Origin of the sequence: Desulfuromonas sp. KJ2020 (assembly GCF_024197615.1) — a bacterium.
Taxonomy (GTDB): Bacteria; Desulfobacterota; Desulfuromonadia; order Desulfuromonadales; family SZUA-540; genus SZUA-540.
On record NZ_JAKUKE010000003.1, the window covers coordinates 1143551 to 1355650 of the forward strand.

Annotated in this window: 181 protein-coding genes, 7 tRNA genes and 2 riboswitches (1 of these 190 running past the window's edge); of the genes, 52 read left to right on the top strand and 136 right to left on the bottom strand. The window is 56.5% G+C overall.

The features are described from left to right. From MJO47_RS13725 to mutS, 12 genes are all read right to left on the bottom strand, one after another. On the bottom strand, positions 1-157 hold the beginning of the coding sequence (locus tag MJO47_RS13725) for a GAF domain-containing protein (RefSeq protein ID WP_253961680.1). It extends 2081 nt beyond the left edge of the window; 157 of the gene's 2238 nt are visible here — the first part of the coding sequence; the start codon lies at positions 155-157; its stop codon lies off the left edge, out of view. A 246-nt stretch (positions 158-403) separates the two neighbouring features. Continuing rightward, a complete protein-coding gene (locus tag MJO47_RS13730) occupies positions 404-1171 on the bottom strand; it encodes a 16S rRNA (uracil(1498)-N(3))-methyltransferase (protein ID WP_253961681.1) in 768 nt (255 codons plus the stop codon). Continuing rightward, positions 1152-1568 (bottom strand): DNA polymerase III subunit chi, encoded by a 417-nt coding sequence (locus MJO47_RS13735; RefSeq protein WP_253961682.1) that lies wholly within the window; start codon positions 1566-1568, stop codon positions 1152-1154. Before MJO47_RS13735 ends, MJO47_RS13730 begins: the two co-directional genes overlap by 20 nt. Before the next feature lie 89 nt (positions 1569-1657). After that, positions 1658-2206 carry a 2-oxoacid:acceptor oxidoreductase family protein gene (locus tag MJO47_RS13740; protein ID WP_253961683.1) on the bottom strand — a complete coding sequence of 183 codons (549 nt, stop codon included), beginning with the start codon at positions 2204-2206 and terminating at the stop codon, positions 1658-1660. Positions 2207-2256: 50 nt separating this feature from the next. After that, entirely contained in the window at positions 2257-3009 is a 753-nt protein-coding gene (locus MJO47_RS13745) for a thiamine pyrophosphate-dependent enzyme (protein ID WP_253961684.1), read from the bottom strand. Next, positions 3009-4076 (bottom strand): 3-methyl-2-oxobutanoate dehydrogenase subunit VorB, encoded by a 1068-nt coding sequence (locus tag MJO47_RS13750; protein WP_253961685.1) that lies wholly within the window; start codon positions 4074-4076, stop codon positions 3009-3011. The genes MJO47_RS13745 and MJO47_RS13750 overlap by 1 nt, the downstream gene beginning before the upstream one ends. A gap of 74 nt (positions 4077-4150) precedes the next feature. Beyond that, the gene (locus MJO47_RS13755) at positions 4151-4393 is read right to left on the bottom strand and encodes a 4Fe-4S dicluster domain-containing protein (protein ID WP_253961686.1); all 243 of its coding nucleotides are present in this window, start codon (positions 4391-4393) and stop codon (positions 4151-4153) included. A 177-nt stretch (positions 4394-4570) separates the two neighbouring features. After that, entirely contained in the window at positions 4571-5785 is a 1215-nt protein-coding gene (locus MJO47_RS13760) for a cofactor-independent phosphoglycerate mutase (protein ID WP_253961687.1), read from the bottom strand. A gap of 55 nt (positions 5786-5840) precedes the next feature. Further along, complete coding sequence (xerD, locus tag MJO47_RS13765) at positions 5841-6728, bottom strand: site-specific tyrosine recombinase XerD (RefSeq protein ID WP_253961688.1); 888 nt, start codon at positions 6726-6728, stop codon at positions 5841-5843. Between the two features lie 30 nt (positions 6729-6758). After that, positions 6759-9467, bottom strand: a complete 2709-nt coding sequence (gene glnD, locus MJO47_RS13770; RefSeq protein WP_371926686.1) for a [protein-PII] uridylyltransferase — start codon at positions 9465-9467, stop codon at positions 6759-6761. An 11-nt stretch (positions 9468-9478) separates the two neighbouring features. Continuing rightward, positions 9479-11194, bottom strand: coding sequence for an N-acetylmuramoyl-L-alanine amidase (locus MJO47_RS13775; RefSeq protein WP_253961689.1), 1716 nt, complete (start codon positions 11192-11194; stop codon positions 9479-9481). A gap of 1 nt (position 11195) precedes the next feature. Beyond that, complete coding sequence (gene mutS, locus MJO47_RS13780) at positions 11196-13814, bottom strand: DNA mismatch repair protein MutS (protein ID WP_253961690.1); 2619 nt, start codon at positions 13812-13814, stop codon at positions 11196-11198. 224 nt (positions 13815-14038) lie between these two features. Here mutS and MJO47_RS13785 point away from each other — a divergent pair, with 224 nt between their 5' ends. Beyond that, positions 14039-14560 (top strand): hypothetical protein, encoded by a 522-nt coding sequence (locus MJO47_RS13785; protein WP_253961691.1) that lies wholly within the window; start codon positions 14039-14041, stop codon positions 14558-14560. 15 nt (positions 14561-14575) lie between these two features. Further along, positions 14576-15538, top strand: coding sequence for a cation diffusion facilitator family transporter (locus tag MJO47_RS13790; protein ID WP_253961692.1), 963 nt, complete (start codon positions 14576-14578; stop codon positions 15536-15538). Positions 15539-15582: 44 nt separating this feature from the next. Here MJO47_RS13790 and MJO47_RS13795 read toward each other — a convergent pair whose 3' ends face one another. The 8 genes from MJO47_RS13795 to MJO47_RS13830 form a co-directional block, all read right to left on the bottom strand. Then, on the bottom strand, positions 15583-17595 hold the full coding sequence (locus MJO47_RS13795; protein WP_253961693.1) for a methyl-accepting chemotaxis protein: 2013 nt from the start codon (positions 17593-17595) through the stop codon (positions 15583-15585). A gap of 88 nt (positions 17596-17683) precedes the next feature. Then, the gene (locus tag MJO47_RS13800; protein ID WP_253961694.1) at positions 17684-18772 is read right to left on the bottom strand and encodes a 6-phosphofructokinase; all 1089 of its coding nucleotides are present in this window, start codon (positions 18770-18772) and stop codon (positions 17684-17686) included. A 54-nt stretch (positions 18773-18826) separates the two neighbouring features. Beyond that, positions 18827-19804, bottom strand: coding sequence for an ROK family protein (locus MJO47_RS13805; protein ID WP_253961695.1), 978 nt, complete (start codon positions 19802-19804; stop codon positions 18827-18829). Beyond that, entirely contained in the window at positions 19804-20211 is a 408-nt protein-coding gene (locus tag MJO47_RS13810) for a biopolymer transporter ExbD (protein WP_253961696.1), read from the bottom strand. The genes MJO47_RS13805 and MJO47_RS13810 overlap by 1 nt, the downstream gene beginning before the upstream one ends. A 4-nt stretch (positions 20212-20215) precedes the next feature. Then, on the bottom strand, positions 20216-20815 hold the full coding sequence (locus tag MJO47_RS13815; protein ID WP_253961697.1) for a MotA/TolQ/ExbB proton channel family protein: 600 nt from the start codon (positions 20813-20815) through the stop codon (positions 20216-20218). Positions 20816-20905: 90 nt separating this feature from the next. Beyond that, entirely contained in the window at positions 20906-21211 is a 306-nt protein-coding gene (locus MJO47_RS13820; protein WP_253961698.1) for a lipopolysaccharide assembly protein LapA domain-containing protein, read from the bottom strand. Beyond that, positions 21208-21696 carry an HIT domain-containing protein gene (locus MJO47_RS13825; RefSeq protein ID WP_253961699.1) on the bottom strand — a complete coding sequence of 163 codons (489 nt, stop codon included), beginning with the start codon at positions 21694-21696 and terminating at the stop codon, positions 21208-21210. The genes MJO47_RS13820 and MJO47_RS13825 overlap by 4 nt, the downstream gene beginning before the upstream one ends. Before the next feature lie 20 nt (positions 21697-21716). After that, entirely contained in the window at positions 21717-22208 is a 492-nt protein-coding gene (locus tag MJO47_RS13830; protein WP_253961700.1) for a metallophosphoesterase, read from the bottom strand. A gap of 525 nt (positions 22209-22733) precedes the next feature. Between MJO47_RS13830 and MJO47_RS13835 the strand changes: the two genes are divergently transcribed. Continuing rightward, the gene (locus MJO47_RS13835; protein ID WP_253961701.1) at positions 22734-24995 is read left to right on the top strand and encodes an NADP-dependent malic enzyme; all 2262 of its coding nucleotides are present in this window, start codon (positions 22734-22736) and stop codon (positions 24993-24995) included. A gap of 129 nt (positions 24996-25124) precedes the next feature. Further along, a complete protein-coding gene (gene thrC / locus MJO47_RS13840; RefSeq protein WP_253961702.1) occupies positions 25125-26513 on the top strand; it encodes a threonine synthase in 1389 nt (462 codons plus the stop codon). 98 nt (positions 26514-26611) lie between these two features. On the opposite strand, the gene glnA is transcribed toward thrC, so the two are convergent. From glnA to MJO47_RS13890, 10 genes are all read right to left on the bottom strand, one after another. Next, complete coding sequence (glnA, locus tag MJO47_RS13845) at positions 26612-28021, bottom strand: type I glutamate--ammonia ligase (RefSeq protein WP_253961703.1); 1410 nt, start codon at positions 28019-28021, stop codon at positions 26612-26614. Positions 28022-28090: 69 nt separating this feature from the next. After that, positions 28091-28429: a P-II family nitrogen regulator gene (locus MJO47_RS13850; RefSeq protein ID WP_155875739.1), complete on the bottom strand. Its 339-nt coding sequence runs from the start codon at positions 28427-28429 to the stop codon at positions 28091-28093. A 231-nt stretch (positions 28430-28660) separates the two neighbouring features. Further along, on the bottom strand, positions 28661-29254 hold the full coding sequence (locus tag MJO47_RS13855; protein WP_253961704.1) for an NUDIX domain-containing protein: 594 nt from the start codon (positions 29252-29254) through the stop codon (positions 28661-28663). Positions 29255-29270: 16 nt separating this feature from the next. After that, the gene (locus MJO47_RS13860; protein WP_253961705.1) at positions 29271-29801 is read right to left on the bottom strand and encodes a ferredoxin domain-containing protein; all 531 of its coding nucleotides are present in this window, start codon (positions 29799-29801) and stop codon (positions 29271-29273) included. A 14-nt stretch (positions 29802-29815) separates the two neighbouring features. Then, the gene (locus MJO47_RS13865) at positions 29816-30496 is read right to left on the bottom strand and encodes a PolC-type DNA polymerase III (protein ID WP_253961706.1); all 681 of its coding nucleotides are present in this window, start codon (positions 30494-30496) and stop codon (positions 29816-29818) included. Between the two features lie 219 nt (positions 30497-30715). Further along, the gene (locus MJO47_RS13870) at positions 30716-31729 is read right to left on the bottom strand and encodes a DUF3187 family protein (RefSeq protein WP_253961707.1); all 1014 of its coding nucleotides are present in this window, start codon (positions 31727-31729) and stop codon (positions 30716-30718) included. Between the two features lie 31 nt (positions 31730-31760). After that, positions 31761-32198 carry a nucleoside recognition domain-containing protein gene (locus MJO47_RS13875; RefSeq protein ID WP_253961708.1) on the bottom strand — a complete coding sequence of 146 codons (438 nt, stop codon included), beginning with the start codon at positions 32196-32198 and terminating at the stop codon, positions 31761-31763. Next, entirely contained in the window at positions 32198-32662 is a 465-nt protein-coding gene (locus MJO47_RS13880; RefSeq protein ID WP_253961709.1) for a nucleoside recognition domain-containing protein, read from the bottom strand. The genes MJO47_RS13875 and MJO47_RS13880 overlap by 1 nt, the downstream gene beginning before the upstream one ends. Next, positions 32659-33609, bottom strand: a complete 951-nt coding sequence (sppA, locus tag MJO47_RS13885; RefSeq protein WP_253961710.1) for a signal peptide peptidase SppA — start codon at positions 33607-33609, stop codon at positions 32659-32661. The genes MJO47_RS13880 and sppA overlap by 4 nt, the downstream gene beginning before the upstream one ends. Positions 33610-33622: 13 nt before the next feature. After that, positions 33623-34432: a ZIP family metal transporter gene (locus MJO47_RS13890; RefSeq protein ID WP_371926703.1), complete on the bottom strand. Its 810-nt coding sequence runs from the start codon at positions 34430-34432 to the stop codon at positions 33623-33625. Positions 34433-34524: 92 nt separating this feature from the next. On the opposite strand from MJO47_RS13890, the gene MJO47_RS13895 reads away from it, so the two are divergent. Beyond that, the gene (locus MJO47_RS13895; RefSeq protein WP_253961712.1) at positions 34525-35235 is read left to right on the top strand and encodes a UDP-2,3-diacylglucosamine diphosphatase; all 711 of its coding nucleotides are present in this window, start codon (positions 34525-34527) and stop codon (positions 35233-35235) included. Here the strand turns inward: MJO47_RS13895 and MJO47_RS13900 are convergent. The 6 genes from MJO47_RS13900 to lon (MJO47_RS13925) all read right to left on the bottom strand — a co-directional run bounded on the left by MJO47_RS13900 (position 35232) and on the right by lon (MJO47_RS13925) (position 42936). Then, positions 35232-36608, bottom strand: a complete 1377-nt coding sequence (locus MJO47_RS13900; protein WP_253961713.1) for a YhjD/YihY/BrkB family envelope integrity protein — start codon at positions 36606-36608, stop codon at positions 35232-35234. The genes MJO47_RS13895 and MJO47_RS13900 overlap by 4 nt on opposite strands. A gap of 73 nt (positions 36609-36681) precedes the next feature. After that, complete coding sequence (locus tag MJO47_RS13905; protein ID WP_253961714.1) at positions 36682-36996, bottom strand: YtxH domain-containing protein; 315 nt, start codon at positions 36994-36996, stop codon at positions 36682-36684. A 2-nt stretch (positions 36997-36998) separates the two neighbouring features. Next, positions 36999-37400 (bottom strand): DUF948 domain-containing protein, encoded by a 402-nt coding sequence (locus tag MJO47_RS13910; protein ID WP_253961715.1) that lies wholly within the window; start codon positions 37398-37400, stop codon positions 36999-37001. A gap of 110 nt (positions 37401-37510) precedes the next feature. Beyond that, positions 37511-38935, bottom strand: coding sequence for a pitrilysin family protein (locus MJO47_RS13915; protein WP_253961716.1), 1425 nt, complete (start codon positions 38933-38935; stop codon positions 37511-37513). 2 nt (positions 38936-38937) lie between these two features. Further along, entirely contained in the window at positions 38938-40437 is a 1500-nt protein-coding gene (locus MJO47_RS13920; protein WP_253961717.1) for a pitrilysin family protein, read from the bottom strand. 120 nt (positions 40438-40557) lie between these two features. Further along, positions 40558-42936, bottom strand: a complete 2379-nt coding sequence (gene lon / locus MJO47_RS13925) for an endopeptidase La (RefSeq protein WP_253961718.1) — start codon at positions 42934-42936, stop codon at positions 40558-40560. Between the two features lie 178 nt (positions 42937-43114). Between lon (MJO47_RS13925) and pfkA the strand changes: the two genes are divergently transcribed. Then, the gene (gene pfkA / locus MJO47_RS13930; RefSeq protein ID WP_253961719.1) at positions 43115-44077 is read left to right on the top strand and encodes a 6-phosphofructokinase; all 963 of its coding nucleotides are present in this window, start codon (positions 43115-43117) and stop codon (positions 44075-44077) included. 3 nt (positions 44078-44080) lie between these two features. Here the strand turns inward: pfkA and hypF are convergent, their stop codons facing one another. The 7 genes from hypF to MJO47_RS13965 form a co-directional block, all read right to left on the bottom strand. Then, on the bottom strand, positions 44081-46372 hold the full coding sequence (gene hypF, locus MJO47_RS13935) for a carbamoyltransferase HypF (protein WP_253961720.1): 2292 nt from the start codon (positions 46370-46372) through the stop codon (positions 44081-44083). 160 nt (positions 46373-46532) lie between these two features. Next, the gene (locus MJO47_RS13940) at positions 46533-48275 is read right to left on the bottom strand and encodes a DASS family sodium-coupled anion symporter (RefSeq protein ID WP_253961721.1); all 1743 of its coding nucleotides are present in this window, start codon (positions 48273-48275) and stop codon (positions 46533-46535) included. A gap of 174 nt (positions 48276-48449) precedes the next feature. Beyond that, complete coding sequence (locus MJO47_RS13945) at positions 48450-48743, bottom strand: hypothetical protein (RefSeq protein ID WP_253961722.1); 294 nt, start codon at positions 48741-48743, stop codon at positions 48450-48452. Next, positions 48721-50109 carry a sigma-54 dependent transcriptional regulator gene (locus MJO47_RS13950; RefSeq protein WP_253961723.1) on the bottom strand — a complete coding sequence of 463 codons (1389 nt, stop codon included), beginning with the start codon at positions 50107-50109 and terminating at the stop codon, positions 48721-48723. The genes MJO47_RS13945 and MJO47_RS13950 overlap by 23 nt, the downstream gene beginning before the upstream one ends. 152 nt (positions 50110-50261) lie before the next feature. Continuing rightward, complete coding sequence (locus MJO47_RS13955) at positions 50262-52751, bottom strand: PAS domain-containing sensor histidine kinase (protein WP_253961724.1); 2490 nt, start codon at positions 52749-52751, stop codon at positions 50262-50264. Positions 52752-52860: 109 nt separating this feature from the next. Continuing rightward, positions 52861-53097, bottom strand: coding sequence for a hypothetical protein (locus MJO47_RS13960; RefSeq protein WP_253961725.1), 237 nt, complete (start codon positions 53095-53097; stop codon positions 52861-52863). Between the two features lie 208 nt (positions 53098-53305). Then, positions 53306-54274 (bottom strand): polyprenyl synthetase family protein, encoded by a 969-nt coding sequence (locus MJO47_RS13965; protein WP_253961726.1) that lies wholly within the window; start codon positions 54272-54274, stop codon positions 53306-53308. A 319-nt stretch (positions 54275-54593) separates the two neighbouring features. Between MJO47_RS13965 and MJO47_RS13970 the strand changes: the two genes are divergently transcribed. Then, on the top strand, positions 54594-55001 hold the full coding sequence (locus tag MJO47_RS13970; protein ID WP_253961727.1) for a FixH family protein: 408 nt from the start codon (positions 54594-54596) through the stop codon (positions 54999-55001). Between the two features lie 4 nt (positions 55002-55005). Here the strand turns inward: MJO47_RS13970 and MJO47_RS13975 are convergent, their stop codons facing one another. Beyond that, positions 55006-55935, bottom strand: coding sequence for a helix-turn-helix domain-containing protein (locus MJO47_RS13975; RefSeq protein ID WP_253961728.1), 930 nt, complete (start codon positions 55933-55935; stop codon positions 55006-55008). 256 nt (positions 55936-56191) lie between these two features. Between MJO47_RS13975 and MJO47_RS13980 the strand changes: the two genes are divergently transcribed. Both MJO47_RS13980 and MJO47_RS13985 read left to right on the top strand, forming a co-directional pair. After that, the gene (locus tag MJO47_RS13980; protein WP_155875715.1) at positions 56192-56464 is read left to right on the top strand and encodes a cytochrome c3 family protein; all 273 of its coding nucleotides are present in this window, start codon (positions 56192-56194) and stop codon (positions 56462-56464) included. A 106-nt stretch (positions 56465-56570) separates the two neighbouring features. Then, positions 56571-57221 (top strand): HAD family phosphatase, encoded by a 651-nt coding sequence (locus MJO47_RS13985; protein WP_253961729.1) that lies wholly within the window; start codon positions 56571-56573, stop codon positions 57219-57221. Here the strand turns inward: MJO47_RS13985 and MJO47_RS13990 are convergent. From MJO47_RS13990 to MJO47_RS14010, 5 genes are all read right to left on the bottom strand, one after another. After that, the gene (locus MJO47_RS13990; protein ID WP_253961730.1) at positions 57218-58120 is read right to left on the bottom strand and encodes a transporter; all 903 of its coding nucleotides are present in this window, start codon (positions 58118-58120) and stop codon (positions 57218-57220) included. The two genes, MJO47_RS13985 and MJO47_RS13990, sit on opposite strands and share 4 nt — an antisense overlap. 317 nt (positions 58121-58437) lie before the next feature. Beyond that, a complete protein-coding gene (locus tag MJO47_RS13995) occupies positions 58438-59739 on the bottom strand; it encodes a putative glycoside hydrolase (protein ID WP_253961731.1) in 1302 nt (433 codons plus the stop codon). A 288-nt stretch (positions 59740-60027) separates the two neighbouring features. Further along, a complete protein-coding gene (locus tag MJO47_RS14000; RefSeq protein ID WP_253961732.1) occupies positions 60028-61683 on the bottom strand; it encodes a putative manganese-dependent inorganic diphosphatase in 1656 nt (551 codons plus the stop codon). 36 nt (positions 61684-61719) lie between these two features. After that, entirely contained in the window at positions 61720-62541 is an 822-nt protein-coding gene (locus tag MJO47_RS14005; protein ID WP_253961733.1) for a DUF3108 domain-containing protein, read from the bottom strand. After that, a complete protein-coding gene (locus MJO47_RS14010; RefSeq protein WP_253961734.1) occupies positions 62541-63482 on the bottom strand; it encodes a calcium/sodium antiporter in 942 nt (313 codons plus the stop codon). Before MJO47_RS14010 ends, MJO47_RS14005 begins: the two co-directional genes overlap by 1 nt. Positions 63483-63744: 262 nt before the next feature. Here MJO47_RS14010 and MJO47_RS14015 point away from each other — a divergent pair, with 262 nt between their 5' ends. Together MJO47_RS14015 and MJO47_RS14020 are read left to right on the top strand one after the other, a co-directional pair. Then, positions 63745-64038: a metalloregulator ArsR/SmtB family transcription factor gene (locus MJO47_RS14015; RefSeq protein WP_253961903.1), complete on the top strand. Its 294-nt coding sequence runs from the start codon at positions 63745-63747 to the stop codon at positions 64036-64038. Then, entirely contained in the window at positions 64035-65210 is a 1176-nt protein-coding gene (locus MJO47_RS14020) for a class I SAM-dependent rRNA methyltransferase (RefSeq protein WP_253961735.1), read from the top strand. Before MJO47_RS14015 ends, MJO47_RS14020 begins: the two co-directional genes overlap by 4 nt. Positions 65211-65222: 12 nt before the next feature. Here the strand turns inward: MJO47_RS14020 and MJO47_RS14025 are convergent, their stop codons facing one another. From MJO47_RS14025 to MJO47_RS14040, 4 genes are read right to left on the bottom strand one after another with little or no spacing between them, the layout of a single operon-like run. Further along, positions 65223-66035, bottom strand: a complete 813-nt coding sequence (locus MJO47_RS14025) for a methyltransferase domain-containing protein (protein WP_253961736.1) — start codon at positions 66033-66035, stop codon at positions 65223-65225. After that, on the bottom strand, positions 66032-66835 hold the full coding sequence (locus tag MJO47_RS14030; protein WP_253961737.1) for an alpha/beta fold hydrolase: 804 nt from the start codon (positions 66833-66835) through the stop codon (positions 66032-66034). The genes MJO47_RS14025 and MJO47_RS14030 overlap by 4 nt, the downstream gene beginning before the upstream one ends. Next, on the bottom strand, positions 66832-68007 hold the full coding sequence (gene bioF, locus MJO47_RS14035) for an 8-amino-7-oxononanoate synthase (RefSeq protein WP_253961738.1): 1176 nt from the start codon (positions 68005-68007) through the stop codon (positions 66832-66834). The genes MJO47_RS14030 and bioF overlap by 4 nt, the downstream gene beginning before the upstream one ends. Next, positions 67988-68809 carry a 6-carboxyhexanoate--CoA ligase gene (locus MJO47_RS14040; protein ID WP_253961739.1) on the bottom strand — a complete coding sequence of 274 codons (822 nt, stop codon included), beginning with the start codon at positions 68807-68809 and terminating at the stop codon, positions 67988-67990. The genes bioF and MJO47_RS14040 overlap by 20 nt, the downstream gene beginning before the upstream one ends. Positions 68810-68985: 176 nt before the next feature. Here MJO47_RS14040 and MJO47_RS14045 point away from each other — a divergent pair, with 176 nt between their 5' ends. From MJO47_RS14045 to MJO47_RS14055, 3 genes are all read left to right on the top strand, one after another. Next, entirely contained in the window at positions 68986-70143 is a 1158-nt protein-coding gene (locus tag MJO47_RS14045; RefSeq protein WP_253961740.1) for an MFS transporter, read from the top strand. A 380-nt stretch (positions 70144-70523) separates the two neighbouring features. Next, complete coding sequence (locus MJO47_RS14050; protein ID WP_253961741.1) at positions 70524-71543, top strand: HD-GYP domain-containing protein; 1020 nt, start codon at positions 70524-70526, stop codon at positions 71541-71543. A gap of 146 nt (positions 71544-71689) precedes the next feature. Next, a complete protein-coding gene (locus tag MJO47_RS14055) occupies positions 71690-74653 on the top strand; it encodes a DUF748 domain-containing protein (RefSeq protein ID WP_253961742.1) in 2964 nt (987 codons plus the stop codon). A gap of 87 nt (positions 74654-74740) precedes the next feature. On the opposite strand, the gene MJO47_RS14060 is transcribed toward MJO47_RS14055, so the two are convergent. The 7 genes from MJO47_RS14060 to MJO47_RS14090 form a co-directional block, all read right to left on the bottom strand. Beyond that, positions 74741-75079 carry a cytochrome c gene (locus MJO47_RS14060; protein WP_253961743.1) on the bottom strand — a complete coding sequence of 113 codons (339 nt, stop codon included), beginning with the start codon at positions 75077-75079 and terminating at the stop codon, positions 74741-74743. Between the two features lie 189 nt (positions 75080-75268). Further along, positions 75269-77566: a GGDEF and EAL domain-containing protein gene (locus MJO47_RS14065; protein WP_253961744.1), complete on the bottom strand. Its 2298-nt coding sequence runs from the start codon at positions 77564-77566 to the stop codon at positions 75269-75271. Between the two features lie 123 nt (positions 77567-77689). Further along, positions 77690-77765, bottom strand: a riboswitch (cyclic di-GMP riboswitch). A gap of 282 nt (positions 77766-78047) precedes the next feature. Beyond that, entirely contained in the window at positions 78048-79073 is a 1026-nt protein-coding gene (locus MJO47_RS14070; protein ID WP_253961745.1) for a peptidylprolyl isomerase, read from the bottom strand. 33 nt (positions 79074-79106) lie between these two features. Next, positions 79107-79913, bottom strand: coding sequence for a cytochrome c3 family protein (locus MJO47_RS14075; protein WP_253961746.1), 807 nt, complete (start codon positions 79911-79913; stop codon positions 79107-79109). 43 nt (positions 79914-79956) lie between these two features. Next, positions 79957-80799: a thrombospondin type 3 repeat-containing protein gene (locus tag MJO47_RS14080; protein WP_253961747.1), complete on the bottom strand. Its 843-nt coding sequence runs from the start codon at positions 80797-80799 to the stop codon at positions 79957-79959. Positions 80800-81036: 237 nt separating this feature from the next. Further along, positions 81037-84435 (bottom strand): PKD domain-containing protein, encoded by a 3399-nt coding sequence (locus MJO47_RS14085; protein ID WP_253961748.1) that lies wholly within the window; start codon positions 84433-84435, stop codon positions 81037-81039. 30 nt (positions 84436-84465) lie between these two features. Next, on the bottom strand, positions 84466-84852 hold the full coding sequence (locus MJO47_RS14090; RefSeq protein ID WP_253961749.1) for a cytochrome C: 387 nt from the start codon (positions 84850-84852) through the stop codon (positions 84466-84468). Between the two features lie 561 nt (positions 84853-85413). On the opposite strand from MJO47_RS14090, the gene MJO47_RS14095 reads away from it, so the two are divergent. Further along, positions 85414-86823: a PAS domain S-box protein gene (locus tag MJO47_RS14095; protein ID WP_253961750.1), complete on the top strand. Its 1410-nt coding sequence runs from the start codon at positions 85414-85416 to the stop codon at positions 86821-86823. A 30-nt stretch (positions 86824-86853) separates the two neighbouring features. Then, positions 86854-87522 carry a response regulator transcription factor gene (locus MJO47_RS14100; RefSeq protein WP_253961751.1) on the top strand — a complete coding sequence of 223 codons (669 nt, stop codon included), beginning with the start codon at positions 86854-86856 and terminating at the stop codon, positions 87520-87522. Between the two features lie 134 nt (positions 87523-87656). Here the strand turns inward: MJO47_RS14100 and MJO47_RS14105 are convergent, their stop codons facing one another. The 10 genes from MJO47_RS14105 to MJO47_RS14150 all read right to left on the bottom strand — a co-directional run bounded on the left by MJO47_RS14105 (position 87657) and on the right by MJO47_RS14150 (position 102276). Next, a complete protein-coding gene (locus MJO47_RS14105; protein ID WP_253961752.1) occupies positions 87657-90548 on the bottom strand; it encodes a PKD domain-containing protein in 2892 nt (963 codons plus the stop codon). An 18-nt stretch (positions 90549-90566) separates the two neighbouring features. Beyond that, complete coding sequence (locus tag MJO47_RS14110; protein WP_253961753.1) at positions 90567-90932, bottom strand: cytochrome C; 366 nt, start codon at positions 90930-90932, stop codon at positions 90567-90569. 409 nt (positions 90933-91341) lie between these two features. Continuing rightward, positions 91342-92991 (bottom strand): cytochrome c3 family protein, encoded by a 1650-nt coding sequence (locus tag MJO47_RS14115; protein WP_253961754.1) that lies wholly within the window; start codon positions 92989-92991, stop codon positions 91342-91344. Further along, on the bottom strand, positions 92988-94019 hold the full coding sequence (locus MJO47_RS14120; RefSeq protein ID WP_253961755.1) for a 6-bladed beta-propeller: 1032 nt from the start codon (positions 94017-94019) through the stop codon (positions 92988-92990). The genes MJO47_RS14115 and MJO47_RS14120 overlap by 4 nt, the downstream gene beginning before the upstream one ends. 50 nt (positions 94020-94069) lie before the next feature. Next, positions 94070-96031 carry a hypothetical protein gene (locus tag MJO47_RS14125; RefSeq protein WP_253961756.1) on the bottom strand — a complete coding sequence of 654 codons (1962 nt, stop codon included), beginning with the start codon at positions 96029-96031 and terminating at the stop codon, positions 94070-94072. Positions 96032-96138: 107 nt separating this feature from the next. Continuing rightward, positions 96139-96726 carry a cytochrome c3 family protein gene (locus tag MJO47_RS14130; protein ID WP_253961757.1) on the bottom strand — a complete coding sequence of 196 codons (588 nt, stop codon included), beginning with the start codon at positions 96724-96726 and terminating at the stop codon, positions 96139-96141. Between the two features lie 27 nt (positions 96727-96753). Continuing rightward, positions 96754-97938 (bottom strand): hypothetical protein, encoded by a 1185-nt coding sequence (locus MJO47_RS14135; RefSeq protein ID WP_253961758.1) that lies wholly within the window; start codon positions 97936-97938, stop codon positions 96754-96756. A 260-nt stretch (positions 97939-98198) separates the two neighbouring features. Then, complete coding sequence (locus MJO47_RS14140; protein ID WP_253961759.1) at positions 98199-98891, bottom strand: cytochrome c3 family protein; 693 nt, start codon at positions 98889-98891, stop codon at positions 98199-98201. Between the two features lie 450 nt (positions 98892-99341). Then, positions 99342-100697, bottom strand: coding sequence for a cytochrome c3 family protein (locus MJO47_RS14145; protein WP_253961760.1), 1356 nt, complete (start codon positions 100695-100697; stop codon positions 99342-99344). A 64-nt stretch (positions 100698-100761) separates the two neighbouring features. Continuing rightward, entirely contained in the window at positions 100762-102276 is a 1515-nt protein-coding gene (locus tag MJO47_RS14150; RefSeq protein WP_253961761.1) for a sigma-54 dependent transcriptional regulator, read from the bottom strand. 632 nt (positions 102277-102908) lie between these two features. Here MJO47_RS14150 and MJO47_RS14155 point away from each other — a divergent pair. Both MJO47_RS14155 and MJO47_RS14160 read left to right on the top strand, forming a co-directional pair. Beyond that, the gene (locus tag MJO47_RS14155) at positions 102909-103709 is read left to right on the top strand and encodes a cytochrome C (RefSeq protein ID WP_253961762.1); all 801 of its coding nucleotides are present in this window, start codon (positions 102909-102911) and stop codon (positions 103707-103709) included. A 48-nt stretch (positions 103710-103757) separates the two neighbouring features. Next, entirely contained in the window at positions 103758-105404 is a 1647-nt protein-coding gene (locus tag MJO47_RS14160) for a PAS domain S-box protein (protein WP_253961763.1), read from the top strand. Positions 105405-105416: 12 nt separating this feature from the next. On the opposite strand, the gene MJO47_RS14165 is transcribed toward MJO47_RS14160, so the two are convergent. Continuing rightward, a complete protein-coding gene (locus MJO47_RS14165) occupies positions 105417-106706 on the bottom strand; it encodes a solute carrier family 23 protein (RefSeq protein ID WP_253961764.1) in 1290 nt (429 codons plus the stop codon). 245 nt (positions 106707-106951) lie between these two features. On the opposite strand from MJO47_RS14165, the gene ftsE reads away from it, so the two are divergent. The 5 genes from ftsE to MJO47_RS14190 all read left to right on the top strand — a co-directional run bounded on the left by ftsE (position 106952) and on the right by MJO47_RS14190 (position 112312). Continuing rightward, positions 106952-107617 (top strand): cell division ATP-binding protein FtsE, encoded by a 666-nt coding sequence (gene ftsE, locus MJO47_RS14170; RefSeq protein ID WP_253961765.1) that lies wholly within the window; start codon positions 106952-106954, stop codon positions 107615-107617. Between the two features lie 63 nt (positions 107618-107680). Beyond that, positions 107681-108577 (top strand): permease-like cell division protein FtsX, encoded by an 897-nt coding sequence (gene ftsX, locus MJO47_RS14175; protein ID WP_253961766.1) that lies wholly within the window; start codon positions 107681-107683, stop codon positions 108575-108577. After that, positions 108577-109752 carry a murein hydrolase activator EnvC gene (locus MJO47_RS14180; protein ID WP_253961767.1) on the top strand — a complete coding sequence of 392 codons (1176 nt, stop codon included), beginning with the start codon at positions 108577-108579 and terminating at the stop codon, positions 109750-109752. The genes ftsX and MJO47_RS14180 overlap by 1 nt, the downstream gene beginning before the upstream one ends. A gap of 24 nt (positions 109753-109776) precedes the next feature. Then, positions 109777-111096, top strand: a complete 1320-nt coding sequence (locus tag MJO47_RS14185) for a S41 family peptidase (RefSeq protein ID WP_253961768.1) — start codon at positions 109777-109779, stop codon at positions 111094-111096. A gap of 58 nt (positions 111097-111154) precedes the next feature. Then, positions 111155-112312 carry a divergent polysaccharide deacetylase family protein gene (locus MJO47_RS14190; protein WP_253961769.1) on the top strand — a complete coding sequence of 386 codons (1158 nt, stop codon included), beginning with the start codon at positions 111155-111157 and terminating at the stop codon, positions 112310-112312. 30 nt (positions 112313-112342) lie between these two features. Here MJO47_RS14190 and MJO47_RS14195 read toward each other — a convergent pair whose 3' ends face one another. Next, positions 112343-113728 (bottom strand): ParA family protein, encoded by a 1386-nt coding sequence (locus tag MJO47_RS14195; protein WP_253961770.1) that lies wholly within the window; start codon positions 113726-113728, stop codon positions 112343-112345. A gap of 86 nt (positions 113729-113814) precedes the next feature. On the opposite strand from MJO47_RS14195, the gene xseA reads away from it, so the two are divergent. The 6 genes from xseA to MJO47_RS14225 all read left to right on the top strand — a co-directional run bounded on the left by xseA (position 113815) and on the right by MJO47_RS14225 (position 120211). Continuing rightward, complete coding sequence (gene xseA, locus MJO47_RS14200) at positions 113815-115017, top strand: exodeoxyribonuclease VII large subunit (RefSeq protein ID WP_253961904.1); 1203 nt, start codon at positions 113815-113817, stop codon at positions 115015-115017. A 78-nt stretch (positions 115018-115095) separates the two neighbouring features. Further along, positions 115096-115326 (top strand): exodeoxyribonuclease VII small subunit, encoded by a 231-nt coding sequence (gene xseB, locus MJO47_RS14205; RefSeq protein ID WP_253961771.1) that lies wholly within the window; start codon positions 115096-115098, stop codon positions 115324-115326. 20 nt (positions 115327-115346) lie between these two features. Next, positions 115347-116237, top strand: coding sequence for a polyprenyl synthetase family protein (locus tag MJO47_RS14210; protein ID WP_253961772.1), 891 nt, complete (start codon positions 115347-115349; stop codon positions 116235-116237). An 18-nt stretch (positions 116238-116255) separates the two neighbouring features. Then, the gene (gene dxs / locus MJO47_RS14215) at positions 116256-118163 is read left to right on the top strand and encodes a 1-deoxy-D-xylulose-5-phosphate synthase (RefSeq protein WP_253961773.1); all 1908 of its coding nucleotides are present in this window, start codon (positions 116256-116258) and stop codon (positions 118161-118163) included. A gap of 9 nt (positions 118164-118172) precedes the next feature. Further along, on the top strand, positions 118173-119054 hold the full coding sequence (locus tag MJO47_RS14220) for an HDOD domain-containing protein (protein ID WP_253961774.1): 882 nt from the start codon (positions 118173-118175) through the stop codon (positions 119052-119054). Beyond that, a complete protein-coding gene (locus MJO47_RS14225) occupies positions 119054-120211 on the top strand; it encodes a sensor domain-containing diguanylate cyclase (RefSeq protein WP_253961775.1) in 1158 nt (385 codons plus the stop codon). Before MJO47_RS14220 ends, MJO47_RS14225 begins: the two co-directional genes overlap by 1 nt. 58 nt (positions 120212-120269) lie before the next feature. Here the strand turns inward: MJO47_RS14225 and MJO47_RS14230 are convergent. From MJO47_RS14230 to MJO47_RS14285, 12 genes are all read right to left on the bottom strand, one after another. Then, a tRNA-Asp gene (locus MJO47_RS14230) sits at positions 120270-120346 on the bottom strand. Between the two features lie 18 nt (positions 120347-120364). Further along, positions 120365-120440, bottom strand: a tRNA-Val gene (locus MJO47_RS14235). Between the two features lie 7 nt (positions 120441-120447). After that, a tRNA-Asp gene (locus tag MJO47_RS14240) sits at positions 120448-120524 on the bottom strand. 105 nt (positions 120525-120629) lie between these two features. Then, complete coding sequence (locus MJO47_RS14245) at positions 120630-120902, bottom strand: HU family DNA-binding protein (RefSeq protein ID WP_155875668.1); 273 nt, start codon at positions 120900-120902, stop codon at positions 120630-120632. A gap of 103 nt (positions 120903-121005) precedes the next feature. Next, a complete protein-coding gene (gene lon, locus MJO47_RS14250) occupies positions 121006-123420 on the bottom strand; it encodes an endopeptidase La (protein ID WP_253961776.1) in 2415 nt (804 codons plus the stop codon). Positions 123421-123453: 33 nt separating this feature from the next. Continuing rightward, positions 123454-124701, bottom strand: coding sequence for an ATP-dependent Clp protease ATP-binding subunit ClpX (gene clpX, locus MJO47_RS14255; protein ID WP_253961777.1), 1248 nt, complete (start codon positions 124699-124701; stop codon positions 123454-123456). Positions 124702-124724: 23 nt separating this feature from the next. Further along, the gene (gene clpP, locus MJO47_RS14260) at positions 124725-125309 is read right to left on the bottom strand and encodes an ATP-dependent Clp endopeptidase proteolytic subunit ClpP (protein ID WP_253961778.1); all 585 of its coding nucleotides are present in this window, start codon (positions 125307-125309) and stop codon (positions 124725-124727) included. Positions 125310-125314: 5 nt separating this feature from the next. Beyond that, positions 125315-126640 carry a trigger factor gene (gene tig, locus MJO47_RS14265; protein ID WP_253961779.1) on the bottom strand — a complete coding sequence of 442 codons (1326 nt, stop codon included), beginning with the start codon at positions 126638-126640 and terminating at the stop codon, positions 125315-125317. Positions 126641-126740: 100 nt separating this feature from the next. Next, a tRNA-Leu gene (locus tag MJO47_RS14270) sits at positions 126741-126823 on the bottom strand. Between the two features lie 227 nt (positions 126824-127050). Beyond that, positions 127051-127126 (bottom strand) — tRNA-His (locus MJO47_RS14275). A 79-nt stretch (positions 127127-127205) separates the two neighbouring features. After that, positions 127206-127282, bottom strand: a tRNA-Arg gene (locus MJO47_RS14280). 5 nt (positions 127283-127287) lie between these two features. Further along, positions 127288-127364 (bottom strand) — tRNA-Pro (locus MJO47_RS14285). 183 nt (positions 127365-127547) lie between these two features. Here MJO47_RS14285 and hypA point away from each other — a divergent pair. From hypA to hypE, 5 genes are read left to right on the top strand one after another with little or no spacing between them, the layout of a single operon-like run. Further along, positions 127548-127889, top strand: a complete 342-nt coding sequence (gene hypA, locus MJO47_RS14290; protein ID WP_253961780.1) for a hydrogenase maturation nickel metallochaperone HypA — start codon at positions 127548-127550, stop codon at positions 127887-127889. A gap of 2 nt (positions 127890-127891) precedes the next feature. Beyond that, the gene (gene hypB / locus MJO47_RS14295) at positions 127892-128629 is read left to right on the top strand and encodes a hydrogenase nickel incorporation protein HypB (RefSeq protein ID WP_253961781.1); all 738 of its coding nucleotides are present in this window, start codon (positions 127892-127894) and stop codon (positions 128627-128629) included. A gap of 15 nt (positions 128630-128644) precedes the next feature. Next, entirely contained in the window at positions 128645-128875 is a 231-nt protein-coding gene (locus tag MJO47_RS14300) for a HypC/HybG/HupF family hydrogenase formation chaperone (protein ID WP_253961782.1), read from the top strand. Beyond that, positions 128875-129963: a hydrogenase formation protein HypD gene (gene hypD / locus MJO47_RS14305; protein WP_253961783.1), complete on the top strand. Its 1089-nt coding sequence runs from the start codon at positions 128875-128877 to the stop codon at positions 129961-129963. Before MJO47_RS14300 ends, hypD begins: the two co-directional genes overlap by 1 nt. A 47-nt stretch (positions 129964-130010) precedes the next feature. Then, positions 130011-131030 (top strand): hydrogenase expression/formation protein HypE, encoded by a 1020-nt coding sequence (gene hypE, locus MJO47_RS14310; protein WP_253961784.1) that lies wholly within the window; start codon positions 130011-130013, stop codon positions 131028-131030. A gap of 163 nt (positions 131031-131193) precedes the next feature. Here hypE and MJO47_RS14315 read toward each other — a convergent pair whose 3' ends face one another. The 32 genes from MJO47_RS14315 to fdnG form a co-directional block, all read right to left on the bottom strand. Next, a complete protein-coding gene (locus MJO47_RS14315) occupies positions 131194-131331 on the bottom strand; it encodes a hypothetical protein (RefSeq protein ID WP_253961785.1) in 138 nt (45 codons plus the stop codon). A 19-nt stretch (positions 131332-131350) separates the two neighbouring features. Then, positions 131351-131626: a hypothetical protein gene (locus MJO47_RS14320; RefSeq protein ID WP_253961786.1), complete on the bottom strand. Its 276-nt coding sequence runs from the start codon at positions 131624-131626 to the stop codon at positions 131351-131353. A 407-nt stretch (positions 131627-132033) separates the two neighbouring features. Further along, positions 132034-133044, bottom strand: coding sequence for a cytochrome c3 family protein (locus tag MJO47_RS14325; RefSeq protein ID WP_253961787.1), 1011 nt, complete (start codon positions 133042-133044; stop codon positions 132034-132036). 372 nt (positions 133045-133416) lie between these two features. Continuing rightward, positions 133417-133962, bottom strand: a complete 546-nt coding sequence (locus MJO47_RS14330; protein ID WP_253961788.1) for a methyl-accepting chemotaxis protein — start codon at positions 133960-133962, stop codon at positions 133417-133419. A gap of 50 nt (positions 133963-134012) precedes the next feature. Beyond that, the gene (locus MJO47_RS14335; protein ID WP_253961789.1) at positions 134013-135233 is read right to left on the bottom strand and encodes a cytochrome c3 family protein; all 1221 of its coding nucleotides are present in this window, start codon (positions 135231-135233) and stop codon (positions 134013-134015) included. Between the two features lie 12 nt (positions 135234-135245). Next, complete coding sequence (locus MJO47_RS14340) at positions 135246-136691, bottom strand: YncE family protein (protein ID WP_253961790.1); 1446 nt, start codon at positions 136689-136691, stop codon at positions 135246-135248. Continuing rightward, the gene (locus MJO47_RS14345; RefSeq protein ID WP_253961791.1) at positions 136688-137914 is read right to left on the bottom strand and encodes a cytochrome c3 family protein; all 1227 of its coding nucleotides are present in this window, start codon (positions 137912-137914) and stop codon (positions 136688-136690) included. The genes MJO47_RS14340 and MJO47_RS14345 overlap by 4 nt, the downstream gene beginning before the upstream one ends. A gap of 3 nt (positions 137915-137917) precedes the next feature. After that, positions 137918-139006 (bottom strand): cytochrome c3 family protein, encoded by a 1089-nt coding sequence (locus tag MJO47_RS14350; protein WP_253961792.1) that lies wholly within the window; start codon positions 139004-139006, stop codon positions 137918-137920. Positions 139007-139064: 58 nt separating this feature from the next. After that, positions 139065-139961, bottom strand: coding sequence for a hypothetical protein (locus tag MJO47_RS14355; protein WP_253961793.1), 897 nt, complete (start codon positions 139959-139961; stop codon positions 139065-139067). Positions 139962-139983: 22 nt separating this feature from the next. Beyond that, entirely contained in the window at positions 139984-141102 is a 1119-nt protein-coding gene (locus tag MJO47_RS14360; RefSeq protein ID WP_253961794.1) for a cytochrome c3 family protein, read from the bottom strand. A gap of 59 nt (positions 141103-141161) precedes the next feature. Then, complete coding sequence (locus MJO47_RS14365; protein ID WP_253961795.1) at positions 141162-143102, bottom strand: cytochrome c3 family protein; 1941 nt, start codon at positions 143100-143102, stop codon at positions 141162-141164. Then, positions 143089-144735: a peptidylprolyl isomerase gene (locus MJO47_RS14370; protein WP_253961796.1), complete on the bottom strand. Its 1647-nt coding sequence runs from the start codon at positions 144733-144735 to the stop codon at positions 143089-143091. Before MJO47_RS14370 ends, MJO47_RS14365 begins: the two co-directional genes overlap by 14 nt. Next, the gene (locus MJO47_RS14375) at positions 144726-145337 is read right to left on the bottom strand and encodes a hypothetical protein (RefSeq protein WP_253961797.1); all 612 of its coding nucleotides are present in this window, start codon (positions 145335-145337) and stop codon (positions 144726-144728) included. Before MJO47_RS14375 ends, MJO47_RS14370 begins: the two co-directional genes overlap by 10 nt. Beyond that, complete coding sequence (locus MJO47_RS14380) at positions 145334-146818, bottom strand: hypothetical protein (protein WP_253961798.1); 1485 nt, start codon at positions 146816-146818, stop codon at positions 145334-145336. Before MJO47_RS14380 ends, MJO47_RS14375 begins: the two co-directional genes overlap by 4 nt. A gap of 38 nt (positions 146819-146856) precedes the next feature. Continuing rightward, a complete protein-coding gene (locus MJO47_RS14385; RefSeq protein WP_253961799.1) occupies positions 146857-147432 on the bottom strand; it encodes a penicillin-binding protein activator LpoB in 576 nt (191 codons plus the stop codon). 115 nt (positions 147433-147547) lie between these two features. Then, positions 147548-149641: a hypothetical protein gene (locus MJO47_RS14390; RefSeq protein WP_253961800.1), complete on the bottom strand. Its 2094-nt coding sequence runs from the start codon at positions 149639-149641 to the stop codon at positions 147548-147550. Positions 149642-149676: 35 nt separating this feature from the next. Further along, positions 149677-150531 (bottom strand): cytochrome c3 family protein, encoded by an 855-nt coding sequence (locus MJO47_RS14395; RefSeq protein ID WP_253961801.1) that lies wholly within the window; start codon positions 150529-150531, stop codon positions 149677-149679. A gap of 73 nt (positions 150532-150604) precedes the next feature. Continuing rightward, positions 150605-151405, bottom strand: a complete 801-nt coding sequence (locus MJO47_RS14400) for a cytochrome C (protein WP_253961802.1) — start codon at positions 151403-151405, stop codon at positions 150605-150607. Between the two features lie 58 nt (positions 151406-151463). Next, the gene (locus tag MJO47_RS14405) at positions 151464-152336 is read right to left on the bottom strand and encodes an NHL repeat-containing protein (protein ID WP_253961803.1); all 873 of its coding nucleotides are present in this window, start codon (positions 152334-152336) and stop codon (positions 151464-151466) included. Positions 152337-153073: 737 nt separating this feature from the next. Then, positions 153074-153562 (bottom strand): molybdenum cofactor biosynthesis protein B, encoded by a 489-nt coding sequence (locus tag MJO47_RS14410; protein ID WP_253961804.1) that lies wholly within the window; start codon positions 153560-153562, stop codon positions 153074-153076. Then, entirely contained in the window at positions 153559-154041 is a 483-nt protein-coding gene (gene moaC, locus MJO47_RS14415; protein ID WP_253961805.1) for a cyclic pyranopterin monophosphate synthase MoaC, read from the bottom strand. Before moaC ends, MJO47_RS14410 begins: the two co-directional genes overlap by 4 nt. 29 nt (positions 154042-154070) lie before the next feature. After that, on the bottom strand, positions 154071-154259 hold the full coding sequence (locus MJO47_RS14420) for a twin-arginine translocase TatA/TatE family subunit (RefSeq protein ID WP_253961806.1): 189 nt from the start codon (positions 154257-154259) through the stop codon (positions 154071-154073). Between the two features lie 46 nt (positions 154260-154305). Then, entirely contained in the window at positions 154306-154761 is a 456-nt protein-coding gene (locus tag MJO47_RS14425) for an MOSC domain-containing protein (protein ID WP_253961807.1), read from the bottom strand. Positions 154762-154794: 33 nt separating this feature from the next. Continuing rightward, positions 154795-155772: a GTP 3',8-cyclase MoaA gene (gene moaA, locus MJO47_RS14430; protein WP_253961808.1), complete on the bottom strand. Its 978-nt coding sequence runs from the start codon at positions 155770-155772 to the stop codon at positions 154795-154797. 106 nt (positions 155773-155878) lie between these two features. Further along, entirely contained in the window at positions 155879-157069 is a 1191-nt protein-coding gene (glp, locus tag MJO47_RS14435; RefSeq protein WP_253961905.1) for a gephyrin-like molybdotransferase Glp, read from the bottom strand. Positions 157070-157085: 16 nt separating this feature from the next. After that, positions 157086-157775, bottom strand: a complete 690-nt coding sequence (locus tag MJO47_RS14440; RefSeq protein WP_253961809.1) for an ATP-binding cassette domain-containing protein — start codon at positions 157773-157775, stop codon at positions 157086-157088. 3 nt (positions 157776-157778) lie between these two features. Beyond that, positions 157779-158465 carry an ABC transporter permease gene (locus MJO47_RS14445; protein ID WP_253961810.1) on the bottom strand — a complete coding sequence of 229 codons (687 nt, stop codon included), beginning with the start codon at positions 158463-158465 and terminating at the stop codon, positions 157779-157781. 6 nt (positions 158466-158471) lie between these two features. Then, on the bottom strand, positions 158472-159281 hold the full coding sequence (locus MJO47_RS14450) for a substrate-binding domain-containing protein (RefSeq protein ID WP_253961811.1): 810 nt from the start codon (positions 159279-159281) through the stop codon (positions 158472-158474). An 86-nt stretch (positions 159282-159367) separates the two neighbouring features. Next, positions 159368-159484: riboswitch (molybdenum cofactor riboswitch) on the bottom strand. A gap of 27 nt (positions 159485-159511) precedes the next feature. Beyond that, positions 159512-160948: a formate dehydrogenase accessory sulfurtransferase FdhD gene (fdhD, locus tag MJO47_RS14455; RefSeq protein WP_253961812.1), complete on the bottom strand. Its 1437-nt coding sequence runs from the start codon at positions 160946-160948 to the stop codon at positions 159512-159514. A 317-nt stretch (positions 160949-161265) separates the two neighbouring features. Beyond that, entirely contained in the window at positions 161266-162486 is a 1221-nt protein-coding gene (gene nrfD / locus MJO47_RS14460) for an NrfD/PsrC family molybdoenzyme membrane anchor subunit (RefSeq protein ID WP_253961813.1), read from the bottom strand. Between the two features lie 4 nt (positions 162487-162490). Further along, positions 162491-163333, bottom strand: coding sequence for a 4Fe-4S dicluster domain-containing protein (locus tag MJO47_RS14465; RefSeq protein WP_253961814.1), 843 nt, complete (start codon positions 163331-163333; stop codon positions 162491-162493). Next, a complete protein-coding gene (gene fdnG, locus MJO47_RS14470) occupies positions 163330-166335 on the bottom strand; it encodes a formate dehydrogenase-N subunit alpha (RefSeq protein WP_253961815.1) in 3006 nt (1001 codons plus the stop codon). The genes MJO47_RS14465 and fdnG overlap by 4 nt, the downstream gene beginning before the upstream one ends. A gap of 334 nt (positions 166336-166669) precedes the next feature. Here fdnG and MJO47_RS14475 point away from each other — a divergent pair, with 334 nt between their 5' ends. Together MJO47_RS14475 and MJO47_RS14480 are read left to right on the top strand one after the other, a co-directional pair. Continuing rightward, positions 166670-168052, top strand: a complete 1383-nt coding sequence (locus MJO47_RS14475) for a sigma-54 dependent transcriptional regulator (protein ID WP_253961816.1) — start codon at positions 166670-166672, stop codon at positions 168050-168052. Next, positions 168049-170010 carry a cache domain-containing protein gene (locus MJO47_RS14480; protein WP_253961817.1) on the top strand — a complete coding sequence of 654 codons (1962 nt, stop codon included), beginning with the start codon at positions 168049-168051 and terminating at the stop codon, positions 170008-170010. The genes MJO47_RS14475 and MJO47_RS14480 overlap by 4 nt, the downstream gene beginning before the upstream one ends. 28 nt (positions 170011-170038) lie before the next feature. Here the strand turns inward: MJO47_RS14480 and MJO47_RS14485 are convergent, their stop codons facing one another. Then, positions 170039-171202 (bottom strand): iron-containing alcohol dehydrogenase, encoded by a 1164-nt coding sequence (locus MJO47_RS14485; protein WP_253961818.1) that lies wholly within the window; start codon positions 171200-171202, stop codon positions 170039-170041. A gap of 265 nt (positions 171203-171467) precedes the next feature. Between MJO47_RS14485 and MJO47_RS14490 the strand changes: the two genes are divergently transcribed. Next, positions 171468-172118 carry a putative metalloprotease CJM1_0395 family protein gene (locus MJO47_RS14490; protein ID WP_253961819.1) on the top strand — a complete coding sequence of 217 codons (651 nt, stop codon included), beginning with the start codon at positions 171468-171470 and terminating at the stop codon, positions 172116-172118. A 114-nt stretch (positions 172119-172232) separates the two neighbouring features. Here the strand turns inward: MJO47_RS14490 and MJO47_RS14495 are convergent, their stop codons facing one another. Genes MJO47_RS14495 through MJO47_RS14505 form a run of 3 tightly spaced genes read right to left on the bottom strand, consistent with a single transcriptional unit; the run spans position 172233 to position 175577 of the window. Further along, positions 172233-172973 carry a succinate dehydrogenase/fumarate reductase iron-sulfur subunit gene (locus tag MJO47_RS14495; RefSeq protein WP_253961820.1) on the bottom strand — a complete coding sequence of 247 codons (741 nt, stop codon included), beginning with the start codon at positions 172971-172973 and terminating at the stop codon, positions 172233-172235. Beyond that, the gene (locus MJO47_RS14500) at positions 172973-174889 is read right to left on the bottom strand and encodes a fumarate reductase/succinate dehydrogenase flavoprotein subunit (RefSeq protein ID WP_253961821.1); all 1917 of its coding nucleotides are present in this window, start codon (positions 174887-174889) and stop codon (positions 172973-172975) included. The genes MJO47_RS14495 and MJO47_RS14500 overlap by 1 nt, the downstream gene beginning before the upstream one ends. 10 nt (positions 174890-174899) lie before the next feature. Beyond that, the gene (locus tag MJO47_RS14505; RefSeq protein ID WP_253961822.1) at positions 174900-175577 is read right to left on the bottom strand and encodes a succinate dehydrogenase cytochrome b subunit; all 678 of its coding nucleotides are present in this window, start codon (positions 175575-175577) and stop codon (positions 174900-174902) included. Positions 175578-176082: 505 nt separating this feature from the next. Here MJO47_RS14505 and MJO47_RS14510 point away from each other — a divergent pair. Beyond that, positions 176083-176556, top strand: a complete 474-nt coding sequence (locus MJO47_RS14510; RefSeq protein WP_371926704.1) for a ferritin family protein — start codon at positions 176083-176085, stop codon at positions 176554-176556. Positions 176557-176643: 87 nt separating this feature from the next. On the opposite strand, the gene MJO47_RS14515 is transcribed toward MJO47_RS14510, so the two are convergent. Next, positions 176644-178002, bottom strand: a complete 1359-nt coding sequence (locus MJO47_RS14515; protein WP_253961824.1) for an OmpP1/FadL family transporter — start codon at positions 178000-178002, stop codon at positions 176644-176646. Positions 178003-178662: 660 nt separating this feature from the next. Between MJO47_RS14515 and MJO47_RS14520 the strand changes: the two genes are divergently transcribed. Beyond that, positions 178663-178863, top strand: a complete 201-nt coding sequence (locus tag MJO47_RS14520) for a cold-shock protein (RefSeq protein WP_253961825.1) — start codon at positions 178663-178665, stop codon at positions 178861-178863. Between the two features lie 173 nt (positions 178864-179036). Then, positions 179037-181991, top strand: coding sequence for an insulinase family protein (locus tag MJO47_RS14525; protein ID WP_253961826.1), 2955 nt, complete (start codon positions 179037-179039; stop codon positions 181989-181991). Positions 181992-182000: 9 nt separating this feature from the next. Here MJO47_RS14525 and hrpB read toward each other — a convergent pair whose 3' ends face one another. From hrpB to MJO47_RS14540, 3 genes are read right to left on the bottom strand one after another with little or no spacing between them, the layout of a single operon-like run. Further along, positions 182001-184508: an ATP-dependent helicase HrpB gene (gene hrpB / locus MJO47_RS14530; RefSeq protein ID WP_253961827.1), complete on the bottom strand. Its 2508-nt coding sequence runs from the start codon at positions 184506-184508 to the stop codon at positions 182001-182003. Next, positions 184508-185683, bottom strand: a complete 1176-nt coding sequence (locus tag MJO47_RS14535) for an aminotransferase (protein ID WP_253961828.1) — start codon at positions 185681-185683, stop codon at positions 184508-184510. The genes hrpB and MJO47_RS14535 overlap by 1 nt, the downstream gene beginning before the upstream one ends. Positions 185684-185692: 9 nt before the next feature. Beyond that, positions 185693-186829, bottom strand: a complete 1137-nt coding sequence (locus MJO47_RS14540; protein ID WP_253961829.1) for a M20/M25/M40 family metallo-hydrolase — start codon at positions 186827-186829, stop codon at positions 185693-185695. A 167-nt stretch (positions 186830-186996) separates the two neighbouring features. On the opposite strand from MJO47_RS14540, the gene MJO47_RS14545 reads away from it, so the two are divergent. The 7 genes from MJO47_RS14545 (at position 186997) to MJO47_RS14575 (ending at position 195497) form a co-directional block, all read left to right on the top strand. Further along, a complete protein-coding gene (locus MJO47_RS14545; RefSeq protein WP_253961830.1) occupies positions 186997-188325 on the top strand; it encodes a peptidoglycan DD-metalloendopeptidase family protein in 1329 nt (442 codons plus the stop codon). A gap of 45 nt (positions 188326-188370) precedes the next feature. Beyond that, positions 188371-189489 (top strand): GAF domain-containing protein, encoded by a 1119-nt coding sequence (locus MJO47_RS14550; RefSeq protein ID WP_253961831.1) that lies wholly within the window; start codon positions 188371-188373, stop codon positions 189487-189489. Between the two features lie 3 nt (positions 189490-189492). Next, the gene (locus tag MJO47_RS14555) at positions 189493-189834 is read left to right on the top strand and encodes a hypothetical protein (protein WP_253961832.1); all 342 of its coding nucleotides are present in this window, start codon (positions 189493-189495) and stop codon (positions 189832-189834) included. 77 nt (positions 189835-189911) lie between these two features. Beyond that, the gene (locus MJO47_RS14560; RefSeq protein WP_253961833.1) at positions 189912-191042 is read left to right on the top strand and encodes a tetratricopeptide repeat protein; all 1131 of its coding nucleotides are present in this window, start codon (positions 189912-189914) and stop codon (positions 191040-191042) included. Positions 191043-191074: 32 nt separating this feature from the next. Continuing rightward, a complete protein-coding gene (locus MJO47_RS14565) occupies positions 191075-191665 on the top strand; it encodes an ACP phosphodiesterase (protein WP_253961834.1) in 591 nt (196 codons plus the stop codon). 323 nt (positions 191666-191988) lie between these two features. Next, the gene (locus tag MJO47_RS14570; RefSeq protein WP_253961835.1) at positions 191989-192825 is read left to right on the top strand and encodes a universal stress protein; all 837 of its coding nucleotides are present in this window, start codon (positions 191989-191991) and stop codon (positions 192823-192825) included. Then, entirely contained in the window at positions 192822-195497 is a 2676-nt protein-coding gene (locus MJO47_RS14575; protein ID WP_253961836.1) for a cation-transporting P-type ATPase, read from the top strand. Before MJO47_RS14570 ends, MJO47_RS14575 begins: the two co-directional genes overlap by 4 nt. A 234-nt stretch (positions 195498-195731) precedes the next feature. Here MJO47_RS14575 and MJO47_RS14580 read toward each other — a convergent pair whose 3' ends face one another. Continuing rightward, positions 195732-195905 (bottom strand): hypothetical protein, encoded by a 174-nt coding sequence (locus MJO47_RS14580; RefSeq protein ID WP_253961837.1) that lies wholly within the window; start codon positions 195903-195905, stop codon positions 195732-195734. 215 nt (positions 195906-196120) lie between these two features. Between MJO47_RS14580 and MJO47_RS14585 the strand changes: the two genes are divergently transcribed. The 3 genes from MJO47_RS14585 to MJO47_RS14595 all read left to right on the top strand — a co-directional run bounded on the left by MJO47_RS14585 (position 196121) and on the right by MJO47_RS14595 (position 200282). Next, positions 196121-196780, top strand: a complete 660-nt coding sequence (locus MJO47_RS14585; protein WP_253961838.1) for a response regulator transcription factor — start codon at positions 196121-196123, stop codon at positions 196778-196780. A gap of 113 nt (positions 196781-196893) precedes the next feature. Then, complete coding sequence (mgtE, locus tag MJO47_RS14590; RefSeq protein ID WP_253961839.1) at positions 196894-198216, top strand: magnesium transporter; 1323 nt, start codon at positions 196894-196896, stop codon at positions 198214-198216. 50 nt (positions 198217-198266) lie between these two features. Continuing rightward, positions 198267-200282 (top strand): copper-translocating P-type ATPase, encoded by a 2016-nt coding sequence (locus MJO47_RS14595; RefSeq protein WP_253961840.1) that lies wholly within the window; start codon positions 198267-198269, stop codon positions 200280-200282. A gap of 77 nt (positions 200283-200359) precedes the next feature. Here the strand turns inward: MJO47_RS14595 and MJO47_RS14600 are convergent, their stop codons facing one another. From MJO47_RS14600 to MJO47_RS14625, 6 genes are all read right to left on the bottom strand, one after another. Beyond that, on the bottom strand, positions 200360-200806 hold the full coding sequence (locus MJO47_RS14600) for a GFA family protein (RefSeq protein WP_371926688.1): 447 nt from the start codon (positions 200804-200806) through the stop codon (positions 200360-200362). Between the two features lie 246 nt (positions 200807-201052). Beyond that, the gene (locus MJO47_RS14605; protein ID WP_253961842.1) at positions 201053-201958 is read right to left on the bottom strand and encodes a hypothetical protein; all 906 of its coding nucleotides are present in this window, start codon (positions 201956-201958) and stop codon (positions 201053-201055) included. 157 nt (positions 201959-202115) lie between these two features. Beyond that, positions 202116-202568, bottom strand: coding sequence for a hypothetical protein (locus MJO47_RS14610; RefSeq protein ID WP_253961843.1), 453 nt, complete (start codon positions 202566-202568; stop codon positions 202116-202118). A gap of 398 nt (positions 202569-202966) precedes the next feature. Then, positions 202967-203629 carry a hypothetical protein gene (locus MJO47_RS14615; RefSeq protein ID WP_253961844.1) on the bottom strand — a complete coding sequence of 221 codons (663 nt, stop codon included), beginning with the start codon at positions 203627-203629 and terminating at the stop codon, positions 202967-202969. A gap of 149 nt (positions 203630-203778) precedes the next feature. Beyond that, positions 203779-204582: a hypothetical protein gene (locus MJO47_RS14620; protein ID WP_253961845.1), complete on the bottom strand. Its 804-nt coding sequence runs from the start codon at positions 204580-204582 to the stop codon at positions 203779-203781. 610 nt (positions 204583-205192) lie between these two features. Beyond that, positions 205193-205531, bottom strand: a complete 339-nt coding sequence (locus MJO47_RS14625) for a hypothetical protein (RefSeq protein ID WP_253961846.1) — start codon at positions 205529-205531, stop codon at positions 205193-205195. A gap of 212 nt (positions 205532-205743) precedes the next feature. Between MJO47_RS14625 and MJO47_RS14630 the strand changes: the two genes are divergently transcribed. Then, positions 205744-206793: an IS110 family transposase gene (locus MJO47_RS14630; RefSeq protein WP_253961847.1), complete on the top strand. Its 1050-nt coding sequence runs from the start codon at positions 205744-205746 to the stop codon at positions 206791-206793. Between the two features lie 539 nt (positions 206794-207332). Here MJO47_RS14630 and MJO47_RS14635 read toward each other — a convergent pair. The 5 genes from MJO47_RS14635 to MJO47_RS14655 all read right to left on the bottom strand — a co-directional run bounded on the left by MJO47_RS14635 (position 207333) and on the right by MJO47_RS14655 (position 211278). Next, complete coding sequence (locus tag MJO47_RS14635; RefSeq protein WP_253961848.1) at positions 207333-207695, bottom strand: SseB family protein; 363 nt, start codon at positions 207693-207695, stop codon at positions 207333-207335. A gap of 127 nt (positions 207696-207822) precedes the next feature. Continuing rightward, entirely contained in the window at positions 207823-208389 is a 567-nt protein-coding gene (locus tag MJO47_RS14640; RefSeq protein WP_253961849.1) for a hypothetical protein, read from the bottom strand. 124 nt (positions 208390-208513) lie between these two features. Then, a complete protein-coding gene (locus tag MJO47_RS14645; protein ID WP_253961850.1) occupies positions 208514-208912 on the bottom strand; it encodes a hypothetical protein in 399 nt (132 codons plus the stop codon). A gap of 192 nt (positions 208913-209104) precedes the next feature. Beyond that, a complete protein-coding gene (locus MJO47_RS14650; protein WP_253961851.1) occupies positions 209105-210628 on the bottom strand; it encodes an IS1182 family transposase in 1524 nt (507 codons plus the stop codon). A gap of 161 nt (positions 210629-210789) precedes the next feature. Further along, on the bottom strand, positions 210790-211278 hold the full coding sequence (locus MJO47_RS14655) for a hypothetical protein (RefSeq protein ID WP_253961852.1): 489 nt from the start codon (positions 211276-211278) through the stop codon (positions 210790-210792). Positions 211279-211521: 243 nt separating this feature from the next. On the opposite strand from MJO47_RS14655, the gene MJO47_RS14660 reads away from it, so the two are divergent. Further along, a partial coding sequence (locus MJO47_RS14660; protein WP_253961853.1) for a DDE-type integrase/transposase/recombinase occupies positions 211522-212100 on the top strand: 579 nt, incomplete at its 3' end.

Genomic DNA, 212100 nt, shown 5'->3' on the forward strand with positions numbered 1-212100 from the left:
GTTCCTGATGGCTGTTGGCCATCATCAGGGAGCTTTTCTCGGCCTGCAGGTAATCCATGGCCAGATCGAGAATAAGGTGACCTATGGTATTAATGTTGTCTGTGACCAGAATAGCACTGGATATTTCCTTAAGAATCGACAGCTTTTTGTCACACATGGAATTATCGTCCACGCAGGAGAAATCCTCTCTGGCTAATCCAGGTACGTAAGGTATGTCTTCTGGCAATGTTTGCATCGAGAGTTTCTCTTTCCATGGGTGAAAGGATAGAAACACCTTTGCTCAAACAAAGCAAAATACATACCATGGCCTAACCTGCCGATGTATCACTTTTTTGGAAACGGTCTGGCCCAACTGTTAAATATTTCGACGCCATTGCCGTGCATCCATACGGCCATTACGGCTTCAGCGATAATCCCCTACGGCATACTGCACCAGGGCAGCACCTAAAATGGCGGCCGTCTCGGTACGTAGAATCCGCGGCCCTATGGAAACAGGCAGAAAACCGAGATCCCGGACCTCGGCCACCTCTTCCGGCGAGAACCCGCCTTCGGGTCCGACGAGGAGCGAAACGCTTGCCGGTCGACTCTCTCGCAGGATTTCCTGGAGGCTCCAGGGCGCCTCCCCTTCATAGAGCAGCAGCTTGAGTTCGGTCTGCCGCGCGTAATAGGTCGCCTGGTCCCAGGACAGGACAGAAAAGAGTTCGGGCAGGCGGGCCCGCCGGCACTGTTTGGCGGCGCGCACGATAACCTCGGGCCAGCGATGGGATTTTTTCTGACCGGCATCCCTCTCAGGCAGGGTGATGGAGCGAGCACTGGTATAGGGGACAATACGGGAAACACCGATTTCGGTCAGTTTCTGCAGAACGAGTTCGAATCGTTCCTTTTCAGGCAAGGCCTGATAGACCTCGATATCGACTGGGCTCTCCATGGCGCGGGGCATTGGCTGAAAAGGCACAACGGTGGCCTTTTCTCCCTCAATAGAAACAAGACGGGCCCGGTAAAAGGTCTGCTGGGGGTCAACGACGGTGATGATTTCCCCCGGTCGCGCCTGCCAGGCCTCAAGGGCCGTCACGACAGAGCCACCCAGAGGCAGAGGTTGCTCGAGAGCAGGCACCTCATCAAGATAAAACAGGCTGTCCGAACCACCGCCGTTAACGCATTCGTGGTGCAAAACCGGCCTCCCTGAACAGGCGAAAACGCTCTCGCGAGGCTTCGCGCAGCTGGTCATCGTACACTTCGGCAAAATCGATCACATGTTCGAACTGTCGGACAAAATCCGTGCTGCAGGGTTTTCCCATGATGAGCACGCGGGCGCCGTTGGGGTTGCGTTCGCACTGCCCGATCACCACCGGTTCGTCCAGGCAATCCACGGCGCCATTGTCATAGGCATGAGGGATGAATGAGCCCTTTTTCCAGGTCCACATGAAGCGATCGAGCGTGACCCCCTGGTTCTCATCGTTCACAGTGATCAGAACCCTGTAGCCTCGGTCGAAAAAAGCTTCGGCCAGTTCACAGAGATGTTTGGCTTTTTCTGGTTTTCTGAGCTGGACAAACTCGACTGTGGGCATGGCGCCACCCTCCTGCTGCCAAACGCACAAAGCCGGGATAAACCCGGCCTGGCATTAAAAAATCACATAATGCGACGAAATACCCGTGTTCAACGGTGAGCCTCCACGAAGGCCGCACCGGCGTCAATAGCCTGAACATTCATGGGAATAAAACGATGATTGCGCTCGGGCAACACGGATTTCAGGGCTTCCTTCAGGCTATCCAGCGAAACAATCCCCGTTTTCTGGGCATAAGCGCCGATCATCACCATGTTGACCAGGCGCTGATCGCCGACGTCGACGGCCATCTCACTGGCGGGAATGCGTATGATATCGAGATCGTCGCGCGACTCCCCCTCTTCTTCGACCAGGGAGGAGTTGATCAGACAGAAGCCGCCCGGGGCGACTTTGTGAAAATATTTTTCCATAGCCAAGGGATTGAAGACCAGCAGCGACGCGGGGTGACCGATCACCGGGGAGCCAACCTCGTGGTCGGAAACCACCACGGTGCAGGTCGCCGCACCGCCGCGTTTCTCCACGCCGTAGGCGGGAAAAAAACTGACATTTTTCTCTTCAATCATGCCGGCATAAGCGAGCAGATTGCCGACCAGAAGAATTCCCTGGCCCCCGAAGCCGGCCATAAACACATCGTATGTCATAGATACACCTGAAGTTTAAGCACCTGTCCGCCAGATGCGGGCAGAACAAATTAACGGTCTGATTCCTTAAAGACACCCAGAGGGAAATAGGGAATCATTTCGGAGCCCACCCTCTCGTTGGCTTTCAGGGCGTTCATCCCCCAGTTGGTGGGGCAGGCGGAAAGCACTTCGACAAAGGAGAACCCACGATTCTCCACCTGGTAGCCGAAAGCTTTCTTGATGGCCCGGCCCGCTTCCAGAATATTCTTGGGCGAGTTGACCGACACCCGCACCGAATAGGCCGTTCCTTCCAGATTGGCCAGCAGTTCGGCCATGCGGATCGGGTAGCCGTCGCTGCCGACATCGCGCCCGTAAGGGGAGGTCACAGTCTTCTGGCCGGGCAGGGTCGTGGGGGCCATCTGGCCGCCGGTCATGCCGTAGGTCGTGTTGTTGACGAAGATGACCGTCATGCCTTCACCGCGGTTGGCCGCGTGGATGATCTCGCTGGTGCCGATGGCAGCCAGGTCGCCGTCCCCCTGGTAGGTAAAGACGATCTTGTCCTTGTAAACCCGCTTGACACCGGTCGCCACGGCCGGAGCCCGCCCGTGGGGCGCTTCAACCACGTCGATATCGAAATAACCGTACAAAAAGACGCTGCAGCCGACGGACGCCACCCCGATAGTGCGGTTCTGCACATCAAAATGATCCATGGCTTCGGCCACCAGGCGATGGATGGTGCCGTGGTGACAACCCGGACAAAAATGGGTCTGCACATCCTTGAGCGAAACAGGGCGATCAAAAACCTTTTTTAGTGCGGTGGTCATTATTTTTCCTCGTAGTTTTTGCGAATCTGCTCAAGCAGTTCTTCCGGCGTCGGCAGCGATCCCGCCCCGGGAGGACGGCCGTAGAAGAAGACATCGGCATCGCGAGCCACGGACAGCCGCACATCTTCGACCATCTGCCCGGCATTGAGCTCGACGCAGAGCACGCGCTTGGTCGTGGCGGTCGCCTGCAGGAAGGCCTTTTCAGGGAAGGGAAACAGGGTGATGGGCCGCAGCAGGCCGACCTTGAGCCCTTCGGCCCGAGCCATGCGGATAGCCGTCTTGGCAATACGGGCGGCGGAACCGAAGGCGGTGACCAACAGCTGGGCGTCCTCCCAACCGGTGCCTTCGTAACGGACCTCATTCTGCTTGAGCAGATCGTAACGCTTGTGCAGGCGCCAGTTGTGAGCTTCGAGTTCGCCATCGCCGAGATAAAGCGACTTGACGATGTTCTGTTTGCCGCGCTCGCCCTTGCCGGCCACGGCCCAGTCCTTGGCGGGCAGGTCGGCAGGCTGGTAACGGTGAGGGATCAGCGCTTCTTTCATCTGCCCGATCACCGAGTCCCCCAGAAGCATGGCCGGAATGCGATAGCGGTCGGACAGGTCGAAAGCCAGCATGCTCAGGTCGTACATCTCCTGCACCGAATCAGGCGCCAGGACGAGGATGTGGTAGCCGCCGTGCCCTCCCCCCTTGACCGCCTGGAAATAGTCGGCCTGCGAGGCGTCGATGCCGCCAAGACCGGGGCCGGAGCGGCAGATATTCACGATAAGGCCGGGAAGCTCGCTGCCCGCCATGTAGGAGATCCCTTCCTGTTTGAGGGAAATCCCCGGGCTCGACGACGAGGTCATGGCGCGGACGCCGCAGGCACTGGCCCCCAAAAGCATATTGATGGAAGCCACTTCACTTTCCGCCTGAATGAACTCACCGCCGAGCTTCGGCAGCTCGCGGGACATGTATTCGGGAATGTCGCTCTGCGGCGTGATGGGATAGCCGAAATAATAGCGGCAACCTGCTTCCAGCGCCCCCATGGCGACGGCCTCGTTTCCTTTGACAAAAAGCCGGTTAGACAAAATCCGTTCCTCCAGAATCGGCTGGTCCCCGGACAGGGTCTGTCAGGGTCGGCAAGCCGTATGAATAAATCGTTCTAAGCTTTGGTGGTGGTACCATCCGTTTTTACCTGCCGGTAAATCGTGATGGCCACATCGGGACACATCTGGGCGCACAGAGTGCAGGAAGTGCAGGCCTCCAGGGCCTCGGGCGTCATGACGGCGGGCTGGAAACCCATCTTGTTCAACTTGTCGCTCAGGGTAATAAGTCCCTTGGCGCAGGCGATGGTGCAGAGGCCGCAGCCTTTGCAGCGCGATTCATCTATAACGACTTTGGGCACGATACCAATCCTTCTTTCGTATACTTTTATGAAAGGGGCGAACTTACCAAAAGCTCTCTTCCCCCGTCAATCAAAAAGTCACCGGAAAATGCCAGACCTTTAAACCATAAGTACCTGCTACAACAACCATTTACAGACAGGCGCCGGCAGGATTAATCCCCGGCAGACGGCCTGGATTCAGAACTTTTTACCGCGGACGAGATGATCCATAAGCTGGTGTCCCTGGCGAACAACGAGGCCGCTGGCCTTGGCAGCCTTCTCGCCATAGCCCTCAGCCTGCCCGGAAGGCGAAAATTCCCCTTGGGACGAATAGAGGATAAAAGGCACGGCGTCAGAGGTGTGGGTCATCCGGGCCACAGGCGTGGGATGATCAGGGAGCACGAGGACGCGGAAATCGCCAAGTGCCGGCAACCCGTCGAGGACGCGCCCGACCACCTCGCGGTCAAAGTTCTCGATGGCCTGAAGCTTGTCCTTGAGGCTGCCGGCGTGGGCGGCCTCGTCGGGAGCCTCCACATGCAGATAGACGAAGTCGCGGGTCTTGAGCGCCTCCAGAGCGTATTCGGCCTTCCCTCGGTAATTGGTGTCAAGATAGCCAGTAGCGCCGGGCACATTGATAATGTCCAGACCGGCATAGATGCCGATCCCCTTGATGAGGTCCACCGCCGAGATAACAGCGCCACTGATGCCGTATTTTTCGCCCATGGTCGGCAGGGAGGGCGCTCGGCCATGCCCCCAAAGCCAGATGGAGTTGGCCGCTTCCTGGCCGTTGAGGCCACGCTGACGGTTGACCGGATGGTTTTTGAGCAGCAGCTGGGACGAGGTCATCAGGTAGATGAGTTTGTCGGCCCCCTCCCCTTCGGGCAGATAGTTCTCGATGCTCTGGCCGCTGATATCGTGGGGCGGGGTAAATTTCAGCTTATCTTTACCGCCGCGCCACACCATGAGGTGCCGGTAGGAAACGCCCGGATAAAACTGGAACTCCTCATCGCCCAGTTCTTCCTGCAGGGAACGGATCAGTTCAGTGGCCTCCGGCGTCGTGATATGGCCGGCGGAGAAATCGCCCATGTAGATGCGGCCGGCATGAGGAGTCAAGGTAACCAGGTTGCAACGGAAGGCGACATCCTGCGGCCCCAACTCCACCCCCATACTGGCGGCTTCCAGGGGTGAACGGCCGCTGTAGCAGCGGGACGGGTCGTAGCCGAAGACGGACAGATTGGCGACATCGCTGCCGGGGTGAAATCCCGGGGGAATCGTCTCGGCCAGACCGAGCTGGCCAGCCTTGGCCAGGGCGTCCATCCGGGGGGTCTGGGCATGTTCCAGCGGGGTTTTGCCGCCAAGTTCTTCCAGGGGCTCGTCGGCCATACCGTCGCCAAGCAATACGACGTACTTCATAAACTCCTCTCAATCATATGCACTGAATAGATAGGGAAAAGCTCCACAGCAAGGCTCATCCCCGGGGATGGAACTGCTCGTGGATCTTCTTGATACGCTCCCGGGTGACATGGGTATAGATCTGGGTGGTTGAAATATCGGCGTGACCGAGCATGGTCTGCACCGAACGCAGATCCGCGCCATTTTCCAGCAGATGGGTGGCGAAAGAGTGCCTGAGCGTGTGAGGCATGATATTTTTAGTAATTCCTGCCTCCAGCGCACGGCGCTTTATAATCTTCCAGAAGCCCTGGCGTGTCAACCCCTTCCCGAACCGGTTGAGGAAAACAAAGGGGCTTTTTTCCTCCTTGTCCAGAAAGGGGCGCCCTAGACTGAGATAGCGGCGCAGTTCGGCGATGGCGGTCTCGCCCAGGGGGACAATACGCTGTTTGCTGCGCTTGCCGAGGGTCATCAGGTACCCCACCTGCAGGTGGAGATCGCCCAGTGTCAAGCCGACCAGCTCGGATACCCGCAGACCGGTAGCATAGAGGATTTCCAGCATGGCCCGGTCGCGCAGAGCCAACGGTTCATCACCGGCAGGTGCCGCCAGCAGTCGCTCGACTTCACGGGGGCTGAGGGTGTGGGGGAGTGACTGCAGGCTGCGGGGCGCCTCCACTTGGGAGGTCGGATTGAGGCTCGAGATGCCTTCGGACAGCAGGAATTTATGGAACATGCGCACCGAAACCAGACTGCGGGCGCGACTGCGGGCGGAAAGGCCCCCCTCTTTGAGGCGGGCCAGAAACCGCAGGACCATGGGCGGTGTCACGCTGTCCGCCGTGCGAACGCCTTCTTTTTCGAGAAAATCGACATAACGAACGAGGTCGCGGCCATAGGCCTCCAGCGTATTGGCGGCCAGACCGCGTTCTACCGACAGGTAACTGAGAAAAAGATCGACGTTCTGTTCCATGGGTTCACTGCCTGTCTGTTGCCAGGCGCCTCATTGCGGCGTCGTTTCTGACGGATTCTCGCCGTCCAGGCTCAGGAGAAGTTTCTGACGTATTTCGGCCACTTTGTCTTCCTGCAAAATTTTCTGACTGAAGATATCCTGCACGTAAAAGGTGTCTCCCGCCTGATCGACCTTGGTGGAGATCTTGGCGACGCCGATGTACAACCCCAGTTCTTTCAGCGTCTTGGTAATGTCATAAAGCAGACCGACCTTGTCGTGGGTATAGATGTCGATGACCGTGTACTCCTGTGACGCCCGGTTGTCGATTTCCACCCGGGTCGGAATACGGGGACGGGCTTTTTCCGTCAGGAAGCTGGGGCGCTGCATCTTTTTCACCAGGGTATCGACCTTGACTCGCCCTTCGAGCACCGCGGCCAGGTCCTCCTCGACATGCCGCCACTTGGCTTCATCGGCGATGATGGTGCCGGCCGAACTCCGCACCTGCAGAATGTCGAGGACGATGCCGTTGCTGCGCGTGTTGATCTGGGCGCCGAGGATGTTGATGTTATTGGCGGCCATAACCCCGGTAATCTTGGAAAAAAGGCCGGGAACGTCGAGGGTGGCGATGGTCACCTGGCTGTATTCCTGCTCGGGAACGTGCTCCACCTGCAAGGCCAGCGCCTTATTTTGACGGCTGAAGGAGAGACGCAGATGCGCCGCGATCTCCGCGGAGCGGTAAGACAGCAGATAGCGGGTGCTCATGGTTTTCAGCGCATCCCTTATAGCCTTGGGATCGTAATCGTCCTGGAGCAGGGCGAGCACTTTGCGCTTGCGGTTGCGCACCTTTTCCGAGCGTTTTTCCAACTGAAAATCGCCCCTTTCCAGAACCATATAGGCTTTTTCGTACAATTCCTGCAGCAGAAACCCTTTCCATTCGGACCAGACATCCGGTCCGACCGCCTTGATATCGGCAAAGGTCAACAGGTAGAGCATGCGCAGGTTTTCACTCATTCCCATACTGCGGGCAAAATCGAGGATGAGACGGTCGTCATGCAGGTCGCGCCGCTGCGAGATATGGGCCATCTTCAAGTGATTGCGCACCAGAAATTCAAGACGGCGGCTGTCCTCACGGTTCAGCCCAAGGCGCCGGGCAATGGTGGGAATCATATCGGCGCCCTTGTTGCAATGATCCTTACCCTCCCCTTTGCCGATATCGTGAAAGAGCACGGCCAAAAGCAATAGCTCGCGTTTTTCGATGTCGTTGGCCACCTGGGTGAGAACCGGCTTCTTCTCGCGGTACACCCCCTGCCAGACTTTGGTCACCTCTTCAACGGCAAAGAGCGTATGAATATCGACGGTATAGATGTGGTAGGCATCGTGCTGAACCTTGCAGTAGATGCGACCGAACTCGGGAATAAAGCGGTTGAGAAACTGCAGGTGGTGCATATCCCGCAGCGTTTCCGCCACCCCCTTGGGACTGCGGAGAATCTCCAGAAACATCTCATTGATGGCCCGAGTACGCCGCACCTTGTCGTTAAGCCGCCGGAGGTTGTCGCGAATCAGCCCTTTGACGGAGATGTTGAGCGGAACCCCGTGCCGCTGCGACAGCAGAAAGGCCTTCATCATGGCGGCTGGATCCCGTTCGAAAAGAGCTTCGTCGCTCAGCCGCAATTCGCCACGGAGGATATAAAAGCCGTCATCGACCACGCGCCGGGTCAGATAGCCAAGAATCCGCGAACCGGGATCATCCTGCTGCGTCGCCTTGGCGATAAGGGAGGAGGCGATGTGCTCAATTCGGGTGGCCTGAGAATAATAGTCCTGCATGAACTGCTCGACGGCCAGGCCGTGCCGGCTGTCGCGGTAGCCAAAGAACTGGGCGAGCATTTCCTGCTTGTCGAACTGCATCTGTTCGTTTTTACGGCTGGAGAGGTAATGCAGGTGATTACGCAGGCGCCAGAGATAGTCGAGAGCGGCTTCGAATTCTTCCCCTTCCCGCTCGGTCAGAACGCCTTTGATGATGAGTTCCCGCAGATTGCGGGCCTTGAATTTGACGCGGGTTATCCATAAAGCGGCGTGGAGATCCCGCAGGCCCCCCTCCCCCTCCTTGATATTCGGTTCCAACAAATAGACGGAAGATCCGTACTTTTTGAGACGGCGGGCGTTCTCGTCCAGCTTCTGCCGGATAAAATCCCCCGTATTGCTGCTGAGGACGACGGCAAGGACCTTTCGCATATAGTCCTGGTAGAGATCCTCATCCCCGACAAGGTAGCGAGAGTCCAGCAGGGCTGTGCGAGCGGTGATATCCTTGTCGGCCATCTGCAGGCAGTCGGCGTCGGTCCGCACGCTGTAGCCGACGTCCAGGCCGAGATCCCAGAGCAGATAGAGCATTCTTTCAGAAATCTTTTCGGCAAAATCCTTGTCCTTGCCGCTGTAAAAGAACATCAGGTCGATATCCGAGCGCGGGTTGAGTTCACCCCGGCCATAGCCGCCCAGGGCTACCAGGACGCAGGCCCCGAAGAGGTTCTCGGGCACATCCGCTGAAACACTGCGATAAAGATTGCGGATGAGGGTGTCGATCATGGAAGTCAGACTGCCGACCACCGACGCCCCGGAAGCTCCCGCATCGTGCTTGGCTCGAATTCTGGCCTGATGATGATCGAGGTACCGACGCGACGCCTCCAGCAGAAGGCTCCGCCTCTTTTCATAGGGAATGGACGGGTCGGTCAGCATTTCAGGCGTAAAGAAGTGATCGATTTTCACGTTATGCCCTGTCAGTTCGAGGCCATCATTTTAAGGGAGCGGGTATAGTTGCGAACGCCCTGGGAGATGGCGGCCACCGTGCGATCCCGGTATTTGTCGCTGAGAAGGCGGGATTCTTCCATCTTGTTGCTGATAAAGGCGGTTTCCACCAAAACGGAAGGCATGGTGGCGCCCAACAGCACATAAAAAGGACCCTGCCTGACGCCGAGGTCTTTGACCTTGCTGTAATTTTTTGAGAGCACGTTCACCAGAGAATTCTGAATCTCCGCCGCCAGGCGGCTTGATTCATTGATTTTGGCGTTGGCCATCAGATCAAAAAGGATCAGTTCCAGATCCCCGACCTCCTTTAAAGAGGTGCCGTTTTCACGAGCGGCCAGGGCAGCGGCCTTATCGTTTTTGGAAAAGTTGAGATAGTAGGTCTCTATCCCATACGCCTGTCGACTCGGGCTGGCATTGGCATGCAGGGAGATGAACAGGTCGGCGCCAACCTTGTTCGCAAAAGCCGTCCGTTCTTCAAGGGGGATGAAGATATCGCGATCACGGGTCAGCAGCACTTCGACGCCGAGATCCTTTTCGAGGCGGGTTTTCAAGGCTTTGGCCAGTTTAAGGACGACATCTTTTTCAAAAACACCAGAGGGACCGATGGCACCCGGATCCTTGCCGCCATGCCCCGGGTCAATCACGATACGCCGCATCACATGCCCGGAAGAGGCTTGGGGAATGTGAACCTGCAGGGGTTTTTCCTCGGGTGCTCGCTCCAGAATACCGGCGATGCCGTCCTGCGCGGAAGGCGGCAGGGCGGAGACCACCGGCTTACTGGCCGTGATTTCCGTCTGACGGTCGGCCTCGACATCGATCACGATCCGGAAGGGATCTTCCAGGGAGAAAACCTTGTAATCCTTCAGACTGTTAAGATCGAGAACGACGCGAACCGTACCCTGGGCAGGGACGCCGGTGCGAATCTGCCGCAACAGGCCGTCATTGACGTCCATCGTGTCGCTCAGGGTCAGTGAGGGACTGGCACCGAGGATATCGACATAGATGCGAGGGGCTGTCTGTTTGTGCGGGTCGCCGTGCAGCTGGTTGACCACGTAATTGGCTGATCCTTCCAGGTCGAGGACGATGCGGGTCGTGTCGGGATTGGACCAGAAGCGGATGCCTGTCAGCTGGCGGGGCCCCGTTTCGGACGTCGCCGGTTTTAATGCGGGCGGCGGCGAACTGGTGGCATAGCGGGCCAGCTCCCGGACTCTGGGGCGGGCCTTGGCCACCATATCCCCCTGGGGATAGCGCTCGATGAGTCGGGCAAAACGAAGGTAGGCTTGAGCGCCTTCCGCCAGATTTTTTTCGAGAATCGTGCCGGACAGATACAGGCCATCGTCGGCGAGGTTGCTTTCCGGGTAAAGGGTCGCCAGATCATCGTAAAAGGCAACGGCCTCTCTGGCATCGGCGGCCACCAGGGATACACGGTAGAGGCCTTCTGATGTCTTGCCGGCCATGTAGAGGCTGTCGGCGGCGCGGGGATGGCGCGGATACTTCTCTTTGACCGCCACGAACTGATTGCGAACCCGCAGCCAGTTTTCACGATAGAGCTGTTTCTGGCGGGAATCGAGCAGCTTCTGATAGCTGGCTTTGGCCTGGCGGTAGTCACTTTCGGCATCCTGCCCCAAAACGGGCTGGACAGCCAACAGACAGAAACAGGCGATAAGAATTCCTCGAACAAGAAACATGTCACACCACCTTCTGTTTCAACTCGGCCAGAATATTCAGAGCTTGCAAGGGCGTCAACGTAGAGATATCGAGATCCTCCAGGCACTGGCGGATTTCGTCCGTGCCCGGGCTAAAGAGCGACAACTGGTCAGGGCTGCTCTTGGGGCGCGCGCCCTGCTTCCCCCGGGCCAGGCGAGGGACACCCTCCTGCTCGAACTCCCCCGACTCGAGATTTTTAAGGACTTCTCGGGCACGCTGGATCACAGCGACCGGCAGGCCGGCGAGCCGGGCGACCTGAATTCCGTAGGAGTGGCTGGCGCCGCCAGCGACGATTTTGCGCAAAAAGATGATCTGGTCATTCCACTCCCGCACGGCGATGTTGAAGTTTTTGACGCGCTCCCGGGTCAGGGCCAGATCAGTCAATTCATGATAGTGGGTGGCGAAAAGCGTGCGGGCTGCCACCTGCGGGTTGTCGTGCAGGTATTCAGCCACGGCCCAGGCGATGCTGACGCCATCGAAGGTGGAGGTCCCCCGGCCGATTTCATCGAGGATAATCAGGCTGCGGCGGCTGGCATGGTTGAGGATATTGGCTGTCTCCGTCATTTCGACCATGAAGGTCGATTGCCCTCGCGCCAGGTTGTCGCTGGCGCCGACCCGCGTAAAGATGCGGTCGGCCACGCCGATGCGGGCCGAACTGGCCGGCACCAGGCTGCCCATCTGGGCCAGCAGGGTAATGAGGGCGACTTGGCGCATGAAGGTGGATTTGCCCGCCATGTTGGGGCCGGTGATGATGAGCAGCTGATTGTCCTCGCCATTCATCTCCACATCGTTGGGAACGAAGCCCTCATTGAGGTTCATGGCCTCTATGACGGGATGACGCCCTTCGACGATGGTCAGCTCCAGACTCTCGTCGATCTGGGGCGCGACGTAACGACGGTCATGAGCCAGGTCCGCCAGAGAACAGAGAACATCCAGGGTCGCCAGAGCATCCGCCGTCTGCTGGATGCGCCTTCCCTGCGAAGCGACCTGCTGGCGCACCTGCTGGAAGATATCGTATTCCAGCTCGACGATCCTGTCCTCGGCGCCGAGGACTTTGTCCTCATATTCTTTCAGGGCCGGCGTGATATAGCGCTCGGCGTTGGCCAGGGTCTGCTTGCGCTGGTAGTCCTCCGGCACCCGGCTGATCTGGCCTTTGGAAACCTCGATATAGTAGCCGAAGACTTTATTGAACCGTACCTTGAGGGTGGAGATGCCCGTGCGCTCCTTCTCCTGGGCCTCCAGCCGCGCGATCCAGCCCTTGCCTTCCTTGCTGATATGGCGCAGCTCATCCAGGGATTCGTTGAATCCATCCCGAATCAGGCCGCCTTCGCGCAGGACGAAGGGAGGATCGTCGGCGATGGCGCGTCCGATGATCTCCTGAACGTCGTCCAGAGGGTCGATTTGGTCACAAAGGTCGCTTAGAAAAGGACTTTCCAACCCTGTGAGGCCGTCGATGATGACGGGAAGACGGCCAAGAGAAGCACACAGGGCCACCAGGTCCTTGGCGTTGGCATTGCCCATGGCGATCTTGCCGTTCAGGCGCTCCAGGTCATAAACACCATCGAGCGCGCCCCGTAAATCGTTACGCGGCAGACTTTGGTCGACGAGTTCAGCTACTGCCTGCTGGCGCCGGCGAATCCGCTCCACATCCACCAGGGGATGATGAATCCACTGCCGCAGCAGCCGGCCGCCCATGGCCGTCATGGTGCGGTCGAGCACACCAAGGAGGGAGCCCTTCCTGCCGCCCTGCAAGGTGGCGGTCAGCTCAAGGTTGCGCCGGGTGGCGTCGTCAAGAACCATATAATCGCGGGTATGATAGGTAGTGAGGGCCCGGACATGATCAAGGGCCCCCTTCTGGGTCTCCTCCAGGTAGGTGAGAATGGCGCCGGCCGCCCTGATGGCACCGGGCAGATCGGCACAGCCAAAGGAATCGAGGGAGCCGCTGGCAAAGAACTGCAGGATGAGTTTTTGGGCCCGGTCGCCGGCCAGGGCCCAATCGGGCAGGGTATTGACCATGCGATCCTGCAGAGAAGTGGTCAAGAGCTGCCGGAGCTCTTCTCCGGCCGCGCCTTCGGGGAGAAGCACCTCGCGCGGATTGACGGAAGCCAGCTCACTGCGCACACTTTCCAGGGTTTCGACCTGCGTGACGCGAAACTCCCCCGTCGTGATATCGATGATGCCGATTCCCCAACGGTCCTCCTCATCGGGAACCAGAGCCAGCAGGTAGTTGTTTTCCTTCGGCTGCAGGGTATCGGTATCGACAATCAACCCTGGCGTGACCACCCGCACGACCTCGCGCTTGACAATCCCCTTGGCAGCGCGCGGATCTTCCACCTGCTCGCACACCGCCACCTTGTAGCCGTTTTCTACCAGGCGCGCGATGTAGGGCTGGCTGCTGTGATAGGGAATGCCGCACAGGGGCACCTCTTCGGCTGCCCCCTTGTTGCGGGAGGTCAGGGTGATGTCCAGAACGCGGGAAGCCGTGACGGCATCCTCCATGAACATCTCGTAAAAATCACCCAGACGAAAAAAGAGGATGGCATCGGGATACTGGGATTTGATCTCCAGATACTGGCGCATCATGGGAGTAGTACTGGACATGAACGACAAAAACCTCAAAGTGGATAGAATGATCTGGAAACAGTAATGCCACATGGTCCGGCGACGGGACAGCTTTGAAAGCGCCGGACAAAAGCGGAGTTATGTTAACAAACCGCCCTTTTCATGTAAATAGCAATCCCGGCGTTCTTCTTGGCGAAAAGGTCAAAAACCTTGACCTTGACCGGTCGCAGTGATAGATAAACCGGCAGCCAAGGAGATTATCAATGACCCAAGCAGACCTCTCGGCCGCGGCCGCTCAACTTTTTGCCCCCGAAAATTTCGACGTCAACAGCCTGCAGGATGAAATACGCCTCAGCGACTTGGTCGACCAGCTTCTCAAACTTTTTTATCTCGATCTGGTCGAGGAGCAGGCCCACAGTCCTGAGGCGGCCAGCGAAAAAGCCTATGGAGCCTCCTACTTCCTGAAAGACTTCGTCATCGACCACTGTCGTGAGAATATCTTCCGCCTGCGTCCGCACCGCGTACGTCAATTTGCCGGCAACTGGTACATCGTCCGCAATCTGGAACCCAACATGGTGGAGCTCACCTCTCTTCTGCAGGGAATCCAGGCCTTCTACCGCTACCTGGCCGGCGCCGGCCGAATCAGTACCGACCTGGCGGCCGCCATCGACAAAGACTGCGAGAACCTGGACTACTACCGTCAGCGTATCGAAAGCTTCTGGGCCATCGAGAAAGACGGCTACCTCCCATGGGAGGCGGCCTGCTCTCTGAAAGATAACCCCTGACCCAGCGAGTCCCGCATGTCTTCTGCAAAAGCCAAAGTCACCGCGGCCCGCATTTCCATCGCCATGGCCAGCGGTTTGGCCGCACTGAAGCTGGCCACCGGCCTGGCCACCGGCTCGATGGCCGTTCTCTCCTCGGCCATCGATTCGCTTCTCGACATTTTAATGTCGGGGGTGAACCTCTTCGCCATCAGTCGTGCCGTCCAGCCGGCGGACAAATGCCATCCCTTCGGGCACGGCAAATACGAGACCCTGGCCACGATCATCCAATCCATGGTTATCGCCGCCTCCGGCGGCTGGATCATCTATGAATCGGTCCAGCGCCTTATAGAGGGGCCTGAACTCGTCCACCTGAACCAGGGGATCATTGTCCTGGTCATCAGCGCCATCGCCTCCTGGTGGGTCAGCCGCTACCTGCGCCGCGTGGCCAAGGAGACGGACTCCTCGGCCCTGGAGGCTGATTCGTTGCATTTCAGCATGGACGTCTATACCAACAGTGCGCTGATTCTGGGTCTGGCGGTGATCTCCTTCGTGAACATCCCCTGGCTCGACCCGGCACTGTCCATCCTGGTGGCCCTGTATATCCTCTTTGAGGCGGTGCGTCTCGTTCGTCACGGCCTGCGCGATGTCCTCGATGAAGAACTGCCCGAACCAATCCGACGGGAGATAACCGATCTCATCGAGGCCCACCGAAAAATTCTGCTCGACTACCACAATCTGCGTACGCGCCGGGCCGGTTCGCAGAAAATCATCGATTTTCACCTGACGGTCTGCAAACATCTCTCCGTGGAAGAGGCCCATGCCATTGCCGATCACCTGGAGAAGCGTATTCAGGAAGACATTCCCGGCGCGGACGTCATCATCCACATCGATCCCTGTCAGCAGGAAAACTGCCCGGGGATGGAAGCCTGCCCCGCCGACAAAACCCGCCTGGAAGACCATATCCTTGAAGAGTCCCAAAAACAAAAAGAGACCCCCTGAAGAGGTCTCTTTTTGGTGTTTCATACAGTTTATTGAACCCGAGCTCAGTCGGCCGAACTGCCAATGCGGCGGAGCCGTTCGAGGCTCTCAATAACCTCGCGACTCCCCTTCTGACGTTCCTCGATGGCAGAGAAAATACGACCGGCGATGTTACTGACGGAGCCGACGGCCGTTTCAATCTCCCGGGTGTGTGCTTTCTGGCGGTCGGTCGCTTCGGCCATTTCGTCGGCCATCGTCTTGATTTCTTCAATGGACTGGGCGATGCTGCGCGTTCCCTGCGACTGTTCTTTGGAGGCCTGGGATATCTGAGCCGCCATCTCGCCAAGACGTTCGATGGAGCCGGTCACGAAATCGGCACTCTTGGAGACCTCTTCCGTGGCTTTGCGAATCTCCCGGCTCATGTCCATGGCCAGCGAGGCGCTGTCGAGGATCTGGTTAAGCGCCTCTTCGACATATTCTCCCTGGGCGATGCCGTCCTGCACGAGCTGCCGGGTGGTCTCGGCCTGCTGTCCCGTTTCCTGCGAATATTTCTGAATTTCCTCGATAATGTACGAAATGACCCCGGTTGACTGGGAAGTCTCCTGAGAAAGCTTGCGTACTTCTTCAGCCACCACGGCGAAGGAATGGCCGTGCTCACCGGCCTGGGCGGCGATAATCGAGGCATTGAGGGCAAGAAGATTGGTCTTCTGCGAAATTTCCGTGATGACCTCGTTGATGCTGCCGACTTCCTCCCCCTTCTGGCAGAGGCGCTGGATGCTTTCCACGGTGCTTTCGACCGCCTCGGAAATACCATGCAGACCGTACTGGGCATTGGCTACGGCCTCGGCCCCTTTTTCGGCCTGCTCCCTGACCGTCTGCGACATTTCGTGGGAACGGACGCCGTTTTCCTGCACCGAGCGGATGGTGGAGGATATCTCGGTCATCGTCGATATGGATTTATCCATAAAATCGGTGAGTTGGGAGATATTCTGGACGACCTCGTCGATGGAGACGGCAATTTCGTTGGCGGCCGAGCGGGTAGTCGTCACGGCGCCCTGCACGACATCGGCGCCATGGGAAATTTCCACCGTGGCTTCCGCATTGGACTCCGCCGCCCGCCGCAGAGCGAAATCGAGTCGACCGTATTCCTGCCGATACTTGAGCAATTCCTGAAAAGTGGTCTCCAGCTCGCCGGTCAGGGTGTCGACCGCCTCGAGCAGGTCGATCTTGGTGATGGTGGACGCCACCTGATCGGCAAAGAGTTTCACCGTATCGACATCCGTATCGTCGATGTGCTTGCGGTTTATCTTGTTGTCGACGGCAAAAAGTCCGACCACCTGGTCGCGCACCACAATGGGGCAGAGGATAAATCGACGCGAACGAAGCTGCTCGATCTGGTCGTATGGCGGCTGCAGGTGATAGTCCTTCCCCAACTGGGTAATATCGTCAACCAGTAGCAGACGGTTCTCGCTGACAACCTTGTACAAGGCACCGGCCCGCGCATCGAGAGTCAGCGTGATGCCGGAGACATCGTCAGCCCCGCAGCCGCGGCTGGCAATGAATTCAAGAACCTGTCGTTGGCGGTTGACCATAAGAATATTGACGCGGTCATAACCGAGGATGTCGTGCAGACCGTCGGCCGCCAGCTTCAGAACCTCACGGACATCAAGGGATTTCTGAATGTGGTTGCTGATCGAATGGAAGTTTTTGATGCTGTTGTTGAGCTCGCGGAATCGTCGCTCGAACTCTTCTTTCTGCCGGGCGATCGCCGTATTGAGCTCATCCAGATGCAGAGCCCTTTCGTGAATTTTCTGGGAAGTCTTGCCCAGATAGAAACCGAAGGCCCCCAGCACCAGGGCTGTGCCAAGACCCATGTAGGCGTACAGCAGCCGTCCCTCTTCCGAGCCGAGAAAAGGTCCGACAACCTGCTGCCATAGAGTCTGTTCGGGATCCCAGAACAGGATAAGTCTCAGGAGTATCCACCCCAGGGGCGCCAGAATTCCCAGGGCAAATCCCCCGGTGGCGTAAACCCTGCTACGGTTGAGCTCTTTTTCTGCCGGTACTGCCGTCGTTGCCAATGCGGCCTCCCCTTTGTTCCCAAGTGTGTCGCGGTACTCTGGCTGACAAGGTATCGATTTTACAGGTCTGCGGTCAAGAACTAACGATCTATCGCCCCATCATGACGCCAAGGTCTTCGGCGGCCTTAACAAGATCGCCTTCAGGATCAACCAGATTCAGGGCCCCGACCGCCTTTTCGATTTCCACGGCGACAACCTCCCGTCCCCGCAAAGCCACCATATTGCCGAAACTTCCCTGTTCAACAAGTTCCACGGCCTTGACCCCGAAGCGCGAACTCAGGATACGGTCAAAGGAGGAGGGCGTGCCGCCGCGCTGTAGGTGGCCGAGAACAACCGTACGTACCTCCATGTCGAGGCATTGACGAATATGATGACTCACAAACTGGCCGATGCCGCCCAGGCGTTCAACACCCAGGTTCTGCTCAGCGCTGAGTTGGGTGACCTTGTCCCCCCCTGCGGGGAAGGCGCCTTCAGCCACCACGACAATGGAGAAGCGACTGCCCGCGGCGCTGCGCTGCCGGATGGCCTGGCAAACCTTGCCGAGGTCGAAAGGAATTTCAGGAATGAGAATCACATCGGCGCTGCCGGCCAGCCCGGATTCAAGCGCGATCCAGCCGGCATCGCGTCCCATGACCTCAACCACCATGACACGCTGATGACTCTCCGCCGTCGTATGCAGACGGTCGAGCGCCTCCGTCACAATTCCCACGGCCGTATTGTAGCCGAAGGTGACATCGGTACCCCGCAGGTCGTTATCAATCGTCTTGGGAACGCCGACTACCGGGATCCCTCTCTCATTGAGAGCCCGAGCGATCTTGAGGGTACCGTCGCCCCCCACGGCGATAAGGGCGTCAGCGCCGATGGCTCTGAAATTCTGCACAACCTCATCGGATACATCGACCAGAGTCTCCTTGCCATCGATTTCGCGAGGATATTGAAAAGGATTCCCGCGGTTGCTCGTTCCGAGGATGGTCCCGCCCCTGGGAAGAATGCCGCGCACGGAAGCAAGATCGAGGGTGCGAAAACGTGGCTGCCCGACCAGGCCGTCAAATCCATCCTCGATGCCCAGCACCTTCCAGCCCCGCTTAAGGATCGCCGAGCGCACGACACCGCGAATCACGGCATTGAGGCCCGGACAATCGCCGCCGCCAGTTAGAATGGCAATAGTTTTACTCATAAAGGCTCTCCTTGCATGAAGTTGAGGACGAACAAACCCCCGTGGGATTGCATATCATTCGCCTTTACCTGAATCCAGCAGACGGTCCCAGGCCATCCGGGCCGCACCGATCATCCCGGCCTGGTCTTTCAGATTCCCCTGGACGATTTTCAAACGACGAACCGGAATGGCAAAACCCCGTATTTTCAGCTCGGCGTCTAAGGAGGGGCGCATCAGATCAAGACTGTCGCTGGCGCCTCCGGTCACGATTACCCCGTCGATATTGAGCAGATTGGCGACGGCGGCCAACGCCTGCCCGAGACGGCGTCCCCCTTCGGCCAAGGCGGCCAAGGCGGCGACGTCCCCCTGGCGGGCGGCCGCAGCGACCTGCTCGCTGGTCAGCCGCGAAGGCTCACGCGAGGATAAACTACTGGGGATCCCCCGGTCGATGGCGTCCAGAACGTTGCGAACGAGGCCGCGGGCTGAGCTGTATTGCTCAAGACACCCCCGGCTGCCGCAACCACAGGGTCGTCCTTCCGGTTCAACCATGATATGGCCGATTTCTCCGGCGGCACCATCAGCCCCTTCCCAGAGGCGGCCGCTCAGGACAAGCCCTCCACCTACCCCGGTGCCCAGAGTCACCGTCAGGCTGGAATCAAACTGGCGGCCTGCGCCCAACCGGGCTTCCCCTACGGCGATGGCATTGGCGTCATTCATGACAAGCACAGGGAGGTGCAGGGCGGCCTGCATGTATCCGGCGAAGGCAAGCCCATTAAGATGAGGAAGATTGGGGGATATTTCGACGACGCCCCCCGCCGAGATGACGCCGGGGGTACCGATGCCGACGGCGGTGACCGCCCTGCCCATCTCCCCCCCGCGGCGGATCATCTCATGGCAGAGTCCTTCCAGCCGCTGCAGAAAAGCGTCGCGGCCGGAAGAAGCGTCCGTCGACGTGCGTTCGGTCTGTAACGTTTTGCCGTCCGGCTCCACCAACGCCATGCGGCAATTGGTCCCACCGAGATCCACGCCGAGGAGAAGAGGGGCCGTACCCATTACCGTTCAGCACTTTCCGTGGCGATAGCCAGCTTTTTAAAGCCCGCCTGGCGCGCCTCATCCATCAGCTGGACGACCCGGCCATGATAAGCCTCCTTGTCCGCCAGGAGCACAAAGGTGGTGTCGGCCGCCTTTTCGCCAAAAGCCTGCAGACGCTGCCTGAACTGGTCCAGGCTCACCTTCTGGTCGCCGATGGCAATCGCCCCGTCCCGGGCGACATACACCTTGATCTCGTCCGGTTCCTTCATTTCGGCCTGAGAAGACGACTCGGGGAGATCGACGGTCAGCCCCGGCGTCTCCACGAAGGTGGTCGATATCATAAAGAAGATGAGCAGCAGAAAGACCACGTCGACCATCGGTGTCAGGTCCACCCGGGGGTCTTCTCTCTTTTTGCGCAAAAAAGCCATCGGGCTATTCCCCCAGAAGGTCAACCAGATGCAGGGAATGCATCTCCATTTCCAGCGCCAGACGATCGGCCTTGCCCGTCAGATACTTGTGAAAGAGAATGACGGGAATGGCCACGGTCAGGCCGGCTGCAGTGGTAATCAACGCTTCCGAAATGCCCCCGCCGAGGGTGGCCGGGGTACCGACGCCCTGTACGGCGATGACCGTAAAAGCGCGGATCATCCCCAAAACCGTTCCCAGCAGGCCAAGCAGCGGTGAAATCGTGGCGATGGTACCGAGCAGCCCCAGATAACGCTCAAAAGGAGCTGTTTCCCGGGCACCGACCTCCACCACCACGGTTTTTATATGTTCGCGCGGTCGGCCAGCCGCTCTCAACGCCGCAATGAAGATGCGTGACAGAGGGGTGCCCGCTTTCTGGCAGACCACCAGAGCCTCATCGATACGCCTGTTGCGAGCCAGTTCTTCGATATCTTTTACCAAGGGCTCGGTGCCGCGTTGTACCTGAAAAAAATACCAGAGTTTCATCAGAAAAATGGCGAGAGCCAGCACCGAGCCGAGCAGGATGGGATACATCAGCGGCCCACCCTTTTGGAATATTTCCAACATGAATCCTACAGTCCTTTCTTCTTCAGCAGATCTTCGAGAAGGCGGCGACGCCGCGCCCAGAGCGCATTATGGGCGATTCAAAGGCAAAAATCAATTTACCTCAGCCGACGAGGAAGAAGGAGGCTCGGGCTCTGAGAGCTTGGCCCCCGCCTGCGCGTTAACAAGCGCTTTACGGGCCTGGGTCGCTTCCCGCCGCAACCGGATCATCTCCAGTGAGGCCACCAGCAGCCCCAGCAGAAAGCCCAGGGCGAAAATGAAGAGCACGATGAGAAACAAGGGAATTTCGGGGGTTTCAAAGCCAACGAAGGCCACTTTAACCATCTGGGTGTTATTCAGACTGAACACGAAAAGGGCAACCAGAACTACAATCAGCAGAAAGATCTTGAAAGACTTCACGACGCCCTCCTGTCAAAATGAACGACCAGTTTCTCATAGGTCGCCTGGATGTGCTGGGGGATGACACGGACATCGGCGAAAACTGGCATGAAATTGGTGTCACCGCTCCAACGCGGCACGATATGCATATGAAGGTGATCGGCAATACCGGCGCCGGCAATCTGGCCGAGGTTCATGCCGATATTAAACCCCTGCGGACTGAAACAGTCGAGCAGCACGCCCCGAGCCATCACGACCAGCTGATGCATTTCGAGCGCCTCGGTATCGGTGAGATTTTCGAGACAACAGGTATGGCGAAAGGGCGAAACCATCAGATGGCCGTTGGTATAAGGGAACTTGTTCATCATAATGAAGCAGTGCTCCCCCCGGTACAGAACCAGGCGCTGTCGATCGTTGGCACGGTCCTCGTCCAGGCAGAGGACACACCCCTGAGGTGTCTCGCCGTAGATATATTCCATACGCCAGGGTGCCCACAGCTTTTCCATACAGTTTCTCCCTTCGAACCTTAGTTGATCGGCAGGATATGGCCTTGAATGTCCTGGCCGAGTTCCAAAATGCCAACCGAGTGAAAAGGCGCTGCGCGCCGGTCGGTCGGGCTGCCGGGATTAAAAAGGAGCAGGCCGTCTCTACGGTGATTGGCCCAGTGGTGACTGTGGCCATAAACCAGGCAATCGAGGGCTTCTCCCGCAAATTCGGCCATCACGCGCTCCTCCAGGCCGTCGGGCGCCCCCCAACCGTGAATGAGTCCGATGCGAAAGCCCCCTGAGGCGACGATCCGCTTGATCGGCACCCCGGCTTGCGGGGGGTCCATATTTCCTCGGACAAGATACAGGGGGATGCCGTCAAAGGCAATCAACGATTCCGGATGAACCACATCGCCTGCATGCAGAATGAGATCAACCTCCCTGAACTCTCTGCCTTGCAACCGTTCCAGAAGCTCCATCCCGTCCTGGGGGCTGGAAAAATGGGTGTCAGACAAGACGCCAATTCGAAGCATAAGACCTGTTCCCTGGAAAATTTGGTCATAAAATCTACATCTTTAGAACCAACGGTGCCAGTCATTCTTACCTCTGCTCAACACAGCCTGTCAATTATATCCTATCCCCGGACGTCTACAGGACCCCCCATTCGGACAACTGGCCAAAAACAGCCAGTCAGGTTGTTTTTGGACGGTACAGGAGGCGACCGTAAAAAACAAACAACTATTCAACATCCTTGACCCGGGCGTTTCGCGGTGTATTTTTGGTAGAGCATACAGTTTAAAATAACTTGGCACCGCCATTGCTTGGTGACTACACTTCCTTTTTTTAAACACGGTTATTGTATAGGGCGGCAAGAGGCAGATTGCGCTTGACAAGCCTGCAGTGGCTGGCTATGGTTCGTTTTAATCTTACTAAAGGCTTCCGCCGCAAAATTCATGTTTTTTACTTAAGAATTTCAAGCAAGTAAGATAAGGGAAGCAATTCCACAAAAGGTATTTTTTAGCTAAACTAAAAAACCATTTTACAGGAAGGAAAAAACCATGTCCAAACGGCAAGACGCGCTGGATTACCACAGCACCGGCCGCAAAGGCAAGATCGAGGTCATTACCACGAAACCCTGCGCCACCAGTCGCGACCTTTCCCTCGCCTACAGCCCGGGGGTGGCAGAACCCTGCCTGGAGATCGAAAAAAACCCCAACGACGCCTACAAGTATACAGCCAAGGGGAACCTGGTCGCCGTCGTTTCCAACGGGACGGCGGTCCTTGGCCTGGGGGACATCGGTGCCTTGGCCGGCAAGCCCGTCATGGAGGGGAAAGGCGTTCTTTTCAAGCGGTTTGCCGATGTCGACGTCTTCGACATCGAACTGGACACCAAGGATCCCGACGAAATCATCCGTACCGTCAAACTGCTGGAACCGACCTTCGGGGGCATCAACCTGGAGGACATCAAGGGTCCTGAATGCTTCTATATCGAAGAAGAACTTCAGAAAATCATGAACATCCCGGTCTTTCACGATGATCAGCACGGCACCGCTATCATCGCCAACGCCGGCCTGCTCAATGCTCTTGAATTGATCGGCAAAAAAATCGAGGATGTACGCATCGTGGTTAACGGTGCCGGTGCCGCTGGCATCGCCTGCGCCAACATGGCCCTCACCCTGGGAGCCAGAATTGAAAACATGTACCTCTGTGACAGCAAGGGCGTCATTTACAAAGGACGCACCAGCGGCATGAACGAATACAAGGAGCGCCTCGCCAACGACACCGAGATGCGCACCTTGGAAGAAGCCATGACTGGCGCCGACGTCTTTTTCGGCGTATCCGTCAAAGGAGCCGTCACTCGCGAAATGGTGGCCTCTATGGCCAAAGATCCCATCATCTTCGCCATGGCCAACCCGGACCCCGAAATTACACCCGACGAAGCCAAGGCAGTGCGTGACGATGTCATCATCGGTACCGGTCGCAGCGACTATAACAACCAGGTCAACAATGTCCTGTGTTTTCCCTTCCTCTTCCGCGGGGCACTCGACACCCACGCCAGCGCTATTAACGCCGAGATGAAAATGGCGGCCGTCAAAGCGCTGGCCGGTCTCGCCAAACAGGACGTTCCGGATTCGGTGCGCAAAGCCTACGGCAATGTCGAAATCAAATTCGGCCGCGAATACCTTATCCCCAAACCCTTCGATCCCCGCGTGCTGCTGCACGTCGCCCCCGCTGTCGCCCAGGCGGCCATGGACAGCGGCGTCGCCCGTCGCCCCATTGAAAACATGGAGCGCTATCGCGAATCTCTTGAGGCCCTGCAGGGACGCTCCAAGGAAATCATGCGGGCGCTCATCAACAAAGCCAAAGCCAACCCGAAGCGCATTGTCTTTCCCGAAGGCGAAGACGAAAAAGTGTTGCGTGCCGCACAGATTCTCATCGATGAGCGCATCGCCATCCCCATCCTGCTGGGTTTCAAGGATGAGATCGACGCCAAAGTCAAGGAACTCGGACTCGATCTTGGCAACGTCGAAATCATTAATACCATGCGCGCAGACAAAACTGACGAGTATACCGACATGCTGTTCCAGGATCGTCAACGCAAAGGGGTCACCCTGGCCGAAGCTTCGCGTCTGATTAAAAAGAACCGCAACTACTATGGCGCCATGATGGTCAAAAATGGTGATGCAGACGCCCTTCTTTCCGGTGTCAGTCATCACTACCCCGACGTCATCCGCCCCGCCCTCGAGGTCATCGGCAAACAGGATGGCCTGTCGAAGGTTCACGGCCTGTACATGATGGTTTTCAAGAAAGACGTCGTTTTCTGCGCCGACACCACGGTCACCATCGAACCAACCGCTGAAGAGCTGGCGGAAACGGCCATCCTGACAGCCCACAAGGCTCGCTACTTTGAGGTAGAGCCGCGCATCGCCATGCTCTCCTTCTCCAACTTCGGCAGCACCGAGCACCCTCTCTCCCTGAAAGTGAAACGGGCCACGGCCCTGGTGCAGGAATGGGCCCCGGATCTGGTCATAGACGGGGAAATCCAGGCGAACGTCGCTCTCGATCCCGACCTCATCGCCCGCCAGTACCCTTTCTCCAAACTCAAAGGCAATGCCAACGTCATGATCTTCCCCGACCTGCAGTCCGGCAATATCGCCTACAAGCTGCTGGCCAAACTCGGTGGCGCCGAAGCGGTCGGCCCCATCCTCATGGGCATGAAAAAGCCCGTACACGTCTTGCAGCGCGGTGACGATGTCGCCGACATCGTCAACATGGCTGCCGTCGCCGTGGTCGACGCCCAGGAAGCGTCGGTCTCTTAAACCCGTTGCCATCACCGATAAATACCGAAGGAGGGGCCTATTTGCCCCTCCTTTTTTCTTCTTTTCTTCCCTCCCAGAATGGTTCCTGTTAAAATGCCTGGATCTTTTTGAAACGGAGAGACAAAAAATATGCGTTATCTGAGTACCCGCGGCAAAGTCCGCAACCTGACTTTCAAAGATGCCGTCATGATGGGGCTGGCTGACGACGGCGGCCTGCTGCTGCCTGAGTCGATCCCTATGCTGACCCCAGGTGACATTGCCGCCCTGTCCAAGCTGGCCTATCCTGAACTCGCTTTTCAGATTTTGTCCCGCTTCGTCGGTGACATCCCGGCCGCTGACCTCAAGGATCTTATCGACCGCTCGTACCAGAGCTTCACCCACCCGGACGTGACCCCCGTCGTTCACAAGGACGGCATCTATATCCTCGAACTCTTCCATGGTCCGACCCTGGCCTTCAAGGATGTCGCCCTGCAGTTTCTCGGCAATCTGTTCGAATACCTGCTCAAAGAACGCGGGCAGAAGATGAACATCCTGGGGGCGACCTCCGGCGACACCGGTAGCGCCGCAATTTACGGCGTACGAGGCAAAGAAAACATCAATATCTTCATCCTGCATCCTCACGGAAAGGTTTCGCCCATTCAGGAACTGCAGATGACCACGGTGGTCGATCCCAACGTGTTCAACCTGGCCATTCGCGGCACCTTCGACGATGGTCAGCGTATCGTCAAGGAAGCCTTCAGTGATCTGGCTTTCAAAGAGAAGCATGCCCTCGGCGCGGTGAACTCCATCAACTGGGCTCGTGTGCTGGCGCAGGTCGTCTACTATTTCTACGCCTGGGGCCGCGTTTCAGCGGAGACGGGGTGCCAGGAAATCTACTTCAGCGTACCCACCGGTAATTTCGGGGATATCTTCGCCGGCTATATCGCCCGTCGCATGGGTCTTCCCATTCGGCGCCTGATTCTGGCCACCAACGAAAACAACATCCTCTGCCGTTTCGTCCGTGACGGCGACTACAGCGTCAGCGCGGTGGCTCAGACCTACTCGCCCTCCATGGACATCCAATTGGCCAGCAATTTCGAACGCTACCTTTTCTACCTCTACGAGCAGAACAGCACCCGCGTGGCGGAGGCCATGGAAACCCTGCAAAAGACCGGCCGCCTGGCCTTCAGTGACGCCGAGCGAGAGCAGGTGTCCCATGATTTTCTGGCCCTGACCGTCGATGGCGACGACACTTTGGGCACGATTCAGGACTTCCATCGAGCCACGGGCTATACGCTCGACCCGCACACCGCCGTCGGAGTGAAGGCTGGACGCGAACTGGCCGGCGGCGACTATCCCGTCGTCTGCCTGGCCACCGCCCACCCGGCTAAATTCGGCGAGGCGGTGCGGAAAAGCATCGGCAGCGATCCCGAGCGTCCAGCCTCACTGGAAGGGATCGAATCCCGCGAGAAACGCTGCGTCATCCTTGATGCTGACGCCCAAGCCGTCAAGGATTTTCTGCAAGATCACGCCATCTAAAGGGCTTCGTCCTTTTTCTTAAACCGCCGAAACGCAAGAACGCCCCTGGCCATCTATGACCAGGGGCGTTCTTGCGTTCAGGTACTACCTGTTCGATCTTAGCAGTCGTAATACAGGGCGAACTCGAGAGGCACAGGCCGCATGCGGACTGGATTGACCTCCGCCTCGGTTTTGTACTCGATCCACTTTTCGATAACATCCTCGGTGAAGACGTCCCCTTTAAGCAAGAAAGCGTGATCCTCTTTGAGGCTACGCAATGCCTCTTCAAGGGTGCCGGCAACATTCGGGATATCCTTGAGTTCTTCCGGTGAAAGGCCGTAGATATCCTTATCGAGAGGATCGCCCGGATCGATCTTGTTTTCGATACCGTCGAGACCGGCCATCAGCATGGCCGAAAAGGCCAGGTAGCCATTGCAGGACGGATCGGGGGTGCGATACTCGATACGCTTCGACTTGGGATTGCTGGTTACAGGAATCCGCAGAGAAGCCGAGCGGTTACGGTTGGAGTAAGCCAAATTGACCGGCGCTTCGTAACCCGGGACCAGACGCTTGTAGGAGTTGGTGCTGGGGTTGGTGAAAGCACACAGGGCCTTGGCGTGCTTCATAATGCCGCCGAGGTAATACATGGCTATTTTGGAGAGACCGCCATAACCGTCACCGGCAAACAGATTGACGCCATCTTTCCAGAGGGACTGATGGCAGTGCATCCCCGAACCGTTATCGCCGAAAATCGGCTTGGGCATGAAGGTGACGGTCTTGCCGTTGCGGTAGGCGACGTTCTTGATGATGTACTTGAACCACTGCAGGGTATCGCCCATGTGCAGCAGGGAATCGAAGCGCATATCGATTTCGCACTGTCCCCCGGAAGCCACCTCGTGATGGGAGGCCTCGATGCGCATGCCGACGCGCTGCAGAACCTGCACCATTTCATTGCGCAGATCGATAAGGGAATCGGTAGGTGCTACCGGGAAATAACCGCCCTTGTGGGCAGGCTTGTAGCCCAGGTTCGGATATTCTTCACGACCCGTGTTCCAGGCGCCCTCGATGGAATCGACACAATAGAAGGCCTGGTTAGCGGTAGAAGAGAAGCGCACATCGTCAAAAACGAAGAACTCGGGCTCGGGGCCGAAATAGGCTGTGTCTGCAATGCCCGTCGATTTCAGGTAGGCTTCCGCTTTACGGGCAATAAAACGGGGGTCGCGGGTGTAGCCTTCTTTAGTGATGGGATCGTAAATATTGCAGATGATGCTCAGCGTCGGTATTTCGGGAAACGGATCAATCTTGGCCGTGGTCGGGTCGGGGATCAGGGTCATGTCGCTGTTATGGATCGGCTGCCAGCCACGAATCGACGACCCGTCAAAACCAAGGCCTTCTTCAAAAACATCCTCGCTGAACTCGCTGATCGGGGTCGTGAAATGCTGCCAGATTCCCACGAAATCGAGGAATTTGTAATCGACCATTTCGACTTTGTTCTCTGTCGCGAACGCGACAACTTCTCTCGGCGTCATCCTAAATCTCCTTTGACGGGTGTTTTGAGTTCAACCTGCAAATGGGGTTTGTGGAATTGGAATATTTAACTAGAGTGCCTCGTCGCCGCGCTCGCCGGTACGGATGCGGACGACCTCATCGACGGGGGTGACAAAAATTTTGCCGTCGCCGATGCGGCCGGTCCTGGCCGCCTCCGCGATGACATCGACAACCTGGGCGACCATGTCGTCTTTCACAATGATTTCCATTTTTATTTTGGGAATGAAATCGACTACATACTCGGCGCCACGATACAGCTCCGTATGGCCCTTCTGACGGCCGAAGCCTTTGACTTCGCTAACCGTAATCCCCTGAATGCCAATTTCGTTGAGCGCTTCTTTGACTTCATCGAGTTTGAAAGGCTTGATAATCGCCTCAACTTTCCTCATCGCAGTAACCTCCCAGGATTATGTGGCCCTGTCGGACCCGTAAGTCACGGCTGCCGGCACAAGAACAACCGGCTTGCCAGAAAACAATAGCAAATTGCCTGCCTATTTCCATCAGCGGCAAACAATTTTTTAAATGATTAAAATATTTACGCTTTTTCAACACCTACCAAACAGACCGTCAGACTGCCTTCGGTTGCTGGCGATCTTTTAATCAGCCCCACGGCCAACTGCTCAATTATTGCACAACTCACTCAGCAGATCCGGGAAACTGTCTCCGGCACAAAAAGCGATGGGGCGATCCAGGTCGATGGGCCGGCGCCGCAACCAGTCCTTGAACAAAACCCATTCCTCTTCGAAATTGGGGGTAAAGATCCCCTGGTTCAAGGACGCTTCAATCTCGGCAGGCGACCAGAAACGCACCTCCTCGATCTCTTCCGGAGGGAAGATCAGTTCGCCATCATAGCGGGACAGGTAGGTCGCCACATTCTCCGATTCGATGGCGTTGCGAATTTTCGAGGAATAGAGATAGGTCAAGGGGATACTCGTGATACCGAGTTCCTCGGCCATTTCCCGGCGAGCCGCTTCATGGTAGCTCTCGCCGGGATCGAGGTGGCCACCGACGCTGGTGTCCCACTTGCCGGGCTGAATATCTTTGGTTTGGGCCCTTTTCTGCAATAGCAGGCAGCCATCGCGGTTGAACACGAGCACATGGGCGACCCGGTGGATGAGACTCGGATCGCCATGGCAGCGTGAACGGGGAGCCTGACCGATCACCTGGTCGTTCTCGTCCACAATATCGAAAATTTCGTTCTTTTTTTCAGCCACATCCCCTCCCCTGCCCTTACTTGCGGTCAAAGAAAGGGCTCTTGCCGGAAACAGACAGGGGGATACCGTAGGCGATGGCGACGTCGGGCCCCAGAAACTTCATCTCGACCGCCGCCTTGCCAGCCGAATACATGATACGGTTGTCGATGCGCATATCGGCAGCCCGGCTTACGGCTGAACCGACGGCGATACCGAGGTCGCCGCTGTTGAAGGAGCAGGTTCCGCCCGCCTTGACCATGGTGGCGCAGTCGGCAAAACCGCAAAAACCGCAATGCGGCAGGCCCATGGCCTCCTTGCGGGTGCCCAGCAGGACCAGTACGGGGGACTGTTCGAGATTGCCCGCATCCCGCGCGAAAAACGACACGGAATCGCGTTCGGCTATCTCGACCATCTTGAGCTGAATAGCATCCTTTTCCTCTCCCGTGAGAATAGCCGAGACCAGCAGATCCTTGCCCCTTCCCTTAGGTGCGGTCCGGGCGGCGATGCAGATCATCCGGGCCGCCTGCAAAATCCCCTGCTCTTCCGCTTCTTTGTTCATCATCAACATGGTGATTCTCCTGTTCACACGGTTTTAATAAGATTACATCCCTTTAAATGACACTCTTCAGCGCTGGCAACACCCGCGGCCGACTCCAGAAACTGCGCCACCTTCTTGATCTTGACTTTCTCCAGTGCCTGCATGAGGGAAAAGGGAACTTGCTCGAGCCCACAACGATCACGAACATCCGCGGTCATCCCCAACCAGAGATGAGCGGTCATCTCGGCGTCAGCGAGGGCACGATGAAAATTTCCTGTCACGGGCAAGGCCCGATAATGAACCAGAGTGGCCAGTTTGTGGTTGGGGGCTTCGGGATAGAGCCGCCGCGCCACCAGCAGGGAACAGGAATATTCTGCCGGCAGAGGCAGTCCGGCCCGCCTGAATTCACTCTCCAGAAAGCGACGGTCAAACGATGCATTATGGGCCACCAACGGACTGTCTGCCAAAAAACGCTGGAACTGGCGCATGACCAGGGCCGGCTCCGGAGCATCCTGCAGCATGGCGTTGGTGATGCCGGTGTAGTCCTCAATAAAGGGACTGACCCGTCGGCCCGGGCACATAAGACTTTGGAACCGATCGACTATACGGTCACCCTCAATCCGCACGGCGCCGATTTCGATGGCCCGGTCTCCACGATCTGGCGCCATGCCAGTTGTTTCAAAATCGAGTATCACTACGGGCGTTTTTTCTAAAATGGCGCTCATCGATCGTTCCTTTTCTACAAATACGGTCATTGATCTCTGTTTCTATCAGGTTTTACTTGATTACAGGACAAGAATCCACCCTCGTACTTAAAAAATTGGCAGCAGTGATAAGACCTTCAGGAAAACACAGGAGGGCATAAGCAGTAAAGGTGGTTAACAGAGGAAAAATCCCGGGAGCTGACCAGAGTTGACTCAGCGGTATTGGCTAACAGGCGAGTTCTAAAACGGATAGGCCCAACCGAGATGGATTCCGAAATCGGGGCTGTTGTCCATGCTGACGATATTCTGGATCAGGGCGAATTCGAGGGTACCCATCTGGGGAAAGCGATATTTGAACCCAACGTGTATCTCGTGGCTCGGTTCGTCAAGACCGCTGATGTCCTTGATGGCGGCCTCCTGTACCATATATTGGCCCAGAAAGGTCCAGCGCGGTGAATGCTCATAGCCAAAGGAGAGCAAACCGCCGGCCTGCTGATTTTTCATGCGGATAGGCGTGAACCTGTCATAGTCACGGGCCACGGTGAGATCGAAAACGGTATACGACAATATCAGGTGGGCGTACCATCGTTCGCTGAAACGTTTACCGAAACCGAGTGAAAACCCGTAATCCACCGGATGGTTATCACTGAAGGCCTGGCCATTATCCAGACCATAACGAACCGAGCCCGACATATTGACGGCGGGCAGCCAGCGATTCCCGGCAAAGGCATCGTACTTCAGCGTGAGACTGACACCGCTGTTGTTGAAGATATCGGCGTCCGATTCTTCTGGAACAGGGCCGGCGCGGATGACGCGGCTCTGCCCTTTGGGCACTTCGTCGCGGCCGTTCTGATCGATGCCGAAAAGATCGTGAAATCCCTGGATGAAGCCATCAAGCACCCCTCCATAATAGGCCCGGTTATCGTAGCCGGCCGCCAATTCAAGACGGTCATTGAAACCATAGCCGACCCCAGCCTGCACATCGGCCATTTCGTAATCCATGGCGTAGGTACTCTCCTGTGCCCAGACATTGGAGAGCGTGGCGGTCAATAAAAGATGCCAGCCCGGCCTGATGGTGTCCGCCGGTTGGAACGGAGTCACCATGCGCAGGCTCTGCATGGGCGACTGAGACCGCAGATTGAAGATGCCGCTGCCACCGTTATCGCTGGCCGTCGCAAAATCGGGAGTCCCTAGAGCGAAGAGAATCCAGAAACCTATAACTATCCGTCGAATGAACGGGCGCAGACAGGGCATCGCATCGATCCAGGGGAAAATATTTATCAGCTTAATCGCTTCGCCACTTCCATAACCTCGCCAGCACAGCGGTCAGGGCAAAAGCAATCAATACTCTGACTCCCAGCATAATCCAGGCATTACCGCCGATAACCACAAAAATAAGGGTATCCTCCACAACGGCGTGGCAGGTAGCCAGAAACAGTCCCATCAGAAAGAGTTCGCGCTTGGGCAGTTTCTTTTCCTGCGCCACCCGGATAATGATGCCGGCGCCGTAGGCGATGCCCAGGAAAATACCGGTAAAGAGGGGAACAGCTGCATCCCTGGTCAGCCCCATGCCGCGCATGAGAGGATCCACGGCGCGACCCGCCCGGCGAAAGATAGGCATATAGCGGAGCACCTCGAAGATCGTTACCAGAGGGACGATAATGAGGACCAATTTAAGGGCCAGTTTCAGGGCACCCAGCACGGCCGGGACGAGAGCTTCCATCACCAGCCTCCGAGGGTGTGCAGCCCCTGCATCAATAGACCGACGGCCAAGGCGATAAGCAGGCGACAGGCGGTGAGGACTCCGCCCCGGGCCCCGGTGGAACCGAGCACAGCCCCTTCGAGCAGCAGATTGTGGGCAATGCCCATCATCAGTCCGCACTGGGTGACCTGCCAGGGGGTCAAATCCAGAGGAGCCATGATGGCAATAGCGGCATAGAGGTTTAGCAGAAAAGCCGCTACAAAGGCAAAAGCAGCTTCGCCCGGCAGCCCAAAAAGCTTCATCAACGGGGCGAACCAGCTGCCGATGACCTCTACCACAGCCGTGCCTTTGAGCAGGTCGACAACCACATACAGCGGCAGCACAAACTTCAGGAGCTTGAAAGTTGTCTGAAAACCGCCTTTGAGCCCGTTACGAATGCGGTCAGCAATGCTGGGGATATTTTCGTCAGCGGCCGCTTGGCTCACGGGGTCACCTGATATCGAAAAGAGGGGCCGGTCATTTCCTCGGCAATCCCCTCTAGACGCATCATCGTGTGCAGGATAGGGTTGCCGGCAGCATAGATGCTGCCGGCGTTGGCGCCGGCGCGACGGTAGAGAATGACCCTGGCCTTTTCCACCCCCGCCAGTTGGCGGACCCGCCCGATGGCGTCATCGAAATAGCCCAGGGAATCGACCAGTCGAAGCGCCTGCGCTGGTTTGGCATCGAATAGGGTACCTTTGGCGACCTGCTTCAAGGTGCAGTCCTTGATGCCCCGGCGCTCCGCCACCAGATCAATGAATCGTTGATGCAGGCGATCGGTGATCCCCTGCATCAGCGCCGTCTCTTCAGGGCTGCTGGCCCGCAAGGGCGACCAGAAATCCTTGTATTCGCCGCTCTTGACGCTATCATCAGCAATTCCCCACTTTTCCAGCAGCCCGGCCAGGTTGAACTTAAGCGCCACCACGCCTACACCTCCGACCACGGAGGTTGGGTGAACGATGATTTCGTCGGCGGCCAGCGCCACATAGTAGCCCCCCGAAAGGGCCTTATCAAGCACCAGGGCGACAACAGGTAGCTGCCGTTCCTGACCGAAGCGGAAAATTTCGTGGTAGAGAATATCGCTCGCCGTGACCGAACCTCCGGAACTGTCGATACGCAGAAGCAGGCCGACAATCTTATTGTCCTGGCGGGCAAGATCCAGCTCTTCCCGCAAACGGGACAGTACCGGGTCACGCTTGCTAAAAAAGTCGGGTCCCAGGCGATCCATCACCAAGATGCCGCTGATATCGACCACCAGAATTTTTCCCTTCCCTTCCCCACTGACCACCTGTTCTTCAAGGGGGGCCGTACCGGGCGCCAGCAGTCCTTTGACCGAAATGCAGCCCGTCAGCAGCAGAAAAAGTACCAGAAGCAGAAGTGTTTTTTTCATCATTGGCTCTCCGGCATCATCCCAAAGCGACATCGAGAATCATCATCACGGTAAACCCCAGCATCACCCCCATGGTGGCGGCATCGGCGTGGTTGCCGCTCTGAGACTCGGGAATGACCTCTTCGACGACGACAAAAATCATGGCTCCGGCAGCAAAAGCCAAGGCGTAGGGCAGGATGGGCTGGGAAATCATCACGGTGGCGGCGCCGATGACCCCGGCAAAGACCTCGACCATGCCGGAGAACTGGCCAGCCATAAAACTCTTGAACCGTGAAACCCCTTCCCGCCGCAAAGGCACCGACACCGCCATGCCCTCGGGGAAATTCTGAATGGCGATGCCGATAGCCAGCGCCATGGCGGCTGGCGCGGTCGCCGAGGGCAGCCCGGCGGCGACCGCGCCGAAGGCCACTCCTACCGCCAGGCCTTCGGGGATGTTATGGAGAGTGACAGCCAGCACAAAAAGGGTGCTGCGCCGCCATTTGGTGGTGATTCCTTCTGCCTCGCTTCTTGGCAGAAAGAGGTGCAGGTGCGGCAGAAACTTGTCAACCAGGCGCAAAAAAATGCCGCCGGCTAAAAAACCCACTGCAGCCGGAACCCAGGGCACGCTTCCCTGACCTTCCGCCATTTCAAGGGCCGGAGCCAAAAGGGACCAGTAACTGGCGGCGATCATGACCCCGGCCGCAAAGCCGAGCATAATATCCAGGGTCTTCCGGCTGGGTTGACGGCTGAAGAAAACCGCGCTCGCCCCGAGGGATGTCACCAGCCAGGTAAGGCAGGTCGCCAGAAAGGCCTGCATCACTGGATGAAGAGTATAAAATGTCTCGATCATTTCCTTCCTCGACAAAGGGCGATATGAAGCTGACACCAGCCCTTTGCAGGCCGCTTGACATTACTTTTCACGCTCACTATAGTCGCCTCATGAAAGATATCTTCCTCGCCGATGCCCACCTGCTTAAACCCGCTGACAGCAACTATCAGCGCCTTCTCCATTTTCTCGATTCGCAGGCAGCGGAGACTCGCACCCTCTATCTCCTTGGCGACATCTTTGAATTTTGGGTCGGCTACCGAAGCGTGGTTTTTTCCTCCTACGTGCCCCTGCTTGAAACCTTGCGTCGCTTAAGAAGCCAGGGCGTGGAAATCGTTTATGTCGAAGGCAATCACGATTTCCACCTCGGTCCCTACTTCAAGAAAGAACTCGGCTGTCGGATTCTCCCTGACGGCGGTTCCATCACCATCGACGGCTTGAAAGTCTACATCGGCCATGGCGATCTGGTCGATCAGGAGGACAAAGGCTACCGTCTGCTCAGACGTTTTCTACGCAGTCCCCTGCTGAAATTTCTTATGGCCATCGCCCCACCCGACCTGACCTGGGCCATCTCGCAGTGGGGCAGCCGGCGCAGCAAAGAGCGCCGCAGCGGCACCCCCCGCCCTCATCTGCCCGAACAAGCGCTGCACCGTCACGCACAAGGTCTCTTCGCCGAAGGTCACCAGGCGGTTATCACTGGTCATTTTCACACGCCCCTGTTCGAGTCATCCACCCAGGGGACGCTGATCGCCCTGGGAGACTGGATCACTCAGTACAGCTATGCCATTTATGAAGATGGCGCCTTTTCCCTGCGCACTTTTTAAGTGTCCACCGCATCTTTCTCCGGTTTTTCATCGCTATCGCCAACGAGGCGTTTCACCAAATCCTGCAGGGAAACGTCCTGAAGGGCGGCGGTTACCGCCTCTTTAACCTGGTCTTCCAGTTCGCGTACAAATCGCCTTTCGGACGAAGAGGGCATCCTTTCGTAACGAATTCCTTCATTTTCAAGAGCTTTCAGGATATCGACAACTTTCAGGTTAGCAGGCGAGCGCCCTGGCTGATAGATCAAGGGGGCCCGCTCGTCTCCACCCTTGTTCAAAAACCCCAGATCCACCAGACGGCTGAGAACATTGTCAGCCAAACGCGGTGGCAAGCCCAACTCCAAGGCAAAATCCTCCAGCGTCCAGGCCGGTTCCCCGCGATAGAATCTTTTGGTCACCAGCAGAAGAATGACCAGTGCGATATGCTGGCGGCAGGAGTAGCTCACCTGCTCGGCCCGCACCTCGCTCGGTACAAGCCGCAGATGCTGCCAGGCATAGGTCACTTCGAGGCCCAGCAGGACGATAAGCCAGCTGATATAGATCCAGACCATGAGGATAGGCAGGGCCGCCATCGTGCCGTAAATGGCGTTGTAACGCGCCATACCGATCTGGAATTCCACATAAGCCCACTGGGCCAACTGCCAGAGAGTGCCGCCGAAGATGCCGCCAATAATAGCCGCCGTGTAGCTGACCTTGCCATTAGGCATAAACAGATAAAGAACCGTAAAAACGATCCACATCCCCACATAAGGGACAAATTTCAGAAAAAACAGAAAGGTCTGCCAGACATAGGGCAGCGCCTCGATTTTGGCGCCAAAGGTTTCGCTTTGCAGCGTCGAGGTGATGGAAATGGCGGCGATGACCAGCAGGGGGCCAATGGTGAGTACCGAGAAGTAATCGGAGAACCGGCGAATGAGAGGACGGGTTTCCTGCACACCCCAGATATGATTGAAACTTTTCTCAATGTTGGTCATCAGGGTGGTCACGGTCAGGAGCAGGGCCAAAAGACCGACCATCCCCAGACGCCCGACATTGGTATTGTTGATGTAGGTGATCACTTGCGAGACGATCTCTTCCGAACCGACGGCCAGATTTTGCAGGATGATCGGTTCCAGCGTGTTCTGGACCCCAAGCCCTTTGAGCAGGGCAAACATGAGGGCCAGCAGCGGCACCAGGGAAAGGAGCGTAGTATAGGTCAGCGCAGAGGCGCGGATAAGACAACCATCGGCGAAGAAATCATGGAACACCAGCGCGGCGACCCTGGCCGGATTGACCAGAAATCTTTTCTTGCGCCCCACGCTCTCCTCGTCAAGTTCAAGATTGCCCGTCTTGGCAAAGCGCACCAGACGTTCGAACGTTTCCTTCCATTCGGTCATGCATTGCCCCTTTCGCCTCTGATCCCAGACACCAAAAAGCCCACGTCAGCGTGGGCTTTTTGGTCGGTTTGCCTCAAGCCTCTTTCTTCTTGGCCTTCTCGGCCTCCATGGCTTGTCGGCCAGCCTCAATGGCCGCCTGAATCAGATCTTTCTTCTCATTCAACAGGTCGCGGCCTTCATCAACGACGCTTTTCAGGCGATCTTCCGCTTCATCGGTGAGTTCCCTCACTCTGTCCAGCGTTTCGTCACTGAGATCCCGGATCTTCCCACGCATCTCGCTACCGGAACGGGGTGCTGTCAACAGGGCAATCCCCCCGCCGATAGCCGCACCCATGACAAAAGCCAGAAAAACGGATCCAGCCCCACAACCTCTGTAATCATCTGCCATAATCAGTCACCTCCTTTGTCCTTGTTCATTTCCCTGAGCAGCACCTTGCTGGCGGCTCGAATGCCCAGCCAGAGACCCGCCGCGTTCCCCATGTAGCGCCCCACGTCATGTTGGAGGAAATGGTTGACCCGATGAATCGAATCACCGACCTCCCCTACCGACTGCATCAGCCCTTCCACCTGCTCCACACCCTGTTCGGCCTTGGCGGAGGCTTTGTTGATCCGCTCAGAGGCCTCGCGCAGTTCACGCAACATAGGCAGAATGTCCCGCTGGGCCAGCGTGATGAACTCATCGATCTGCCGAGCGGTTTTTTTGGCCTGAACCATCATCGGGATTAAAAAAGCGACGACCAGAACGGCCGCAACGACGACAATCAAGGCAAGGATATCAATTTCAACCGTCATGGCACCTCCGGTAAATGGCAACTCAAGGGAACCTTGGCCTGAAACAATTAGAGCACACCCTGATCTTTTTGCAATAAAATGAATTGCTTATCCAAAAAATGCAGCACCTCTCAAGGTCCAACGGAGGGCGGGATATACTGGACTGGTCGGTCCAGCGCAGCACCCAACTCGGCGAAACCCTCGCCCTCCCCTACCAGAACAATAGCCTGCGAATCGGGGTGCAGATACCGGTTGGCGGCAGCCTGTACATCCGCAACTGTCACCTCGGCCACCTTGTCCCGATAGGTTTCCAGATAGTCGGCGGGGTAGTCATAAAAGTCGAGACGCATGGTCTGGGTGACAACCTCGTGCGTATCGGTGAAAGCAAAGACAAAGGAATTGATGAGACTCTCCTTGGCCAGACGCAGCTCTTCTTCACTGACCGGTTCCTGCCGCATGCGTTCCATATTGGCAAGCATCAGCTGCACCACTTCCAGCGTGGAGCTGCTTTTGGTTTCGCTGCCGGCAACAAAAGGACCGGGAAGTCTTCTGCCAATCTGGTAATAGGAGTAAACAGAATAGGCCAGCCCCCGGTTGGAACGGATTTCCCGCATGAGCCGCGCGTTGAAACCGCCGCCACCAAGAATATAGTTCATGACGCGGGCGGCCTGCAGATCGGGAGCCGATTTTTCAAGACCGACCTCTCCCAGCAGAATGGTCGTCTGGGGAATGTCCTTGTCGGCTACCCACAGAGCCGGCGCCGCGGACTTCGGTACGGCGGGGACAGTCTGGGGAACGAAATCATCAGCCGCCCAGTGTCCGAACAGGGCTTGCAGACGGCTCAACAGCTGCGCGCGATCGAAATCACCGGAAATGGCCAGCCAGAGGTTGCCCGGCTTGAAGTACCTGTGATGAAAATCGAGCAGATCCTGACGCTCTATGGCCTGCAGGCTTTTTTCCTCGGGGTGTGTCCCCAGGGGATGTCCGGGATAAAGGGCGGCCATAAGGGCCCTTTGGGCCAGGGAGCCCGGCATGTCATCCTGGCGGCGCAGTCCCTCCAGGGCCTGTTTGCGGGAAACCTCAAGACGTTCCGGCTCAAAACGGGGGACCAGAAGGAGCTGGGCGAAAAGCTCCAGGCCCTTCTCGAAGTCTTTGGCCGGCACCGACAGATGCAACGTGGTGTCATAGGTGGATGTTGCCACGGACAGATCAGCGGCGAGAAATTCCAGAGATTCCTCAAAAAGGTCGGGAGGAAAGTCCCCAGCCCCCCCCGTCCGCAGGGCGGCGGCGAAGAGATTTCCCAGTCCGACTTTGTCCCTGGGGTCTCCAATACTGCCCGCCCCCACCATGGCCGTAACATCGACCAGCGGCAATTCAGAGTCTTCCTTCAAATAAAGGCGGATGCCGTTGGGCAGAGTAAGCCGCTCCACATCCGGGACCTGAAACGTCAGGGGCGCAAAGGAAAGCTGCCGGGGATTGACCACTTTTTCTGCCGGCAGACAGGCAGTAACCCCGAACGCCAGCAGAGCCAGAAAACAAACCTTGATCCTCGTCATGCTCAAATCCCTTCCTTGCTCAGGCTGGCCACCGTGCGGTTTTCCGTCCGAAAATAGCGGCGGGCGACCTCGACAATCTCCTCGGCGGTGATGGTTTCCATCACCCGGTCATAGTTCACCAGATAGCGCCAGTCTCCCGCGACGGTCTGGTAAAAGGTCAGCATGCGGGCGAGGCCGCTGTTGCCTTTGAGATAGCGCAGACGGTCGGCTCGGAGGCGATTGCGAGCCCGCTCCAGCTCTTGCTCGGATACGGGCTCGCGGGCAATACGGTCGAGCTCCTCATAGATGGCGGCCTCCACTTCGGCCAGGGAATGGGGATAGCGCGGAACGGCCGAAATAACAAAGAGATTGGGATACCGCGAGCCGGGAGCCGAATAGGTCGAGACGGACGTAGCCAGTTGTTTTTCCACCACCAGCGATCGATAGAGCCGGGAGGTACGGCCCTGGCCGAGGATAAGATCAATCAGATCGAAGATATAATCGTCGCGCTCTGGCAGGGTCGGCTTGTGGAAAGCCACCTGCAGCTGGGGCTCGGCTTCGAACGTGAGATGAATGCGCTTCTCGCCGCGCTGGGCCGGCTCGACGGCCTCAACTCCGGCCACCGGGATCCCCGGCGGGATGTCGCCGAAATACCTTTCCACCGTAGCGATCGCCTCCTCGGCATCGATATCGCCAACCAGGGCGATGACAGTATTGACCGGGGCATAGTAGGCGTCATGAAAGGCCCGCGTCTTGGCCAGGGTCAGGTTGGCAATATCCGAGTGCCAGCCGATAATGGGATAGCGATAGGGGTGCATGGTGAAAGCCGTGGCGAGCAGATTTTCGTAGAGCATGCCGGCCGGATTCGTCTCGTAGGACCGCCGGCGCTCCTCCTGCACAACCTCCCGCTCCGTGTAAAATTCACGCAGGACGGCGTTTTTCATGCGATCGGACTCGATGGCGGCCCAGAGCTCCAGCTTGTTGGCCGGCAGCGAGATCAGGTAGGTCGTCAGATCCTTGCTGGTGAAGGCATTGTACCCTACCCCGCCGTTTTCGGCGTAAATCCGGCTGAACTCATCTTTGACCACAAACTCCCGGTGGCGCTCCTGCAAGGCTTCAAGTTCCCCTTGCAGGCGGGCCAGGGCATCAGGGTCAGCCTGGTCCCCCGCTCTCTTTAAGGCATCCAGTTGAACAGCCGTGCGTTCGATGGCTTCCAAAAGCGGCTTTTCCTTCTGGTAATCGGTCGTCCCCAGCGTCTTGGTCCCTTTAAAGAGCATGTGCTCAAGCAGGTGGGCCACCCCGCGATTTTCGCTGGTTTCGTCGGTGGCTCCCACACCAAGGGTAATATAGGCGGCAAAGGTAGGCGAGTCATGGCGTTCCACCAGCAATAGCTTCAGTCCGTTGGCCAGAGTATGTTCTTTAACTTTGGCTTCGAGGGTTTCCGCCGTGGCGACGGACGGCAGACAGAGCAGGCCGGTCAGAAGCAGAAACAGGCCCAGACGTTTAAAGGACGGACGGATCATCGGATCTCCTTGCATGATAAGGATTCAACAGACGCGGTTTTTACCGACTTTTTGCAGGGTAGCATAAAGAAAATCTGCACGCCAAGGCTTCGGTGACAGAACAGGTCTTTCCGGCGGGTTTCAGGGAGCGGAGATAGAAGGGGCGCTGGTCGAGGAACGGTAGAGCAGGCCTGGGGATCTGACCGCAGGCAGCAGGGTCTGGCGAATGACGTCCTGCAGGGTCCTGACGAAAATCACGCGTACATCCTGACCCAAATCGTCGTCAAGGTCCCGCAGGTGAGCCCGATTGGCTTCCGGCAACAGGACGGTCCTGACCCCTGCCCGACGGGCCGCCAGGACCTTCTCCCTGACCCCGCCAATGGGCAGAATGCGGCCGGAGAGAGTCAGCTCCCCGGTCATGGCGACCTCCCGGCGCGCGGGGCGACCGCCAAGAAGGGAAATCAGCGCCGTAGCGAGAGCCACTCCGGCCGAGGGACCATCTTTGGCAATAGCTCCGCCGGGAACATGGATATGGATATCCTTGGCATCAAAGGCCTGGGGTTCAAGGTCGAAATCAGCGGCGTGCGCCTTGACATAGGATAAGGCGGTCTTAGCCGATTCCTGCATAACGACGCCAAGACTTCCGGTCAGAATCAACTCCTTTTGCCCCTCCATACAGGTGGCTTCGATGAAAATAATATCGCCGCCAGCCTCAGTCCAGGCCAGCCCGGTGACCACTCCGACCCTGTCCTCTTCCGCGGCGACATCACTGAAATAGCGGCGCGGCCCCAGCATATTTTCGACCAGTGCAGGCGAAATGGCCTGAGGTATGGGCTTTTTCTGGCTGACCTCCCTGGCGACCTTGCGGCAGATCGAGGCAAGAGCGCGTTCGAAACCGCGGACCCCTGCTTCACGGGTGTAATTTCTGATAATCAGTCGAAGAGATGACTCGGCAAACTTCAGGGGGTGGTTGGCCAGGCCGTTTTCATCCAACTGCTTCGGAATAAGATAACGAACAGCGATCTGAATCTTCTCCTCGTCACTGTAGCCGGAGAGACCGATGATCTCCAGGCGGTCCCTGAGCGCCGGCGGGACGGTATCCATCTGGTTGGCGGTGGTGATGAACAGGACACGGCTCAGATCGAAGGGGACGTCAAGATAGTGGTCGCAAAAGCTGCCATTCTGCTCCGGATCGAGCACCTCCAGCAGGGCCGAGGAGGGGTCTCCCCGAAAATCGTGACCGATCTTGTCCACCTCATCGAGCATGAAAACCGGGTTATTGGCCCCACAGCGACAGATTTCCTGAATGATGCGACCAGGCATGGCGCCGATATAGGTTCTTCGATGGCCGCGGATTTCGGCTTCATCCTTCATTCCCCCCAGAGACATGCGAATGAAACGGCGCCCCATGGCCCTGGCGATGGAGCGCCCTAGCGAAGTCTTTCCCACCCCCGGTGGCCCGACAAAGCAGAGGATGGGGCCTTTACTCGTCTCGCGCAAAGAACGAACGGCCAAGAATTCGAGCACACGCTCCTTGATCTCCTTCAGATCGTAATGGTCTTCGTCCAGCACCTCTTCGGCCTGCACGATATCGAGCGTGTCATCCGTTGCCATCGACCAGGGCACCGAAAAAAGATACTCCACGTAGGTACGACAGATGTTGTATTCGGGAGAGGCGGCCCCCATGCGTTCCAGACGGTTGATTTCCTTTTCCGCTATGTTTTTTGCTTCGGCGGGCATCTCTTCTTCTTGCAGGCGGCGGCGAAAATCGGCGATCTCGGACTGACGCGGGTCTTCATCGCCAAGCTCCTCCTGAATCTGCCGCATCTGTTCCCGCAGCAGATATTCCTTCTGGGTTTTGCCCAGACGGCGCGCCACCTCCGTCTGAATTTCCCCACGCACCTGCAATTTCTGCACTTCGTCGGTAAGGCGCAGATAGACGTCTTTGAGACGTTCCAGCGGGTCGAGTATAGCGAGAACCCGATCCTGTTCGGCCAGCGGTAGACCAAGATAGACAGCTATCAGATCGGCAAGATGTCCGGCATCGTCCGCCTCCTCGACGATCTTGACAGCGCTTTCAGGCAAAGGGCGCCCGGAAGCCATAGCGATTTTAAGGAGAATGCCGACTCCCTGTATCAGGGATTCCGCCACCGGCCCGACGGCTTTTCGTTCTGGCAGCATCTGGATATGGGCCAGCAGGCAAGTGTCATTTTGAATGCATCGCGTCATCTGAACGCGATGCAGACCTTCGACCACCGCCTTGCAACCTCCCTCGGGAAAACGAGACAGCTGGTTGATGCGCACCACGGTGGCCACCGGGCTCAACTCATCAAAAACCCCCTCCCCGCCATGAGGGCAGGGAGCCAGCACCAGCAAGCGCTCTGAGGCCATGGCCCGGTCGAGGGCTTTCATGTCGCGAGCCTGGACAAAAAGAGGAAAGAGCATACGAGGAAAGACAACCTGTTCCCGCATGGGATGCACTGGAAGAATCGAGGGTATCGTCAGAGGACTTTCTTTCATGAAAGATTCCTGCACCTAGGGTTTACACCTTCGATAAACTCGCTTTTTCTCTCCTTTCAAGATATCAGTCCCCCCATGGCTGTCAAACGGCCGGAACCGGACTTTGACAAAAAGCCGGACGGTGGTTAACTCATGAATGGTGGGTGGAGACAACCTTGTTTTTAATAAAGAGGCCCCTATGAAAAAACTAGCTGTTTTAACCAGTGGCGGTGACTGCCAGGGAATGAACGCCGCTATAAGGGCGGTGGTTCGCACGGCTCTTTCGGCAGACCTTAATATCGTTGGTTTTCAAAAGGGCTATTACGGTCTGATCCACGACCTGGCCGAACCACTGACGACTCGCTCAGTCAGCGGTATTCTGCAACGCGGCGGCACATTTTTGCAGAGTGCCCGCTGCCCTGAAATGCATTCGCCCGGCGGTCTTGAAGCGGCGGTGGTCACCTTGCAAAGGCACCAGGTGGAGGGACTGGTCGTCATCGGCGGAGACGGTTCCCTGCGCGGCGCTTTGGCCCTGCATGCTCGGGGCATCCCGGTTATCGGCATCCCCGCCTCCATTGACAACGACATTCCCTTTACCGATATGTCCCTGGGGGTCGACACCGCGCTGAACAATATCATCCACGCCGTCGACTGCCTCAAAGACACCGCTTCGTCCCACGACCGTGCTTTTCTGGTGGAAACCATGGGCAGAAAATGTGGTTATCTGGCGGTGGTGGCCGCCATTGCCTGCGGGGCCGAGCATGCTCTCATTCCGGAGATCCCTTATGATATCGAAGCGATCTGCGCCAATCTCAAGCGGCGCTTTGAGGAGGGGCGGGACAATTCGATCATCATGGTCGCCGAAGGGGTGGGACAGGCCCAGAGCATCGCCGAGCAGATCAAGGACAAGGTCGGCTTTGAAACCCGCATCATGGTCTTGGGGCATTATCAGCGCGGGGGATCGCCCAGCACGTTTGACCGTGTTCTCGCCGCCCGTTTCGGAGCCAGTACAGTCGAAGCGCTGAGGAGAGGGGAATCGGGAAAGATGGTCGGCCTCAGTTGCGGCAAAGTCACTTTTACCGAGCTGGAGAAAGTTCTGACCTCAGGACTGCGGCCGATCGATCAGGTTCTTTTGCAGTTGGCCCAGATCCTCGGTATCTGACCCTCAGCAACCCGCCCGGCCGGCTTCGGTCCGCCGCGCCGCCACCACGGCCTGTCCCAGGGAGATACCGCCATCATTGGGTGGGACGAGGGAATGGAGAAGAACGCGGAACCCGTCCTCCAGCAGAAGAGCCCTCGCCTTTTCCGTCAGATAGCGGTTCTGAAAAACCCCGCCGGTCAAAGCCACGGCCTTCAACCCATATTGATCCCGCAGACTCCGGCAGGCATCCAGAATCAGACGGGCGAGCCCGTTATGAAAACGGAGGCTGATGCGGCTGGTATCCACACCCTGCCAGCTGTCGTCTGCCACGGCCCGAAATACCTTGGCAGGATTGACAATCAGTTCCTCCCCTACTTTCTCGAACACAAAGGGATAGGCCTCCTCGCCCGGGTTTTCCGGGAGCGCCATTTCCAGTTCGAGCGCCGCCTGCCCCTCGTAGCTCACCCGGTAGCGCAGCCCGGCCAAAGCTGCCACCGCATCGAAGAGACGGCCGCAACTCGAGGTCAGCGGCGTATTGAGGCGACGTTCCATCATCTGCAGATAAAACTCTACTTCAGACTGCGGAAGACTCTCCACGAGAGGATGGCTGGGCAACTCTCTGCCAAAAGCATAAAAAAGGGCGCTGAGTCCCATGCGCAGCGGTTCTCGCGTTGCCGCATCTCCCCCCGGCATGGGCAGATAGGCCAGATGCCCGGCACGCCGGAAATCCCGACAATCCCCCAGCAGAAATTCACCACCCCAGACCTGACCATCCTCGCCGTAACCGGCTCCGTCAAAGACAACGCCAATGGCTTCCCCGTCAAAGCAGTTTTCCGCCAGGCAGCTGGCCATATGCGCATGATGATGCTGGACTCCCACCAGCATCTTGTCCTGCAATTGCTGGGCAAAAGCTGTCGACTGATAATCGGGGTGGAGATCATGGGCCACGATATCGGGATCAACCCCGAGAATATGGCGGAAGTGATCGTAGGTCTGCAGGAAAGAGCGAAAAACCTCGGGACTTTGGAGGTCGCCGATATGTTGACTCAGATAGGCCTGCTGGCCACGCGTCAGACACAGAGTGTTTTTGAGCTCGGCCCCCACGGCCAGCACCGGTTCCGTCTGACGGATCAGGCGAAGCGCTCTTGGCACAAACCCACGGGAACGGCGCAGCAAAAGGCCCCGCCCGCCAAGAATGCGGGCGATGGAATCGTCGGTGCGGATGTGGATAGGACGGTTGTGCTCCAGGGTGTAGTCGGCCAAACTACGGAGAGTTCCCTGCGCGTCTTCATCCCGAAAGACAATGGGCTCTTCGCTGAAGTTGGCGCTGGTCATGACGAGGGCGCTGAAAAAGTCCTGAAAAAGCAGATAGTGCAAGGGCGTATAGGGAAGCATGAGACCGAAATAGCGATTATGCGGAGCGACTTGCGGCGAGAGCCCATGTCCGGGCCGCTGCGGCAGCAGGACGATCGGGCGTTCGGTACTCTCCAGCAGCCGCCTGCTTTCCTCGTCCAGCACAGCAAGACGCTGCGCCGTGCTCACGTCGGCCACCATCAGGGCAAAAGGCTTTTCATCGCGGCCTTTGCGGCGCCGCAGTCTCCGCAAAGCCTGCTCATGGCAGGGATCGACCGCCAGATGATAGCCACCAACCCCTTTCACGGCCAGAATACAGCCTTGCGAGAGAAGAGAGACCGCCTCACTTACAGGATCGGTGGTATCCACCACCTGCCCAGAGGCATCCCGCAAGAGGACTTGTGGACCGCAGTCCGGACAGGCGTTGGGCTGCGCATGAAAGCGGCGGGAAGAAGGGTCGTCATATTCGCGCTGACAGGCTGGACACATCGCAAACCCGGCCATGGTTGTGTAGCCGCGGTCGTAGGGGACATCGGTGACGAGGGTGTAGCGGGGTCCACAGTTGGTGCAATTGATGAAGGGATAGCGGTAGCGGCGGTCGGCGGGATCAAAAAGTTCGGTCAGGCAATCGGTACAGACGAAGGTGTCAGGAGAAATTTCGGTGGCGCGATGCCGGTGCCTCTGGCTCTGTAGGATGTCAAAACCCGCCCCACCTTTTACCGCAACCTCCTCGATATGGACCTCTGCCACAGCCGCCAGGGGGGGTGGCTCTTCCCGCAAAACCGAGGCAAAGGTGTCGAGGTGCGTTTTCTCCCCTTCCACCTCGATCACCACGCCATCGGAGTCATTGAGGACCCAACCCGACAGGCCGAATCGCGCGGCCGTCTGGTAAACGAAGGGCCTGAACCCAACACCCTGGACGATTCCTCTGACCTCTATTCTGTGACGCAGCAAGGTGTTCATGGCGGCCTCCGGACTCTTATTTCTACCACTGTCTGAGGCCGGGCGCAACGTGGTCTGGATCGCCACTGGCGAATAAAAAAACCCCGTTCCGGAGGAGGGCTTGGAACGGGGCGCAAAGACCCTGAGGGGGCAGGGTCACAAACGATTTATTTCCTGCTGGTTATTTAGCGACGGCCACCACCCATTGAGGCAACTGATCGACGACAACGCCAAAGACCGGCATGACCAGAACATACGTGATGGCGACGGCCAGGACGATGCCGATGATGTTGAGGCCAAAACCGCTCTTGACCATCTGCGGAATCGTAACATAGCCGGAACCGAAGACAATGGCGTTGGGCGGCGTCGCCACGGGCAGCATAAAGGCGCAGGAAGCGGCGATGGCGGCGGGCACGACCAACAGCAGGGGATTTTGCCCCAGGCCGATGGCCACCGCCGACAGAATGGGCATGACCATGGCGGCCGTGGCCGTGTTGGAGGTCAGTTCCGTCAGGAAGATGATCAGGGTGGCCACGGCGACAACCAGTATGAAAATCGGGGCGTTCTCCAGCAAACTGACCTGGCTGCCGATCCAGTCGGCGAGCTTGGTCACCTTGAAACCGTCGGCCAACGCAAGACCACCGCCGAAAAGAATCAGTACCCCCCAGGGCATTTTGGAAGCCCAATGCCAATCCATGACGAAGGTGTTTTTTTTCATGTTGATGGGGATAAGGAAAAGAAGCAGAGCACCCGTCATGCCGATAGCCGCATCGGTGACCATTTTGGGATCGGGGAAGAGAAACCCAATCTGTTTGCGGAAAATCCAGGCCAGAGCGGTCAGGGTAAAGACCAGCGCCGTCCACCTTTCCCCGCTGTTCATGGGGCCCATCTCCCTGAGCTCGGCATTGATCAGGTCGCGCCCCCCCGGCACCTTTTTCAGTTTCATGGGATTGGCCACCCGGGTCAACCACAGCCAGGTCAGCGGCAGCATGACCACCACCAGGGGTACACCGACCAGGAGCCATTTGGCAAAAGTGATCTCATATCCGTAGGTCTTCTGGAGATATCCGGCCAGCACCGTATTGGGAGGGGTGCCAATCAGGGTGGCAATGCCACCGATAGAGGCGGCGTAGGCAATACCCAGCATCAGATTCAGGCCGAAGGCAAAGTGTTCGGGGGAGAAATCAATGACTTTGTCCAACCCTTCCTTTTTACCCTCTTCCACCACATGGCTGATAATAGCCAGGCCGATAGGCATCATCATGACAGCGGTAGCGGTATTAGAAACAAAGGCCGACAGCACCGCCGTCGCCACCATGAAACCGAAAATCAGCCGACTCGGCGAAAAACCGACCGTCTTGACGATGTTCATGGCGATGCGCCGGTGCAGGTTCCAGCGCTGCATGGCCAGGGCGATGATAAAACCGCCCATGAACAGGAAAATCAGGTGGCTGGCATAGGGAGCGGTCGCTTTACCCGTGGGCATGACCCCGAAAAGCGGAAAAAGGGCGATGGGCAACAGACTGGTCGCCGGGATGGGGATAGATTCACACATCCACCAGCAGGCCATGAGTAGCGCAATGGAGGCCATTTTCTGCGCATCAGGCGTCATCCCGGTCGGTGTGGGGACCACAAGCATAAGAACCATCAGTATGGGACCAAGATATAAACCGATCTTTTGGCGATTCGTGTATTCCCGTGGCTCCCCTTCTTCTACCCCACCGGGGCTCGATTTTATCCGACGGGCATGTTCTGCCGGCGCATCATCGAGCTCTTCGGACAGGTCGGCATCATGCTCGGGGTTGGAGCTGTTGAAGACGAAATTCTTTTTGATGTCCTTGATCAGAGCCTTCGGGTCAAAAAGAACGAGCTTCTTCGTCTCATCATGCATACTCCAGAGACGGTCCATCAGTGCAGAAAACATATAATCTCTCCTTGCAACGGGATAATGACAGCCTGGACAGAGCATCGGCGTCAAGAACGGTTACCTGTAAGCAACCCTAGTGCCAAGGAGTTGGAAATGCACCGGGACCATGTATCACAAGCCGTATACACGACTGTTTTTACACCATTTTTTCATTAAACTTCGACCTCAAATCTAAAATACTGTTATAAATTTATGCCCAATAAAAGTCATAGAGCAAGGCATAATATGGCTTTTTTTAGCCACCATGCGGCTCCAAAAAATTTCAATCCCCATAGAAAGCGCCTCTGGAATGGTTTTTTTTGGCCACACGTCACGATAAAGGCAGCTGACAGCAAACAAACTCGATTTTCCTACAAAAGATCGGTCTTTCAATAAAAAAACCTCCCCCGACACCGGAGGAGGCTGATCAGTCGGCTGAGAGTAAGCACCGAACGGCACAAGTCTAGGGTGAATCATCACCGCCAAGTTCGTATTTTTCCAGCTTGTATCGGAGCGTTCCGCGGGGAACGTTGAGCAGACGAGCGGTTTTGGCCACATTGCCGCCCGTAATCTGAATCGCCCTGGCGATAAGCTCTTTTTCGACCTGCTCGACGATCTGCTCGAACAGAATCCCTTCAGGGGGGATATCAAATTGGAAGCTGGCCTTTTCAACCGGCGCATCCCCCCATATCTCACGAGGCAGAGTTTCCGGGGTCAGAACATCGCCCTGATTCATAATGCAGATGCGCTCAACCACATTACGAAGTTCGCGCACGTTGCCCGGCCAACGATAGCGCAAAAGCAGGTCCAGGGCTTCGCGGGAGATTTCGCGGACGCTCTTTTTAAATTCTCCGCTGAACCGCTTGAAGAAATAGTCGAGTAATGGCGGGATATCTTCACGGCGCTCGCGCAGGGGCGGAACGTGAATGGGAAAAACATTGAGACGGTAATAGAGGTCTTCCCTGAAATTCTTTTCGGCAATAGCCTCTTTCAGATCCCGATTCGTTGCGGCAATCACCCGAACGTCGATATCGATATTGCGTGTGCCCCCCAACCGCCTGATCTTGCGGTCTTCGAGCACACGCAGAAGCTTGACCTGCAGATTGAGGTCCATCTCACCGATTTCATCGAGAAAGACAGTCCCTCCGCTCGACTCTTCAAAAAGGCCGATCTTGCGGGACTTGGCGTCGGTAAAAGCCCCTCTTTCATGACCGAAAAGCTCGGTTTCCAGCAGGTTGAAAGGCAAAGAACCGCAGTTGATCTCGACGAAAGGGCGCTCTTTGCGCGGCGACAGGTTGTGAATACCGCGAGCGACCAACTCCTTGCCGGTGCCGCTTTCACCGGTAATGAGCACCGTAGCCGTTTCATGTTTGGCGACTTCGCGCATCTGACGATAGATCTGCAGCAGTTGAGGACTGGAACCCACCATGTCGGCCGCGCCGAGCGCGTCTTTGCCTTCCCGGCGCAGTTGGCGGACTTCCCGCCGCAGGTGCTGGGCCTCCAGGGCCAGACGCACAATCAGACGGATGGCGTCGGCCTTGAAAGGCTTCTTAATGTAGTCATAAGCCCCGAGCTTGAGCGCTTCAACCGCGCTTTCCACCGTGCCATAACCGGTAATGATAATGACCAGAACCTTGGGGTCGACCTCCTTGATCGCCCGCAGGATGTCGAGCCCGCTCTGACTCCCCAGATTGAGGTCAAGAAAGACGAGATCGACATCTTCCTCTGCTATTTTTTTCAGCGCATCGTCACCGTTGTCGGTCGAAAAAGGGCGATACCCTTCCTCTGACAGAATACGCTCGAGATTCTCGCGGATAAACGCCTCGTCATCCACGATCAGAATTTTTTCCATAAACTGACTCCGGGTCATTACGTTCAGGTCGCTTGACACTGGCCGAAAAACGCCAGTAAGAGGACATACTAGGCTTGCATGGCGGGAAAGGCAAGATCAAAAATGGTGGATTTTAGCCACCCGAGACGGGCAGATTCTTGACGCAGACAGGCTCAATTATCGTGCCCTGCACGCTCCTCGGGATGAAGAGGCAGCCAGATTGTGAAGGTGCTTCCGGCACCGGGATGGCTTTCCACCTCGATGCGTCCACCGTGGTCGGACACGATATTGTGGGTGATGGAGAGTCCCAGACCGGTACCGCCTCCCTTATTGGTGTAGAAAGGCTCAAAAATGAGGGGGATAAGGTCAGGGGCGATACCCTGCCCCGTATCGACGAACGAAATGGTGACCTGTTCCTCGCCAAAGCCGACCAGCACCCGAAGGATTCCTCCCTGTGGCATGGCCTGAATGGCATTGGTAACGAGGTTGAGAAAGGCCTGCTTCATTTTGGGGAAATCGAGAGGAACAAGGGGACGGTTCGTCGCGATCTCTTCTTGCAGCACGATGTCGGCCTTCTGCAGTTGCTTCTGACAGAGGAAAAGCGTCTCGCGGAGGACATCCGCAACATCGATCCGCGTCAATGACGGTTGGGAAGGAACGGAAAAATTCAGCAGTTCATTCACCAGGCCTTCCAGTCGCTCCATTTCTTCCAGGGCCCGACGAATAAGATTCTGGTCCTCGGGGAACCGCAGCAACCGGTCGTGCAGTTCATCGAGCAGTAGGCTGACCCCCGTCAGGGGATTTCGAATCTCATGGGCGATGCCCGCAGACAGGCGGCCGAGGGAAGCGAGGCGCTCCATGCGCTCCATGCGCCGGCGCATATTGGTTCGCTCCGTCAGGTCCTCAACGGTGACAATGCGCCCTTTTTCGCCGCTGAACGCCACAGGAAGCAGGGCGATGCGAAAGGTCTGGTGCTTGCCTTCCCGCTCGAGATAGAAATATCGGCTCCAAAAACCGCTCAGGCTTTCCGCCAGCGGTTTGGCCAGAGCCTCCCAGATTTCCGGCCAAGCCTCCAGGGATTGCTCAAGGGGGATCGGGCTCGGCGTCCGCTCGAGATTCAAGATACGCAGAACCGGGCTATTGGCCGAAGTCACCCGGCCTTCAGGATCCAGAGTAAGAATGCCTGTTTCAATATTCTCGACAATGGTCTCCTTGAAATTTCTCTCCCGCAAAATTTCATAGCGGGAGCTCCGCAGGTCGGCCAGGGTCTTGACGAGCTTTTCATGACGGCGGCGTAATTCATTCGCCATCGTATTGAAAGATTCAGCCAACTCGCCGACCTCGTCGTGGCTTTGGACGGTCACCCTGGCATCGAGATTGCCCCTGGCCATCTCCTTCGTCCCCTCGGTCAGTTGAAGCAGGGGGCGTCCTATACTGCGGGAAAGCAGATAAGCGGCCAGCACGACCACTAAGCCGGTCACGGTGATCAGCAGACCGGAATGCCTGGTAAAACGACTGATTTCCCGACGGATCGACGCCGAGGCCATCAGAGCCGGACGGTGGAAATTGGCTAGCTCGGCGCCAATGGTTACCCCCCCAAAGACCCCTTTGTCCGCGTAAACGCCCCGGTCGTAAAAAATGGGGGCATAGGCCATGATCTTCTGGGACCCGCCGACATTGGTGACATCGACCACCCCCGATCGCCCGGAAAAAACCTCGGCAGCCGCCACGGGATAGTTGGGATGAACAAACCCGGCAAAAAGCAGATTGTAGGGGATAACGCCCTTTTCAACCGCTTCGGGAGACGATTCAACGGTGTAGGGCGGCACCAGCCGTCCCCGATTGTCCAGGCCACGAATGTCCCAGTATTTGGGATGGGTGATCATCCAGCCTTCATCATCGAACATAAAGGCGTAGTTGCCGCTGTCGTAGGATGGAAAAACGACATAGTGCTCTTCGGTAGGGATAATGTGCTGGGTGAACTCCATGAGATGCCGATGGTCGAGGGAAAGAACCACCACCCCCAGCAGGTCGCCGTTTTCCTTTCTGAGAGGTGTCGAAAATCGGATCACGCCCTGGTAGGACCGTCCCTCAACGGCGGATTCCGGGGTCGGTTGGCCCTGAAGCTGGTCCTCTTTATTCACATGCCAACCCGTCAATCGAGACACGTAGACCTGTCCGACGGGCAAGTGTCGCGCTTCGCTGAAATAGGTCTCCGAGAGGTAGGTCGTGTTTTCAGGACGAGAGACATCCCGCAGGATGGGTGAGACTTCTCCAGCGGCAATACGGAGCGTTTCCCGTCCCTGGGCGTCGATAAAAGCCAGTTCCGAATAAAGAGGAACGATCTCCCGCTTTTCCACCGGGTTTGCGTTGGTTCCGCTGCGATACCAGATTTGCCGGCGGTGACGACTGTAAAAATCCAGATAAGAGGTTGCAGAAACAGGCAGAGCAGCTAGATCGAAAAGGTCGGCTTCTGCTGTTCGCAGAAAAGCACTGACCTCCGAGGCCACCATTTGAGCGCGCAGAACCAGGGCCTTGGCAGCCTGGTCATCCAGAGCGGTGGAAGCATTATCGACCAGAATCGATTCGACCTTCCGTATGCTCTGATTCGAGTTGACCGCCAGGAAAACAAGGGGAGCCAGAGAGATGACCCAGAAAGCCATCAGGAGTTTCTTGTGCAGATTGAGGCGTGGCATGGCGGGAGTATAGCAGGGAAAAGGACAAGGCTAAACGAAAAACAAACAGCCCCCAAAACCGGGGAACGGCAGGATATCAGTTATCTTTGCGAAACTGTCGCAGGATATCGCGGGAGGTGACTGCAAGAGGCAACAGATGCTGGTGTTTTAACAGGACTTCGTCCAGAGTGATCCCGTCACTGATGATGACGTCGCGGGGAGTAAAAAAGGTTTTGGCGAGATGACTGCCATCGGGTCGGCTGTAGACAAAAACATCGTAATCGTGACCGCTGAAATGAACACGACAGCTATGGACAAGCACTTCCTCACTCATGACCGCCTCGCTTATGCAGAGTAGTTTTTCGGGATGTCCCGACTGGCTACCGGGGAAAGAGCAAGTTCCGAGCCAACCATCTCCGGTCAGCTATTCGCAATATTTTCGACATGTTACGAATGGCTGCGCAAAAAAAATCACCCTCTGGCTGAAAGCCGGAGGGTGATTTTGCGAGGTGCGTACGGTTAAATCACAGGCAAATGCCCAGCTATTTTCGGCGGCTCACAACATATTCGGCCAACTCGCAAAGAGCCTCCTTGGCCATGTCCTGGGAAAAAATATCCAGATAGCCTATGGCGTGGGCAACCAGAGAAGCGGCCCGTTCCCGGGTATATTCCAGGCCTCCGGTGCGCTCAATGAGCTCCACCACGAAGTCCAGATCACCCGTTTCCAGCTCATCCTTTTCTATAACTTCCTCAACCTTGGCTCTTTCCTCGGCAGAACAACGACTGACGGCATAGATAAGGGGCAGGGTCATTTTCCCTTCAGCCAGATCATGTCCCTTGGCTTTGCCGAACTCCGATTCGTCGGCGACATAATCGAGGATATCGTCCATGAACTGAAAGGCGACTCCCAAGTCGAGACCGAATTCACTGAGGGCTCGCTGTTGCATCTCATCACATCCCCCCAGAATTCCACCACATTGACAGGCGGCGGCAATAAGAACCGCCGTTTTGTCCCGCACCACCTTCATGTAGTTTTTTTCGGAAAGATTGATGTCACAGGTATTGATCAGCTGCTGGACTTCCCCTTCGGCGATCGTCGTAGTGGCATCGGCCAGAACACGAAGAATATCGAGACTCCCGTAGCGAACCATGAGAGAAAAGGATTTGGCGAAAAGGAAATCACCGACCAGAACCGACGCTTCATTACCCCATACCGAGTTGGCGGAGGCCGCTCCTCGCCGCAGGACAGCGCTGTCCACAACATCATCGTGGAGCAGCGTGGCGGTGTGAATGAATTCGATCACCGCGGCCAGACCTATGTGCCGGTCTCCCTGGTAACCGGCCAGCCGGGCACTGAGCAGCAACAGCAGCGGACGGATCCGTTTGCCACCGCTGGCCAGAACATATTCGCCGACCTTGCGAATCAGCAGGACGTCCGATTCGAGATACTCGCCAAATTGGGCTTCGACACGACCCAGATCGTCGTGAAGAAGGTTCAGTGCCTTTTCCATAAGACGGCCTTATTCTCCCTTGAAAAAATTCTCACTATCCTAAAGAAACCGTCGCGAGAATGTCAAACATTTTTCAAGAGTTGGGCAATATCAGGCTCTCCGGAAAACAGGACCTTCGGCCGGCACCAGCTGCCGCGACTTCCGTGGGACGCCTCAAGATGTCCAAGCTCCAAAACGCCAGGATCTCGTCTGGACATTTGATTTTTCAGCCGGACAGATCACAATGTAGAGAGATAAAGAGCAGGAAGCTTGCACCTGCCCCTCGCAAAGGACCACCATGCAGTCAGCCCCGGAAGACAAAGGACGGCCAGGACGCATCATGATGCTGGCCACCATTTTTCTGATTTGCCTGGTACTTATCCTGAACCAGATCGCCACTCGGACCCTGACCACGCCCTCGCGAGAAGATCAACAGGCCGGCATGGCAGATTCCATTGAAGAACGTTTTGGCGCAGGGCTGTCCTGGCAAATGGGTATGGCTGTATCCGGTAAGGATTTCCAGGTCTCCCTGAAAGATGAGGAGGGACACCCTGTCAGGAAAGGAACAGTTCAGCTCGTAATCCTTAACGATGAGAAAGAAAAAGTTTTAGAGTACCAACTGGAAGAAACAGAACCCGGCCTTTACGCCAGTCCGATGCCAGACCTGAAACACGGGCGTTTTCAGGCGCACATTGAAGCCGTTTCCACTCAGGGTCGAATGTTGAGGAGATTTATGATTCAGTTTTGAGAGGTCACTTACCCGAAGAAGGAATCCCTTCGGCGCGGACCGGAACGAACTTCTTGGCTTTTTCCTCCCAGCGATAACCGCCAGCATCCCAGATGGTGTCCACAATTTCCCAGTCAAGATGAACACCGGTCATCTCTTCAACCATGTCATAGGCCCTCAGAATCTCGCTGTCATCGATAATCTGGTCACCATTGAGATCGGCCCACTGAAAAGGATCGATTTCGACTGAAGTTTGCCCCTGTATGGAGGTAGGGGTCTGACGGTTATCGGAATTGGCGACGATATCACCGCTGAAACCAGCGGATGTCCCCAAAGGTTCCGCACTGGCAACCCTGACCAAGTAGACGAGATGCTTGCGGCTGTCTCCCGTACGGACGATCCACCGGGCTGTCCCCTTTTCATTATCGAGACTAGAGGCCGGCGGGCTGGCCTCAATGAGTTTCCATCCGGGCGGGAAATGTTCGCGCAGAATAAATCCCTTCATGGACTCTTCCGTCTCCAGGTGTATCTGCACGGGGATAATACTGCCAGGGGCGGCATAGGCTGGCAAAATCCGTTCAGCATGGACTGCGGGCACGGCCATCTCCCGTCCTTTCAAAAGCAGGACTGCGGCTATCGTCACAGCGATTAAAAAGACCAGTCCCAGCAGCCACTTGCGAGAGGACAGAGGTTTCTGGGAGGGTTCTTCACCCGCCTCCGTATTCTCGTCTTCGCTCTTGATCAGGTCCTCGACGGGAACCTCAAGAGCCTCGGCGAGGCGCAGAACATTTTCTTTCTTGATAGACGGGTAGCGGTTATTTTCCCAACGGGAAATTGTATCTGTGGTGACACCAACCACCTTTGCCACATAAAGCTGGGTCAGCTTCTGACTTTCGCGGATAGCTCGAATCCGGTCGCCATCCAAACAGACCATGGAGGGTAACTGCTCGCTCATACATACCTCGGTCACAAAGTGATTAAAAACCTTACCAGACCCGGTTAAAAAGAGCAAACAACATTTAAAAATCGGCTTTTAATCTCAAAAAACAGCACGACATGCGTTCCCATAAGTATTTGTATTTATTTTTTATTATATCGACATCGGGTGACATTCCACTCGATGTCGGATGCATTTCACAAAACACCGTGTATACATTAGCCTTAACCAAGGCGGAATCTTCCGCCCAAATTTTTTCAGGAGGCTGAGAAACATGAAACGTTTGGTAGCTACTCTGCTGGTCGTTGCTTTCCTGGCTGTTGGCTCCCTGGCTGTTGCCAGCGACACCATCACCCTCGACAGCAAAAAAGGTAATGTTACTTTCAACCACAAAGTTCATGGTGACTCTCTGGGCTGCGCCGCCTGCCATGAGGGTGAGCCCGGCAAGCTTGAGCTTGACATGAAGACCGGTCACGCTCTCTGCAAAGACTGCCACACCCAGAAAGGTGCTGGCCCCACCAAGTGCAACGACTGCCACAAGAAATAAACTGGGCTGAAAATTTTGCACAAATTAAGGAGCCGTCCCGGGCCAGACGCCGGGACGGCTCTTTTTTCATGCATCAATCCTGACGAAGTTCATCTTTCGAGGTTATATGCTCAAAGCCATTCTATGGGATAACGACGGCGTCCTGGTCGATACCGAGCATCTGTACTTCCAGGCAACGGCACATATTCTGGCGGAAAGTCAGGTAACACTCTCCGAGGAAGACTTCATCCGCATTTCACTCACCCAAGGGCAAAGCGCTCTTGCTCTGGCGGTCAAAGATGGAAACGGAGAGAGAGAACTGGAGATATTGAGAAGAAGGCGAGACGCTCTTTACACCTCTCTCCTGGCGGGTGGTCTGACGGCTATGGAGGGTGTGCATGAGACGCTCCAAAAACTGAAAGACGCCTTTCGCATGGTGGTCGTGACAGGATGCCGTCAGCCTCACTTTCAGATTATTCACCGGCAGACGGGATTACTTCCCTTTTTCGAATTCACCCTGGTCCGGGAGGACTACCATCACCCCAAACCCCATCCCGAAGCCTACCTGAAAGCCCTGGCACTCATGGGACTTAAGGCGGATGAATGCCTCGTTGTCGAAGATTCGCCGCGGGGGCTTCTCGCTGCCACTCGCGCGGGATTACGCTGCTGTGTCATCCCCAACCGCCTGACCTCAGGAGGTGACTTCAGCCGAGCCCTCAAAGTCCTTGGTCACATCCGTGAGCTCCCCGCGCTGCTGACCGAACTTTCTTCATGCTAAAAATTCCAAAAGATAAAAACACCGACGCCTGAATCCGGACTGGCCGTAGCCAGCCCCTTCATGACATAGGCACCTATGGCCGAAGTCTCTCCGGTGCGATAATGCAATTGGACTTTTCCTTCAAGAAGATTCCCGACACCTTCTGCAGGCTCTGTGGCCCCCCAGAGAGAAAGACCAGGACGCAGGCGATCCGTCAGCGCGTATCCCAAACCAACTTCATAACTCCAATAATTTTTCAGGCCCAAGTCCGACCGATCTTCCTGCCAGGTATAAGCCCCCTTTCCCAATAAAGAAAATGGCCCCGTCCATTTGAATAGTTCAAGACCACCTTCGACACCGTAACCACCAGTACCAAGCCCCTTGTCCTCGTCACCCGTTGGCAACTGGCCTTCAGCGTAAGCTCTGACCTGAGGTGAAACCTGCCCCTCAAAGAGCCAAATATACCCCAGGGTCAAAGTCATATCGCCTAACCCCGATTGTGAATCTCTCACGTCTATTGTTGTCGTGGTGGTCGTTGGATCCATCCCGCTGGTTCCGTCACCGCCAGTACCACCTACCCCGTCACCATTGGCCAGAGGACTGACCTGAGGCGATCCCGCCATACGGGAGCCGTAGTGAATACTTCCCGACGTGGTCACATAAGAATTATTCTGGTAGATATAGGGCGCTGAAATCTGGACATCCCAGCGATCACCCAGATAGGCCCCTAAAAGCAGGGTATAGACAGTGGAATCGGTGGTCGTATCCGACCCGTAATCGCCACTGGTGAAATCAAAATCCAGTTCCAGATAGAGGTTTTTCCCTGCGCTTTTTTCCGAGGCCCAAGAACTGGGAGAGCAGGCGAAGATGAGGAGAAAGGACAGCAGGATAAAGCGGGATGGCTGCCTGAAAATCCGCATAAGGTATCACTCCTGGGCAGGTTATGGTGGCGTCCAGACGGACAGGCGAAGATGCACCCGGAAGTATACTCCTTTATGGGTAAAAAAAAAATTATTTCCCCAAGGGAGAACCGTGCAAACGGCCCCTGGCAGTTCCACAACAGGTTAATTTACCGTTGATTTTTTGTTTTATCCAGGTATGATTGACCAATGCTGCCCTGGCGTTGAGACGACGTCAGGGTTTTACCCCGTGATTCCCCTCCTTCACGGGGTTTTTTTGTTCCCGCGCTCAGGCTAAAATCGACCGTACTGCGGCGCCGCCCAATCAACCCGGCTCGCTAAAGCTTCGGATGAGCCGGTGCCGATTCCATGACCTGGTCGGCGTAAGCCTCATAAGACTTTTTCAACAATCCAGCTTGGCTGTACACGTTACGGGCATTCCAGAGCATCCAGCCGCTGCTGCCGAAATCGTCGGATGCCTCAATCTGCGCCCGGATTTCATGTTCTCCGAAAGAGCGGCGATCAAAGGCATAATCCCTGAACGCCTGGAGCCAGGGACGAAAGCGCGCGCCGGGAAGTCCTGTCCTTTGCTGCGCCCTGTTGAGGGACAAGGAGATGATTTCATAAGGGTGTTTGACGGGATTGCGATACATGCCTACCCCATGACCAAACCCGGAGGGATATAACATGGGGGAGATATAGTCGAGATGGACGGATAAATCTTCGAGTCGCTGGCCGATTTCAACGTCTTTTTCGCTCCAGCAGACATACCCGAAGATATCGGCCGATAGAAAAACCGGATAGCGTTCCAGACGCTGGCGCGCCGTGGCGAGAAAGCCGGAAATGGCACCAACCCGGTTTTCCTCCTGGTTTTCCCTGGCGAATCGCAGGCCACGTCTGTCTGGGAACCGTACGTAATCAAACTGAATTTCGTCAAAGCCCATCCGGGCCGCCTGTTCAGCCAGGGAGATATTATATTCCCAGACCTCGCGAAAAAAAGGGTCCACCCAGGCCATGCCCTCGCCATCCCGCCAAATGTCTCCTCCTTCAGTGCGAATCGCCAGGTCAGGCCGGGCTTTGGCCAGTAAATCATCTTTGAATACCACGATACGGGCAATGGTATAGACATCTTTAGCTTTCAGTGACGCCAACAAACGCTTGCCATCCTTAACGGTCAGAATTTTCTGAGCACCAATTTCAGAGGCCATGGGATGATCCACCTTGAAGGCGACTTGTCCGCGATCCCCTTTGAGGTCAATCACCAGCGCGTTAAGTTCTGTATTTTCGATCATTTGCAAAGCGGGATTCCGCAGGATAGGCTCAGCGATACCGTAATGGGAGAGATACAGGGCCTTGGCCGAAAAAGGCTCCATAAGGATGTCATGCCCTTGGTCAGCGGTGAAGGAACGAACCCGATAGCCGGGAGCCCTGGCCTGAAATCCTTCCGACGAAGCGGCGATAACGAAATGTCCGTTGGCATCGGTGCGCACCAGACGCGGGCCACTGCTGACCACGGCATTTTCGATCGGCTTGCCGGTCACACTGTCGTAAAGATGACCGCAGGTCAAAGATTCGGCAGCAGCACCCCAGGCCTGCCCCACCAACACCAGAATAACGATAAACCGCAGCAAGACAGGCATAGCACACCCTTTTCCAGATAGAATCCCGACCATCACCGCGCCAACGGCCGTACCAGGCAAGGCGCGCACGGAGTCCATCTTCACACTTTATGCCAAGGCGAAGCGCCAGGGGCCCAAGGCGCCAAACGCAGGGGCTTACCCAGCGCTATGCCAAGAGCAGCAGAAAGGGACGCGGTTGATTTTGCGCGATTTTCCGCAGAGGCAGGTCAAATTTTGTCAAGGACGGGTCGATAGAGAAAAAGGCCGGGAAAAGCCCCGGCCACAGGAAAAGCAGGTCGACGGCAAAGTTCAGCCTTTAAGAACTTTAAGAAGGTGGGGAACCAGCTGCTTTTTGCGAGAAAGAACCCCTTTGAGTTCAAAGAGATTTTCCTCTACCTGGGGATAACCGATCACGTAGGGCAGTTCTTTACCCCCCTGAGCCAGCAGAAGGCTGGTCTCCTGAACGATATCGGTAACAAGCAAGCCGACGGTGTCGAGCTTGCGTTCTTTTTTCAGCGCAGCCAACTCTTTGGTGATCTGTTCTTTCAAGGAGTGGAATTCGTGGAAACTGACAACCTCCACCTGGCCGAGGCCAAAAACACGTTCATCGGCCTTGTATTCCTTGAAATCGGCAAGGATCAGATGTCTGACGGAAGGATGAGCCGCCAGCGCACTGCCGGCGCTGAAAATGCGACGTCCGAACTCATAAGGATCGAGACCGGCAAGTTGGCCAAGCCAGGTGGCAATTTCCCGGTCGGTGTCGGTGGTCGTAGGGGATTTGAGTATGACCGTATCGGAAAGCAGACCGGCCAGCATCAGACCGGCAATAGCCCTTTCCGGCTCTCTCCCCGCCTGCCGATAAAGGGTAGCCACCAGGGAACAGGTGCTGCCCAGCGGCTGATTAATAAAACGGATCGGATGATCGGTATGAAAATTCCCCAGGCGATGGTGATCGATGACCTCCATAATTTCGACCTTGTCGGCCCCGGCCACAGCCTGGGACAGTTCATTGTGGTCCACCAGGATGAGCTTGGCCTGGGATGGGGACAGCAGATTGCTTTTGGTGGCCACCGCCGCCACCCTGCCCTCGCCATCAAGAACCACGACGCCAGGGTCTTTGGAGTGCAACAGCTTCAGGCGCAAATCATCCAGACGATCCTGCAGGCCGACACTTTGGTGATCGGACGTCACCAGTTCACGGACGGGAGTGGACAGCCGGGTCAGCCAGGCACTGGTCGCCGTATCAAAGGGCGTTGAGAGAATCGTGACCCCTTTTTCCCGGGCCAGCTTGAGCATATCCGGCGACACCGGCAGACTGGCGGTGACAATGAGGAGGCGCACCCCCATTTCGACCGCCTGTCTCTGAATATTCTCGCGGTCTCCCGTCACCAGAACCATGTCGCGCGGGTTGCATCCCTTAACACGCTCCCGGAAGGTGGCAGAGGCCATAGCGCCGACATAGAGGTTGAGTTCCTCCACTTTGTCACCAGCCCCCTCGGCCTGACAGAGAATGCTGGCCTTGAGACACTGGCGAATGGAGTCTACCGAGGCAATAACCCGACGGATCTCGCTCTCCTGCCGCGGGATCAGAAACCGCTCGGACACTTTTTTCAAAAACAGCAGTCCCAGCGGCTGCCGATCGTCGTCGATCACCGGCAACAGGCGGATGTTATGCAGGTGAAAGAGTTCCAGGGCCCGTGACAGGGGCGCATTACCCGAAATGGTGACCACGTGTTCACCGACCACATCCTTGACCCTGGGATAGACATCCATGAGGAGTTGAGGCCTGGGTAGCGCCAGTTCATCCAGCACGAATTCGGTTTGACGGTTCAAGTCACCGGCCCTCGCCGCCTGCACCTGCGGCACCCCCTGCAGCTGTTTGAGACGGGCATAGGCCATGGCGCTGCAGACGGAGTCGGTATCCGGATTTTTATGCCCTATCACATAAACGGTTTCTTTACTCATGCCATGAATTTCCTTCCAAACTGGACACTCTGAATTTTATTGACGCATGGTTCCTTTGACGTCTCCCAGCCCGATAACCTTTTCGACAAGCCCTTTAACCGGCCTGCCGCTGGCATCCATCCACATAAAGACATCGCCGCCGGCCGTTTCAAAGACATCCGGATCAAGTATCACCTTGACCAGATGCCCGCCTGCCGGGAAAAAGGCCTTCGAGGGCCTGGCCTTTTCAGAAAGAATTTCAATCAGGATGTCAGCCGGGCCCTCTTTTTTGAAGGTGGGTATGCGATAGCGCGCCCCCGGCACCAGGGGACCACTGTTTCCCAAGCGGAAATTATAGAAAGCCGTCAGAAAATCGTCGGGCCATTCCTCATGATTCCAGGCGATGACCTCTTCGCTCACCTTCTTGTCGCCGTTAAATTTCTGGTAGAGAATGGTGCGGTTTTCGCTATCGAAGGTATAACGCTTTATCCGATTGTTTATTTTGCCCTTTTTCTTTTTGAGAATGTGCGATTCATACACCTGCGAATGCAAGCGCCCATCGTCGGTCGCCTGCATCACCGACACATAGCGCTGCACCCGGTCTCCCGTCAACCAGGCCGCCACCCCAAGGGTCTTAGCTTCGAGCATGGCGCGGTAGGTATGAGGCGACTCTGCCCGCTCCAGTCGGATCCGGCCTTCCGCCAGTTGGTCAAACCAGAGAAACGAGACATCATAGATGTAGTCTTCCCCTAAAAGGGCCTCGATGGCCGCCACAGGGGATAGAACGGCTTCGTCCGTGGCAAGCTCTGCCGCCAGAGGGGCAGAGACAGTCAATATCCAGACGATACCACTGAGCAAACATAGAACAGAGCGTTTCATCACCAGAATAGTCTCCAGACAAACAGCAGATAGGCCGCCAAAAGAAAAATCCCTTCCCGGCGCCCCAGGACAAGTCCCCGGTACATGAGAGGGATCAAGGCCATACTGAACAGGATCATGACGGGCAGCTCAAAGCGTAGCACCGCCGCCTGGATAGGCAAGGGTCTGATCAGGGCGCAGACCCCCAGGACAAAGAAGATATTGAAAATATTGCTGCCAATAACGTTACCGACACCCAGGTCCGATTCCCCGCGCCAGGCACTGACCGAAGAAGCAGCCAGTTCGGGAAGGCTGGTTCCCAGAGCGATAACCGAGAGGCCAATGACCATCTCGGAAATACCGAGAGAACGTCCGATGAAAACCCCGGAACGCACCATCAATTCGGCGCCGGCCGCCAAACCGACGATACCGAGAAGGATGTAGAACATATCCTTCTTGCGATGCCCTTTTTCCCTGCGCACCATCCCCTCCGGAAGCTCTGCCTCCCCCTCTTCATTTGTGGCGTTTTTTAAACAGTACAGCAGAAAAGCCCCTAGAGAGCCGACCATCAGCAGGCCGTCCCCTGCGGAAAGCACACCATCCAGGGCACAAAGCCACAGGAGCACCGAGGCACCAACCATAATGGGGATTTCACAAAGCACCGTCTTGCGGGTGACGGATACCGGTTGAAAAACGGCAGCGACACCGAGTATCAGCCCCACGTTGGCAATATTCGAACCGATAATGTTACCGGCTGCCAGATCGGACGACCCTTTGACTGCCGCCAGCAGCGAGACCATCATTTCGGGCATACTGGTCGCCAGAGCAACGACGGTCATGCCGATAACGAGAGGACGAACACCGAAGGATATGGCGAAACGCGAACTGCCCTCCACCAGAAACTCGGCGCCGTAGTACAGAACAGCTATCCCGACAAAAAAGAGAACAACAGCCAGAATCATTTTAAAAACAAGACCTTTCAGAACAAATATCAGCCCTGGGACCCACGCAGGACCTTCAACCCCGGGCCAAAAGGGCGCACAGTTTACCTACGCAAAAGGAACAAGTCGAGCAGAATCATACCTCGTGCTTTACCCCGCAGGCAACCGGAGCTGCCTAATTTACAGCTCTTACTGCTTGACATTTGCATTAAGAGGACACTAAAATCCGCATATTTCAATGCATTTTACAATCCAATAAAAGAAGGGTCCAATCATGGAAAAGCTGGAATTTGACAAAATGCAGAATTATGATCGGGAAGCCGAGATTCTTAAGGTTCTTGGACATCCCGTTCGCCTGAAAATTATCGCCGGACTGATTTCTCAGACATGCAACGTCAAAAAGATTTGGGAATGCCTCGCCCTTCCCCAGGCTACCGTTTCCCAGCACTTGGCCCTTCTCAAGAACAAGGGGATTATCGAAGGCCAGCGTGAAGGGGTAGAAGTCTACTATCGCGTTGTTTCCAACGAAGCCCGCCGCATCGTCCAATCGCTTTTTGAGGCACCTCCGGAACCATGACCCGACTGACCCTGCGTGCCGGCCACGATCGCCGCGCCCGAGCGGGACACCCCTGGATATTCAGCAATGAAATTGGAAACCTCGACCGCGCCCCCCAACCGGGGGAGGCGGTCGAGGTTTTCACGCATCGGGGGGAGTTCCTGGGCATGGCCTATTATAATCCCCACTCCCTCATTGCCGCCCGCATTCTCTCGCGCGCCAGAGAGTCCATCGACACCCCCGAGTTTTTTCACGCACGCTTCAGGGCGGCCCTGCTCTACCGTCAGCATTTTTACGGTGATCTGGCCACTATGCGCCTGGTGCATGGCGAGGGCGACGGTCTACCAGGACTCGTGGTCGACCGCTACGGCGACATCCTCTCCCTGCAGATTCTGACCCTGGGCATGGAGTGTCGACGCCAGGCGATTGTGCAGGCTTTGACCGATCTTTGGCAGCCGCAGGCCATCGTCGCCCGCAACGATGTGGCCGTGCGCGAGCTTGAAGGTCTGGACTGCCGGGTGGAAATTCTGCAGGGCGAGTTGCCCGAAGACGTCATAATGACGGAACACGGCTTGCGCTTCCGCGTGGATGTTCTGGGGGGACAGAAGACGGGGCATTTTCTGGATCAGAAAGAGAATCACCTGGCCCTGAAGCCATTCGTATCAGGGCACCGGGTTCTCGACTTGTTCTGCTATTCGGGAAGCTGGTCGGTACACGCCGCCCGCTATGGGGCCCGCGAGGTGCTGGGCATCGACATTTCGGAAGGCGCTCTGGCGCTGGCGCGGGAAAATGCCCGCCTAAATTTTGTGGAAGGCCGCTGTTCTTTCGAAAGAACCGATGTTTTTGATTTTCTGCGCAGCCTCAACCGGGACCGCCAGACCTTCGACACCATCATCCTCGACCCACCGGCCTTCGTCAAAAGTCGCAAGAAACTCCCGGAAGCCATCAAGGGCTATCTCACCATCAACCGCCGGGCCATGGAAGCGGTGACGCCTGGCGGCTACCTCTTTACCTGCTCCTGCTCCCACCATATGAGCCGGGACATCTTTCTGGATACCTTGAGCAAGGCCGCCGTACAGGCAGGCCGGGCCGTACGCCTGCTGGAAATGCGCAGCCAGGCCTACGACCACCCGGTCCTGTTGTCCTGCCCGGAGACCGAATACCTCAAATGCGCCATCCTCTGCGTCGAGTAGAACCGTCTCTATTCAGTCGCCTTTTACGCCAACTCCATAAATGACCTGATACGTGGCCGGAACTCCTTCAGGGCCACCATACTGCCGGGTGTAGTGCTCTGCCATGCACTGCATGACCCGTCGTGACGCCAGGCCAGGCGGACGATGGGCGGAAGCATTCTGCGCCCCGATCCCCTTGAGAGAGCGCAGCAACCGGGTGACGTCCGGATGGTATTCGATTTCACGCTCCTCAAATACGTGCAGAGAATGAAAACCCCCTTTCTCCATGGCTCCCCTGACCAACTGGATATCCGGAAAAGTCTGGAAATGGGAAGATCTTCCTTCTCCAACCTGCGACAGGGCAAAGTGATGGGAGTTCTTCAGCTCGAAGAGCGTCTCATGACCGAAAAGGGCAAAAGCGAAGACACCGCCAGGCAACAGCACCCGGTCGGCTTCACCAAAAGCCTTTTCCAGATCGGGCACCCATTGATAGACCGAGCTCGAACAGACCAGGGAGAAACGGGCGCCGGCCAGGGGAAGCGAGCAGCCGTCAGCATCGAGAGCCAAGGCTTCGGGTAGCCGCCGCCTGGCCTGGCAGGTCATGCCGTGGGCGAGATCGGAAACAACCAGGGTGACTTGGGGACACAGGGGGCGCAGGGCCGCCGCAAGCAGGCCTGTTCCGCAGCCAATGTCCAGTACGGGACCCCGAAAAGGAGCCCGTTCGCGCAGCAACCCGACCAGTCGCGCAATGACTCTCGCCTGCACGACCGCGTATCGCTCGTATTCTTGGGCATGGCTCGAAAAGTTTCGCCGCACGTGTGAACGCACAGCCGGGGCGGCAGTCATGGCAGAAACTCTCTCCACAGCGCAAAAACGTCCTCGGGGGAACTCAGAAAAGGGGCATGGCCGGCACCAGGCAAAGCAGCAAGGCGTGCCAAGGGCAACTGCTGCGCCAGGTAAGCTCCGGCCGCGAAGGGAATAATCCGATCCATTTCGCCATGTACGACCAGCACCGGCACGTCAATCTGCGCCAGACCGGCCCGCAGATCAACCTGAGACAACGTGTCCAGAGTCTCCAGCGCTACCGCCTCAAGCGGGAGGCGACCGGCCCGCACGGCAAAATCGACGACGCGCCAGAAGCGTTCCCGGGACATTTCCCCTTCTTCAAATTGGCGGGAGAAAAAATCTCCCATGGCTTTTTGATAGTTGCGGTCCAGGTCGCGTTTCATCGCCCTGACCTGCCCGACAGGAAGTCCTGCGCTCCAGCCGTTGCCGGCCACAAAACGAGGGGTGGTCGATTGCAGAATGATCCTGCCAACTTTTTCCCGCAGAGCCATGGCCAGATGCAGGGCCACCTGGCCGCCAAGAGACCAGCCGAGCAGCGACACTTCGCCCTCTACGGTCTTTTCCATCCAAGTGGCCACATCGCCGGCCAGGTCGGCCAGCAGGTAGCCCGGCCCAGGCTCCGACTCGCCGTGTCCGCGCAGGTCGGGAGCCAGCACCCGGAATGAGGACGAAAAGGCCGCTATGGCTTCGCTGAATACGGCGGAGGACATACTCCAGCCGTGTAGCATGACCAGCACCGGCCCCGAACCGGACTCACGATAGGCGAGGCGGCGACCGTCAGGCAACACAAAGGTCTTCATCGGCCGGCTCCGACCGCCGCCTGTAAAATCAGCTCGGCGGCCCTCTCCAGATCTTCGGGTTCGTGGGTCGCCATAAGGGTGGCGCGCAGACGACAGTTTCCGGCAGGAACCGTGGGCGGTCGGATGCCCTGGACAAAGACCCCTGCAGCCAGCAGACTTTCGGCCAGTTTCATGGTCGGCGCAGGCTCGCCGGTGAGCACCGGCACAATCTGGGTGGTACTATGGCCCGTCGACAGACCGCCCCTTTGCAGGCGGTCGGCCAGGAGGTTTCGATTGTGCCAGAGTGCCCGGCGCAGGCTTTCCCCCTCGGGACTTTCGACGACGTCGAGGGCAGCCAAGGCCGTAACGGGGATGGAGGGGGGCAAGCTCGTCGAAAAGATAAAAGAACGCGAGCGATTGATCAGGGTATCGACAATCACCCGGTCGGCCGCCACATAGGCGCCAAAGCAGCCGAGCGCCTTGCCCAGCGTCCCCATGTGCAGATCCACCTCGGCCAGACAGCCGAGATGCTCGGCCGTGCCCCGCCCGCTCTCACCCAGCACGCCGGTGCCGTGAGCATCGTCGACCATAAGCAGGGCACCGTAGCGTTTTTTCAGGCGAACCAGCGCGACAAGGGGCGCCAGATCGCCATCCATACTGAAGACGCCGTCGGTGACAATCACCCAGCGGCCCTGGCGTGTTTTTTCTTCCTGGTGCATCAATCGCTCCAAGGCATCCGCATCTCCATGGGGATAGACCACCGTCCTCGCTTTGGATAAACGGCAGCCATCGACGATGGAGGCATGGTTGAGGGCATCGGAGAAAATGACGTCATCGGGACCGAACAGTCCCTGCAGCAGGCCGGTGTTGGCGGCATAACCGGAATTGAACAGCAGGGCCGCTTCGGTTCCCTTAAAGGCGGCCAGCCTCTCTTCCAGCTGGGCGTGGGGGGTCATGGAACCGGAGATAAGACGGCTGCCTCCCGTCCCTACCCCCCAATCCCGGGCCGCCTGGGCCGCGGCTTCGATCAGAATGGCATGACTGGCCAGGCCCAGATAGTTGTTGCTGCACAGCAGCAGCACTTCCTGCCCGTTTAACCAAACCTTCGGCCCTTGCGAACTCTCAACGGTTCGCAACACGCGGAACATGTTCTGCTTCTTCAAACGTTCAAGCTCAGCGGTCCAGGAGATCACGCAGCGCCTCCAGCGAAAGGGGGAGATTCAGGCGACCAAGACGGACGGCCAGCCAGGGGGTATCATGCAGAAAAGAGATCAGCGGAGCCGTATCCTGCAGCCCTGACGGCACAAAGAACGCGCGACCGCCACGGACGACACCGAGGGGCTTGAGATGGGGAAAACGAACATAGCCCAGACCGGGGGTCGCCACATAGCCGGCGGTGTAGTCCGGGTCGTCGGACCAGCAGAGTTCAGCGAGCACCTGCCCCGAGGCGATCACCTTGGCGGCCAGAAGCAGCGCCTCGCGCACATGAGCGTTGTCCAGTCCCAGCGGACGCAGGGCGCGGCGCAGGTCGTCGGCGGTGACCGCGTCCAGCCCAAACCGACTGACGCGTACTCCACGGGCGGGGTCGGGTTCAAGACGTTCGCCGCTGGAGGCATTCACCAGCATGGCCCCGCGCATGGCTTTATGGCCGGGAGCCGCCCCCTGGCTGAGAGCGTCCAGAGTGCGCGTTATGGCCTGCTCGGAGACCCCGACCCCGGCCAGCAACTGCGTCGCCGCCCGGCGACCTTCACGGTAGTCGGCCACGGGCACTGTGACCAGGTCAGGCAGGCTGCCTTTTTTCACCTCGGTGCCGGTGAGATCATCAATACTGATCCGGATGCTCTGGGCTTTCCCCCGCGAATGCCCCAAGGCCCTTGCCACAAGGTCACCCGCTACAGCTCTAAGCTCGCCTTCGCTCACCAACGCCTCGGCGCCGGAGAGATGGTCACCCAGACAGGTGGCATGCATGCGAATACTGTAAAGGCTCTCTTCCATGGCGGCGAAATTAACACGGCTTTTTCAATCCTGTCAACCACCATGCTAGTTGCGGTTGACATCCATCCCCTGCCCCCGTCCGAATCATTAAAAAGTGTCTCCGCCTACCCCATTCTTGACCTTTTACGAAGGGCGTCTTATAAGAGACATTCCTCCAGCAAAAAGGCCAGACCGGTATGCTGTACACGAAAACCTTCCTGGTGATGTTTGTCGCCAACCTGACCACCGTCTCGTCGTTCACGGCCTTTTTTCTCTTTCCCCTTTTCATTGGTGAACACGGCGGCAGCCAGGGAGATATCGGCATTATCATGGGGGTTTTTGCCATGGCCTCGGCGCTCTGCCGGCCCTGGATATCGGAGATGATCGACCGGCTCGGCCGTAAAAAGAGTTACACGGCCGGCTGTCTCATCCTGGTTCTGATGCCCCTGACCTACCTCGCCTTTACCGGGCCGCTGAACGGTTTTTACGGGCCGCTGCTTGTGGTTCGCGTGGTCCACGGCGTTGGCATCGCCATCTGTTTCACCGCAGTGTTCACCTATATGGCGGATATCATTCCAAGGGATCGTCTCAATGAAGGGCTGGGCATGTTCGGAACATCGGGGCTCATTGGTCTGGCCGCGGGTCCCGCTTTGGGCGAATGGGTGCTTCGCCATGCCGGGTTTCCTCATTTTTTTGTGATGTCTGCCGCCCTGGCGCTCATCGGGCTGCTGATCCAATGGCCGTTGCGGGAAACACCCGCCGAAGCCAGCCACGAGCAGACGTTTTCCTTCTTCACCCTCTTCCGGCGACGAAAGCACCTGATCGTTGCTGGCCTCGCCCTCCTTTTCGGGATTGGACAGGCGGCGAGCGGCAACTTTGTGGCACCCCTGGCGCAGGCGCGCCAACTGTCCCCCATATCCCTGTTCTACCTGGCCTACGCCGGCTCGGCGATAATGATCCGTTTTCTGGGCGGAAAATTGGCAGATCGGTTGGGTGAAATCCGCCTGCTCCCTTGGGCTCTGGCCATCACCGCCAGCGGCCTTTTCGCCCTGGCGCTGGTCCAGAAAAACTGGGGACTCACCATGGCCGGCCTGCTCTGCGGAATCGGGCACGGCATGCTCTTTCCCACCCTCAACAGCATGGCCATACGCCACGAGAGTTATCAGAACCGGGGTAAAATCACGGGCATCTTTACGGGGAGCATCGATCTGGGGCTTTTTTCAGGCTCTTTTTTGCTGGGATACATCGGCGAGGTCGTGGGACTATCTCTCTTGTTCCTGACGGCGGGCGGCGCCTTGCTGGTCGGTCTGCTTGGCTTTACTTTGCGAGGCGCCAAAAGCTTTTCGGCTCCCTGACACCGGAAACGTATTACGTGTTACAGGTTACACTTGTGTCAACCTCAAAACCGCCAGCGTGGCGCAGATATACGCGAGGTGGAAAGGCGCTTTTGAGGCTGAAACGCGTGCAGGCCCAATCCAGACAGCCGCCCTGTAGCCCGAATTAGAAGCACCCATTGGCATGACTTTTGGATTAGGGACCCCATGGCCTGCCGGGAAAGATTATACGCTACCGGGGTTTCCCCCAGTCCCGTTAGTTCCTGCTCTTCCCTGTTCATGTCGCTCCTTTTTCATGACAGGGGGGCGACTATTTTGGGACACGAAGGTCCCCAAAATGGCACCGGTCTGACGACACAGGCCCGTAAAAATCAAAACGGCCGCATATTGCCGAGAGAATCATGCTGAAAAGAAAAGAAGAGCTGACAACCACACTTGCGCAAATTGTTCCTGTCCAGCAGGGATGGATCTCCATCGGGCTGTCGCTTCTGCACGCGGAGCAGTACGCACCCTGCGACCTGTATCGCAAAGTCAGCGCGCATCTGTGGCGGGTCGGCGAACCCGAGTATGTCCTCTTTGCCGGCAAGGGGCTGCCCTTTGGCCGGGATATTCAAAGCAAGCTGTCTTTTTTTGGCATCCAGAGCCTCTATATCCGAGAAAAAGACGCCCAGCTTTATTACGATTATGTTCAGAAAGTCACCCAGGCCATCCTGCACGATCCGGTCAGCACCCCTGAACGCAAAGCGGGTGCCGTCTACGATTGCTGCCGGGAAATCATGCGCAAAGTTTATGACGACCCCCGAGCCCCATTTCTGCGCCTGGCGGAGGAGGTCATCACTCCCACCGTCGACCTGATCATAGCCGATGACCCTACCACCAAATGCCTGATCAAGCTGGCCGGCTACGACAACAACACCTACACCCACTGCACCAATGTCGGCATTTTCGGCATTGCCCTGGCTCGCTCCTATTACGGAGAAAAGGCGGAAAAGGAGATCCGAAAATTGGGAGCGGGCTTCTTCCTGCACGATCTGGGCAAGTGCAAAATTCCCCTTGAAATCATCAATAAACCTGGCCCCCTGACCACTGAAGAACGGGCCATCGTTCAGCAGCACCCCCTGGAGGGATTCGAAATTCTTAAAAAAAGTCCGACCATCTGCGAAGAGGCCAGACTCGTCGCGGCCCAGCACCACGAGCGTGACGATGGCAAGGGCTATTCGAGCGGTCTTGTGCGAGTAGAAATACACCCCTACGCGCGCATCTGCCGCCTGGCGGACATTTACGAGGCCCTCACTTCCGACCGCTCCTATCACAGGCGCCGCTCCACCTTTGAGGCCCTGAAGATCATGAAGGAAGACCTGGTCTCCGATCTGGACCACGAACTCTACAACCATTTTGTTCGACTTTTCGCCCCCGGGTAACCTGTCGCCACGCTCCAGCCCGCAAATACTGCCCTGGTAAAAATCCCGCCGCCCTTGCGCATGCCCCATCTCTGTGAAACAATTGAACCAGCCACTTGGCGAAAAGCTTTTCCTGCGACATGAACCCTTTATACGGAAGACTGACTATGCCTGCCTTTCTCACTTCCCTCAAGCAGTTGAAACGTTGGCAAAAGGTGATTCTCGGCACCGTGCTGGCTATCCTTTTTTATACCCTGCTCGGATTCGTGCTCCTGCCCCTCATCCTGAAACCTGTCCTCGAAAACAAAATGACCGAGATGCTGCACCGGCAGGTGGATATTGCCAAAATTCGCCTGAACCCTTATGCCTTGACGGCAACGATCGAAGGTTTCAGCCTGCGGGACCAGGAGAATACGGCCCAATTCATCGCCTTCGATCGCCTCCATGTAAACCTGCAGAGCCTGTCTCTTTTCAAAAAGGCGCTGATCCTTCGCTCCGTTTCCCTGTCAAAACCGGCGATTGACTTCAGCCGGTTGTCCGACAACACCTTTTCCTTTTCCGATTTGCTGGTCGGGGAGAAAACGACGGAGGCCCCCGAACCAAAGAAGGAGGGAAAACCCTTTCTCTTTTCCATCAACAACATCGAAATCGACCACGGCTCCATCCGCTTTCGGGATATGCCGAAAGACACGGTCCATCAGATTGACGACCTCAGGCTGGCTATCCCTTCCGTTTCCAACCTGCCCAGCAATATTGAAAGCTCGGTAGAGCCGGTCTTTTCAGCTGTCGTCAACGGCACGCCGGTCACTTTTGCCGGTGGGAGCAAGCTGTTCGCCGAGTCCCGCGAAACAGACATCGACCTCCGAATGGATGGCATCAATATCCCCGAATACCTGGCTTATGTTCCGAATCCCACGGCCTTTCGCCTTAAATCAGCCCTGCTCGACCTGGATACCCGGCTTTCCTACCTGTATCGTAACGATGGTTCCTCCCGCCTGGCGTTGACGGGGACCCTGACCCTTAGAGAGACGGAGGTCACCGACCAGGCCGGCAAAACCTACCTGCGCCTGCCGGCCTTTACGGTCGTTCTGGCGGATTCCAACTTATTGGCGGGCGATATCCGCCTCGCCCAGGTCGACGTCGATTCGCCCTATGTGGAGATGATCCGGTCGTCAGACGGCAAACTGCTCCCCCTGGCCCTGCTCCCGGACGGAGCGGAAAACGCCGAACCTTCGTCTGAAGAGGAAGTCGTCGGAAACGAAAATGACTCTCCCGGCTGGGCCTTGACCGTAGATGCCTTCTCATTGCGCAACGGCGAGGTCCTCTTCAGCGACCGCACCCTGGGAAACCCTGCCGACATCCGTGCCAGTGCCATCGTTATCCAAACCCAGGGGCTTTCTACCCTGCCTCAGACACAAGGCAGTCTGTCCTATGCCCTCGACCTGAACGGCCACAGTCATCTCAAGGGAACGGGCAGTCTGGCTCTGACACCCGTAGCCCTCCAAACCACCGTAGATGTCGCCTCTGTACGGCTGGCCGACTTTCAGCCATACATCTCGGAGTATTCCCGTGTCCTGATGGCCGACGGCTCTCTGTCACTGCAAGGGGATATCGAATTTGATCCGGAAAAACAACTGCGCTTTACCGGCGCCTGTACGATCTCAGAACTCAGGACCAAAGATGATACGCAGGGCGAAGATCTGCTGGGGTGGAAGGCTTTGCGACTAAAGGGCATCGCCTTGGAACAAACGCCTCTGCAGCTCCGGATCGACACAATAGAGCTCGATGCACCGGTTGTGAATCTGGTGGTACGGGAAGATGGACGTCTCAATCTGGCGAGCCTGACTAGAGACAGTGAAGAAAAACCAGAGCCGGCTGAAAAGGCCATAGAAGCGAATGAAGGGACAGCGGCGGCTCCCCTCGATCTGCGTATCGACAAAATCGTATTGAACAAAGGGAGCGCCAAGGTACAGGACCGCAGCATCAGCCCCAGCTACGGCGCGACCATCGACCAACTGCAGGGCGAAATAACCGGCATTTCCTCCGAACCGAATTCCCTGGCCCAATTTCGCTTTGATGCCCGTATTGACCAGCAGGCTCCGCTGATCCTCTCCGGCACGATGAATCCGCTGACCCGCACCCCCCGGTTGGATCTGGCCCTCGATTTTAAAAACTTCAACCTGAGCCCCCTCTCCCCGTACTCGGGTAAATACGTCGGCCAAAAAACCGAGAAGGGCAAATTGAATCTGGATCTGCATTACGACATCAAGGGAAGCCAGCTGCAAAGCGAAAACAAGGTCTTTCTCGACCAGTTCACTCTGGGCGAGCGCGTGGATAGCCCTGATGCCACCAGTCTGCCGGTCAATCTGGCCATCGCCCTGCTGAAAAACCGCAGCGGTGAAATCAGCCTGGACATCCCCGTGCAGGGAGACCTTGACGATCCCGAGTTCAGCGTTGGCAGCGTGATCCTGCAGGTAATCGTCAATCTCCTGACTAAGGCGGCCACCAGTCCTTTTGCGCTGCTCGGCAGCCTCATTCCTGCCGGCGAGGATTTGCAGTACATTCCCTTTGAACCGGGAGCAGCCAGCCTCGGGCCGGCTGCTTTAGATAAACTGCCGCTGGTCGCCAAGGTCTTAAGCGAAAGGCCGGGTCTGAAGATGGATCTTGCCGGACAGGTCGACATGCAAAGCGACAGCGAGGCTTTAGCCAGAAAAAAACTGCTTGATCGCCTTAAACTGGAGAAACTCAAATCGACCCGCGTAAACGAAAGCAAATCATCTGAACAGGATATTCCGCTCAGTCCAGAAGAATATGCTTTTTATCTGGAGCGGCTCTATCGGCAAACCCTGAAGGAGTCGCCTGGAAAAGTGCCGACAGAGCAAAGTTCATCGCCTGCGGCTGATGCGGCAGAAGCCCAAAAACGGATGGAAGACTTCTTGCTCAACGCCACCGAGGTGTCCGACGAGGACCTGCGCCTTCTGGCCATAGAAAGAGCGAACAGTACCCTGGAACATCTGACCGACACCGGACAGGTGGACCCGGGACGTCTTTTTGTCATTGAGCCCCAGATAGCTTCAGAAGAGGAGAACAAGGCGGACGGTCAGGCGGCGGTCAAGCTTCTGATCAAATAGTACTGATCCGCATAACAATTCAGAATCACTAAAAAAGCCGCCCTGATAGGGGCGGCTTTTTTAGTGATTCTTGTTGTCAAAGGCGGCTTATTTCGGATCCCAGCAGTCAGCAGCCTTGGACGAAAAAACATCTGAAGCGTTCAGCACGACGAATTCTTTGATCTTTTCCAAGTTACGATCGCCGATATTCTGCCAGGCTTCTGTGTGGTTTTGTTTGGGCTCAGACTCAAAGAAAGCGCGCCATTCGTCGGCCTTCCGACTCTGGGGTGTCAAAGCAACGGAGCGCCCATCCGTACCGTGACAGGTGCGGCATTCCTTACGGAAAAGATATCGGCCGCGGCCACCGGCATCGGATGCGGCCAAAACCGGGGCCGCAAGAACAAACAGACCCAGAAGCAGCGCGGTCATTTTCATTACGCGTTTCATCAACAATCCTCCTTCAACGTTTTAATTCGTAGAACTCGGCGCCATCCTCAAATGGACGGTGTCCGACCGGAAAACTCCGGAAGTTTGCCGTAGAATGACCGGCTCACAATATCTATATTTTGCAATTAATTCAAGACTTATCTTGCGCAAAGATTTTGGAGGGGATCAAAAGAGGATAAACAGACGACATCAGGATTTGGCCACCAGCCGCCCCTGGAAAAGACCGCCCTTAAAAACCCTCGGCATATCATGGGCGGACAGGGGCCGTTCGAGGTAATAGCCCTGCATGGTAAAACACCGAAGGGTTGTCAGTTGATCAATCTGCTCCATGGTTTCAATGCCACCGGCAATTATTTCCAGATTGAGCTGGCGCGCCTTTCGAATCATCTCTTCGAAGTGACTTTTTTTGTCCTGCCCAACAAACAGGGTTTCTGCCGCGCCATGAGAGATTTTCACTCGGTCGATGGGGAAGTGTTTGAGATAACGCAAGGGGGCATAGCCCGTATCAAAGGTATCTACAGTCAACTGGATGCCCATATTTTTGAAATCCTGGAGAATTCGGGCTAACGACTCGGTGTTTTCCATTAGAACGCTTTCTGCCAACTCCAGCCCAAGGCACTGGGGGCTCAGTTCCGTGCGGGCAAGAGTTTCCTTGACGACCCGACTGAAGTCAGGATCACGAAAATGATGGCTCGAAAGATTGACCGATACCCTCACACAGGGGAAGCCTTCCTTCTGCCAGACTTTGTTCTGTGCGCAGGCGGTTTCGAGCACCCATTCACCCAGAGGGCGTATCAGGTTGGTCTCTTCGGCGGTACGCAGAAACTGCAGTGGGGAGATATGTCCACGCTCGGGATGCCGCCAGCGTAACAGGGCTTCGATCCCTGTGAGCTGACCTGTGCGCAAATCAAACTGTGGCTGGTAGACCAGATAAAATTGCCCCTCTTCAAGGGCCAGGCGCAGTTCCTGTTCAATGTGGTGACGTTCGAGAGCCTGCTGCCCCATCTGCTCTGAATAGAAGTGATAGGCGTTACGTCCCTTTTCCTTGGCAGCATACATGGCCATATCGGCACTTTTCTTCAAAAGATCGCCCTCATGGCCATCGTGAGGACACAGGGCAATGCCGATACTCGTCGTGATGTAAATCTTATGCCCTTCCAGATAGAAAGGCGCTGAAATGACTTCCAGAATCTTTCGTGCGACGGTCTCCACTTCCTGACGATTCTTCGTTCTGATCAGAAGAATAACGAATTCGTCGCCACCCAACCTGGCGACCATGTCCCCTTCCCTCACACTGGTTCTCAGACGTCGTGACACCGACTTGAGAAGGAGATCTCCCATGGCATGACCGAAGGTGTCATTGATATTTTTGAAGCGATCGAGATCGAGGAACAGCATGGCCAGCTGTTGATTGGCGGGCTGACCGTGAGAAAAGAGCTGTTCCAGGCGCTCCTCAAGGCGGCTACGATTGGGCAGACCTGTCAGGGCATCATGATAGGCGAGGTGGCGGATTTCCTGCTCGGCCTTTTTGCGTTCGGACACATCCCGAGCCACCCAGACCACCTGGATCACCTTGCCGGATTCGTTTTTTATCGGTGAGGTAAAAACTTCCAGGTGACGGATATCCCCCTTGGCATCAGTTACAGAGTAATCGGCCTGGGCGTGGGCGCCGCTCTTTTCGCTTTCCTCTATGGGACAGAAGGCATCCTGGGAAGGATAAGAGAAAGGTTTCTGCGGTAGCAGTTCGTAGCAGGAGCGTCCAACGACTTCTTCCTCACGCAAACCGACATTTTCCAGAAAAACCCGATTGACGGCCGTGAAAGAATAATCGGCGGTATCGATAATCGCCACGCCATCGCGGATGCTGCTGAGCACCGTCTTGGCCAACTGATTCGACTCTCGCAAGGCGCGCTGAGCCTCTTTTTGAGCCGTTATATCCTCGACAATCTCGATAAAACGGTGCGCTCGGCCAGCCGGGTCAAAAACAGGAAAGGCCTGCACCCGCATAACGCGGGGAGACCCGTCGGCATGATGACCGACTATCTCCTCGGTGGCGGGAGACCCGGTGCTCAGGGCGATAGCGCCAGGGCAGTCCGAACAGGGATTTTTCCGGCGCTTTAGTTCGCGAAAACACGGGCGCCCGACCAGGCTAGTGACATCCTTGTCAAAAATGCGCCCGATAGCTGAATTAGCCATCAGAATGTTGAAATTCTCATCAACGAGAGAAACCCCGAGGCCGAGGCTTTCAACCAGAGTGTGACATTGGGCTTCAATCTCCCGCCGTTTTCGTCGCACATGCGATAACTTGATCAATATGCCATAGATCGTCAGACCGAAGGCCAGGGTAAGCAAAAAGTTCCAGTGCAGAAAATAGCGGCTTGTCCCGATGCTGCCCCTGTGTATGGCCCTGGACGTAAGGAAAAGGACCAGGTTCAGCAAAAATACGACCAACCCTACATGAAAAAGTTGTTTCCAACGCAACTTCATGATCTTTTCTTTCTGAATGGAACCTTCGAAAGATGATGCTAATCATAAAAAAACGCCCACCTTAAAACCGAAGGTGGGCGTCATGGTTAGTCCATAACGAGTCCTGGGAAGTTTTGCACCCACTTCGGCAACCCGGCTGTCCTGTATCGGATCCGTGGCTTTGCGTCACCAGATCTCTCTGGTTTTGCTTTTTTCGGTCAGGCGACAATTGTGCGGTGGTACAAACATTAAAAGAGCAAAAAACGGGCCCCTTGCCGGCATCCGGCCATTATTTTCCCCTAACCTCTTCCGGAAGGAGAGCAACAGCCTTAAATGACTGTATTTATAAAAGAATTAATCCTTATTCACTCGGATTAAAATGAGATTTTCCAGCCAAAAACGCGCTCAACCCCTGGCCATCAGTAGGGTATTTGGAAAAAGTCCGTCTCCTCTCGGTGGGCCAAGGTGGTCAAATGACCACCGCAGGATTCAAATGACGCTTTTACAGAGAACGGTTTTTCTTTCCCTCCGGTCGCTCCACTCCCGGCGCTGAAGCAATGGGCCCCTCCATCCTCTCCACCTTGCAGCTTTCTTGCAGAGACGTCATCCAGGCCGCATACAGGGTTTCATATTTCTGCTGCTCCAGTTCACTACGAATATCGTCTTTTTTTTCCTCATAGGAAAGTTGTACGGGATCCTTGATCTCTGCCAACTTGAGAATATGGTAGCCGTAAATCGATTCGACCGGGTCGGAGACCTCGCCGACCTGCATCTTTACGATAGCTTTTTCGATGTCGGCGATAAGCTGGCCTTCGTGGAAATACCCCAGGTCTCCCCCCACGTAGCGTTTTTCATCATCGGAATTGTAGTAGGCCAGATTGTAAAAATCCTCACCGGCCTTTCCCCGCGCCGAAAGATCTTGTGCCTTCTCCAGAAAGGGTGTTTTCTGTTCCGGGGTCAGACGCGGATCCACCTTGATAAAGATCTGGCTGGCCCGAAACATGCGGGGTCTGAAAAACCGTTGCTGGTTGGCCTGATAAAAGTCCCTGACCTCAGCCTCCTGCACATTGACTTGCTGGGCGATGGCAACCTTCTCGGCTTTTTGGGCGATCAATCCCCGGTACACGGAGGCCCGCAAGGCCGACACACTTTCTCCCTGCAGGGCTTCGGCGAGCAAATCAGGAGTCGGAAATTTTTCCCAGACGGGCTGAAGACGCGCCTCCAGCTCCTCGGAGGAAACCACGATTTCATTATCCAAAGCATAACGGACCTTCATGGCCTGTCCAATCAGTTCGCCCAAGGCTTTTTCCTCGATCTCTTCGAGCTTTTCGCGGGAAACACCACCATGATAACTGGAATTCAACGGCAGAATGCGACTGACCTGTCGTTTAAGCTCATAGGTGGTAATCGGAATGCCGCCGACCCTGGCGACGACACTCTCGTCCCCCATGACGGTTTGGGAAGTAAACAGCAGAAAAAAACCAATAATCGACAGATATTTTAACGCTTTGAAATAACTGATGGACATAAACAACTCCAATCTGATGAAGAACGCTCTGCATCATTTGATATGGCATTCAAAACAGAGAGAACTGCCCCTGTCGTTGACCACCAAAAGATTTTTCTCCCGGGAAAAAACATTGTGGCAAGAACCGCAGCCGATTTTGCCCTCAAAGAGGGTGATATAAGGCGCCAGAGCTTCTGGCGAACGCAACTCCCGGTCCCGCATCGCGGCCCGGCGATAATCGATGCCGATGGGATGGGAGAGTTTCCGCTGACTGTAGGTTACCGACTCGTCTTCCTCCCCGACCCGATAGGAAGTTGCCGGGGCGACAACCCCGTCATGACAGGCCAGGCATTCGGCGGAAACAGCATCAAGAAGGCGGGACCATCGCCCCGAATCGAGGGGCGTCACGCCGCCAAAGTGAGCCCGCCCCCCGGTGCCGCCGTGCCGCCCTTCGGTCGGCAAAGCGTAATTATGACATTGCTGGCAGAAAAGTTTACCCCGATATTTCGTCCGCAGCAGGTCGCCCCCTCCCGCAACATGTTCACCATGGGGATCATGGCAGGTTGCACAGGTCATACGCCCCGACCAGTCCAGCGACAGTTCAGCGGGCACATCGAATGAAGGAACCATGCCGGTGGGGTGGGAATACACCGCGGACACGCGATGGCATTCCATACACAGAAAATCAATGTTCCGGGTATATTTGCCAGGCATGCCGTCGTCCTTGAAGGTCAGGTGGCAGGATTCACAGCGGTTCGCAAAGTCATGTACCTGGCCTCTTCCCCACAGAAAGGAAACCAGCAACAGCAACCCAGGGGTGCAGAGTATCAGAAGCTGGAGGAAACGTTTCAGGCTTGGCACGGAATCATCCTCATCGAGCCCCCCCGGTTAAGGACGAATCATTTCAATCGAGACGAACGCAGCCACGTTCGTCGACTGGCAAACCCGGGGGATTTTCCGGGCACATATCCTCCGTGTCGGGGACACCATCACCATCGCTGTCTTTCAGGCAGCCTTTCGCATCAACGGAAGCGCCCTCCGGCGTGCCAGCACAACTGTCGAGATAATCCGCGACACCGTCGCCATCGCTGTCGGGGGGGTTATCCGGACATCCGTGGCGATCTACCGAAAGAGCACGAGGTGTATCGGGGCAGCGGTCCCGGCCATCCGGTACGCCATCCTTGTCGGCGTCTTTGGGGAGTCTTTTTTGTTCAGTCTCTGACCCGCTTAAGCGAATCGCCACCCCGAGGCTAGCACTAAAATCATTGTAGCGGTCCGTTGTCATGGGCAGAAGATGCCGCACATCGGCCCGCAGTCCGAATAAAGGGCTGAGCCGGTAAACAACCCCACCCCCGTACGCTACGCTAAAATCGGCCCCCATGGAACCAGGGGGATCGAGCACTCCGGCTCCCAAGGCCAGAAAAGGACGAAAATCCCCCGCCTGGCGCAACGGATAGAGAACATCGAGACGCCCCCCATACCCCGGCTCACTGTCTTTGTCCGAACTCCCTTCAATCCGAGAGAGGTCAACCTCCAGAGCCAGCGTCTGAATAAGGGAGCGTCCGGTTAACGTATAGCCCAGCTTGATTCCGTAAAGACCTGAATCGCTTGTATGGCGGCCGCCATCAGGGAAATACCCACCAGCCATAAGACTCCCGGTGAACGCCCCCTTTTGGCTGGAGCACTGCCCATCCGCCGGAAGAATTAACCCGAAGCCGAGCAGCAGAAGGCAGAAAAACCATTTCATAGAACCATATCCAAAGGGAAAGAAGCGGGCATTACATAAAAGAACAAACAGCAAAAAGACCATGTCGGTGCTGTCGTGGATGGCATACAAAAACCATTCCATTCCAAAGCGGTCTAACCTCACCGTGCCCGCCTCAGGAAAAAAGCCCGGAAATGAATCCGGGCGCATCGTCATTGCACGACAGGAACAGGCCTAGACCGGGTCCGGCGTAAGCCGGACCCGGTCTAGGGTTGATGGTTATTTAGTCAGCGTGATCGTGGCGGTCTTGTAGTCGACGCGGGTGCTGCCGTTGTAGACATAGACACGGGTCAGGTACTGGTAGTAGGTCCCCTTGTCGTAGGTCGACACGGCCCGGAAGGCCTTGGTCACTGTCAGATCCGGCTGATCATCCGTGACCCACTGGTAGGTGCCGTCTCCCCAGTAGAGCAGCAGGCGGGTGTGGGTCGGCATGTTGCCGAAGGTGACTTCGGCGCTGTTGGTGCCGGCAATCTGACTGTAGCTGATGGTGGTGTCAGGTGCCGGCGCCACGACCTTGACGTACTTGGAATCGGCGACGCGTTTGCCTTCTTCATCCTCGACATACAGCGTCACCAGGAAGCTGCCGGTCGTGGTAAAGGTGTGGCTGGCGGTAGCGCCGGTCAGGGTCGTGCCGTTGCCATCGTTGATCAGCCAGGAGTAGGTAAAGCTTCCCTGGGTGTTGGCGCTGGTGTCGGCCACGAAGTCAAAGGCCGTGTTGACTGTAATCTCGGTGGTCGGCGCCGAAAAGACAGCCACCGGATCCACACCGATACCGAAGTCAGCCGGGTTGCTGAGGGTGTTCAGGTAGGCAACCCAGTCGGCACGGCTGGCATAGGTAGTGCCGTCAACTGCCGTGTAGGACGCTTCAGCCGGATAAAGAGCCACGCTGCGGTCCAGATCCGTCACCCGTTTGTAGGCCCCGCCCGGATTCGGCGTAAAGGTCTTGGTGGCGGGATCCCAGTCGCCCAGCTCTTCGAAGGGAACCTCCAGGGCAACACCGTCTTTGGTCCCAATCTCAGCGGCTGTGGTCAGATCGGTCGCCTTGGCGACAATGACCAACTCTTCTGCAGCGGAGGCCATGAACTGACCGCCGGCATTCGCCTTGATGGCGGTACCAGTCATGTTGAAGCCGCCGTCGAAGAAGCCCTTGCCTGCAGCATGACAATCACTGCAGTTTTTGCCCAGCGCGAACTGATCGGTGCTGCGCACGTTGTGGGTGATCATGAAAGGAGCGCCGCCGAGCAGCAGTTCGGTGTCGGTCCAATCCTTGCCATCGACGGCAGGGGCGATGGCATTGCGGTAAGCCTTGTAGGCTTCGATTTCTTCCGGCGTGGAGAACATGATGTTGCCGCCGTAGACACCGACATACTGCCAGGCACCGGTGAAGGTTCCATCTGGGGCATAGGCCGACTGATAATCGCCGCCGCCGAAACCTACAGGGATAGGCGCGAAACCGCTGGGGCCGAAGTTCAGACCGGCCTTGAGGTCACGCTGAATCCAGGGGTCATAGTAGGTTTTCTGTACCATGCCGGTGTAGGCCGGGTCCGTGGCGGGGTCGTAAGTCAAGGCATGACGCCCGGTCTGACCATCGCCGTTGGCATCGACGGTGGAATCGATATTGTTCCACAGTGTGGCGGTAATCATGTTGATCTGCATGATCTTACGACGCCAGTTCGGATCGCTGTTCTGATCGGACATCCCTTGTTTCTGCCAGACATAAAGAGGCTGCCATTCGGCGGCATTGCTGCCGGCCGGCATGCCCATGCCGAAGGGATCGTCGAACATGCCCAGCATGCCCTTGGACTCGTCAAAGCCCACCATGGTCGGGAAACGATGACCCGAGGTGGAATCGAGCAGGCGCACGGCCATCTGTTTTTTGTAAACATGGCAGACCGTACAGTCGATGATGTCAAGGTGGTTGCCAGGCACAAGACCCTGCGGCCCGACAGCCTGCACCAGGTTAGCGGTTAAACCTGCGGCCTGGTGAGCGGCCGTGGGATCAGGCGCGCCAAAGGTGTTGATAGCGATGCCATCGGAGTTTCTGCCGGTGACATGGCAGTCGGCGCACTTTTTCACCGTGTTATTGGAGTCGAAAGTCACGCCGTCAACCACCGTACCGTTTTCAACGCCGCTGGCCGCATCGAAACCGCGCCCGGGGTCGCACTGGCTCTTGCCGTCAAAGACGATATTGCCATCGGCATCATACTGGTCGATCTTGGTGGTGTTGGTGTCCATGTGGCAGCCGGCGCAGCCCATGGCCAGGTGGACCTCCTGCTGGGCGTTGCCGAAGAGATCGCCGCGCTTGAACCACTCGGCCCGGGGGAAAGGCACGATGCCTTTCTTCAGAGCGTTCTGATCCATGAAACCGGTGGGATTGCCATTGGCGTCAAGCAAAGGCGCCTCGAAATAGAGAGGGCCGGTGCCCGCCGGATTGCCGCCACCGATCTCTTTGGCCATCAGAATCTGCATGGCATTGGGATCGGACCAGTCGAATGTGGCCGGATCGTAGGGATCCAGCAGTTCGGCTGCCGGCATGCCGTTGGGGCCAAAGGGGAAGACGCCCGTGTTGTAAACCGTGGGTCCCATGGCGGCCGGGAAGCCAATAGAGGGGATGTAGGCCCAGTTGCCGCCGAGGATCCCCATGCCGGCCATCACGTCGCCGACAGTAATTTTGCCCGAGGTCGGATAGGCCAGTCCCGGCGGATAGGGCGCTCCCAAGGGAGCTTCCGTCCAGTTCCAGGTGTTGCCGAAGGGGGCGTTAAAATCGAAGGACGGCATGGCCAGCCCGGTAAAGGACTGGGAGAAGTTACCGGTATAGACCATGGGAGCCGAAGAGAGGAAATCCCGCATCATGTCCGGCAAATCTTCCAGGGAACTGGGCGCATGGCACTGACGGCAGTTGGCCTCGTCCGGATTGCCCTGCAGATTGCCCAGGGCATAATCGCTGAGGCTGACGATACCGTTTGCGTCCATGGTGACCATGGCCGGAGCACCCATGAGGGTTTTGCCATTGCCGACATCAACGGTATAGCCCTGGTAGGTGGGGCTGAGACTGTTGGTGTCCATCAGGCCCGAACCGGCCATAGGAGCCGCATTGTGGGCGCCGCTGTAGGTCATCACCGAGGCCATGAGGTTGTTGTAGCCTTTGAAGTGACAGTAAAGGCAGTCCATCTCCTTGACGTTCGGCATCATGAGCTGACCGTCGGCCACAGGCATGGAAGAACCGTCGGGTAGGTCCATAGTCATCGCCTGTCCCCAACCCTGCGGAGCCGTCACCGGTTGCCCGCCCTCATAGACCGGGTAGGCCCAGGGAGCCTGGCCGACCACATGCTGCGGCAGGCCCGTATCCTTGGTGAACAGTTCGAACACATAGTGATTGTAGGCATTGAAAGGCGTTGCCTCAGAATATCCGGCCGCACCCGGGTCCATACCGCCGACGGGATTTTTCATCGAGAGGCGCACACCGTTGCGGTCTTTTTCACCAAAGCCGCCGCCGACGTGGCAGGTGCCGCAGTAAACCGCCATGTCCCAGGTGGTCAGGTCGGTCTGGGCCAAAAATTCTTCTTCTGTGTAATACTTGTCATCAACTACTTCGGGTGTTGCGGGGTTCTGATCCATGAAGTTCGCCACCTGGCGAAGGGAGGGACTTCACCACTTACCCCACATGGCCCCGGATTGAACCCAGGGTTTGATGACATTGGGATCATCAAGTTTGAACTCGCCGTCCGCGGTGTCCTGCCACTCGTGCATACCGAGGGCGGCGTGGAAGGCATGGTCGGAAATCTTATTGTACTCATGACAACCCCCGCAGGTCTGCTTGGGGCTGTAAGGGAAGCCGCGCAGGGTATTGGGATCAACCTGAACCGGCATTTTTTCGTTGTTGGCAACATTCAAGCCATACTGCATGGCCAACTCTTCGTAGGTGTAAAGCGTCACCGGCGGATGCGCGGCAACCGCCAGACCGGCACTCAGGGTAAGACCGGCTGCCGCCAGCGCCCCACCGAGCACCCATCTTTTGAAACTCCTCCTCTTCATTGCGTCTATCCTTTCTTCATCATTTGTTAGTTCACACCAATGTGAATGCAGTAAAACGAAAAACCGAAATGTCTTCGACCTTCCTTTCTCCACCAGCCCCACCAGATGATTTTGGGGATCACCCAGGCTGGGCAAGCGGTTTGCATAGGAATGAGAGAAAAGAGCTGACATCCTATATAGCAACCACGATACCAAGCAGTTGAGCGCCCTGGGCCGTAAACGGCCCCGGGATGAGACGCAAACAATAAGAAAATTCTATCTTATTGATATTAAAGAAAATATATGAACGGCTTCAAAGAGCATCCGTCCCAGTTTTTTGAAAATATTTTTTCATTCTGAGGACTACCCCCCAAGACAAACAGGGAGTTCTACTCATGGATTTGGGGCATTTTCAAAATGAAGATTGAGGATCGGCACCCCAGTGAAAAAGAGGGGCGAGATGGTCATATAACCAGATATGGGTAAATGGCCATAAATAATTATCCAGGCCCTGAACTTGCACAAATGAACGTCTATCCACATGAGGAAGCGCACGACATCCTGGCAGGAGGTTACAAAACCATGCAGATTGAATCCGAGCCCAGCTTGGGAACCACCATCGCTGAGAACCTCACCCTGGGAACCTATGTCTGTCAGGACAACAGACTGATTTATCTCAATCAGCGTTTTGCCGACATTTTTGGTTTTTCTGACCGAGCAAGCCTGCTCCACCGCGACCTGTTTTCCGAGGTCTATCCGGATTCCAGCACCCTCGACCTTTTCAGGGATATGCACGCCAAAATGATTGCCGAAGACATCCCGCACGCCGGCTGGGCGCAGCCGTCCGCCCGAGCGGATGGTTCGATTTTCTGGATGGAGATCGAAACCAAGCGGGTAAGTCACAACGGAAGACCGGCTATTGTTGGCACCTTCAAGGACCAGACGGACTGCCAGATGATGGCCGAGGCCATGGTGGTCTCCCAACAAACCCTGCGCCTACTCCTTGATGCCATGGAAGACCGCGTCTACGTGGTGAGCGATGACCATAAAATCATCTATGCCAACCAAAAAATGCTGGCGTCCTGCCATGGCGACATCAACACAGATCCGTGTCACAAGCTGTGTCGTGGCTCAGATGCTCCATGTGAAGACTGCAGCCGCGATGAGGTATTCAAATCCGGGGAACCCCTCTACAAGGAATTTTTCAACCAGGCCAACAAGGCCTGGTATTCGGTCATCGAACTGGGCATCCGCATGCCTGGCATCAACAAACCCGCCAAACTGGCTGTTGCCCGCGATATCACCAGCCGTAAGGAATCAGAGCAGCGCATACGCGCCCTTTCCCATCGCCTCCTGAACGCCCAGGAAGACGAGCGCAAATTTATTTCGCGGGAATTGCACGACGACCTGGGCCAGCGACTCAATGCCGTCAAGATGGCGACGGAAACCCTCGCCGAAGATATCGTGTCGCAACCCGAAGCGATCCAAAAACGACTCGCCGCCATCAACGCCCATATCCTTTCTTCCATCAATTCCGTGCGCAAACTGTCGGGAGCCCTGCGACCTTCTTCACTCGAGCGCCTCGGACTGGTCGACGCTATCCACGACCACATCAAGAAGGTCCAGGCAATGCACTCCTTGAATATCGACTTCAAGACTGGAGGGATGAAAGAGATCCGCCTCAACAGCGACGCAGAGATCAATATTTACCGAATTATCCAGGAAGCTCTGAACAATGTGGCAAAACACGCCGGAGCCAAGCAGGTCACCCTTCGCCTGACAGCTTCCCATCCTGACATTTTTCTGAGAATTCAAGATGATGGTGTCGGTTTCACCATCAAAGATCAAATGAATCCGATCAACAGCGGCAACAAGCTTGGACTGGTGGGTATGTACGAACGGGTTCAGTTTCTTAATGGCAAGTTCAAAATTGTTTCGGAGCCCGGCAAGGGCACCCGTATCCTGATAGAAATTCCCGTGCTGGAGAATTGACCATAACCCTTAGCTTGACAGGAAGACCCCATGACACCCAAAAAACGCGTTCTACTGGTTGACGACCATCCCCTTTTCCGCGAAGGGCTTAAAAGTCTGATTGCCCGTACCGGCAGCTACACGGTCATCGGTGAGGCTGGCAACGGCCAGGATGCCCTCAGGCTGGCCCAGGATCTGCGTCCGGACCTGGTGACCATGGATGTATCCCTGCCGGACATGACAGGTATCGAGGCAGCGCGGGGCATCGCTCAAAATCAGGGTGGCATTAGAATTCTCATGCTTAGCATGCATCCCCGCTTTGAGTATGTGGCCGAGGCATTCAAAGCCGGTGCCCACGGCTACGTCGTCAAAGAGGCCACCAGCGCCAAACTGGTTCAGGCCATGGATACGCTGCTACGAGGAGAATATTACCTGGATGGCAACGTCTCCCAGGAAGTCGTGGGGCAACTCGTTTGCGGGAACGGCAAGGAATCGGGAAGCGACGAGCGCTACAGCCTGCTCTCTCCCCGCGAACAACAGATTATGCGCCTGATCGTGGAAGGACACACCACCAAGGCCATTGCCGAGCAGTTGGGACTGAGTCCCAAAACCGCAGAGAATCACCGGGCCAATCTCATGAAAAAACTGGATATTCACAGCCGGGTGGAACTGGTGCGCTATGCGGTCAAACTGGGACTGGTAGACCTGGAAACACTGTAAATTCAGTTTGGCAGGACAACGGCAGAAAAAAAGCCCGGGGATGCTCCTCGGGCTTTTTCATTTCATTGCAACTGGATGGAATAACGGAGTCTTTCCGGGTCCGGCTTGCGCCGGACCCGGTATGAGGTTGATGGTTATTTATTCAGCGTGATCGTGGCCGTCTCATAGTCGACGCGGGAACTGCCGTTGTAGACATAGACACGGGTCAGGTACTGGTAGTAGGTTCCCTTGTCGTAGGTCGATACGGCCCGGAAGGCCTTGGTCACCGTCAGATCCGTCTGATCATCTGTAACCCACTGGTAGGTCCCGTCGCCCCAGTAGAGCAGCAGGCGGGTGTGGGTCGGCATGTTTCCGAAGGTGACTTCCGCACTATTGGTACCGGCAATCTGACTGTAGCTGATGGTGGTGTCAGGTGCCGGCGCCACGACCTTGACGTACTTCGAGTCGGCGGCGCGTTTGCCTTCTTCATCCTCGACATACAGCGTCACCAGGAAGCTGCCGGTCGTGGTGAAGGTGTGGCTGGCGGTAGCGCCGGTCAGGGTCGTGCCGTTGCCATCGTTCATCAGCCAGGAGTACGTGAACGTACCCTGGGTGTTGGCGTTGGTGTCGGCCACGAAGTCAAAGGCCGTGTTGACCGTAACCTCGGTGGCCGGCGCCGAGAAGACAGCCACCGGATCCACGCCGATACCGAAGGCGGCCGCGTTGCTGAGGGTGTCCAGATAAGCAAGCCAGGCGTCGCGACCAGCGTAGTCGACACCGTTGATGCCCTTGACGGGAGCGGCTTTCCACTGGGCATTGGCAATCAGGAAATTACCGGAATCCGCCTGAGGATGCAACCGAACCTGATAGCCAGGATCGGCCGTAAGGGTGATTCCCCCAGCCCCATTGTCGGTAATGGTGAATTCAAAATCGCCGGTGGCAAAGCCCCCCAGATTAGCCAGCAGAGCGGTCAAATCGGCCACGTTGCCAGAAACAGCCCGGGTGCGGGTGGTGATAACACCCGTTTCGGTGTTTTTGGCCTGCACCTTCAGCAGCCACCCCTTTTCGTTGCCGGCAAACCCGATCGCTCCCGTGGAACTGTAGGAATCGGCGAAGTCGGCATTGGTCATAAAGGTGCCTTCGTACAGGGCTTCGGAACGATCAACATCCCGCACCGTCTTGTAGCTTTCCGGCGTGCCATCTCCGTCGGCATCCAGACTGAGAGTGCCGTTGGTCGCCGTCACGGCGATAGAGCGATTGGCGACCTTGTTCTTGGTATTGGGGTGGAAGTCCGTGGGCTGCGTGGAGCCGTTGGCCTTGGTGTAGGGGACGAAGTCATCGTTCCAGTACATGGTCATGTCGTCGCCGACCATGCGCATGGCCCCACGATAGAATTCAGAGCCGGCGGCATGGCAGTCGGCGCAGCCGTTGGCGCCCCAGGCCAGCGCCGCTGGGGAGACGCTGTGCTGATCCTTGAAGGGGACCCCCATGAAGGACAGTTTGGTCTGGGCCTTGCCGGTAACGCCTGCCCAGCCATCGACCGCGGCGTTCATGGCGGCAACACGGGCGTCGATGGCCGCCGCCGTCACGTTACCGTGGGTGTCTTCGGTAAGGGATTTCCAGCCGTTGGCCTCATTGACGGCCAGCACCTGGGTCATGAGCAACGCATCCATGCCACCGCCGCGACCATCGAGGTTGGCGTCAAAGTCGATGTCGTTCTTGTCGCGGTAGAACATGGTGTTGAGAATACCGACGCGCAGCAGTTTGCCATTGTACCAGGACAGGCCGGTACGGTCGGTCATGTTGTTGCGGTCGACGTATTGGTTCTCATGATCGGCCAGACGACCGACCGGGTCGGCGCCCGTAGCATCGACCACCGCGCCGCCGGTGTTCCACACGCTGCTGGAGATTTTGCGGCTGTGGCAGGCCGAACAATCCATCAGATCGATGTGACTGATGTTGGCGACGCCGTCAATGCCGCTCTGCACGATACGCGCGGTCAGGCCGGCCGCCTGGTGAGCCGCGGTGGGATCGGGCGCTCCGAACTGTTCGGCGCCGTTGGTGCCGGTCAGGTGACAGCCTTCACAGCCCTTAAAGGCCACGTTGTCGTTGCCGTTATAGAGTGAACTGTAAGGGGCATTTCCCTTGGCCGGATCGTGGCCGAGCAGTCCCGTGCCCATCTGAGGATAGAGTCCACCGTCCTCAGAGGTAAAGGGACCGGGCTGAGCGGCTGTCGGCATACGCTCGTGGCAGCCCATGCACCCGTACATGTAGTGCACTTCGTAATCGTGCTCACCTTCCCAATGGTCGCCGCGCTTTTTCCAGTCCACGGCGTATTCACCCATATGACAGGAAGCGCAGTTTTCCGAAGCCGGCGTACGCTTGACAAAATTAGCGAAAAAGCTCGAAGGAATGATGGCATGGCCGTTTACATCTTCAGACAGCTTTGCGGCGTCATAAACAACAGTGTTCCCATAGCCGGCAGGAGCCTCGTCCGCCGTGGGAGCCCACACCAGCGTGTTCGCGGTGGCAAAACCAGCGCCAACCGCGCGGGTGGCATCGATCTTGGCCTTGCGCAGCACGGTATTGCGCTCCTCATACTGGTAGCCTTGCAGATGACACATAAAGCAGTCGACTTCCATCACGCCCGTATTGGCGTAATCGATATGCATTACTTCATTCTTGTTGCCATCGCCATCGACGTCGTAGTTATCGATGAAGTAGTTGAAGGCGGTAATGTCGGTCTTGAGAATCGGACCGGAACCATTGACGTCGGTGGTCTTGATGTTCCGCAGGGGGGTGCGGGCGCCCAAAACAGTGTAGGGCACATACTGCATGGCACCGCCGCCAACGTGACATTCGCCGCAGTCCATCATGTTGCCTGCCAGCGACAGGTCGACCTTTTTAGCGAAGTCTGTCAAATCGGCATACTTGAAGGGTTTCATCAGTTCGCCGGCACTGTTCAGCAGGGAATTGACTTCATTGAATTTACCGGTAGCAGGGTCATAACTGGAGGTACCGCTGTTGCCTTCGAAAAGTCTCGCCAACTGGCGAGCGGAGGGCGGTCACCACTTGCCTACGTGGCCGGGGCTCTGCACCCAGTTCTTGCCTTTGGGTGCCACACCGGATTTGTAGGTGTTGGCGGAATCGGGGTTCCACATATCCCAACCCATCTGCTGGTTGGCCCCGATCTGGACATGGTAGGAATGCTGCTCGATGTTCGCATAGATGTGACAGGTGCCGCAGGTGTTCTGGGCGCTGTAAGCCGGCTGCGGGCCGGCGGCATTCAGATCAACGTACTCACCTCCCGGACCACGAAGGACGACATCGGGATGGACCAGGGCCAGGGCACTGCCGGCTCCCAATAGACAGAGCATCAGCGAGGCAAGTATCAGCTGATACGTTCGCGCTCTTTTCAAAATCTTTATCATTTTAAGGCTTCTCCTTGAGTATCACTTGTTGGATTTGGTACACGTTTTCTGTCCAATACGAGTGAACTATTCTGTGAGAGGGCACCTCCATGGGCCGGGACCGTTTATGGGTTTTTGGGGAACGCCATAAAGAGGTCCGACTGTTTAAAGAGTTTGAGCCGAACGCTAGAAGCCATTTCTGCAGCAACTGTGCCTTTACACAATTCAATTTGCCAAATCCCACGATTATTTCGCAAGTTGCCGAGATCTTAATCTGTTTTTAAAAAGGCTGAATTATATTTGTTTTTTTCACCATGAGGGATGAGTGAAGGGTTTCCCCTAATTCACTCACGAAAAAGGGGGAAATCCCCAATGAGAAAGCCACCTCTCTTGGCAGGGAGGTGGCTTTTCACCATGATTAAAATTGTTTTTAATACAGTTTGGGATTACTCACATGACAACTCACCGTGCAGGTTCGCGCCACAGAGTCATAGCTGGCAGTGAGGGGATCGACAAAGCGAGTATCGAAATTGATCAGGTGGGCATTGGCCGTAACTGTCGCACCCCTGGCGGCAGGCACACCATGGGGATCGTGACAGGCCGAGCAGGGAACCTGCTTGACCTGGACGTGAGAGACATGACTGTTGCCAAAGGTCGAGACAGCCGGATTAAAGAGCGCATCCGGATCGTGGCAACGAAAGCAAAGAGCGTAGTTGCTGGCGGCATAGGGCATGGGGTAACTGTCCTGTTCGTATTGGGCCAGCAGCAGATGGGGGTAGATAGAACCGTGCGGGCCATCGGCCCCTGTCCCGCCTGCTCGACGGCTGTCGTCACTGGCATGGCAGTCCACGCAATAGATAGAGTCCGCCTCGCTCCACTCGGGCCTGAGGCTGGGCACATGGCTATTTTTACCTGAGCCGATCACCGGGTGATAAGAAGGATTGGCCAGATCGAAACGCAAGCGTTCGTTACTCTCCTGGATGACGCGGGGAACGGACACCGCGTAAACAACCTGGTTGTCGGCGTGGCACTTGAAGCAGACTTCGTATTCATACACCGCTTCTTCGACTACCGTCCCGGCGGCACTGACACCGCGAACCCCCTGCAGACGGCCGCTGATGTCTGGCGCCGCGGACATGGGCGCATCCTGGGCGTTAAGCTGGTGGGCGTTGTGACAGTCCTGGCACTCCACATGCTTACCCATGGTTCCGGGGTTTTCACGGATGTCGTGTATTCCGGCCGTCGCGGTAACGGGATGAACATAGAGCTTATTGAAAACACCCTGGACATCGACCCCGGAACCGCCGCCATTGTGACAGTTGGCCAGACAGTTGCTCTCTTCCGTCGTCCCCCGCAAAAGGTGACTGAAGCCGGTAGCCCCATGGGACGCATGGCAGTTCTGGCAGCCCATCTCCGCCATGGTAGCGTCCGTGGCGTGGCTGCTGGCGCTCCATCCCGTCTTCGCATGACAGCTTGTGCACAATCCCGAGTAAGTATTGTCCATGACCAGAAACATGCCGTAGGGATCCTTATGCGGATTGTGGCAGGCGGTGCACTGCAGCATCATCCCGTCTTCAAGGTGAATCTCCACCGGCAGCAGGGCCGGATCGACCAGCTCTCCTCTTTCGGTGGCCAAGGACGACGTATAGGCCAGAGAGATGGGATGGTCATCGGCCAGATCGGTGCCGAGATTGCTGCCACCGGGAGGCAGCGAACTGATCCCCCCTGTCATCGGGACTGGGTCTGGCCTGCCGAAGAGCATCCCCACGGCAATGGTACCGTCGTGACAGCTCAGGCAGAGTCGTGCCCCTCCGGTGGGCTGACCGGGAGAGGAGACCAGGGTCGTCGAGGCATACAGGTTGTAGATGGCACTGCTCATCTGCCTGTTCCAGAGCGGGGTGACGTCGCTGGCATGGTGGGGGGTATGACAGAAAACGCAGACCCGGTCTTCCGTCGTCGCCTTGATGGTTCCCGGGCCGCTGACCGAGAGATTGTGCTTGGTCGCCAGAATGTCGGCCATCCCGGTTTGGGGGGTCAGCAGCATCGCCAGTAGCGTCAGCAGGCTATAGAAGGATTTCACGGAGACCTCCGTTCCTGGTTCTCGACCACAGGCTCTTTCAGGTATTGAAAAATCTGGACCCTGCGGTTATAGGCATCGACCACGTAAATCCGGTCCTGACCGTCAATGTGGATTCCCGCCGGCATCCAGAACTGCCCCGGGCCGTCACCGCTTTCGCCAAAGGCCAGCAAAAGCCGGCCGTCCCCATCAAAGATCTGCACGGCGTCAAAGAGGGCATCGCAGACATAAATATGGCCTTCGCTGTCCGTGGCCACCCCCTTGGGCTTGGCAAAGCTGCCGGCCGTATCCCCCGCGCGACCGAAGGAGGTGATCAGCTGTCCTTCGAGCGAAAAAACCTGAATGCGGCTGTTGAGAGCGTCGGTGACGTAGAGGCGCCCGTCGGCAATCCACACATCCGTCGGATAATTGAAGCGACCCGGCGCGTCCCCACGCCCCCCAAAACGCAGCTGTTCGATGCCGGCACGGTCAAAAGCCACCACCTGGTGTGCTTCGGTTTCCGATACGTAAAGCCAGCCATTGCGGGGGCTGAAGGCAATGCCAGTCGGCCGGCGCAGCACAAAGGAGAAGAGGGGCTGCATCCTTGCTTCTTCCGCCAGCACATAGATAGCCCCTTTTTCCGAATCGGTCACATAGAGGCGCCCGGTATCGTCCGCGGTGATGCCGATGGGTGAAAGGAGCCCCTGCCCTTCTCCGACCACGGTAAAGGTTTTTGCTGTCACATCGATACGATAGAGTCGTCCGGCCCCGGGGTCGGTAACCCATAATTGATTTTCGGATGTCACAGACACCCCGTAAGGCCGGCGAAAGCCTGTCTCTTCCCGGCCGAAGAGAGTATCCCTGAATTTCTGCCAAAAGCCTGTCCGTTCGACGACGTCGAGGGATGAGCGAATTTCTGCCAGGTATTGGATTCTGGGGGGCAGCGGCGCGCCGGGCCACACCAATCGTTCCGGCGGCGACAGTTCAGGCTCCTGCCGGAGAGCACAGCTGCTCAGCCCCAGGGTGACCAGCGCCAGAAGAACCAATCTCAAGCAAGCGCGTCTGCAGAAAAGAGTTGTAGCCATAAAATCCGTATGACCTCTCAAAAGTAGCGTCGCACATAAAGATACAGGTAATCGTTGCGTTCGCGGCTCTCGTCACTCCACGTCCACTCCACCTCCGACTGCAGGCGAAACTCCAGGCGGCCTAACCAGTACTGGTATCCCAGCGTCACCGACAAATTATCTTCGTGGATACCGTCGCCCCGGCTGACGCGGCCCAGCCCCCGTAGATTGAGCCGGCCGTTGCGATGAACAACGCGACCAAAGTCAGCGGAAAGACTCAGGACGTTTCGCCGGGAATCCCGCCTGACGGGCGCCCCCTCGGCACTCGCCAGCAAGGTCTCGGTCAACGTATATTGATTTTTCAGACGCATGGCCAACTGACCGGCGAACAGGTCGCGGCGGCGGAAGAGATTGCCGACAATGGATTGCTGGTTCTGCCAATCGCTGCGCATGTCTTCATAGTGAACACCGGCGCTGCCTCCGTCGAAATTGTGGTCGAGGCCAACCAAAGTGAAGCGGGTATTACTCAAATACAGGGAGCCGGGGTCAGGGCCGTCAGGCTCCTGCCGGCTGCGACCATAATTAAATCTCATCTCCCAGGTATTTCCCAAGGTGTTCAGGGTGACGTTCAGGTTGTCCGTGGTCGTGGTGTAATCGATACTCGGATCCACCCGATAGGAATAATCGACGGACAGAACGGTACCAGTGGGGATGGCGGCCCCGTCAAGAACAAGGAGTTCGGTGCGCGCTCCCACCACCTCTAGTTCAAAATCGATCCCCTCCTGGTAAAGGATAAGGCGGTCAGCACTGAAGACCCTTACCGTTGAGGGCACGATGAAGTTCTGCTCCAGAAAGTCGCGGCCATCTGTAACCATTAGCGTTTCAGCGACTACCGTCAGTTCATTACTGGCAAGATCGCGATCCGTCATGGCGACCCGCCGCCCCAGATTCAGGCCGAGACGACTATCGCCGGGCAGTTGTTTCGTATAGTTCAGGTTTAAAGACCCTCCGCGGGTCTGCTCTTCGCCATTATTGTATTGGCGCTTTTCCAGGTCGGCCTGAACCCTTGTCACCAAACTGGAAAACAACCGATGCTCCAGACTGAATTCTTCTCGCTGCCGGTCCCGACGTTGCCCCTCGGTCTCATCCCTGTCCAGGGTGTGAGCGGCGGTCACCGTCAGGGCCTTGCCTGGTACCAGGCGCAGACGCTCTTCCCACAGCGAACGTTGCGACTGGCGGCTGCCGGTTTCGCTGCTCAGGCGGTAGCGCGAATCCAGCGTGTGGGGACGGGCGACATTTCCAAGGGTGAGCTGATTCGTGACGGCCACCTCGTAACTGTCACTTTCCAGGGCCGGCAGACTGTTGGCATAAGTCGTGGCATTTCTCATCCGACTGGCGGAAAAGCCGCTTTGACTGAGATTGTAAACACGATGGCTGACCTGGAAGCGCATTTCCTCCACGGTCTGAGTACGGTCGAGGGAGAGCCCATCGGTCTGCGTTTCGTTGCTCCGGTAGAGAATGCTAGCCGGCAGATAATCGTTATGCAGCTGAAGACCGACACTGTTGCTGGTCACCGTGCGGTCATAATCTCGGCCAAAAGGAACCAGAACCCGCTCCTGAGCGTAGCTGGTCAGAAAGCTGGCCGGCACCGGGGATTTGTCGAACAGGCGACCATCCAGATAAAAATCACCCCGGACCCCTTCCCAGTCGCGATCATTCCCCCGCCCGTCGCTGCGGCTGAAGGTTTGGGCCAGCCCTAGATCCACACTAAAGCGCCCGCTCCACCAGCGATGATCGAGCAGGCCGTAAAGGCCTTCAAAATGATAGGATTCTTCCAGCTCGTGATCGGCGGAACTGTACGTGCGGCTTCCCGACGAACTGCGGGAATACCCATTGAGCTCATAGGCCGCCTCCCCCCAAGAGCGAAAATCACCCAATAAAAAGAGCGCCCTGGGCTGGGCCAGAGCGCCCGGGGGCAGAAGCAGAAACAGAACGACCACAGCGCAAATTCTCCGGAAAACCCGGTATTTTTTCTGGAGGCAATGTCGTCGTGGTGTCAAAGGCATGAAAAAAACCGGGCTTGGAGGTGATGGCCGCTGCAGGATCGTCAGCGGAGGAAATAACGGGCCTGCCCTGAATGAGGATCATGACAGTCGCCACAGGCCATCGACCGGTCTGATACCTTTTGATGCATGGTGGCCGCCAGTCGTTCCTCCCGGTGGCAGCTTTGACAGATCTTTTCCGGTTGTTGCCGCAGGAGAAAAGGGTTGGACGAACTATGGGGCAGATGGCAGGCAAGACAATCACCGACAGCCACCGGGCCATGGACAAAGGTTCCGGCAATGATGGTGTCGTGGCAGACAAAACAGAGTTCCTGTCTGGGATGAATCAGCCCGCCGTTCTCGGTTTTGCTCTGGGCATGGCAATCGTTGCAGCGCTTTTCCGTGTAGGGTTTATGATTTGACCCTGTCGCAGCCGGGCCCTGCCCCTCCCCCTGAGCAGCGGTTGTTTTTTGCGCGTCCAAATAACCCGCACAGATGTCGTCAGGATTGGGGGGAGCGGGCACCCCATCAAAAACCGTCGAAAGGACCTTGTGCCGCGTCACCGGATCGCAGCCACAGAGCATCCCGAGACAGCAAAGTGAAGCGGTCAGAAAAAAAATCAAGGTCCAGCGGTTGTCATGTTTGCTCGCCATCGATTCATCCCGCCCAGGAAATCACCACTACTTCGAGGGACTTCCCTCTTTCTCGCGGCGCTGCTGCTCTTTGCGCCTCTCTTCCTCGGCCTGACGATAGAAGGCGTCATAATCCACCCCGCGCATGTGCCCCAAACCATAAATGGACAACTTCGCCGGACCTTCCTGATTGGCGACAACAATCAGTTCACTCAGTTCGAAGTCCTTGGCCGCCAGAGCCTGGAAGTAGTCGAGCCCCGTGGAAGACACCGCGATGCCGGCGGGAATGTTCAGAGACCCTCTGGACTGACCGGGATCGCCGAAAAACATCAACAGGCGATAATCCCGGTTGAACATCTGCACATTCTGAAAAGCGGCATCGACGACATAGAGTCGCCCATCTTTCCCAGCCGCCACCCCTCGGGGACGACTGAACTGACCGAAACCATCGCCAAGTTTGCCGAAGCCGCCCAGATAATTGCCATCCCGGTCATAAGAGAGGATCCGGCCGGAAAGTACATTGCTGATGGAAAACTTACCCTGGTCGTCCAGGGTCATGCTGATGGGCAGACGGAACCGGCTGTCCGGTTCGCCCGTGTTGCCGAACTCACTGTTCTGCTTGCCGCTCTGCCGATCGAGCACCCGAATACTATGGTTTTCCGAATCGAGGATATAGACCTGACGAGAATCAACCGCGACGTCGACCGGTTTCATCTTCAGATCGTCGCCATAGCTGCGGACGAAATTGCCCAGAGCGTCGTAAGCCAGCACCAGCCGCCGCTGGGTATCGGCCACAAAGAGCTGTCCTTCGCGGTCTACGGCGATCCCGGTCGGCTTTTTGAGGGAACCGGGGCCGAAATTGCCCTTGAGCAGTTCAAAACGGCCTTCTTCCAGGTCGATCACCACGACAGTACGCTGCATGGTGTCCGACACATAGAGGGTCGTGCCGTTGACGGCCACACCATAGGGTTTGACCAGCGTGCGAACCTGAGTTTTCTGGTTGCCGTTTTGGACACTGAAAAGAGAAAAACCGTCTTCCTTGGCCTCAACATCGCGGGAATCCCTGATTCCCAGTAGAAACTGGATGCGCGGGGGATTGGGCTCGGGGGGAAAAAAGATCGGATCTTTAGATACAGTCGTTTTGCCCGCACATCCCGTCAAGGCTCCTAGAATGCAAAAACATAAAACAACCCCCCTGAGAATTTTTCCCTTCATGCCATCGTTGTTCCTCATTTAGCGTTGCCTCCCATAATGGTGTGGTCCAAATCAAGAGAATGAAGGCTGCAATCTTCATACCCGGGGGATAGACGATCATGCCCTCTTTATTTTTCCCAATTTCGATATCTTCAATAAGACCAGCCACACCCCGAGGCCGTCATTTGCACAATAATTCACGCCTTTTACCGGAACGTCGGGCAGAACCTGCGCAATAACGTGAAAGGGCCACTGGCCAAAGCCAGTGGCCCACATTTCAGCAGTCAGCAGTCAGCAATTTACTTGGCGTGACAGCTGCGGCAGATCTGCGAATCGGCCTGAGGTGCATAGAGGAAGTAGGCGTCCATAACGGTGTTGGCGCTGTTATGAACATCGTGGCAGCTGGCGCAGGTGAAGGTGGTTCCATCCCAAAGGACATCGGCAATGGTTACACCTTTGGTGCTGCCCATGAACGGCGTGGCGGCATCGTTGATCTCGTTATCCGCCGTGGCGACATCGAGGTAATTGAAGCCGATGGGATGGTCGTTCATGAGGATTCCACCGGTACCGACAGCGTATTCATTGTAGAAATCGCCGACCAGGACGTCATTGCCCGCCTTGCCATAATAGGAGTCATAGGCGACGACACCGTCATGACAGCTCATGCACAGACGAGAAGGACCATCCACGACATCGAGGCTGACCACCGCATCCAAAGTCGCACTGGTATAAGGCATAAAGACTTCCTGGGTCAGCGGTTTGGTCCACAGAGGCATGTAATCGGAAAGACTGGCGTCTTCCGCATGGTGAGGAGTGTGGCAATAGGCGCAGACGCGGCCCTGAGCGTCAGGTACATCGTCCAGCATAGTCATATCATGGGGCGAACCAACGATACCGCTGCCGGGAGTATAAGAATTCGTGGCAGCAAAAGAAACAGTGGCAGAGAGTGCGACGGCGCACAAAGCGATAAGCAACTTCTTCATCTTGCTCATTTTGGATCTCCTTTGAATTCATTAAAAAATACGTTTGTAAAAACCTCCATTGTCCACGTTCAGCTCTTTTCTCACCTGCCCTTCGGCCGCAGACACCCCATGTGCAGGGACCATCCGGAGCAGTGACCATTTCCTCCCCCAAAGAAGAAATGATCTTGTGTTGCTGTCTTTCCATTGAGCAAGGGCAATGCCAAGAGGCAATCTCAAATTTTATTCATTTTTTTCTTTATATTTTCAATATGTTATAAAACACCCCCCAAGCACACCCCACCCCATACCCAGGGTGTCTCTCGGGATAGACTAGGGGGTGCTCCTTATCTTTTTATGACCTGGTGCCTTGCCATTTACCCACCTTGGCCACCTTGAAGGCCATATCCCCACCCGTCAAAAACAAAAAAAAAGACCCCGCAACAGCAGGGTCGTGAAAGTCGGTATCTTTAGGTAGGGGGATCAGGGGTTCTGGTAATCCACAGGATTGTAACGATCATAGAAGAGACTGCGATGACAGCCGGGCGTGCAGCCGCCTCCTGTCGCTGTTTTCTCAAAACGGGTGGGAATGCGCCAGTCGCCAAAAGCGGCCCCCTGTTCGCTGACCAGTTTTTCCAGGTTGCTGGCATGGGGCTCATGACAGGCCCGGCAACTGCGCCCCTTCCAGGGATCGGCGACGTGGACGTAATGGAGATTGTTTTTGCCATTGCGGAAGTCGGTATAGATGGAGGTCTCGGGGAATCGCAGCATGTCGCTGTCGTGGCAGTCCATGCACAGGGCGTAGGTATCCGGCTTGAAAGGCGCGTAGAAACCTGCCGGATAGGCGTTTTTCAGCAGTCGGAAATAATCGGAGCCGTGGGGATCGTGACAGGCGGCGCAGGCCCCTTCGGCCACGGGCCCATGCAGCATCGATTTGCCCTCGAGTTCACGCGCCATGTTTTTAAGGGGCCGGGAGCGCCGGTTGTCATCCTTGCCATGACAGGAGAGACAAACCTCCTGTTGCGGGGCGGGAAGCAGCGCCGGGTAATCGGAAAAATGCGTGGAATGACAGGCACCGCAACTTTCCTCCCGATAAAGCGGCGCGTGCCGGGTAGATGATTTGGTCAGTTTGTCGCCGAAAGCCGGGTGGCAGCCGAGGCACAGGTCGGGTTGCGCCTGTTTCAGCAGTTTTTTGACGGAAGCGGCATGAGGGTTGTGGCAGGTGGTACATTCGGATTCGCGCACGGCCGTATGAACGATGGGAGATTGCTCAAGCCCCTCCGCCATGTCGGCATGGCAGCGGGTACAGGTTTGCACCGGCGATTGCCTGAGAAGAGAAGCGGTATTCGATTCATGGGGATTGTGGCATTCGAGACAGGCGCCGACAGCGGCGGGGCCATGCATGACCTGGCCCTCGAAACCCTGCTTATCGTGGCAGCCGAAACAGAGTAGGCGTACATCCCCCTTATCGACGCTGAGCAGCGCTGGCCTTCCCCCGTGCGGGTCATGACAGGCGGTACACTCCCCCGCCTGGGCCGGTGCGTGGACCATACGCTTTTTACCTATTTCCTCATGACACGGACTGCACAGCTTCGCCCCGCTCTCCACAAGAACGATCGTCGGGCGCCCTTTCTGCGGATGAGAAGCGCCCTCGGTTTGGTGGCAGGACAGACACTCCCCCCCCTGCACCGGCGCATGGCGAGAATCCTGTGTTTGCATACCGGCGTGGCAGCCTGAGGTGAGGCAGTCCTGAGCCAGGGCCGCAGACCATTCACCCCAGAAGAGAAAGATAGACACCAGAAGAAGGGCTAAACGGCCACTGAACACGGGTGGGCACATGGCAGTCCTTTACAGGATTTGAGGCAAGAAGAAAGGATTCAACCGGCAGTCGGCGTCAAAACAGCTAGCCAGACGAGACAGAGGCCTCCTGCTCATCATTGGGATAGTTTTCCAGCCCGAACTTCTTACGCCGGTAGCGCAGGGTGTCGAGACTCATGCCGAGACACTTGGCGGCTCGGGTCTGATTGCCCCGGTAACGGGTCAACGCCTGCATGATGTAAGCCTTTTCCACGGCCTCGATGGAAATCCCTTCCGGGGGCAGAATGACACGAGGCAGGCTCGGATCATCGGCAAAAACAGTCTCTTCAGCCTGGATCGAGGCAGGAAAGTCATGGATGATGGCTGAAGATCGGGAAGAGGCAGAGGCTTCCAGGTCTTGGCCGTCGGTAAAATTATCGGATATTTCCTGGACTTCAGGAGGAAAAAAACGGGAGGTCAAAAGCGGCCCCGGTTCCATAATCATGGCGCGTTCAATGACATTGCGCAACTCACGACAGTTCCCGGGCCAATTGTAGCGATTAAGACAATCGAGCGCCTCCGGAGCCAGTCCTTCGATTTTTTTATGGTAGCTTCGATTGATCTTGTCAATGAAATAGGAGGCGATCTGTCCGATGTTCTCCCGACGCGCCCGCAAGGGCGGGAGTTGAATGCTCAGGACATTGAGGCGAAAAAAAAGATCGCCGCGGAAGGTTCCTTCCTGCACCATGGCCGACAGGTTCTGATTGGTGGCAGCGATGATGCGAACGTCGACTTCCGAGTCCCGGTTGCTACCCAGCCGACGATAGCGTTTGTTCTCGATGACCTTAAGAATTTTGGCCTGCATGGCCAAAGGCATGTCACCAATTTCATCCAAAAAGACCGTGCCGCCATCCGCCGCGGCGAAAATGCCTTTTTCCGAGTTGGCGGCGCTGGTAAAGGCGCCTTTTTCATGACCGAAGAGTTCATTTTCGAGAAGATGCTCGGGGATAGCCGCACAATTGATATCGATGAAGGGCCGGTCACGACGGGGACTGTGCTGATGCAGGGCGCGGGCTACGAGCTCTTTGCCGGTGCCGCTTTCGCCTAGGATGAGCACGGTTTTGCACTGCGCTTCGGCACAGACCTTGATCATCTTGAAGACTTCCATCATCTTGGCGCCGGTGCCGATCAGACGGTCGTAGTCTTCTTCGGGAGAAGACTGGGGCTGGGGCGGGTTGATCGGCATATTCAGGGTTCTTTTTTCAAGAGCCTGAGCGATGGTCTGATGGATGGCGGCAATATTGAACGGCTTGCCGATGAAATCTTCCGCCCCTTGCTTTAAAGCTTCGACGGCGGAGTCCATATGCGAGTTGGCCGTAATGATAATGACCGCCAGGCTGGGATCATGAGCCTTCATCTGCTTGAGCAAATCCAACCCATTGGCATCAGGCAGAAAGACATCCAGCAACACGACATCCGGGGAAAAGGAATTCAGTTTGGCGAGGGCCTCCTCCCCCGTACCGGCGGTATCGGTCTCATAACCGCTTTTCCCCAGGGATGTTCCTAGAGACCAACGGATCAATTGTTCGTCATCAACGACCAGTACCCGATTATTCGCCATGCGAATCCTACCTTCACCTTTCTGTCGGCGTTACAGCACACAGCCTTATTCGAGGCAAGATAACGACAAGAAGCTTGCCCCATTAAAATACAATTCGTAATTCAAATTTGCAAATATATGGCAATCAATATAAGTATTTAACACCTATCCATTTTGAGATATTGATCCAAACTGTCAAGCAAATATTTTCTAATGAGCCCAAAAGCCTCTATTCAGAGAAAAAATCATATCACAACAATAACACAATCGACAAACACCTGTTTCAATCGTTCTCTTTAATGCTAAATAATAGTCCATTTTTTAATATATAAGAATACACAGATATACTCCTTGCCTCTTTTCATTCAATCATATTGCCCGTTCACAGCCTTTCATTTTTAATCTCACCTTGTGAAAACCCTTTTCCGGGGGAATGTCTGATGGGGATTTGCACGTTTTTTAGGGCATTTCGCCTGTCAATCACTCATCAGCAAGGATCACTCATCTTCCGTGAACATGGCGAACTCATGAAATTCTAAGAGGTTACAAATGAACTCACAAGACGGCACAGCCCCTGCAAAAGCCAGGACATTATCTGCGGACGTTACTGGCGGCCCCCAGTTAAGAACATCATTAAAAGAGAGGATAATCCATTGCCGTCATCTTTCCCTCATCGCGGCTTTTTCTGGGTGCTGGCCTTTTTGGTTCTCGGCATGGAAGCTTTTGGGCCTGTCTGCGTAGCCGGAAACACCGACGTACCGACCTTAAACTCGGAGCATTGTCAGCTTTGCCACAAAACAGCTCCTCTGGATATTGCCGAGGCCGGTGGGGCGCACAAAACCCAGATTACCTGCCTCGACTGCCATCAGGGGCACCCTCCCCTGCAAATGGAAATCATCCCGGCCTGCCAACTCTGTCACACGGGCAAGCCTCACTACGCCCTGGAGCAGTGTCTCTCCTGTCACACCAATCCCCATCGTCCCCTTGAGACGACCTTCCCCGAAAAAATAACCGCGCCCTGTCTGACCTGCCATGAAACTGAGTCAATCGCCTTGCAGACTTATCCATCAGGTCATAGCCAACTCAGCTGCACCGGCTGTCACCTGGTGCACGGCCCCCCACCGGCCTGCACCGAGTGCCATCGCCCTCATGATGAGGAGATGAAGTCATCGTCCTGCACGGGGTGTCATGAGGCCCACAGTCCGACAAGACTGGAATACAGGCAAGCCGTATCCGCTTCGGAATGCAGCTCCTGCCACGGCGATATTAGGGTTCGTCTGGCCGAAAGCGCCAGTCGCCACACCAGACTGGATTGCCTGACCTGCCACCTTTCCAGGCACGGCAGCATTCTGGATTGCACCGGGTGCCACGGCACGCCCCACTCCAAGACGATTCACGATCAATTTGACCGCTGTCAGGAATGCCACAATGAGGCTCATAACCTGAGCATCTGACTTTTTATGATGTGCATGCACATGGCTGGTAACGATGGGATGAAATGAATGATGAAAAACTCAGCCGATGAGATGAGAGCACCGGGAAAAACCGCCTATCTCCACAACTTCGCCAATGACCCCGGACTGGACTACGCCCACCGGATTATGGAAGAGAACCAGGAGCGCCTGGAAAAGATTTTTTCCAGCGTCCCGGTGGGTATCCTGGTCATTGAGGCCGAAAGCCACCGCATCATCGATGCCAACCCGAAGGCGCTCGAAATGATCGGGAGCCATCGTGAAAAAATCCTGGGGCACATCTGCCACAATTTCATCTGTCCCGCCAAAGAGGGAGAATGCCCCATCACCGACAAGGATCATGCTCTGGACGGTTCGGAGCGCAGCCTGCTCACCATCAAAGGGGAAAATATCCCCATCCTGAAAACCGTGTCAACCATCGGCATTGGCGGAAAAAAGCATCTCATCGAGAGTTTTCTGGACATTTCCGACCTGAAGGCGACCAAACTCAAACTGGAGGAGAGCGAAAAGCGTTACCGGGATCTTTTTGAAAACGTCAGCGACATGGTGCAGATGATATCACCGGACGGCCGCATTCTCTACAGCAACCCGGCCTGGGAAAGTCATCTGGGCTACGACAACCGGGAAATCGCCAGCCTGCACATAACCGATATTATCGAACAGGCCTGCCGTGAAAAATTCATGGCTACGGTTGCCCGCCTGTCCGCCAGGCAAAAACCGGGTTTGGTGGAGACCGTATTCACAGCCAAGGACGGGCGAAAAATTCCGGTGGAGGGGAACATCAGCTTTCAGAAGGAAGACGATAAACTGACTGGCATTCATCTGATCTGGCGGGACATCACGGTGCGCAAGGCCGAAGAGGCGCAGATCGTCGATCTGAACAGGCAGCTTGAGTCCATGGTCTCGGAAAAGGATCGGCAACTGCAGGACGCCCAGATTAAGTTGATACGAGCCGAAAAAATGGCGACGATTACGGGCATGGCCCATGGCACAGCCCATGAATTGAACAATCCTGTCAGTGGTATTCTCTGTGCCGTTCAGGTTCTCAGGGAGAGCAAGCAGCTCCTCCTTAACGATCGGGAAACCATCCAGGCCGCCCAGTGGCTGGAGGCCATTGAAAAAGCAGCTACCCGATGCGTCAAGATCGTCGATGACCTGAATGTCTTCTGCGACCAGGAAAAGACGGTTTTTCTCAAAACGGACATCGGCCACATTCTGAACCGCGCCCTTCATGCCCTGGAGCCGGAAATTGAAGCCAAGAGCATCCGGATTACGATGCCTCCCCCCCCCCAGTTGCCCCGCATCGACGCCGACCCCTGGCAGCTTGAGCGCCTACTGACCAACGTGTTGCGAAATGCCATCCTGGCCGTCGACAAAAGCACCGGCGAAATTCGAATAGCAAGCAGTGTGATCAAAGATATTGGCAGTGATGACCCGATGGTTCGCCTTTCCATCGGCGACAACGGCTGCGGCATCCCGACGGAAAACCTGTGCCGCATTTTCGACCCTTTCTTCACCTCCTGGTCTTCGGGCAAAAGAACTGGCCTAGGGTTGACGGTCTGCTACGGCATTGCCCGTCGACATCATGGCGACATCGATGTCTACAGCAGCGAAAAGGGGACCGAGGTGGTTGTCACCTTGCCGATCAGCCATCCCGGCCGAGAAACCTCCGTCTGATTTTCGCCCCTCTTAACGACGGGCGGTTTCCGGCAGGATGACGTGCTCGAGCAGCATGACAGCGGCCACCCCGACCACAAAGCCATTGCCAAGGATAGGCCGCAGCACCGAATGCATGGACAGCAGGGCCGCCTCCGGTAGGAAAGCGACGATGGTTCCCAACAGCAGGGGAAGGCCAAGGATCAGGCCATCCTCAAAAAGAAAACCGCCGGGAGCTTCGAAAGCCAGCAGCATACCTGCCGCCACCTGGGCGCACAGGATATAGAGCAAAACAGAGCCCATCACCACGGCCGGTATGGCCGCCAGCCAGACCAGAGCCGCCGGCGAAAAAGCCAGCGTCAAAAGCACCAGCCCCGTCGGCAGCAGGGCATATCGCGACGCACAGCCCGTCGCCATCACCACCCCGGGGCTGAGAGAAAAGTTCACGGGTCCGATTACTCCGAGCCAGCCGGACAACAGGTTGGCCACCCCCGTCACCGTAATCCCCCGGCGCACCCTCCCCTCCATGCCTTGCGCCCTGACCACGTCTCCGATGCTTTGGATGGATCCCAGGTCATTGATGGCAAGGGCCAGATAGCAGCAGAGAAAAGAGACCAGCACCCCCGGATCCAGACGCAAAGACGAGGTGATATTCACGCCAAAATGCCCAATCCAGGGCAAGGTGACCTGTGCCTCTGGGGAAAGGTCGGGGAAAAGAGCGTAAAAAGCCAGGCTCCCAACCACCATGGCCACCACGATCAGCACGGCTTTTTTCGGACCGCGCAGCCAGCGGTGCAAAAGAAACATGCCCAGAAGCAAGGCCATGGCGAAAACAAGACGGGACAGGGGAGAGCCACCCGACTGGCTGCCGATAAGCAGGTTCATGATAGGCGCGGCTAGGGTAAAGGCGATGAGCAGCAGAACAAGAGCCACCACCCGCGGCGTGAAGAGCCGCTGCAGCACGGGAAAGAGGCCAAAAAAACTGAGCAGGGCCAGCACCGTGCCGCCAATCATGACCGAAGTGTAGATTGTCGGCAGGTCATGTCCCTGGCTGGCGACCACCCCGATAAGGAGCACCGCTGCCGGGCCAAGGACCAGCGGAAGCCGGTGGCCGAACAGGAGCTGGATGATAAGCGTGACAGCCGTGATAAAGAACAGCTTCTGCAGATAAATGATCTGACCGGTCTGCTCCGGAAACTGCAGTTGCCCGACGATTCCGCCCACGATAACCACCCCCGGCAACGAAATTGCCAGCCACTGCAGCCCATACAGAACAAGCTCGCCAGCGGGCAACCTCTCATCAAGACCTCGTTTAAACTTCACGGTTCCACTCCTCTTTCTCATGAATTGCGGTCATCTTGACGCGCTCCCTCTTGTATCACAGGATCACCCGATAGGCCATGATGAAGGTTTTTCGGTATCGGTCCTCTTCGCCCCTGAGGGACTTTCGTGAATTTTCATTCAAATTCGCGGCCGGATATGGTATTTCTAGAGCCCTTGCACCTTCGTTTGACGACCAAAACGAATCCTTCTTTTCAGCCGATTCGACAACAGGGTATCTACCTGCCATGCTTCAGCTTTTTAATATCAGCAAATCCTACCAGAAAGATGCTGCTGCCCTTGAAGACGTCAACTTCAAAGTGGGCAAAGGCGAGTTTGTCTATATCACCGGGCCATCCGGGGCCGGCAAATCCACTCTGCTCAAGCTCCTCTATGGGGCGGAAAAACCGTCCCGGGGGCAGATACTGATGAACGGCCAGAACTTTACCCGCATGGGGGCGGCAAAAATCCCCTACATGCGACGGCGAATCGGCATCGTTTTTCAGGATTTCAAACTTCTCAATACCCGCACAATCTTTGAAAACGTGGCTTTCCCCTTGGAAGTTCAGGGAAAAAAACGTTTTGAAGTCGGCAAAAAAGTCTATCAGGCCCTGCAGCACGTTGGTCTTGAGCACAAACTACAGCGGCGCCCCCTCGAACTCTCCGGCGGAGAACAACAGCGGGTGGCCATTGCCCGCGCACTGGTCATCGATCCACTCATTCTCATCGCTGACGAACCCACAGGCAATCTCGATGCCGAAGTCACCCGCGATATCATGACGCTTTTCAAGGGAGCAAACGCCCGCGGCTCTACCGTTTTGATTGCCACGCACGACCGTGAGATGATCCGGCAGTTTCCCCGCCGCGTTATTTCTTTGGACAAAGGACGGGTGGTCGAGGACCGCCAGCCCTGATGAGGGGCCGGTGAGGTCAGTCACCGTTGCCGGTCACCAGGAAACACCACAGGGAGTTGTACCTTGTTTGAAAGTCTTCTCTATTTTCCACTCCGGGCCCTGCGCAACATGCGCCAAAGCCCCTTTTTGTGTACCGCCGCCATTGCCACGGTCGCCGTCTCCCTGACTATTCTGGCTTTTTTTGCCATCGTCGTGCTCAATGTGCAGAAACTGACCTCCCACTGGAGTAAAGAAGTCCAGATTGTAGCCTACCTGGACCAGACTCCCGACCAAGGCCAGCTCAAGGTCTGGATGACGGAGATCAGCAATCTGCCGGAGGTCGCTGCTGTCACTTATGTTTCTCCCGCTGAAGCCCACAATCGTTTCAAGACCCGCCTGGGACAGGACGCCGGCCTGTTGGACGGACTGGCGACCGACATCCTGCCAGCCTCGCTGGAAATCACCCTGAAGGAAGATCAGCGAAATCGCCTCGGCATCGGCAAAGTCATTTCGCACCTGCGCCAGGACAGCCGCTTTTCCGACCTGCGCTATGGCCAGGAGTGGCTGGAAAAATTTGAAGCCTTCGTCGCCTTGCTCAAGATGGCCGGAGCTTTTCTCGGAGGTTTTCTCCTTTTTGCCGCCCTCTTTATCGTTTCCAACACCATACGTCTCACCCTCTTCGCCCGCCGTGACGAACTGGAGGTGATGGCCCTGGTGGGAGGCACTCCCCTCTTCATCAAAGCGCCCTTTTTGCTGGAGGGGGCCTTTCAGGGCGCCATCGGCGGCTGTCTCGCTCTGGCCGGTTCATACATGCTCTACCTTGTTTTTCTCAAAGAGGGATTATCCTCTTTGCTGCTGACCACCGGCGTCAACACCATTACCTTTCTCCCTTCCCACTACGGTCTTGCCGTGATTCTGGCCGGCCTTACCCTGGGATTTCTTGGGAGCCTGCTCTCGCTGCGAAAGCTTGTCCGGATCTGATGGCTAACGTCCCTTCTCCAAGATGGCTTTACCTGCTCGGGATTCTGGGTTGTGTCGTCAGCCTGTTTCTGGCCACCACCGTTTTGGCCTCACCCCGCGAAGAGCTGGAAAAGAGTCGACAGACGCTGGAGGCCATCCAGCAGCGCATTGAGCAAACGGCCAAGGACCTGGATCGGAAAAAGTCGGACGAAGCCTCTTTACGCAGAGACCTGGAGACGGTCGAAAAAGAACTGCGTAAAATTGATCGACGCAAAGCAGGCCTGAGCAAAAGGCTGGAGCAGCTGAAAGAGGAAGAGGCCGAAAAGGAAGAAGACATCCAGCAGACGAAAGTCTCCATCGGCCGCCTTGAAGGACAGGTCGAAAAGCGCCTGGTCGCCCTTTACAAAGGCGCCGACGCCAATTTTATTCGTATCCTTTTCGCCGGCATTCCACCGGCAAAAATCGCCGAAGAGTATGATTTTCTCGGGCGCATCGTGGAAAAGGATCGGCAGCTTCTCCATGACTACCGCAGCAACCTGGCTAACCTGGAAAAGGCCCGAATCCAACTGGAAAAACTGCAGAGAGAACAAAAAGAAGCGTTGACCGCCCTGGCCGGCGAAGAAACCAACATCGCCCAGGCTCGTAAGCTCAAAAGCCGGCTGCTGGGGCAGGTACGCAGTGATCGCGACTCCCTCGCTCTGGAACTGGCTGAATTAAAAGAAAAAGCTCAGCGTCTGAGCGATCTTGTCAAAAAACTTGAATCGGAAAAGCCGCGCGGGTATAGTCAGAAATCAGGCCTTTTCGCCGCCCGGAAGGGGCACTTGCCCTGGCCTGCCGCCGGGAAAATCAGCATCGGCTTCGGCTTGGGCCGCCATCCTGAGCTCGGCACCGAGTACGACAGTCATGGCCTGGAAATCAGCGTGGGGGTCGATCAGCCGGTTTCAGCCGTCGCTCCCGGAAAAGTCATCTTCGCCAGCTGGTTCAAGGGGTATGGCAATCTTCTCATTCTGGACCACGGCGACAGCTTCTATACCCTTTACGCCCAAACCTCGAGGCTTTTGAAAAAGGTGGGAGACGCCGTCGCGGCAGGGGAACAGATCGCTCTCTCGGGCTATGAGGGGAAAGAGAATCTCTATTTCGAAGTCCGTGAAGGACGAACCCCCCTCGACCCGACAAAGTGGCTCGTTCCAAAGTAGACAACCACAGATGGAGGAAAACCGATGCACAAAGCCAGGCGGTCAACGATCCTCATCCTCGTCATGGCCCTTGTTCTGCTGGGATGGATTTCAACGGGGGCGTCGACCCCCACCAGCCCGTCCGAAGTTCGCGCGCAATATGAAAACATGGAACTTTTCACGGATGTGCTGTCCATCATCCGCAAAAATTACGTGGAAGAACCGGATACCAAGGAACTGATCTACGGGGCCATCAACGGCATGCTCAATTCTCTTGATCCCCATTCCGCCTTCATGCCACCGGACATGTATAAGGAAATGAAGATCGATACCCGGGGTGAATTTGGCGGTCTGGGCATTGAAATCGCCATCCGGGACAGTGTTCTGACCATCGTGGCTCCGATTGAAGACACCCCCGCCTACCGGGCCGGGTTAATGGCAGGCGACCAGATCATCAAAATCGAAGATCGCTTCACCAAGGACCTGAGTATCATGGAGGCCGTCAAGCTGATGCGGGGCCCCAAGGGGAGCAAAATAACCATTACCATTATGCGCGAAGGATTTGAAAATCCGAAAGCGTTCACGCTGGAGCGAGAAATCATCAAGACCAAAAGCGTGAAGTCGCGAACTCTGGTCGACGGCTTTGGCTATGTGCGTATTTCCCAGTTCCAGGAACGTACGGATTCAGACCTGACCAAAGCCCTTGAGAATCTTATGGCGGAAAACGGCGATGCTCTTGAAGGGCTGGTGATCGACCTCCGCAACAATCCGGGAGGGCTGCTCGACCAGGCGGTCAACGTCTCTGATCTCTTTTTGTCATCCGGTCTTATTGTTTACACAGGGGGGCGCGAAAACGACAGCCAGATGAAATTCGAGGCTCACCCCGACAACACCATGCCCTACACGCCTACGGTCGTGCTCATCAATAACGGCAGTGCGAGCGCCTCGGAAATCGTCGCTGGTGCTCTGCAGGACCATGGCCGCGCCGTCATCATGGGAACCCAGAGCTTCGGCAAGGGCTCCGTACAGACGATCATCCCCTTGAGCGACGATTCGGGTCTGCGACTGACCACAGCCTATTACTACACACCCAGCGGTCGATCCATTCAGGCCCTGGGCATCACCCCGGATATTGTGGTGCCTGAAATGGAGGTCAAAGAAATCCAGTCCTCTCACGCCTTCAGCGAGAAGGATCTGAAAAACCATTTTGAGACGACCGACTCCACACCCGCCAGAAAAAAGGGGGCCAGTGCCCAGAGGTTTCCATTGAGCGCCGATGACATGAAAGACTACCAGCTCATGCGGGCTTTAGACCTCCTGCGTGGCTGGCAGGTCTTCAGCACACTGCACCAACCGGCGGCCTGATTCACATCAACCATCGAACCAGAGGGGGATGCTGCCATCCCCCTTTTTCATTATACCTATGGCCAAACAGAAAAAAACGCCTTCAAAAAAAACCAAACGCAAAAAGAAGCGCCAGCAGGCCACCTGGCCTTGGCTGGCTCTAGCGGCTTTTGCGGCCGTGGTCTGCCTGTTGTTGGCCCTCACCCTCCTGCCGCGGATGCTGGAGAAGAAAACCCCGCCACCCGCTGCGACCAAAGATCCTTCAATACTGACCGAAGTTCTGGTGGAGGACATCCGGATCGAAGTCGAGAGCGCCTTGCTTCGCGCTGGCGTCAAGCTGCCAACGCAGGCGCTGAAAGACCTGGCGCCAGGCGCCTCATTGACGGTAGAGGGAGCCTATCCCGAAACGGCGGCACTCGATACACTGCAAAAACGGCTCAAACGACTCTCCGGAAATATCGAAGTACAGAATCATCCGACCCAAAGAACGATTGTCATCCTGTGGAATGGACGGCTTCTCTTTGGCATCGAATATCCACCGGAGCCGTCAGTTCCCCCGGACGCCCCGCCGGGGCCCCGCGTCGCCATTATCATCGACGACGTCGGTCGCGACCTGGCCACGGCGCGGGAAATTCTCGACATCGATCTGCCTCTCAACGTGGCCATTCTCCCTTTCAGTCACAAAGCTTTTGAGATCGACGAGTTGCTTTATCAGCAGGGGCGGGAAATTCTTATTCACATCCCCATGGAGCCCCAGGGATATCCTGACAAAAATCCTGGCCCCCAGGCTCTTTTCGTCAACCTCGATCGGGACGAGATCAGGCGCAGGTTTGAGGCCTATCGACAACGAGTACCCCATGCCACCGGCGGCAACAACCATATGGGTTCCCGTTTTACCGAAGAGCGCGACGGGATGCGCACCGTTCTCACTCTGATGAAAGACGATGGCTTGTTTTTTGTGGACAGCCTTACCACGCCACGCTCCGTCGCCTATGCCGAAGCGGTCAAGATGGGCATACCTTCCGTTGAAAGGGATGTCTTTCTCGATAATGTGCAGGTCGCATCACGCATTCTGGCCGAAATCCGTAAGCTGGCCGCTCTGGCACAAAGACAGGGCACCGCCGTCGGTATCTGCCATCCGCACCCAGAAACACTGGAAGCTTTGCGGCAGTCGGTCAAAATTTTCCAGGAATACGGCGTCACCGTGGTGCCCGTTTCACAATTGCTCAGGTCTTAGGGCGACTGCGTACATTCAGTGGAGGGAATATCAGGGAAGTTGACGGCGAATCTTTTCAGCGGCGGTCTGCAAAGCGGCATATTCGCCGGTGGTCAGGATTTCTTCCGGGGTATCGCTGTGTACTTTGCGGATCAGCAGAAACTCTTCGCCGAGTCGTCCATCCGCCGAAGCGATCGTGTTAGAGAGAAGCTGCTGCAGATCGGCTGATCTTGGCAAAGAATCCAAGGGGATGGATTTGTGGGAGACTTCGAGCCCCTGCCGATCGAAGCGGTAGAATGACAGTTCCTGCCGAAAGAAACCGCTCGTCCCCGGCTTGCGGTGAAGAACGAAATAGGCCTGCGCCGCCGACTCCCGGAAAAAGCCCTTCAGGGTGTCTTCGGCGGTCGCCGTCGGTGCGACACCATGGAAGTGGGTCAACGCCAGTTGGTTGAAGCAGTCGTCATCCATGAAACCGAGAACCCGACCGTCGGAGGTTTCGGCAAAGTAGCCGGCCTCGCTCACGCCCCCGTCAGTGCGTAGAGGTCTTCCGCAAACAAGGCAGGTCGGGTGGACTCGAGAGCAGCGTTCCCGATAGGCCGCCTCGTTGCGCGTAGACTCAGCCTGAGTTGCCGTCATGATCTCTGCCAGCCGACGTTGGTCATCCTCCTGGGCCCCCAGATATACCTGGCGGGCGAGATGGGCAAACTGCAGGTGAACATCGGTGTTGCGGCCATGGGTCAATATGGGATAGACGCGACCTTCCGGATTGGTGTTGAGCGATTCCACCTTGGGACTTTTAGCGATATAGCCTTCGAAACAGCGGTAACCACGATTGATGGCGTACCCCTTGAGAAGTTGATAGGAATCTTTGAAGGTGCCGCTGTAGTGAACCCGCGAATCGAGCAGACAGGGAAGAACCCGAATCGCCCGCCGCGACAACTGCAGACGGTCGAAAAAGGCATAGAGGTTGCGACAATTCTCCAGGGAAGGCGCATCTTTTACCGGCACGATGACGCGATCCGAGGCAAACAGGGCGTTTTGGGTAAACACGTCGAGATCGGGTCGGGTATCGATGATGACGATCCCCTGCAGACCGGAACGGCCCAGAATGCGGCCTAGGATATCGACCCGGTCCAACCGATTGCGCAACCGGCTTAAATCGCGACTGGAGGGGATGAACTGGACCCCGTACTCGCCGAGTTCAACAATTTCCCGCAGGGGGCGATCGGAAAAGAGATCGGCCACCTCCCCCTCGCCGTGGGTACGGCCGATGCGAAACATCTGATCGACGGAAAAATGATTGTCAAAACTGAAAAGGGTGACGGGCAGATCCTCATTGAGGGCCTTGAGATAAACTGCCAGGTTGGTAGCCAGGGTGGTTTTGCCCACTCCCCCCTTTTCGCTGGATACGGTTACAATGTAGGGCTGATTTGTCAATCGGCTCATCTCCTGTTTTTGAGACCCTACATATAGGGTATAAACCACAACTTGTCAACTTCTAACCCCAAGATATTGTTATGAGCATGTTGCCTCACTCGGAAAAGATCCTGACTGTCAGCCGCCTTAACGCCTTGCTTAAAGAGACTGTTGAGGACAACTTTGTCCAAGTCTGGGTTGAAGGGGAGATATCCAACTTTACGCCGGCCTCCTCGGGACACTGGTATTTCTCCCTTAAAGACGAAAATGCCCAAATCCGTTGCATCATGTTCCGCGCCCAGGCAAGAGCGCTGATATTTCGGCCGGAAAACGGCAGTCGGGTTCTCTGCTGCGGACGAATCTCCCTTTACACTCAGCGGGGGGACCTGCAGCTGATCGTCGAAGCCATGGAAGCCAGAGGATTCGGCAACCTCCAGCTGGCCTTCGAACAGTTGAAACATAAACTCATGGAGGAAGGACTTTTCGACAGTCAACACAAACGCCCCCTCCCCTCCTTTCCACAGACTATCGGTATTGTCACTTCGGCTACCGGGGCAGCCATCCATGACATCCTCACCGTTTTGCGCCGCCGCAGCGTCGGCTTGCGCGTTCTACTCCGGCCCGTTCGCGTGCAGGGAGAAGAGGCCGCCGGAGAAATCGCCGAAGCCATCGCCGACCTGAACCGCCAGGGAACTGCCGATGTTCTTATTGTCGGCCGCGGGGGTGGTTCCCTGGAAGATCTCTGGGCCTTTAACGAGGAGAAAGTGGCCCGGGCCATTCATGCCTCGAAAATTCCCGTCATTTCCGCCGTCGGTCACGAAGTTGACGTGACCATCGCCGACTTTGTCGCCGACCTGCGCGCGCCGACTCCCAGCGCCGCGGCGGAGTTGGTCGTCAAGAACCGGCAGGAACTGGAAGGTCATGTTGACCATCTGATTCTGCGACTGGCCAGTCAGATGGGCGGTCGGCTTCACCTCATGCAGGAACGTCTCGATGGACTGGCCAGGCGCTTGCGATCGCCGGCCCAGTCCCTGGCAATGATGAAGCAACAACAGGAGAATCTCAGCCTTCGCCTGACTAGGGCCATGGCCCGAAGACTGGAAACAGCCGGCAGTCATTTGGGCGCTACGGTCGCGCGGTTGGATACTCTTTCCCCACTGAAAACCCTCACGCGCGGCTACGCCATCGCGTTTCGGGAAGATACGGGCGATATCGTACGCCGAGCCGGGGAACTCGCGCCTGGAGACCAGCTGAAAATCCGCTTTGGTCAAGGAAGTGCGGTTGTTCAGGTTAAAAAGGTTTTGCCATGAATGCCCTCCATAGAAGCCCGAAAAACCTTGACTCATCCCGAGAGCACAGGGATAATTATCCATTTATGAGGGAGCAAAATGGCGAAAAAAGATTCTTTTGAAAAAGCCCTGAAAAATCTGGAGAAGGCGGTGGAACGCCTGGAAAACGGCGACCTCGCCCTCGAAGAGGCCCTCGAATGTTTTGAGGCCGGCATGATCAGCGCCAAACAGTGCCAAAAATATCTCAAGGACGTGGAAACCAAAGTCGAACTTCTCATGAAAGACAAAGAAGGAAACTTTTCCACCGAACCGTTCGACAAAACAGAATAATTCTATAGACCGGAGTCCGCATGGATCTCAAAGCCTATCTGAAAACTCATCAGGAGCGGGTTGATGGGGCCCTTTCCCGCTACCTTCCCGGTGAAGAAACCCTGCCGGCACAACTTCACAAAGCAATGCGCTACTCGGTCTTTGCCGGCGGCAAACGGGTTCGCCCGATACTGATGATTGCAGCCTGTGAAGCGGTGGGCGGCGTTATCGAAACCGTCCTGCCGGCAGCCTGCGCCATGGAAATGATCCACACCTATTCCCTGATTCATGACGATCTACCCGCCATGGACGACGATGATTTCCGCCGCGGCCGCCCCACCAACCACAAGGTTTTTGGCGAGGCCACCGCCATTCTGGCCGGCGATGCCCTGCTGACGGAAGCCTTCAACCTGCTCTCCGCCTCGGAGAGTGCAGAAAACATCTCGGCGGAAACCCGGCTGCAGGTCCTGAACATCATGGCGCGATGTGCCGGTTCCATGGGAATGGTAGGCGGACAGGTGGTGGATATGGAAGCAGAGGGGCACGACATCGACCTCCCCACGCTGCAATATATCCATACCCACAAGACCGGCGCTCTTATTCTCGCCTGCCTCCAGTGCGGCGCCCTCCTGGGAGGGGGCAACAAGGACCAGTTTGATGCCCTCAGCCGCTACGGGGAAACCGCCGGGCTGGCCTTTCAGGTGGCCGATGACATTCTCGACGTCATTGGTGATCAGGAAGTTCTCGGCAAGGACGTTGGCAGTGATCAGGCCCGCGGCAAAGCAACCTATCCTGCTCTCATGGGACTGGAAGAAGCACAACGCCGGGCCCAAGAGCTCAAGGACCTGGCTATTGAAGCCCTCGGTTCGTTCGATCATCGCGCTGAGCCGTTAAGAGCGATTGCCCGCTACATTGTGGATCGCTCCAGCTAACGATATATGAGGAAAACTATGAGTCGCATTCTGGAAAGACTGGAATCTCCCGCTGAATTGAAAGACCTCTCTCTCACGGAGTTGGCAACCCTGGCCCAGGAAATCCGGGAGGAGATTATCGGCACGGTCTCTCAAACCGGTGGGCACCTGGCCAGTTCCCTGGGTGTCGTCGAACTGACCATCGCCTTGCAGAGAGTTTTTACCACGCCGGACAACAATATCCTCTGGGACGTGGGGCATCAGGCTTACGCTCACAAGCTGTTGACCGGGCGCCTTGATCGTTTTGCGACCTTACGTCAGCTCAACGGCATCAGCGGTTTTCCAAAACGTTCTGAAAGTCCCCATGACTGCTTCGATGTTGGCCATTCGAGCACCTCCATCTCGGCCGCACTCGGCATGGCAGCCGCACGCGACCTGAAAAAAGACGATGAAAAGGTCGTCGCCGTCATCGGGGACGGTTCCCTGACTGCCGGACTGGCGTTTGAAGGAATGAACCAGGCCGGGCATCTCAAGAAAAATCTCATCGTGGTGATTAACGACAACGAGATGTCCATATCGCCCAATGTCGGCGCCCTTTCCTCTTTCCTCAGCCGGAAAATGACCTCCGAGTTTTTCCTCCGGTTTAAAAAAGAGACCGAGAACGCCCTGAATCATGTGCCGCGATTTGGCAAAGATCTGTTGAACCTGGCCCGCCGCGCCGAAGAATCCCTCAAAGGCTTTCTCACCCCGGGGATGCTTTTTGAAGCCTTTGGCTTCGATTATTTCGGGCCGATAGATGGCCATCAACTTGAGGACCTTCTTGAAACTTTTCAGAACGTCTCCAGGATGAAAGGACCGATCGTGGTGCATGTCCTCACCCGCAAAGGCAAAGGCTACCCACCAGCCGAAACGAATCCAGCACTCTTTCACGGCGTCGGTCCCTTTGACCGGGAAACCGGCGCCATAGCGTCTGACAAGTCCGGCGCCAAGAGCTACACGGCCGTTTTCGGACAGTATCTTGCCGAACTGGCCCAGGCCGATCCTCGCATCACCGCCATTACCGCCGCCATGCTTGAGGGAACAGGGCTCAAAGAGTTTGCCGAGCGTTTTCCCGAACGCTTCTATGATGTCGGCATAGCTGAACAGCACGCTGTCACCTTTGCCGCCGGCCAGGCCTGTAAAGGGCTGCGCCCGGTAGTCGCCCTGTATTCAACCTTCCTCCAGCGCGCCTACGACAATGTCCTCCACGACGTCTGCCTGCAGAATCTGCCCGTCACCTTTGCTCTTGACCGTGGTGGTCTCGTCGGCGCCGATGGTCCGACTCATCATGGCGTTTTTGATCTTTCCTATCTGCGTAATCTGCCCAACCTCACCATTGCCGCGCCCAGAGACGAAAATGAGTTGCGCCGTATCATGAAAACGGCCCTCTTGCACGAGGGGCCGTTCGCCTACCGCTATCCCCGCGGCAACGGTCTGGGATTGGAGCCAGCAGCATCAATCGAACCATTGCCCATCGGCCGAGGTGAAAAATTGTGCGACGGCGCCGATGGCGTCATTTTTGCCGCAGGGGTCATGGTCGAGGAGGCCCTCAAGGCTGCTGAAACCTTACTGGCGCACGAAATAAGCCTGGCGGTCGTTGATGCCAGATTCATCAAGCCCCTGGACCAGGAACTGCTGACCAGTGAAGCCATCCGCACCGGCCTTGTCATCACCTTGGAAGAAAACGTACTGCAGGGTGGATTTGGCAGCGCCGTACTCGAACTGCTGGCCGATGAAGGCATCACCGCCCGTGTTCTTCGCCTCGGCCTGCCGGACAAATTTATTGAACAGGGTAGCCAGGCGGAATTACGCAGCCTTTACGGCCTGGATGCCAAAGGGATATCTCAAACGGTACTCGAGTATTTCGGCACACCGGCCACCACCGTTCATTCTGCAGAGAATAATTAGGGGGCTACCTTGTTCACGAATCAGAACAATCAATCCGATCTTTCTGCCATTGCGAAAGAACGACTTCTCTATTTGCAGGAGATGCCAGCCCCGACCGGGTTGGCAGCGGAGATTTTTGCCATTACCAGCGACGATCAGGTAGAATTGGACCGCGTCGTCGAGATTATTGAAAAAAGTCCCGAAATCACCATGCGCATTCTGCGTTATGCCAACTCCGTCTATTACGGGCATCGTCGACACATTGAAACGCCCAAAGAGGCGATCATCCGCGTCCTTGGACTTTCCTTGACGAAAAGTCTGATGCTCGCCATGGCCGTGGGCCGGACCTTTCAAAAGACATGCCCCGGGTTCGATCAGAAACGCCACTGGTTCAGGTCCTCGGCCTGTGCCTCCATAGCACAAGGCCTGGCCCCGCATCTGTCCGGTATAAATAGTCCAAACGCCGGAATTGCCTACACGGCAGGGCTCCTGCATAACTTTGGTATTCTCGCCCTGGTCAACACATTTCCCGATCAACTCGAGAAGATTTTTGCTGACCAAACGGAAGGTTCGCTACGAACAAAAACCCGCGAACTTCTTGGCATTGACCACCTGATTGTCGGCGGTTGGCTGGCAAGACGCTGGGGACTTCCCGACAACCTGGTCAGAGCCATATCTTTCCACGACGACCCCTTCTACCATGGCCCCCACCAGGAACTGGTGTTACTGACTGGGCTGTGCTGTCGTCTGGCTGGGCATCTCCATTCGCCAGAAAAAAGCCTCGAATTGCCTGACAGTTTACCGGCCAGACTACCCTTGAAACGACAAGACGTTGAAAAACAACTCTCAGCCCTCTCATCAAAACGGGAGGAACTTGCCGCAATGGCCGAACTTCTGGCAGGGGGTAAATAATGAAGCAAGCTTCTCTGGCGTATGCGCTGAATAATATGGCAGCACACTTCGATCAAATGCTCGCGGCCCTTTCCACACTGCAGGATCTCAGCAAAATTAGACCTGAAGTAGTCGATCAAGACCAATGGCTCAAACCCGCCCTAGAGACACTCATCGATCACTTCGGTGTTGCCTTTGGCTCTATTTTCCTTGAAGAGCGGGGACAATTGACAGAAGCGGCTTCTTGTGCCTGGTCTGAGCTTATGCCTCACGCCGCCAAAATGGATCTCGCTGTCAAAAAGCCAGTTCTAAATCAGGAATTGCTGAAACGCACGATGGAATCAGGCCAGATTGAGAATACATCGACCAAAGAGTTTGGATCATCTCAGGAATTTTCTCTGATGTGTACCCCGATCCTCTCTGGCCAGGAAAAACTTGGGGTTATTGCCCTTTCTCATCCTCAACCGACCTTCTTCAATGAATGGCATATCCGTTTATTGCCTTTATTTGCCTCCTTTGTAGGACAACTCATCACGACACACCGCCTGCTCAACAACATGAACAACCAGGTAAAAGCACGCACTCAGGAACTGGAAAATCTTCTGGAAGAGACCACCGAGCTAAAATCCCACTACAAAAAGCTCTCACTCGTTGACGAACTGACGGAACTCTACAATCGTCGTTTTTTCTTTCTGGAAGGGAAAAATATTCTCAATCGAGCAATCCGCTACGGTCACCCCTTTTCCCTTTTGCTGCTGGATCTGGATCGTTTTAAAAGCGTAAACGACCGTTATGGGCACAAGGTTGGCGACCAGGTGCTACAGGGCATCAGCCAGAAACTTCTTCATCTGTTGCGAGAAACAGACCTGCTGGCCAGGGTTGGCGGCGAAGAATTCGCGATTATTCTGCCTGAAACTGACCAAGAAGGAGCTAGACTCTTGGCACAACGCCTCCTGGAAACCATTGCCAAGGTTCCTTTTCATGCCAATGGGGAATCATTTACCATGACTGCCAGCCTAGGGCTGGTTTCGCTTAAGGAAGAGGAACTGGACTGCAAGAAGGGAAGAGAGGCTGATTACATGATCGATCTACTCTTTACCCAGGCTGATTTCGCCATGTATTCCGCCAAGCACCAGGGTGGCAACCGTCTCTGCGAGGCTAAGGCAGATTTGCCCTAGAGACTACGCCACATTCAAAATAAAAAAAGACGCCCTTTAAAAAGGCGTCTTTTTTTTATGGCGGGGCTGACGGGACTTGAACCCGCGACCTCCGGCGTGACAGGCCGGCGTTGTAACCGACTCTACTACAGCCCCAATGGTTGTCTTTAAATCTGGTGGGCGAAACAGGGCTCGAACCTGTGACCCTCGGCTTGTAAGGCCGATGCTCTCCCAACTGAGCTATTCGCCCGAATAAATGGCGGGGCTGACGGGACTTGAACCCGCGACCTCCGGCGTGACAGGCCGGCGTTGTAACCGACTCTACTACAGCCCCGCAAAGACAGAAATAGGAAACAATAAATAGCAGTGAGGAGAAAAGTGGCGTTTAAAGCGCTATTTTTTGTTTCCTACTTGCTGCTTAGTCTTGTATGAAACCAAATTAGTTTACGGAATCTTTAAGAGCCTTGCCAGCCTTGAATTTAGGCATTTTGGCGGCAGCAATCTGGATTTTTGCGCCAGTCTGGGGGTTTTGCCCAGTACGAGCAGCGCGTTCACCCACACTGAAGGTTCCAAAGCCGACCAGGGCCACTTTCTCTCCGGCCTTGAGCGCATCGGTCACTGCATCGGTAAAGGCTTTGAGTGCCTTTTCGGCATCAGCTTTGCTCAGTCCTGCCTTTTCGGCCATCGCATTTACAAGATCAGCTTTCGTCACAACATACCTCCAAGTTTAAGTTTTAACAAAGCCCCGCTGAAATCGCGTAATATATATCAGACTTAGGAAAACAGTGTCAAGAGATTATTTCGGGCATTTTGGCTTAGTGCCGCACCGGTTCTTCAGGGGCTGAAACGTAGCTTTCATCCCCTTCTTCGGCCTTGATGGGCAGCCCCGAAAGAGCTTCTGAAACGACTTCATCCATATGGGCCACAGGCACGACTTCCAATGATTTAAGAATTGTCGGTGGCACCTCTTCCAGATTTTTTTCGTTATCCTTGGGGATAAGAACCTTCTCAATGCCGGCACGTTTTGCGGCCAGAAGTTTTTCCTTTAATCCCCCAATGGGCAACACTCTTCCCCGGAGTGTAATTTCACCCGTCATGGCCAGGCTCCTGTTGACAGGGCGACCGGTAAGAGCCGATGCTAGGGCTGTCGCCATGGTTATCCCTGCGGAAGGACCGTCTTTGGGGATGGCCCCCTCGGGTACGTGGATATGGATATCCACCTTAGGATAAAAATCCTTATCAAGCCCAAGCTCACTCCAACGGGAGCGTACATAGCTAACGGCGGCCTGGGCCGATTCGCGCATGACGTCGCCAAGCTTGCCGGTAATGGTCAGCTTTCCCTGCCCGGGGATCACACTGACCTCGATGGTAAGTAGTTCTCCACCTACTTCTGTCCAGGCCAGGCCGGAAACCAATCCAACCGCATCACGCTCTTCTTTGACGCCATAATTGAATCGCTGCACCCCCAGGTATTTTTTGACCTGCTGTGCGCCTATATTGAAGCGCTTCTTCTTGTCTTTGGAACGAACGACCTCGCGGGCGACCTTACGACAGATATTGGCAATTTCTCTTTCCAGGTTTCGGACACCAGCCTCCCGGGTGTAGCGTCGGATAATTTCGTAGAGGGCCGTATCGGAGAAACTGACCTGCTCCTCGGTAAGACCATGGGACTCCAGCTGTTTTCTCAGCAGGTGCTGACGCGCGATATGCAGCTTCTCTTCCTCTGTGTAGCCTTCAATCCGGATGACTTCCATGCGGTCCTGCAGGGGGCGCGGGATGGCGTGCAGGGTATTGGCCGTGGCAATAAAGAGGACGGTGGAAAGATCGTAATCCACGTCAAGAAAATGATCGCCAAAGGTGTTGTTCTGCTCAGGGTCGAGCACCTCAAGGAGAGCAGAAGAGGGGTCGCCTCTGAAATCGGCGCTCATCTTGTCAATTTCATCCAGGAGAAAGACAGGGTTTTTCACGCCCGCCTTGCGTAATCCCTGGATGATTTTTCCGGGCATAGCGCCAATGTAGGTGCGGCGATGTCCGCGGATTTCGGCTTCGTCACGCAAGCCGCCAAGGGAGATGCGCACGAATTTTCGCCCCAGGGCCTTTGCGACAGAACGCCCCAGGGACGTTTTGCCCACGCCCGGCGGCCCTACCAGACAAAGAATCGGCCCTTTGATCTTTTTGACCAGAGCCTGAACCGCCAGATATTCAACGATTCTCTCCTTGACCTTGTCCAGCCCGTAATGATCGGCCTCGAGAATGCTCTCAGCAAAACCCAGATCCAGCCGATCCTTCGTCCCTTTTTTCCAGGGCAAGGATACCAGCCACTCGATATAGTTGCGCACCACGGTGGCTTCGGCCGACATGGGGGACATCATTTTAAGTTTGCGCAATTCAGCCAAAGCTTTGTCGGTGGCTTCCTTGGACATGCGCTTTTTATGAATCTTTTCTTCGAGTTCGCGGTTTTCCTGCTTGAACTCGTCTTTTTCTCCGAGCTCTTTCTGAATGGCCCGCATCTGCTCGTTGAGATAATACTCCTTCTGACTCCGCTCCATCTGGCTTTTGACGCGGCTGCGGATCTTTTTCTCAATCTGCAGAATTTCAACTTCGCGCTCCATGAGAGCGAGAAGGGCTTCCAAGCGCTGTCGGGCGTCAACGACCGAAAGGATATCCTGTTTGTCGACAATACGCACGTTGAGGTGTGCAATAACCGTATCGGCGAGACGTCCCGCCTCGGACAGTCCGGCGATGGAGGCCACCAATTCGGGTGGAACTTTCTTACTCAGATTGACATAGTTCTCGAAGGTGTCTTTAACGCTTCGCAGCAAAGCCTCAACTTCGGGAGAGTCGGCCTCCTGATCGGAGAGGATATCCGCCTCGACAAAAAAGCAGTCCTCCTGCTCCAAAAAACGCGTGATGTGTCCTCTTTGCTTGCCTTCGATGAGCACCTTGACCGTACCATCGGGAAGCTTGAGAAGCTGAACTACCTGGCCGAGAGTCCCCACGGCATAGATGTCTGCCTCTTCGGGTTCGTCGATCTTGGGGTCTTTCTGGGTCGCCAGAAAAACCATCTTGTCCTTCTCCATCGCGCCCTCAAGCGCACGAATGGACCGGGCCCGGCCCACAAAGAGCGGCGTGACCATGTGAGGAAAGATGACGATATCCCGCAGAGGAAGCAGAGGATAAAGCTCGGAAGCTTCATCTACGTTCCTGGGATGCTCCTTAAAATCAGTCATAGTAGCTCATCGTGATTATAGTCCGAGCCCTTCTCAGGCGGATTCGGCACATTCATAAAGAATGATCGGCTTGGCTTTATTCTGAATGACATCCTCATTGATAACCACTTCTTTAGCGCGGTCCTGGGCCGGGATATCATACATGACGTCGAGCATGGCGTTTTCCAGAATGGAACGCAACCCCCGGGCGCCTGTTTTGCGCTTGATCGCTTCACGGGCAACAGCCACCAGAGCCCCATCGGTAAATTTCAGATTAACCTTTTCCATTTCAAAAAGTTTCTGATATTGCTTCACCAGGGCGTTTTTGGGCTCCTTGAGAATCTGAATCAGGGATTCTTCATCAAGCTCATTGAGGGTGGCCACCACGGGCAGTCGACCAATAAACTCGGGAATGAGACCGAATTTCAGCAGGTCGCTAGGCTCAATCTGGGCCAGCAGCTCGCCCAGGTTTTCTTCTTTGCGGTTACGCACCTGCGCGCCGAACCCCATCGTTTTGGCCCCTATCCGCTGGGCGACAATCGAGTCGAGACCGGAGAAAGCGCCGCCGCAGATAAAGAGGATATTAGTCGTATCCACCTTGAGAAATTCCTGCTGCGGATGCTTACGCCCCCCTTTGGGAGGCACGCTGGCCATGGTCCCTTCGATAATCTTGAGCAGGGCCTGCTGCACGCCTTCGCCAGAGACATCCCGCGTGATGGAGGGTGAATCGGACTTGCGTGCAATCTTGTCAATTTCGTCGATGTAGATGATACCCCGTTGCGCTTTTTCCAGGTCGTAGTCGGCAGCCTGCAGGAGGTTGAGAATAATGTTTTCCACATCCTCACCGACATAACCGGCTTCCGTGAGATTCGTCGCATCGGCGATGGCAAAGGGGACATTGAGAACCTTGGCGAGCGTCTGGGCCAGAAGGGTCTTGCCACTACCGGTAGGACCAAGAAGCAGAATATTGCTTTTCTGGACCTCAACATCACCGGTCTTGCCGAAACATTCCACACGCTTATAGTGGTTGTAAACGGCCACAGCCAGGATTTTTTTGGCCCGCTCCTGGCCGATGACGTAGTCGTCCAGTATATCCTTGATCTCGCTGGGCCGGGGCAGTCGCTCGGCTCCGCTTGTCGATTCGTCCAGCTTGGCTTCTTCGGCAATGATGTCGCGGCACAACTCGATGCATTCATCACAGATATATACCGCTGGCCCGGCAATGAGCTTCTTGACTTCATCCTGGGCCTTGCCGCAAAACGAACAGCTGAGCTGCCCATTTCCACCATGTTCGTGAGTCACTAATAATCCTCCGCGCTAAAAAGTCAGGTTTTGCGTTTAACGATGTCGTCGATAATACCATACTCTTTAGCGGCTTCGCTACCCATGAAGAAATCCCTCTCCGTGTCGGCGGTTACCCGCTCGATTTTCTGTCCCGCGTGCCGGGCCAGCAGTTCATTGAGAGTATCTTTCATGCGCAGAATTTCCTGGGCGTGAATGTGGATGTCCGTAGCTTGCCCCTGGAATCCGCCCAAAGGCTGATGAATCATGATACGGGCATGGGGTAGAGCATAACGCTTACCCTTTTCCCCGGCGGCAAGAAGCACCGCACCCATACTGGCAGCCTGACCGACACAGATGGTGGAAACAGGCGCCTTGACATACTGCATGGTATCATAGATGGCCATGCCGGCCGTCACCACCCCACCCGGGGAGTTGATATAAAGAAAAATCTCTTTCTCCGGGTCCTCGGATTCAAGGAAGAGCAGTTGGGCGATGATCAGATTAGCCATGTGGTCTTCAATCTGACCACCCAGAAAAATAATACGATCCTTCAGCAGACGGGAATAGATATCGTAGGCGCGTTCGCCCCGACCCGTCTGCTCAACTACCATGGGGATAAGGCTCATCCTGTTTACTCCTTGCCAGCTTCCTGATCCTGACCAGCCAGTTCGGCTTTGTCCACTTCGTTAACTGTCGACTTCTCAAGCAGGAACTCGACGGCCTTCTCTTCGGCGATCTGGGCCATCAATCCCTGACGAGCCTCGTCGGCGGCATAATATTTTTTGACGGCCTCAAGAGGGGCGTTGGACATGGCGGCAATTTGTTCGAGCTTACCATCAATCTCACCCTCTTCAACCTTCAAGTCCTCCTGGCGAGCGACGCCTTCGAGGATCAGGCTGCCTTGCACCTGCTTGACGGCAGTCTCACGGTACATGGCATTGAAAGAGGACTCGTTCATTCCCATCATTTCGAGGCTCATGCCCTGGGACTGAAGGCGGTTGGTGATATTTTTCAGCATGTACTGAAGCTGGGACTGCACCATGGCCTCGGGGACTTCAACGGAGTTACGCTCTATCAAGGCCGTCATCAAGCGCTCGCGAAGATCACCATCAATGCGGTTGGTCTCCTGCGAAACGTGGGCCTCTTTCAGCTTGGACTTGAGCTCGTCCAGCGACTCCAGCCCAAAGCCTTTGGCGAATTCATCGTCCAGCGCGGGCAACACTTTTTCTTTGATCTCCTTGACGGATACCTTGAACACAACAGGCTGACCAGCGAGTTCCTTATTGCCGTACTCCTCGGGGAAAGTGACGGAAATCTCTTTTTCCTCGTCGCGCTTCATCCCCTCGACCTGCTCTTCAAATCCGGGGATAAAAGTTCCCGACCCCAGCTCCAGCTCGTAATCCTCCCCTTTTCCACCGGCAAAGGGAACACCGTTAAGAAAGCCTTCAAAGTCAATGGTCACAAAATCGCCCGTGCGGGCTTTTTTACGGCTGGTCACCTCTTTTTCGGCCCGGCCGGCGCGCATCTCCTCAAGACGTTCTTCAATGACCTCATCACCAGCCTCCAGGCGCTCTTTCTGCAGGGTGAGGCCGGTGTAATCTTTGACTTCCACCTCCGGTTTCACCTCTACGTGGGCTTCATAGGTAAAAGGCTGCCCCTTTTCAATGGCGCTGCTGTCCACGATTTCAGGATCGGAGATGGCAGGAATACGATGCTCAACCAGCGCCTTGAAATAGGAGTCATTGATAAGGCGATTGAGAACCTGCTCCTCCATCTGGGGAGCGTAGGTCTTTTCAAGAATAGCTTGGGGCACCTTGCCGGCCCGAAAACCTTTAATCTTGGCGGATTTGGCGATTTTCTTATAAGCCTTCTCGATTTCCTCGTTAACTTTTTCCGCAGGAACCTCAAAAGAGATCTTTTTCTTGACGCTGCTGATATCTTCTATTTTCGCATTCATGTCTACCTCACCCGAAATGAATTTTGGCGACGAACACGGCTTGTCTCGTCCGTGTGCCGCAGGAACCAGTGAATATTACGTGTCGAAAGGGGATATAAGATGGTGCGAGAGGGGGGAGTCGAACCCCCACGGTTGCCCGCTGGATCCTAAGTCCAGTGCGTCTGCCAGTTCCGCCACTCTCGCATAAATCGTAAACAGAGGAGCCATCAATTCTTTAGGGATACGCCGGAAAAAACTGCGACAAAACGAGCGCTGAAGCAGGCTTTTCGGTCGGTAATCCGCAGGACGGAGCGCGAAAAAACATCGTCCGCCCGGATAGCAAATGAAAAAGCCCGGCCTTTATTCCAGCCTACCTGCCAGAAGTAGAGCACTCGACAGGTTGAGCTTAAAGGCGGGCCAGAGATAATAAATGGGGTGAGTGAAGGGGATCGAACCCTCGACAACTGGAGCCACAATCCAGTGCTCTACCAACTGAGCTACACCCACCAGAAAACCTGCACATACTAGCCAAACGACGATCAGCTTGTCAACGGGAAACTTTCGTCTTTCCCGGCCAGATTCAAATTGGCGCGCCAGGGAGGATTCGAACCCCCGGCCCACGGCTTAGAAGGCCGTTGCTCTATCCAACTGAGCTACTGGCGCAAAACTGGTCGGGGCGAGAGGATTCGAACCTCCGACCCCCTGCTCCCAAGGCAGGTGCGCTACCAGGCTGCGCTACACCCCGACAAGAGGCAGATTACTAACACAAGTACCTCGCTACTTCAAGAGAAAAAATACAAAACCCTACGCCGTCCACGCCAAAAATCAGTCTCTAAGGAATTTATCCCTGCCGGTTCTTGATTTTCCCCAGGACACCCCCTATAGTCGAGGACAGACCGTTTTTCATCCTTCCTGTCAGGGAGTGGCCATGCATGAGCTTGGGATCACCCAAAGCATCGTCGACATTGCCCAAGCCCATGCCCTCGAGCAGGGGGCGCAAAAGGTGCTGCAGGTCAGGGTAGCCATCGGCGCTCTTTCGGGGGTCATGCCCGACGCGGTGGAATTCTGCTTTGAGGCCTGCAGTAAAAACACCCTCCTCGAACATTCGCGACTGATCATTGACCATATCCCGGGCCAAGGGCGCTGTCTGCAATGCCGGGCGGATATTCCCCTGGACATTCTGACCGTCAGCTGTCCACACTGCGGCAGTCTCACCCTCGAAACCCTGACCGGCAACGAGTTGAACATTCAGGAAATGGAGATCGAATAATCATGTGCATCGATTGTGGGTGCGGGTCTTCACCGCACAGCCATAGCCATGAACATCAGCATGAGACGGATTCTCGCACCATCCGCATCGGAGAGGATCTTCTAGCCAAAAACAACCGCCTGGCCGATAGCAACCGTCAGAGATTGGCGCAACAGGGTGTTTTCACCCTGAATCTGGTCAGCTCACCCGGTTCGGGAAAAACGACCCTGTTGGAGCGCACCCTGCAGCAACTTAAAAGCGAGCTGCGTTTCGCAGTACTGGAGGGAGACCAGCAGACCTCCAACGACGCCGATCGCATTGCCGCCACGGGAGTCCCTGTGCACCAGATCAATACCGGCACCGGCTGCCACCTTGACGCCCATATGGTCGGCCACGGACTGGACCACTTCCATCTTAACCAGTTAGACATCCTGATGATCGAGAACGTGGGCAATCTGGTCTGCCCGGCCCCCTTCGATCTTGGGGAAGATCACAAGGTCGTCGTGCTATCGGTGACCGAGGGTGAAGACAAGCCTCTCAAATATCCTCACATGTTCCGGGCCGCCACCCTGATGCTCATCAACAAAACAGATCTTCTCCCCTATCTCCCTTTCGATCTGCAGCGCTGCCTGAGCTATGCCCGCCAGATCAATCCCGACATGCGCATCATCGAGCTTTCCTGCCTGACGGGTGAAGGCCTGGATGAGTGGTTCGCCTGGCTGACCCAGCAGGCCAACCAGAAAAGACTGAAAGCGACCTAACCTGAGGAGAACACCATGTGCCTTGGCGTGCCCATGCAGATCATCGCTATTGACGGAGATGTCGCCCGTTGCGAAGTTGATGGGGTACAGCGCGACGCCAGCCTGATGATGATCGAAGATGTCGCCATCGGTGATTTCGTCCTCATCCACGCCGGCTTTGCCATCGCCCGCCTCGACCCCGTCCAGGCCGAAGAAACCCTGGCGGCCTTTCGGGCCGTGCTCGACCAGGGAGAGGGCCCGCCCTGATGCCCGACGGCGACTACCAGAATCCCGAAATCGCCCGCGGCTATGCGGACCGGCTGCAAAAACGCCTGGCCACCTACCCGACCTCCATCACCCTGATGGAGGTCTGCGGTACGCACACCATGTCCATCTATCAGCACGGCATCCGCGACCTTCTCCCCCCCGCCCTGCGCCTCGTCTCCGGCCCCGGCTGCCCCGTTTGCGTCACCCCCGTATCGACCCTCGATCACGCTATTGCCCTGGCGCAGCAAAAGGATATCCTCATTGCCACCTTCGGCGACATGGTCCGGGTGCCCGGCTCCGCCAGCAGTCTTCTGCGCGAGCAGGCCCTTGGCGCCCACATCCAGATTGTCTATTCGCCTCTTGACGCTCTGACCTTGGCACGCCGAAATCCACAGAAGCACATTGTCTTTCTCGGGATCGGCTTCGAGACCACCGCACCAACCGTCGCCGCCACGCTGATCAAGGCGCAAGACGAAAGGATGGACAATTTTTCCGTCCTCTGCGCCCACAAGACCATGCCTGCCGCCATGGCGGCCTTGACGGCCGAGGCTAATCTCACCGTCGATGGCTATTTGTGCCCCGCCCATGTCAGCACCATCATCGGCGCCGAAGCCTACCGGTTCCTTGCCGAGGAGCGCCGCATCCCCTGTGTCATTACCGGATTCGAACCCCTCGACATCCTCCAGGGCATCGATATGGCGCTGACGCAAATCTTGGAAGACCGACCGCAAGTCGACATTCAGTACCAGCGCTTCGTCACACCGGCAGGCAATCGCCAGGCGCAAGCCTTGCTGGCCAGAGTCTTTGAGCCCTGCGATGCCGAATGGCGGGGTCTGGGGACCATCGCCAGCAGCGGGTTGCGTCTGAGAGAAGAGTTTGCTTCCTTTGACGCGGGAAAAATCTGGCCCGTGGCCATCCCCCCGTTGCAGGAAAGCCTCGATTGCCGCTGTGGCGACATCCTGAAGGGGCTCATACAGCCGGGCGACTGCCCCCTGTTCGCCCGCACCTGCACCCCGGAAAATCCGGTCGGCGCCTGCATGGTCTCCAGTGAAGGAACCTGCGCCGCCGCCTACCGGTTCGGGATCTGATGGATAATCGACCGACCAAAGGACCAGCATCGACCTCGGAGCCTTTCATGCAGAACGACATCATCCTTCTCGGCCATGGTAGCGGCGGCAAGCTCAGCCATCAACTCCTTGACGACCTCATCATCCCCACCCTCTCAGGCACGGCCTTAAAAGACCAGAACGACGCCGCAGTCCTGGCTATCCCCCAAGGCGATGGGCGGCTGGCCTTTACCACCGATTCCTACGTGGTCGACCCCCTCTTCTTTCCAGGTGGCAACATCGGTGACCTGGCCATCAACGGCACGGTCAACGACCTGGCCATGAGCGGCGCCCGCCCCCTCGCCATCAGCGTCGGCCTTATTCTGGAAGAAGGCCTACCCCTCGCCGACCTGAAGCGCATCCTGCAATCCATGCGCAAAGCTGCGGAAATCGCCGAGATCGCCATTGTGACGGGTGATACGAAAGTCGTACCCCGAGGGAAAGCGGATCGCCTTTTCATCAACACCGCCGGCATCGGCATTGTCGAGCACGGCCTGACTCTTGGCGGCAGCCTGGCCAGACCCGGCGATAAAATCCTCATCAATGGCCCTATCGGCGATCACGGCATGGCCATTCTCTCTAGCCGGGAAGGCCTTGAAATGGAGGCAGATATCTGCAGCGACTGCGCTCCCCTGCACGGCCTGGTCGCCGACATTCTCGCCGCCGGAGGAGAAGCTGTTCATGTGCTTCGCGACCCGACGCGAGGCGGTGTCGCCACCACGCTGAAGGAGATCGCTCTGCAATCGCAGGTCGAAATAACGCTCCATGAAAAACACCTGCCCTGCCGCCGGGAAGTTCTCGGCATATGCCGACTGCTCGGACTGGATCCTCTTTACGTCGCCAACGAAGGCAAGGTACTTTGCGTGGTCGCCGCAGATAAAGCGGCCGCCGTTTTAGAGGCCATGCAGAAACATCCCCTTGGCCAGCAGGCCTGCTCCATCGGCGAGGTTCACCACAGTATTTCAGGGCGCGTGACCTTGCGAACAGCCATCGGGGGACTGCGCTCCGTTGACATGCTGACCGGTGAACAGTTGCCCCGCATCTGTTGATAGCGCAGATGTCGAAGGCATTTTTCAGGTTCAGCGTTTTGGATACCGAAAAGAGAGGAGAGGGGTAGGAAAAGGGGGAAGGGCCATATGTTTATTATTCTATGTTAATTTTTAAGTTTATCGACTAAAACGTGACAGTCACATGTTGCCCTGATTTTTCAGCTCAAACCTGCTTGATCCACTCGATGGATTGCTTGAGATAGTCAGCAGATTTTTTCAGGTTTTGGTTCTCCGTTTTTTTAAGAATGTCATAAGCCTCTTTGAGCAGGTCGAGGGCTTTTTTAACATCAGATTGTGGCATATTCATTTCTCCACCACGCCTACCCGGAGGTATCGTTCCACTCGTGATCGCAGCTTAGACATCTCCGCTTTCCCTCTGTGGTCTCTTCCCAGTAAAGACACTCACACTGGGGACACAGAACAATGGGTTCGTCGGGATTTTCCGCAAACTCAAAGGAAAGACCCAACTTGTCCACCCCTTCAATGAGTTCACGACACAGACCCCCGGGGCAGTGCAACTCATGAAACAAAATCTTGCGTGCCTCGGCCATCAGGTGTATGGCCCGTGAATGTTCTTCCTGAGCAAAACCGCCCATAGCCATCCTCCGTCAAAAGGTTGAACCAAGACAGATACATGCAAAAAACCAATCTATTCACTCAACAAAGACTTTAGCATATTCAATGCCAAAACCTTAACTACTTCTTATCCGTTTTTTTTATTTCTATAAATCAAGGATTTAGAGGTATTTTAAATGAAATTTATTTCATAGTCAAGCTACACACCAAATTTTGACTAGGGTAAATCACCTACCTGAATTACGGGTTTTCCCCACACTGGTTTTATCCCAAAAAAGGTTCAGCCAGGTCAACGAGCCCTTTTAGCCCTCATCATACCAGAAGCCTCCTTCCCCCCAAAAAACGCGCACCCCATTTTAAAAGGCTGCAGGCCGAACCTGAAAGGTTCGGCCTGCAAATCAAACATCAATCTGTAACTTTCCCTAAATCAGATGCCGTCTTTGGTCGTATGGCAGTAGAAACAGCCGGTTCCAGCGGCGGCAGTCTCAGTTCCAGCGACCATGTCGCTATACACCCAACGCAGCAGATCTGGCTGATCAGAGCCATGGGCCCTATGGCAGGAAAGACAGGTGACCACTTCGTAATCATCCGTTGCTGTGCTGACGACAACATCACTGGCTGCAACCACGCTTGAGCCAAGAGGAACGGTCTTGTTATAGGCTGTTACTGTGTATTCGCTGCCGAATGCGGAGGAGAGATCCAGATCGGTCGGATGGCGAATCCAGCCATTGGCATAGGTCTCTGTATCGCCATGGAACTGACCGTGACAGCGGGCGCAAAGCGCGCTGATGGTCTGGTTGTCGCCACCCCCATCAACACCATAATAGCGGTTGTGCCCGGTTCCCGTCTCATATTCGGGATCCTCATATCCCTTGACCCCCTTAAGAAAGCGATAGCTATCACCAGGAAGGGCAGCCGTGGCAGCGTCCAGGGCGCCGGCAGCATTACTATGGTGAGCGCCCTGCAGCGCGGCCATGTCACTGGCGATGGAATGGGTCCCGTGACACCCGGTGGTGCCGGCACAGGTCAAGGGTTGATCTGTATAAGTACCGCCGAAAGGCGTTGAACCGTCTGGAGCCACTTCGCCACTGCCAAAACCCGGCGGAGAGGTCAACGTGTCATCGCTGTTGTTGGTCAGATAGGCCACGTTATGACCTAGGCTATCATCGCCCAGATCCACCCAGTAAAAACTGCCACCGGCAGAGATATTCGTCTGCTTATCAACTTTAGGCGCTCCACCGGAGGCTCCGCTGTGGCAGGCATAGCAATCAGCCTTATTGAGTAACGCAGTGGAAGCTCCGGACATGACGTTACCTGAGCCATCAGTCTGGTGCATGGTGTGGCAGTTAACACACGCGCCAGAGACGGCAAAAGCGGTGCCGGCAGCAACAAACGATAACCCCCCGGCCAGCAGTACAATTTTCACGATTTTTTTCAATTGGCACCTCCTGTAGTTAGGTCAGTGTGATTCCCGATTACGACACAGACAAGATCAACGCCTGGCAGGTGGCGCTACGATCTTTTCACACTCTGTTTCATTATGTTGCTTCTGCACAAAAAGTGCCAAAAACACAACAAAAACAGCAGGTTAGAACCAACATAAAAAACATTAAATTTCAATTACTTACAAATTTTAATCTTCAAAATATCCTATTTGCCCCAATTCAATGCCTCCCAAAGGATTTAGGCTGGGGGATATGCCCCAACCCACTCATACCAATGGGGCATTTCACCATAGCCCAATCACCTCACTACCTGGATTTATTGCCGGGAAACCTTATTTTTGCCAGCGGAACCACAAGCCTTTCTCCTAGTCGGTTTTCAACTGGCGCAGACTATGTTCCTGCTTGTTTACCGCCTCATCAAGCCGCGAGTCATCCAATTCCGCCGCCAACCTCTTCAAGACCGCATGATCTTCCTTGACAACCCGTACCCTCTCACGGATGGAAATGACCATGTTATTGAGGTTTTGAGAGAAGTCTTGCAGGGTGTCCCCTTGCCGCAGACGAATAGTGACGGTCAGGTCGCCATGCTGAAACTGCTCCAGGTCTTTTTCGATCCGATATATCGGGCCAGCAATTTTCTGAGGCAGAAAAAGAGCCAGAAGGACACCGCTGGCCAGGCTGACCAGCGAACCCGCGGCCACAACGGGAAGCAGCAGGTCGCTCACGCGACGGATCTTGATGTGAGCCTGATAAAAGGAGGCGGCGGTTTCCTGGCGGGCGTATAAAAACAAAATGAGGCCAGCGACCACCGAGCAGAGCACAATGACCCCGACAATACGCACCAGCAGCCAGATCTGGAACTCGCGCTCAATCTGGAGATTCAATTTTTTCCTTTTAAATTCCTGAGTCATGGTCTTTTTCCCTCGTTTAATAGACAAAATAAACGGTTCATGCGCGGCCTTCAGTAATTGACGTGGCAACCGATACACAGTTCCTTGCGAGACGATTTGATCATACGGAAAGGGAGATCGGACCCGTGCCGGCGGTGGCAGGACATGCAGGTCATTCGCCCATCGGCAAGTAGCGGATATTCAGGCGGAATGATCATCCCCTTCGGCGGCAGGATATTGACGGGATGAGACATCGCCTCGTTAATATTCTGGTGGCACTCGAAGCAGATATGGATATTGAGAACCTCTTCACCCTGCATGGGGGGATGAGGGGAGTCGTTGAGAGATACGGGCACTTGGGCCAGGCGATGCGGTCCATTTCGGTTTCCGGAATTTTTACCCAAGGAAACGACGACAGGATAGCGGGCGGAGACCTCCAGAAGGTATTGATCTCCAGCACGGCGCAAGCGCTGGGTCAGGTCCGGATTGTCTGAATCCGGCAGGTATGGGTCTGAAGGATTTTCCTTGGCGAGAAGATCACGGTGTGTGGAGAAGGTCAAGGGCGCTGAGACAGCTCGGTTGCCGAAAACATCTTCTGAAACAGCGGAGAAGCGGTATTCTTTCCCCTTCTTCAGTCCGGACAGAATCATCTCATGATCTTTTCGCAGGTTAAAATCGCTGGAAGACTTTTCAGTTAATTTCCCCACCCCGAAAAGCACAGAGGAGTCGGCAAACTCATCGGTTTCCCAAGAAATGTGCACCGATACAAAAACGCCCAGGCTGACCTCTTCAACCTCAACGCGGCTGATTTGCGGCGGCCTGCCGTCGTCGGCCAGTTCTGGCAGCCTCGCTAAGGGGGGAAGGCGCACAGGCTGCAAATTTTGGCGCTGGTTTCCACCCCTTATTTCGAGCCAGAGAGGGTCAGAAACGAGGCCCGGTGCAAAAGTGAACCAATGTTCGCGGGCAGGAACTTGATTACGCCTAAACCACTCAATGGCTGACTGTGGTGGAGCCAGCGCGGAGGTTTGCGATTCCTTATAAGAGCCGACAACATGGCAACGCCTGCAACTCTTTTCCCGAAAGGGTGCATGGACGTAAAATTTTTCAAGGTCTTTTTCCCAGGCCGCCTGATGACAGTCAAGACAGGGGGCCTCGCCTTCTGCGCCCCAAACCGGACCAAGCCCGCCCCACCAAAAGAAGACACCCAGCGCCAGAACGACCGGAAAAAAAACGAGGTCTTTGAGGATCCAACCTGTAATCCATGACCGTCGCGTGGAAAGGAAAAACGTCATAGCTGCAGCACCTTAATCTTGTACCGCCAGAAACAGGGGTTCCCCACCCAGAGGGATGGTGGCAAAGGACCGTTCACTTGCGACATCCAAAGCCATAACCGTTCTGGAGCCGCGATTTGCGACGTACAGTGCGTTTCGGTGGGCCAGATAGGCAAAGGAATAAGGGCCTTTACCGACGGGTATCTGACGCAGTGACATATGCTGCCCCCGCGTGATTACGGAAAGAACCTGCTCTCCATAATTGGCCACATAGATTTTATCCCCTCCGTCACCGGCCAGGGACACCGGCTCGCGCCCGACCGGGATATGGCTCTGCACGGTGCGGGTTCGTAAGGACCAGGCCGTGACCGTCTGGCTGCCGCGGTCGCAGACATAGAGAACATCGTCGACCAAGAGCAACCCTTCCGGGTGAAAGCCGGTGGAAAAGCTGGAAACCACCGTAAGGGAGGAGGCATCGAGGACAAAAACCTGCTGAGAGCCGGGAGAACTGACCGCGACCCTCCCCTGGCTGCCCTCATCAAAATAGAGCAGGCGCCCCGGCTGATAACCGACACTGGCCTGTTGCACCAGTTGTCCGCTGGCCAGATCAATCTTGACGATCTTGTCCGTGGCCGCATCGGAGACAAAGGCGAAGGCTCCATCCGTAGAAAGAGCCAGGTAGCGTGGATCGACGGTCGCGGGCAGTGCCACACGATCAATGAGACGGTTGCGCTGGCAGTCGAAAACCAGCAGGGACCTGGCTCCGCGGCTGAGGATATAGAGAAGCTGTTTTTCCTTGTCGAGGCGGAGGTCACTGACCGGCCCTTCCAATGCCAGCGAATAAATGACAAAATTCCGATCAGAACGAATCAGGTAAAGCGTATTGATGTCATCACAGAGGACGTAGAGCAGTTCGCTGGTCAAAGGTTCCGTCTGTGCCTTGAGACTGAAGCGAGGAACAAAGCGTTCCTGACTGTCCTGGTAGTCATCCAGCTGCCATTGCAGGAAAAGACAACGGCTATCTCCTTCGTCCAGGGTGATACCGGTACCGTCATTCAGCAGGACATGGCTTTGCTCGACCGCCAGGGGCAGAACTCTGCGGCCCTCCCTGACCTCATGGAGGCGGAAACGGAACTGCTCGTGGCGACCGGCAGGGAGTGCGCCAAGCCCCAGCAGCGTCTGTCGCGCCCGATCCTGTGTCAGCTTGATTTCGACAGGACCGGAAATGACCGGCAGCCAGACTCCTTCCTGAAGAACCTCAACATCGCCGATAACCAGGGAGAGATTGGCTGGGCCGGTGCCGACAGTTTCCAGGTAAAGGGTGACCAGAGCCTGGTCGGGACCCGCCACTACAGGCTGCGTCCCGATCGGGACCAAATTCGGGTGACAGCCGCCACCGAGACAGAGGCTGACCAGCAGACCTAAAAAAAGTCCTGTTTTGGGAGAACACTTCATCATTTCACCGGGCAAAGATTTCAAAATCTGCTACTTCCATGGGTATGACAACCGTTAGTGTTGCATGCCCCCGAGGTCTTATGGGTATCCGAGGCATGGCAGGCCGTACAGAATGCGTACCACTCGCCGGTCACGGTAATCTGAATGCCCGTCTTGCCATTGACCGTGGTGCGTAGCATCGACCTGTTTTCCGAGCCGTGCGGTTCATGGCAGTCCAGGCAGGACAGAATAAAGTTGACGCCACCCGTTCCATAGGAAATGTCCGTTCCTGAGGTTGTACCATCCGAAGTGTAGGGTGCAATACGAACGCCGCGCCCGTTTTTGTAGGTAATCCCGTTCACGGGGCCGTGAGAATCTAAATCCCAGGCGATGGCTCTAATCGTTCCCATGGTGTATTGATGACAGGCCAGGCAGAAGGTCGCGTAATCGGGTGTCGTCGCGCCCTTGACTTCCTCGCTGGTGACAGGACGACTGACCAGGTCGGGCTCATGCAAGGTGGACGTCAAGGCGGGATTGGCCCCGACGGCAAAAGGAGTACGGTATTCGCCACCCTGATTTTGAGCGTACTGTTTCATGGTTTCGGTGTAAGTGTCTCCCCATAAACTGTTGTGGTCGCCAGGCAGGGAAATGGCCGTTTTAGGAGGCGCACTGGCATTGTATGGGGCGGGATTATTGTTTTTTTGGGCCAGGTGGGGATTATGGCACCCCGCACAGGGGTTCGAATTGAGGCCGAAAGTATCGCCCCAATAGCTCTGTATCTGTGTGGAAACAACATTGAGATCATGGATGGACGCATTGGGGCTTATGGAAGAAAAAACGCTTTCAATACTGGTATGGGTAGGAACAGCCCCACCGAAGGTGGCACTGTAATTGGCGTTGATGAGAGTACCGTCGTTGAGCGAAGCATTACTGTGACAGTCAAAGCAGAGATTCTGACTGGCCGTCGGCGGATTGTTGGGCGCAAAAAGTAGAAATTCCTCGGTGCCAAGGTGCTGCTCGTGGCAGTGGCCGCAATTGCCTCGGGCATAGGTCTCGTTGTGAGGGCTGGTGACGCGCTTGGCTCCGTAGCCCGAGACACCATCGGGCGAGTTGCCGTGCGCCGAGTCGGCGTAGGGACCGGCAAAGACCGAGAAGGCAGACATGGCGAGCCAGGCACAGGTCGTCACCACGCATAAGACCAGCGGGCCCGCGTAAGAATGGTGGCGGTTTGTCCTCCGTTTTTTATCTGCCAAACGGTGTGTTGTCATGAATCAATCCTTACTGGTGTGACAGACCGCACAGCCTCCCCCCATGGGATTGCCAACGTAGTCCCAGCGCAGGGACCGGTACCAGGGCGACCCGTGAGCACGGTGGCAAGAGAGGCAGGTGACGATGGTATCGTCTGCAAAGGACACTGAGGTGCGCACCAAAGACACGTCGACGGAGGCCAAGGGAACACCGACCTGGTAGGCATTGACACCGCTGCCGCCATAATCGCGGTATTCGGAAGCCGCTGCTGTGTTGCCCATGTCGTAATCCGTCGGATGTCGAACCCAAGGGGAACGGCTGCCAACATTGCCGCTGCCGTCGTGATACTGCCCATGACAGCGGGCGCACATCGAACCGATGGTCGACAGATCGGTCAAGACTTCCGGGGAATCAACACCCTTGTACTGGTTGTGCCGGGTCGAGGTGGGCTGATATTCCCAGGCGGGATCCTCGTAGCCGGCCACCCCGACCAGCATCCGGTAACCGCTCTCCGCGGCAAAAGGCTCTGCAGGGATAATATGACCGGACTGGCCTTTATGATGCCCCCCCTTGATCGCCAGCGTAGGAATGTTTTCGGCGTGGCTGCCGTGGCAGCCGTACACCCCGGCACAGGTGACCTGCTGTCCCGCCGGCCATACGCCGCCGCCTGGGATACTGCCATCTTCAGCCATCCTGCCTCCCTCAAACCCGGGAGGAAGGGAAAACCCTGGATCGGCGGCCGCCAGACCAGCCACATTGTGACCCCGGTTGTCGCCGCCGGCCTGCGTCACCCAGTAAAAGTTGCCACCTGCCAGGGTATCGGTGCCCACCTCAATACCATAGCTGTCATACAGGGGGGCTGAGACGGAAAATACGAAAGGCGTATCGCCGCCTCTGTTGCTGCCGGTATGGCAGCCGATACAGGTGGTTGTCAGCAAGGACTGATGCGGCCCCGGCCCGCTCCATTCACCCAGGACCCCACCGTCCTGGCTATAATGCATGGTATGGCAATCGGAGCAAGGACCGGTGACGGCAGCAATTGCTTCTGTTGCCGCGGCAAAGGCCAGTAGCATCCCGAGCCATGCGCCCCAATGTTTAGGCCAAAAAGTCATCGACATCCACCATAGGCCAAGAATGGGCAGCGTCTATTATCCCACACGCCGCCACGGGTTATTTTCTTTCATAGACCTGAATCCGGGCGTTGCCTTCATCTACGACGCACAGTCGCCCGGCCCAGTCAAAAGCCAGGGCGGCAGGATACCAGAGTTGCCCTGCCCTTTTGCCTTTCACCAGAAAAGCCGTCTTGAAGCGCCCCTGCGCGTCAAAAGTGCGCACATCGCCGGCATGGCGGTCAAGAATATAGAGGGTTCCCGAATCATCCAACTCGATAGCCACCGGGAAGGAAAGCTCACCAGCGAGGGCAATGGTCTTTTGCAGGCGGCCTTTGCCGTCAAAATGGGAGACCGTTCGCTGCAAACCGTCGAGAGCCCAGATACCGTCGTCTTTCACCTTAAAATCAGAAAACCCCTGGAAATCTTTACCTCCTGCCAGGGTCTGCGTCACCTGCAGGTTGTCGTCAAGGATCGCGATGGCGCCCGAGAGACGATCGAGAACCAGCAGGCGGCCCTGGCGGTCACGATCAAGACGATCGACAAAGACCGGCTCCCCGTTCGGATGGCGGATGGAAAAAGCTCTGACCTGTTTTTCCGACACATCAATATAAAGCAGCTGGTTCAGGGAGCGATCGACGACCCACAGACGATTCGCGTCGATCAGCGATAGATCGACGGGCTGGCGGATCTGCTCCCCGGCGTTGAAAGCCGCCAGGCGCCCGCCCGCCTCATCAAAGGACATCAATACGCCATGCCGGCCATCAACGACAAAGTACCGGTGGTTGACGGCATCGAAACTCAACTCAAGGGGCATCTCCAGACGGGTCGTTCCGTCTGCCCCGGTCATCAACCGGGCCAGTTCCCAGGGCTGGGCTCCGTGGGCGGCGGATGCAAACAAAAAGAAGAGGCTAACCAGCAAAGCCGTCAGAAATTTGTTTTTTTCAGGTTCTATCATGGCATCTCTCCGGCCCGTCCGCTCAATAACTTTGGTGACATTCGATGCAAAGTCCCCGCTCGCCACCCCCACGAAGATGATACTTGAAGAGAGTGCCGACATTGGAATCGTGGCAGGTAATACAGGTCATGGGCAAGTCATTGCGCGGATCTCGGGCTTTCTCTCCGACAGGATGAGTAAAGCTCACGTGTTTTTCATGGCACTGACCGCAGACTGCATCCACCTCGCCTTTCAACATCGCCGTATGATCACTGCCGTGCAGCTGATGACAGTCAGAGCAGGTATTCCACTCAGGATGCCGGTGCAGCATACCGGCGCGACGTTTGAACGTATCGGCGTGACAGGACCGGCATAGGCCTGACTGGTTTGCGGGCAGCATGCCGGCGGCATCTCCCGCATGGGCGTCATGGCAGCTCAGACAGATATTGGCGCCTGCCTGGCCAACCAGATGGGAGTGGCTGTGCTGAAAACTCGGCAGGACCTCGGCGTGACACTGCAGACAGAGAGAGGGGCGGTTAGGCTGCTCGTGGCACTGGCGACACTGGCCCTGGGCGAAGGGCTGGTGCTGTCTGGCCCTCAGAAGAGTCTTTTGGCTGCCGCCATGGGGGGAGTGGCACTTCAGGCAAGCCAGATTCGCCGGATTGCGGCCAAGATGCCTGGACTTCAGACGCTCCCTGTCCTGGTGGCAGGCCAGGCATAAAAGAGGATCCGCCGCCTTGACCAGACGGGAATCCGCCGCTCCGTGCGACGTGTGGCAGCCGTCACATTTTCCTTCGGCGAAGGGCTTGTGGGGAACAGCATAGACCCGCCGACTCTCTTCATGGCAGGAAAAGCAGGTTTCGGACAGGTTTCCTGCCAGCAGGACCGGGTGACTGGACGCATGGGGCGCGTGGCAGGTCACACAGTTTCCCCGGGCCACCGGCTCATGGGAATAGGCACTTTGGGCCACGGCTTGCCCGACCTTCTGGTGGCACTGCAGACAGAGCGCGGCCTCGGTGGCCCGCAGCAGCGCCTTTTCCTTGGCGACATGAGGGGAATGGCACAGGCTGCAGCGCCCCTCCTTGACGGGTGCATGGACGACCCTGCCCTGGAACGCCTGGCGGTCATGACAGCCGTAGCATTCGTCGCTTTCAGCTGCCATGGTCCCAGACCCGGCCAAAACCATTCCGATGAAAAACAAAAATGCAGCAAGGCTATTTTTCATGGCGCGCCTCCCTGATGACAGGCGGCACAGTCTCCATCCATGAAAGGCTTGTGGCCGACGGGATGCAGAAGGGATGTATTACTGGCGCCGTGCGGATCATGACATTCGAGGCAGGTTTGGTCTCCAGGCCTCATGCCGCCGTGGGATTTCGTCAGCTCGGCTGGCGAGAGGTTGTGACAGCCAAAGCACGTTTCCCTGGCATCAAAAGCGGTCTCGACGCGACTGAAATGGGGATCATGACAGACTGTGCACTGACCGGCTGCGGCGGGAGCATGCGCCGCACCCTGCTCCCAAAATTGGTCGACCTTATGACAGGTAAGACATAACTCGGGAAGGCTCTTCAGCAGGAAGTGATCGCCTTCGTTGCCGTGCGGGGCGTGGCAGCTGGCGCAGTTTTGATGTTTATCCGTCATACCCGCAGCGGGCTGCTGTCCGGGGTGACATTGCAGACAGACAGCGGAAACCTCCCCTGTCAGCAAAAACGCCTGGCCGCTGGAATGCGGCTGGTGACAGGCGCGGCACTGTCCGGCGGTGAAAGGCACGTGCCACCCCGGACTCCGCCGCTGCGCCTCCAGCTTCGGATGGCAGGGGGCACAGGTTTGGGCGCCCTCCCCTTTTAGAAAAGCCGTCCTGTCACCGCCATGAGGATTATGGCAGGCGTCGCAACGGCCGGTCAGGAAAGGCCGATGCAGATGCGTGTCGTTCATGGCTTGACGTACGCTTTCATGACAGTCGGCACAGAGGCTGCGCTGCGGCTTGACCAGCAGGCCGGCTTCCGTACTTTCATGGGGCTGATGGCACGCCAGGCAGCCATCCTGGCGCATGGGGGGATGGGAATAGGTCGGAACGGAAGTTCCCGTGTCATGGCACTGACTGCACAAGCGGTCAGGCGATGCGGCCAAAAGAGCGTTTTGACCGACAGATCCCCGGTGGGGGGAGTGACAGCTGAGGCAGTCACCTCCCGCTACCGGGCTGTGCCCTTTTATACCGCGCGACTGCTGACCTCCGGTTTCATTGAACCTAAAGGTATGACAGTCGAAGCAAAGGGTTTTTTCATCCTGGCTCGCCAAGAAAGTAGAATCGCTGGCATGAGGGGCATGGCAGGCCCGGCAGCGTCCTTCACGCACGACAGCATGGGTATCTTCTGCGGAAAATTCAGTCTCTTTATCACCATGACAGCTGTAACAGGACGATTCTTTATCCGCGGCAGGCAGTCCATCGCTGCCAAGATCGGCACCATCATGGCAATCGCCACAAGTCCCCTCCTTCACCGGCTTGTGAACGGAAGCCTTCAGAAGAGGCGCCCGGTCAGACGTATGTGCGCTGTGGCAATCCGTACAGCCCCTTTCAATGGCATAGCCTCCGTGCTTTTCTCGATGCACTGGCCGCTGCAGGTCATGGCAGGAAGCACAGAGGGCCTCTTTATCGAGGGACAGCAGATCAGGTGCCTGACTGCCATGCACCTGGTGGCAGGTTTTGCAGCCCTTGGCCAAAGGCGCATGCCGATGCTGCCCGGCAAAAACAGCGGCGTCGTGGCAGGTCAGACAGAGAGCTTCTTCCGTGTCTTTGAGCAGGGCTTGTTGTTTGGCGTTGTGGGGGTCGTGGCAGACCAGACATTGGCCCGAGTCAGTCGGAGGATGAGGAAAAGTATAATTGGCCCGGGCCGGGTTGATCTCGGCATGGCAGTCGAAGCAGAGTTCGGGCACCTCCCTTTTTAGATAGAGGCCGCCGATCAGTCCATGGTTGCGATGGCAGGCGCCGCACTCCTGCATGGCCACAGGTTGGTGCTTGTTCCCCTCGGCAAATCGGCTGGCGTATTCCTGGTGGCAATCGAGGCACCCTTTGGAAGCCCCTTTCTGTCCGGCCGGCGCGCAGGCAGCTAATCCGACCGCAGCGAGAAGCAACGCCATCTTCCAGAAAGAATCAAAACGTCGCATTGGGTTCCGCTTCCTTGACCAGTTGTTCGCGTATATTTTTCCAGACCCGTTCATTGACTTTAATGGTCGAACGTTCTCTCAGTATATCAACATACTGACTGCGCACCTTTTCATAACGGGACTGCCGCAAGGTCTGTCGAATTGTTTCGGACACCTGCTCCAGAGGCAGGGACGGCAGCAGATCGAGGCGGACCACCTTGATGAAAAGGGTCTCGCCCTCGGGGGTCTCCCAGCTGCGGGTCTCTCCCTGGACCATATCGGCCACAATCTCTCGGACGGGGGATGACAGGTGATTCAAGGGTATTTTTTCCGTCTGCACACCTCTGGGAGCGAGGGGACGCATGAGCGCATAGAAGTCTTCACCGGCCGAAAGTCGTGCCGACAGTTGCCGAGCCAGGTCTTTCTCCCGGGTTTGAATCTGGGCCAACTCCACCATGCCCCCGGATGAATAGAGTTCGATATTCTGCTGGTAGGCTTGTCGGATATCCTCTTCGCTGATTTTGATCTGCGGCCAGAAGATTTCCTTTTCAAGTTCCTTGATCAAGCGGTGCTGCTGGTAAAACTTAAAAGTATGACTAAAGGGCGGTTTCGTTTCATAATGCCGGTCCAGGGCTTCCAGCCCGGTGAGAGTCTGGGCGAGCATATCGTTGATAACCCCTTGGCGCAGAGTGGCCATATCCGCATTCGGCCTCGTGGTCCGCTCCTTGGCCAACAGATCGGCAATGGCTTGCGCCCTGATAACTTCATCACCTAGGAAAACAGCGGGTTGAGCCGCCAACTTGGCATCGAGGGGCTCGAAACCGATAGCCTCAACCACTTCCTGGTCGATGGACACCTCATATTTCACTTTAGCTTTCTCTACGAGCGCCGCCGTCAATTCAGCACTCTTTTTTTTCTGCCAGCTCCGCGTCAAGGTGTCCCGGTTCTTCTGAAAATCCTCTTCCGAAACCGACTCCCTTTCCAGCACTTCCAAAAAGTACCAGGCGTTTTCCCAATTCACAGGACCCGCTATCTGCCCCGGGGGCAATTGGCGAACAGCCCGTCGCAGGGGTTCGGGAATACGCTGAGGGCGAAGAAATCCCGAATTATCCATCAAATCTGCCACGTTGGTCACTTTAGCGAAGACGGCGGCTTCTGCCAGGGTATGGCCGGACTCAACGGCACTCTGCATGGGCGTCACTTTTTCAGGATCGGCGACCCGAACCATGCGCAGACTCAGGCGGGGTGCGTAGTCGTTCAGGTAATCCTTCCACAGGTCTTCACGAGGCGGGTTGACAATCTGGCTGTCAATTTCCTCTTGCTTTAACAGCATCAGAGACCAAACCTTACGAAAAACATCGATTTTGTACCGATAGGACTCTTTTTCGTACAGTTCCATCTTTTCCGCTTCGCGCCAGAGCAGAATCCAATCGATGAAGACATCGGGGCGCTCTGGCAGGGGCATGCCTTCTTCCTGCCACTCCGTCCACCAGTGTCTGAAATCTGCAGCCGTCAGCTGATCCTCGTTCACCGAGACCAGGACGGGATCTTTCTCCCCAAACCCCCAAAGGGCATAGCTGACAGAGAAAAACCCCGGGCTGAAAGCAAAACAGAGAGTAAGCAGAAGAACTATGGTAGGGCGCTTTATGGGCAAGAGAATTCTCCTTTCGACCGCCAGTCATCAATTACTTCGCTGGCCACCCTGACAAACAGTCCCGTTTTCGTTCTGACCAGGCCGAAATGCAGAGCTTTGCGATAATCGTTTCCGCTTCTTCGGTGAAAAGTGGAGAACAATCTGGCGCCATCCATCACAGACACCATCTCCACTTGCAGAGCAACAAAAGGTATGCGGGCATCCTGTCCCACTGACTCGGTGCCATACTGGACGATGCGCCCTCTCACAATGGCATCGGCCCCTAATTGTTCCGCCATTTGCGCCATCAGCGGCGTTGAAGTGGCATGAATTTCCTGCGGCATTTGCCGGAAGAGGGTCATGAACTGCCTGACATCCCCTTCAGAAACCACCTCGCTGATGCCCGCCGCCGTCAATTCGTTCAAAAAGACGCGGTACATGAGATCGCCGGCATCTTTTTCGCGACTCTCATTGAGAAAGGGCAATACCGCAATACGGCAGACCGTCTTTCCCGAAAAAGCGCTCACCTCGTGCGTCTCAGGCGCACTTCCGGGCAAACAGGCGCTTAGAGCCAGGCTGGAAATTCCAACAAAAATCAGTTTTGACAGGCTCCCTTTGATCATGGACTTCCTTCAACCCAAGCCCAGGATGAGAACTTTTTGTCGCGCGTGGCGGGCTCTTTCGGTTTTTCCAGAGTCACGCGCTGATTATGCAGAGTTACCCGATTCCCTAGAATATCAACCACTTCCAAATCGCAGAGGACGTGACTTATTTTGCCTGGGTCCCGCAGGGGAAGTTTGACCGGCAGGGCATCGCCCTTTTGATGAAGGAGCGTATCGCCCTCAGAGGTCATCACGCGTAACGACCAGGATTCTACGGGAACAACCTGCGCCGCCGCAGGGGCAAGATGCATATAGGGCAGGTTGTTGTCGACGATCGCTGTCAGATTGACGGAAAGCTCCTGGCTCTGGCGAAGAATTGTGCGTTGAACACGACTGCGGTTGCCGGCATAATCCCAGGCGTCAAACGCAATCTGGTAGACGCCATCCGAAAGGGAGTGGTTACTTTTGTCCTTTCCCTTCCAGATAAGCCGCGGCGGCAGATTGCCATCTTGTCCGGTTCTGGCGACCTCCTCGCCATCGGCGTTCAGAATGGCCATGGACCAGTGGCTCAACAGACGGGAGTCTTCTAGAGACGGCACAATCAGGACCTGATCCTTGACGGCGCTGATCTGGTTAAAAGTACGGACGTTTTTCAGGTCGATTTTCAGCGGGGGCGGAGTATTGATTACCTGAAACCGGGCCAATCGGCCCAGGCGCAATTCTTCGCCGGTCTCATCCCAAACCATTTCGAAAGAAAGATCGTAGTCCCCCTCTTCGGGTGGCGCAGGCCACAGGGCCCGGTAAAAACCGGTATCGCCTTCTGCGGCAAAGGGGATGACCTCGTCATTGATTCGGGCGAAGACGCGCGTGGCGGACTTTTGTAAGAAATCCACCACCATCCGACATTCGATAGGCTGTCCCGCCTGGACCACATCCTTCGACAGGGCGACCCCGTTGATGCGAACCAACTCGGTGGGTTGTGAAGTGCGAGTCGCTGTCAGGCTTTTATTTACCAACAGATTTTCGCGCAGCAGCGTGGCCCTGATATCGTCAATTCCGTTGGGCTCACGCAGCCCCAGAACACCGATGCAGCCGCCAAGGCTCATGGCCCCGCTTCCGCCAAAAACGGGCTTGCCGGTGACTCCGTCGAGGATGGTGTAGGTGAAACCAACGGCGCCCTCCTTTTCACACCCTTTTTCGGTAACACTGCCGACAACGATAAGGTCACACCCCGTTTCCATGCCTAATTTGACGGCGTGAAGGGAATCAATGTAGCCCGTAGCGCGCAACCGGTTTTCCGCCAGAAAACTATTCACTTTTTCCGGCGAAACGATCTCAAGCCCCTGCTCGCGAAGAACCTCACGAACCTCTGCGGTAAAGGACAGGTTTAAGGCATTGCCGCCGGCACTCAGGTCATCAAAGGGGAGTACGGCTACCATCCTGCCCTGACCTTCACCCCAGCCCATCAAAACAAGCAGGATTGCCAGAAACAGCTGCCGCATGGGCCTGTATTTTCCGGAGAAGATCATACGCCTCCCCTTCAACGAAGGCTTTTCAAGAGATCCCTGACCAACCGATAACTAACTTCATTGACGCTGGGGCTGGCAAAACCGAAAATGCGGCCGAATGTACTGTATCCCCGGGCGGAGTCACTGGCCTGCCAGATAATTCGACCGGTCTGCACATCGACCAGCCGCAGCGTTAACGCCACCTGAGGATAACTGTAAGACCCGTTGCGCAGTTCACTGTAATCATCAACCGAACCTGCCAGATAAGCATCAACGTTCAACGCTTTTCCCATGCGCTTGGCGGTGGAGGCATCCAGGGAGACGGTCTCCGCTTCGGCGACCTCCTCCCGGAGAAAGCGCCGCAAATCGCCCTTCTCAACCACCTTAAACAGGCGACGGGCCAGAAGTTCGGTGGTGACAACGTCACGAAGCCGTTCCGCCGCAAATTTTTCGGCGGAATGATTTTCCAACGGCAGAACAGCCACCATCTGGACATAGCCAGGGTCAAAGCTCTCCTCGACAAAAGAGTGCCTGGTCGTGGAGCAGCCCACGGCGGTCAACAGAGCCAGAAAAAGAAAAAACCTGCTTTTTATTAAAAAATGTCGCACTTTTCTCTCCTCACGTGAGCCTCAAACCGCGCCAACACAAGCACCACGATTATATTTTTCTAAGCAAAGACTATGCCTCGGGCTGTAAAAAAACACCGTCTGCTCCAAAACACCCCTAGAAGGTAAGATTCAGGCTGGCTACCGTATTCCATGAATTGTTTCCCTCATCTCTCAGGTACCCATAAAGCGCACGCAGGGAAATGTATGAGCTTAAAGACCATAAAATTTGTAGTTCATAGGTCTGGTATTGCCGTTCTTCCCAGCCGAGAACCACATTGCCCGTCGTCTGGATTTTTGGGGTCGTCCGCCAGGCGACGCTGCCGGCGGTGGTGATATCACCCGAGTTTTCCTCATAATCTACCTGCGAAAGCAGGAGAAGGATGTCGGACGGGCGATAATTGATCTTGCCGCCAAAGATGGAAGTGTCCTGGTTTTCAGAATTGGCGCCAAGGTCGCCATCGTACTGGGTCGAGGTTCGCGTGTAGGTGACATCAACGGTTAAGCGTGGCGAAAAGCGGGCTGTGCTGTCGTAGCGCCAGGTCGTTGTCGTCGTTCCGGTGGAAGCAAGTTCATTTCGATTACGATCCCAGTTCAGGGAAAACCTTGCGGTCAGATCCGGAAAAATCACGGCAGAAATATAGCCATTTAACGAATCCTGCAGATTTTCCTTCACCGACCCCACATAGTTGTCGGTATGGGTGTATCCAGCCGATGCATCGAGACTGTCCAGGGGAGATGAAGTCATCGAAATCGAATAGGAGCGTCCCACCCTTTTGCTTTCAGCTTCATTGCGTCTGTCGGTCTGGTTGACACCGACAAGAGTAGAAAAATAGCGGTTCAGAATATAGTTTGCGGTCACGGATTGATTGAGTTCGGTGCTGTCACGGCCTGGATCCAGCTCCCGGTCGGTGTGACGCAGATTGTAATTGAAGCGCCACTGACTCGAAGGTTGGTAGGCCAGGGAAACGTTGGCTTTTCGATCGACAAAGCGGTTTTCAAACCGTTCAACCGGCGCCGTGGATTGCCTCGCCTCCCCCACCTCCAACTCGGTGACATTGACCGTCTCCGTCGACACCGCCGTTCGCTCCGAGACCGCCTTGAAATACCTCACCTCGATATTTCCGGTGGGGATGTTGACCTCTAGCACGGATCGCCCGTTTTCAAGGTCGTACTCCAGCAAGGTACCCGGATCCAGCGGAATCCAGTCCAAGCCATTGTCGCTGGTGTAGAAGCTCCACGACAGCAGAGTCTGGGCGGTCAGCGAGATTTCCCTGTCCAGATAGATGCGCAGGCGGTTAAAGGGCTGGAAACTCATTTGCAGCGCCATATTTTGCGTCAGGCCGGACTGGAGAAGCTCGACCCCGGCCGAATCGATGAAATTGCCATCAATCAGTTGGTCGTTCAGAGGCAAGGTACCCAAACCGGGAGTATCGTCAGCGCCGGAATAGGCCTCCAAGGTCAGTCGGTTGATCGGGATGAAGATTTCGCCGCCGATACCAACACGCGTTTCACGGTCGCTGTTGTCATAAGAAACCTGGTAAGCCCCTGAAAGGGTAAGTCGTCCGTCAAGGAGGGTTCTGCTACCCTGAACCTGACCGAAATGCCGGGAGGTGTCTGAGGTTGTCGCGGTGGTCATATCCTCGCTGGAGTTCAGTCGATAGTCGTACAAAACCCGCAGGCCAGACCAGTCATAATCAAACCGTGCTCCGACATAGGAGGATTCCTGGTCGAGTTCGCGCGGCCTTTCTTCGTCATAAGCGCGGGTCTGTCCATAGTTGAGACGAATCCGCGGCCATTTCTGGTTCTGGGTAAAGACGTTGGCGTCCCAGGACTGACTTACGCGATCCGAACGCTCGGAAGATTCCTGCCAGGTCTCTACGGCACTGAGGTTCACGGAGAAGAGATCGTTAAACACGTCAACCGACACCGTCGGCGTCAACAGGCTGTTGCGCTCCCCACCTTCCCTGCGGTTATTGTTGTAGCGGGCCGAACCCGCAAAATTCATGGCTTCCGTAAGCTCTTTACTGAAATCAAGGTTGTAGTATTCGTTGAATGACCAGGGAACATCAAGGTCTCCTCCCTGGTCCGCATACTGCCAAGTGCCCGACAACCCCAGGGGAGAAGCTGCGAAAAGAAGATTTTGGCCCCCTCCCCCAAAAGGGGAGAGAGCCAAACCGATAAAAAGGATCTTGGCTATTTTTTTAAACAAAAGCCGGTCCTTATCACCACATTAAAGATGAAGAATCAATTCGCTGGCAAGGTTAGAGAGTGCGCGTCACCATGACAGGCCTGACAACCGGTAAACTTCTGAAGCATGGCTTCACTGTGCGGCGCCCCATGACAGGTACTGCACTCGGGCACATGGCCGTGGCTGTCGGCATGGCAGACAACGCAATTCAAACCCGCATGTTTGCGGGAACTGGCTTGATGAACCGCCGCCACCGCCCCATGACAGTCGGCGCAGATTGCGTTGTTGACCTCCGTGCCGTAATGAATCCGGCGCGGGGAATGGACAGGATGACAGCTCAAGCAATCCGGGTTCGACACAAATGGGGTGTGCGGCGCGGGATGGCATTCGGTGCAGGCCGGCTTGTATCCGTGGCGGGTGTGATGACATTCCGCACAACTGACCGCGGTATGCAGGCTGTTGAACTGGGTCAGCTCTTTCCCCTGGCTGTCATGGCAGGTGTTGCAGTTTTTCTCGAGCGTCTTCAGGTCGGTAAGGCTTTCAACGGGCGCGTGGGCATTCAGGTGGCATTGCAGGCAGGCCTTGAAGTTGGGGCCGTGCGCCTCGCCATGGCAATTAACACATTGGGGAACGACCTGCTGCCAATCGCGCCCGGGCTTCCAGGTATGAAATGTTTCATGACACTGCGCACAATGTAGCTGATGCTTACCCCCTTTATCACGGATATCCGTAAAGACCGTCATGTGACACTGGGCGCAGTCAAGAGTAGTCAATGGCTTGACCGGCTGCTGGTAGACATTGGCTGCCTCACCGTCGGCGGCGTGCAGTTGTCCGCCACCAGCGAACATCGTGATGGCTGCAGTCAGCAGAACAGCCAGGATGGTGGGAAAATTACGTCTGCTGCTTTTCATTTTGGATCCCCCTATTCATCTCATGATTCCCCGAAGAGAAAGGAAGGGGCGGTCGTCAAACCGCCCCCGTTTTTTACTTGGGCATGTCCAAGGCATGGGCGTCAAGATGACAGTCGAGGCAATTGGGGAATTTGCTGTGCATGGCACTACCGTGGGGCAATCCATGACAGGTACTGCACTCAGGCACGACCTTATGCTGGCCCTTGTGGCAGTAAGCACACAGCAGGGCACCATGTTTTCTGGAGGTATTGGTCAAATTCTGACTGACATCGCCATGACAACTGCCGCACAGAGGAGACGGCAGGTCGTCCGCATACTTAACGACCAACGGCATATGGGGCTTGTGGCAGCGCAGGCAGTCCTGATAGGTCATGTCGCTCGAATGGGGAGCGTGACACTCGTTGCAGGCTGTAGCTTGACCGTGGGTAAGGTGACATTCCTTACAATCAAGTTGGGCGTGCATGCTGGGATAAGCTTCCATTTCTTGTCCAGGTCCGGCGTGACAGGTCAGGCAGACAGGCTTCACCGAGGCAATCTGGGTAAAATCCATTTCCATGGGATAATGGGGGTAATGGCAGGACTGACAGTTTTCTAGAGCATAGTGGGCCTTTTCACCCGCATCGTGGCACATGCTGCATTCCGGAATGGCATTGGACCCCATGGGGGGATGTTCAAGGTGACAATCCTGACAATTGACTGCGGTCTGGTGCTTGCCTCCCTTGGTATTGACGTCCCGCACAGCCTGCATGTGGCACTTGATGCAATCTTTGATTTCGAGGGGAACGACATGTTTGGTGGCTTCATCCGCTGCCATAGCCTTACCAGCGAGCAGTACAAGTGTGAGACCTAAGGCCATCAGGGCAAACCTCTTCATTTTTCCTCCTGTTTCCTGTGATGTCATGGTGGAATTTCAGCAATAGAGGGACAGTCCCTCAAGGTTTAACGGAAAAGATCTGAACACGTTGATTGAAGGTGTCCGTCACCCATAAGCGACCGTACCGATCCAAGGCGACGTCCGACGGAAAGTAGAACCAGCCCCGCTCTCCACCCAAACCACCGAGTTCGAGGATAAACTCTCCCTGCAGAGAGTAGGCAGAGACCGCGTGACGCATAAAGTCGACGATAAATATTCGACCGTTCTCTTCATCGACAGCAAGGCCTCGCGGCCTGGACAATTTGCCCTGCACCCCGCCTTTTTGACCGAACTGGTACAGAAAATTTTCGTTTTCATCATAAACAAAAACTCTGCTGACTTCCTCACTGAGAAGGTAAAGCCGCCCGCTATCACCCCGGACCACGGAGTTGATTTTGACTTTTTCCTTCACCCCCAGAACCTCGTCAAAAGGTTGCAGAATATGGGAAAACTCTCCGGATAAATCCAGAACAATGCAACCATGGTCGTCATTGCCGGCGACGTAGATTTTGCCGTTATTGCCGATGGTCATCTCGCGAGGAACAAAGGTCTCCGCATTGGCAAAACCGTTAAAAGCAATATCCTGGATCGGGAGAAGAGCTCCATCAAATTGCCGAATCAATCCTCCCTTACGCTTGTCCGTGGGGCCGAGAAGAACATAAGCGCGGCCATTAAAGGCAAAATAATTCATCACGGCCTGCAGACCGCGGCCCTGGCCGAAATAAAACTTTGGGAAAAAATCCAGAGAATAGACCACGAGCTGATTATTGCCCGAGTCGACGACAACCATTTCATCTTGTTCCCGATCAAAAAAAATCGAACCGGGATACCGAAGTTCTGACCCTTTGGCGTCAAGCTTTAAAACAGCCTGGGCGCTGATGCGCAAAGGCAAACTGTCTTCTGCGTCGAGAATTTCGGTAAAAAGGGGATAGATCAAACAAAAAGAGATGATAATTAAAAAGTTTTTTTGAATGAGCTTATCCAGGGAACCACCTATTACTTGCATAAAATACTCGAGACTGAAAACCCGCCATGCTGATTGGCTCCGAGTCACATGCAGGGTTTATACCTACATTGGCGATCACTAAGATATAAGCATTTTCTCATGGTAGAAAAGCTACTTGACAGCCAGCAAAAATCAAGACGCCTGCAGGCCGATAGGCCAAATGCCCTAGCATCTGGCCATTTCCCTACACCAGATGGGGCAAAGCCCCCAATTAAGTTTTTCACATAGAAGCTATCCTGTAAATGCGCTCACGATAGAATCCCGATACAAATTGAAGGTCATATCTTCACAATCCCTCAGAAAAAAGAAAATAACTTTCCCCAGATACCATCATTAATTTAACTAGTTGCGCACTACATCATGAAGCAGGACGAATGGAGATTTCACATTGTTTAAAGTTTAATGCCTGTGAAGACAAACGCAAGGGATTATGGGAAGGGCCCTGGCAAAGAGCCTCAAAAGAGAGGACAGATCGATTTTTTAATTAGATAAAAACAATACCGCCAAGTAAAGCAAGACGAACTCTGTGCAGGTATAGATTTCACTGAATCTGCTGATGGGTTGCAGCCCCGGAAAACGGGGCGCTAGATATAAGTGCTTGAAGTTCCAGCGAAGACGGGCTTTTAAGAAGTGGCGCAGTCGCTTTGATCGCCGCGGATTTTGGCGACGGCGTGAGGAAGGGTGGGCCAGACAGCTTCTAGATTTTCCAGGGCGCCCTTGGGGCTGCCGGGGAGATTGAGAATAAGGGTCCCCTGTCGAATACCGGCTACGGCGCGGGACAGGGCGGCCCGGGGGGTGATCTGCAAACTGCGCAGCCGCATGAGTTCGGCCAGGCCGGGTATCAGGCGGTCGACGACCCGCTGGGTGGCTTCCGGGGTGACGTCACGAGGGGAGACGCCGGTGCCGCCGGTGGTCAGCAGCAGGTGAGGCGAGACCAGCGCGGTCCAATGCATAAGCCGGTCAGCGATTTGCGCTTCTTCGTCGGGGAGGATTTCCAGGGCGACGGTAGAGACGCCGTGCTCCTCCAGCCACTGTTTCAAGGCCGGGCCGCTGGTATCGACCCTCTCGCCCCGCGAACCCTTGTCGCTGATGGTTAGAATGACCGCCTTCATCCCTGCGCCTCCTTCCGGTACAGGCCACTCTTGCCCCCCTCCTTCAGGAGCAGCGCCACCTCGCCAATGGTGATGGCGCGATCCACCCCTTTGCACATATCGTAGATGGTCAGCGCCGCCACGGACGCCGCCACCATGGCTTCCATCTCCACGCCGGTACGCTCCACTGCCTTGACGGTCGCCTCAATGCAAATGCGATGATTGTCATCGTCAAAGAAGAATTCAATCCATACCGCGTGCAAGGCCAGGGGATGAGCCAGAGGGATAAGATCGGGGGTCTTCTTGGCGGCGGCGATGCCGGCCAGCCTGGCCACGGCGAGTACATCCCCTTTCTTCATTTCCCCCTGACGAATACTCCGCAGCGTCGAAGGGCTCATGGAGACGCAGGCCCCGACGACAGCACGGCGCAGCGTCGGCGCCTTGGCACTGACATCGACCATGATGGCCTGCCCCTGCTCGTCAAAATGGTTGAAGGACATTCGTCACTCCTGGGTAAAAAGGTTTGATCTCAGACTTTTTTTTCCGCTGAATCGTCAACGCGCTGGGCTTCCTCCAGAGGTTCTTCCTTGAGGCCCGACTTGAAGTTGCGAATGCCCTTGCCAAGAGCGCCGCCGACCTGGGGCAGCTTGCCGGCGCCAAAAATGACCATGACCAGCACCAGAATGATGAGGAGTTCCTGAGTCCCGAGTCCAAACATATGCTATCTCCTTAATTTTCCTTTGGGGTAAAAAACGATAAAAAACTCAGTTGGCGGATTCGCGACCGCCATCCTGCAGATGAATAGGGTCGCCCGGCCGCACGAGACCGCCTTTAAGCACCCGGGCAAAGACGCCTTCACGCGGCATGACACAGTCACCGGCCTGGTAGTAAATGGCGCAGCGGTTGTGGCATTCCTTGCCGATACGGGTGATCTCCAGCAGTGCCGCCCCCAGGGTCAGGCGGCTGCCGATGGGGAGGGCCGTCAAGGCAATACCGCGGGTAACGATATTTTCAGCAAAGTCGCCGGAGCCCAGGCGCAAGCCCTTGGCGCGCATGGTGTCGATGCTCTCCTCGGCCAGCAGACTGACCTGCCGATCCCAGTCGCCAGCGTGGGCGTCCCCGACAATGCCATGGTTTTCCTTGAGCAGGATCGAGTCGACGGGCTTTTTCTGCTCGCCCTTGTTTTCACTGATGCAGACGGCGATTACCGATGGTTCCATGGGTTGATCTCCTGGCATGAATGGAGCAGCCTTCTAGCCGCCGATGGTGGACATGGAGAAAGCCGGGCCGCGCTCGCTTTCCTCGTCGAGATGATGTCCAGAGGCCTTGCCCTTGACAATGTCGAGCAGGGCCCGCTGCACGGCCGGCATATCGCCACTGTGCAGAACAGGGCGCAGATCCACGGCCTCCCCGGAAAAGAGACAGCTGCGCGCCTTTCCGGTGGCCGTCACCCGGATGCGGTTGCAGCTGTCGCAGAAATGACTGGAAACCGGAGTGATGATGCCGAAAGTGCCGGCGGCACCGTCAAGGCGGTAGTCACGGGACGGCCCACAGAGAGCCCCCCGTGACAGCGCCTGATACGCATATTTTTCGCCGATACGGGCCAAAATCTCCTCGCCGCGCACCACCTGCTCCTGCCAACCGGCGTCCTGAATGTTGGGCATATATTCGATAAAACGGACGCTCTGCGCCTTCGCAAGCGTCATAGCGGCGAAATCCACCACTTCATCATCATTGATGCCGCGCATGACGACCATGTTGAGCTTGACGGCGAGCCCGGCCTCCTCGGCGGCGGCGATGCCGGCCAGCACCTGGGCGAGGTCGCCGCAGCGCGTGATGGGACGGAAACGTTCGGGCTGCAGGGTATCCAGACTGATGTTCACTCGCTTCACCCCGGCGGCCTTCAAATCGGGCGCCAGCTCGGGCAGGAGGATGCCATTGGTCGTCAGCACCAGCTCTTTCAATCCCGGCAATTTCGAGAGTTCGCTCAGAAAGGGGATGAGCCCCTTGCGCACCAGGGGTTCGCCGCCGGTGATGCGAATCTTCTCAATCCCCAAAGACACCGCCGCCCGGGCCACACAGTGGAGTTCTTCGTAGCTGAGAATATCGTCGTGGTCGAGCTTGGCAACACCCTCCGCCGGCATGCAATAGCGACAGCGCAGATTGCAGCGATCGGTGACCGACAGACGCAGGTAGTTGACTTTACGATTGAATCCGTCCAGAAGTTCCATCCAGCTCTTTCCTTTTTCGCGGCGGACAGCCAAAACAGAACCGAATTTACCCCATAATCATACACCAGGTTCTTTTCGCCCCGCACCCTTTTCTTTGGCCCCGTACCTAGTCCAGGAGATAAACGTCCACGAGGGTTCCTGCCGCAACCAGATCCTCATCTCCCGGCAGGATGGCGATTCCCTCGGCCCGCACCATGGTAGAGACCATCCCCGTGTGCTGGTCACCGGCGCTGGCCGCGTAGAGGATATCCCCGTCCTGCGTCAGGCTGACCCGCATGAATTGCAACCGTCCCTTCTTTTTTTTGGTGGACTCCCGCAAAACGGCTCGAACGCGGGGTTTTACAGGGTCTATACCGCCGCCGATGCGTTCCAGGGCAGGCTTCACCAGAAACTCAAAAGTCATCAGGGTGGAGACAGGATTGCCCGGCAACGAGAAGACCAGACAATCGCCTTTGACCCCGAAGGCGGTGGGATGCCCGGGCTTGATGGCCACCTTCCAGAAGAGTTCACGCACACCGAGGTCGGCCAGCACGTCCCGCACCAGATCCCTGTCGCCGGCCGAGACGCCGGCCGAGGAGATGAGGATATCGGCCTTCAGGCCTTCAGCCAGTTTCAGACGCAAACTGTCCACCTCGTCGCGGGCGATCCCTAACAACAGCGGTTCTGCACCCGCTTCACGGACAGCGGCAGCCAGCGACAGAGAATTGCTGTTGATGATCTGGCCCGGGGCGGGCATTTCGCCCAGTTCCACCAGTTCGTCCCCTGTGGAAAGGATGGCGACCCGCGGGCGTCGAAACACCGGCACGAAAGCCTGTCCGAAAGAGGCCAGCAGATTGATGCCGTCCGGGCGCAAACGGGTTCCGGCGGCCATAAAGGGCTTTCCCCGGGCGACATCCTCCCCCTGGCGACGAATATGCTGTCCCGGCTCAACCCTGGCCGTCAGCGTGATCCAGCCATCCGCCTCGGCAACCTCTTCGACGGGCACCACTGCATCGGCCCCGGCCGGCAGGGGGGCGCCGGTCATGATACGGATGGCGCCGCCCTGCTCCACCTTCTCGCGGGCCGGCGCCCCGGCAGGAATATAGCCGCTGACCTGGAGTGGTTTCGCGGCCCGGCAGTCCCGCGAGCGCACGGCAAATCCGTCCATGGCCGAGTTATCCCAGGCCGGCAGATCCCAGGTGGCGCACACGGCCTCGGCCAGCACGCGCCCGCAGGCCTCGGCCAGGGAAACACGTTCCTTCCCCAGGGGCCGGGCCTGGTCCAGAATGATCTGTCGGGCCTCTTCAAAACGTATCACCATCCAGAAAACTCCTTTACATCGCCCTTTTTTGTAGATTGGACCACGCGTTGATCAGCCTCCCGCCGTTCAGGGAAACGACCTTGCTGTCAAGCCGCGCGGGCTGGCCTGGGTCATGGGTAGACATGACAATGGTCGTCCCCTGTTCGGCACAGAGATCACGGAGCCGCTTCTCGAACAGGGCCAGATGCCCCACATCGATATTGGCCAGCGGCTCGTCCAATAGCAGCACCCTGGGCTGCAGAACCAACGCACGGGCCAGAGCCACCCGCTGGATCTCTCCCCCCGAAAGCGCCCGGGAGGAACGCTGGGCAAAGCCCGCCAGACCGACGGATTCCAGCGCCGCCTCAATGCGGGCGGACCGCTGAGCACTGGCAATGTTCCGCAAACTCAGCCCGAAAGCCAGGTTGTCGTAGATGCTCCCCTGAAAAAGATAGGGCGCCTGCTGAACCAGGGTCACCTCACGGCGCAGGCTGGCGTCGGCCAGGCCGCCGCGAAAGACAACGGCCCGGCCGTCGAACCGCAACAGGCCGCGCGTCGGGGGGGCCAGCAGGGCCAACAGGCGCAGCAAGGTCGTCTTGCCGGCCCCGTTTGGCCCGGTCAAACAGTAAAGCCGCCCTGCTTCAAGAGCCAGGGTGTCTATTTCCAACCGGAAGGCCGACCCCACGGCAACCCCAATATTTTCCAGCGAAAGAATCGGCTGCATGGATCACCTCTGTTGCAGAATATTCATGGCCAGGTTGACTAACAGCGCCACCCCCAGCAGGATGAGGCCCAGCGCCAGGCCGAAAGCGAATTCCCCCTTGCTGGTTTCCAGGGCGATAGCCGTGGTCATGGTGCGGGTATGGTGGCGGATGTTACCGCCAAGCATCATGGCCACGCCGACTTCGGCGATGACCCGGCCGAAGCCGGCGATAACCGCCGCCATGACGCCGAAACGCACTTCCCGCAGCAGCATCCAAACACCCCGCAGCCTGCCCGCTCCCAAAGTGAGGGCCGTGCTCAGAATGCGGGAATCGGCCCCCACCACGGCAGCCAGGGTATAGTTGGCCACAATGGGCATTGCCAGCACCATCTGGCCCAGGATCATGGCGGCCGGGGTAAAGAGCAGCCCCCACTCCCCCAGTGGCCCCTGCCGGCTGAGAAAGCCATAGAGTACCAGGCCCACTACCACCGTCGGCAGGGCCATGAGGGTATTCAGCAGGGTCAGCACCAGCCCCCGCCCCGGGAAGCGGCTGATTCCGACCAGAGCGCCAAAGGGAATGGCCAGGATCGCCGCCAGCACAATGGCCACCAGGGAGGTGTAGAGCGAGGTCCATACCGTGATGAAGACCTCGCCGTCAAAGGCCAGAATCAGCGCCAGGGCTTTTTGCAGAGAAGTGAAGATAAAATCCAAAACCGCCTACTTTTCGTAAATGAAGAAAAGAGGTTCTCCGTTCTTGTTGTAGGCGGCGATGGCCTGCTGACCCTGGGGAGAGACCAGGTAATCCATGAACTTGGTCGCCAGCTCGATTTTGACATGGGGGTGCTTCTTGGGATTGACGGCGATCACCCCGTAGGGATTGAACATGCGCTCGTCCCCTGCCACCAGGATTTTCAGGTCCGTCTTGCTGCGGTAGGCCACATAGGTGCCCCGATCCGCCAGCGTATAGCCCTGCAGCTCCGTGGCCATGTTGATGACCTCGCCCATGCCGAGCCCGGCCTCGACATAGTCCTTGCCGGCCGGAGCAAGACCGGCCGCCTGCCAGAGTTCGAGTTCCTTGTGATGCGTGCCGGACTTATCCCCACGGGAAACAAAGGCGCTATCCGAGGCGGCAATTTTTTTCATTGCGGCAGCGACGTCGCCCATGCCGGCGACACCGGCCGGGTCGGCGGCGGGGCCGAGCAGAACGAAGTCGTTGTACATCACGTCCCGGCGGTCGATCCCGTGGCCGGCGGCGACGAAGGCTTCTTCGAGGGCACGGGCATGCACCAGCACCACATCGACATCCCCCGCCTCCCCCAATTTGAGGGCCTTGCCGGTGCCGACGGCAATCACGTCAACCTGGCAGTCATTCGCCTGTTCGAAGGGGGGCAACAGGGCCATCAGCAGACCGGAGTTCTCCGTCGAGGTCGTGGTGGCCAGACGCAAGTGTTCCACCGACAAGGCCGGGCCAGCGCCCAGCAACAGACAACAGACAACAGACAGCAGACAGACTTTCCAAACTTTCATAAAACCTCCGTGAAGTAGCTGGGGGGAAATTCCCCATAAAAAAGGAGCCTTCCTATTGGAAAAGGCCCCTGACTACCCCATCGGCGGGGTTTACGGATGCTCTCCTTTCCAAAAGGGAGGCGCGGCCGTTTCCAGCCGAACCCAACGACCGGTCGCCCTGGGGTTGCCCCGGTAGGCGATGCGGTTCGGAGATGAAATTGTGGGCGGGCGAAATAGAGCCCGATACCTGATTACCCTTTCTGCCCGAGGCGGGCACCAAGCGTATCCGTCTGCTCAGCAGTATTTCCCGGGACCTGCTTTTCACGCAAGTGGAAATATTCCTGCGGGGTGTTGATGTTGCGAAAAGAGAGGCCCTGCGGATCGAGTTCGGCCAAATCTTCCAGCGGCATCCGGACGACCTTCACCTCATCGAAGAAGGCGACGATGCGCCGCTCGCCCCGGACCAGGGTTCTCTCCATGGCGGGCAGGCAGCCCTTGCCATAGACGGCATGCAGGGGTTCGAAGCCCTGCTCCCCCCAGGGGATGATCACGTCCCCCGTCTTCTCGGCCAGACAGAGGTGCCGGATGACCGCCGGGGAGACAAAAGGCATATCGCAGGCCACCACGAAGATGCGCTCGTGACGGGCATGATGCAGGCCGGAGTGAATGCCGGCCAGGGAACCCTGGGCGCGATAGAGGTCGGGAACCTTGCAACAGGGGATATCGGCGTAGAGGTCAGGCGAGTTGGTGACGATAAGCACCTCGTCGAAAAGGGGGCTCAGGCGCCGGTAGATGTGATCGATGAAACGGGCACCATCGATGGGGAGCAGCGACTTGTCACTGCCCATGCGCCGACTTTCACCGCCGGCCAGGATAACCCCGGTAACTCCGGCAAGGCGCGGTTTCGCATCCGGCAGTCGTAAGCGCTCGGCATGGCTGAAAATCTCCATCGTTTCGGCCCGCACATAACCGATGAGGCAAATGCCTGCCTGCTCGCTCAGGCGCACGGCCATATCGGTGGGTGAGGTACGCGAGGCGATGGCGGCAATACCCAGGCGAGCCGCCTTGGCCACCATCTCGGTGGATACCCGCCCGGAAGTGACCAGCAATTTACCGGACAGATCGACCCCCTTGAACAGCGCTTCGCCGGCGATGCGGTCAAGGGTATTGTGGCGACCGATATCCTCGGCGTAGAGGAGCATCTTCTGCCCATCCCCCACCGCCGCCGAGTGCATGCCGCCGTGGCGGCGGTACCCTTCGGCATGGCGCTGCAGCTCGCGCATGAGGGAAAAAATCGATTCGGGCGTGAAGGTCGGTGTGTCGCCATCGTCAGAAAAGGAGGACTTAACGCCCTCGGCGGGAAAATCGAAAGTGATCCCTGTTCCGCAGCCCGAGGTCAGCACCGGCCGGAGATCGAGGGGGATATTCTGGCGCAACTGCACCCGTGCCGCCCCGAAATCGCTGCAAATGCCCAGGCTGAGAATATCATCGAGGGTGGCAACCATGCCCTGCAGGCGAAAAAAGCCCGCCACCAGGTAATTGAGTTGATGGGGCGAGGAGATCAGGGTGGCCAGTTCGCGTCCGTTGACCGTCAGCCGCAGGGGGAATTCCCGCACGACGTCCCGCTCGCTGAGGCTCGCCCCCGTCCTATCCACCCGCACGATCTTCCCCTGGTTGTTCTGCTCCATGTTCTCTCCCGCATCGACCTTAACGACCGGTGGACGGTTAAAAATCCTTTGCTCCAGCAAAGCAGAAAACATGCCGACCAGCGAACGTCGTCAAAACGCCCTTTTCCTCTTCGGGCAACGGGTCAGGTTGACCCACCTGTGTCATTCTGATCCACCCGATTGACTTCCTTACCGACTGCGATGATTTCATCATGATCCAAGCCAACCGGCAAACAGGATGAACGAAGTTCATGCAATCGTGCAGGGCTCTCTGAAAGAACAAGGCCCGCAGCATCTGCCGCAGGCCTTGTTGTTGAGAGAACATCTAAACCCTGTACTTAGTGTCCGGAAGAAGAAACGGCCTCCCCAGCCCCCTCCGTCTTGGCGCCATCGATGCGGCGAAAGGTATCCGGCAGCGAGTAATCGACGGTTTCCGGATGGTGCTCAAAGATAGGGAAGTATTTGGCAATGAGCACAAAGAACAGGATATGCGCCGCGATGATGCCCAAAGTGACCAGGGTCTCGATGATGGACGGCAGGTAGATATTGTTGGGGTCCATCATACCGATCATCGACACGTTGAAGCGGTTGAGCACCAGCCCGAAAATAACCAGGCCGGCAGCGATGGCCCGACTGCGGTCATCTTCCCTGACGGACTTCAGCGTCAGCAGGATGAAGGGCAGAATAAATCCGACCCCGAATTCCAGAATGAAGGAGAGGGTGAGACCGGGACGATCGAAGAAAGGCCCTTCCGACAGCGCCAGCAGGCTGTAGATGCGCAGGGCGATATAGAACCCGAGGGTCCAGGGGAGAATCTGCGCCAGGGTGCGCAGCAGCACCCCTTCGTTGGGCTGCCCCATCCATTTGTGGCTGGCCGTGGCTTCGAGAATAATGATGCACATGCCGGTACAGATGGCGCTGACCCAGAAGAGCAGCGGCAGCAGCGGGTTATACCAGAGGTTGTGCAGCTTGTCGACGGCAATAAGGAAGAAAGTGCCGAGAGAGCTCTGGTGCAAAGTGGAGATGGCCGCGGCCAGAATGACCAGGGGCATCTCCAGCCAGCGCAGCACCCGCAGGGGCACATGCCAGCCGAACTTCTCCGCCACCGGGGAGAGAAATTCGAGAAAGAGGACGGTCGTGTAGGCCATAACGCACATGGAGACTTCGAACATGGGCGAGTGCAGGTTCCAGTAGCGCAGCACGTGCCAGCCCTTGTGGGGCTGACCGAGATCGAGCAGCAGACCGACGCAGACCAGCGAATAGCCGAGAAAGCCGGTGACGATAGCCGGACGCACCAGCGGCTCGAGCTTCTTGATATTGAAGCAGTGGACGATGGCACCCAGGGTGAAGGCGCCGGCGGCCAGGGGCACGGCGGTGACGACGTCGAAGCTGATCCACAGACCCCAGGGGTAGGTATCGTCGAGGTTGGTGGTGACGCCCAGCCCGAAGACAAAACGGACCAGCGAAGCGAGGGCGGCGATAACGACCAGGGCGATGAGGAACTTGACAAACAGGTGGTAGCCCTTGATTTCATTGACAACATATCTGGCGGCAGTCATCGCTTTAGTCCTCCTTGCGCTCGGCAGAAGTCGGAGCCGCCGCAGCGGCCTCTCTTTCCTTCCGCAGACGTTCTTTACGGTGGTTGATCCAGGAAATAGCCGATAAGCCGCCGCCCACGGCAAGGAAGGCCGCCGGCACCAGGCGCAGGGCCTGCCAGGTATAGCCGGGCAGCGAACGCATGGTGACGGGCTTGAAGCCGAGCTCATCGAAGGGCAGGCTCGTCAGGTAGATAACGCTGGTGCCCCCCGCCTCGTCTTTGCCGTAAACCTTGTGAATGTAGCGCTGGGGATGTTCGGTGAGACGCCGTTCGGCCTCCTTGATCATCTCCTTACGCGGGCCATAAGTGATAGCCGTCGGGCAGGCGGTGGCGCAGGCGGGCTTCAAGCCCTCTTTAACACGGCTGAAGCAGCCGGTGCATTTTTTCACCAGCGGAAAGGCTTTGCTCCATTCGTACTTGGGGATGCCGAAGGGACAGGCGATCATGCAGAAGCGGCAGCCGATGCAACGGTCAGCCTTGTAGACGACAGGCCCTTCCGTTGTCTTCACGAAGGCCCCGACCGGACAGACGGAGGCGCAGGCCGGCTCGTTGCAGTGCATGCACATCTCTTTATAGAAAGCGAACTCGTTCTGCCCGTTCTTCTGGTAATCGCGGAATTTGATGCGGGTCAGCGTCTTCTCCGACATGGCAGGCGGGTTCTGATAACCCTCACCGCTGAAAAAGGAGGTCTCCTCTGCCTCCAGCTGGTTCCACTGTTTACAGGCCACCTGGCAGCCACGGCAGCCGGTGCACTTGGTCATATCGATCAAAAAAGCTTTATCCTGGGAAAAATCGGTGCGCGAACTCATGCGGCCCTCCCCCCTTTCTCAATATTGCACAAAAAGGCCTTGTACTCGGGGATGGTGGTGTTAGCGCAACCCACCGCCGTCGTCAGCACATTGGCGCTGTCCCCCCGGGCCATGCCGCCGAAACCGAAATGCCAGGGCAGACCGACCTGCTCGATGAGACGGCCGCTGACCCGCAAGGGCTTGATGCGGGACGTCACCAGCGCCTTGGCCTGGATGCTGCCGCGCTCGGAGGAGACGGTCACCAGATCGCCGTTCCTGATCCCTTTCCAGTCCGCCAGCTGCTCGCTGATTTCCACGAACATATCCGGCACCAGCTCGACCAGCCAGGGCAGGTTGCGGGTCATGGCCCCGGCCTGCCAGTGCTCCGAGACCCGGTAGGTGGTCCCGACATAGGGGAACTTGTCGGCGTTGCTGAGCTTGGCCGGGATCGCGACAGCTGGATTGCACTGCTGCGGGCTCATCATGTTGGAAACAGGGCTCTCCATGGGCTCATAGTGCTCAGGCAGGGGGCCGTCCGCCAGACCGGCGGCGAAAAGACGGCCGTAGCCTTCCGGGATCATAATAAAAGGATTTTTGGTACCGTCCTCGTTCATGGGGGCCCAGCCACCGTCAGGCACATCCCCTTCCCACTTGCGGGTGAGAGCGTTCCAGGCGATAACCGCTTTTTTCGGATTGAGCGGCCTGCCATCCAGGTCAACGGAAGCCCGGTTATAGAGAATGCGGCGGTTGACCGGCCAGCACCAGGCCCAGTTGTGATACATCTCCAGGCCGGTGGGATCCTCCAGCCCGCGGCGCTGCATCATGTTGCCGGCCTCGGTGAAAGATCCGCAGTAGAGCCAGTTGCCACTGAGGGTGGAACCGTCCTCCTGCAGGAAGGCGAAGCTGGGCACCTGCTGCCCTTTTTTGTAGAGCTTGCCCTTGATCTCCACGTCGCGGGTGAACTGGCCGTTACACTCCCTGGCCACCATATCGATGTCCGGCTCGTGGCCGTCGCCATAGTTCCAGGCCAGATTGACGATGGGTTCGGGAAAGACCCCGCCTTTCTCGTAAAGCGCTTTGAGGCGCTTGAACATCTGATCGACGATGAAGGCGTCGCTTTCGGCTTCACCGGGTGGATCAACCGCTTTATAGCGCCACTGGGCCCAGCGCCCGGAGTTGGAGATGCTCCCCTGCTTCTCGACGCTGGACGCGGCCGGCAGCAGAAAGACCTCGGTGTCGATGGTCCTGGGATCGACGCCGGGGCGTTTCCAGAAGATGGAGGTCTCCGTCTCCCAGAGGTCGGCCGCGACCAGCCACTTGAGCTGATCCAGGCCGCTGGCGATACCGTTGGTGTCAGGACCGCCGACGATGGGGTTCGTCCCCATGCAGAAGAGCCCTTCGAATCCACCGGCCTGCAGCCGATCCATGAGCTTGATGAACGAATAGTTGTCGCTCTTCTTGGGCAGATAGTCGTAGCAGAAGTCGTTTTTCGCCGTGGCATGCTCACCCCAGTAGGCCTTGAGCAGACTGGTCATGTATTTGGGCGTATTGCTCCACCAGTTGGCGCTGTTGGGGTCGCTGCTTTTCGGAGTGACCTTGTCCAGATACGTGGCGTAGTCGACATGGTGGAAGTCGGGCACCTTCAGATAGCCGGGGAGGATGTGGTAGAGAATGGCGTAGTCCGTCGACCCCTGCACATTCGATTCGCCGCGCAGAGCGTTGATCCCCCCGCCGGCGATGCCGATATTTCCCAGCAGCAGCTGCAGCATGGCGTAGGAGCGCACGTTCTGGGTACCGTAGGTGTGCTGGGTCGTTCCCATGGCGTACATGATGGTCGCCGCCTTGTCGGGTCGGCCGGTAGCGCAGAAAGTACGGGCTACCGCCATGTAGTCCTGAATGGCCGTCCCGGTAATCTCGCAGACCATGGCCGGGGTGTAGCGGCTGTAGTGTTTCTTCATCAACTGATAGACACAACGAGGGTCCTGCAGGGTATGGTCGCGCAGGGCGTTGCCGTCTTTATCGGTCTTGTATTTCCAGCTGTCCTTGTCGTAACTGAACTTTTCGGCGTTGTAGCCGCTGAAAATCCCTTCGTTGAAATCGAAGGCGTCATCGACCAGGAAGGAAGCGTTGGTGTACTGCACAACGTAATCCTTCTGGATGAGGTCGTTCTCCAGCACGTAGTTGATCAGCCCCCCCATAAAAGCGATATCGGTGCCGGGACGCAGCTGGGCATAAATATTGGCCTTGGAGGAGGTCCGGGTATAGCGGGGATCGACGCTGATCAGGGTGGCGCCGCTGTCCATGGCCTTTTCGACGTACTTGAAAGAAATAGGATGATTTTCAGCCGGGTTGGAGCCAATACAGAGGATGACATCCGCATGCTGGATATCGTTCCAGTGATTGGTCATGGCACCGCGGCCAAAGGAGGCTGCCAGACCGGCAACCGTAGCGCTGTGTCATATTCGGGCCTGGTGTTCCAGGTAACTGACCCCCATGGCGCGGGCGAACTTGCCCCAGAGGTAACACTCTTCGTTGTCGAGAGCCGCGGCGCCTAAAAAGGCCATGCCTTCATTGCGGTTGACGACGTATTCCTTGCCGGCCCGGTTCTCCGTCTTGACGAAGTGACGGTCGCGGGAATCCTTCATCAGCTCGGCAATGCGATTCATGGTCCAGTCCCAGGATTTTTCCTCCCAGCGATCGCTGCCAGGAGCACGGTACTGCACCTTGGTCAGCCGTCGTTCGTTGTTGGCCACCTGGAACAGGGCACTCCCTTTGGAACAGAGGGCACCGCGATTAATGGGATGCTCCGGGTCCCCTTCAATGTTGACGATCTTGCCGTTCTTGGTGTGAACGATCATGCCGCAGCCGACAGCACAGTACGGACAGACGGTGGTCGAGGTCTGCAGTCCCTTGGTACGCAGCTCGGCACTGTCCAACCCGGCGTGAGCCGGCTTCCCCGAAACAGCCAGCCCGGCTGCCGCCAGACCGCTTCCTTTGAGAAAATTCCTTCTGGTAACACCCATGCACTCTCTCCTTGAATGGTATACAACGACCGTATGCGGTCATTTGAGTCTCCCCTGTCATTGGCAACCTCTGTGCCAATGGGGCATTCCCCTTAGCCTCCCCCTCGGCAGTCCGCATGGTTGCTGCCTGTCCCCGAAATCGGTGCGCCCTTGGTTTCCGCCATGTCGAAGAGGACAGGTGGGTCATTTTTTCTCCCGGCGGGTCATATCGACCCAACACCGGGCCTGCGAACTCTCCTCGCGGGGAGGCCGGATCGCACCCTGGCCAAGGCCCTTCCCATCTGGAATAATTTGTGCTTATTATGAAAATCTTTAACACCTTCCGGGAGAAATCATGGCCAAACGAATCATCGTGGTAGATGACGAAGACGGCATGCGCCGCTACCTGAACAAAATGCTGACCGGCTGGGGCTACGAGGCGGAAACCTTTGCGGACCCTCTGTTGATGCTGAAGTTTCTGGGGCAGGCCGATTCGGAATGCGACCTGGTTTTGCTTGACGTCAAAATGCCGGAAATGGACGGTATTGAGGCCCTGACCCGCATCAGGAGTATCCGTCCCGATTTGCCCGTTATCATGATGACCGGCCACGGCACCATCGACTCGGCGGTCGAAGCCATGAAGATCGGCGCCTACGACTATCTGAGCAAGCCCTTTCCTCAGGAGAAACTGCAGACCCTGCTCGTTCATGCCATGGAACGGGAAAAACTGCGGGAAGAGAACCTGTCTCTCAAGAAAGAGCTGCAGGAACGCCACACGCCGGGCAAGCCCGTCTTCGTCAGCGATAAATTCCGTCAGGTCTACGAACTGGCCTTGCGGGTGGCCGCCAGCGACGCCAACATTCTGGTGCTGGGCGAAAGCGGCACGGGTAAAGAGCTCATCGCTGGCACCATCCACTACGCCAGCCCCCGCGCCGCCAACCGCTTTCTGGCCATCAACTGCGCGGCCCTGTCGGAAACCCTGCTGGAGAGCCAGCTCTTCGGCCACGTCAAAGGCTCCTTCACCGGCGCCCTGCAGTCGCAGAAGGGCTTTCTGGAAGAAGCCGACGGCGGCACCCTTTTTCTGGACGAGGTGGGCGATATCAGCCCCGGCCTGCAGGCCAAGCTGCTGCGCGTCATCCAGGAAGGCGAGTTCATCCCCGTCGGCGCCACCCGCCCCAAAAAGGTCGATGTCCGCTTCATCGCCGTCACCAACAAGGATCTGGAAAAGGAAGTGGCCGAGGGCCGTTTTCGGGAGGACCTCTATTACCGTCTTAACGTCATCTGCCTGAATCTGCCCCCCCTGCGGGAGAGGCGGGAGGATATCGTTCCTCTGGCGCAGCACTTTCTCGAAAAAATGATTCAGAAAATGAAAAAAAACCTCCAGGGCATCGCCCCCGAGGCCCTAGAGGTTCTGCAGAACTATCACTGGCCCGGCAACATCCGCGAGCTGCAGAACGTCATCGAGCGGGCGGCCATTCTGGCCTTGGACGATCAGATCACGGTGGACCTGCTGCCAATCCGTCTCAGCGCTGCCCCGACGCCTGCCGCTGTCATCGACACTATCGATATGCCCCTGAGCCTGCGGGAGGCGGAACGGCGGCAAATCAACCGGGCCATGAAAAAAACCGCCGGCAATAAAAGTCAGGCGGCTCTGCTGTTGGGCATCACCAGAAAAACTCTCGACCGCAAGATCAAGGAATTCGACATGCCTGCGCCGGAAGAGGCGGACACCCCATGAACCTGCCCTTGCCCCGCCCTCTCTCCATTCGCGGCAAGTTGACCCTGGCAGCACTCGCCCCTCTGATCGTCGTGCTGATCCTGGTTACCGTCGCCATCGTTTACCTCATCAATGCCTACATCGTCGGCGACACCCAGAAACGCGTCCGGAACGAGATGGATTCGGCGCGGGCCGTCTATCTGCGCGAACTGGAGCGTATCCGCGATGTCGTCCGCTTCACGGCCCACTCCGACGCCACCTCCCGCTCCCTGAGTCAGGGCCAGTCGGCTCTATTGCTCGACGAACTGGCGTCCATTGAGCGCCGGGAACAGCTGGACATCCTCGGCATCAGCGACCCCTTGGGCCGGACGCTCCATCCGGAGGCGCCGATCACGGCATTTTCACCATTCATGGAAAGGTCGCTTTATCAGGGGAGCTTTGCCGGCACCGCCCTTCTCACCGCCGAACAGATGCAGGAGCTGTCCCCCGATCTCGCCAGAAAGGCCCGTATCGCTCTCATTGACGGGGATAAACCGTCTGAAGCCTTTGAAACCAGGGGCATGTTTCTGGTCAGCGTGGCACCCGTCAGAGACAAGGCGGGCCATGTCCTGGGATTTCTCTATGGGGGGAAATTACTCAACAAGCATCTGAGCCTGGTGGATGAAATTCAAAAGATCATTTATGGCGAAGAAAAATTTGACGGTATAGAACGCGGGAGTGCCACCCTCTTTCTGGGTGATCGGCGCATCGCCACCACCATCCGCCTGGATGACGGCAGCCGCGCCCTGGGGACTCAGGTTTCACCGCAGGTCGCCAAAGCGGTACTGGAAGAGAAGCAGAGCTGGCTGGGACGGGCGCGGGTGATCGACGAATGGTACCTGACCGCCTATGAGCCTCTATTGGATATCGACGGTCAACCCATTGGTGCCCTGTACGTCGGCCTGCTGGAGAAGCCGTTTATGGCCCTCAAGGCGCGAGTGGGTGGCATCCTGTTCGGACTTCTTCTGCTCGGCAGCGGTATCGGCTATCTGTTGGCGCGCGAAATATCCCGTCATCTGAGCCGTCCCCTGCTCGCTCTGGACGCCATGGCACAGCGGGTGGCGGCGGGAGAAAAACATCTGCAGCTGCCAGAAACCGGAAAAGACGAAATCGGCCATCTTACCCGGACCTTCAACCACATGGCGGCAGCCCTCAATGAGCGAGAAACGCAGCTGAACAGTATGAACCAGCAACTCGAGGAGAAGGTCCGCGAGCGAACCCGCCAGCTCGAAGAGAGAAACGACGAACTGATCCGCACGCGGGACGAGCTGCTGCGCAGCGAAAAACTCGCCGCCGTCGGCTCCCTGGCCGCCGGGGTCGCTCATGAGATCAACAACCCGGCCGCCATCATTCGCGGAAATGTTGAAATCCTGCTGATGGACCTGCCACCCGGGGCCGAGGGGCGCGAAGAGGCTGAAGAAATTCTGAAACAGACCGAACGGATTTCCCGTATTACCCAGAACATGCTCACCTTCGCCCGCGAGCAGGCGATTCATCCTCGGCCCGTCGAGGTCAACAACCTGCTCGACGATATCGTCGCCCAGGTCAGTCATCAGGTCAGTATCGGAACAGTTGAGATCATTCGTCAATTCGGGACCGATCTGCCGCCCCTCATGACGGACGAGGAGCGATTGCGCCAGGTGTTCACCAACCTGCTGATCAATGCCCTGCAGGCCATGAATGGCCAAGGAGACCTGACCCTGCGCACTCGGCTGGTGAAGGGCGCCGTGGAAGTGACCGTACAGGACACCGGACCGGGCATCTCCGAAAATATCCGCAATGCGATTTTCAACCCGTTCTTCACCAGTAAAAAACACGGCACCGGGCTGGGGCTATCGACCGCTTACGGCATCGTACAAAGTATGGGAGGGAAAATCGAAGTGGAAAGCCGGGAAGGGGAAGGCAGTCTTTTCCGCGTCATCCTGCCGCAAAAGGCCTGAAACAGCCCTCCTCCGTCCCGGTTCTTAGCTAGCGGGCCAACTGCAAAATCTCGCCGATAACCTCCTCCGTATAATCATCCAGACGCCATTTTTTCGCCAGCATAACGGCATTGGCGGCAATCTTCGGAATGTCTGTCGCGGGGATGCCAGCCGCCGTGAGCGTGGTCGGGCTGCCGATACGCTCAAACCAGGCCTTGAGAGCAGCCGTTCCCTTGGCGGCAGCCTGCTGGTCATCCGCTTCACTGATCCCGAAAACCTCCCGGCCAAAGCGAGCGAAGCGTGCAGGCGCGCGGCGAGCGGTGTAGGCCATCCAGGCCGGCAGCACAATAGAGAGGCCGGCGCCGTGGGCGATGTCGTAGATGGCGCTCAGGGAATGCTCGATCATGTGATTGGGGAAGCCGAAGGGGCCGATACCGGCGGGGGTCAAACCGTTGAGGGCCAGAGTCGCCGACCACATCATGGTTGCCCGCGCCTCATAATCTCGGGGATCAACCAGAATACGGTCGGTGCTCTCCATGACGGTCTTGACCAGGGCTTCAACCAGGCGGTCCTGCAGGGGCGTGTTGGGATCGGTGGCGGTAAAATACCCTTCCAACAGATGGCAGATGGCATCCACCCCGGAATAGGCTGTGTAGTTGGCCGGTACCGTGTACGTCAGGGTCGGGTCCAGTATGGATACCTTGGGAAACAGGAGGGGCGAGCCGATATTGAATTTCTGGCCGGTCTCCTCATTGGTGACGACGCCCCCCGAATTCATTTCAGAGGCGGTCGCCGCCAGCGTGAGCACAGTGACGATGGGCAAGGCATCACGGACCGTCGCCTTGTCGATGAAAAAGTCCCAGACATCCCCGTCCGTTCTGGCACCAGCCGCGATCGCTTTGGACTCGTCAATGACGCTGCCGCCGCCCACGGCGACAATCAGATCAACCTGCTGCTCTTTCGCGAGCTGGACACCTTCGCGCACATGGGACAGCACCGGGTTGGATTTGACGCCGGCGAATTCAACAACCTGCAATGAAGACGCCTCCAGCGATTTTTTTACCAGGTCATAAACGCCGGTTTTCTTGATGCTCGACTGCCCGTAGACCATCAAGACTTTCTGGCCAAACTTCGCTGCCTGCTTGCCCACCTGCCCGGCTGTATCTTGACCAAAAACAATTTTCGTCGGGTTCCAAAAGGTAAAACTCTGCATATTGCCTCCTGCTGATGTTCTGGGTGAATCAAACGATGACGAGCTGAAATTTTCCATTTTCAGATCCAAACCAATCCTGCAAAGATACCATCACCTACCGCGAAGGCAACCCCAGCCGGGGAGCCTCCGGCATCTCCAAAGAGGAAAACGACTATAAATCTTGCACTTGGAGGAGTCCTGCGCTATATTCAGCCTCGGGACTCATTAAAACACCCCTCAGCTCTAAACAAGGCAATCCCCAAACTTTTGATGGGATTTCTTCGGCATGGACGACATTGCAGCAGCCCTGACATATCCCCTGGTTCCCGTCACCGTCCCCTCTTCCCGGGAAAAAATCCAGGAGCGACGATCGCCGGGAGTCTCAGAAGGCCGCCATGACCCTGCGACCTCCGCCGGCACCGATTCGGCTTCACAGGATCAGGTGAGCCTGAGCCGGGAGGCGCAGGAGCTGGCCAGGCTGGCTCGCCGCGACCGGGAAGTCCGCGCCCATGAGGCAGCTCACGCGGCCATGGGTGGCCCCTATGCTGCAGCGCCCTCCTTCAGCTATACCCGTGGCCCGGATGGCACCCAATACGCCACCGGAGGAGAAGTCAGCATTGATGTTTCGGCTGTACCCGGTGACCCTGAAGCAACCCTGCAAAAAGCTCAGGTCATCCATGCTGCCGCGCTGGCCCCGGCTCAGCCTTCCTCCGCAGATCGCCTCATCGCCGCCAAGGCCAGCCGCATGGCTATTGAGGCCCGTGCCGAAATTCAGGCCCAAAACAGCGCCTTTGCCTCGGATTCTTCCTCCCTTCGGGATTCGCCCCCCACAGAAACTCCAGCCACTCGCCAAGCCGTTTTGCGCACCTATGGACCTCCCCAGACCGACCCCATTCCCCTGCCCAGCCCTGGTTCACTGCTCAATTTTCTCGCCTGATCTTTTTCTCCCCGAAAAGGGTGATTTAGCCTCAAATAAAAAAAGAGGCGGGTCATAGGACCCGCCTCAATAAAAACCCATTGTATCCAATGGAAGGGATAATTGCCTGTGGCCTTATTTGGCCAGGGCCTTGATGTACTCCCGGTTGAGCTTGGCAATGAAGCTGACGCTGATGCCCTTGGGACAAGCCGCTTCGCACTCGTAGTGGTTGGTGCAGTTGCCGAAACCATTGGCCGAAGCCTCAGTCGTCATATCCTTAACGCGGCGAGCAGCTTCCACTTCACCCTGAGGCAGAACAGCCAACTGGGAAACCTTGGCGCCGGTGAAAAGCATGGCCGAGCTGTTGGGGCACGAAGCCACGCAAGCCCCGCAGCCGATGCACTCGGCGGCATCCATGGCATAGTCAGCGGCAATTTTGCTGATAGGCAGCGCGTTACCGTCGGCTACGCCACCCGTGTGAGCCGAGGTGTAACCACCGGCCTGGATGATGGCATCCAGGGCAGCACGGTCAACCACCAGGTCACGCACGAGAGGGAAAGCGCGGGCACGCCAGGGCTCGATGAAGACCTTGTCGCCGTCACTGAACTGACGCATGTGCAGCTGACAAACAGTGGTCTTCTCCTGGGGGCCGTGGGGCTGGCCGTTAATTACCTGGGAGCACATACCGCAGATACCCTCGCGGCAGTCATGGTCGAAAGCGATGGGATCGCGCCCGGTTTTGATCAGCTCTTCATTGACATCATCGAGCATTTCAAGAAAAGACTGGTCAGGGCTGACGTTCTTCGCTTCGTATTGCTCCATTTTACCCTTGTCCTTCGGGCTCTTTTGGCGCCATACGTATAGAGTCAGGTTCATTATTTGTAACTCCTTACAGCCAGTTTGACGTTTTCGAATTTGAGGGGCTCCTTGTGCAGCTCAGGCTCCTTCTCAACCCCTTTGAACTCCCAGGCACCGACGTAGGCATAGTTCTCGTCGTCGCGCATCGCCTCACCATCCTCCGTCTGGTACTCAGTGCGGAAGTGGCCACCGCAGGATTCGTTGCGGTGCAGAGCATCACGGGTCATCACCTCGGCGAATTCAAGGAAGTCAGCCAGACGGCCGGCGTTCTCGAGCTGCTGGTTAAACTCAGCCCCGGAACCGGTGACTTTGACGTTCTTCCAAAACTCTTCGCGAAGGGCCGGAATGCGCTTGAGAGCGTCCTTGAGGCTCTGCTCACTGCGCGCCATGCCGACGTTCTCCCACATGATCTTGCCGAGCTCGCGGTGCATTTCGCTGACCGTCTTCTTGCCGTTGATGGACAGCAGCTTTTCCGTCTGCTTGTTGACGTCCTCGCGGGATTTCTTGAACTCGGGATGGTCGTCCTTGATTTGGCCGGGAGTAACGGTAGCCAGGTAATTGGCGATGGTGTAAGGAATAACAAAGTAACCGTCAGCCAGACCCTGCATGAGAGCAGAAGCCCCCAGGCGGTTGGCGCCGTGTACGGAGAAGTTGGCTTCACCGAGAACGAACAGGCCGGGAACGTTGCTCATGCAGTTGTAGTCGACCCACAGACCACCCATGGAGTAGTGGGGAGCCGGGTAAATACGCATGGGCACTTTATAGGCGTTCTCGTCGGTGATCTTCTCGTACATCTCGAAGAGGTTGCCGTAACGCTCGCGGATCGTATCCTCGCCAACGCGAGCAATCGCCGACGCGTAGTCGAGGTAGACACCACGCTTGCCGGGTCCGACGCCGCGATCATCATCGCACTGTTCTTTAGCGGCACGGGAAGCGATGTCGCGGGGAGCCAGGTTGCCGAAAGAGGGGTACTTGCGCTCCAGATAGTAGTCGCGATCCTCTTCGGGGATGTCGTTGGGGTTTTTATCGGTGTCTTCCTTCTTCTTGGGAACCCAGCAACGACCGTCGTTACGCAGGGACTCGGACATCAGGGTCAGTTTGGACTGATGTTCGCCGTGCTGCGGAATGCAGGTCGGGTGAATCTGGGTGTAGCAGGGGTTGGCGAAGAAAGCGCCCTTTTTGGCGGCTTTCCAGGCAGCGGTGACGCTGCAGCCCATGGCGTTGGTCGAAAGATAGAAGACGTTGACGTAGCCGCCGGTGGCCAGAACCACGGCGTCACCCCAGTGGGATTCCACTTCGCCAGTGACGAGGTTGCGTACGGTGATACCGCGGGCCACGCCATCGACAACGACCAGGTCGAGCATTTCGGTGCGGGGGTGCATGACCACCGTACCGGCTTTCACCTGACGGGACAGGGCCGAGTAGGCGCCCAGCAGCAGCTGCTGACCGGTCTGACCACGTGCATAAAAAGTACGGGAAACCTGGGCACCGCCGAAGGAGCGGTTGTCGAGGTAACCGGCATAGTCGCGGGCGAAAGGTACGCCTTGGGCGACGCACTGGTCGATAATGTTGTTGGACACCTGGGCCAGACGCCAGACGTCGGCCTCACGGGCGCGGAAGTCACCGCCCTTGATGGTGTCATAGAACAGGCGATAGATGCTGTCGCCGTCGTTCGGGTAGTTCTTGGCGGCATTGATCCCGCCCTGGGCGGCAATGGAGTGAGCACGACGAGCGCTGTCCTGGTAGCAGAAAGCATGAACGTTGTAGCCCAGTTCACCCAAGGTGGCTGCGCCGGCGCCGCCGGCCAGGCCGGTGCCGACCATCAGGATCTTGAATTTACGCTTATTGGCGGGATTGACCAGCTTCATGTTAAAGCGGTGTCTATCCCACGAAGTTTCAATTGGTCCGGTAGGACATTTGCCATCTAGAATCACGATGAACCCCCTAAATTTTAACTAAGCCGACAAAAATCAGAACAGGAATGGACAAATAACCGACAAAGAGGACCAGAGCCAGCCCTTTGCTGATTTTGCCGAGAACAGGAAGAGACTTCTTGCTGTTCAATCCCAATGTCTGGAAGAAGCTCTGGAAACCGTGGCTCACGTGGAAAAGGAGGAAAAGCATGGCCACAGCGTAAACCAGGGCGATAAAAGCCTTCTGGAAACTAAGAACAACCATGGTGAAAACGTCAGGGCGGTTCATGGCGTCCAGAGGAAGGTTTCCGGCTGAGATCTCAGGGTTGGTCACCTGAACGGTGAAGTGAAGCAGGTGGTAAATGACAAAAGCCAGGATGGCCACACCGCTGACGATCATGGTTTCAGCGGCAAAAGTCGTGCGAAGACGCTTTTTCTGAGCATAACCGATCGGCTTGGCGGCACTGTTTTCGAGGGTGAGTTGCACCCCGAACCAGATGTGCAGCGCAAACAGGGTCAGCATAACCAGACGGAACACCCAGACCAGGGGACCAAGATCGTGAAGATGCTTGGCATAAGCGTTGATCCCGTTAGCCCCGAGGAAAACCGAGGAGTTTCCGAGCAGGTGTATAATAACGAAACTGATCAGGAGCAGACCAGTTACCGCCATTATGATCTTTCTACCCACAGAACTATTTAGCAGTTGCATAATTATTTTCCCTTGGAAAGATATTCAAGAGCAATAAGGATGAATGACACTCCCATCGAAGGGAAGAAGAAGATGCCAATGGTTCTCGCACCCTGCGAACTGATCCCGGCCCTGGGGGCCCCCGCCACTTGGTAAAGATCTGCATGTGTTTACCCCTTCCTGATTCAATAAAAAATGAGCGAGCGCAAAGGCTCCAGAACAAGTGGACTCCTCATAACGAGGATCTCTCTCCGGTATACAGCACGCAGTATACTAAACGTCGTTTGAAAAAAATGCAAAAAAAAAACACCGTTAACGGCCAATCGCCGCAGGCTCAAAAGCCCGGCGAGGCTACCCGCCGGCCGGGCGGACAAAAAGCCCACCTTTCGCCGGGAAAAGACGAAAAAACTTTGACAAGGCCCCGACAGAGAATGTTAATATACCGCCGGCGAAAGCCCCGACAACCTTCACCTCATTCAATTTGTGTTAGATTTTAAAGACACTTTCCATTCATTTCAGAGAGAGGATTGCCATGACCCAGAAAATCAATGTGCAGAAAGCGATCAAGGAGGCCATGCAGACCGAGAAGGATGCCATGGACTTCTACAAATACGGCGCCGAAAAAATGAGCGACGAAAAAGCCAAAAAGACCTTTGAACTGCTGGCTCGCGAAGAAGCCCAGCACGCCCATTCCTTCTACAACATCTACAAAGGTGGCGACATCCCCTCTTTCGACGAATTCATCCAGTCTCCCCCCGACACCGAATCCTCCTGGTGGAAAGCCCTGCAGAAAATCATGATGGGCGACTTCGACGAGCGCAAGGCGATGGAACTGGCCCTCGACGAAGAAGAAGCCCTGGAGAAGCACCTGCGGGAAGTGGCCGAGCAGATGACCGACCCGGAAGTCAAGGCCATCTACCTGGCCAACGCCAATTCGACCCACCACCACTTCGAAGTCATCCGCGACGACTACGCCGACATCTTCGGTCTGCCGGCCTGACGTCGAACGACAAAAACTTCATACAGAAAGAGGCGGCTCCCTTGAGTGGGAACCGCCTCTTTTTTTGAGCAATCTTCTGCTTGATTCTTAGAAGCTGTAGCTCAACTGAACACTGGCAATATCAACGGAGTTTTCGTATTCGCCAACCAGTTCGCCTCGGGACTGATCCTCACCGACAGCCTCTTTATCGATTTTGGAATCCTGCACAAAGAGATGGGCGTAGCCGAAATCGATGTTCATCTGGTCGGTAAGCTTGTAGCCGGCACCGAAGGCAACCCAGAAGCGATCCTCACCAGGAATACGAGGGGTGCGATGCTTGGCATCGGGGATAGGTGTCTCATCGTAGGCCAGACCACCGCGCAGAACAAGACGATCATTGGGAGTATAATTAGCGCCAACGGAGTAGCGCCAGTTGTCATCCCAATTTTCCGTGGTGACGGAATCAGGAAGGGCCCCGTCGAACTCGATAACCAACTTGTCAAAGGTGCTCCACTCCGTCCACATGATGTCGGCCATCACCGCCCACTGGCTATTGATGCGATGGTAAGCGCTCAAAGAAGCACTGGCCGGCAGAGTGATATCCCCCTTCACGCCCTGGTTGGGGAAGCTCGCCGCAGCGGCCCCATCTAAACCAAAAGCAGCCAGATAAGTCGGATTCTGCTGAGTGAAAACGGCATCCCCTTTGACCGTATGCTTGATTCGAGACCGGTAGGCGACGCCAACGCGAGTATTTTCATTGAATTCATAAAGCGCGCCCAGATTGAATCCATAGCCCCAATCATCCGCAGTCAGGTCGGCATAGATATCGGCATCAGGATTGGAAACCGCTGGGAGAAGCGCAGCATTCATGCCGCTCCCCACATAAGCATTCAACCCGAAATCAACCATCTGACTGAGCGTGACATCAATATACTGGGCGCTCACCCCGGCACCGAGGCTGAGGTTTTCGTTGACCCGGTAGGCCACCGTGGGGTTGATGTTGATGGTCATCACGTCCGACTCCACCGCGTGGTAGCGACCGACCCAGTCTTTATCATACTCAGTTGCCAAACCGAAGGGAGCGAAGATGCCCAGACCAACCGACCAGCCATTATTCAGGTTGGCGGCGTAATAGAGGTTCGGCGCCACACCGACCACGCCCGCATCACCACTGTTACCACCAGAAATAGGCAATCCCAATGCGTTATTCGCACTTTCCTTGCTAAACTTCGCCGAAGGCGCGATCACATGCGCGCCGGCTACCACCTGCTGCCCTTCGAGCAGAGTCAGGGCCGCCGGGTTGAAGAAGATGGTGCTGGCGTCTTCACCGGTGGCGGCGGCGCCGGCAAAGGCGTTGCCCAGACCGCTGACACTCTGCTCGATCAAGGCGAACCCAGCCGAGAAGGCGGGACTGGCCAAGGCCAGAACCAGGGAAACAACAACAAACCAACGGATAAAATGCTTCATACATTCTCCTTTCAGATACCATGGACAGTGTTCAATGCAGGTTGGGAAGAACTTTGATGTGGCAGAAACACCCAGCTCAACACAGGGTCATTTTATACGTCAGAGCGCTCAACAAATCAATGAATTTAGAACATTATTCTAACTTTAGGATTTTCCTAAAAACCATTTTTCATTTAATGCAAAACCCACAAAGGGACTCTTCCACGCTTTTTCATTTATTTATCTGGACATATACCGCCTCCTTACGTTCACGTCAAGCACTTTTAAAACATTTTTCTATTTTTATTTTTTACACCCTGACCGACCTGTAAACCCTTACCCCATTGATTTTTTTTCGTCCAGGCATCCAAAAAAATCCATCCCCCACCCCACCATGAGAAACACCCCTCATCAAAATATCCACAGCACAGAGCCAAGATTAGGCATCTATCCATCGGCTTTTATTCAGGATTCCCCAAAATTTTTTCTTGCTTTTAGCCGGAGCGCATGGTAATAGGTTTAGGCAAATTTTTTAGCTAGTGTGTTCGAGTCCGTTCTGGCTGTCAGCAGTTCTTCCAAAACCGCACAGACCACAAGGTCTGGGCGGTTTTTTTGATGGCGGTCAGAGCAACCCGGCACACGAAAACTGGTCCCAGATCTGGAACAAAGGAGCAAAAAGAAATGGCTGAAGGTACTGTAAAATGGTTCAACGACGCTAAGGGTTTCGGTTTCATCGAGCAGGACAATGGACCCGATGTATTTGTTCACTTCTCTTCTATCCAGTCCGAAGGGTTCAAATCCCTGGCCGAAGGAGACCGGGTAACCTTTGAAGTTGTTCAGGGCCAGAAGGGCCCCCAGGCAGCTAATGTTGTAAAGGTCTAATCCCAGACTTTGACACAACCAAAAACTCCACGATCCGTCGTGGAGTTTTTTTTTGCCGATTCAGCGTGACCCCACCTCGCCTCACCCCGATTTTCCGCCGGCATTTTTCCTAGGACATCCAGCCAAGCTGCGCTAGACTTTCAGGATTCACGCTTTTTCCAGGAGGTAACATCATGTCCGAACAGAGCCTTCAGCCAGGGCAGAAACTTCACGGCTTCACCCTGCTCGATATGACGCCGCTGCCAGAACTCAACGCACGTCTCATCCAGTTGCGCCACGACAGAACCGGCGCCCGCATGGTCCACATGGAGACCGAAGACGACAACAACCTTTTCGGCGTCGGCTTTCACACCACCCCCATGGACTCCACAGGTGTCGCCCATATTCTGGAGCACACGGTGTTGTGCGGGTCCAAGAACTTCCCGGTGCGGGATCCCTTTTTCAGCATGCTCAAGCGCAGCCTGAACACCTTCATGAACGCGCTGACCTCCAGCGACTGGACCCTCTACCCCTTCGCCAGCCAAAACGAGAAGGATTTCTATAATCTCATGGCCATCTACCTCGATGCCGCCTTTTTTCCCCGCCTGCTCGACCGGGACTTCAGGCAGGAAGGCCATCGCCTCGAATTTCAGGAGATGGACAACCCCGAATCGCCGCTCGAATACAAGGGCGTGGTCTACAACGAGATGAAAGGGGCGATGGCCGACCCCTCATCGCTCAGCCATCGACGCTTGAGCGGTGCCCTGTACCCGACCACCACCTACGGCAAGAATTCTGGCGGCGAACCCTCGGATATCCCCAATCTGACCTGGGAAGAGCTGCGGGAATTCCACGCCACCTATTATCACCCCGCCAACGCCTATTTCTTTACCTACGGGCACCTCCCCCTGGAGAAGCATCTGGAGACCATCGAAAACCTGGCCCTGCGGCACTTCGAGGCCAAACCTCTTGACACCGCCGTACCGGATGAGGTGCGCTTCGAGCAGCCCAGAAAGCTCACCGAGACCTTTCCGGCCGACCCGGGCGAGCCCCTGGAAAACCGCACCCTGGTGCAGACGGCCTGGCTTACCTGCCCGGCCGCCGACAACTTCAACCGCGTCGCCCTGCAGGTGCTGTCCACCCTGCTGCTGGGCAACCCGGCCGCCCCCCTGTACAAGGCGCTGATCGAATCGAAGCTGGGGCAGAACCTGTCTCCCGTCACCGGCTACCACGATGACAACCGGGAGACCTTTTTCGCCGTTGGCCTGCAGGGAACGGAACCGGAGCACACGGACAAGATCGAAGCCCTCATCCTGGAAACCTTGCAGGAGGCCGCCGACAAGGGCTTTCCGGCAGAACGCATCGAGGCGGCCATCCATCAGCTGGAGTTTGCCCATCGGGAAGTGACGGGAGACCAGTATCCCTACGCCCTGTTGCTGCTCATGCGCCTGCTCGGCCCCTGGATCCATAGCGGCGACCCCGTCACCCCACTGCTGCTGACCCGCGATCTCGACCGCCTGCGGGCCGAGGTAGCCGCCGGACCGTTTTTCCAGAACCTGATCCGTCGCTATCTTCTCGACAACCCCCATCGGGTCACCCTGACACTGAAACCCGACCCGGAGCGCAAGGTGCGGGAAGATAAGGAGGTCGCCGACAATCTCCAGGCTCTCGCCGCTCGCCTGACCCCCGAGCAGAAGCAGCAGATCGTCGAGCAGGCCCAGGAGCTGCAAGAGGCGCAGGAGATGGAAGAAGATCTTTCCATCCTGCCGACGCTGGAGCTCAGCGACATTCCGGCCGAGGAGAGCCCCGTTTCTTCGCGCGAGGAAAAGGTCGAGGGGGTGGCGCTCAGCTGGTTCGACCAGCCGACCAACGGGATCGTCTACTTTTCGGCCCAATCGGAGGCCGCCCACATCCCTGCCGATCTGCGGCCTTTCGTTCCCCTCTTCTGCGCCCTGCTGCCCCAGATCGGCGCGGCCGGCCTGAGCTATCTGGAGATGGCCGAACGGATGTCGGCAGCTACGGGGGGAATTCGTGCCTCCGCCAGCATTCTCGAGAGCCCGGAGGCCATGGATGCGCCTCGTACCATCGTCACGGTGCGCGGCAAAGCCCTGCGACGCAATCAGGACAAGATGTTTGCCATACTTACCGATCTCTTTACCGCGCCGGATTTTTCCGACCTGACCCGATTGCACACGGTCATCAACCAGGTCAAGACCTCCATGGAGAACTCCATTCCGGGCTCGGGCCATACCTACGCCGCCCGCCTGGCCGCCAGCCAGCTCACGGCGGGCGGGAAGTTGCGGGAAGAATGGACCGGCATCAGCCAGGTCCGCTTCATCAAGGAGATCGCCGCAAAGAAACCGGCAGAGCTGTCCGACCTGGCCGCCAAAATGCAGACGCTGGCCGGGCTTCTTCTGGGAAATGAAGGGATGCGCTGCGCCCTGACCGCTGAGGGGGAAGCTTTCGACTCCGTTCGTCCGGCCCTCGCCGCTTTTCTGCAGAGCCTGAACAAGGCCCCGGCGACTCCCGCCGGCCAAAACGCTTTCAGCCCCACCAGCGTACGCAAAGGCTGTGCGGCTGCCGTACCCGTCTCCTATGTGGCCCGGATTTTCCGCACCGGCACCTACACGCAGGCGGATGCCGCGCCGCTGATGGTGCTGGCCAAGCTGCTGCGGGCCAACTTTCTGCATCGGGAGATCCGCGAAAAAGGCGGCGCCTATGGCGGTTTGGCCGGTGCCGACCCGGAAGCCGGCCTTTTCTCCATGCTCTCCTACCGCGACCCGCAGCTGACCCGTACGCTCAAGGTGTACGAACAGGCTGTGGACTGGGCCGTAGCCGGACAGTATGCCGACGAGGAGATCAAGGAAGCCATCCTCGCCTCCTTCAGCGACCTGGATCGCCCCCTCTCCCCCAGCGGCAAAGCCTCACGGGAATTCAACCACCAGCTGCAGGGTTTGACCCTGGCCATGCGCCAGACCTTTCGCCAGCGCCTGCTGGCCGTCGACCGGGAAGCCCTGCAAAGGGTCGCCCACGTCTACCTGAAGCAGGGATGGCAGGGTAGTTCCGTGGCGGTGGTTTCCGGGGAGGAGCAACTGCAGAAGGCCAACGCCGAACTGGGCGAGGCCGCCTTCCCTATCGAGAGGATCTAAGCCGACAGGTCAGCGTCGACGCGTATGGCGGGTCGGAACGGCCGTCCAGGGATCGTCGGGCCAGGGATGCTTGGGATAACGTCCCTTGAGCTCTTTTTTAACCTCGGGATAGACGTTGTCCCAGAAATTTTTCAAATCGGTCGTTACCTGAATCGGCCGCCGGGCCGGTGACAGCAGGTGCAGCAGCAGGGGCACCCGCCCGCCGGCAAGGCGGGGCGTTTCGGCCAGCCCGAAGAGTTCCTGCAGCTTGACGGCGAGCACGGGCTGGTCCCCGCCGACATAATCAATAGCCAGCCGCGACCCGCTCGGCACCTCCAGGTGAGTCGGCGCCAGCTGATCCAGACGCTGCCGCCGCGGCCAATCGAGCCGGGCCGCCAAGGCCGCCCCCACCTCGACCCGGGCCAGATCGGCCCGGGTGCGAACCTTGCCCAGCCAGGGAGACAACCAGGTTTCCAGAGAGGCAAGCAGCTGCTCTTCTGCCATGGCGGGCCAGCCTTCTTCAGGAAAGACCCGCGCCAGCAAACGGACCCGGGCCGCGAACTGCCGGTCAGCCGCCGACCAGGAGAGGCAGTCCAGCCCATGCTGACGGACCCCGTCCAACACCGCCCCGACCAATTCTTCTTCCGAAGGCTTGATCGCCCGCGAGCCCAGCACCAAGGCGCCCAGGCGTTGCTCCTCGACGGCTTGCACCCGCTGCTGGCGGCTGTCCCACGCCACCCGCCGCCGCCAGGGGAGCTTCGCCCGAAAATCCGCCTCGACCATGCTTTCCGGCAGGGCACTGGCCAGATGGATCTCCCCTTCCCCCTGATTCCCTGCCCTCACCTCTACGGCCACCAGCCAGCGTTGTCCATGCACGCGGCTGCGCGGCGACAAGTGCGCGCCCTGGCCGTTGGCCAGCAGGTAACGGCCGCCTCCCCCTTCCCGTTCGCAGGCGACACGGTCGGGAAAAGCGGCGGCCAGCAATCGCCCTACCGTCTCCAGCTCCGGTGATTCGTCGCCTCCCTTCGGCCCCAACCGCCGCAGCTGCCGAGCGGTCCGTTCGACGGCAGCCCCGGCACGGTCAGCGATGACCTCAGAACGAGGATGTCGCCGCCAGCGCGCCAGCACCTCAAGCCGATCGAGCAGATCGCTGTCACTGGCTACGGCCGCGCCGGGAATCGAGGCCAGCAGGTCGCGCTCGGAAAGCAGCGCCGCCAGATCGCAGGCCAGCGGCCAGACACCCAGCTTCTCGCCGCTCAGCAGCAGTCGGGCCAGGCGCACCTCGACGGGGAAGCGGGCCAGGCGCCTCCCTTCCTCCGTCACCCGCCCTTTCTCATCCAGCACCCCCAGCTCCGCCAGCAGCTCGCGGGCGGCCGTGAGCGCCCCGGCGGGGGGAGGATCCAGCCAGGCCAGCTGACCGGGGTCGGGCACCCCCCACAGGGCCAGTTCCAGGGCCAGCCCCGAAAGGTCGGCCACGCGAATCTCCGGAGGAGCGAAAGGCAGCAGACTGCCCTGGGCGGCTTCGGTCCACAGCCTGTAGCAGAGACCCGGGTCCAGGCGCCCGGCCCGGCCTGCCCGCTGCGTCGCGCTGGCGTTCGAGATATTCACCGTCTCGAGACGGGAGACGCCGGCGGCGGCATCGAAACGGGGGCGGCGCTCCAGACCGCTGTCCACCACCACGCGTACGCCTTCGATGGTCAGGCTGGTCTCGGCGATGTTGGTCGCCAGCACCACCCGCCGCTTCTTGCCGGGGAGGATGGCCTTTTCCTGGGCGGTAAAGGGCAGCCCGGCATAGAGGGGACAGACCTCGACGGAGGCCAGCCCGCCATCACTCTCCAGCCGCTGCTGACAGCGGCGAATCTCTCTGGCCCCGGGCAAAAAGACGAGGATATCCCCTGTCGTTTCGCCCAGAGCCCGTCGCACGGCCGCCGCCGTGTACTCGGCCACGGCCCCCTGGGGCGCCTGGGGGAGATAACGCACCTCAACCGGGTAACTGCGTCCCTCGCTGCTCAGCAGCGGCGCCCCGCCGAGAAGCTCGGCCACCGGCCCGGAATCGAGGGTGGCCGACATGACCAGCAGCTTCAGGTCGTCGCGCAGGCCCGTCTGGGCGTCGCGACACAGCGCCAGAGCCAGGTCGGAATGCAGGTTGCGTTCGTGGAATTCGTCGAAGATGACCAGCCCCACATTCTCCAGCAGGGGATCGCTCTGCAGCCGGCGGGTCAGAATGCCCTCGGTGACGACCTCGATGCGGGTCAGCGCCGAGACCTTGCGGTCAAAGCGGATGGTGTAGCCCACCGTCTCTCCCACCTCTTCCCCCAGACAGGAGGCCATGTAGCGGGCGGCGTTGGTCGCCGCCAGCCGCCGCGGTTCCAGCATGAGGATGCGGCGCCCCTGCAGCCAGGGTTCGTCGAGCAAAGCCAGCGGCACGCGCGTGGTCTTGCCGGCGCCGGGGGCGGCCTGCAGCACCACGGCCCCGGCGTCACGCAGGGCGCGGCGCAAATCAGGCAGCAGGCTGTCGACAGGCAGGGAAGTGGACATCAGACGGGAAAATCGCGGAAACGGCGCACCGCCTCGACGAGGCGGTCTTCGTGGATGTTGCCGAAAGCCAGGCGCAGGTAATTCTCCAGACCGGGGCCGAATACCTCTCCCGGCAGACAGATGAGATTGGCCTCGTCGGCCAGGCGCTTGGCCACCTGCCGCCCGCTCTGTCCCGGCCAGGGGTGCCGCACCCAGGCGAAAAAGCCGCCGCTGGCCACCAGCCGGAAGGGATTGCCGGGCTTGAGGAATTCGGCCCGAAAACGATCATGACGGCGCTGCATCATGTCGCGGTTGGCCGCCACCCAGGCGTCGAGATGGGCCACGCCGTAGCCCACGGCCAGCTGGGTCAGGCGGGGCTGGCAGACCGCCATGGTGTCCTGCGCCTTGAGGGCGTGATGGATGAACTCCTGGGAAGCGACCAGCATACCTGCCCGGTAGCCGGTCAGGGCAAAGGTTTTGCCGAAGGAGGCGATATGCACCAGGCTTTCGTCCCAGTCGACGCGGCTGAACAGCTCGTGCGGGCGGGCGCCACCGGGGAGAAAAGCATTGTAGGTTTCGTCCAGCACCAGGGCGAGACCGCGCTCCCGGGCCAGTTCGAAAAGCCTGCCCAGCGTTGCCGGCGGCGTTACCGCCCCCGTGGGATTGCTCGGCGTCACCAGCACAATGGCCTTGGTACGCGAAGTGATCAGTGAGGCGATACGATCCACATCAGGCAGGCCCGCATCCGCTTCGTCAAAGGGGGTATAGACCGCCTTCAGGCCGAGGATATCCAGCGCCATGGCGTGATCGAAATAATAAGGCGTCTGCACGATGACCTCGTCGCCGGCTTGGCAGAGGGTCACAATGGCCAGCCAGAAGGCCTGGCTGGCGCCGATGCTCAGACAGAGCTGGTTCGGCTGCAGCGCCGCCCCGTACAGGCGCTCATACCAGGCGCAGATCGCCTGCCGTACCTCGGGCAGCCCTTCATCGGGGGTGTAGCGCGAGGTCAGCGGATCAGCCAGACAACCAGCCAGATAATCGGTCAGTTCCGGGGCCGGCGGATAATCGGGGACGGCCTGGCACAGGTCGACCAGAGGCCGTTCGGCGGGAAAGTGGCGGCCGGCAATCCAGTTCTTGACCTCGGAGATGGGCGGAAAGTGGACCTGTCGGATATGGGGGGAGAGGGGCAATTTCACCAAAGACTCCTAAGCCTGGCTGATGATTTCGACCAGCAGCTCGCTGACGCGGACCATATCTTCGACCCGCACGAACTCGTCGACCGAATGCACGTTGCTCATGCCGGTACCGAGAATGACCGTTTCGATCCCCTGGCCGTTGAAGACATTGGCGTCGCTGCCGCCGCCGGCCCCCTTCACCTCGATGGTCCGCCCCAAGGTCTTACCGGCGGCTTCCACCAACTGCAGGATGCCGGCGTCCCGTGGCACCGCCATAAGCGGATAGTCGGACATCACTTCCGTGACGACCTCGGCGCAGACCGGACGGCCGCCGATGTCTCGCGTCAGCTCCCGAGCCGCTTCCTTGAAACAGTCGATCATGTGGGCCGTCTGCTGCTCCAGCTTCAGGCGGCTGTGGCTGCGGGCCTCCCCTTCGAGCACGACGCTGCGAGGGACAATATTGGTGGCCTGCCCGCCACGGATCGTCCCCATGTTGGCCGTCGTTTCTTCGTCGATGCGGCCCAGGCGCATGCGATCGATGGCCCGGGCGGCCACGGCGATGGCGGAAAGTCCCATCTCCGGCGCGATGCCGGCATGGGCTTCGCGGCCGCGCACCTCGAAGCGGATCTTGTTGGCGCAGGGGGCGCGATGGATGGCCAGATCGACTCCCGAGGTATCGAGAGCCAGCCCCCGGCGGGAGCGGATCAGGGAAAAATCGAGGTTTTTGGCGCCGAGCAGCCCCACTTCCTCGCAAACGGTGACCACCACCTCCAGCGGACCATAGGGGATATCCCTCTCCTGCAGTACCTGGATGGCCTCGAGAATTTCGGCGATGCCCGCCTTGTCGTCCGCCCCCAGCACCGTTTCGCCGGCGCTGGTAAAAACACCATCCTGCAGCACAGGCTGCACGCCGTCGCCCGGCTCGACCGTATCCATGTGCACCGACAGCATCAGCGGCGACGCCTCTTTGCCGCGGGCGGGAAAATAGGCGACCAGGTTGCCGCTTTCGCTGCCAATCTTCGGGCCGGCGCCATCGTCCACCACCTCGGCCCCGAGCAGGCGCAGGCGCTCGCTCAAATAGCGGGAAATCGTCCCTTCGCGAAAAGAGGGGCTGGAGATGGAGGCCAGGCGGAAAAATTCGTCGGCAAGCCGTTGATGATCGATCATGGGTATCCTCCTGGCAAAAACCTGAGACTGGACAAGACCGGAATAAAGCTGGTAGCATACCCCCGACTGCCTGCCCAAGGCAATACCGTTGAAACAGACGATAAAACAGACGCACCGGCGAAGCTGGAGACCATCCCTTTCGCTGGCATATTCCGTAGAGGCAGCGCGTGAACCGCGACTTCAATCCCCCCAAAAGTTATCAACGCAGCCGCACGAGTAAACGCTCCCGCCTTTTCTGGGTGCTCCTGCTCGTAGGTCTCGTGCTGACCCCTCTGCTGCTGGTAAACCGCCCCACGGTGTCGCCCCTTGAGGCCCGCACGAACCCGGATCAGGAACCGAGCGCGCCGGCCCCTCCCGAAATTTCCATGGAAGTGATCGAAGGGACGGTCCGCCCGGGCGATTCCGCCACCACCCTGCTGGGCGAACACCTCTCGCCGGCCGAAATTCTTCAGCTCGACAGCCGCTGCCGCGACATCTTTCCCCTGTCGAAGATCTGCGTCGAACAACCCTACAAACTCACCCTGCGCGACGGGGCCTTCGAATCCTTTGAATACGAAATCAACGCCGACGACCAGCTGCTGGTGCGCCGGGCCGAGGACAGCTTCGACGTCGCCCGCATTCCCATCGAATACACGGTACGCACCGAACGCGTCAGCGGCACCATCACCTCGAGCCTCTTCGAGGCCATCACCGAAATCGGCGAAGGCCCGGAACTGGCCATGACCCTGGCCGACATCTTCGCCTGGGACATCGACTTCATCCTCGATATCCGCGAGGGGGACAGCTTTCAGGCTGTCCTCGAAAAGCGTTTCCGCGAAGGAAGCTTCGCCGGCTACGGCCGTGTGCTGGCGGCCCAATTTACCAACCAGGGGAACCCCTTCCGGGCCTTTCTCTTTCAGGACGGCGAGCAGAGGCCCTCCTACTACGACGCCGAGGGCAAAAGCGTGCGCAAGGCCTTTCTCAAGGCGCCCCTGGCCTTCTCCCGCATCTCCTCGGGTTTTTCCATGAAGCGCTTTCACCCCATCACCAAAACCTGGAAGTCCCATCCGGCCATCGACTATGCCGCGCCGGTGGGAACCCCCATCAAAAGCGTCGGAGACGGCACCATCATTGCCAAGGGGTACACCCGGGCCAACGGCAATTACCTCAAAATCCGCCACAACGGCGCCTATGAGAGTATCTATCTGCATATGAACGGTTTCGCCCGCGGCATGCGCAACGGCCTGCGAGTGAGCCAGGGGCAGGTCATCGGCTACGTCGGCAGCACCGGTCTGGCCACCGGCCCCCACCTGTGCTTCCGCATGCGCAAGAACGGGGCCCCCATCAACCCGGCCCGCATCAAGGCGCCGGCCTCAGCACCCGTCTCCGCCCAGAACATGCCGCAATTCCAGGCGCTCATCGCTCCGCACCTGGCTTCTTTTCAGAATGGAGATATTTCCTCGGGGACAAAGATGGCAGCAGCTCCGCCAGAAACGGCAGAATCTGAACGCAACTGACTTTTCCGCAGGCATTTACCCCTCACCAGAATGGTTTGATATGTTATGAAAATTCGTCTCGGAGAACTGCTGATCGAAGAAAAGCTGCTGACCGCCTCGCAATTGGAAGAAGGACTGCGCAATCAGGTCCTCTACGGCGGCCGCCTCGGCACCAACCTGCTGGAGCTCGGCTTTCTCAAAGAAGAGGACATCGCCCGGGTTCTCAGCAAAAAGCTCGGGGTGCCCTATATAGAACCTGATGAACTGGATCACGCCGTCTTCACCACTCTCCAGCTCATTCCGGCCCGCATCGCCGAAAAATACAGCGTCATCCCCATTCGCCTCCAGAACAACCGTCTGGTGCTGGCCATGGCCGACCCGTCCAATTTTACGGCGATTGACGAGATTGCTTTTAACACCGGTTACATCGTGCAGCCTGTCGTCGCTCCCGAACTGCATATCGTCAAGGCTCTGGACCGCTACTACAGTATCGAACCCAAAGAACGTTTTGTCCGCTCCCTGGCTGACCAAAGCAAAGCGGTGGCCCCCGCCCAGACCTCTTTTCCGGATGACGACACCTTGTGGGACATTCCGGCCTCCGCCGTCGAATCGGCGCCCCCCGTCGAAAAACCGGCGCCGGCGGCCGAACCCGTCCAGCCCAAGCCTGCCTTCGATGACGAACCGGAGGAGATCGAGCCCTACACTTTGGGCACAGCGGCTGAACAGCTGGCCGAATGCGCCGACCGCGAGGAGATCGCCGATATCCTCGTGGAATATCTTGGCGGCGAGTTCGATTGCTGCGCCCTCTTTCTACTGCGCGATGACAACGCCTACGGCTGGAAGGCCCGCGTCGGCGGACGGCAGGTCGCCGGCTTCGATACGCTCTGCGTGCCCCTCGATGAGCCGTCCATCCTCAAGACCATCCACCAGAGCCACAGCTATTATCTTGGGCCCGTCCCCCGCGCGCCCTTCAATTCGCTCCTGCTCAAGGAGCTGGGGAATCGCATCCCCTCTGCCGTGCTCCTGGCCCCGCTCATCGTCCACGGCCGCCTTATCGGCACCCTCTTTGTCACCAGTGAACGGGAAGTGGATGAAAAATGGATTCTTGAATTGCAGCAACTCAATATCAAGGCCGCCATGGCTTTTGAGGTACTCATCCTCAAGAGCAAGATCAGGATGATGTGAGTTATGCCACAGCGACTGGGGTTCCTCCTCATCATTCTCACCCTGCTCCTGCTCGGCGCCGCCTGTACGAAAGAGACGGCCGGTATCAAAGCCGCCGAGGCGTCGAAAGAGCCGGAACGCTCCTTTTCCTTCACCGGGACGGTCACCCACGTGCCCCTTGAAGGGGGGTTTTTCGGCATCGTCACTGACGACGGCCAGCGTCTCGACCCCGTCAACCTGCCAACACACGTCAAGCAGGACGGCTTGCGCATCCGGGGCATAGCCCGTAAAATGAACGCTTCCATCGGCTTCCACATGTGGGGAGTGCGGGTGGAAATCGAATCGGCGGAACCTCTGCCGCACTAAAATGAAGAACAAATGATCAATTGAACGGGAACGGCCGGCGCGAGGCGTCGGAAAATGAAGAAAGGCTATACAATCCGATGGATAAAGGCACTGATCAGCCCCGTCCCACCACGAAAAGCCATCAGCACCGCAAGGTTGTTGAACTCACCCGCACCGGCCACCAGATGGCCAAAGCCCGCCGATGGCAGCAGGCCAAAGCGGCCTTTGCCCAAGCCCTTGAGATGGAGCCGGAAAACGCCTATGCCCTCACCGGCATGGGGGATGCCTGCCGCAGCCTGGGCGCCATGGAAGAATCCATCCCCTACTATCAGAAGGTGCTCAAGGCCGACGGCAAAAACCTCTTCGCCCTGCGGGGTTTAGGGGACGCCCTGCGTGAACTCCGGCAATACAAGGAAGCCGTGGGCCTCTGGCAGACCTACCTGCGTCTGCGGCCCAACGACATCTTCGTCATCACTCGCATCGCCGACGGTCTCAAGATGATGGGCCATTTCGGCGAGGCGGAAAAACACTACGAGCAGGCCCTCAAGCTCAACCCACGCGACCACTACACGCTTATGGGCATCGCTGACCTCTACCACAAGGAAGGCTACGAGACCAAGGCCATCGAATACTACGAAAAGGTCCTGGCCCGCCGCCCCGATCTCATCAACATCCTCACCATGGTCGGCAACCTCTACTGGAAACGCTTCGATTTCGAAAAAGCCAAGGATTTCTACGCCAAGGCCGTCGAAATCGACAGTCACAACCCCTATGCCCTCTACGGGCTCGGCAACTATTACCGCTGGAAACGTGAATACCGCAGAGCTATCGCCACCTGGGAACGCATCCTCGAAAAACACGAGGGCACAGTCAACATGCTCTCACGCCTGGGGGACGCCTACCGGAACCTCGGCGAATTCGACCAGGCCGAAAAGACCTACCTCGGCATCCTCCAGAACGGTTTCGACAAATACGCCCAGATCGGACTGGCCAAACTGCGCTTTCTGCAGGGCAAACTGGCGGAAGCCCTTGACCTGTACCGAGGCTTCCACGCCCACGAAGGGGACAATCCCAAGATCGTCGCCGAAGTCAGTGCTCTTCTGCTGCAGGAGCAGTGCTTTGAGGGTGCCCGTTCTTTTTATCACCTCATCCTGGACGAACTGCCCCACGGCGCCGAATCCCGCCAACTGGCCCAGGAAAACCTGAAGGAGCTGCCCGCTGCCGATTGAGGCGGGCAGCCTTCTTTCATCGGGAAACGCCGGTGAACTATCTCTTTCACCTCTACCTCTCCGACCCCGAGCCCCCCTGCCTGCTCGGCAACCTCATGGGGGACTTCGTCAAAGGCCGCCTGGACGATCGCTTTCCCCCCGCCATCCGCCACGGCCTGCAACAGCACCGCCAGCTCGACAGCTTTGCCCACAGCCATCCCGCCTTCCGCCGCAGCAAAGCCCGCCTGCATTATGATTACGGCCACTGCCGCGGCATCCTCGTCGACATTTTCTACGATCATTTTCTCGCCCGGCACTGGCCGCAATTCTCCCCCATCCCCCTCGACGACTTCGCCGCCCACATCTACCAGCTGCTGCGCACCCACCATGACCAGCTCGCTGAAGGCCTGCAACGCCTTGCCCCACGGATGATCGAGCGCAACTGGCTGGTTTCCTACCAAGATCCCGCAGTCATCGGCCGCGTACTCGAAAGGGTATCCCAGCGCCTCAAACGGCCGCTGCCCATGGCGCAGGCCATGCGCGACCTGGAAGAACACCGGGATGCATTGGAGGGGGATTTCAGGGGATTTCTGGAGGACGCCCGTGCCTGCCTTGCCCCGGCGGAGGCCTGGCATCGACGCTAGCCGTTAACGGCCAGGTTTGGTTTTTCTCGCTGTTTTCCTGCGGACTGATCGCCGGATTCGATGGGGGGTAGCCGAAAAAAGGGAGCTGTTCCCTTTTCGGTTCTTTTTTTCCATGTTTCCCCAATGTCAGGCCTGAGCCTTTTAGCGCTCCCCAATGCCGCAAGAGCGTTTTTGCGAGATTGACAGCAGGGTGTTGCCGTATAGATTTAATGGCAACCCCTGTGATAATCGTCTGTGTTCTACGCAGGGACAAGCTGGCAGCAAATCGACCCGGGTGAGAACCCCGTCGGCAGCGACGGCAATCCGGTTGAGGAAGGCTGGCCATGATCATTCTGGCACATGATGGCTCGATCTACAGTGACTGGGTCGCTCGATATGCCCTGCATTTCGCGGCTACGGAAAAGGACCGCAAGCTGCTGGTGCTGCATGTGCAGGATGGTGAAGTTCCCCCGGATATTGTCGATGCACGTTTCGAACAATTGGCCGGGGAATGCGATGCTTTCAATGTGGAGTTCATACCCCAGTCTCTGCCCCTCGGGTCTTCCGTACACCGCACCTTGCGCCAGGCTGTTCCGCACGATCCCGAGTCCCTGCTGATCTGCGGAACCCGGGTGAAACCCCGGCGCCAGCGCTACCTGACCGGCACCATTTCAGAAAAACTTCTGCGTATGCACCTGTGCCCGGTTCTGGTCATGCGGATTGTTCAACCGGGTCTCCTGGGAAACCCCCACGATCTGCTTCTGCCGTTGACCGGTTATCGGTACGGTTTCAGCGCTATCGCACCATTCATCCAGCGGCTGGCTCCCCATCTTCGCTACGTGTATTTATGTCAGACCGTGCAGGTTAATCCCTTGCGACATCCCCATATGACCTCGGCAATGGAGCGGGCGCTTAAACAAAAAGGCTTCGATCGTCTCGAAAAAATCTATCAGGAAATGGCGGAATTCCTCGGTCCTTATGCTTTCCGCTGTGATCGCCTCGTGACGATTGCCGACAAATGGGAACAGGAGGTCTTGATGCTCGCCAGTCGTCTGAAGGCCCAGCTGATGCTTCTTGGCCTCAGTGAGCGCACCCTGGCCTATCGGGTTTTTCACAGTGCGGCCATCGAAGGGGTTCTGCACAAAACACCTTGCGATATCGGCATCTATAGAGCCTTATGAGTGACTCACAACAGATACACAATCTCTCCGTTGAGCATGTCTTCCGGTCTCTGGGCAGTGGCCCGGAGGGGCTCTCTTCGGCCGAGGCCCATGAACGATTGCAGGAAATCGGAAAGAACAGTGTCGAGGTTCGCGATCCCTGGAGACTGACACGCAGTCTGCTGCGTCAGTTCACCAATTTTTTCACCCTCCTCTTGTTCGTTTCGGCCATCATTTGTTTCGTGGCGGAAAGGCTGCAGCCCGGACAAAGTATGGTTGTCCTCGGTTGGGCTTTGGCGGGTGTCGCCCTGCTGAATGCGCTTTTCAGCTTTATTCAGGAATATCGAGCAGAGAAAGCCATGGCGGCTCTGCGCCACTTTCTGCCGCAGAAAGTTGAAGTCATGCGCGCCGGCGAGACCATGACTCTGTTGGCCGATGAGCTGGTTCCTGGTGATCTGCTGTTGCTGCACGAGGGCGATCGGGTGCCTGCCGATGCGCGCCTGGTCGAGGGAAGCGACCTCATGGTCAACAATGCGCCGCTGACCGGCGAGGCCAAGCCGCTAGCCTTGACCTCCGAGTCGGTTGCCGGCCGCCTTGTAGAAAGCCACAATGTCGCATTTGCCGGTTGCCTGGTGCTCAGTGGCACCGGCCGCGCCGTGGTTTTTGCCACTGGTTTGAGAACCGAATTTGGCAAACTGGCCCATCTGTCTCAGGCTATACGGCGGACCTCCTCGCCTCTGGAAAGACAGACCGCCCATATGGTGAGAGTGCTCACCGGCATCGCGGTGACGCTTGGAGTTCTGTTTTTCCTTTATGGTGTCTTCACGGGGCGGCCCCTTTGGGTGAATCTGGTCTTCATGATGGGCATCATTGTCGCCAATGTCCCTGAAGGGCTGCTGCCGACCTTTACTCTCGCCCTGGCCATGGGCAGCTTGCGCATGGCGCGCAAGAATGTTCTGGTTACGAGCCTGAACGCTGTCGAAGCCCTGGGGGCGACCCAGGTCATCTGCACCGACAAGACCGGAACCCTGACCCGCAACCAGCTTGCGGTCAGCCGCTTGCGACCCCCAGGCGGAGAAAGCGATTTTTCCGAGGCGGAGGAAAGTGAACAGTTCCTGCTGATGGCCTTTTGTGCGTCCGAAGTCCATCTCGTCGACGGCGAGTACAGCGGCGATCCTCTCGATGTCGCTATCGCGGAAAAGCTGGCGGAATTACGTCAGAGCAGAACACTTCCCGACCTGAAGCAAAAGCATTTTCCTTTCGATGTCAACCTGAAGCGAGCCGGTGGAACCGGCGAGGTCAGCGCACAGACGGTATTTGCGGTCAAAGGCGCCTGGGAGGTCATCCGCCCGCTGGTCTCGGCCGTCAAACTCCCGGGTCAGGCAGCGCAACCGGCGACAGCGGAGGAATTGGACCAGGCTGAGCGCATCATGCGCGAGCTGGCCGAGTCTGGCCACCGGGTTGTGGCCGTCGCCGGTCGACATCTTGCGGAGCCGTCCCTTGCCGGAGCCGGGCGGGAGGCATTGGAACAGGATCTCACCCTATACGGTTTTGTCGGCATCGAGGACCCGCTGCGGCCGGAGGTGCCCCAGTCCCTGAAACAATGCCATTCGGCAGGCATAAAGGTAATCCTGATCACCGGGGATCATCCGGACACCGCCTTGGCAGTCGCCAAGCGTTGTGGAATTGTGGCCAATGATCTGTCGAATGAGCGGGTCATGACGGGTGAAACCCTGGAGAATCTCACCGAGAAAGAGCTCGAAGAGGCGTTGTCCGGGGGGATCCAGATATTTGCCCGCACCAGCCCGTCGCAAAAGATGAAGATTGTCATGGCCCTGAAGAACCTCGATCTCGTAGTGGCCATGACCGGGGACGGGGTCAATGACGCTCCGGCCCTCAAAGCTGCCGACATTGGCATTGCCATGGGCAAAAGCGGAACGGATGTGGCCCGCGCCTCCGCCCAGATCATTCTTCTCGATGACAACTTCGCCTCGATTGTCGCTGGCATCGAGGAGGGGCGAACCGTATTCAGCAATATCCGCAAATTCACCAATTACGTTCTGGTCAGCAATGGTCCGGAGATCTTGCCCTACCTGCTCTATATTCTGTTGCCGGTGCCGCTGGCCCTGACCGTGATTCAGATTCTGTCGATTGACCTTGGCACCGATATTGTCCCCTCCATGGCCCTCGGTCAGGAGCCCCCCACTGAGGAGGTAATGCAGCAACCGCCCAGAAGCGGCGAATTCCGCCTCCTTAGCCCGGGACTGGTTCTGCATAGCTACCTTTTTCTCGGTCTGCTGGAGGCCATCTGGTCACTCAGTCTGTTCTTCTGGGTCCTGTGGGAAGGCGGCTGGCAGTACGGTTCGGATCTGGCCGCCGACGATCCCCTCTACCGCTCGGCTACGGGGATCGCCCTGGCCACCATTCTGTTGATGCAGATCGGCAATTTGATTGGCCGAAGATATCCGGCGAGGTCGGGGCTCGATGCGGGTATTTTCAAGAATCGTCTGATGCTGGCCGGTATTATTATTCAGGTGGTTTTTTCCTGGGCGTTGTTGTATGTACCCTGGGTGCAAGTCATTCTCGGCACAGGACCGGTCAAGGGGAGTGTCTATCTGGCCGCCTGGCTCGGCATACCGCTCATTTTTGGCGCCGATTATTTGCGTAAGCGGCTGATGATACCCCAAGAGTGAAGTCAAGACGACAATCCCTCCGCTTTTTTAATCTCACCCAGACACCGCAATAATAAATAAAGAAAAGTCAGGAAATCCCTGGTCGACGGCCTTAGCCGCCTTGCACAAAAGGGGACCTGCCATCGGCGCCAGCCGCCAGCAGATCCCCCTTTTTTTCCGCAATCTTCCAATCGTCAGGCCGGAAACCTGAATAAAAGCAAAGAGATTGCAGGTATTGCCCTATTCTGAGTCGATTTAAGGCCCGAAACCCTCCTGAACCAGTTCCTTCATCGACCGACCGCAACAGGTTTGGCCTTTTTTCTTAGCATCTTCCTTACTGTATTCGGTTTTGCAGCTCTCGCAAACAAAGGCTGATTTTTTGCTTTGTTCTTCCGACGCATCACTGAATCTGTCTTTGTATTCTGACATTTCACGCCTCCTTTCGTTGATTTCTGTTTTGGCGTTTCTCCATTGCCTGCCAACGATCTTTTCGAATCGCATGAGGAACTGGCCAAACGACGGGACGATGATAAAGTTTACCCATTCAGGCATGGCCAGCAATGAGCAAAATGCTACTCTTTAGGGTAGCAATCTACTTCTTCAGATAGATTTACTTTCCTTCGGCCGTTTTTAAGGAGCATAAGTTGAGCACGCTACATCTTCTGATAGTGGATCAGCACCCCGTCGTAGGGGCCGGTCTCGAACTGCTGCTTGAAAGGCATAGCGACATTGAGGTTTCGGCGACTGCTTCTGACGGGACAACCGGCCTTCAGTGGCTGCGCGAGCGGGCAATCGATGTGGTTGTCATGGATCTGCATCTGCCGGACATGGATGGTGTGGAGGCCATCCGTCTTTACCTGGAGGAGCGGAAAGAGCTGCCAATCGTCATTTTCACGGAACAGGACGAAGAGGTCGCCGTTTATCGTGCCTTAAAAGCGGGAGCGCGCGGATACCTTCTCAAATGTGCCGAGATTTCCGAACTCGTCGCCGCTATCCATGAAGTGCATGGCGGCGGCTATGCACTGAGTGCGGCCCTGAATCCAGCCATTGTCAATTTTTATTTGGCCCACCGGGACGAGGGGAGCGATTCTTTAGGCAAGTATCAAGCCTTAAGCACACGCGAAAAACAGGTTTTCCGACTGCTGGCCATGGGCCGCCAAACGATGGATATTTCCGAGATTTTATATATCAGCCCAAAAACCGTCGCCAAGCACCGCGCGGCGGTCAAGAAAAAACTGAACCTGGCGAATGCGGCACAGATGGCTCAATACGCGATTCAGCTCGGGGTAATCCGCGTCCAGTAAGTCAACTCATCTTCAGCCCCTTTATCAGAGCCGGCCGCATGTTGCGCAGCGGACCCTGATTCTCTTCCCGGCTATCACCAGCCGGGCCCATCTGTTTTTCTCCGGAGGCCACGTTGAAGACGGAAAAGACCTGCAAATTTTCAAATCCCGGTGAAATCAACGCCTGGCTCAGGGACAAAACGCCGCTGCAGATCGCTGAAGAAACGGCTCACCTGGACCCCACTCAACAGGAGGCTATTTTTCGGCAGATTAACCGGGAGCTGTCACTGAATATTTTCAAACAGCTCAATGTCGCCCAGCAGGAGCGGATGTTGTCGATTGCAGAGCGGGAACACGCCGTTTTCCTGGTGGAAGAGCTCGACCCCGACGACCGGGCTCGATTGTTCAATGAACTCTCCGCTGAGGTAGTGGACGGATATCTGGCGGAACTGAGCCCTGAGGAACGGCGTCTTACCAATCAGCTGCTCAGTTATCCGGTAGAGTCGGCCGGGCGCATCATGAGCCCGGAATTTCTTGCCCTGCACCCGGCAATGACTCTCGTAGAGGCGCTGGACTACATCCGTAAAAACGGCCGCAAAGCCGAAACCGTCCACACCTTGCCGGTGACGGATGAACAAAACCGGTTGATCGGCCTGTGCGAACTGAGCGATTTGGTGCTCGGCGCCCCTGAACGGCAGGTCGCTGAGATCATGCACAAAGACCCTCATGCCGTAAAACCGGGCGCTGACCAGGAAGAAGTCGCCCGCCTGCTGCAGGCGGCCGATATGCTGGCTGTGCCGGTCGTTGACGAGGATGGTCTGCTGCTGGGGATCGTGACCATTGACGACGCCATGGATGTGCTGACCCTGGAAGAAGGCGAGGACCTGGCCCGCGCCGGCGGGGCCGAGCCCTTGGGTCGGCCCTACTTTTCAGTCTCGGACTTTCGTCTGGCCAAGTCGCGGGTGCTGTGGCTGGTGGTGCTCATTTTTGCCGCCACCCTGACCGTGCAGGTGCTCAACCTGTTTGAGTCGACGCTGGAAACGGTGGTCAGCCTGGCGCTCTTTATCCCGCTACTCATCGGGACTGGCGGCAACGCCGGCGCTCAGTCCTCCACCACTATCGTGCGCAGCATGGCGGTCGGCGACGTTCAGCCGAGCGACTTTGTTCGCACGATCCTGCGGGAAGCGCGCGTCGGCTTTCTGCTGGGCGCCATGCTGGGTCTGCTCAGTTACCTGCCGGTCAGCCTGTATGCGGGCCACGCCCTGGCGCTGGTCGTTTCGTTAACCCTGGTTTCGATCTGCACCCTGGCCTCCGTGGTCGGCTCGGTGATGCCCCTGGCCGCCCGCTTCTTAGGCGTCGACCCGGCTGTGGCCAGCGCGCCTTTTGTAACCACCATCGTCGATGCCACCGGCCTGCTGGTCTATTTTTTGATTGCGAAAGCGGTTTTGAATCTGTGAACTGAAAACGGTTGTCCGAGCGCAGCCTGTTCATTCCAAGGGAGTGTCGTATGACCAAAGAATCTAAAACCGACAACAAACACGAAGGGCATGAAGAGCATCAAGGGCATGAGAACCATCACGCCATGATGGCCGCCGACTTCCGGCAGCGCTTCTGGATCAGCCTGATCCTGACGGTGCCGATCCTGATTCTCTCGCCGATGCTTCAGTCCCTCTTCGGCCTCACCCAGGTCATCTCCTTTCCCGGCGATCACTATGTGCTGCTGGCTTTCTCTTCAGCGATTTATTTTTATGGCGGCAAACCCTTTCTGACCGGCCTTTACGACGAAATCAAAGAGCAGCAACCGGGGATGATGACCCTGATCGGCATGGCGATCAGCGTGGCTTATTTCTATTCGGCCGCCGTCGCCCTCGGCCTGGCGGGCAAGGTTTTTTTCTGGGAATTGGCCACCCTGATCGACATCATGCTTCTGGGACATTGGATCGAAATGAAATCGGTCATGGGAGCCTCGCAGGCCCTCAACGAGCTGGTTAAACTCATGCCGACGGAAGCACACCGGCTGGAGGAAGATGGATCCACGAAAGACGTGCCGGTCGACCAACTCGAGAAAGGCGATCGGTTCGTGGTCAAGCCCGGCGAAAAGATTCCCACGGACGGCACGGTCAGGGAAGGATCTTCCCGGGTCGATGAATCGATGGTGACGGGCGAATCCCGCCCGGTGCGAAAAGAAGAAGGCGAGGAAGTCATCGGCGGCACCATTAACGGTGACGGCACTCTGACGGTGGAAGCGGAGAAGGTCGGCGAAGAGACTTTTCTTTCCCAGGTGATCGAAACGGTGCGCGCCGCCCAGGAATCCAAGTCCCGCTCGCAGGGGCTTGCCGATCGGGCGGCCTTTTGGCTGACGGTCATTGCCGTTACCGTCGGCGTTATCACGCTGGCCTCCTGGCTTCTTCTGGGCGCTCCCTTCGTCGACGCCATGGAGCGCATGGTTACCGTCATGGTCATCACCTGCCCCCACGCCCTGGGGCTCGCCATCCCTCTGGTGGTCGCCACCTCCACCAGCTTGGCGGCCAGGAACGGCCTGCTGATCCGGGAGCGCAACGCCTTTGAGGCCGCCCGCCATATCGACGTGGTCGTCTTCGATAAAACCGGCACCCTGACCGAAGGTAAATTTGAAGTCGGCGGTGTCATCGTCTTCGGGGATCAGGATGAGGACGACATCCTGCGACTGGCCGCGGCCCTTGAAAGCCGCTCTGAACATCCCCTCGCCGCCGGCATTATGCAAGAGGTCAACGAGCGCGACCTTAAAGTACCCGAGGTCCAGAATTTCGAAGCCATCAAGGGGCAGGGTATTCAGGGAGAAGTTGAGGGACGGTCGATCCGGGTGATGGCCCCCGGTTATCTGGATAAAAACAACATTTCATACGATGCCGAGTCTCTGCGGGAACACCACGACCAGGGCCGCACCGTGGTGTTTGTGGTCGAGGGCGACACCGCCGTCGGCGCCATCGCCCTGGGGGACACGATTCGTGAAGAATCGGCTGAGGCCCTTAAAACCCTGCGTGATATGGAAATCCGCCCCATGATGATGACGGGGGACAAGGAGGAAGTAGCTGCCGCCGTGGCCAAGACGTTGAAGATCGACGATTATTTTGCCGAAGTCCTCCCCGAGGACAAAGCCGCAAAAGTCAGGGAGCTGCGCGATAAAGGCTTCAAGGTAGCCATGACCGGCGACGGCATCAATGACGCGCCGGCGCTGGCGGAGGCCGATCTGGGGATCGCCGTCGGGGCCGGTACCGATGTGGCCATCGAAACGGCGGATATCGTCCTTGTCCATTCCAATCCCCGGGACGTAGCCAATATCTTCCGTCTCTCCCACGCCACCCACAGCAAAACCGTACAGAACCTCATCTGGGCCACCGGTTACAATGTCGTTGCCATCCCCCTGGCCGCCGGGGTCGCCATGCGCTGGGGGATTGTCATTTCGCCGGCGGTGGGAGCGCTCATCATGTCGCTATCGACTGTCATCGTGGCGGTAAACGCCAGAATGCTTAAATTGAAATGATGGTGGCCGTCCTTCAAGGCGAAACGGATGCCCTTTTCGGGGCGCACAGTTGTTGGCCTGTCCGCCTGAAATATGTGTTATTTGTTTGAACTTTTGTTGGGCAACTTTTCAAAACTGGGTATTTTGTCCAAATCATGTTCCCAGTTCGCCTTACTGCTAACATATAAATGGGCGTCCGGACGAATGTTAATTATCGAGTCCAAGCTTCCAGCTGGGACTACAATAAAACCGGATTTTTCGAAATGGTTCGGTAGCGCTGAACCACAATTAAGGCAAAAGCTTTTTGAATGCCGCGTATCGGGAATGGTATAGGTTTTAACCAAATCCTTCCCCTTACACCACGTTAGACGCGCTGATTCAGAGAAGAGATTAGCTGCGTGAGCCGAACCTGTATCTTTTTGGCAGTGCTTGCAGTGGCAGAGATAAAAAGAGTCAAAATCTCCCTCAATTTCAAATTTAACGCTACCACACAAACATGAGCCACTATACTTTTTGTCCACTAAAGCCTCTTTTCGTTGGTACACATAATGGGATCAGACGGCTACCGGAAATATCGGATAGAGCGGCAACCGTCATATTGGTTGGCAACGCTTGGGGTCACCCATTAAAAGGCTGTCCGTCAAGCCCATCCTTGCCTAACCGAGACCAAAACTCTCTGCGCGACAGGAAAACCAAAAAGACAAACCCCGCATCTGAAAATACGGGGCATGTCAGTAATCTGAGCCCCCCGGAGTTCCGGGGGGCCTTGGGACCGGTCAGAAGAATGGGGATCAGAACGTTCCGTTGATGATGGTACCGGTGGAAACGGTCAGGGTAAAGTTGCCGCCGCCGTTGGCTACCAGGTCGGCGTAGGTCCCTTCGCGGCCTGCAAAGTGGAGGCTCCCTGCTTCCAGGACCCCGGTGAAACTGTCGACCTGCAGCGGGGTAGTCGTGGTAATGGCGACATACCCCCGGTCGAAGTCGTAGTAGGTGCCGGAAAACTCCACGCTGTCATAGAGGCCCGTGCCCGGCGTGATTTCGAGGCTATAGTCTTTGATCCAGTAGGTCTGCTCCATCGCATCCGTGATGACGATGTCCATCCCCATGCTGAGAGGCGCCATGGGGTCGCTCCAGTTGTAGCGCATGGAGACATTGCCGTACAGGGTCCCCTCTGCGGTCGTCAGTTCTCCGAACCGCATGCTCATGGAGACGATGCCGGTCTGGGTGTTGACACTGGCCGTGAAGGATATGGACCCGCTCAGGGTCACACCGGCGTCGCAATAGCTGCTGTAGACGATGCTGCCGCTGGCCGAGGTGGAGCCCTCGGATACAGTCATCGTGGCGCTGCCGCCGCAGCTCCCGTAAAGCACCTCGGAGGACGTCGCCTGGGCATGGACCGTCGGCGCGAAGTCGAGGGGGGGGAGGGAATTGACCAGCAGCGTGGCAAGAGGGACCAAGGCCTGGGCTTGGTCTGCACCGTAGGACAGTGGCGCAACCAGCGAGTCGCTGAGATTGCCGCCGTTGTACGCGTCGATCGCCAGTTGCTCCGCATTGGTGTCATTGATGAGCGCCTGGGTGGCAACTCCGTCGTAGGTCACCCCGGACCCTGAACCCCCTCCACCGCCACAGGCGACGAGAGCGCTAAGGGCCAAACCTGTGACAAAAATTGTACCAAAGATCCTGAAAATACCGTTCATGTTTTGCCTCCTGGGTTTAAATCGCGATGTCCAGCAGACCACTGCAAATTAAATACCATTCTCGAAGGTCCGACCGGAGCAGGAAACGCCGTCTGAATCGCGATTATCCAATAGCCCGCCCCCCGGGTGCACAGGTTGACTATTCGTCTAAAGACATTTAGTTGTTAGGCCATATTTTATCGACAAGCTCTTCCAATGAATCAACACTGTCAATCAATTTTTCGAACTCGATAATATGGTAAGCGGCAAAAGGAATCCATTCACTATTTTCATTAAAGTGCTGAATTGCCTTAAGGTTTTTAATAGTTCTTTTTGGGTTGTATGCAACATAATAATGTAAAACTAAAAACAGACATTTTGACCTGTCATTATCGTACATACCGTTAAGAAGCGCATATTGACCAGAGACGAGCTTTGCCATATTTGCTGAATCAATTTCAATTAAAACAGTCCTTCCATCTTTTAGAATAATAGATTGATCGACAGATATTGTAACCTTATCATGACCTGGAATTTTCAGATTAAATACACGCTTTCCGTTAAGGCAAGTGTTACCAAATTTGCTTCGCATTATATTTCCAAAAGTTATTTCATTGTCGCCTGCGGGCATATAATCATCCTTATTGACCTAACGAGATTGTAGAAAAAGCCGGGTCCTCTAACACATGGGGTCAGGTCTTGACGGGTTGTTGCCCAAACTACATTCTGACGGCTCTTGAATCTATCTGTCGTCTGTCAACGTACAAAAATTAGGGACATCCCCTATTTTCTTATTCTGTTTGATTGTTGCAGGGTAGCCCGCAGTTCCAAGGCGAAAAAACCCATTTTTCAGGCCTGACCATTTTTGTGCCTTGCTTCATTGCCTTTGACTTTTATTCGGCAACTGTCGTTGGGAAAAAGCCGAGAACGCTATTTTCTATGCTTCCCCTTTTGTCAGGACTGACCCTTTTGGCTTCTCTGGTTGCTTTTGGAACGCAGCGGAAAAAGCAATCCGCGTTTACGCATTTGTTAGCTTATTTTCCACAAATTGTTAATTTCATACCGTACAACACCAGAATTTGAGAACTCCAAAACTATATTTCCAGTGATAACGTAAACACTGTCGAAGTTATCGAAACAGTTAGATTCAATAATTTTCGGGAAAAGAAACTGTGCAATCTTTTTCCGGTCAAGGGCTGGCAGGGGCCAATTGTCATAGATAAGAAGCCAATTCCGTTCAAACTTTTCAAACCCCTCTTTTGCAAGAGTTTCAATCTTGTTTTTTACAAAATAAAGAATTGCCTCAGTCCATTCTCTTTCAACCGAATCACCTTCCCAGCCTGGGCCAGAATGATTAGCTTGAATTTCTTCTATTAATTTTTTTGCGGGTTTTCTAGGCTCACCCGGCTGGTGACGCGATATAAAATAAACTTTTGGACCAGCAATCTTATACCTTAATACGGTCTTGTGAGCATAGTTTTGCGGAACAGCCTCAGTATGCTCAATACCTATCTGGACGCCATTTTCTTTGATTAGAAAGTCTGGGCGTTCTCGCTGAATTAATTCAAGGGGATACGACAACCGATCTTTTCCCAATAACGCGCTAAGCAAATGAGCGATAGCATAACGCTCAGCATGCTCCTTCGTTCGCCCCTCGGAACGTCTAGGCACTGAGATTTCAATGCTTCTCAACAAGTTCTCAAGTTCAGATTCGTTATTTGCTACGAGCATATGTCCCGGTAGAGCTAACACCTGTGGGCTGAGCGGCGGACCACCGAAAGATCGAGCGGCACGTATTTTTCGAGAAGCAAGACCGTATAATCAGTCCGCTCGGCGATTTGTTAGGGTGACTTGGCTGACTTTTTTTCAAGTAACCTCCTCATACCTTCAGTAAAACTCTTGGCCGATGCTTTACTAGCGTGGACCTGATTCACTAAAAAGACCAGTATCTCTCGCACGACAGTTGCCTGCTCCAAGCATTTCTCGTCGCTCTCGGCATGCAGGCCTTCACTAAGCGCGGAATGCAGCACACTTAATGGGTTCATGCCATCGGGGCGGAGTATGGGGGGGAGTAAATCCTTGACGAGATCAACCTTCTCCTGCGTGACGATAGTGTCCTTCGTTTTCGCTAAGGCCGCCTTGAACCGAACGAGATCCTCACCGCCCATCAGGGCTTGTATCTCGTCGAGGAGGTTATCGATAATCTCTTCTACAATTCTGCGGTAATAACCGAATGCCCCGATCCCGTAGCTTTGTGACTCGCAAACAAGGCCCTTTTTATAGTGGTCTGCGTGGGTGCCGAGCATTTGTTCTATCAAGGGGTCGGATTCGATCTCCCATGCCGGCCATTGGCCGACCTTGGCCATGGACGACAAGGAAGGGTCTATGTATATCAAAAACTCTCGAACGCACTTCTCACAGTGAGTGCAGCAATATTTGGCCCGGACTGCATTACCGGCGGAGGGAAAGTTGGTGTACGCATAGCCTTCCCAATATTCATTGATCATTGCGAATGTTTGGGAAGATTTGCATACGGGGCATGCCATGTTTATGCGCGGTTTTGCTAAACCGTTCATCTGCCCTGGCACAGTTGTTTTAAATTTACGGTATAGCGGATATGTTTCGAGAAAAACCTTGTCTGGCATTGAATCGCCCCCCTGATGTTCTTTCACCCCAACGAAAAACTAAAAACTAGGGACATCCCCCCCGTTTTTTTGATGCCTGCCAAGCCCGTTAAAATAAAACGTTCACCCCTACGCTTTTTCAATCCACTCATCCTACCGCAAATAAAAATAAAGAAAAGTCAGGGAAAATTAGGGACACTCTCCCGTTTTCTTCACGATCAGCCGGTTGTATTGATTGGAGATCCGCCTCGCTCCCATATACCTTGCGCGATGGCCCAAAGGGCCATCGCCGGATTCTGCCCCTTCCCCGATCCCGCAACTAACTGCGGCCATCGGCAAAACCAGATGGACCCCGATGTCTTGAATGGGACGGCACAAGGGAACGCGCGTGATTCCAGGCGGCAGGGAGGCCTCAAAAGAGCCCCTGCAAAAAGAGCCTCGATAAGTGTTTGGAGCAGAATTCGTCTGCAGCCAGTTATAAATCCCAAGCCAGAAACCGGATGGCTCGTAAGCTGATCAGTCGCTTGTCAAAGAACGAAAGGGAAATCTTTTGCGTTAAGGGACTTTTTTACTCTTGACCCGCGGGGGCCTGATAAGTGTTAGCAGGCTTTTTGCCAGTGAAATTGATGTGTTAGTCTATTTCTTCGTTTTCGTAGTAGCGCTGCTTTTCAAGTGCTAGCCACCCAATTGCACTAGCAAGCAGGTAGGCTGCTGGAACTTTTAATATGTTTTCAGTTGTCCATTCTATTTTGTGCGCTGCCAATAATGTGAAAAAGACAGTAAAAATTAGACCTGACGTGAAGCCGATTATGCCTGATGCAATTGAATCACCTTCTTCGTAACGATGAATAATTGTTTCTACCTTTGTACTGATCAACGTCAGAAGGTTAAAGCAGCCAAAGTACGCGCAGTAAAAAATGTAAACCATGAGTCTGAATTGTGGGTTGTAGAAGAAACTATTTTTACTCATTCCATTTTTGCCTGCTAACGGTTCATGATAACCGGCGGCGACGAAAAGTTACGGCCACCACCGCAATTTTAGATTTTGCTTTTCAATTTAGCACAGACGTATTTTCCGTCCGGTTGATTAAGTTGATACTAGTGCAGGCCCCCTCCGTAAATACCGGACCGTCCGGTATTCTTTGAGTAACGCAAACCTTCTCAAAGAAAGGAGCCTGCACGATGAAATTCTACACCAAAGCGCACCGATTTTATTGCGGCGTCGATCTGCATGCCGACGCCATGTATGTCTGTATCCTCGATGCGAGCGGCGAGGTGGTCGTTCATAAGAACATCCCGACTCGCCCCAAGGCATTCCTGCGACTGATCAAAGCGTATCGAAAAGGACTGGTGGTCGGCTGCGAGTGCATGTTCACCTGGTACTGGCTCGCCGATCTGTGCGCTGAAGAAGGCATCGATTTCGTCCTCGGCCATGCTCTCTACATGCGGGCCATCCATGGCGGCAAAGCCAAGAACGATAAGATCGACTCCTACAAGATCGCCGTACTGCTTCGTGGCGGCTCCTTCCCGCTGTCCTATGTCTATCCCAAAGAGATGCGTGCTACCCGTGATCTGCTCCGGCGCCGCAACCATCTGGCTCGTAAACGTGCCGAGCTCTTTGCCCATATCCAGAATACCGCCACTCAGTACAACCTGCCCGCCCCTCTGGGTCGCATCGCCAAGCCGAGCGAGCGGGGGGATCTGCTGAGCAAGTTCCCCGATCCGGTGGTGCGCAGGATGGTCGAGGTCGATCTTCTGACCATCGAGCATTATGAGCAGCTGCTGGAGCGATTGGAGCGGGAACTCGAAAAAGTGGCCACACGGCACGACCCAGTCAATCTCTCTCTGCTTAAGAGCATCCCCGGTGTCGGAAAGATCCTCGGCATGGTCATGCTCTACGAGATCGAGGATATCGGACGCTTTCCCCGCGAGCAGGATTTTGCCTCTTACTGCCGATTGGTCAAACCGGCCAAGCAGTCCAACGGCAAAAACTACGGCCACTCAGGCAAGAAGATTGGCAACGCGCATCTGCGCTGGGCCTTTGGCGAAGCGGTGGTTCTGATGCTCAAGGGCAACGCGCCGGCGCAACAGGTCAAGCAGAGACTCGCCAGCAAGCACGGCAAAGGCAAGGCCATGGCGATCCTCGCACACCGGCTGGGAAGAGCCGTCTATTACATGCTCAAGAATCAGGTGCCTTTTGATCAGGAGCTTTTCCTGCGCAAGAGCACCTGAAGCGGAGGGGGCGGATCAGCCTGAGCCTCTAACTGGCGATACCCTCAAGGCAGACTGAAACCGATCGGCCGAAATGAAGCGAAAACTTCTGGGAGAAAAACCCTTAAACCAGGCCGGATAGTCAGCCACCCACGATCAGCCGGTTGTATTGATTGGAGATCCGCCTCGCTCCCATATAACTTGCGCGATGGTCCAAAGGGCCAGCGCCGGATTCTGCCCCTTCCCCGATCCCGCAACTAACTGCGGCCATCGGCAAAACCAGATGGACCCCGATGTCTTGAATGGGACGGCACAAGGGAACGCGCGTGATTCCAGGCGGCAGGGAGGCCTCAAAAGAGCCCCTGCAAAAAGAGCCTCGATAAGTGTTTGGAGCAGAATTCGTCTGCAGCCAGAAGATAATCCCAAGTCGGAAACCGGTGGGCTCTGGTTGATCAGTCGCTTGTCAAAGAACCAAAGGAGACTTCTTTTAGGTTATCGATCTTTTTTACTCTTGACGGCCGGGGGCCTGATAAGGGTTGGGCAAGCTCTTAAGCCTCAAATCATTTCTTAAATATTTTCGCTGGCATCAGAAAGCAATTCTGCTTGTGTGGGTTGATAATGACCATGTCATCATCTGCTAATCCAGCAACGATATTTTCAATTTTTGCTGCCACCCCAAGTTCGCTCCACCTTGAGCCAGAATTGGCTTCCAAGAATGATGCCTCACTCGCGAAGATTGGAATAAATGGTTTGTTGTTGTGTGCAATAAATTCTTGGATTCTTATTTGCCCGTCCGTTTGCTCCCCAGAAATGAAATAGACCTCTACCTCCCTAAGGCGTGCGAGCAGCTTTGGACCATATGCATTAAATTTGGCTGCCTTTTCGACAAGTTCGTCGATGGGTATATCATTTAACTTATTCAAAATTCGCACCTTTCATTTGCTGCCCAACGGTAGTGATAAGCGGCGGCGGATAGGCCAGCGAGGACCACAGAACTTTTGTTGAGAAGCACCGCGTTTTACCCGTCCGCTTGATTATTTGGTTGGGCGGTTATTTGTCGTTGCCGAGGACGGCGCGCTCAGCGCTCAAGTGCAAATCAGATTTTTCTTGTTCGAGCAAAAGATAGGTGCTTCTTTTTATATCTTCTATTGGCTGGTTGTTTTTTAAAGATTGAGCTTTTCCCCATTCCTTTTGAGCTAATTCATTTTGACCAATTTCCTCCAGAGCCACCGCAAGTTTGCCACGGTCAATACCCTCAACGATTTTTTGCCCCTTAATGACACTTTCTGTTGAGTTCATATTTTTGAAAACTAAGAGTGCGAACGGGAAGAATATTGATTCATCATTGTAATAAGTTTGATCATCCCTAAAAATTCTGAACCCATCATCAGACTCAGCGTTGACAGCAACCCACCTGTGAGTGACGGCCTCAAACTTTCTGTTTTCGCGAGCAGCCTTCGCCGCTAAAAATTCCTGTTCGGTTTTCAGACCGGATCGGATCAATTTGACAAAAGTCGGGCGGACTTCCCTCTCAAGCAAACTTGTGACAAGCGCACCTGCAATAAAGCCAAAGAAGAAGATCAATGACCAGAACATATATCTTTTAAATGTCTTCATTATTCCTTCTTGCCGCCCAACGGTAAAGCTCACCGGCGGCGCTGTGCCACTGGCATAGCAGAGACCTTTTATCGAAAACCACCACTGTATCAACCGTCCGTGTGGAGCGAAGGGTTAGGTTGATTTATTTATAAAGTAGAAGTGCAGCCTCTTTCCCAAATACTTTGGCGATACAAAAAAATATGGAAGTGAAAATAATTATTAAAAGAGCACCGCATGACCAAACGGCGTGATTTTTTAACATTGATTTAATGCTGTCTTCTTTTTTTGCAAATTGCGTGTGAAATTTATTGTGCCACAGACTGTTGTAACCAAACATCATGTAGAACCACACCATGATTGCTGACAAGATTAACAATGCGTCAAAAATGTAATTATCAGATTTGATTGAGAGAAATGACAACGCCGACATCAAGAATAACCACTGTAGGAGTTTGAAAAACTCTTCAGCTATTGGACGAGACCAATTGGCAAAAAACAGCATTATTTTGTCGAAAAAATCGTCGTTTTCTTGTGGTTCCATTTTTTCAACCTAACGAGGTTGTAGAAAAAGCCGGGTCCTCGGCAATCCTTCCCAGCCTTTTTAGTCATAATTCCTTATCAGGGATTTACCGGGTTCAAAGACCCTATAGGGTGCGGGTTTTAGTTACCATAACACCCATTATTCGAACCTGGCCCCTTTTTAGGTCTGTTTTGGGGTTCTCCGGGTGGTTTTTCAGACCGCCAAGCCATAACGGTGGATCTTGAACAGGTTGTGCAGCATGGTCATCAACTGCCACTGGGCATTCACTTTGGTTTTTCCTCTCAGGGTGAAGCGCTGCAGGCCGAGCATCTCCCGGATGTTGGCAAAGACCGGCTCGACTATCCCCAGCCGGTGCCCATAGATCGAACGGCCCAGCGCGGAATCGATCTTTTGCCGCATCCGAACCAGTGAACCCGCGGCGCTTTTCGGCAGCCTCTCGATCAGGATGTTCGCCTGCCGGGCGCCTTTTTGGCGGACCGAGCGCAGGCACTGGGCGCGCAGGTGGCAGCTGTCGCAATTGGCCTGGTGCGCCTGGAACTGCATGAAGAGCCGTCCGGCGATTTTGGCCTGGGCGCATTTTAGCCACATCGCCTTGCCGTCTGGACAGATGCAGGTGCGCTTTTCGAGGTCAGCCTGAAAGTCTTCGGTTGTGAAACGCGCCTTGGGGCTGATTTGGGGTGTGGCGGCCGGCTTGTAGCGGCCAGCCTCGGCAAAGCGCGGATCGCGGGAGCGAAAGCCGTGGTCGGCAATATAGCCGTCAATCCGGTTGTGCTCGAGATAGTCGAGGGACTCCCGGTTGCAGTAGCCACTGTCCGCCAGTACCTTGGCGTCTTCCAGTGGACTTTCGCCCAGGTTCTGCTCTACCTGCCCCAGCATCGGCTCCAGCAGGCCGTGTTCATCGCCGCTGCCGAAGGCCTCGGCGGCGACCACCACCTGATGCTTGCCGTCGACGGCGGCGACGCCGTTGTACCCCTGGATCACCCCGTGGCCCGTCTTCATCTTGGCGCTGTCGTTGTCCGTGAGGTTGCTCTTGACCGGCTTGCCGCTGCGCCCCAAACGCTCCTCGTTGTTGGCCAAGAATTTTTCGATTTTGTCGCTAGCGGCCAGCAGCTTTTCGACCTGCTTCTGCTCACGACGCCGGATCGACTCCTCGGCGTTCCCCTTCTTATCCTCATCCCGATGCTTCTTCAGCAGGTAGCGCACCGCGTTGTCGACCTTCTGCGCCTTTTTTCGCAGCTCTTCCCGCGTGCCGCTCCACTCCTTGGAGGCGTTCGAAGGCATTTTGCAGCCGTCGACCGCGAACATCTCCCGGCCGATCAGCCCCAGATCGTCGCAGACCAGGATGACTTGCTGGAACAGTTTGGCGATCTGCTCGGGACAGCCGGAGATGAAGTTGGCGATGCTGGTGAAGTGGGGCCGGCTATCGGCGGAAATCGCCATGAACACAACGTTCTCACGACACAGCGCTTCGATCTTGCGGCTGGAGGTGACGCCGCGAGAGTAGGCCAGAAGGACGATCTTCAGCAGGATGGCCGGATCATAAGCCGGGCGACCGGTATCATCATTTTTGAATTTGGAATCGAAGATACTCAGATCGAGTTTCTCGTCGACGAGGTAGTTGACTGAATGTTCGAAGGTGCCGGGTAGTATCTGGCGATCAAAAGAGACTGGCACCATGACTGTTTGTTGGATGTTGTACTCTTTGAAGCGGGGCATCGTCCCTCCTAACGACTAAAAATTGCCCGCATTCTAGCACATTTCAGCCTTTTTCTACACCTTCAACGGCCTGAGATAAGCGGCGACGACGTTTCGGTTCGGCCTAGTAGAGACCATTTCGAGAACAACCGCGCTACTTTTCGTCCGCCTTTATTGCGTGGTTAGGTTCCGCTGTTACTAAAAAGACTGTTCTGTTCGAGCTTCACCGAAATTTCTATAAGGTGGTCTTTTGAGCAATCTTTCCATCCGGAATTTTCACAAAACATCTGAGCTTCGGATAAATATTCATTTGCCTTTTGGGTATTGCCAGTTTCATTTTCTACTCTTGAAAGCCGTACATAAATTAAGGTTTTGTCTATGTAGTAGGACTTCTCAGTAAACATTGGTGATTCTATTTCTTTTGTTTGATCAACTGCCTCTGAGAATATCAGCAATGCTTCTTTGTAACCCTCTGGATAATCATTGCTGCGCTGTGTTTCAACGAATGCTGCATATCGGCTTATAAGTGCAGCTTCGGTGGCAAATGCATTACCTTTTTCAAGTACATCAACAAGGTGACTATCAAACCAATATGCAGCCCCTCCTAGACAAATGAGTGCCACCAAGAGGTGAGAACAGATAAGCAGCGTGATCTTTTTTGCTTTGGTCATATTTGGAACCTAACAGGGATTAGGCGGTAACCGGTATATCGGATATACCGGTTACCGTCATATCAGCTAAAAATTACAGTAATTTCGGGATGTTGCAAATTAGGGATTTCCCATCACAAGACTAGGCATTCACAAGCTCCTGCCAATGCCAGGCCCGCAAAAGAAAACTTTCATCCCTACGCTGTAAGAAATTGACGCGTTGTTTACAGAATCCGATAATATCGAGGGGAGGATTTTGTAAACATGGTCATGCACAAAAACATTCGGTTAACGCCTCATGATCGGCAGAAGATCTGGCAGCTTTGGCAGACTGGCGAATACAAGGTCAGTCGCCTGGCAGAACTCTACCGGGTTTCGAGGCCAACGATCTACAAGATACTCGCACGGGCCAGGAAGCAGGAGTTTGTACCCCGCAAGAGTGTCAACGATCGTTTTCGTAGCCTCAAGTATGGGCTGAAGCGGCTGGCTAAAGTCGAGCGCGAACTCGAAGAAAAACGAAAAAGAGAAGCCAGACGCTACAACAAATCATATCCTGGAGAGCTGGTTCACTTCGACAGCAAGCGGCTCCCGTTGATCAAGGGCGAAGATCAGACGCTGCCACGCGAGTATCTGTTCGTCGCCATTGATGATTATTCCCGGGAACTCTATGCAGGGGTATTCCCGGACAAGACACAACACAGTGCCGAACTCTTTCTGCGTCAGGTGGTCGATGAATGCCCTTACACCATCGAATACACCTACTCAGACAACGGCAAAGAATTTAAAGGCACTGGCGAACATGCTTTCGTCAAGGCTTGTAACGAACTCGGTATCGGCCAGAAG

Coding starts and splice junctions, on each gene's coding strand:
- MJO47_RS13735 (WP_253961682.1), bottom strand. CDS start 1,568: ATGCCCACAGTCGAGTTTGTCCAGCTCAGAAAACCAGAAAAAGCCAAA.
- MJO47_RS13740 (WP_253961683.1), bottom strand. CDS start 2,206: ATGACATACGATGTGTTTATGGCCGGCTTCGGGGGCCAGGGAATTCTT.
- MJO47_RS13745 (WP_253961684.1), bottom strand. CDS start 3,009: ATGACCACCGCACTAAAAAAGGTTTTTGATCGCCCTGTTTCGCTCAAG.
- MJO47_RS13760 (WP_253961687.1), bottom strand. CDS start 5,785: ATGAAGTACGTCGTATTGCTTGGCGACGGTATGGCCGACGAGCCCCTG.
- xerD (WP_253961688.1), bottom strand. CDS start 6,728: ATGGAACAGAACGTCGATCTTTTTCTCAGTTACCTGTCGGTAGAACGC.
- MJO47_RS13775 (WP_253961689.1), bottom strand. CDS start 11,194: ATGTTTCTTGTTCGAGGAATTCTTATCGCCTGTTTCTGTCTGTTGGCT.
- mutS (WP_253961690.1), bottom strand. CDS start 13,814: ATGTCCAGTACTACTCCCATGATGCGCCAGTATCTGGAGATCAAATCC.
- MJO47_RS13785 (WP_253961691.1), top strand. CDS start 14,039: ATGACCCAAGCAGACCTCTCGGCCGCGGCCGCTCAACTTTTTGCCCCC.
- MJO47_RS13790 (WP_253961692.1), top strand. CDS start 14,576: ATGTCTTCTGCAAAAGCCAAAGTCACCGCGGCCCGCATTTCCATCGCC.
- MJO47_RS13800 (WP_253961694.1), bottom strand. CDS start 18,772: ATGAGTAAAACTATTGCCATTCTAACTGGCGGCGGCGATTGTCCGGGC.
- MJO47_RS13805 (WP_253961695.1), bottom strand. CDS start 19,804: ATGGGTACGGCCCCTCTTCTCCTCGGCGTGGATCTCGGTGGGACCAAT.
- MJO47_RS13810 (WP_253961696.1), bottom strand. CDS start 20,211: ATGGCTTTTTTGCGCAAAAAGAGAGAAGACCCCCGGGTGGACCTGACA.
- MJO47_RS13815 (WP_253961697.1), bottom strand. CDS start 20,815: ATGTTGGAAATATTCCAAAAGGGTGGGCCGCTGATGTATCCCATCCTG.
- MJO47_RS13825 (WP_253961699.1), bottom strand. CDS start 21,696: ATGGAAAAGCTGTGGGCACCCTGGCGTATGGAATATATCTACGGCGAG.
- MJO47_RS13830 (WP_253961700.1), bottom strand. CDS start 22,208: ATGCTTCGAATTGGCGTCTTGTCTGACACCCATTTTTCCAGCCCCCAG.
- MJO47_RS13835 (WP_253961701.1), top strand. CDS start 22,734: ATGTCCAAACGGCAAGACGCGCTGGATTACCACAGCACCGGCCGCAAA.
- thrC (WP_253961702.1), top strand. CDS start 25,125: ATGCGTTATCTGAGTACCCGCGGCAAAGTCCGCAACCTGACTTTCAAA.
- glnA (WP_253961703.1), bottom strand. CDS start 28,021: ATGACGCCGAGAGAAGTTGTCGCGTTCGCGACAGAGAACAAAGTCGAA.
- MJO47_RS13850 (WP_155875739.1), bottom strand. CDS start 28,429: ATGAGGAAAGTTGAGGCGATTATCAAGCCTTTCAAACTCGATGAAGTC.
- MJO47_RS13860 (WP_253961705.1), bottom strand. CDS start 29,801: ATGTTGATGATGAACAAAGAAGCGGAAGAGCAGGGGATTTTGCAGGCG.
- MJO47_RS13865 (WP_253961706.1), bottom strand. CDS start 30,496: ATGAGCGCCATTTTAGAAAAAACGCCCGTAGTGATACTCGATTTTGAA.
- MJO47_RS13870 (WP_253961707.1), bottom strand. CDS start 31,729: ATGCCCTGTCTGCGCCCGTTCATTCGACGGATAGTTATAGGTTTCTGG.
- MJO47_RS13875 (WP_253961708.1), bottom strand. CDS start 32,198: ATGGAAGCTCTCGTCCCGGCCGTGCTGGGTGCCCTGAAACTGGCCCTT.
- sppA (WP_253961710.1), bottom strand. CDS start 33,609: ATGATGAAAAAAACACTTCTGCTTCTGGTACTTTTTCTGCTGCTGACG.
- MJO47_RS13895 (WP_253961712.1), top strand. CDS start 34,525: ATGAAAGATATCTTCCTCGCCGATGCCCACCTGCTTAAACCCGCTGAC.
- MJO47_RS13900 (WP_253961713.1), bottom strand. CDS start 36,608: ATGACCGAATGGAAGGAAACGTTCGAACGTCTGGTGCGCTTTGCCAAG.
- MJO47_RS13905 (WP_253961714.1), bottom strand. CDS start 36,996: ATGGCAGATGATTACAGAGGTTGTGGGGCTGGATCCGTTTTTCTGGCT.
- MJO47_RS13910 (WP_253961715.1), bottom strand. CDS start 37,400: ATGACGGTTGAAATTGATATCCTTGCCTTGATTGTCGTCGTTGCGGCC.
- MJO47_RS13915 (WP_253961716.1), bottom strand. CDS start 38,935: ATGACGAGGATCAAGGTTTGTTTTCTGGCTCTGCTGGCGTTCGGGGTT.
- MJO47_RS13920 (WP_253961717.1), bottom strand. CDS start 40,437: ATGATCCGTCCGTCCTTTAAACGTCTGGGCCTGTTTCTGCTTCTGACC.
- lon (WP_253961718.1), bottom strand. CDS start 42,936: ATGAAAGAAAGTCCTCTGACGATACCCTCGATTCTTCCAGTGCATCCC.
- pfkA (WP_253961719.1), top strand. CDS start 43,115: ATGAAAAAACTAGCTGTTTTAACCAGTGGCGGTGACTGCCAGGGAATG.
- hypF (WP_253961720.1), bottom strand. CDS start 46,372: ATGAACACCTTGCTGCGTCACAGAATAGAGGTCAGAGGAATCGTCCAG.
- MJO47_RS13940 (WP_253961721.1), bottom strand. CDS start 48,275: ATGTTTTCTGCACTGATGGACCGTCTCTGGAGTATGCATGATGAGACG.
- MJO47_RS13950 (WP_253961723.1), bottom strand. CDS start 50,109: ATGGAAAAAATTCTGATCGTGGATGACGAGGCGTTTATCCGCGAGAAT.
- MJO47_RS13955 (WP_253961724.1), bottom strand. CDS start 52,751: ATGGCTTTCTGGGTCATCTCTCTGGCTCCCCTTGTTTTCCTGGCGGTC.
- MJO47_RS13960 (WP_253961725.1), bottom strand. CDS start 53,097: ATGAGTGAGGAAGTGCTTGTCCATAGCTGTCGTGTTCATTTCAGCGGT.
- MJO47_RS13965 (WP_253961726.1), bottom strand. CDS start 54,274: ATGGAAAAGGCACTGAACCTTCTTCACGACGATCTGGGTCGTGTCGAA.
- MJO47_RS13970 (WP_253961727.1), top strand. CDS start 54,594: ATGATGCTGGCCACCATTTTTCTGATTTGCCTGGTACTTATCCTGAAC.
- MJO47_RS13975 (WP_253961728.1), bottom strand. CDS start 55,935: ATGAGCGAGCAGTTACCCTCCATGGTCTGTTTGGATGGCGACCGGATT.
- MJO47_RS13980 (WP_155875715.1), top strand. CDS start 56,192: ATGAAACGTTTGGTAGCTACTCTGCTGGTCGTTGCTTTCCTGGCTGTT.
- MJO47_RS13985 (WP_253961729.1), top strand. CDS start 56,571: ATGCTCAAAGCCATTCTATGGGATAACGACGGCGTCCTGGTCGATACC.
- MJO47_RS13990 (WP_253961730.1), bottom strand. CDS start 58,120: ATGCGGATTTTCAGGCAGCCATCCCGCTTTATCCTGCTGTCCTTTCTC.
- MJO47_RS13995 (WP_253961731.1), bottom strand. CDS start 59,739: ATGCCTGTCTTGCTGCGGTTTATCGTTATTCTGGTGTTGGTGGGGCAG.
- MJO47_RS14000 (WP_253961732.1), bottom strand. CDS start 61,683: ATGAGTAAAGAAACCGTTTATGTGATAGGGCATAAAAATCCGGATACC.
- MJO47_RS14005 (WP_253961733.1), bottom strand. CDS start 62,541: ATGAAACGCTCTGTTCTATGTTTGCTCAGTGGTATCGTCTGGATATTG.
- MJO47_RS14010 (WP_253961734.1), bottom strand. CDS start 63,482: ATGATTCTGGCTGTTGTTCTCTTTTTTGTCGGGATAGCTGTTCTGTAC.
- MJO47_RS14020 (WP_253961735.1), top strand. CDS start 64,035: ATGACCCGACTGACCCTGCGTGCCGGCCACGATCGCCGCGCCCGAGCG.
- MJO47_RS14025 (WP_253961736.1), bottom strand. CDS start 66,035: ATGACTGCCGCCCCGGCTGTGCGTTCACACGTGCGGCGAAACTTTTCG.
- MJO47_RS14030 (WP_253961737.1), bottom strand. CDS start 66,835: ATGAAGACCTTTGTGTTGCCTGACGGTCGCCGCCTCGCCTATCGTGAG.
- MJO47_RS14040 (WP_253961739.1), bottom strand. CDS start 68,809: ATGGAAGAGAGCCTTTACAGTATTCGCATGCATGCCACCTGTCTGGGT.
- MJO47_RS14045 (WP_253961740.1), top strand. CDS start 68,986: ATGCTGTACACGAAAACCTTCCTGGTGATGTTTGTCGCCAACCTGACC.
- MJO47_RS14050 (WP_253961741.1), top strand. CDS start 70,524: ATGCTGAAAAGAAAAGAAGAGCTGACAACCACACTTGCGCAAATTGTT.
- MJO47_RS14055 (WP_253961742.1), top strand. CDS start 71,690: ATGCCTGCCTTTCTCACTTCCCTCAAGCAGTTGAAACGTTGGCAAAAG.
- MJO47_RS14060 (WP_253961743.1), bottom strand. CDS start 75,079: ATGAAACGCGTAATGAAAATGACCGCGCTGCTTCTGGGTCTGTTTGTT.
- MJO47_RS14065 (WP_253961744.1), bottom strand. CDS start 77,566: ATGAAGTTGCGTTGGAAACAACTTTTTCATGTAGGGTTGGTCGTATTT.
- MJO47_RS14070 (WP_253961745.1), bottom strand. CDS start 79,073: ATGTCCATCAGTTATTTCAAAGCGTTAAAATATCTGTCGATTATTGGT.
- MJO47_RS14080 (WP_253961747.1), bottom strand. CDS start 80,799: ATGAAATGGTTTTTCTGCCTTCTGCTGCTCGGCTTCGGGTTAATTCTT.
- MJO47_RS14085 (WP_253961748.1), bottom strand. CDS start 84,435: ATGGATCAGAACCCCGCAACACCCGAAGTAGTTGATGACAAGTATTAC.
- MJO47_RS14090 (WP_253961749.1), bottom strand. CDS start 84,852: ATGAAGAGGAGGAGTTTCAAAAGATGGGTGCTCGGTGGGGCGCTGGCG.
- MJO47_RS14095 (WP_253961750.1), top strand. CDS start 85,414: ATGCAGATTGAATCCGAGCCCAGCTTGGGAACCACCATCGCTGAGAAC.
- MJO47_RS14100 (WP_253961751.1), top strand. CDS start 86,854: ATGACACCCAAAAAACGCGTTCTACTGGTTGACGACCATCCCCTTTTC.
- MJO47_RS14110 (WP_253961753.1), bottom strand. CDS start 90,932: ATGATAAAGATTTTGAAAAGAGCGCGAACGTATCAGCTGATACTTGCC.
- MJO47_RS14130 (WP_253961757.1), bottom strand. CDS start 96,726: ATGGCGAGCAAACATGACAACCGCTGGACCTTGATTTTTTTTCTGACC.
- MJO47_RS14135 (WP_253961758.1), bottom strand. CDS start 97,938: ATGAGGAACAACGATGGCATGAAGGGAAAAATTCTCAGGGGGGTTGTT.
- MJO47_RS14140 (WP_253961759.1), bottom strand. CDS start 98,891: ATGAGCAAGATGAAGAAGTTGCTTATCGCTTTGTGCGCCGTCGCACTC.
- MJO47_RS14145 (WP_253961760.1), bottom strand. CDS start 100,697: ATGTGCCCACCCGTGTTCAGTGGCCGTTTAGCCCTTCTTCTGGTGTCT.
- MJO47_RS14150 (WP_253961761.1), bottom strand. CDS start 102,276: ATGGCGAATAATCGGGTACTGGTCGTTGATGACGAACAATTGATCCGT.
- MJO47_RS14160 (WP_253961763.1), top strand. CDS start 103,758: ATGATGAAAAACTCAGCCGATGAGATGAGAGCACCGGGAAAAACCGCC.
- ftsE (WP_253961765.1), top strand. CDS start 106,952: ATGCTTCAGCTTTTTAATATCAGCAAATCCTACCAGAAAGATGCTGCT.
- MJO47_RS14180 (WP_253961767.1), top strand. CDS start 108,577: ATGGCTAACGTCCCTTCTCCAAGATGGCTTTACCTGCTCGGGATTCTG.
- MJO47_RS14185 (WP_253961768.1), top strand. CDS start 109,777: ATGCACAAAGCCAGGCGGTCAACGATCCTCATCCTCGTCATGGCCCTT.
- MJO47_RS14190 (WP_253961769.1), top strand. CDS start 111,155: ATGGCCAAACAGAAAAAAACGCCTTCAAAAAAAACCAAACGCAAAAAG.
- xseA (WP_253961904.1), top strand. CDS start 113,815: ATGTTGCCTCACTCGGAAAAGATCCTGACTGTCAGCCGCCTTAACGCC.
- xseB (WP_253961771.1), top strand. CDS start 115,096: ATGGCGAAAAAAGATTCTTTTGAAAAAGCCCTGAAAAATCTGGAGAAG.
- MJO47_RS14210 (WP_253961772.1), top strand. CDS start 115,347: ATGGATCTCAAAGCCTATCTGAAAACTCATCAGGAGCGGGTTGATGGG.
- dxs (WP_253961773.1), top strand. CDS start 116,256: ATGAGTCGCATTCTGGAAAGACTGGAATCTCCCGCTGAATTGAAAGAC.
- MJO47_RS14225 (WP_253961775.1), top strand. CDS start 119,054: ATGAAGCAAGCTTCTCTGGCGTATGCGCTGAATAATATGGCAGCACAC.
- lon (WP_253961776.1), bottom strand. CDS start 123,420: ATGACTGATTTTAAGGAGCATCCCAGGAACGTAGATGAAGCTTCCGAG.
- clpP (WP_253961778.1), bottom strand. CDS start 125,309: ATGAGCCTTATCCCCATGGTAGTTGAGCAGACGGGTCGGGGCGAACGC.
- tig (WP_253961779.1), bottom strand. CDS start 126,640: ATGAATGCGAAAATAGAAGATATCAGCAGCGTCAAGAAAAAGATCTCT.
- hypA (WP_253961780.1), top strand. CDS start 127,548: ATGCATGAGCTTGGGATCACCCAAAGCATCGTCGACATTGCCCAAGCC.
- hypB (WP_253961781.1), top strand. CDS start 127,892: ATGTGCATCGATTGTGGGTGCGGGTCTTCACCGCACAGCCATAGCCAT.
- MJO47_RS14300 (WP_253961782.1), top strand. CDS start 128,645: ATGTGCCTTGGCGTGCCCATGCAGATCATCGCTATTGACGGAGATGTC.
- hypD (WP_253961783.1), top strand. CDS start 128,875: ATGCCCGACGGCGACTACCAGAATCCCGAAATCGCCCGCGGCTATGCG.
- hypE (WP_253961784.1), top strand. CDS start 130,011: ATGCAGAACGACATCATCCTTCTCGGCCATGGTAGCGGCGGCAAGCTC.
- MJO47_RS14315 (WP_253961785.1), bottom strand. CDS start 131,331: ATGCCACAATCTGATGTTAAAAAAGCCCTCGACCTGCTCAAAGAGGCT.
- MJO47_RS14320 (WP_253961786.1), bottom strand. CDS start 131,626: ATGGGCGGTTTTGCTCAGGAAGAACATTCACGGGCCATACACCTGATG.
- MJO47_RS14330 (WP_253961788.1), bottom strand. CDS start 133,962: ATGACTCAGGAATTTAAAAGGAAAAAATTGAATCTCCAGATTGAGCGC.
- MJO47_RS14335 (WP_253961789.1), bottom strand. CDS start 135,233: ATGACGTTTTTCCTTTCCACGCGACGGTCATGGATTACAGGTTGGATC.
- MJO47_RS14345 (WP_253961791.1), bottom strand. CDS start 137,914: ATGACAACACACCGTTTGGCAGATAAAAAACGGAGGACAAACCGCCAC.
- MJO47_RS14350 (WP_253961792.1), bottom strand. CDS start 139,006: ATGACTTTTTGGCCTAAACATTGGGGCGCATGGCTCGGGATGCTACTG.
- MJO47_RS14355 (WP_253961793.1), bottom strand. CDS start 139,961: ATGATAGAACCTGAAAAAAACAAATTTCTGACGGCTTTGCTGGTTAGC.
- MJO47_RS14360 (WP_253961794.1), bottom strand. CDS start 141,102: ATGGCAGCTGAAAGCGACGAATGCTACGGCTGTCATGACCGCCAGGCG.
- MJO47_RS14365 (WP_253961795.1), bottom strand. CDS start 143,102: ATGCGACGTTTTGATTCTTTCTGGAAGATGGCGTTGCTTCTCGCTGCG.
- MJO47_RS14375 (WP_253961797.1), bottom strand. CDS start 145,337: ATGATCAAAGGGAGCCTGTCAAAACTGATTTTTGTTGGAATTTCCAGC.
- MJO47_RS14380 (WP_253961798.1), bottom strand. CDS start 146,818: ATGCGGCAGCTGTTTCTGGCAATCCTGCTTGTTTTGATGGGCTGGGGT.
- MJO47_RS14395 (WP_253961801.1), bottom strand. CDS start 150,531: ATGAAAAGCAGCAGACGTAATTTTCCCACCATCCTGGCTGTTCTGCTG.
- MJO47_RS14400 (WP_253961802.1), bottom strand. CDS start 151,405: ATGAAGAGGTTTGCCCTGATGGCCTTAGGTCTCACACTTGTACTGCTC.
- MJO47_RS14410 (WP_253961804.1), bottom strand. CDS start 153,562: ATGAAGGCGGTCATTCTAACCATCAGCGACAAGGGTTCGCGGGGCGAG.
- moaC (WP_253961805.1), bottom strand. CDS start 154,041: ATGTCCTTCAACCATTTTGACGAGCAGGGGCAGGCCATCATGGTCGAT.
- MJO47_RS14420 (WP_253961806.1), bottom strand. CDS start 154,259: ATGTTTGGACTCGGGACTCAGGAACTCCTCATCATTCTGGTGCTGGTC.
- MJO47_RS14425 (WP_253961807.1), bottom strand. CDS start 154,761: ATGGAACCATCGGTAATCGCCGTCTGCATCAGTGAAAACAAGGGCGAG.
- moaA (WP_253961808.1), bottom strand. CDS start 155,772: ATGGAACTTCTGGACGGATTCAATCGTAAAGTCAACTACCTGCGTCTG.
- MJO47_RS14440 (WP_253961809.1), bottom strand. CDS start 157,775: ATGCAGCCGATTCTTTCGCTGGAAAATATTGGGGTTGCCGTGGGGTCG.
- MJO47_RS14450 (WP_253961811.1), bottom strand. CDS start 159,281: ATGAAAGTTTGGAAAGTCTGTCTGCTGTCTGTTGTCTGTTGTCTGTTG.
- fdhD (WP_253961812.1), bottom strand. CDS start 160,948: ATGGAGCAGAACAACCAGGGGAAGATCGTGCGGGTGGATAGGACGGGG.
- nrfD (WP_253961813.1), bottom strand. CDS start 162,486: ATGACTGCCGCCAGATATGTTGTCAATGAAATCAAGGGCTACCACCTG.
- MJO47_RS14465 (WP_253961814.1), bottom strand. CDS start 163,333: ATGAGTTCGCGCACCGATTTTTCCCAGGATAAAGCTTTTTTGATCGAT.
- MJO47_RS14475 (WP_253961816.1), top strand. CDS start 166,670: ATGGCCAAACGAATCATCGTGGTAGATGACGAAGACGGCATGCGCCGC.
- MJO47_RS14480 (WP_253961817.1), top strand. CDS start 168,049: ATGAACCTGCCCTTGCCCCGCCCTCTCTCCATTCGCGGCAAGTTGACC.
- MJO47_RS14485 (WP_253961818.1), bottom strand. CDS start 171,202: ATGCAGAGTTTTACCTTTTGGAACCCGACGAAAATTGTTTTTGGTCAA.
- MJO47_RS14490 (WP_253961819.1), top strand. CDS start 171,468: ATGGACGACATTGCAGCAGCCCTGACATATCCCCTGGTTCCCGTCACC.
- MJO47_RS14495 (WP_253961820.1), bottom strand. CDS start 172,973: ATGAACCTGACTCTATACGTATGGCGCCAAAAGAGCCCGAAGGACAAG.
- MJO47_RS14505 (WP_253961822.1), bottom strand. CDS start 175,577: ATGCAACTGCTAAATAGTTCTGTGGGTAGAAAGATCATAATGGCGGTA.
- MJO47_RS14515 (WP_253961824.1), bottom strand. CDS start 178,002: ATGAAGCATTTTATCCGTTGGTTTGTTGTTGTTTCCCTGGTTCTGGCC.
- MJO47_RS14520 (WP_253961825.1), top strand. CDS start 178,663: ATGGCTGAAGGTACTGTAAAATGGTTCAACGACGCTAAGGGTTTCGGT.
- MJO47_RS14525 (WP_253961826.1), top strand. CDS start 179,037: ATGTCCGAACAGAGCCTTCAGCCAGGGCAGAAACTTCACGGCTTCACC.
- hrpB (WP_253961827.1), bottom strand. CDS start 184,508: ATGTCCACTTCCCTGCCTGTCGACAGCCTGCTGCCTGATTTGCGCCGC.
- MJO47_RS14540 (WP_253961829.1), bottom strand. CDS start 186,829: ATGATCGATCATCAACGGCTTGCCGACGAATTTTTCCGCCTGGCCTCC.
- MJO47_RS14550 (WP_253961831.1), top strand. CDS start 188,371: ATGAAAATTCGTCTCGGAGAACTGCTGATCGAAGAAAAGCTGCTGACC.
- MJO47_RS14555 (WP_253961832.1), top strand. CDS start 189,493: ATGCCACAGCGACTGGGGTTCCTCCTCATCATTCTCACCCTGCTCCTG.
- MJO47_RS14560 (WP_253961833.1), top strand. CDS start 189,912: ATGGATAAAGGCACTGATCAGCCCCGTCCCACCACGAAAAGCCATCAG.
- MJO47_RS14570 (WP_253961835.1), top strand. CDS start 191,989: ATGATCATTCTGGCACATGATGGCTCGATCTACAGTGACTGGGTCGCT.
- MJO47_RS14575 (WP_253961836.1), top strand. CDS start 192,822: ATGAGTGACTCACAACAGATACACAATCTCTCCGTTGAGCATGTCTTC.
- MJO47_RS14580 (WP_253961837.1), bottom strand. CDS start 195,905: ATGTCAGAATACAAAGACAGATTCAGTGATGCGTCGGAAGAACAAAGC.
- MJO47_RS14595 (WP_253961840.1), top strand. CDS start 198,267: ATGACCAAAGAATCTAAAACCGACAACAAACACGAAGGGCATGAAGAG.
- MJO47_RS14605 (WP_253961842.1), bottom strand. CDS start 201,958: ATGAACGGTATTTTCAGGATCTTTGGTACAATTTTTGTCACAGGTTTG.
- MJO47_RS14610 (WP_253961843.1), bottom strand. CDS start 202,568: ATGCCCGCAGGCGACAATGAAATAACTTTTGGAAATATAATGCGAAGC.
- MJO47_RS14620 (WP_253961845.1), bottom strand. CDS start 204,582: ATGCCAGACAAGGTTTTTCTCGAAACATATCCGCTATACCGTAAATTT.
- MJO47_RS14625 (WP_253961846.1), bottom strand. CDS start 205,531: ATGAGTAAAAATAGTTTCTTCTACAACCCACAATTCAGACTCATGGTT.
- MJO47_RS14630 (WP_253961847.1), top strand. CDS start 205,744: ATGAAATTCTACACCAAAGCGCACCGATTTTATTGCGGCGTCGATCTG.
- MJO47_RS14640 (WP_253961849.1), bottom strand. CDS start 208,389: ATGAAGACATTTAAAAGATATATGTTCTGGTCATTGATCTTCTTCTTT.
- MJO47_RS14645 (WP_253961850.1), bottom strand. CDS start 208,912: ATGGAACCACAAGAAAACGACGATTTTTTCGACAAAATAATGCTGTTT.
- MJO47_RS14650 (WP_253961851.1), bottom strand. CDS start 210,628: ATGCCCCGCTTCAAAGAGTACAACATCCAACAAACAGTCATGGTGCCA.
- MJO47_RS14655 (WP_253961852.1), bottom strand. CDS start 211,278: ATGACCAAAGCAAAAAAGATCACGCTGCTTATCTGTTCTCACCTCTTG.